Here is a 230,686-nt window from a genome sequence, read left to right on the forward strand (position 1 = left end):
TACCGTCCCGAGCGAACAGAAGTCAAGCTGTACATCATCGAGCATCTTCTGCAATTCGCGTGTATAGTGACCGAGGGCGGCGGCAGGCCAATCTGCCAGATCATCAAAGAGAGGGCGCGTTGAGAGGCGTACTGTCTGGATTTCGTAGCCCGCCTCTTGATAGCGAGTACTTGCCCGTGACAGCACCTCTTGCGCACGCTGAACGGTGCCTGCCGAAAGAGGATGGGGATCAGCCAGACCAAGCGTGATTGTGCGGACTGGTGGCGTTGGCATAACTATGCTACCTCATTTCTTTGTTTACGCTGCAATGTATACAACTCTATTGTACCCATTCGATCATACACCTTTCACAGCCATCATGCACGAGCCATTGTGCTACAAACCTGTTTGTGTCGGACAAGCCAGGTCTCCCAGGGCTTTCCAATTCTCCCATCTAGCAGGAGTGCAGAGGGCGGCAGCCCTTTGCCAGGGTGCGGGGTGTCCCCGCAAAAACCTTTTTTCTTCTCTTTTGCGCGCCGCCTGCGGCGGCGCGCGAAGGAGGGAAGGAAACTGGGGACACCCCAGACCCCGGCAGGGAGACCCCTGCCCCCCTTTGAGCGGAGAACTGAAAAGCCCTGCCAGGTCTCCCTCTCACCTTGACGAAAATGTGTTCTTCTCGTACACTTTCTGCAACAGCGTAATAATGGGGAGATGTGTATGGCAATTCACGATATCTATCGAACCGATGAAGCCCAACAGGATTGCTTTCTCTGTGCGTTGGATCGGCACCAATGCCACACGCCACAACTGGAAGGACGCTTCATCGCTGCCCGTGAAGGAATGCTTGATGGAGAACGCACAGCCAGTATCATTCTCGATACAGGGACGGCGCGCGTTGAGGTGCATCTCGATCATCAGTATTATCAGAAGTTGATCCACGAACTCAAAGCCTGGCACGATCTCAAGCCCAAAGGTGGGCATTCACCACCTCCTCCCCGGTTGCGCATTTACCATCTGCCCGCCGCTCCCAGCATCGTTGAGTATAAAGGCCGTACACGACACCGCTATCAAGGAAACAAATATACGCTGGCGGTGCTGGAACCCGACATTCTTTTGAATATTACCGATCTCAATCAGGCGGCGTATTGCTCGCGTCAACATCTTTTGCAGCGCCTCAGCCCATCGACGGCATCGGCGGCAACCATTCGCGGTAATCTTATTCATCACTGTTTCAAAGAGCTGCTCAAGGAACACGATAGAGGAAAATTTGGCGCACAAACAGACGATGCAGAGCAAGAAACACCGTTAGAAGTACTTCATCGTCATCTGGAAGAGGCGTTGCGCATTCACAGCATCGATATGGCTCTGGCAAACGTTGCAGCTGATACGATGCGCTCAGAGGTTGCATCTCATCTTGCCAGCCTCGCTTACTGGTACGAAACCGAGCGCGCCACCCTCTGGGACATGCCAACTGCCTATGTTGACTCACCAGATGGGGAAGGCAATCAGGTGCGGGCGGAAACCTTTCTGCTGGCTCCTGAAATTGGCCTGCGTGGACGCCTCGATCTCTTCTGGCGACAGGCAGGCAGACAGCGATTGCTGGAACTCAAAACAGGTAAAGCAGACAAAGATCTCCCCAGAACGGAGCATCGCTGGCAGGTCAACGGCTATCAGGCGTTGCTCACGGTGCGTCGCGATGCTCGCATGAAAAAAGCACTGGCAACCCTGCTCTATAGCAGCACACCCGGCAAGGCGCAGGCGTTGGGCATTCCCTTCACCATTCGCGAACTCCAACGTGTGAATGAGACGCGCAACATCTTGATTCTCAGTCACATCACCGGCAAGCCACCCGCTCCCCCTGGACCCTCGCGCTGTACCCGCTGCTCGCTCCTTGCCACCTGCCAGCACGTCTCATCGTTGCTGTCATGGCAACCGCCAGAACCGGACATCACCAGCACGGAGCCTGCGAGCAACGGCGAAACTGCCACCTCCACGACTCGCGCATTGCGTGCTTTCGATACAGAGGAAGATCGCCAATTCTTCGCCGAATACTATATGCAATTACAGGAAGAGGGGAAGGCGGGCGAGGCGCAGCAAGCCCTTCTCTGGAAAAAATCTGTTGCAGAGCGTATCGAAGCCGGCACTGCTATTCAAGGTCTGGAGCCAACGAGTCCACCGATGATAGAAAAAGATGGCTGGGCGCAAACATTCCGCTGTAGCAATGCATCAGAGCTACGAGAAGGCGACGAAATACTGCTAAGTAACGGCAACCCAATCACTGGCGAGGTCGTTACTGGCACATTGCTCAAGGTCAGTTCGGAGGCGGTGACGGTCTGGACACGCGAAAAGATTGCGCATCCTGATCTGATCGATCGCTACGACAACGATCTTGTCCACATACGCACGCAACAAAATCTCCTGCGCTGGTGGCTCCAGGCAGAAACCCATATACACGATCTGGTGGCGCGCAAGGTACGGCCACGCTTCATCGAACAACACCTGCCGAGACGTATAGACTTTAACCGCGAACAAAATCTGGCCGTTGAGCGTGCCATCCAGATGCAGGACTATCTGCTTATTCACGGTCCCCCAGGAACAGGCAAAACAAGCGTGATTGCGGAGATTGTCAAGCAGCTTGCCGCACAGGGTCAGCGCATACTCCTGGCCGCCTTCACCAATCAGGCCGTTGATAACATGCTCAAGCGGCTCAACCGCGAGGGCTTTCATCACTATGTACGCCTGGGGCACGAACGCAGCGTTGAGGAGAGCATTCAGCCACACCTGTTAAAAACGCTGGTAGGAGAGACGCCAGAGCCGGAACAGGTGCGCGAACTGCTGCGCAACAGTGCGGTTGTGGCCTCCACAACCGCCACATGGTCATCAGACAAATATACGCCACCATCGCCAGCGGCAAATGATGAGGTTGTAGAAGATACCGGCCTCCTTTTCGACGTGGCAATTATCGATGAGGCGGGACAACTTACTGTTCCAGCTATCCTGGGTGCTCTGCGCTTTGTTAGGCGTTTTATTCTAGTAGGCGACGAGCAACAACTCCCGCCGCTCGTCCTGAGCAAAACCACTGCTCAGGAGCCGCCAGAAGAACGAGAAGCAGCAGAGGAGCCAGTGAAATGGAAGCTCAGCGAATCGCTCTTCAGCATCCTCAAACGCTACGATGAAGAGTATTTGCAAGAACATCCAATGGCAATGAGCGCATGCGTCCCTTTGCGCACCCAGTACCGCATGAATCAATGGATCTCAAATTTTTCTTCGACCATCTTTTATAACCGGCAACTCGTCGCGCACACATCAGTTGCGCGCCGCTATCTGACATTCCCACGATCAGCACAGTCAAAAAACAGGGAAAACTATACTCTCTTGGATAAAGTACTCGATCCGACACGCCCCCTCGTGTTTGTCGATGTCGGGTCAGAGGCACAAATGGAAGGTAATCCAGAGGCCAAAACGAGCGACGTAGAGGCCCGGGCGGTCCGCGCAATCGTTGGAGAACTGCTAACACGGGGAATTGCAGAGCAAGATATCGGTATTATCGCTCCATATCGCGCTCAGGTGGCCAATATACGGCGTCATCTGCTCAGTAGCGCTATTGAAGAGGGATGGCAGGGTCTCGCCTCAAATTCGCCTCTCAGCGTCGATACCGTAGACCGTTTCCAGGGGGGAGAGCGCATGGTGATCATCATGTCGTTTGCCACCAGCTACGAACCTGCTGCTGCCAGTCCCAGGCGCGAATTCCTGGTCAATCCCAACCGCCTCAACGTTGCCCTGACACGTGCCCAACGCAAACTGATCCTGGTTGGCAGCACGTCGGCCCTCAAAAACCTGCCGATTTTCGACCGGCTGATCACCTACTGCAACAGCATGAAGACGATTATCACCTCGTCACCCTTACCAAACCCGTAGCGATAATCCCTTGTGGTTGTCGCGGGAAATGTTTATATTACATTTTTCCCCACGACAACCACAAGGGATTATCGCTACGGGTTTAAAGGTTATTCAATTGCAGCATCTTGTTGTTTATCGACGGTAAAGCGGATAAACAGGATGGTCAGTTCGTACAGGCATGAGAGCGAAACACCAATAAAAATGGGGCTGTACAGATCTGCGCCGGGCGTGGCGAAACAGGAAGCAATCCACATGCCAACATGGGCTGCGGCGCGTTTCTTGCGCAACATATCCGATGTGACCCAGCCAACCTTTGCCATAAAGGTCAGCACCAGCGGCAGCTCAAAGACCAGGCCAAAGACCAGGATAAAGAACGCCACAAAGCTAAAGTAGCTATTGGCCGAAACCAACTCGACAAAGCTGTTGGCGGCAAACGTCACTAACCACTCAAGCGGGTAGCGCAGAACAATATAGCCGAGGCTCACGCCTATAAGAAACAACACGACGCCTATAAAGATAAACGGTACAGCATATTTCTTCTCTCGCTCATACAGGCCAGGAGCAATAAAGGCCCAGGTCTGATAGAGAAGCACGGGAATGGAGAGAACCACTCCGGCGGCAAGAGAAATCAAGAAGAAGACCGTAAATCCTTCCGCGATCCCTGTTACCACCAGATGTCCCTTTGTAAGAGGGTCAGCTTCCTTTGGCAAAGGGGCCGTCAAGAACGCCATCAGCTGTTCTCTGAAGATGAAGGCAATGACGGTGAAGACCGCGACCGCGATCAAACACTTGAAGATACGCCAGCGCAACTCCTCCAGATGTTCAACCAGCGTCATTGAGGAGACTTCATCCTCTTCTTCCTCATACTGATTCATTTCATAATCGCCGGTCGCCATAGTTTCTCCCTACTTATCGGTTGACCTTTGCGACTGCCTTATCTACAGCCTAGTCAACGCTCTTTTCTTTGCTGCCGACCTCGACCTCTGGCTCGCTGGCCTCGCGTGCATTGGCGGCTGCCTTCTTCGCTGCTATTTCGCGCTCAATGGCTTCCAGATTCGGAGCAGGTGTCTCCTCTTTCTCTTCTTTCGGATTGGTTAGTTCGTTCATGCCCTTCTTAAACTCTTTGATACTCTTGCCGATGGAAGAACCCATTTCTGGCAGGCGCTTGGGGCCAAAGATCAGCAGGGCGATAACCACGATGATAATGAGTTCTGGACCATGAAATGGCATTGTGTGTATCCTTTCTTGCTCGCTTGTTCAGCTTGACGCGTCTTTTCAGACAATACTTCTCTGTATCCTACACGCATATGCACAACAATCACATGGCGCTACTTCACAGCTTCATCATGCAGTATAGCATGAATACAGGCAAAAACGCTCGTTTGCTAGCCCAATCATAACAGCAAGCCGCGACTATTGTGCATATACCTCCCTGTATTATGAAACAGCTTCAGCTGCTTGTTTACCCACCACCAGATGAATAAACAGAATACTTAGTTCATACAATAATGATAGCGACACCCCGATAAAGATCGGGCTGTATAGATCAGCACCAGGCGTAATGAAACAGGATGCAATCCAGATACCGACGTGGGCCACTTTGCGCTTATTCTTCAGCATCTCAGTATTCACCCAACCGACCTTCGCCATAAAGGTCAGCACCAGCGGCAATTCAAACGCCAGGCCAAAGGCCAGCAGGAAGAATGCCACAAAGCTAAAATAGCTATTGGCCGAAATCAATTCGGTAAAGCTGTTCGCGCCAAACGACAACAACCACTCCAGGGGATAGTTCAAAACGATATAGCCCAGGCTTGCCCCCGCCGCAAAGAGAACCACGCCTAGCACGATAAATGGCACAGCATATTTCTTCTCGCCCTGACGCAAACCCGGAGCAATAAAGGCCCAGATCTGATACAGAATGACGGGCAGCGAGACAATCAACCCGGCAACAACAGAGATCAGGAGGTAGACCGTAAAGCCTTCCGCAATCCCTGTCACCACAAGTTTGCCATGCGTGACAGAAGCAGCCATTTTGGGGAACGGTCCCATTAAGAGCGCTATCAGCTGATCCCTGAAAACAAAGGCGACGATAGAAAAGATCGTGACGGCAATCAAAGACTTGAGAATGCGCCAGCGCAACTCCTCCAGATGTTCGATCAACGTCATGGAGAAATCTTCGTTCTCTTCTTCATCTTCCTCAGCGCTATAGTTGTAGGTAAGCTGGTCGAGATCACCAGTCGCCATAGTTTCTCCCTACTCTATGTTATAAGCAGCGTGTTTTTCGTGTGTCGATTACGGCGCATGCACAGCGTCTTGCCGCTGACCAACCAGCGCGGATTCAACCATGCGCATGCTCTCGATGCCAACGCTTAATAAGCCGGCACCAGCTGAAGTCAGCGCCACAAAGCGCACAGCACGGCGGCGGCTGATGCGATGGGTCCGCAAGCGGTTCGTCACACCTTGCTGCCAGCGCAGATCCGCCTCCTGGTGGTGTAGAGAAGCGACAAGTTGCTGTTCCAGACCAGCAGGAGATGATGCAGTACGTCCATAGTGGCGTAGCAGCAGAGTCTCAATAGAGTCGTTATGCATAGCTTCTCCAGGTCGTTGAAGAGCGCGTTGTAAAGCTGAAACGCCGGGATTTATCATTCAACGTTTGTTGCTCAACACGATCTTCATTCGTTGGGTGTGCAGGTTCTTGCGCGGCACCATCAAAGACCGTTTCACCACTCTCCTGAGCATAGACCTGCTGAAACTGCTTGCGAGCACGCGAGAGACGCTGACGAACAGCTGCCTCTTTTAGCTCCAGCATATCAGCGATCTCGCCAGTCGAGAGCCCACTCACAATCGAGAGCAGGAGAACGACGCGCAAAGGCTCAGGAAGTTTCGCCATTGTACGCCGAACGGCATCCTGTTCCGCGATCAATTCTTCGGGATCGTCGGCCTCGACCGCGCCAAATCCAGATGGTTGAACCGGTGCGGCCTGCTCATTCAACGTCTCATGCTCTCCCTCGCGCGGCTCGGCGTCAGACCTCTCGTGCTGCATATGCGAGAAAGGGATAAAGCGCAGAATATTGCGCCTGCGCCGCTGCATGCGAACGGTATTGAGAGCGATACGCAGCAACCAGGCTTTGGCATGAAAATGCTCTCCACTCGCGGTGCGAGCGGCATCAATACCTTTCAAAGCCTGATGGAAGGTATCCTGAGTAAGATCCTGGCTCTCTTCCCAATCCCCGGTCAGACCATAGATGGTATGAAAGACCAGTTTTCCATATTCATGAATGAGCGCCTCTACGACGCGTGCCGCCGATAGCTTTTCCAACACACCACTCTATTCGTGTTCGATGGAGGATATCTCCTGTAAGATATCTTCTTACTAATGAAGATGCATGAACCAGGGGAAGTGTGACAACGAAAACAAAAAAGATAGGGAAAAATACTTGAAAGGGGGAAAAGTTCCAGGGCGGCCGCTCTGGAAGCTTTGGCGAGCAAACCAGAAACCGCCCTAGTTATGGTGCAAGCGATTACCGCAAATGCTCTTCGATGTAATCCTCGGCTTCCTGAACCGTTGTGATTTTCTCTGCATCCTCATCAGAAATTTGTAATTTAAACTCTTCCTCAAGAGACATGATGAGTTCGACTAGATCGAGTGAGTCTGCATTGAGATCCTCAACGAAGGAAGCGCTGGGAACAACCTCGCTCTCTTCAACACCGAGTTGATCAACAATAATCTTTTGCAACCGATCATGTATAGTTGCCATTATTTCACCTCACTTTCCGCTTTAGGGATGGGCTGTTGTTGCGCCCGATTAAATATTGTACCCAGGACGCCGTTGATAAAACGACTGGAGGTATCGCTGCCAAAAGTCTTGGCAAGTTCCACCGCCTCGTTTATAGCGGCCTTTGCTGGTACCGTATTATTAAACAGAATTTCGTAGATTGCAAGCCTCAAGATATTCTTATCAATGCGAGCCATCTGTTGAAGCGGCCACTCACGCGCCGCGCTTTGAATATGAGCATCAATATCCACCAGGTGATCGCGAACGCCCAGAACTAATTCATTGGCATATTCTACCACCTTTGGATGCAGATGGCGCTCCTCAGCATGGCGCGGCAATACCTCCATCGGATCATGATGAGCAATATCATATTCATAAAGTGTTTGCAACGCAATCATTCGCGCTTGTCTGCGTATCCCTGGCATGGTTTCCTCGAATAGTTCCTAAGAGTTTCCACGCTGCCACATAGGAGATATGTACTATACAATCTGTACACTACCTATCTTACGACTCCCCCTAACCCGCGATCACGCCACTGTGATCAGAGGTACAGAGAGAGATCCTATGCAACATCCTGGATGTATACATTGACCTCTTGTACCTGCATCCCCACCATCATTTCGATAGCGGATGCTACCTCTTCCTGTACAGCAGTTCCCACTTCTACAATATCAACGCCTGAATCTACAACAATATACAGGTCAGCAGAAACGGTATTATCCTTTACCGTCAATGCTACCCCCTGACCTGGCATCTCGCGACCCAGGAAACGCGACCATTGATCGTTCACCTGTGCCATCCGTGCAACTCCAGGTATGCGCACTGCTGTATGAATGACAATCGTTGAAAGTACCTGTCGGACAACACGCACCACTCCGGGTGCTTGCTGCTCTACTGCCATACCTCTCCTCCTATGCATCATGCCTACCACCTGCCTTCTTCGCGAAAAGAAGGCGAAGAAAACGCCGTCAGAAACGTACGCGATCTTATTGCAAAGATAGGCGGTTTTCTGATGCATGTCAAGTGCATTATACCAATCGGTCTTTTCTTCAGCAATGGCAATCTTCTTCGATTACCGCTGAGGATGCACTCAACTCGTGCAATTTGTTCCCTCACGATTATACGTTACGAGAGCGCACTAATCTCACGTACAAGGGCAACAACTTTTGCTATATCTGCCACGTTGCCAATATTCGCAGTGGTGACACCCTTCACAATACGCTTGATCATACCGGTTAACGCCTGCCCAGGACCAATCTCGATAAACGTCGTGACTCCTTCGCTCGCAAGATATTCGATGGTTCGCGTCCATTGCACCGAAGCAGCAACCTGCTGAGCCAGTTCGTCTCGCAGCACATCAGCAGTTGCGAGAGGTGCTGCGCTTATGTTGCTGATCAGAGGAATCAAGGCATCATGTAAAGGTAAATCTGCAAGCACCTGCGCCAGATGCTCTGCCGCCGGTTGCATTACAGGCGAATGGAAGGCACCACTGACTGCCAGCGGGATAACGCGCTTCGCTCCACGCGTACGGGCCAGCTCAGAAGCGAGGGCCAGCGCACGCTTCTCGCCAGAAATCACAATCTGGCCGGGAGCATTGTAGTTGGCTATCACCACCTGCCCCATCCCTGGATGCGTGCGTTCTGCGCCCTCTGAGGCCTGACGGGAGGCTTCCTGGCAAACTGCTTGCAACGACTCCGCATCCATTCCAATAATCGCGGCCATACCGCCGGGACAGACTGTTCCCTCATGATCCATCAAGCGTCCACGCTCACGTACCGCACGGATCGTTTGTGGCACATCCAGCACACCAGCAACGGTCAGCGCGGTCCATTCGCCGACGCTATGACCGGCAACGTAGGCCGGAGCGAGTGGAGAAGAAAGGGAAGATGAATCAGCAGAGAGGGCTTCTTGAAACGCGGCAAGGAAGGCAAGGCTCACAGTGACAATAGCCGGTTGTGCATTGATCGTTTCACGCAAGGTCTCTTCGGGGCCAGAAAAACAGAGATCGCTGAGCGAGAAGCCCAGGGCATCATCAGCCGTCGCAAAAATACGCCGTGCCGCCGCCGATGCCGCATAGATATCCGCACCCATGCCTACAGCCTGGCTACCTTGCCCCGGAAAGAGAAAGGCAACTCGTCTCGTCATGCTTAGTTCACTCTTTAAAAACTGTGGGCGGCTCGCCTCTCTCTACCTTATCGCTTTCAACGGTATAGACAGCATGGCCGCCCAGCAATATTAATGCTCGTGGTTGTGATGTGTCTTTGGCAAAAACACCTGCTGCCCACGATAGGTACCACAATTCGGACAGGCATGATGCGACAGGCGCGGCCTTCGACACTGCGGACAAGCAACCAGTTGTGGTAATTTCAGATGATGATGCGCTCGACGTTCACCCTGTCGGGAGCGCGAGACACGCTGCTTTGGTAATGCACCCATAGGTTATTGAACTCCTCTTCATACCGGTACAATCACGCGAGTCTGACTCAGGCGATAACCGATGCATGTGTGTTACTTGAGACGCTGCCCATCGTCGTTGACCAGCAACGTTTTCAGTACATTAAATCGTGTATCAACCTCCGGTTCACATGAACAGGGACCGAGGTTGAGGTCTTTGCCACACTGTGCACACAATCCAGCACAATCTTCCTGACACAGTGTTACCATAGGAATATCGAGGAGTACCTGCTGTCGTACCGCCTCGGTCAGATCCACCAGATGATGTTCATCGATGGGGAAGGCATCTTCTACATCGTCGGCCTGAACCGGAACTCCGGTCACAACATCCACTGTTGGATAAAAACGCTCTTCAAATGTCACATGCAACGGCTGCTGAAACTCTTTCAAACAGCGCGTACAGGTAAGCTCAAGGACCAGATCAACCCATCCATCGACTAACAATCCCTGGTTGATGTGACGCATGCGCACATGACCAGTAAGAGGGCCAATGACCTTGAGGTCTTCGTCGAGCTGAATTTCTTCTTCTTGTATCTCTGAAACTAATGAAGTTCCAACAGGGGACTTCAAAAGCTGCGCCACATTAAAAATCATGGAATTTCCCCTTCCATAACGAAATTTTCAAGCGTTTGCTGATAAAATATGCTATGGCGCAAGGTAAAACATCCCTCGTCATGCTGGCGCTTGCTCATTATAGACAAGCCACAATAGGGTGTCAAGACCCGAAGAGGGATATCTGCCTATCCGACATGCTTACTGATAATTTGGTCCACCCATCGTATCGGCTGCAAGCGAGGCACGGCGCGGCAGTGGTTGCATTGGAGGCGCTTTCTCATAGATCTCCTCCTCCGGCTCCTCTTCTTCCTCCTGTGTCCTCTGCTGCTCTTCCAGGCTATCCAGCCCGCGCTCGATACTAAGAATCGTACGGCTCACGTCAGTTTCGACACTGACCAGATGCTCGCGGAGATTACGCAATGTCTCCGTCACATAAGCATCGGCGTCATTTTTGAGCTGTTCCGCCTGCTGCTCGGCCAGTTGAATCATGTTTTGCGTCTGATTCTCTGCCCGATGCACAAGCTCCTGAGAACGCTCCTCAGCTGCTCGCAGCAGCCCTTCACGCTGCATCACGCGCTCCGTTTCCTCGCGCGCTCGCGCCAGCAGGTTGGAGGCATCGGCCTGCGCCTGAGCAAGAATTCGCTCTTTCTCCTGAATAATACGCCTGGCCTGCTTAATCTCATCAGGAATAGAGGTGCGCATCTGTTCAATGATATTAAAGATATCGCTCTCTTTAATGATGATCTGATTCATCAGGGGCATCTTGCGGCTACCGGCAATGAGGTTTTCCAGGCGATCCACCAGATATAAAATATCCATTTGTTGCCTCTCCTCCTTCCCCGCCATGCGTTCTTCCCCCAGACGCGGCGACATGCACTATTGCTGTTCTCTATTGCTTCATAGTATTACAACACGTTGACGCAGCTATCTATTTCCTGAGATCAAACTTGCGTTGTAGCGCTTGCACCACCGGCCCGGGCAACATATCCGTCACATCACCGCCCAGGTTCGCAACCTCCTTGAGCAAGGATGAACTCACAAATAGATGATCGAGGTTTGTTAGCAGACATACAGTCTCAATTTCAGGGACCAGCTTGCGATTCATCAATCCCTGACGAAATTCCGCATCAAAGTCGTTCGGCGAGCGCAGACCTTTGATGATCACATCTCCATCAACCGAACGGACAAATTCCACCAGCAGCGAAGAGAACTGCTCGACGCGCACGTTCTCTAAAGCCTCGGCAGCTATCACTTCTTGCCAGAGGGCCACGCGTTCTTCTACAGAAAAGAGAAGATTCTTGGCAGGAAAAGCATAGACGCCAATGACGAGCGTATCGAAAAGCCTCGCTGCTCTTCGCGCAATATCGAGGTGCCCGTTGGTCGCGGGATCAAAACTCCCTGGATACACAGCAATATGCTGTCGCTTCTCCCCGGTACTCACATCATACTCCCTCTGGTAGATTTAGCCTGAACAATCCCCTTTTCAGGGATAGCGCGGCCACCGCCTCCTACCATACAATAAAAAGGCTACCCTTCATTAAACCATATCATGAAGCATTCGGCAATAGCCTCATCACTGTTGAACAGCCTCGTCACTAAAAAACCTGGTCCAGAAATAGTTTTCTGAATCAGGTTCTTCTGTATTAAGAAACGTCTGTCGCGTTATTGTTGTTGTGCTGACTGCGTTGCGACATTCAGCCGCTTATAGCGACCAGCAATCGCTTCACCCATTCCTGCCGCAGAGAGGCCCAACAACAGATGAATCACCTGAATAAGCCAGTGCAGATCGCCAACTAGAATGGTACGCTGGTTGAGGCCAAACAGCAAGACGATCAGACCCAGCACAATCGCGCCAATCCCGATTCCAACGCCACCCTTGATGGTAAAGGCGAAACCACCCAGTACCCAGAGGGAAAGGACAACAAGAATACCCAGCAACATGTGAACAGGCACCAGCGCGCCTCCAACGCCAAACCACATCAGGAGGCCAAGAATGAGAGCCAGCAAAACAACGACACGCAATACCATGAGGGTGATACGTACAGCCATGAATATCTCCTTGAAATAGTACTTGAAATAGTATTTTAAGCCGTAAATGCGCCAGAAGAACGCTTACGAACGCGGTTGCGACGAAGACGATACTTCGGCTACATCTTGTGCTTCGACAACCTCTAAGGATAATCGTGTGTGGCGGCGAACAGCAGAAAGCGCCGGTAAAGCCACGATAGCAGCCAGTATCACCAGTATACCACCGACAACGAACGGAAGCGCGCTGCCAAAGGTATAGAGGCTCCCCGCAATAAGAGGACCGACGATACGGCCCAATCCCCCCACTCCTTGCGATAAGCCTAGCATCTCTCCCTGCATCTCAACCGGACTGGCAAACGAGAGCAACGTCGAGACGGTCGGGGTGACAGCACCATCACCCACGCTAAGAATACCCAACGTTACTAACAATAGCGCAAATCGGGTACTGAATGCCAGAGAAATCAGGCCAACCGCCATCAACACCAACCCGGCTAACAGCACGCCCGGCTCTCGCCAGCGCTTCACCAGCCTGCCTACCAACCCTCCCTGCATGATGACCACGATAATCCCGATATAAGTGAAAATGTAGCCGTTCTGAGACGCTCCCCACCCGAAGGTATGCTGGGTGAACAGCGCAAAAATCGCCTCCATCCCCGTAAAGGCGATGGTGTACAATAAATTGACCAGCACCATGCTCAGCACTGATGGATAGCGCGCAGCGTTGCGCCAACCAGAGAAGAGAATGCCCAATCCCCGGTTCCCGTGATGCGTCTGCTCCGTCTCTCCACTCGCTCGCTTATGCGTTTCTGGCAGGAAGAGGAAGACCAGCACAGCATTGACCAGTGCAACACCTGCCGCCACCCAGAAAGGGAGCGTCTGCCCGGTTGGTGCCAGCACGCCACCAGCCGCGGGACCGATCACAAATCCCAAACCGATAGCGGCACCTATCAAGCCCATGCCCTTTGCACGATCCTGCTTCTCGGTGACATCCGCAACCACCGCCTGCGCAGAACCAATATTCGAGGCTCCCAACCCGCCAATAAAGCGAGCCAACAGCAGCAAGGGTAGCGTATTGGCAAGGGCCGTCATCACCAGTGCAACCGCCTCGATAAAGAGCGAGGCGACAATTATTGGCTTGCGTCCATAGCGATCAGAAAGCGTTCCCAGAACAGGGGTAAACAGCAATTGGGCCAGGGCATAGACCGTGATAATCAGGCCAACCTCAAATGCATTCGCTCCCAGGCGCTCAGCCCAGAAAGGAAGGAGAGGAATAACCAGGCCAAAGCCCGTAAAATCTATCAGGATGGTCAGGGCCATCAAGAACAATGGAGACCTTTTTTTCTTCTCCATTCTATGCTCCTCATAACAATACCGTTAAGTCAGATTTGACCTGAACGATAGAAAAAACGGCAAAATACCACTTCTATACTTATGCCGTAACTTGAGAGGATTGCTCGTGGCTGGAACGGAGATGATTGATCGTCCGCTGCAACCAGTTGAGTTCGGCATCCAGCAACATCACATCATGATCGTACACCAGCCGGTGCGCCTCGTCCTGTGTTCCCTCATATTGGCGAACGACGCTGGCACGATAGCTGGTAACGAGGACATGACGCTCAGCTAACAGAGCAATTGCCTCTTGCTTGCTCAGATGATGCAAAAAGAAAAAGCAGACATCGACCTCGCTCAGACCGGGCCGATAGGTACTGAGCATATTTCGCAACAATGTATGGAAATAGCGTCGTCCCTGCTCGGTAATGTAGTAGACATCGCGCTCACGGAGGGCCAGCGAATCATGGGCAGAACCAGGACCGGGAGCCTCCACCGTCTCGCGGCGGATCTCCAGATAGCCATCCTTCGCCAGCTGCTCCAATTGATAATAGATCGTTGGCTTCTTCATGAAATTTGCCAGGAAATCATGATGATTCTCTATGACTTCCCGGATTTGCTGTCCATACATCGGCTTTTCGAGCAGCAAGCCGAGCAACATTACCTGTTTATACATGCTTTGCCCTTTAGTCAACTTTGACTTATTGTAACGCAGAGCATATTTTTCGTCAAGTAGCGACAAATCCTTGCGGTTGTCGCGGTCTATACACGAATACGGCTCATTTGCCCGCGACAACCGCAAGGATTTGTCGCTACACAGAAACATTCAAATCATCCAGATAAAAATGCCAGATGCTCGCAACAGTCGAGCATCTGGCACGAAAAACCGTGGATAGCTTATCTTCTCAACGTGGACCTATCCCTTGAAAGCTCCTTCTGTGAAGCCTGCGATAAACTGACGCTGGAAGAACAGGAAGATGATGATCACTGGCAGGCAGGCCAGCAATGTGCCAGAAAGCAGAATACCATACTGGTAATCATATGGTCCGACCAGGGAAGAGATGCCCAGGTTCACGACGAACATGCTGGGATCAGTCGTGATGATCAGAGGCCAGAAGAAATCGTTCCACAGGCCGGTAAAGGAGAGAATGCCCAGCACAGCCAATCCGGGGCGCACCAGCGGCAGCACGATTCGCCACCAGATACCAAATTCGGTTGCGCCATCAATACGCGCAGCATCGAGCAACTCGCTTGGCAAGCTGACGGTATACTGGCGCATCAGGAAAATACCAAAGGCTCCGACTGCGCGGGGAATAATCAGACCCTCATAGGTATTGAACCAACCCAGTGTGCGAACGACCTCGAACTGAGGCACCAACAATACCTGGTTCGGAATGAGCAGCGTCGCCAGCATGAGCATAAACAGCACATTTTTGTAGCGAAATTCATACTTCGCAAAGGCAAAACCAGCAAGCGAACTCAGTAAGACGGAAAGCAGCGATCCAACAACTGCCACAATGACGGTATTAAACGCCCAGCGAGCAAACGGGAAGTTAGCAATCAGCGATTGCACATTCTCGAACGTGGGATTTTGTGGGAAAAAGGTGATCGGCGTCCCAAAAATTTCCGTATTTGGTTTGAAGGCGCTGAACATCATATAGAGAAATGGAACAATGGTCAGCACTACCAGCAAAATCAAGATCGCGTTCACAAGCACCGTGCCAACGGTGAAACGAACCTTTTTGGAAGGGGCCGCTCTAGAAGCACGCACAACAGGTCTGGCCGTCTCCTGTACAACAATATTTGCGTTCGCCATTATTGTATCCTCTCAGTTATGTATGTCACCAACAAAAGACCTTCTTGCCTGTTGCAGAGTCTACAGTTGCACGACTGGCAAATACAACGTCTGCAACATTGCTCTCTCAGCTGGCTACTCGCCAGCAGCCTGCCATCCAAACAGACGAATATTTACGATGGACAGGATGAGCAAGATCACGGTCATCGAGTAAGCGATGGCGCTGGCATACCCTACATTGAAGTTCTGGAAACCCTGAGTGTAGATGTAAAGCGTCATCGTTAACGATCCGTCAGCAGGGCCGCCGCTGGTGAGCAGGAATGGACCTTCAAACAGGTTGTATGAGCCGACAATGGCCTGAATAACGACAAAGAGCATAATGGGCCGCAACATTGGCAAGGTAATATGCACAAATGAATCCCATTTATTGGCTCCATCAATAGCAGCCGCCTCATAGAACTCTTTATTGATGCCATTTAAGCCCGCAAGCCAGTAGAGCGTATTGATGCCAAGCCATGTCCAGATACCCATCAGGATGAAGGAATTCATCACAACATTTGTATCTGTCAACCAGCCTGTCTGCGGAATGCCAAACCAGCCAAGAGCCACATTCAAGAGGCCATACTGTTGATCAAACACCCGGGCAAAGATGATGGCAATCACAACGCTGGAGGTAATCACCGGGAAAAACAGGCCTGTTCGATAAAATCCCTTCCAACGAACATAGGCGGAGTTGATAGCAAGCGCAACGAGCAGGGCGAGAGGCGCGAGGATAAAAACACTCCCTGCCGCATATTTGGTGGTATTGAGTACAGCCTTGCCGTAGCGTGGGTCTTGAAAAAGGTGAATATAGTTGCCGAGGCCGAAAAACGCCTTTTGCTCAAAGCCAAATCCTTTATAGAAGCTGAGCACGAACGAATAGACGATGGGGTAGAGGCCGAAGACCAGGAAAATGATAAAAAATGGCGCGACAAACAGATAAGGCGAAATCTGACGTTGATTGCGTCGCCACCAGTTATAGAGGCCAGAGGTGTTACGCTGCGGCGCGGTAACTTGAGCCGTTGCCATGTAAGTTTCTCCTTCTCACAGATAGAGTCTGGACTAGGCAGTCTCAAAGCTGATGATACTCAGCGCTTCGTGTTGAGCATTGTTCATCGCCTGCTCTGCCGTTACAGTGCCGGGTTGCAGAATGGTCGGAGAAAGGCCCACACGAATGGTTGCATCGACAGTTTCAGGCCAGTAGGGAGAATTGTACCAGGTATTGATCTCGGGGGAGACTTCTTTAATCAGCTCTCCAACCTTTTGGTTATCAAAGAATTCAAGAGGCTGACTCAGACGAGGGTCATCGAGAGCAGGTTTAAATGTCGGCCAGACCTGGCGCTCGTCAAAGTCGTACAACAGAGCTTGAGGAGTGGTATGTTCAAAAGTGACAAAATCCATCGCCTCTTCAACACTTTGTGATGTTTTCAAAACAGAGACGCCGGTTCCACCCCAGGTGGCTGTGCGAGAACCACTACCAGGTGTCCAATATGGGAGAGGCTGCAAATGCCATTTCCCTTTCGTGTGCGGCGCATTCTCTTGTGTAAAACCGCTGAAGTTCCACGATGGCCCCAGGATTGTTGCAAAAACACCCGAATCGACCTGGGCATTGTATGAGGCCGAAAGAGGTCGAGGCGTTGACCATCCATCTTTAATCGCCTGCTGCATATACGTTGCCGTCTTGATCGCGGGGGCAGCATTCACTGTAGGTTGCCCACTCTGACCAAAGTAGCCTCCGCCCTGCTGTAAGGTCATCACCCACCAGTAACCCGCATCGCTGTATGGTTGCTCTATCAAGTACTTTCCCGTATCCTGATGATACTTCTTCCCGGCCTCAATGAAGTCATCCCATGTCTCAAAAGGAACTTTGATATTGGCCTTCTCCAAAAGATCGAAACGATAAGCCATCAGACATGTGTTTAGCTCGTTACCCATCCCATAGATCTTGCCTTTCCAGGTCCAGGGATCGGTTGCGGAGGGCTTAAAGAGCTTGTCGAGTACCCCCATTGCTTCTAATTTCGGCTTCAGATCTACAAAAATAGTATCGCCTTTGATGTAACGCGAAAATTGACCAATCTCAATATCGGCGATATCTGGACCACCAGAACCAGCCTGCGAGGTGATAAGGATCTTGTCGTGCATCTGTTGATAGGGGAAAATAAGCCAGTTCATCTCGAAATCTGGTTTTTTCAGTTGCTTATACAGATCCCACGCTTTCTTCTGCCAGAAAATGCGAGTGTCTGAAAATGCCCAGAAGTTGATCGTTTTCTTGGCACCGGTATTAAAAGCGGGCGCACACCCACTTAGCCACCAGGCGCCTGTGCTCGCGGCAGCCAATCCTCCTGCCGCCTTTAAAACCGCGCGTCGGCTTACTGATTCCATTTCAGGCTCCTCTCCTCGTAGAGAGCTTCAAAAGTGAACGGAGTTGCTCCTACATCGGTGGACAACACCGTCCACAAACTACACTTTTTGATCAAGCAGCCAGGGTATAAGCATAGAATACATAGAAGCTTATCTGTCTGTCAAGCATATTTGCTACCGGAAGAAAATATTTACTATCCGGCTTAACGATATAGCGTCAAAGCTTCCATCAAATCTATAATATTTCTCAGAAACGCCTCGATCATTTTTCAATGTTCACGCCTGTTCCGGCTAAAGAAGGCGGCTCAAGCCCACCGCTCTACTCTCATTATTTGTCCCAGAAGAAAAGATATTAAGTTCAATGCACTCTATAAACGGCCTGAAAAATCTCAGCACTATATATAGAGACAACAAGCAAATTTTCTATATCTCAGGTGATTTCTTACTTTATGTAAGTGTAGGTCAAAATATAAGATGAGCAATAATTATAAGGGAAATCTTGAAAAGAGGCATGAAAAACAGTATTTTCCTCTCCTAGAAAGGGAGGAAGGAGTCATGGCACACTATAATTAAATTTAACGAAATAACGCTGAAACGTGTCGTAGTCGCGCGATTTATCGCGCAATCCCGCACATACGCGATAAATCGCGCGACTACGACACGTTTCAGCGTGCATTGAGTGTATTTTCAGTGCGCCATGAAATTTTGCCAGAAGAGGCGCATCTTCTCGCGCAGGGTGGCATGTTCTGATTTGCGTAGATAGGGATCGCTCTCCCACAGCTTCGCCGCAATGGTGCGAGACAGATGGATCAATGGGGTATCGTTGAGGTCAGCAATGCGCAATTCTGGCATTCCGCTCTGACGCACGCCGATAAAATCGCCCGGACCACGCAAGCGCAGGTCTTCCTCGGCCAGACGAAAGCCATCGTCGATCTCCTGAAACACTCCCAGCCGTTCCTGAGCCTGCAAGCTGGCTTCAGCACTAAGAACAAAGCAATATGATTGATGCTTGCCACGCCCAACGCGTCCACGAAACTGATGCAATTGCGAGAGGCCAAAGCGGTCTGCATCTTCAATCACCATCACCGTTGCGTTGGGGATATCGATGCCAACCTCGATGACAGAAGTTGCCACCAGAATGTCAAGCGCGTGATCGCGGAAGCGGTGCATCACCTGATCCTTCTCCGCAGGCTTCATGGCTCCATGCAACAGGCCCAGACGCAATTCAGGAAACACTTCTTTTTGCAAGCGTTCATATTCGGTCGTTGCCGCCTTGACGGAAAGCGACTCGGACTCCTCGATCAAGGGACAGATAATAAACGCCTGCCTTCCCTCGCTCACCTGCTGTCTGATCAGTTCGTTGGCTTCGCGCCGACGCGCCCCCGAACGCCAGCGCGTAATGATTTTCTGGCGTCCCGGCGGCAATTGATCGATGACCGAAACATCCAGATCGCCATAGAGAGTTAAAGACAGAGTGCGCGGAATAGGGGTCGCAGTCATCACCAGCATGTGAGGATGGTAGCCCTTTTGTCTCAGGGCATCACGCTGCTCCACGCCAAAACGATGCTGTTCATCGACAATCACCAAACCCAGGCTGCGAAAATTCACATCATCCTGAATCAGTGCGTGCGTGCCAATCGCCACCGCGGCCTCACCACTCTCCAGCGCAGCCCGTCCCAATGCACGCTCACGTGAACGCTGGCTGCCAGTAAGCAAGATAGTATGGATACCAAATGGCTCCAGCATTTTCCCGATGCTCCGGGCGTGCTGCTCGGCCAGCAGTTCGGTCGGTGCCATAATCGCGCCCTGATAACCGTTCAAGACCGCCATAAAGAGGGCCGCCGCCGCCACAACGGTTTTACCGGCCCCGACATCACCCTGTAAGAGACGGCACATTGGCTTATTCAGCGCCAGATCAGCAAAGATTTCACAAATCACACGCCGCTGTGCATCAGTGAACGCAAACGGTAGCGTGGCCTCAAGCGGCTGTTCCGTCGCTGCGACCGACCAGAGCGTTGATCCCGCGCTCTCCCCCGTCATCTGCTTTGAGGAGGCGGGCAACAGATCGTCGGGCGGCTGCATAAACACTCGGGAAGCATCTATTGCAAAGCTCTGCCCCTTCGGTCCCTCATATTGCCAGCGACTCCTTCGCTCCTGCATGCCAAGCTGAATCAAAAACAACTCATCAAAGGCCAGACGACGACGCGCGGAATCCAGCAGTTCATGGCTCTCAGGATAGTGGATCTGCTCAATCGCCTGTGGCAGCGGCACCAGTTCTCCCGCCGAGCGCACAGATGGTGGGAGATGCTCGTTAACATACCCCACATAGCGATCAACCGCCTGCTTGGTCAGCTTCCGCAATGTTTTGGCGTGCAGTCCCTCGGTCAGCGCATAGATTGGAACCAGCCGCCCCGTATTCAACAGATCGTTCTGCTCAGGAAATTCATGGCTGCGCACAGAAAATTCGATCTTATTGCCAAAGCGCTGTTTGATCCCCGTGACAACCAGATAATCGCCTTTAGAAGCGTTCAACTGTTTTTGTAGATACGATTGATTAAACCAGGAGACGTATAACTTCGCAGTTTCATCGGAGATTGTTGCAATCGTACGCGTCCTTCCACCGCCTGTACGCTTGGTTTCAACTTCCCAGATAATACCTTTTGTCGTTGTTAGCTCATTAAATGGAATGTCGGCAATCTTCACCAACTGGCTATAATCACGATGTTCGCGCGGGAAATAAAAGAGCAGATCACGCACGGTACGAATGCCCAGATGATGCAATTTCCCCGCCATCGTCGGTCCCACTCCTTGCAGAGCCGAGATATCCGCACTCAACATGGTCAGCGCCACATGCCCCTGCGACATCCCTGCTTCCAGATGCACGCTGTTGTGAAGCTGAGGCGTGCGAACAGGAGCCGCTTTTGCAGGCATCTCTTTCTTTCCGTCAAGTTGCGCAACCTCCGCTTTGTTCCGCGTTACTGGCTTCTGTACAGGTGCCTCCTGATCTTTTTGCGCCGCCTTCGCCTTTGGACGTGAAGGGCTGGTAGTTGTGGAAACGTTTTTCGCTTGCAATGCAGGTGGCGCTGGATGGTCGCCATCGAGATCATCAAGGACGGAGAGGGCAGCTCGTAAGCTGGCGGCACGCTGCATGGGGTCTTGTTGGCGATATCCCACTAGATATTCCATAAAATGATGGACAGGGGCTAGATCTAGCCCCTCCTGCTGGCATACTGTGCTGATCTCATCCGTCCAGCGCGAGGCAAATACCTCCAGGCCACCCGAAAGAATGGCTTTATCCTGATAATGCAACCGTTGTTCGTGCTGTAATACTTTACGCGCTCGCTCAACATGAGAAGCAAGCGGACTGCTATTTTGCCTTGACATACGCTATACTTCGTTACGCTACTATGCTCTACTCTCTACAATTCACTCTCTACTACTCACTCACAGTCAGAACGTCCTCTATGATAGAGGTTTTCTAGAACAAAAGTCAACTCATTTCTCGCTCATTTTGATCGGGTTATGTAGTTGTGGTGGCTGACAATTGATCAGCACGCAATCGATACATTCGTCCAGGCTCAGGCAACCACAGTTCAGGCCATTCTCCAGCATCGTTTTCATGCCATACGCCCGCAAGATCAGCGCATCGACCTCGCCCATTTTTTGGCGGGCCAGCGTTCGCCAGCGCTCCGAGAGCGGTTCTCCCCCATCCAATCCATTGAAGAGGGTCTGCATCTCGGCCAGGGTAAATCCTGCGGCCTGCGCTACTTGAATAAACGACAAACGACGCAACACATCGGGGTTATAGCGCCTCTGTCCACTCACACGTTTCGGAGCAGGCAGAAGATTCACGCTCTCATAATAGCGTATAGCAGAGGCGCGCAAGCCCGCCCGTTGCGCCACCTCACTGATCGTCAGATCTTTTGTCATTCTCGCATATTCCTCTTGACTTCAAGTCAACTTTAAGTTGTACCCTCATTATAAGCTGATGTGAGCCAAAAACACCAGCCTGTAAGATACATGAGCAAAACGAAAGAGAGAAACAATTATGACAGGACAGAATATGCTATTGGAAGTGGGCGATTTAGATTTCGCGTCGAAAGTGCTACAGGCCGATCTTCCGGTAATCGTGGAGTTCAGTGCCAGCTGGTGTCCTCATTGCCACGCGTTGGAACCAGTGCTGGCAAAGTTGGGTCGGGAAGAGTATCAGGGAGTGGCACGCTTTGTCAAAACCGACGTTGATGAGAGCCAGGACATTGCGATGCACTACGGCATTCAAGGCATGCCAACGCTGCTGCTCTTCCACAAAGGCCAGGAGATTGGTCGCCTGATCGGACCACACCCAACCCGTGTCAAGCGCAACCTCGACGCAGCACTGGCCGAAAATGGCCTGCTCACAGCGAACCGCTCACAGGTCCGCTAAACAAAGAGGGCAGGCTCTCTTGTAAGAGCCTGCCCTGCGCATATCGGTTTTCAATAGTGACTATGCTGATTTATCTTTGGGTTCGGCTGGTGCCACAAAATGTATTTCCAGAGCCTTATTGACCAGACGTGCAACGGTGGCCTCTTGATTGACTAGAATAGCAGGAAGCGTAAGCTCGCGTTTAAAATTGCCGATCTCAATCGTCATCTCGTCGCCCCTCTTCGTCATCAACACCTTGTTCATCTCCACATGTGGCAACGGCAGACGCAGCACATAAGCATCGCCCTCGCGTGTGACCTCCTGTACGGCCCCTTTATAGAAAACCTGCGTGGGATCTTGCTCGCCAAAGATGGTGTGAGCCAGTTCGCCCAATTGCTCCACACCCAGGATATCGCGCGAATAATAGGGAGCCTCCCAAATAGGTAGAGGCGCAAACGTTTGATGGATCTGTTTTCGTAGCTTTTCCTGATTTTGATACAACTCTTGCATAAAGGTGTCCTGGTAGTCGCCAGCCTGGATGACGCGATTACACATGACACTATCGATAGGGTAGCCAAAGAGGGAAAGGTAGGTTTCGGCGCGCAGGGCTTCTTTAATGACCATACGCTCAGGATTGACGACCGGACGATAAGAACTGGTGTCAGGATCGCTAAGAACTACGCGCAGGGTTTTCACGCGCTCGCTCAACGCCTGCACCGCATCGAGAATCTCTGTCGTAGGTAGCACAGCCTTCAAAAGGGGACGTGCTAGATTGAGGGTGGTGCTCTGAAGGCGAGAGACACGGCTGGCATACCACTGGAAGGTATCGGGCATACTTAGCAGGCGGACGGTCTCTCCGGTGGGAGCGGCATCGATGACCACCACCTCGAAACTGCCCTCTTTCGCATTACGATAAATGTTGATCAGGCTGACAATCTCGTCCATACCAGGAACGAGGGCCAGTTCGCCCGCCATCGCCGGATCGATGCCCTGTTTGCGCAGAGCCTTCGTCATCGATTCCTGTAACTTGCCCCAACCACGACGCATCTCATCCAGTACATTGACCTCCTGCGCCCAGAGGTTGGGAGCCAGTTCTTGTGGTTCAGAGGTCAGTGGCGCTTGCAAGCAATCGGCAAGGCTATGAGCCAGATCGGTGCTGACTACTAAAGTGCGTTTCCCCAGTGCTGCCGACCGAACAGCCGTAGCAGCAGAAACGGTGGTTTTGCCAACGCCACCTTTACCCAGGTAGAGAATAATTCGCATAAAATTCCTTACTCTTCGCGTAATCTATGACGCTGAACCTCTGGGGGGTAACGCCAGATAGTAATATCCAGCACTCCACCCGCTGCATCTTCAGTTCATCATCAATATGTACGCAAACTGCCCCGTTTAGGTTTGATTGTAGCACTTTTTCCTGCCCTCTACCTGCAACATCCCTCGTTTTTACTATATATAGACGATCATAAATAAAGTCATCCTACATAATAAAAACCTGATAAGGTAGATATTTTATAATACCTCATCAGGTTTTACAGATATGCCAGAATTAATCAACCAACAATTATCAAACAAACAAAGTGCAGCTACAGATCGACTTTACCGTGAACGACGAGCAACTTCAAAAATTCGAGACGGCGTACAATTTCTACGCGATCACTGCCGCCATGTTGATACCACTGGCGAAGCCAGAGCAAAGAAATAACTTCATCCTGAGCAAACCCACACTGCTCTAGAGCTTCCGTCTCCGTAACGACGCTATTAACTTCTGGTAACCTCTCTAAAGGTTGTGTATTCATGCTTGTATCCTTCCACCTACGCCTAGAGTGGGCGACCCACCACTGTAATCTTCCGCTTTTTCAATAGCTATTCTCGGCTTCCCGAAGAGATGCACCCTCTCCACTATTCAAGTAGACGCCTGGCTTCCCACTTTTTCAAATATCAAATTGCACTCACCGTTCGTCCGTTCCCTCCTACTAACCTATTCTCTACCTACAAAGTATAAGCGGAAAAGGACGTAGCACCTATTTAATAAACGACACCTACACTGTGAAATACCTCACTGCACAAATGACCTTCCCATGCTGTTCCCGCCTGCGCCAGGAAAGCAATTCGCACGAGTTATCTGACCTATATACGTTTGAACCGGGTAAAAGGTTCCATGACCAACGCCAATTATGCTATGTCATCAACGACGTTACGTATTTTTCACCAAATGGATGAGTTGAGGTAATTCTGACCACTACTGTACAAACGCTAGAAGGTCCGAAAAATGGAAAAGGAAAAACGTGTTCCAACATGCCTCAAGGAGATAATAACACAATAAACATGCCAGAGGAACATGATGATGACCATCTTCCCCTGGCATAGCTCAGAATCGAAACACGATATCTTTGTTACATCTACTTATTTCGTACAACCACGTTCGCCAGACGACCAGGAACGTAGATGACCTTCTGTACCGTCGCATCACCGATAAACGAGAGGACGCGAGGATTAGTCAGGACCATCTTGCGTATCTCGCTCTCGCTGATATCAGTTGCCGTCTCGATGCGTTCGCGCACTTTGCCGTTAACCTGCACAACCAGCGTAAAGGTCTCATCCTTCGTTAACGCTTCATCATAACCAGGCCACTCCGATGTGTGAATGCTGGCCGTGTGCCCCGTCAAATGCCACAACTCCTCAGCAATGTGAGGTGCCAGCGGAGCCAGCAATTGCATCAACGTTTCCAGAGCACGCTGATAGGTCGCCGTCCGCGCCACCAGCTCATTCTGCTGCTTGATCAGAACATTGTTATATTCCATCAACGCCGCCAGCGCCGTATTGAAGCGGAAATTGCTCAGATCTTCAGTGACACGCTTGATGGTCTTATTGCGCAGCCGCTCGATACCCTTCGTCTCGTCGGTCTCTTCCTGACCTGGATTCTCCACCCAGGCATCGTTCATCAGGCTCCAGACGCGGTTCAAGAAGCGCCAAATGCCCTCCAGATTCTCAGCCTTGAAGGAGCCACCCGCATCAAATGGACCGATGAACATCATGTAACAGCGCACCGTATCGGCCCCATATTTCTCGACATACTTGTCGGGAGCTTCAACATTGCCACGCGACTTGGACATCTTCTGCCCATCTGAGCCAAGCACCATGCCCTGATGGAACAGACGCTTGAACGGCTCATCAAAATCCAGATGCCCCATATCACGCAGCGCCTTCACAAAGAAGCGCGAGTACAACAGGTGTAGAATGGCATGCTCGACACCGCCGACATATTGATCGACCGGCAACCACTGTTTCAACCGTTCCGGACTCCACGCCTGCTCGCTGTTGTGGGGATCAGCATAGCGCAGATAGTACCACGACGAGCAGATGAAGGTATCCATCGTATCCGCCTCACGCGTGGCCGGACCGCCACACACGGGACAGGTCGTATTCAAGAAATCGGCCTCATAGCGCAGGGGTGACTCGCCGGTAGACTTGAACTGCACATTTTCTGGCAGCCAGACCGGTAACTGATCCTCCGGCACCGGCACCGTCCCATGCTCTGGACAATAGACGATGGGAATAGGCGCACCCCAGTAGCGCTGGCGACTGATCAACCAATCGCGCAGGCGATACGTGACCATATATTTGCCAATGCCCTGTTCCTCGATAAAGCGCGTGACCTTCGCAATCCCCTCATCGCCGGGAGTACCATCGAAAGAACCAGAATTGACCATCGCGCCCAGAGCTGCCTTCGCCTCCGTCCAGGTTGCGGGATCGCTCGACTCCTCGCCCTCTCCCCGAATTACCTCAACGATAGGTAAGCCAAACTTGCGGGCAAACTCGAAGTCGCGCTGATCGTGGGCGGGCACGCCCATAATCGCCCCAGCGCCATAACCCATCAACACATAATCGGCAATCCAGACAGGAACCTTCTCACCATTCACCGGATTAGTGACATACCCGCCGGTAAACACGCCGCTCTTCTCTTTATCGGCGCTCATACGCTCGATCTCAGTCATGCGCCGCGCCTGCTCTACATAGGCCGTGACCTCCTCCTGGCGCTCGGGAGTCGTCAATTTCTCGACCCAGGGATGCTCGGGAGCCAGCACAAAAAAGGTCACACCATAGATGGTGTCGGGACGCGTGGTAAAAACGGGGATCTCTTCGCGCTGACCGTTCAACTCAGTGTAGAAGCGAATCTCCGCGCCCTCGCTGCGCCCGATCCAGTTGCGCTGCATCGTGATCGTCTTCTCCGGCCACTCGACATCGGGGAAGTCCAGCAATTGCTCGGCATAGGCCGAAATCTTCAGTAGCCATTGATCGATCTCGCGACGCTCCACGATGCTGCCACAACGCTCACAGGTGCCATCAGCCAGCACTTGCTCGTTTGCCAGCGTGGTATTACAACCAGGACACCAGTTGGCTGGTGCCTTGGTGCGATAGGCCAGCCCATGCTTATAAAATTGCAGGAACAGCCATTGCGTCCATTTATAGTAGTCCGGCAGACAGGTCACGACCTCGCGCTGCCAATCCCACTGCGCACCCATTGCTCGCAGTTGTTTGCGCATATTCTCGATATTCGCCAGCGTCCAGGTGCGCGCCTGAATGCCACGTTTGATGGCGGCGTTTTCGGCGGGCAGCCCAAAGGCATCGAAGCCGATTGGCTGCATCACATTATAGCCCTGCATACGTTTAAAGCGACCATAGGCATCAAAGGGCGAATAGTTATACCAATGGCCCATATGGAGATCACCGGATGGATAAGGGAACATCACCAGGTGATAGAATTTCGGTTTCGGAGAATCATCGGAAGCATGATATAACTGATCCGCCTCCCATTGAGTCTGCCACTTACTCTCAACCTCTTTCGGGTTATATTTCGTGCGAGTAATCAAATTGGCCCTCCCCGTGTATCAACGTTGATACAGTATCAATCTTTAAAAAAAACGATATGAATATAGACATGGATACAAAGATTACAGATATGATAACAGATAATAAAAAACCTTTCATCCATAAGGGACGAAAGGTTTTTCCGTGGTACCACCCTGATTTTCGATCTCAGGATACAAGCGGTGGACCTGAGGGGACTCGAACCCCTGACCTTCTCCATGCCATAGAGACGCTCTCCCAGCTGCGCTACAGGCCCATAGAAAATGGCTTAAACTGGTACTTGTCTCTGAGATCTACTCTCATTGTACGCTATAACGGGCGTCCCGGCAAGTGCTAACTTCACATTCAGAACTCAATACTTTTCAGTATCCAGCCTTTTGAAGCTCACTCTCGCTGCTCACAGGCGAGTTCGGTCTGGCTTTGCAGCCTTGCACCATCCGGCTACTCTCTGTTGAAGAGACCTACTACTCCTGCTCATCGCGTGCGTTTCAGCATCGCTACTATATCACAAACGCTCGCGATTGGCAAGACTTTGATGGTACTTTCCGGTGGAGATGAGGGGGCTCGAACCCCTGACCTCAACAGTGCGATTGTTGCGCTCTCCCAGCTGAGCTACATCCCCTGGCGGATTAGATAATAACACACCCCGTCAAAATTGTAAACCCCCTTTTGAGCAAGATCGCGAGTCTCTACCAAATTCACTCAAAAATTGCGGGTCAAAAACTCTACGTTGGCTCGTCTATAGAGTAAAAGAATATCGTACACCTGTATAACTCCAATGCTGAAGAAAACGCGTGGTGAGGGCAACTGAATACTGCTTGTGTATCAACGCTTACCACAATACGCAGCATGGAGGACTGGTTGAAGAGGTATAGTGTTGATTTACTATCGTGTTGCATTTAAAGTCGCCCACACACAAAGTTGGCAATGGCGTTCATCCTCTCTGACATCGCTACCAACCCTGTTTACGCTCCTAAGAGCCTATCATGGTATCCCCTGCGATCGCATCCGCATCTTCTTCTCATCGTCAGAGAAAGGGATGGAAGAGATGCTCGTGAAGGAGAACGAAGGGCAGATTACTAGCTCGCTCACTGCTGATCAATTCTTAACCGGTTATCGCGTCAATACTCCAGAGGTTACGCGTCTGGAGTTGGAGCTATCGACAGCGAGCGACCATGACGTTCCCTACGAATTCACCCTCCCCACGAACCTGTCTCAGTTGCTCGCCTGGACAAAACTGATGGTCAAAGTGCGTAGCGGCGAACTCGTGCCGTGAGATTTATCTATTCATACATATATAAAAACAAAAAGACATCGTATGCATAGTAATACTCCTACGTGCTAATGCATACGATGTCCCTATCGCTCTCTATGATGAGCAAATAGCTATGCTGAGAAGGTATCCATAAATTCTTGCAGCGTGGCACGCCCATCTATCCTGAGACGTTGCAGTTTAAAAGGTGCCTCGCTATTCTGAGTGGTCCCCGCTGGCATATGCCCCCCTGGATCAGTTGTGGCACCTATATAGCCATCCGCGGTCAAGAGCTTGATTATTTCCTGCTGCAATGTGACGCTATAGTTGCGAAATGGTTCGCCCGCAGGATAACAAAATTGCTGGATAGGGACTCCCAGATGTTCTTGCAATGTGCTTTGCGAAACATGCAGCTCCTGCTGCGCCTGAGCCTGAGAAACCTGCAAAACTTGCCCCAGATCACTATGATTAATCGTATGCGATCCCATCTGCATGCCATTGCGCATCATTTCACGTAGTTGAGGCCACGTTGCCTGCCCCTTCCAGCCCACTTTTCCTGTGATGATATAGAACATCCCACTAAATCCCTGCTCCTTGAGCATTGGATAGACATTTTTATATGCATCATCATAGCCATCGTCAAACGACAAAATAATTGGCTTCGTTGGTAGGGGACCATCATAATACAAAGCACTGAACAATTGATTGAAGGTAATCGAATGATAGCCCTGCTTTTTGAGGTACGTCAGTTGTTGCTTAAACAACTCCGGCTCGACGGCCAGACTGACATCCAGGGCGCTCTGAGTCTCTGGCATAGAAACATGGTGGTACATTAAAATAGGTACTTGAATCGTTTTCTGAGCGACTGTTAACGGGGGAAGAATAGGAGCCTCAACATCGACCGGACCACCAGCCAGCACCAGCCACTTCCCTTTGTCCGCTCCATCCGTAGCGTACTGCACAATAAAGGGAAGATGTTGAAATAACTGATCTGGCTGAAAACCCTGTGGCGGCCCCTGACCCTGTTTTGATACCAATGTGAGGGAAACAGGTATCTGCATCACCTTGTCATATCGCATCATTGTTTCAGGGTTTATCCAGTACTCAAGCCGGCTGGGGCTTCCCAATGTAAATTTTTGCAGCGTATAGTCCTGAAAACGGTGTTGCCAGTATGTCTCGAAACTAGCTTGATTGGGCCACATGGCTTGCATCTGGGGATGGAGCATTGTCCACATTGTGGCATAATTGCGCGTCAAAAATGCCTGCATATACTTGTTGGTGATGGCACTGGCTTGCTGGCTCCGAGTCGGAGTTGGAGCAACCTGAACAGTCTTCTTGTGGGTTGACTGCGTTGAAACTGCCCCGGTAGAGAAGGCGCTGTAGACCCATAGCCCTATCGATCCTGTTGCCATAAGGATCGAGATAACAACCAGTACCCAGGCCAAAACAGTGCGCGATGCACTATCGTCTCTGACTGCTTGCATTCTACTAATCTTTCTGATCGCCTGTCACATGGACGATCACACCAATATATCTATACATATAAATATCGCAATTACAAAGGCAACTATTAGAGGGGCGATCCAAAATAGGAAAAATGGGGGATAGCAGATCAAAAGGATCAATCGTTCATTGCGAGCAAGCTCATCAATCTGTTATCAGCGGATAGTGAGCTGGCAGAAACTGACCAAAAACTTGCAAGCGCTTGCACATCGCTCTACAGCTACGGTTCCAAAGCGCAAAAGATGCACCGAAACTTTTCAAGTAGAAAGTGTATTTTAGGATTAGTATGCAAGAAACAACCGTATTTACAGGCAACAGGATTGACAAAGCGCTATGGAATAATGTATATCTTTTTTTAGTTACTGCAAGGGCTTGCAAAATATCTTCTCAATATTCTTACAGGAAGGAGGTATTTCTAGCATCAGATCGTCCAGGGCATGGATTGCTTGTGAATAGATAAGGACAGGAAGGAAAACAAGGATGTTTTATCGCCTTACTCGAAAAGGGTTTTTCGCTCTTACACTGACTCTACTGCTCATGATCGCGGTTAGTAGCATGTTTCTTACGAAGGCATCGGCCGACACCACGCTCGGCTCAGCGGCGGCAGCGAAGGGACGCGTCTTTGGCACAGCTGTTGCGAACAACCATCTCAGCGAGTCGCAATACGCCTCCACGCTCGACACCGAGTTTACTGGCGTCACCCCTGAAAACGAAATGAAGTGGGACACGACCGAATCATCTCAGGGTTCGTTTAACTTCTCATCTGCCGATGCAATCGTCAGTCATGCTCAAAGCCACAACATGAAGATTCGAGGCCACACGCTGGTCTGGTACAGTCAGCTTCCCAGCTGGGTCAGTAACATTTCATCGAGCAGCACATTGCTGCAAGTGATGAATAACCACATCACAACTGAGATGAACCACTTCAAGGGCAAGATCTGGTACTGGGATGTGGTTAACGAAGCATTTAACGATGATGGTTCCCGCCGCAGTACCAACAACGTCTTCCAACAGAAGATCGGCAATAGCTATATAGAGCAGGCGTTTATTACTGCACATGCCGCCGATCCCAATGCTAAATTGTGCTACAACGATTACAATACTGATGGCATTAACGCGAAGAGCAACGCGATCCTTGCAATGGTCCAGGACTTCAAATCGCGCGGTATTCCTATCGATTGCGTTGGCTTCCAATCCCACCTGATTGTCGGTCAGGTTCCATCAGACTATCAGGCAAATTTACAGCGCTTTGCTAACGCTGGTGTTGATGTCCAGATCACCGAACTGGATATTCGTATGCCAACACCTGCCAGCAGCGCCAATCTTCAGCAACAGGCTACCGATTACAGTAAAGTCGTATCGGCATGTGTTGCGGTCTCTCGCTGCAATGACATCACCGTATGGGGCATTACTGATAAGTACTCCTGGGTGCCAAATACTTTTTCCGGTCAGGGTGCAGCCCTCTTGTTCGACGATAATTACAATAAGAAACCAGCCTATAATGCTGTCATCCAGGCTCTCGGCAGCGGAACAGGTATTACGCCGACCCCAACGTCATCCAATCCAACGCCGACCCCAACGAGTGCCATAACGCCAACGCCAACATCAACAGGTGGCGCGAGTTGCAGCGTGCATTACGCGATCACCAATCAGTGGAACACTGGCTTTGGCGCAACTATCACCATTACTAATACAGGATCAACAGCAATCAACGGCTGGAATTTGCAATTCACCTTCCCCAATGGGCAAACCATTACGCAGCTCTGGAACGGAAGCGTGACGCAAAATGGAAGCGCAGTCACGGTTACGAACGCTTCCTATAACGGCTCAATCCCGGCTGGTGGCTCGCCTGGTGCGCAACCCGGCTTTAACGGCTCCTGGAGTGGCTCCAATTCAGCACCGACCGCATTTACGCTCAACGGTGCCGCGTGTAGCGTCGTCTGATCACTGATTGCACGACGTTCATAGCCAGCTTGCATCTCATGGGCAGGCATGCTCACGACAATGCAAACTGGCTTGAAAACGATTGTATTGGCAACGAAAGGATTATCGATAATGAACGTGTTGAGAACCCTCGAACCTCGAACCGTCTCTTATATTCCGCCATTTCCATTAGTTCGCTTCCTGTTCACCGATACCCGAATGTCCTGGCTCTGGCTGCTTGTCCGCCTCTATGTGAGCTACCAGTGGCTCACCTCTGGCTGGGAAAAACTGACGGGACGCTCCATCACCTTCGAGGCGTTTGGCAAGGTGGCTGATGGCGGTCCCTGGCTCCTGACCGGACATGATGGCAAATCTATCCACAGCTTTGTGAACAACGCACTGGCTCATGCAGGTGGAGCACACCCAGCTGTTCAAACATGGTACGCGGCCTTTCTCCAACACGTTGTCTTGCCCAATGCAACCGTCTTTGCTTACCTCGTTAGCCTGGGCGAATTTCTTGTAGGAATAGGATTAGTCCTGGGTGCTTTTACCGGAGCAGCAGCTATCTTCGGCGTTTTCCTGAATATGAACTATATGCTGGCAGGAAGCCTCAGTAGCAATCCCGTACTGGTACTATTGGGTATCCTACTTGTTCTGGCCTGGCGCATCTCTGGCTACTACGGATTGGACCGCTGGCTACTCCCATTACTGCTCATTCCTCGCCTCGCACCCTCCCATGAAAGCGCTATCCAACCAACTCAACAGAACAGGCTTACTCCTACAATCACAGGTGATGATGGTCCTGCTGCCTAGCATTTCTCCGCGATAAAAGAAAAACCATTCACATCCATCAGTAATCTGCCACCTGGAATGTGAATGGTCCCGAATGTCGTATATGCGTGTAAAACGCATATACGATAGATGAGTTCACGGTTATTTAGCTCAAGCTCATTAGCGCGCTCGTGCCACCTGCTTTTTCGGAGGAATATGGATTGGTCGCCCTTCAGCTGCCAGGATCGCTTCACGCAGCCCTTCGCTGAGGGTTGGATGTGGGTGGATTGTCTCGCTGATCTCGTCAACGGTCAGTTCGCCGCGCATCGCTACTGAATATTCGGTAATCAGGTTGGTTGCATCGGGACCGATAATATGAGCGCCCAGAATTTCGCCATATTTCCCGATAATAACCTTCGTGAAGCCCTCCGTCTCGGCTATCGCTACGGCTTTGCCAATAGCAGACCAGGGGAAACGATCCACGCGTGCCTCGGGATACTTTTGCTTCGCTTCGGCTTCCGTCAAACCCACCGAAGCCATCTCAGGGAAGGTGTAGATGGGATTAGGAACAACGCTATAATCCATCTTTGCCTCGTGGCCCGTTGCATTATCGGCAGCAACTTCTCCCTCAGCTGAGGCAACATGAGCCAGCCCAGCGCCACGCACGAGATCGCCAATCGCATAGATGCCTGGAAGATTCGTCTCCATTTTTTCGTTGACGCGCACCCGCCCCCGGTCGGTATCCAGCCCTTGCTCGATCAAATGCTCCAACCCGCTGGTATTGGCGCGCCGACTCACAGCCATCAAGACATACTCGCCTGTAAAGCTCTGCTGTCCCTTGTCGGTGGTTGCAATGACCTTTTTCTGCCCATTCTCGTCTTCAACGGCCTCCACTTTGGCCCCTGTAACAATATTGATGCCGCGCTTGGTCAAAATGCGCACCATCAGGCGGCGCACCTCATCGTCAACCGGCGCAAGAATATTGGGCAGCATCTCTAGAATGGTGACTTTGCTGCCAATCGCGCTAAACATACAAGCCAGTTCAACGCCAATGACGCCACCACCAACACAGATCACACTCTCCGGCACCGCTGGCAGATTCCAGCAGGTATCGCTATTGATGACGTTGCGACCATCAACGCCCGGCATTGGCGGAATAAACGGCACTGAACCAGTGGCAAGAATGATTTTATCGGCGCTAAACTGCTGCTGCGAGCCATCACTTGCCTTGACCGTGACGGTGCGCGAGGCATCAACGGTGCCCAGCCCATCAAACACGTCGACATTATTCCCCTTCATCAAGGTGCCAACGCCGCTGGTCATACGCTTCACAACTTTATCTTTAAAGGCCACCGCGCCAGCCATATCGAGGGTTGGTTGCTGTGGGAGATGAATACCCAGATCGCTTAATGTATTCATCGAATGGAACACTTCAGCAATATGCAACATAGCCTTTGAGGGAATGCATCCTACATTCAGACAGGTACCGCCAAGATATTGTTTTTCCACGATAGCAGTTTTCGCACCAAGTTGAGCGGCTCGAATAGCCGCCACGTAGCCCCCTGGTCCCGAACCAATGACTGCTACATCATAATGATTACTAGCCATACTATTCTCCTGCAATCTGCAAGTTTTATTTGAAATTTTGCCTGGAAAGCTCCTTCACATTGAAGGCTCTATTTGAAAATACACCTTTAAGGCCGCCCGTTCGCGCATCAGTTGTACACCCTCATGAAATTGCTCCAATGGGAGGCGATGACTGATTAAGCGCGCAACGCGAACCTCGCCTTGCGTGAGCAGGTCCAGCGCGATACGCAAATCTTCTGGTGAAGATGAGTAGGTACTGAGAATACTCTGCTCTTGCTGATATACCTGTTCTATATTCATCGGCACCATGCCTGTGTGAGCCGCAAAAATCTGCACGACGCCGCCCTTGCGCAGACTGGCGAGCGCTTGCAAAAATGGGCGCTCTCCTGCCGTTGTGATAAAGGCGCAATCCGCTCCACGACCCTCAGTGATGGGCAGGAACAGTTCGCGCAACCCCTGCTCATGTGCGGGAGCTGGCAATGCATCGTCAGCCCCAAGCTCGCGTGCAAGTTGAAGACGCTCCGGTACAAGGTCCACACCATAGATACGTATCATTTGCCCTGCACGCTTCCCCAACGCCTTCACCGCCTGCAACATAAGAAGGCCAATCGATCCCAATCCCACAATCACAACTGTATCCCCCTGTAATAGCGGCGTCCTGCGTACAGCACGGACACAGCAGGCCAGCGGCTCCGTAAAGGATGCCTCTTCTGCGCTGAGCGTCTCAGGGAGCGGCAATGTTGTATGTCTCACATGCTCCGCAGGCACGCGGATATATTCTGCCAGTCCGCAGGGATCAATATTCGATGCCTTGAAAGAGGGACACATAGAGTAGTTGTGATGCCGACAATAGTGACACTCTCCACACGGAACGTGATGAGCCACGACTACGCGCTGACCAACCGCAAGCTGCTCAACAGCGCTACCACGCTCAACTATCGTACCGGTCAACTCATGCCCCAGAATTACAGGGGGAGCGGCTCGCTGTACGATCTTGAGAATATCTGAGCCGCACAAACCGCAGCCATGCACACGCATAAGCAGTTCATGATCTGAGATGGTAGGAAGTGAGCATTGTTCCACGCGAATGTTATCGTGAGAGTGGTAGACTACGGCTTTCACGTCCGGTGCTGATACCCCTTTTATTCGTGATTTTCCTTCAGTATATCACGTTTTCATGAGTGCAGTATCCTCGTAAAAAGAGGCAGAGTATATCTCAACTATGGCCTTTTTGGACTAATCACCTATCCCATAGTCTCACTTCTTGCCCCTTCAAACGTCCTTATAGAAGGAGTACTGTGGCTCTCTCTTCTAACTATGCTGTTTTTTTGTATACATTATCTATAACACTATGGGTAGTAGCCCAGGATGTATAGGGTGGCACGATGTATGGAGGTTGGAAGAGGTATAGATTGTCAGAAACATATTGAAACGGGGGTATACGCAATGGCAACAACCGGTGAGTTACGCGCCATTATCGAAGACCTGGAACTGGTTGACATTGGAGACGCTGCCAACTATCTAGGCGAACAGGTTCTAGAAAATGATACACAGGCATTTGAGCAAACGGCATTAGTACCTATTCATGATACTGCTGATCTTGCAACAAGCAATTGTACTTCTTGTCCCTGTTAAGCATTGAACTTATTGAAAAGCGTTCTATAGATACAAGTAGAGACCGGGCCACGATTCTAACATGGCCCGGTCTCTACTTTTCTGTTATATTCCAATGAAAGTATTAATATTTGGCCTCTGTCAAGATCTTAATACGTTTCTCTACATGAGGTATGCCGCATTCCTGCAACTGCTTCACAACTGCCGCAAGATCATATTCAACGCGGCGAATTTCTGCCTGCCAGCGATTCTCCTGCCAGGTTAAAATAGCATATGATGCACGTACATCCTCATCGCGCGGCAACCCACAGCTACCCGCATCGCAAAGTAAAAGATGATGCCAGTGTCGAGTATAAGCGATATGAACATGACCAAAGGCCAGCGCTCCAATCGTTGGCTCCAACCCTCCTAGCAGTTGCTCAAGCTCTATATCTGATGCCGTAGGGAAAATGGCCTGCTCCATATTCATTGGATTGGCGTGCACTACCAGCAAATCGCTCCCCTCCGGGTTCTGCACTCGATGAGAAAAAGGCAACGATGCCAGATAATCAATTCCTTTCCGGCCAATCTGCTCACGCGTCCAACCTATCACATCGTGCTTCTTTGATCCCTTTTTAGGTGCCTGAGACACGACTTCCACATCAACATTGCCCCGAATCACCGGACACTGCAATTTATACACATTCTTGAGAACCTCCTTTGGTCGAGGTCCATTCAAGCAGAGATCTCCTGCAATCACAGTTTGATCGATCGGCGGCTGCTGTGCCATATCGTGCAAAACTGCCTCCAGCGCTATCTGATTTCCATGTATATCTGCAATAACTGCAACACGCATAATTTGTACTCGCTGCTCCCGACAGCTTGAAAGAGACAAAATCAGAATGCTCATTAACGAGCATCCTGACCAATACATCCTACAAAATATTTCCAATTACCAATAATATCACGTCAATCAGATATAGTGGTTAACTATTTTTGCTAGCAACCAGTTATCCATGCTATGACCGATTTTGATCAGTTAGGAGAGCAGTGAGATAAGATATAATAGCAATAAACAACTGTTGACGCTATTTTTGTTTATTTATTGGAGGCGATATGCAACATCAGCTAGGTATCATTTCAGATACCCACATCCCGCATTTTAAGCGGATACCCGAGGCGGTCTGGAAGCATTTCGCCGATGTCGAATTGATTATTCATGCAGGAGATCTTTCAACGCTAGCAGTTATTGAGCAATTAGCAACGATTGCGCCTGTTGAAGCCGTTCAAGGTAATATCGAACTGGATGATGTGATACAAAAGCTTCCCATTAAACGTGAAATTCTTGCTGGCAATTGTCGTATCGGCGTTGTCCATATTTTAGGAAATGCACAATACTATGCGCGAACCGCGCGCCAGGAATTTCCCAACGCGCGCGTCGTCATATTTGGTCATAGCCATAATCCCTACAATCAAGAACATGAGGGACAACTGCTCTTCAATCCCGGTAGCGCCAATGATCGCCGCCGTCAGCCCACATGCAGCATCGGCAAGCTTTTTATTGACGATGAAAGCGGCAACGTGCGCGGAGAGATCATTCCCATCTAATGAATATTGGCCTGCATGAATTGCTATCTGGCTACTTTGAGGAGCGAGCGATCAATGCTTGCCAGCGTGGGACGGCCTGAGAGCGCCATCGCCAGTTCCAGTTCGGCACGCAACAATTCCAGCACGTGGCGTACGCCCTCCTGCCCATTCACAGCCAGCCCCCATAGAATGGAGCGACCGAGCAGGACGGCTCGTGCGCCCAATGCCAGCGCCTTCAAGACATCCGTTCCTCGCCGAATCCCACCATCAACATAAACTTCGCATCGCCCGGCAACTGCCTCCACAATCTCTGGCAGAGCATCGAGGCTGGCTATAGCTCCGTCAAGCTGACGGCCACCATGATTGGAAACAACGATACCATCAATCCCGCGCTTCGCCGCCAACCGTGCATCTTCTGCCGTCAGAATACCTTTGAGCAGGATCGGCAGCGTTGTCATAGAGCGCAACCAATCTACTGTTTCCCAGGTATCCACAAGATGGCGGGCGCTTGGCGAAGCAGAGGCATTTTTATTGCTAAAATTAGCCATACTGACGTGTTGTCCCAAGATAAATTGATTGTGCAGATCGCGCTCACGTCGGCCCAGATACGGCGAATCGACGGTCAGCACGATAGCGCGATACCCAACTGCCTCCACGTGTTTTACCAGCTTTCCTGTCGTCTCCAATGTGTGATGGCTATAGAGTTGAAACCAGAGGGGTGCTGTTGCCGCCTCCGCAACCTCTGCTGCACTACAGGTTGCCGACGTGCTAACAATCATAATTGTGCCAGCCTCCCCTGCGCCGCGTGCAGTCGCACATTCTCCATCGGGATGAGCCAGCTTATGGGAAGCGGTCGGGGCAACCAGTACGGGCATAGAGACCGGCATCCCCAGCACTGTTGTATGCATATCAATTGTGTTGACATCAACCAGCACACGCGGACGCAAATAGAGACGGGCAAAGGCGGCACGGTTGGCCCGCATCGTTACCTCATCCTCGCTGCCACCCTGGAAATAATCCCAGATCGCAGGCTGTAGCCGTTGCTGAGCAAGCACTTCATAGTCAAGCAGATTGATGGGTTCCACACATAAGCTCCTTCTATTTATACGCGATCTAACAAGAGTATAAACTCGACGGAAACGATGCAGCAAGACAAACCCCATCTGGGCATGTTTTTGACAAATTCGCACGAATAGGCAAGATAATATTTTTCGTTTGTCATATCTTGAACAAACAGGTCGCAACGACTGGTGAAATTTTGAACGTGCCTGATTGCATTTGTAGGACTCATAAGACCAACAAGCCATCAGATGATCATGTCCGAAAAGCGTTAGTAGTCAACTGAACTCTCATGTAGAATCACAAAAGCTGTACTATCGAGAAAGGAAAGAAAAAGAATGACACAGCGAGACAAGGCAGACCAGCTCTTACGCTTACAACAACCCCATTCCTCGTTATTGCTCCCCAATGCCTGGGATGTTGTCAGCGCACGTCTGTTTGAAGAGGCAGGCTTTGCGGCAATCGGCACAACCAGCGCGGGTATTGCTTTTGCACAGGGTTATACAGACGGACAACAGATCAGTCGCGACGAAATGTTAAGCATCATTGCTCGTATTGCCGCAGCCGTGCGAGTTCCTGTCACAGCGGATATTGAAGCTGGCTATGGTCATAGCCCCGAAGAGGTGGCAAAAACTATCGAGGGAGTGATTGCAGCAGGAGCCGTAGGAGTCAACCTGGAAGATAACACTGGCATACTCAAACCACTATACACGCTTGAAGAACAGGTCGAACGCATCAGAGCAGCCCGTGAAGCTGCCAGCAATGCGGATCTGCTACTGGTCATCAACGCGCGTATCGACACCTATCTTTTTCAGATTGGACAGGAGGCCACACGTCTGGAAGACACTCTTCGCCGGGCTAGAGCATATCTTGAGGCAGGTGCAAACAGCATCTTTGTCCCCGGCGTCATCGATCCAGCGCTTATACAAGTGTTGGTGCGTGAGATCCCCGGACCCCTCAATATCATGGCCGGGCCTGGGGCACCCTCTGCCCCACAACTCTTTCAGTTGGGAGTCGCTCGTGTCAGTATTGGAGGTGCGGCCATGCTTGCAACAATGGGTCTGATGCGCGATATTGCCCAAGAACTACACACTCAGGGAACCTATGAACAGATGGCTCAACATGCCTATGATTTCACCGCCGCCTGGAAGCTCTTTCAGCCAAACAATTGAGCAGATAAGATAGAAATGAGCTCTCCATCTTATCTGCTCACAGAGACATCGTTCTAGCGCGGTCTGATATACTCCTGACCACCCATATAGGGACGCAACGCATCTGGAATACGAACACTGCCATCGGCCTGCTGATGGATCTCAAGCAGTGGGATCAGAATACGCGGCGAGGCGATGGCGGTGTTGTTGAGCGTATGGACAAATTTGACCTTGCCCTCTGCGTCACGATAGCGCATATTGACGCGCCGCGCCTGCCAATCGTGGAAGTACGAACACGAATGAGTCTCACGATAGCGTCCTTCGCTGGGAACCCAGCATTCCAGATCATACATACCAACTTTGCCATCGCCCATATCGCCAGTACAGACATTGACCACGCGATACGGCAGACCAAGCGCCTGAATCAACTCCTCCGAGTTCTTCAACAACTGCTCATGCCATTTCACCGACTCATTATGATCGGCCTCACAGATGACATACTGCTCTACCTTGTTAAACTGGTGAATGCGAAAGACGCCGCGCGTATCCTTGCCATAGGTGCCGGCCTCTTTGCGGAAGCAGGGACAGAAGCCAACAAACGTCATAGGCAGCTCTTCGCCCTTGATAATCTCATCTTTATACATGCCCGTAATTGGAACCTCGGCGGTGCCAACCAGATACAAATCCTCTCCCTCAAGCTCATAGACCTGATCGCGCCCCTTTGGAAATTGCCCGTTGCCAATGAAGCAATCCTCGCGTGCCATCGCAGGCACAATCAGTGGGGTGAATCCCTTGCTGGCGATACGATCAAGCGCGAAGTTCATCAGCGCCAGTTCCAGGCGGGCCGCATCGCCTTTGAGAACATAGCTGCGGCTCCCCGCTACTTTGACCGCTCGCTCGATATCCACCATATTCAGCTTTTGCATCAGATCGTAATGATCTAGCGGCTCAAAATCGAACGAGGGCTTCTCTCCCCAGTATTTGAAGGGCACATTATCGTTCTCATCTTTGCCAATGGGTGCGCTGGGATCAGGGATATTTGGCACAAGCAAGAGAAACTGATGGCGATCCTCCTGGAGCTTTGTCAGTTGCGGCTCTTTCTCTTTAATCAACTCTGCCAGCCCCTTCGCTTCGGCCAGTAGCGTTGTGCGCAGTTCGACATTCTTCTCTTTGCTCGCCTGTTGAATGCGCTTCGAGAGCTGGTTTTGTTGAGCGCGCGCCTCTTCCACTTCGCGCTGCAACGTCAACACAGCCTGATCGAGTGCCAGCAAAGCGTCAATATCAATGGGATTGTTTTTCAAGCGCGCCGCCTCTTTGACGGCATCGGGATGATTACGAATAAAGCTCAAGTCAAGCATATCCTACTCCTCTTTGTATCTCTACCATACAACCAGTCCTGTTGAACATCTGTATGAGTAGAAAAAACAGCAATAAAAAAGCGCCTCGTCCTGAAGGACGACGACGCTGAAAGGCGCAATCGTGGTGCCACCTTGATTCTTTCACTCAATCGAATGAAACTCATTCCTGCCTGCTAACGGGGGCAACCGTAAACGCTCATCGCGTAAGGCTCACAGGTGGATTTCGCTTCTGCTTGCTACTGCGTCACACCAACCCGCAGTTCTCTGTCATGCAGCAAAAGGTACTTATCCCGTTCATCGCCTTTTGTTCTATAGTTCTTTGCAGAGAGCATACCAGTCTGCATGCGATTTGTCAACCACCAGACTAGAGGCTCCAGACGTGAACATTGCTAAAAGCAACATCGGTTTCATTACCATTATTACCGGCAAATACACCGATTTCGCCTGCACTGTAACTGCCATCAGTAGTGCCTGCCACAAATTGCTTGTTGATAAATAAATAGATCTGCTTGCCACGCGCTATGACTGTCAACAGATTCATATCGCCCGCCTTTTTCTTGATAGCAGAACTGGTATCATAGAGCAAGGGAGTGCTATTTTTATCGTCTTTTGACACATTGAGACTGTAGAAGCCATCACGTCCGATGCGAAAATAATAGAACTTCGAGGTCTTATCGTTCCCCCTAAAAATCACTCCTCCTTCATCGCCCTTCACAATCGTCACCTCGGTCTCAAGCGCGAAATTGTCGAAATCAGTGGCTTTAGCAAAGCAAGGCACGTAGAAGCTTTTCTTCATGATAGTAGAGTGCAGCGCTCCATCCCTGAAAGCGCAACCGCCACCACCAACCGCATCGTAGGTATCCCAGTTTCCATCATCCTGATAAGCTAGCGAAGAGCCAAAGGCCGGAGAGCCAGAGGTCGCATTCGCATAGACACTCTGAATAGCAGTAGCTGTTGCTTTCGCTTGTGTTGTGGCCTTTGCATGCGCCGTTGCGGTGACATGTGCCGTTCCCGTAGCATAGACGTTCGCAGTCGCGGTAGAAGCGGTGAAGGACTGCATCGTAGCGGTGGCATTAGCTCGCAACTGTGCAGGACGCGCCACTTCAGTATAAAAGACCAGCATGATGCCACTGAGAATAACTAGCACAGCCAGCACAATGAGCGTAAGAAACATCCTCTTCGACATCCCCGGAGGTGGTGGTGACGGTGGAGGAAATGATGAAGCAGGCGGAGGCAAAGGCGCAGAAGCATGGGCATAGGGCGGCGGTTGCTGAGGCTGAGCATTCCACGATGACTCAAAGGCATTGGGCGATGGAGCAGGTATAGCTTCCCTGGAAGAACCAAACGCGCCAAATGAACCAACTCCGCTTTCAACCCTGGTCTGATCTTCCCATAATGATGGACTATTTTCTCCCGGCGGTGCTTGACCCGCCCAGGATGGCGGATTATATCCTCCTGGTGGTGCCTGACCTGCCATCGATGGTGGATTATTAGATCTCCCTGGCGGCGCCTGACCCACCCAGGACGGCGGATTATAGCTGCTCTGGTTACCTGGTGGTGGCAATGGTTGCGAGACAGGCTTTCCACATCCAGGACACTGCGTTGTTCCCGGTACTAATGGTGTTCTACAATTTTGACAGTGCAGCATTATGATCTCCGTAAAGACATCTTATGGTGTGTAACTGGGCATTAGCATAACATTCTTCATCGGTTTATGCCAGAATCATAGGTACATAGTCACAATATCCATAAATATCTATGACTACCACTCAAATAAACGGCAAAAAATACCACTCCTGGGTAAAAACCATGGAAAAGAAAAAATACATAAAATATCCAGGCAGGAATGATAGCAATGCTTGCTTCCCGCCTGGACGCGTTTTTTGCTAGATCGTGCCAGTTTTCCACTTTAGACCATGCCGAGTTCCCACTTGGCATCCTCAGTCATGCGCTCAGGACTCCAGGGAGGATCGAAAGTTAGTTCAACCTTACAATCCTTGACGTTCTCAACCTCGCGCACGCGCATTTCAACCTCTGCCATGACATCACCCGCGACCGGGCAACCCATCGCAGTAAGCGTCATCGTGACATGGACCTTCCCCTCATCATTGTTTATGTCTATACCATATACCAGTCCCAGATCGACGATATTGACGGGAATTTCTGGATCATAACATTCGTGAAGTGCATCCATCACTTCCGCTTCATTTATCTCTGCCATCGAGCGGCTCCTTTATGTTCCTGTTAATCCGAGTAAATAAGTCGGAATACATTCTCCCGTTACTATAGCGCATAAGCGAGGGTTTGTCAAAGTCCATCGGTCAGTTTACGGAAATGTTTGATCGATGCGCTCTAGAAACAGGCGAATAAAGCGTTCGGCATCGGCAGCAGCGGAGACCTGCATATTCGGTGGCCTGTGAGCAGAAGGTTTGAAATAGCCAACCGTCTCGCCCAGAGTCAGCGAACCAGCCAGTTCCACATCGACGTAAGCAGGCTCCCAGGTAATCAGATCAGGGCAGAAGGCTGAGGCGAGGCAGAGCGGATCATGCATCTGAAACTGGGGAGTATCAGATGTAGGAGCGAAGACATCAAAGTAATAGGCCATCATCTCCCGCATTGCCGTCTTCACTTTGCCAGCTCCCTGCGTCCACGTCATTACCTGATCGCGAGCTAGCAGTACTCGCGTTGTAACATCCAGACTCACAAGGCGCATCGGCCAGCCGGCATGGAAAACGGCATGAGCCGCATGCGGATCGGCATAAATATTAAACTCTGCGGAAGGAGTGACATTGCCCGGAACCCGTACCGCGCCACCCATCATCACAACTTCGCGCACCTTCTGTGCAACACTCGACTCGCGCCGCAGCGCGAGCGCAATATTGGTGAGAGGGCCAATCGTTACCAGTGTAATCTCGCCCGGAGCTGCTAGCACACGCTCGATAATCAGATCTACCGCGTGCTGGGCGACAGGTTGTACGGCAGGTGCTGGCAGTACCACGCCACCTACGCCATTATCGCCATGCACTTCTGCCGCATGCACCTGTGGGATCACCAGCGCATCAGCACATCCGCGCGCAACCGGAATATCCGTGCGTCCGGCCAGAGTCAGCAGGGCAAGAGCATTGCGAGTAGTGTGATCGACATGAACGTTGCCGCTGACAGTGGTAATCGCCTCAATTTGCACTTCTGGTGAAGCTAATGCCAGAAAAAATGCCAGGGCGTCATCGATCCCGGGGTCTGTGTCAAGAATGATACGAAGCAAGAACTTCCTCCCTCATCGGTAAACCAGACTGTGCGCCAAACTTTGTGACTTTCAGGGCGCTGGCATGGACAGCAAAGCGCAGCGCATCTTCGGGCGGCTGCCCCTCAGTCAGTGCAACCGTAAGCGCGCCAACGAAACAATCGCCAGCTGCCGTCGTATCCACAACCGATACTCTAGGGGCCGCCTGATAAATATTGTGCATCTTGCCAGCATCATCGATGGTCACTAACAAAGCTCCATGCGCACCCAGAGTTATTACCACCGTCTTAATCCCATATCCTTGCAGCACGGCCGCCACAATACGCGCATCTTCCACGCTCTCAACCCGCTGCCCACTCAAAATACTCGCCTCAGTCTCATTGAGGATCAGCACAGAAACCTCGCTTAACGTCGCGCGTGGCAATGACTGCGCTGGTGCAAGATTCAAAATCACCGGTATCCCTATCTCCGCCGCTGCTTTCGTCAACCGTTTGACCGTTTCAATCGGGATCTCCAATTGCAGCACAAGCGCGCTCGCCTGACGCAGAACGGCCAGAATACGTGCAAATTGCTCTTCATCCTCTCCCACCTGCATATTTGCACCAGCCGCAACAATAATCGAATTATCACCGTCCGGCGAAAGAAAAATAAATGCAACGCCGCTGGCCTCGTCCTGATCGGCCACAATCAGGCTTGCATCAATCCGCTCAGTCTCAAGCGCATCAAGTAAGCGCTCTCCAAAGGGATCACGACCCACACGCCCGGCCATCGCAACCTGCCCACCCAGACGCGCCATCGCAACCGCCTGATTCGCGCCCTTCCCTCCTGGCACCAGCTTGAGAGAACCGGCCCCCAGTAGCGTCTCACCCACAACAGGCATACGCGTCACACGTACTACCTGATCCATATTTAAGCTACCAACAACCAGAATCGCGCCCTGCGCCATAACAACCTCCAGTTTACATAGACATGCTTCACTATTATCAGTACCATAAAAAGCATACATCATTGTCCAGATAGAACGCAATGGAACTCTGCAATCCTTTAAATAGGAGAAGAGATATCGGAATGATTGATAGAATCAGCCGACTCCACTTGCTCCACACCCGGCTCGTCTCGTTTCTCATCATGGCGGAATCGGAAATAGAGCAGGCTAATCGCAATAACATAGAGGATTGCTGCGGCAACAAACACAGGGGGATAGCCAATACGGGCAATGATTAGCCCACCGAGAGGAGTACTGATAGCCGAGGCCGATTGACCAGCCACCTGATAGACACTATTTGCCAGACCACGATGTTGCTTAGATATCGCCTCCATAGAAAACACCTGGAACAGTCCGACTGCCATATCCATCGTTCCCTGCCGCAAAAAATACAGCACAATCACCAACGGTAAGAAATGCGAAAAGCCAATGATCAATAATAGAGGGACGCTTATCATACGGGTGAACGTAATCGTATTGATCTTTCCCATACGCGCTGCCAGCAAAGGGGCTAGCAAGGTCAGCAGCGCATTGAAAGCGTTCGCGCCGCCATCGATCACACCGAAGAGCGCCGAGGTAGCGCCCAAATAATGCACAAAATAAAGGTTAAAGTATGGAATAAACAGTCCCGCCCCCAGACCAACTAAAACCTGTACCACCGTCAGCACCACAATGGGACTCACAAGCAGCGCCGGCAGCGAAGTCTCACCCCTCCACTGTGTCAGCGTGAGGCGAACTCGTTGTTGTAACGGCATACGGTCACGCACGCGCTCTGGAGCGGTCAAGGTTGGAGGAGATGGTCGATCATTGCTCATAAGAAATAGCGGGAGAAAGCTTGGCGCAGCAATGATCCCGGCCAACAATAAAGCCAGCTGATAGGAACGTGGTTCCGGCTCGCTCGCCAGCGCCCAGGAGAACCAGGCAGGAAAAGGGGCCATCAGCCAGGATACCGTACGAAACCAGAGCGGCAAAACACCTCCCAGCAGTTCGCCAAGCACGGTAGTTGCCAGCGTCAAAACGATATTCAGGCTGAAGAGATGAGCACGCTCAGCAGGCGTGCTATTTGTAGTTAAGAAGGGAGCGTTGACCACATAGACAAAGGCGCTGGCAACCCCAACGAGAAAGCTGCTGACAAGCAAGGGTCCAGGCTGACGAAAGAGCATCTGCCCCGTGCCACAGATACCAATGGCGACGCTCGACCAGATCAAGATCGCCTTGCCCCCAAAGCGATCAACGCAGACTCCTGCTGGAAAGATGGCGATCCCAACGCCAAGCGTCAGGATAAACAGTACCAGACCGATGAAATCCGGCCTGTATCCTAGCGCTGTCAGGTAGAGATTGTAGAGAACCAGAATGATACCGAGCGTCACGCCGCTCAACGCATTGCTGATCAGATATAACCGGGCATTGCGTTGAAACCGACCAAACTCCCGAACATACTCAACGAGAAGGAACATTTTTCAGTTGCGCCGCCGTTACCGTCTTCGCATAACCCTCGCCGCTTTCAGGAGCAACCGGAATTTCAGGCGCTTGCTCTTCCATCAAGCGACGATAGCCGGGACTATTGAACTCCAGCCCCTCTTTATCGACCAGCGATGAAGCAGATTTACGACGTATCAACCCGGGAGCTAGAAACGCCCTGGCAATAGCCTGAGCCTGGAACGTACGCGCGCGTAGCTCAATCAGAGCACCTGCTACACGATCACTCACCTGATCAACTTTCTGTTCAACTGCGTGTACCTTCACCGGCACCGTTGCGACCGTGCGCACGACAGGATTCTCAATTGCAGTCGGCTCGACACCCTCTAAAGCGGCTTCTGTTGCCTTATTCATACTCTCCAGCCCGGGACGTGGCTTTTTTATCAGTTCAGATTTATCACGAACCCAGGTAAATGCGAACGCTAATGCGAAGTGCAACGCCAGTGAAACCACCACCAGCAGCAAGGTAAACAGGCAGATGACAATCGCGGCAATCTGACCGCCTGTCTCTATCACAGGATTGACTGCCACTACAGCAATGCTCATAATTATTGCCCTCCAGCTCCGGCTTCCATCTGCTGCTTACGGCGCTCTTCATAGCGAGTGGCAACATACCCTTTGCCCAGAAGGATGCGCATTATTTGCTGGACAGACGCCAGAGCAGCTACGACACGTACGCCCGGTCCCAGAGCAAATTCGGAGGCCAGTTGTGAAATTACATTCACTCTAGAAACGGCATTCCCTGCTGTTTTCGCGGTATCTTTCACAATGCCTGCGGTTTCCTGAACAGATGCCAACAAAGGTTTGACCTCATCGCGTACTGTCGTCACAGTGCGAATGAGCATCACTACCCAATAAACCTGCAATACCGTCGCCGCCACCATCAATACGGCCAGCAGCATCAGGAAAATATACAGAACATCCAATAACACCCCAAAGATTCCTGCTACAATAATTCCCACAATCAACACTACCACCAGCACCCCTGTCCCAATCATCACATTTTTCATTGCACCTCGCATAATGTGCCTCCCGATATAAAAAGTAATTCTGCTTCATTATAACGCAGTAGCGTGAAGACCTGTAAGCATGAAACTCAGAGATCGGTATTTCCCATCTTACCAGTTCTCAAGCAAGCACCAGTAATTCCCCTCTTTTTTATACGCGCAGCGTACCACGAAAGGTACATTCTGCCACCATCTCCCTCCTCATCCGTGCTCATATGGTAGAGCAGAGCGCGTGATATAATGGCAGCAAAAAATAATTTATAGGTTTCTGGCTATGAATGCAACTATTACTTTTACAATCAGCGCATTTGTTACATTCTTCACTATTATTGATCCGGTCGGACTTGCACCAATTGTTGTGGGCCTTACAACTCACCTTTCCAATGAGCAGCGCAACGTCATCGTGACACGAGCTGTCTTTATCAGCGCCGGAATTATCGCCTTTTTTGCTCTGGTGGGACGCTTGCTGCTGGATCGATTGGGAATTCAGCTCTATTCGTTTAATATTGCTGGAGGTATCCTGCTCTTTCTGGTCGCTGTGGACATGCTGTTTGGCCGTCCCTCGGGCACACGCGAGACCAAAACGGAAGAGAATGAAGCGCTGACCCGCGAGGATATCAGCGTTTTTCCGATTGCGATCCCACTCATCGCCGGTCCCGGCACAATAGCCACCACCATTCTCTACGTTGATCTGGCAACCCCGGAACCATTAGAATTACTCTCTGTAGCGAGTGCAATTATCGTCACCCTGCTCATCGCCTGGATCGTGATGCGTAGTAGCGTTTGGATCGTCGAACACATCGGGCGCACCGGCATTCTCGTGCTTTCACGTATCCTGGGCATTCTCTTAGCAGCTCTGGCGGTTCAATTTGTGTTTAACGGTCTGGCAACATTCGCACATGTGAGTGGTTTTCTGAAGTGAGCCGCTGAAATGTGCGACAATGGAGCAGCAATCCTTGTAGCATAGCAAATAGATGTATCTCCTGCGACTTGCGACGCGTTCAATCGTAATAAGGATAAGCAAATCTGTTCGTCAAGAGATCGCCTTGAACGAGGTGGTGGTGGAAAAGACCTACCCGAAAGAAGATACTGTCTCACGTACGCGGCGCAGCTATCAGGCGGCTTTGCATAGTCGTCAATCGAAGGCATGGATAACCTGGATAATTGTGCTGGGGACGGTGCTGCTCTGGTGTTTCACAGCATATTGCGTGGCCCAGTTCAATGGCGCACACACGCTCTCCGCTATCCTGTCTGACATTGCAAATAACGCGATCAACGTACAGGATAAAGATAATGATGCTCTGACAACCGTTCTGACCATGTACGGAGCGAAAGATAATGCCCTGATCTTGCAGGGACAATACTGGCGATTTGTGACTCCGATCTTTCTGCATGTCAATGCATTGCATGTGGGAATGAATATGCTCAATCTTCTGCTGTTGGGGGTTTTTCTGGAACGCATCCTGGGACATCTCCGCTTCCTGCTCATCTATCTGGTCACGGGCGTTATTAGCGTCATCGCCAGCTTCTATTTTGCTCCACAGGAGATCAGCGTTGGAGCATCGGGAGCGATCTTTGGCCTGGTTGGAGCATACAGCATTTTTGTTCTCGTCCATCGACGCGCCTTTCTCTATGGCGGCATACCGTCGCTGTTGTGGCTGATGCTTGTCATCGGCGCAAATCTCAGCGTTGGTCTGTTTATTCAAAATGTTGATAACTACGCCCATGTTGGCGGATTGGTCAGCGGTTGCTGGCTTGGCTGGTGGTTCACTCCGCTCTATCGGCTATCTCCCGACCAGACGTTAAGGGACATTCATCGTCTCTCACAAAGCTGGCCGCTGGCCCTATTGACAATCTTAGGTACACTGGTACTGGCACTTATTGCGCTCTATCTTATGGGGGCCAGATTTTCCCTATAGGCAGACAAGACGAGAGATGCATAGTGGTTTGAGTGTTGCTCAAACCACTTCAACGGACGGCTCAGCATACGATTGTGTCACATTGCAGCGGGAGGCGTCCCTATGGCTCTACTGGAGGATAACTTGTGGAAGCACAGACTGATATACAGACTTATCTAGAACAGGGTAAGCAAGCGCTAGCGCAGGGAAAAGCGCGTGAGGCTGCGATAGCCTATGCTCACGGGGCACAGTTGGAATCGGACAACCCCGCAGTACACCTGGGGCTGGCCGAAGCAAATCTTGCCCTCGGCAACTATGGCGTTGTCCATATGGCTTGCCGACGCGTCCATGAATTGCAACCGATGGGCGGTCTCGAATCACAGATTGCTCAAGCACTCATCGATCTGCTTGATCGCCGCTACGAGCGAGCGCTACAGAACGTCGATGCCGTGATTAGTGAAGACCCTGGCATCGCCTATGCCCACGCACTGCGAGCCTACCTGCTACAAGCAACCGGACAGGATTATGATGCAAATCTCGCCAATGCGCGTGCCGCCCGCCTCTCCTATGGAGGTCGCTTTAACAATTGTTTTCCAGCACTTGAAAAAAACACAACTGCCGCAGATAGGGGATACGCTGCCTCGCCAACGCCTGATAATGGTATCGAGAGCCAGAGGATTGAGCGCGAAAGGATTGAGCGCGAACCGGTCCCGAGCTGGTCTCCTCCCAACCGCATGCAACGCCAGATCGTGCGCACACGCTTCACTTTGAGCCAGTATCCCAGTCTGTTTACCTATATTCTCATCGTGCTCAACGTGATTGTCTATCTCCTCACCACATTCAATGAAGATTTGCTTGTTCTGTTGATACAATACAATCCGGCCATTCTACAGGGACAGTACTGGCGTCTTTTCACTTCAATGTTTCTGCACGATCCTACCAATGTCCTGCATATAGCATTAAATATGCTCTCGCTGTTCTTTGTAGGCCGTTTTGTTGAGATTTTGTTCGGCAAGTGGCGCTATCTGCTGATCTACTTTCTGGCTGGACTCGGTGGCAATATCCTCTATCTCGTCCTTGCTCCTTCGGGGCCACCCTCATTGGGGGCTTCTGGAGCTATCTTTGGCGTCTTTGGCGCTCTGGGTGTCTTCTATCTGCTCAACCGTCGGGCGATGGGACCCGGTATGCTCTCGAACTGGCTGCTCTGGCTCACTCTGAACCTGGTGCTTGGCTTCACGGGCGGTGCCAACATCAATATGCTGGCCCACATTGGAGGGCTGGTCGTTGGTATGGTTGTCGCATTTCTGCTAATCCCCAGACAACGCCGCAGAAGATACATCTAAAAGATCAAGGGTAAAACAGATACTACCCGTAATTGTTTTACCCTTTGCTTGTTGGAGTCCTCTGTATATTGGATATAGGGAGCCGGGCTTGCAATCTCGCTGTGACCCGGCTGAGTCACACAATGATCCTATCCATGCCCTTTACCCCCCTGCTCGGCTCCCTCTACTTTCTTCTTGTGACAGAAAGCATAAGTTGGCCGGGGTGGCCATGATATGGCGTTTTTGGAAATTTCCACGACGGGTTTCATAGTGAATAATCGTGGCATTCGTTTCTGGTAGGATAAGGGCACCACTTCGCCATCGCAGTGCGATATTTCTATAAATTTAAGTAATTTATCAGTTGCTCCAGTTGCTGTTTGTTAGCAGCACTCTCTGAGGCATCCACTCGGATAGCTGTATTATCCTTCAAAACAAATACTATCCGTACAGGTTTTGATGAAGTTGATGGAAGATTAAATGTTTGAACAAAGCTCTTTATCTTCTCTGGGTTATCATGCCACGAAGCGAAAGAAATCCGCGTGCCATCTGTCATCTCTGCATAAATCTTCGTGATATGATCCCAATCTTTACTAGCATTCTGCTTGCTGACATTCTGACTGGTTTTAGTAGATAATTGTTTTTTTTGCCTCCTTGACCACATATCAGCAATCATAAGAGCCACTTGTGCAATTGATCCAACACTCGCTGCCACAGCCAAAATCTCAATCCAACCAGGACCGCCACCACGTTGCGTAATACTTACCCTTATGCGATCGCCTGTGACCACTCCAGCCTGGGCAAACGTCTGACTTTCTGCGATAGTGTTGCGACCATAGATAGTCAGCATATAGCTTCGAGTGGGATCAGTGGATGGAGAAATAAAATTTTCTTCAATAAGGGCCTTAATAACCTGCTCTGTTGTCATGGTATTGTCGATTTCCACATCCAATTCGGAATTGTCGTCAGCATTGACAAATATCACTTTTATCTCAGTCATCGCCTTTTTCTCCTTACTTCAATAAATCTTTCAGATTGAACTCCACTTCGTAACACACTTCTTTGAGAAGTACTCGTACCTTGGGGTCACGCAAAATGGCTGGTTGTGTGAGATACTGAGCGACATGCCTTTAGGTCAGTGTGACTTGCCCCGCCTTCCGTCCGCCCACTATAATTCATACTTATTGATGTCCCTTTTGCGAAAGATCTTCGTACACATAGATAGACGTTATTCCTCCTCTTTTTCGTTGGTTGCAACCTCCGCTGTTCCTAGAAGTAACAATGATTAAAAAATCAACGAATCGAGTAAAATAAGAAAAGCCAGAGAGAAGAACATCATGACTGTACTCAATTGTCCGCCTGACGACAAACAACAGGTATTGGAGCATCGACTCCCTTTTGAGCTGCTTTATCAGCAATATCACAGACGCGTGTACCGCTATTTCTATGCCCATCTCAAAAACGATGATGATGCAGCCGATCTTACTCAACAGGTCTTCTTCCAGGTCTGGCTGCACCTGTCTACCTATCAACCGGCCAGAGGCTCCTTCGCGACCTGGTTATTCAGCATTGCCCACCATCGCCTGATCGATTTTTTGCGCGCTATTCGCTCTTCAGTATCATGGGAAAGACTCTACGAAATCACCATTACCGACATCGGCCCTGAAGACATCATCCTCTCACGAGAAGCCATCGCGCAGGTGAGGAAGTTGTTAGACGCACTTTCCTGCTTTGAGCGAGAACTCCTGGTCCTGCGCTTTGCAGCACGACTCTCTATTGGAGAAATCGCGCTCATCATCGGCAAAAGCGAGGAAGCCACGAAAAAGCGAATCGCTCGCTTAATCCGGCGCTTGCAGAAGCAATATCAGCATCAAGAAGTGGAAAAGCCGCAACCAGATTTCTGGGAGGCGGCTGCACCCACATTCTCGTCGCTACTCTCTCAGGTCTATGCCATTGCTCCTCCAAAGTGGCGACTGACGATGCGGCAACAGGAACAACCACTTTTGCTATCATTACTCTACCCACTTCGTTGAAATCAAGCATTATCAATTACCTGTTTTCCACTGTTTCTCACTTTTTATAAGTGAGAAGAAGCATCAATCGTTTTCAGGCAGTACAATCAATAAAAGCTTGTAATCATACATATTCTCTGGCATAATAGAAAAGCAAAAATATGATATAGATAGAAGAGAAAGAGAATTCTATGACAATCTACTTTTACAGCACTCGCGAGGTTCCATATGGTTGCTTCTCCAATTTTTCGTCGCATGGAATCGAAATGGATGGTCAATGGTGGCCGACGACTGAGCATTACTTTCAAGCGCAAAAATTTGCTGGCACTCCCTATACAGAAAAAGTGCGCCTCGCTGCAACTCCCAAACAGGCCGCTGAGATCGGGCGAGATCACCGCCTGCCACTGCGTTCTGATTGGGAACGGGTGAAGGATGATGTGATGCGCTGTGCAGTCCTGCGCAAATTTGAGACTCATACTCAGCTTCGCGAGATTTTACTTGCCACTGGTGAAGAAGAGATAGTTGAAAATACCAGGCACGATTACTACTGGGGCTGCGGACAGGACGGCAGCGGCAAAAATATGCTCGGTCAAATTCTGGTGGAGGTACGAGCGATATTGCGAGAGCAATCTGATAACATGGAAAGTTAATTTTTTGCAAATCCTGCGATAAATCGGCTCTATGAGCAAGAAGAAAGGCCTGAAATGACATGGATACTCACTTAATAGAGACTCTTGCCTCGTACTTTGAGCAGCATGGAAAAAACATCTATGGCAGTTCAGCATCTCTCAATTCATCACCTCTTTATGCCCATCTGAGCCTGCATATCGCAACAGATCCTGCGATACTTCTGCTGGTAGCCGAAGCTGACCGCACCACCACCATTACCAATCTCCTCTTTGGCGCTGTACATTTCCTGCTACTCAACGGTTCGCGGCATCCGCTGGCAGAGTTTTATCCCGATCTCACGCCCAATCCACGCCCCTTAAAAGATGTTTATCCTCACTTTCGTCAGTTTTGCCTGGCTCACGCCGACGAAATTCATCATCTTATTACGACACAACGAGTGCAAACTAATGAAGTGGGACGTTGCAGTGGTTTACTACCGGCTTTCAGCTTTCTCAATCAACAATTAGCAGATCAGCCGCTTGCGCTGGTTGAAATTGGCGCAAGCGCTGGCCTCCATCTTTTATGGGATCGCTACAATTATAATTATGGTCCCGCTGGATGCTCTGGAAACCCCACCTCTCCAGTAACAATCTCGGCAATTCCACAGGGTACACTCTATCCACCCATTCCTACCACATTGCCCACCATTACATATCGCATAGGCCTGGATTTACATCCAATTGATATACATGACGAGCAGGCTGTACGCTGGTTGAAAGCACTCATCTGGCCAGAGCATAAAGACCGTACGCAGCAATTGGATAATGTATTGCAACTGGCACGATATCAGCCGCCAAAAATTGTTAAGGGTAATGCCGCTGTCATGTTACCCCGATTGCTCTCTCAAGTACCCCAGAATGCTATTCTCTGCCTCTATCACAGCTATACTCTCAACCAAATGCCGAAGACCACTCGTGAACAGATCTTGCAACATATAGCTGATTTCTCGCGGCAGCGTGATCTATACCGCATATCTCAAGAGGGATGGAGCCTCCTGGGTAAACCGGAGCTAGAACTCTTCACCTATCGTCGGGGAACAATGCAAAGAAGCCTGCTAGCCTATTGTGAGAGTCATGGCCGCTGGATTGAGTGGAAATATGCAGAACCACAACATTAATACTCTCAAGAGGGCGGCGAGACTGCTTTTGTAGAGGTTATGATCCTGTAGCTGCCACTATCTGACCATACATGTTCAAGCGGGTCAGCAGCGTTGTTGCGCCTGTATGGGCATCCATAGCATACAGCGCATTATCGGCATAAAAGGTCAATGTATCACTGTTGAGCCAGGGTCCGACCTCGATATAGCGAGCGGAAGTGGTCGCTAAAACCTGGGGTTTACCAGCCTGCATCGTCGCCCCGGTCCCATTGATATGCACCGTATAGAGGGAACTGTGGCGCGCAAAAGGTGCCTGATCGTCGCCCGAAAACAACACATACACAAGCGTCTGCCCATCAGGAGCAAAGCTGGGCGACATCACCCAGTGATACGCAGAGAAGTTGGCGAAGTCCCGCTGCATCGGCAGCACAACCTGGGCCGGACTCAAGGCCGTAGATGGCGTCACCTCCAATGCCGATAGTGCCAGTCCATTTGCGTAGTTAAGAGCAGCGATATCATCTGGAGTGCTGTTATCAGTCGGTTGCGGCACAATGCCGTTAGAGGTTGAGTACAACACGGTATTGCCAGCCTGGATCAGCGGGATCTGAGGCGGACTATCGGTGAGCAAGGGCTGCGGCTCGCTCCCTTTCCCGGCTGTCACCACGAGCGACCAGAGATTATACGCGGCCGCTTGATGGTCGCCATAATCGTTGCTCAACAAGAGCATCATCTGCCCGGAAGCAGGCGTCGTCAGAGAGAACACACGGAAACACGGGCATTTCGTGGCCTCTTGCTGATAAACCTGCGAAGATGAGGTAAGAGAGCCTGCATAGATACGAATTGTGCCCTTCCCATTGGCAGGGGCAGTGCTCCATGCAATATCACGGCCATTTGGAGCAAGAACCAGGGAGGTAATGACCCGATCGTCAGCGATGCTCGCAATCTGATGGGCAGCACCGCCCTGACCGTTTTGTAAAATGCTGGTGATCCACAAACCATTGCCGCTATACAATAATTGATCGTTGGCAAGCAAAATAGGAGGCACGGCGCGATTATAGCGATAGCCTGGAGCCGCGATAGCCTGGGGCGTTCCATTCGGAACCGAAACACGATAGAGGGCGTTCTGCTGAGCATAGACGATGGTATGCGAACCAGAAAGCTGTAATTGAGCAGGAGTTGCGGCCCCCGGCAACTGCACGGGCAGCGCATTCTGCTGTGCGGCAGTAGCAGTCAAGGCCACCGGATCAGCAGGCGGATGGAGCAGTTCTGGCGTGTTCTTCACAAACAACCCCGTAAAGGTCAGAAGAACCAGCCCTATAATCGCTAATAGAGCGAGCAGACTCCTATGCGAAAGGGGCGATTGCGTACTGAGCTTTGCTGAATCGCTCTGCTCTTCTGTCTGTACCGGCGGACGGCTTATCTGCTGTGTCAAAGTGAATTCTTAACTCCCAAATAGAATCGTAACAACAGCCATATAGTATACACGAAAGATGCTCCGAAAGAAAGCGCTCTCTATTATTAGCGAAAACCACCATCATATTGCGACATCCCCCGCTGTCGCGCAATCGCATCTCTCATATATGTTCCACCTGTGCGACGAGGCTTCGCGCGGGCGATATGACGTTCGACAAAAGCGAGTGAGCGAGCATAAACCTCCTCGCGGTCGTGATCCTTCATAATCACATGATAGGAGCGACGAAGGATGAGCAAATGCTTCTCCTTTGAACCAAGCAGACGATAAATTTCTCGCCCATCGCGCATCGGAACCACATGATCATGCACGGCGGTCATTATCAGCGCAGGCGCAGTGATGCGCGGCAATTCCTGGCGCAATTGAGGGAGGGAACGCAGCATACTTTCGACAGGAGCCATCGGCGTCCAACCATAACCGCTGAGTGAATAACGCTTACGAGCGGCAGCATCATGAATATCCTCTCGAATAGTCGGCACCATCGGAGTGAGATACTGCACCAGACGCACAGCAGGCAGGAGCCAGGGCCGCATCTGAAGAGGCGCGCACATTGAAATCACACCCGCTACCGGCTCATTGGCAGCAGTATGCAGGCAGAGCGCGCCGCCCAGAGAATGGCCGATCAAAAAGACCATATCGCAACGCCGCTTGAGCGCTTGCACAGCTTTACGCACGGCCTGCTCCCATTCAGACCAGCCAATAGGGAACATGTCATCGACGCTCGTGCCATGACCCGGGAGCAGCATATTTTCAACAAGCATCCCGCGTGCGGTTAATAGATCGGCCAGCTCTACCATGTCATGGCGGCCACCGTTCAGCCCATGCACTAGTAAGACACCGGCAGTATAGCGTTTTGTCGGTTTCGCAAATTTACGCGTATTATCCGAAGGAGGTTGTGATTGATTCATGATAGGTTCCTGCTTTACAGCGTTTTTCAATATAGGTTAGAATATACCAATATACGATAAAACGTCTAGTGAGATAGCCCAGTTGTGCAAAAAACCGATGACTGTATCACGAATTAGCTCTTCATCTGTTCTCATTTTAGCCAGATAGTCACGATGGAAGAATATATGCCATGTTTCTTGTTCTTCTATAATAATAGTGTTATATTCGCCCTATGAAAAACCCATCCCTTGCTGGGGTGGGATCATTACTTATTAAGGAGCGCTCCGTGAAATTTTCTACGAAAGCGATTCATGCTGGACAGGAGCCGGACCCGGCAACGGGTGCCATCATGACGCCAATTTATCAGACATCAACCTTTGCCCAGGCTGGCATGGGTGAACATAAAGGGTACGAATACGCGCGCACAGGGAATCCCACCCGCACAGCGCTGGAACAGTGTCTTGCCGCCCTGGAAAATGGACAATACGGCCTGGCCTTTGCCTCCGGCCTTGCCGCTGAAAGCGCCGTCCTCAATCTGCTCAGTTCCGGCGATCATATGGTCTCCTGCGATGACCTGTATGGAGGCACCTATCGCATCTTTGAACGGATCATGAGCCGCTATCAGATCCAGACCAGCTATGTCACTGCTGGCAACATCGAAGAATACGAGAAAGCGATCCGTCCCAACACAAAGCTGATCTGGCTGGAGACGCCAACCAATCCCCTGCTGAGACTGGTTGATATTCGCGCCGTCGCGGAAATTGCCCATCGCCACAATATCTTGCTCGTGGTGGACAATACGTTCTCAAGCCCCTACTTCCAGAAGCCTCTCGATCTGGGAGCCGATATCGTGCTGCATAGTACAACCAAGTATATTAACGGGCATAGCGATGTGATTGGTGGTGCCCTTGTAATGAACGATCAGAAAGTATATGAAGCTCTCAAGTTCCACCAGAACGCGGCAGGAGGAGTCCCCGGCCCCTTCGACTCCTGGCTCACGTTGCGCGGCATCAAAACGTTAGCAGTGCGCATGCGCCAGCACGAAGAGAACGCACGGGGAGTTGCTCGCTTCTTGCAGGAACATCCACGTGTGGAGAAGCTCTACTATCCTGGCCTGGCCTCACATCCCGATCATGAGCTGGCAAAGCGACAGATGAGCGGCTTCGGCGGTATGGTCTCCTTCCAGTTCAGAGGCAAGCTGGCTGACGTTGATCAGGTGGTCCGCCGCCTCAAGGTCTTCACCTTTGCGGAAAGTCTTGGTGGAGTGGAATCGCTGGTCTGCCATCCCGCCAGCATGACGCATGGCTCTATTCCAAAGGAAATCCGCGAAGCACGAGGCGTAAACGATACGCTGCTGCGCCTCTCCATCGGTATCGAGGATATAGAAGATCTGCTGGCCGACCTTGAGCAAGCCCTGGCTTAACATCTTCATCGTGTATATACAGCATCAAACCAGGTCTGCTCAAGCGAATTGAGAGGAGCAGACCTGACCGTCCCACAGAGAGTCTCCCTTATTCTTCAAAATCCACTTCCTCCGCTCCCCATTTCCATTCACTAATCTGTATTTTTCTATCTCAATACTACGATTTTTATTCGCCTGTTTGCGTTCTCCCTGACGTAGACATTTTTAATTGATCATAAACAGGGAGTTTTGTGCCCATAAACTGGTAATGATTCGTTGTTATATTAGAGCCAGAATAAACGATTTTAAATATAGAGACACCCGTACGTCCAAATCTGTATATATGGCTATACATAATCTTTTTCTCGCTCTGCATAATAAGACCAGGAGGCTCATTGGCGATGGCATCTGCAACAAAACATACCACAAAAGGGATTGTGATTCTCACAACTGTTTTACTGCTTGCAGCGCTTCTCTTAAATGCATGTGGGGACAATCCACAAACGCAGCAGCAGGCGACACAAAGCCGCAAGAGCTTCGAGCAAGAACTCGCTCATGCTCGTATGATTGGTACGCCTGAAGCGCAGTTGCAACCAATTATTAAACAGGCACAACAACTGAATCAGACCAGCGCTCCTCTGACACTTTTTAGCAGCGAGCCAGTCACGACGTATTACTCTAATATGTCCCAGCGCTACACCATGCTGAGAATACAGTTGCGTGGTTTAGAGACAAAGGTGACACAGCAGCTTGACTTTCAGGCCAATACAGACCTGCAAAACTTTGCGAGCATCCTCGCACAACGACAGGCCCAAGGCTTTGTCGCAACTAAAAACTTCACCAATCAGCTAACACAAGATCAGGATCTCATGGCTCAGGCTCAATATCCTAAACACTATATGCAGATTAGCGCAGATGCCAAAAACGCCACGCAAGCCTTGCGCCTGATGGGGCCAACCTACGACGCACTCACTTCATTGCGCACCCTTATTCAACAACTCAACGCATCGAAGATTGATGTCACCGCGCTCAAACTGCAAGAGCAGTATGACGTTGAACAATTCCGCAAAGCGAGCAGCTCCAACGACTTCATGCACCTGACCGATCAGATCAACAGCCAGGTACAGACATCGACGGTCCTCTCAACCCAGGCCATTCCCTACGTTGGAGCCTCCAAACTCAAACAATTCAGAGCCGATATCGACCAGATGAAACTTTATGGGCAGGATACCGGGACATATCAGCAACAACTGTACACAGATCAGGCCGCGCTCGACAAGGCCACAACCCTGCGCGATTTCCTGAAAGTCTCTTCGCAGATCGATAGCCATATGAACGCCATCCAGATCCCAATGCTACAGGGTCAGGCCAACTATCTGTTGCAACAATTCCATCAAGAGGTCAACAGCTGGGGGAACTCTCATCAGTACCACAATGCCTACGACAACACCTCTTACCGGCTCGACTATGAATACGATCAGCAAGGGATCGGCTCAGATCTCGATTATGTCGTCCAGGCGGCCCAGACGAAGGACGATTATCAGGCCGCCATCGATATGATTAACAATGATATGCAACACCTCAAGGCAATGGAGGCCGATTACGACGATTCCACAGCCTGGAATAAGGCGCATGCCAGCGATATGCAGTTGATGCAGCACTACAAGTTGAACTCGGGACAGGTCATCGTGGTATCGCTGATCGAGCAGAGCTTGCGCCTCTATCAGGATGGCAAGCTGGTGCAGTCCTTCTTGATTACCAGCGGACAGTATCAGAAGCCCACCCCTCCTGGCTACTGGCACATCTTCGTGCGCGAGTCACCCACCAAGTTCAAATCAAGCGAGCCAAAGGGATCGGCCTTCTGGTATCCCGATACCAATATCAATTACGCGATGGAGTACCGCGATGGAGGCTACTACATCCATGATAGCTGGTGGCGGTTAGACTACGGCCCGAAGACGAATTTCCCGCATGCCGATAGCGGCGGCGACCAGTCATTTGCGGGTAATGGCAGTCATGGCTGCATCAATATGCAGAAAGATCAGGCCGCATGGATGTACGCTCACACAGGCTACAGCACTCCGGTTATCATCTATTAAACGCCAGGAGCAGAGCCAAAGGTCCGTGAGTCGTTTGACAGCTTCAAGGTTCTTCTGCTATAATCTACGGGCGTTCAGTCCGACACATGTGTCGGCATTTTTGCATGTCATAGTTTTTTGATGTAACGTGAATAAAGGCAGACATTCGGGGAGGAACCGTACTAAATATGCCAAATAATGCATCTGCGGAAAAGCGCATGCGCCAGGAACAGAAGCGCCGCGCACACAACCGCAGCGTTAAATCACTGGTAAGAACTCAGGTCACGAAAGCACGTCAGGCCATCGGTAACACAGCTGCTAGCGCTGAAGATGCACAGGCCGCTGTCCGCGTGGCAGTCAGCGAACTGGACCGCGCCGCCAAAAAGGGAGTTCTTCACAAGAAGAATGCTGCTCGCCGCAAGTCACGCTTGATGAAGCAGCTCAACACAAAGTAGTTACCCGCGCCCATTGCTCTGCCGTCTATCTGTTCACTATCGCCGAGCACTGAGCGCATGAGGAGGCTTATATGTCTAAAGATGGGATGGCCGACAAACAAGTCGTAACGAAACCAGCAGGGCGAGCGTTACTGGCCGCTGTCGAGAATGCTCAGTTACGCAAAGATATACCTGAGATTCGCTCCGGCGATACGGTTCGCCTGCAAGTCAAAGTCGTTGAGGGAACTCGCGAACGTCTCCAGCCTTTTGAAGGCGTCGTGATCCGTCTTCGCAGCGGTGGCGTCAATGCCAATTTCACCGTTCGCCGTATCACGAATGGCGTTGGCGTTGAACGTACTTTCTTGCTCCATTCTCCCCGTATTGAGAAGATTGAAGTACTTCGCCATGCTCGTGTACGCCGCAAACAGCTTTACTATCTGCGTGGTCTCACCGGCAAAGCTGCTCGCCTGAAGGAAATTCGCCCACTTAGCAGCAAACAGATTGCCGCGAAAGAAGCTGCGCGTGCTGCCGCTCAAACAGCCAAAAGTGCAAACGAGTAAAAAGCAAGCACCGACACTGATTGAAGAAATGGCCCTGTTAGAACAGGGCTATTGCTTTGTCGCCGGACTCGATGAGGCAGGACGGGGTTGCCTGGCGGGTCCGGTGGTAGCGGCTGCCGTTATCTTACCGCTCTCCGATGATCCCGCCAGCATTCTAGAACGCTTTTCCGGCGTCAACGACTCTAAACAACTCACGCTACCAGCACGCGAACGCCTCTACGATGTGGTAATGCAACATGCTCTGGCCGTCAGTGTGGGCATCGGTTCAGTCGAGGTTATCGAAGAGCGCAATATCTTACAGGCCACCAAATATGCCATGTGTGAGGCATTAACACAGCTTGATCCATATCCCCAGGCGCTTCTGCTCGATGCCATTCACCTCCCTACGATCAAGCTTCCCCAACGCTCCATCATCAAAGGCGACGCTCGCTGCCTCTCTATCGCTGCTGCCTCGATTGTCGCCAAAGTCACACGGGATCGCTTAATGGTCCAGCTGCATCAAGAATTTCCCGCCTACGGCTTTAACCAGCATAAAGGCTATGGCACCGAAGCGCATATCGCCGCCATCCATCAACACGGCGTCACCCCCCACCATCGCCGCAGCTTCTCCCCCATCCGCGAACTTCTTTACGGCCTCTTCTCCCAATCTTGACTTCCACCTTTTTTTATGGTACAAAATGAATGAGGTTCATTCATTTTGTGGCACAGAGATCGTTGTCCTACCTGAAAAGTTTTAATCTATCTTAGGATTTTCCCAATACTGCTAGACGATGCATGATAAAAATTTTTATTGTAATATGAATGAAGTTCATTCACAGAAGAGGAGCTATAGATGAAAGCGTTTGTAACAGGAAGCACTGGTTTACTTGGCAACAATCTTGTGCGTTTGCTGGTCGAGCAGGGACACGAAGTAAAGGCGCTGGCCCGCTCTCGCAAGAAGGCAGAGCTATTGTTCGCGGGACTGGATGTGGACATTGTAGAAGGAGATATGCTGGACATTCCCGGCTTCGCCGCTGCAATGGAGGGATGTGAAGTGCTATTTCACGCGGCCGCCTACTTTCGCGACTACTATCAGCCGGGCGATCACTGGAAATTGCTTGATGCAATCAACATTCAGGGAACCCACACATTGTTGATAGAGGCCGAACGGCACGGCATCCAGCGGGTGATCTACACCAGTTCGTCAACTGTTATTGGTGCACAACCATCAGGACAGGATGCCGATGAATCAACTCCTTCCGGGCAGGAGACGCAGTGGAATCTCTATGCGAAGAGTAAGCTTCTGGCCGAGAAAGCTGTCTATCAATTCTTGCAAAATCATAGTTTACCGGTCGTGCTGATCCTTCCTGCTCTCATGTTCGGTCCCGGCGATATTGGCCCTACCAGCACAGGTCTGATGGTGCAAAACTTCATAGCACGTAAGATACCGGGGATTATCGACGCGGGCTTCTCTGTCGTCGATGCACGCGATGTGGCTCAGGCAATGCTGGCAGCTGTGGAAAAAGGCAAGAGTGGAGAGCGCTATATCGTCGGTGGTCGCTACCTTGATATGGCAGAGATTTTCCAAAAGTTGGAGCAGGCTTCCGGCGTGCCATCGCCCAGGCGCACGCTTCCCTACTCCGTTACCCTGATTATCGCCTGGCTCTCAGAGACTATTGCACGCATCACCCATCAAACAACGCTGATGACCCGTGACAGTGTACGTACCAGCCACCTCAAACGCCGCGTCAGCTCGCAAAAAGCGCTGCACGAATTAGGGATCATTTTTCGTCCCGTAGAAGAAACCTTGCGCGACGAAATCGATTGGTATCGCGCTCATAGCTCAAAGCTTGCTTTTTAGCGCGTCAGCAATCAACCAGATATTGGCGAAAGAGACCTGCTGAAAGGGTTCCTCTTCCGCCAACTTTCATTACAATGCTGCCTGAAGCCACGCCCGAATTAACGGATGCACAATCTCTTTATAAGCGGCTCGTTGAGGCTGAAAGAGCGTGCCAATGAAGAATGGATGGTTCTCAAGCTCAACAATGCGCACCTCACCGTTCCCATCAACGCCGCTCACACGCAGGCCATGCTGCTCAAACTCTGACCGCAGCACAACGTTCAAGCCATAGTTGCAGATTCCATACTGCTCGACAACCTCAGTCTTACCGTAGATATTTGCCACACGTGAACCAGGAGTCAGGTAGAATGTTTCAGACAGCTCGTTTACCGAACAGGCTAACGGCGTCACGGCCAGCGTAGTTGCGGTCGGATTCGACTCGGCATGATCTGCATCGGCCAGCCCGAGTACGGCACGAGCATACTCGATCAGCATATGTTGAAAGCCGCCACAGGTTCCCAGCAAGGGAACGTCATGCTTGCGCGCAAAACGAACTCCATTGAGCGCACCCTCCATACTCTTATAGGGCGTATTTGGCACCACCCAGAGTGCCTGACACTCCGCGAGCCGCCTCTCGTCACCATCTGCAAGCGATGGAGTTTGCAACCAGCATAGTTCCACATCATAGCCAAGGTCTTCCGCCACCAGAGCAATCGCTTTCAGCGTCACTGTATGCGCCTTAACCTGCGGATCATAATCGCCAATAAGTCCAACACGAAGCATCTGTTTTCCCATCCTTTCATTCTTCGCCACACCGATCATACCGTACGCAACGAGAAAATACACCGTTCCTCGGGACGATGTATTTTCTCGCCCACCCTGATATACTGATAAGCCCACCCCTGAAAACGATACAACGAACACATGGCCCATTAGTCACAGCCACTTTTGACAGCATGACCAGCAGAGTGCTAATCTGAAATAAGTTGGGTATTCCTATTCCTGTTTACATGTTACACTTCTTTAGCCCTTTACAAATCAAACAGGTGTAGAAGGTAGTAATAATAGGCAGTACAACAAAAAGGAAGCTACACATATAAATCTGAAATATAAAAGGAACCTATAGACAATTTGCATCTCACAAGACAGGAGAAATCATGGGCCTGGAGACACAGGAACATTTCACAGACAATAGAACCACGCGACATAAGGGACTGTTGGGATGGTGGTATAATCTCACCGCTCCAGCGGAACCAACGATCAACGCTTCCATCGAAGAACGTGAAAGCAGTCGTCGAGCAAAACTTGCCAGCACCATTATGCTCATCCTGTACATTCTCACCGTTCCAGCAGTTGTGGCGTCCTTCCTGGGGAAAAATTATCAAATGATCCCGTTGCTGGCGGGTATGTTTTTCGCAACGATCATCGCAACCTGTTGCAATCGTCGCGGCCTGGTCAATCTCACTGGATTGATTATCGTGGTGGCCTACAGCGCTGGCATGATGACCAATATTGCGACTGCTGCGGGCGGCTTAAGCCTGGAGTTAGCTCCCTGGTTCACGCTCCTGATTATTCCTGAGATTCTGGTGGCGGCCCTGCTCTCTCCGGGTATGGCATTCGCATTTGCACCCATTTATATCGCATTCAGCGTTCTGGCTTTCCTGTTTATGCCACGAGCAGCCGGGGCAGAAACCAACCTGAACATCATCTTCTCCAATGCGGTGTTGCTCCCTGGCATTTTACAGTGTACCGTAGCCGGGATCTCATTCTTATGGGCAAGCAACCTGGAACGTGCGCTGCGGGAGAGAGATCGAGCCGAAGAGGTGGTGCGGCTTGAGCGCGATCTGGCCGAGAAGTCGGAGCAAATGATCCAACAAAAAGAACAGTTAGAACACAGCATTGACGTGATTGTACAAACGCAGGCAACCGTCGCTAATGGCAATCTGAACGCCCGTGTGCCTCTGACCGCCGATAACGTCCTCTGGTCGGTTGCAGGCACCTTGAACAATCTCATTGCGCGCCTGCAACGTGCGCGTGCAACCGAGGCAGAGCTGGAACAGGCCAGGACCAGCGCGGCACATCTGGCGGCAATCATTCGCACGCGCAAACATGGGCAACCCACACCCAACTATGTCTACAAAGGTACGATGATCGATACCATTGCAATGGAGATTTTCCCGCCGCAGGAGACCCAGAAAACATATCGAGATCAGGCTTTCTATACGCGCGACACGCCGCCTCCTCAGGAAGCCTTCTCTACTATCTGGAAGTGGAAAACTTCTGAGGTCTGAACAGGGCAACCACATCCTTTTACGACAGAACATCCGGGCTATGGTTGGCTATGTGTGCTATACTCGTTCCAGAAAAACACGATCCGAGAGGAAACATGTCGGAATACATCTGGGGACGCAATCCCATTCTGGAAACACTACATTCTGCCCGGCGGGTCAGGCGCATTCTTCTGGCGGAAGGGGTGCGCGAAGCTCCCGCCATTGCAACGATAATAGAGGAAGCCGAACGTCGCCATATCCCGATTGAGGTGGTGCCACGCAACCGTCTCGACCAACTCAGCAAGGGAGCTGTCCATCAGGGTTGCGTGGCTCAGGTTGCCGAGCGCACTTATGCCTCTATCGACGGTATTCTCGCCCATGCCGCCAGCAAAAACGAACCGCCGTTCCTGGTGATCCTTGACGCGATTCAGGATGTCAACAACCTCGGCTCCCTGCTCCGCACCGCAGAAGCGGCAGGCACACATGGCATCATCATTCCAGAGCATCGCGCCGCAGAGGTCAATGCAACCGTTGTCAAAACATCAGCTGGAGCCAGCGAACATCTATTGATTGCCCGCGAGACCAATCTCACCCGCGCCATCGACTATCTGAAAAAACAACAGGTCTGGGTGATCGGACTGGTTGGAGAGGCACAGACGCTCTATACGCAGGCCGATTTGACCGGACCACTGGCACTGGTGGTGGGCAACGAAGGCAAGGGCATCAGTCGTCTGGTACGCGAACATTGCGACCTGCTCATCAAGCTCCCGATGCACGGCTCGATCAATTCGCTGAATGCTGCCATCGCCGGGAGTATTGCTCTCTACGAAGCCTTGAGACAGCGCTCCGCTCGCAAACAATAATGTTGCTATTGACCGCTCTCCGCATAAAACCCAACATGCTGTTACAAGTTGCTTTGCCAAACCGTTTATTCTTATATCATTGTTGCGTTATCGGGAGCTTATCGCCATGCAGATTAGAGACAAACGCTATCGCCGCCTGATCCCCTTGCTCTGGTGCCTGGGCGTCGGCGCACTGTTGCTCACATTTTCTATCTCATCACCCACCGCTCAAGCTCAAGCTTTGCGCAAAGGACATCTAGAGATCACCAATCCGCTCGTCAACGGGAACGCTCAGGGGCGAACAGGCACAACTATTACCCTGAAAGGCAACAATTTCGACTCTAACGATACCATCCATCTCTACTACACGACCAATGGAGATTCGGGGCAATGCACCAATAATGGCAATCCAGGAGATCACGGACTCCAACCATTTACCACCAACACAACAATCAATGCTCAGGATGATGGCACGTTTACGCAGGATGTTACCTGGCCGGATGCCGCCAATACACCAAACACACAGTATTATGTTTGCGCTCTGAGCGATAACGTTCACGCCCTCACCACCAACTCTTTCACTATTATGCAGAGCGATGCCACCTTCGTTTTTAGCCCAAACACGCTTGCACCGGGCGGTCAGGTAACGGTTACAGGCACAAAATGGCTCCCTCCTCAAACTCTGACCGTCTCCATCGGCACCGACAACAACACTACTCCCATCGTGAGCCAGACCGTCACACCCGGTGCTGATGGCAACTTCTCTACGCAACTGACCATTCCCGATACAGCTCAACCAGGAACATATAACATCTTTGTGATTGCCACCGGAGATGCCACATTAAAAGCCACCAAAGCTAATGCTCTGACGATCACACAGGCCACGCCCACGCCGCAATCAACAACAGCGCCCACCCCAACGGTTGGCCCAACGCCGACACCTACTGCCACTACAGGCAATACTGGCGGCGGCAACGCCCTCACCATGCTAATATACGCCCTTGGAGGCATAGGAGTAATGCTGGTCATCGTAGGTGTTGTAATGTTCGCGGCCTATTCTCGCTCTTAAATAAAAAAGCTCATTATACATAATTTATCGTTTTTGACGATAAATTATGTATAATGAGCTTTTTTATTTACATTGAAAGGCGTTTAAAGATACTTTCAGGTATGCTTTTGACGACCAGCATGATGGGACGCCAGAAGAAGGGCAAATAGACGACATCTTTCCCCTGCTTCATCGCTTCGTAGACGCCGCGCCCAACGACTGCGGGCTTCGCGAAGAGCGGTCCCTTCTTCACTGCTGCTGTCATCGGCGTATCAACAAAGCCGGGCTTGATCGTGACGACTTTGACGCCGGACTTTGCAAGCCGATTGCGCAAACCTTGCAGGAAAACGCTCACACCACCTTTGGCGGTGCCATACACGTAATTGCTCTGACGCCCACGATCTCCGGCCACCGAAGAAATGACGGCGATACAGCCGCGCTTCTGCTGCTCAAAATAGTTCCCGGCAATGGTGAGCAGCGAGACCACGCTCGTAAAATTGTTGGTCAGCTCTTTCAACGTCTCTTCCACGCTCACCTCGCATTTCCGCTGATTGCCCAGCGTACCGTGTGCGATGAGCAGCATATCCAGACCATTGAGCGTGATAATGGCTTTGTCAAATAGCTCCTGGTGGCGGCTCAAATCGCTGAGATCGAGCAGGAAGGTCTCTACCTGCTTTGCTCCATGCACAGTCAGATCATCGGACACAGCCTTCAGCCTCTCTTCGGAGCGGGCCACCAGAAAAAGTTCCGCTCCATCGCTGGCAAAGCAGCGGGCCGTTTCATGGGCAATCGCAGAGGTTGCCCCGATAATTGCTATCTTCATCTCTTTTCGTATCTTTTTTTTACAAGCCAGGCACCGGCAACGGGCCGCTATCCGTCTCTAAAGAAACAGGCTGTGGCACAACACGTCGCCAGAAGCTCGACGAAAACTTCGGGTCAATAAACTGCTCGAACTCTTTCCATTGTGGGAAAAACGTCTGAAAGCTCTCAGCAGACATATGAGCGTCTTTCGCAGGATAGACGGAGCCGCCAGCTTCCAGTACCATACGATCCAGATCATCCAGCAACGCCAGCGTCTTGCGGCCTCGATAGGAGAAATCGAGCGCCAGATTGAGACCCGGACGTGGGAAAGAGAGCATGCCAGGCGACGGGATATCGCCATACTTTTTCAACACGGTCAGAAACGAGCCTTCGCCCGAACGCACGATGCGCCTCAAGATATCGCGCATGGCTTCGTGTGCATTGTCAAACGGCACAAGAAACTGGTACTGCAAAAAGCCCCGTTTCCCATAGAGACGATACCAGTCGTGGATAGAATCGAGTGGATAGAAAAATGGATCGTACGAGATCGTTTTGTGGACGCGTTTTGGCACCTGTACGTGATAATACGCTTCGTTAAAAGCTTTGACAGTCATGGTGTTCAACGCAAACGAGGGCAAATTGAGCGGCACAACCAGTGGGAAACGTTTCTTGAGTGGTTTGCGCGCCAGCTCTGGCGAACGGTTATTGTTGCCACGCAAAAACTTGCCCCGACACAGCTTCTCGCCTCCTACCAGCAGATCCACCCATGCCACCGTATACTCATAATCAGCATCCGACTCCTGCGAAATCTCAAAGAATTCGTCCAGCGAATCAAAGCGAATCGAATCCATATCGATATAGGGATTGGCGATGGGCTTGAGGCGAAATTCTGCCCAGAGAATCAGGCCGGTCAGCCCTAAGCCGCCTATCGTGGCCTGAAAGAGATCGCGATTCTCGGTCGGCGAACAGAGCAAGCGATCACCATTCGAGCGCAGCAACTCAAAGCGGGTGACATGACAGCCAAATGTGCCAACCTTATGATGATTTTTTCCGTGTATATCGTTGGCAATTGCGCCGCCAACCGAGACAAATTTGGTACCAGGCGTGACGGGCAAAAACCAGCCGCGCGGCACAACAAGATCGAGAACTTGCGCAAACGAGACACCTGCCTCGCAACACAACAACCCTTCCTGCTCGTCAAAGGAGATAAAACGATTAAGCTTGCTTACGTCAAAAATGATGCCGCCCTCATTCAAACAACTATCGCCATAGCTGCGTCCATAGGCATAGGGTAATATCGATTGCCGCAAGCTTGTAAAATCTGGCAACTCGTCACGCCAGTAAATAGGGATCACTTGATCTGGCTCGACTACAGGATAGCGCCCCCATGATTGAGGTATGTTTTTTGTATCAGCGCCCATAAACTTATCATGCCTTTGCAAAATTTATTCTTTCTATTCGACAAGCTTATATTATCTTACAAAACGTTTTTTGAGAAGTGGCGGACACCGCCGACCAGATAGTACCGCTTATCATGAGTTAGAGAGAATAATTCAGTTCTTGATTGCTGCAACCAGAATCCTTGCTTTCCAGCCTCTCCCCTGCTACTCTGAATAAGAGATAGATAAACCAACATGTCATAACGAAAGGGAAAACTCTATGCCCACCTTGCTAACTCTAGCGCTCTTTCTTCTCGCAGCTCTGGGATTGCTGATAGTTCCCGGCCCGGCGGTCTTATATATTATCACGCGTAGCGTCGAGCAAGGAAGACGAGCGGGCTTCGCATCCGTGCTGGGAGTCGAGCTGGCCGGTCTCATGCATACCGTTGCCGCAGCACTCGGCCTGTCAGCTCTGCTACTGGCTTCAGCCCTCGCTTTTAGCATCGTGAAATATCTGGGAGCTGCTTATCTCATTTATCTTGGCGTTCGTACACTACTCGCACGGGAAAAGACCGTAGAGGTCCACACCGACCTGCCAAAGAGCGCCCCTCGACTGTTTGCTCAGGGCTTTTTCGTCAACCTGTTGAACCCCAAGACAGCCCTCTTCTTCTATGCCTTTCTGCCACAATTTGTTAATCCCGCAAGGGGCGCGGTTATCGAGCAAATCCTGCTGTTTGGCACGCTCTTTGTGCTGCTGGCCTTCTGCACCGATAGCCTCTACGCCTTGCTTGGCTCAATGATAGGCGGGCTTCTCCGCAGAAGTGTCCTGCTCCGCCGGGTGCAACGCTATGTAACGGGCGGCATCTATATCATACTTGGAATAACCACAGCGACTCTCGGCTCTGAGAAAAAGTAGAGCAGGGAATATCAAAGGGAAACGGAGAGCGAGCCTCGGTCCTGGAATGATATGATAATGACAAAATTCTATACGAAATGGCTCAGGAAGAAATGCATATTATCATTTTCGCTGGCGGCCCCCTCATACCGGGCAAGGCGGTAGATGCAGCAATCAGCGAGGCCGATTTTGTGATTGCCGCCGATAGCGGGGCGCAAACAGCGCTGCAACGCGGCCTCACGCCCGCTATTGTGGTTGGCGATTTCGATTCGCTCTCGCTCTCCCCTGACATGCTAAAAGCGCTGGGGTGCCAGTTGATAGAGGTGTCGGCAGAGAAAGACGAGACCGATACCGAACTGGCAATAAACACAGCAGTACAACAAGGGGCCAGCGAGATTACGATTCTCGGCGGCCTCGGTGGACAGCGCTTTGAACATAGCATCGCCAATATCTTGCTAATGGCAGACTACGCTCTCCCCATCCGTATCACCGATGGACCCTCTACTTGCTGGCTGCTACGTGGGCCGGGCAGCACAACTATTACCGGGCAACCCGGCGACCTGCTCTCGCTCTTCCCTCTCACCACCGATGCATATGGCGTTCGTACCAGCAATTTGTACTATCCCTTGCGAGGAGAGACATTGCGCTTCGGCAGGCCGCGCGGCATCAGCAACGTGTTAACAACCACACAGGCCCAGGCTTCAGTCGAGCAAGGGCTATTGCTGGTCATTCATACCTCAAAGCAAGAACTGGACGAATGAGGGCATCAGTTCCTCCTTCGATATCTTAGTATTTCAGTCAGATATTAGCATGCCCTAATATTTCCCATCAATCCCCTTGACAAAACATATTAGCATACCCTAATATCTTAGTGAATTCGTCGGATATCTGGATCGGCAAAAATCCTCCTACATTCGTAGTTGCATGCTGGATTGTGTTCGCTTCTCTTGCCGCCTACGCCGAGAGATACAGGCACTATCCATCTGTGCAGCTACGAACGGCGAAAATTCAGAATATGATCTGAATACGAACTGGATACAATCTCATTTTGAAAGGAATCGCTGATGAGCGAACAAAGGGTGTACGAGCAATCCGGACGACAGGGGAAAAAGTATAGCTGGCTCTTCTGGAGTACGCGCGATATTTTGTTGTTAGCCGCTATAGCTCTGGTCTTCGGTCTTATTCTGGGTATTGGACTTTACCCCTATCTGGCACTGCTGGCACTGGGTCCGATTGTCACATGGGGCTTGATTGGCCTCTATCTCCTCCCATCTTTTTTTATCGCCTATGTACTCCGCAGGCCCGGAGCCGCCTTCCTTATCGCTCTCCTCTACAATCTGGTCATGCTCCCATTCTCACCATTTGGCTTCATATTGATGATTGGAGCCGTGATGCATGGTTTCAATGTCGAGGCAGGCATAGCCATAGCCACGCGCTATCGTACTTTCGGTATCGGTTGGATGGCCCTGGCTGGTGCGATCAGCGGGGTACTGGAAGTCTTTATCTATAACATCTTTTACCCCGAAGCATTGCGGCTCGCCCAACCTATTGTGATTGGCATTGTGGTGGTCACGACGCTCAGTTGTACGCTGGTGGCGATCATCGCAAAGCTGGTGGCCGATGCTGTTGCACGAACTGGTGCGCTCTCTGGAACGGCGCTCAAGCGTGAGGATGCGCAAGAGGTATAAGCGATGGCATTGATTGAAATAGATGAGTTGATGATCAAATATCCTGGACGCAAACAACCTGTGCTGCAACACCTCGATCTCCAGCTCCATCAAGGCGAGACGGTGCTGCTGCTCGGTGCCTCGGGCAGTGGGAAAAGCACATTAGTGCTGACCTTCAATGGCCTGATCCCTCACGAGGCTGGCTCAATCCTGCACGGACATGTTCGCGTCGATGGTATAGATACGCAACAGACGACGGTGGCGGAACTGGCCCGGCATGTGGGGATCGTCTTTCAAGATCCTGACGCGCAATTCGCAACGCTGATCGTGGAAGATGAGATAGTCTTCGGGCTGGAAAACCTCTGTATGCCGCCAGCCAAGATGGATCAACAGGTTGTCAAGGCGCTGGAACAGGTAGGGCTGCCCCACTATCGCCATCGTCGGGTTGAGCAGCTTTCGGGTGGAGAGAAGCAGCGAGTTGCGCTGGCAAGCCTGCTGGCGATGGAGCCGTCTATACTAATCTTTGATGAGCCAACAGCCAATCTCGATCCAGTGGGAACGCAGGAGGTTTTCGAGCTGATCCGGCGCTGCAAAGAGCTGGGAACGCATACAATTGTGCTGATCGAGCATAAACTCGACGACCTGATGGAACTGGTGGATCGCGTGGTTGTCCTCGGTGCTGGTGGCTCCATTCTGGCCGATGGCTCTCCGCAGAAAGTGTTCTACGATGATCTCTCGACGCTCCAGGAACACGGCGTCTGGATTCCCCAGGTAGCACTCCTGACCCATCGCCTGCACGAACAGGGAATCACGTTTGCCTCTCATACGGCTTCCTTCCCCGTTACGCTCGCCGAAGCGGAGGATATGCTCAGGCGAACTGGCATTGCACATGATGCCCCCGAAACCAGAGAGACAGAGCCGATCAACACCAATAGCGTGTCGGAATCAAAGCAATTGGCGATAGAGATACGCGATCTCTCCTTCCAGGTCGACAAACAGACGATCCTCGATCATGTTTCGCTCAACGTGCCACAGGGAGACTTTCTGGCAATCGTGGGCGCGAACGGTGCCGGCAAGACGACGCTGGCCCGGCATCTGGTCGATATCCTTCATCCCCCGCCTGCAACCATCATGCTGCATGGAAAGGATGTTACCAGGGTAGCTGCGCGCGATCTGGTCCACCAGGTCGGATACGTCTTTCAAAACCCTGAACATCAGTTTATTACAGATTCGGTAGCCGACGAGATCAACTATGGGCTGCGCGTCATGGGACTACCACCAGAAGAGATCTCAGCCAGAACGACGGCGCTGCTCGATCGCTTTGGGCTGCTCCGCTTTGCACGCGCCAACCCCTTCACGCTTAGTCATGGCGAGAAGCGCCGCCTGAGCGTGGCAACCATGCTCGCTGTTGGACAGCAAATACTCATCCTCGACGAACCGACCTTTGGACAGGATCAACGCAATGCTGATGCGCTGCTTGACCTGCTCTGTTCGCTCCATGCAGAAAGACGCACGATTATCATGATTACTCACGATATGTCGCTGGTAGCAAAATATGCTCGCCATGTTGCAGTGATGAAAGATGGGCGACTGCTCTTTCACGATACCCCGGCAACGCTGTTTACCAGGCCCGATCTACTCGCCGAAGCTCATCTCACCATGCCGCCGCTGACAGCACTGGCGGATCGGATGGGCTGGCCCGGTCTACTCACGCTGGAAGCAGTAGCCTCAAAGTGTACGCAGGTGCTTCTGGCTGGCAACGAACCGCAGGGCAAACGTGAAGGAATGAATGGGCATACTCATCTGGCCTCTTCGTCATGGAACTCGAAAGATACGCTATAATGCAGACCTTTTATTACGAAACGGACTCGCTGCTCCATCGGCTCAATCCACTCAGCAAGGTCCTGGCCTTGATGCCTGCGCTGATTTTTGTGGCGCTCACAACCGATCCCTGGACACCAGTTGCGTTTATCGGTTTTATCGCCATATTGCTCCTGACCATTGGGAAAGTGCCACTGATCCGCCTCGCGCGTATCGCCGGGCCAATTCTCCTGATGATGATCAGTTTCGGGCTGATCTATCCCTTTGCAGCGCGGGCTGATCTGGTAAGCAACTCGCCGGTGCTGCTCCATCTCGGTCCGCTCACTGTCTATCAGGCGGGAGTCATCAATGGCCTGATTGTGATTCTGCGCACCTGCGCCCTGCTCTCGCTCTCGCTGCTTTTTACTCTGACAACTGATACAAGCGACTTTATCCGCGCAATGGTGCAGCAATGGAAGCTTCCCTACAAGCTTGGCTACGGTGCGCTGGCGGCGTTTCGCTTTTTGCCAATGTTGCAGGCAGAGATGCAGCTGATCCAGGCCGCTCATAAAGTACGCGGCATCGCGGATCGGGGGGCATTCGCGTTCATTATGATCGCCTGCGGCGCTATGCAATCCCACTTTTGGCAACGGCAATTCGGCGCGCAGAGCGAACCGCGCTGGCAATGGATGGGCGAGCGTTTGGCGTCTTTTCCACACGCACTTACTACAAACAGTTCCGCTTCGCTCTGCCCGACTATCTGTTCATCGCGAGCTTCTGGCTGCTCAATATCTTGATCATCGTGACCTTCTGGCGCATGGGCCTGCTTGGGCCACTTTCACTGCTACAAAAAGTATAGATGGGACGCTTTTGCTGTGGAGAACAAACACTTCTGCGCTCATATATCGCGAGAACGGCAAGATCCTTATATCGGCCTGGCAGCCCATGCGAAAGTCTGGGTGATGCTCGAATACACTGACCCCTGGGAATGGATCGCCATTTACAATAATCAATTGCCGGAACCCACCAAAACGTGGTTGATCGCTCTCGCGAACAGCTACGCCACGTCGCAAGCCATCACGCTTTTCATCAGACAGCATATTCGTCCATTGCCGACGATCAACTGCTTCGTCGGCATTACCCGCCCGGATCGAGAAGCGCTCTATCGTTTTCGCTTCAACAGCTATAAAGAGGTAATGGGACTGGATCTGGCGGCATTAGAGGCTGGCTCACCCGCTTACAATAGCTACCTGACTACCGAACCGCTCTATCTGGTCTGTACCAATGGCAAGCATGATATGTGCTGTGCGAAATTTGGCATGCCGATCCATAAAGAGGCTTCGAGGCTGGCTGGTGAGCAGGTCTGGCACTGTAGCCACTGCGGAGGCGATCAATTCGCGGCCAACCTGCTCTGCTTTCCGCACGGCATCTACTACAGCCGCGTCACCGTTCCCGAAGTTGCCACGATTATCGAGGCTGATCGTCAGGAGCAACTTTATCTTGAGAAATGCCGCGGTAGAAGCTGCTATCCTCCCAGCGTTCAGGCCGCCGAATACTATCTGCGCAAACAAACAGGCATCTATGATCTGAACGCCTTCCGCTGGCTCGACACGACCGATGAAGATAACGGAAACACAACCGTCCGCTTCCAATCAACATCTTCAGGTATCATCAACCTCATGACTATAAGACACACGGAACGTGAGACAAACCATGCGGAAGCATATCGTTGTGATAATACGGGGAAATTGACGCGCCAGGAGTTTCAACTGGTGCAAATAGAGCAGACGACCACTGCTTATGCGTCAGAAAAGGCTGCGAGTGAAGGATAGAAACTGCCGTCCCTCACTCGCAATAATACTACTGTGGTAAAAACTGGTCAGTATAGAGCGAATCGAAATCTATGCTTTTGATCGGTTTGCCTGCTGTATCGGTGATGGCTCCGGCATCAAGCATAAATTTGGGGTAGCCATGCCAGGCGACGGCATCCTGTAACCCCCATTTGCGTCCAGGATCGGCATAGTGTTTACTGTTAAACTCCTGGCTCGCCATCACAAAGCCCGGATCAGGAAAAACACTTTTGCCCGCCGCATCGATCAACATTTGCGCTGACTCGTTCACATGAGTACGGGCATATTCATATCCTTGAGCGGTCGCCGCCATAAACTTTTTCAAGAGATCAGGTTCGTTCTTGATCTGGTTGGGGCCGGTAATAATCGTCGGTGTGTAGTAGTCAGGGATACCATAATCGGTGATGGGGAAGGTGTTAAGTTTGACCCCTTCACGCTGCGCCTCCACGCCTTCGACGCCCTCAAAGATCCAGACAAAATCGATGCGGTGCGACTTCAACGCATCCATCGCATTGACATCCAGCGTGACATTTTTAAAGGTTCCTTTGCCACCATCTTTTTTGATAATGGCGCTCACTACCGCCTGCTCATAGGGGGCACCAAAGCCGCCATAGATTTTGCCATCCAGATCGCGAGGTCGCTTGATATTGGAGCTAGCCAGCGAGACCAGAGCGGACGTGTTGTGTTGGAGAATAGCTGCAATAGAGACGACGGGTTGCCCGGTCGCCTTGTCTGCCACAATACTTTCAGTAGAGCTAATACCAACATCCGCTTTCCCTGTGCTGACCAGCGTATCGGGCGAGACATTCGATGAATAGGGCAGAATCTTTAAATCAATCCCCTGCTGACGATACCAGCCCTGTTTGAGAGCCACATAAATGCCTGTATGATTGGTGTTGGGCGTCCAATCCAGGGCCAGCGACATCTGGGTCAGCTTTTGTGGAGCCTGTTGCGACGAAGCGGTCCCCGTCGCGCCCACATTGCCGCTACCAGCTCGTTGCTGCTGAAGCAGAAAAGCGCCTGCCACCACAATTACCAGCAGTACCGGCAAACCGATACTTAGAAGCAGACGCACACGAGAGTTCATGAGTTCCTCCTTGAAAAAAGACAGATAATCATACAAAAAAACAGGGTTTACCCCATCCTTTTTGCTGCGAAAGAGCGCTGACGTGATCCCTGATACCAGGGGAGGGCGATGCGCTCGATCAGCGAAACAAGGCCAAAGAGCAGCAGGCTCAATATGGCTGTCACGACAATAGCGGCGAAAACGAGGACGATGGCATGAGCGTTGGCCGACGATTGCATATAAATGCCCAGCCCTTGATAGCCGCCAACATACTCGCCCACAATCGCCCCGGTCACGCTATACGTTGCCGCAATGCGCAGGCCAGAGAAAAAAGCGGGCATAGCTCCAGGCAGGCGCACCAGCCGCAGAATTTGCCAGCGCGACGCTCGCATGCTCACCATCAGGCGCATCAGATCGGGATCAGATCCGAGCAGCCCATCGGCACAGGCAACAGCAATAGGAAAGAAACAATAGAGCGTAACGATAATCACTTTCGGTCCCAGGTCATAGCCGAACCAGATCAGCAACAGCGGAGCCAGCGCGATCATCGGGATGGTCTGAGAGGTGATGAGAACAGGATAGATGGACTGCCGCGCCCACATTGAAAGATCGAGCAGAATAGCCAGCAAGAGTCCCAGCAGCGTTGCAATGAGCAGTCCAAGCACTGTCTCCATCATCGTCTGCACCATATGTGGATAGATCACGTCCCAGTTCTCAAAGAGCGCCACCACGACGGCAGAGGGCGTAGGCAGGATGGTCAGAGCGATCTGACCAGAACGCACATAGAGTTCCCATAAGGCAAGCAACACCACGATCAACACGAATGCGGGGCCATAGCTAGCAAGGCGTTGGAGCTTCATAGCTGCTCCTTCATTAATAAACCCAGCAATTCTTGCTCCAATCGCAGTGATGACTCCAACGCCAGTTGCTCTTGACGACGAGGACGCGGCAGATCGACCTCCACAACGCGCAGAACATGAGCAGGGCGTGCACTCAATACATAGATGCGGTCAGATAACAGAATGGCCTCACGCACATCATGGGTGATAAATAGCACGCTGGAATGCAAGTTTTGCCAGAGATCGAGCAACCATACCTGAAGCGAGAGACGGGTCAAAGCATCAAGCGCCCCGAACGGCTCATCGAGCAATAAAAATGTCTGATTGAACAGAACAGTACGCAAAAGGGCTATGCGCTGCTTCATCCCACCAGAGAGCGTGGTGGGATACTGCTGAGCGAACTCAATCAGGCCGAAGCGTTTGAGCAGCTCGTGGGCCTGTTGTTGTGCCTGCTTGCGTGGCACTCGACGTACATCCAGGCCAAGCAACACATTCTCTTCAACGGTGCGCCAGGGCAGTAATAATGGCTGTTGCGGCATATACCCGGTCTTGCCAGTGCGCAAAGCATTGGTCTCGCCATCAAGCACAACGCGGCCCACGCTCGGCTCGTCGACGCCGGCAATGATATTGAAGAGCGTGCTTTTGCCACAACCGCTCGGCCCGATCAGGGTAACAAATTCGCCCTCAGCAACCTGCATATCGATGGGTTGCAGCGCCTCAACACGGCGTTTCCCATCGCGATACACCTTTGTAACGCCCTCAAGCAAAAGCTTATATGATGAATCCATGCCCCTCCCCTCCATACAGATAAGAGTACAGGGCATACAAAAAGCCGCATTCCCGACATTGGAGGGAATACGGCCAGTCAACATAAAAAGAGTTCTGAAAAACCGTCGCCGCTTCCCTCCGCTGGAATTACCCAGATCAGGTTCTTATAAGGGTCGGCGACGTAATACATGCTTGTTAAGCATGTCGCCTCTCAGCCAGATGGCCCCCCTAGCAGCATGATGCCCTATTCATAATGATGGATGTGCAGATTTTGTTGTGCATAGTATATCATACAAGTTGCCTTCCGAACCATGCGTACAACCCGGCTCCTTGCTTAACAGAGCCTACACAGTCTCTAAATCTGTTTGCATACTCTCTGCAATGTACTCATCGTAGCGTTTTTTAATGGCGTCGATCTCAGCCTCGCTCAAACAGCCAGCCCGTAGTTGTATAATAATCTGCTCATACTCGTGCGGCGAGATCATCTGCTCAAAGAGTTGCCACATCAGATACACTTCAGGCTGCTCATATTTCTTGCAGAATTTCACATAGTTATACACCCACTCTAGCCGCGCCGCCTTCATACTGCGTGGATGAGCCTGATGATAAATAACGGCATCGAGCGTGGCATCAAATTGTACACCAGCGCGGCAGAGTCGATAGCCAAGCTCAATATCCTCTCCTCCCCAGCCTTGAAAGTCCTCATCAAACAACCCAACTCGGAGCAGGGTATCTGTATCAACCGAGGCGTTTCTCGTGATAAACCAGTTCCAGGGACAGGATTGGCTTACCGTTGCGATATGCTCAAAGGCATAATAATCATTGGGGTTAGAGTTTGGGATCGACAGCGCCCGAACTTTCTCCGGCTGCTGGCTGATATCCTCAATTGAGATGAGATTGAATGCATCAGGTAAAGCCGCCAGAGCATTTTCAATGGCCTGAAGAACCGATGGATGCTCTGGAACAGGATGGTCATGACCAGCCATCTCTTTGAGACCCTGTCTATACTGTTCGCGATTGAGAGGGATGTGGGTAATCATGCTCGAACATAAGCCCATCACAGCCTTATTACTGACTCCCGCATGACACGCAACATGGGCGGCAACCAGGTGATGGTCACAGAGACAATCATCATCGATAAAAATCGTGATTCTCCCCTTCGCCGCTCGCACGCCTGCATTACGGGCGGCACTGCGGCCCGCATTGGCCTGCCTGATCGCGCGAAAATTCCATGCTTGAGCAGCAAAGTACTCTAAAATCGTATTCGTTGTATCGTTGCTCCCATCATCAACCACAATCACTTCATAGCGAGATCGATCAAAAGATTGATGCAATAATGACGCGAGGGTAAGTTCAAGATAGGCAGCTTTGTTCCAGGTGGGTACAACAACACTCGCCTCCATTTTTCACCTCTTTCATGCTATGGTACATCAAAGCCACAGATGACACATCGATAACATTCGTTTTTTGCTCTAAAATAGAAATTCGACAATATTTATTCGATCCATAGAGGTCAATGGAAGAACGCCCCTCGCACAATGACTTCTCACGATATCTCTCAAACAGCAATTATCAAGCTTTTCAATAAAAGATACTTCAGCAATTTACAAGACGTTGATCTTTTTCACCATCCATGTTATAAATACAACGTGCCGTAAAATCTATGCCTACTATATTTCGGTCAACAGCAAAGTATAATTTCTAGCCTTTTTCGCCCGACTAATGGCCGGTGCATTTTCCATGCAAGATGCCTTCACGATAGAGGGGAGAAACAAGATGGCAGATTACACGATAGATATTGTTACAGGTGATATGCCGTACGCCGATACATGCGAACAGGTCCATATTGTACTCATAGGAACAAAAGGACAGAGCGAAGAGCTAGAATTGAGAAAGTCGTATCACGATGGCTTTGCACAGGGGCAAACAGATAGCTTCAGGCTCCAGGATATCCCGGATCTAGGGAAATTAACGCAAGTACAGATCAAGCTGATCCCCTTTGATCTCAACACTCCATATGTGAAAGCGTGGTATCTCAATCTCGTGCGTGTCACGCATGCAGAAAAGGATAATACGACCTTTACCTGGACATGCAAATGTTGCAGATGGCTTGGCACAGAAGAAGGTCAACAATTGAGTTACATACTTCCTGTCTCCACTTATAGAGCGAACAGACAACATAGAAGATTAAGCAGTAAAACAATCAATATTGCAACTAAAGATAAAAATAAGCAAATCAGCTATAATAGGCATATTTTCCCTCTGGCGGCGAAACACAAAGAGATGTGAGCCTCAAAAGGATGATATTCACCACTATCTTCCTTGAGCGGTAGGGTTTCTTCTTACATGCCCACTCAAGGAAAAGCATCTATTGTACAGCGAACTTACTTATCGGTAAGACACTCCGACTTGATACATTTCGCGTTGCTTTAAACATCAAACCCCGCTGTTTATTATCTCTTCAGGCTACCTCTGCTAGCATCTATCAAAAAATACACTCTCTAAATGTTTTTGTACTAACAGGCTATTACATATTTACTATACCAGCTATTATTACTGTCTTTCTAGTACCCGGGATTCATTTTCTATTGAGAGAAATACAAACATTATAGCATTTAAGACACATCACAGTCACCTTATCTCTGCTTGTTAGCCAGATATAGATGACAATTCTGTCATAATATTAATTTTAACAATTTATTTCCATATATGAATATTGACTTTACAAAATGCTTATAGTATCCTGTCATCATAAATGGCAGAGATTTTTAATCGAGCCAGAGACCTATATTCGACACCCGTATTGTTCTATGTTTTCACAATTTTACGGGTTTATATTTGCCAGTACATGTAATAAGATGTTGCAAGTAGAGGATTTGCCGCCAGAGTCGATGGTCACGGGCCTTTATTAAAAAGGTTATCGGCTTTTTAGGTTTGTCATTAGTAGGTAGGAAAGCAGTAGTATATTTTTTAGATTATTTTAGTAGTAGGAATATTTTCCTCATGGAAGAGCAACAGTTTGTCTCTCAAGTACCGGTTGACATCCTTGATATTCCACGATCCCCTACGATCAGCGTTGTCATTCCAGCCCGGAACGAAGCACAAAATTTACGCCACGTCTTGCCATTAATACCAACCTCAGTCAGCGAGGTCATTTTGGTAGACGGTCATTCGTCTGACGATACAATCGAAGAAGCACTCCGGTTGATGCCTTCGATCCGTGTTATCAAGCAAAGTGGCAAAGGGAAAGGGGATGCGTTACGGGCAGGTTTTGCCGCCTGTACTGGCGATATCATCGTCATGCTTGACGCCGATGGATCGGCTGATCCAGCTGAGATCCCGCAATTTGTCAAGGCGCTGGAGCAAGGCTACGATTTTGCGAAAGGCTCACGTTTCCTCGCTGGAGGTGGCAGCGTAGATATAACACATCTTCGCCGCTGGGGAAATGCCTTACTGAGTACGTTTGTCAATGTTCTTTTCGGTACTGAATTCAGTGATCTTTGTTACGGCTACAATGCATTCTGGAAATATTGTTTAAATCGGGTCATAGTGGATTGTGAAGGTTTCGAGGTAGAAACACAATTGAACTTGCGCATGCACGAAACAAAAATGAAGATCGTCGAGGTTCCCAGCTTTGAGCATGCCCGCATTCATGGAGAGAGCAACCTGCATGCAGCTCGCGATGGATGGCGGGTATTACAAACTATTTTGCGAGAATGGTCTCAAAAACGCAAAACAACATCTACAAAACCAGTCGTGATGCAGACCTATCAAAAGGACATGCAGAACGCGACCAATCTTTCCTACAGTTTTTTTAATTTTGACATCAACATTCAAATTTCCGTCAGAAAAAAAGCGATATAAAGCAATGCATGCAGGCAAGGCTATTTCGGTCGTTATCTGTGCCTATACGGAGAAACGTTGGGATGATCTGCTGGCAGCGGTAGATTCGGTCTGCCAACAGACAACACCAGCTCAGGAGATCATCGTCGTCATCGATCATAACCCTGCATTGTTGCAGCATATACACAACGCCTTATCGCATATCACTAATATCATCATAGTTGAGAATAAGGAAATGCGTGGCCTGTCTGGAGCGCGAAACTGCGGCATCAAACAGGCGCGGTCTCCATTTATCGCCTTTCTTGACGATGACGCCGTTGCCGCCCCTGATTGGTTGCAACGGATACAAGAGGGATTAGATGATACGCTGGTGCTGGGAGTAGGAGGAATCGTTATTCCTCTGTGGTTAAAGCAGCCTGCCTCCTGGTTCCCAAAAGAATTTCTCTGGGTGGTCGGCTGTACCTATGCGGGAATGCCGCAACACAATCACACGATACGCAATCCCATCGGGGCAAATATGCTCCTGCGACGAGAGATATTCGAGCATGTCGGAGGCTTTCACAACGACATCGGGCGCGTGGGAACACTGCCTGTTGGGTGCGAAGAAACAGAGCTGTGTATTCGTGCCAGGCAACACTGGCCGCAGGGTCGCTTTCTCTATGAACCGGGTGCCAGCGTCTCTCATCGCGTTCCGGCTCAGCGTACCACCTGGCGTTACTTCTGCGAGCGTTGCTATGCAGAAGGATACTCCAAAGCGCTGATCAGCAAGCGTATCGGCAGTCAGGATGGTCTCGCCTCCGAACGCACCTATACACTCAAGACACTACCAAAAGGGATCATGCGTGGCCTGAAAGATACGCTCCTTCGACGGGATTTCGCGGGCATGGCACGTGCCAGCGCCATTATCATGGGCTTTAGCTTAACAACTATCGGATACATAGTAGGATATCTTCTCTGATATTCTACCCCGATTGTTACCTGTTTTTTGTATTGCATATTGAAAGAATCTTTTATGCAAAAACAAGCGCAATCAACAATAGTGCCAATTTTAATGTATCATAGTATTTCTCAGTTTGCCGCTGCAAAATTTCGTCCGTTTGCGGTATCGCCCACAGCGTTTGCAGAGCAGATGTCCTATCTGCATGAGCAGGGATATACTCCCGTGACGGCCACGCATTATATAGAAGCACGAACAGTTGGCGGAACAAAGCTGCCAGAGCGTCCAGTCGTGATCACCTTTGACGACGGTTTCGCGGATTTTTATACCGATGCGCTTCCAGTGCTACAACAATATGGTTTCACCGCCACACTCTATGTGACAACTGCATTTGTGGGCGAAACGAGCCGCTGGCTGCGCAAAGAAGGGGAAGCCACACGCCCGATGTTGACCTGGCAACAGCTCGCAGAAGTGGTGCAAGCCGGAATAGAGTGCGGTGGGCATACCCATACCCACCCACAACTCGATACGTTGTCGAAAGCCGCTGCCCAACACGAGATCACTCATTGCAAAAAAGTGCTGGAGCAGCATCTAGGACATGAGATCAATAGTTTTGCCTATCCGTTTGGCTACTACACGGCTCTAGTTCGACAATTGGTGGCCAAGGCCGGGTACAGTTCGGCCTGTGCAGTAAAGCACGCGATGAGTTCGGACACAACCGACGCGCTGACTCTGACGCGCTTTATGGTAGCTGCCAACACGGATATCCAGACGTTTGCTCGCCTCCTGACAGGTATCGGGGTCTCGCGAGCAGCGGAACTATATCTCAGCACGCGAACGCTGGTATGGCAAACTATCCGTCGTAGTTCAACCTATATGGCAAACTCTCTACCTGGAAAGACTGTGGCAAGATGATAATCACAACGATGCTGATCGCAGTAATTATCTGCGCATATACAGAAGAACGTTGGGACGATCTGGTAGCGGCGGTGGCATCTTTACGGCGGCAAACCCTTCTCCCGTCTGAAATCATTATCGTCATTGATCACAACAAACAGCTCTTTGAACGTGCACGCGCTCAATTTGCTGACGCTACCGTTGTAGAGAATAAAGCGGCTCGTGGTCTATCGGGGGCGCGCAACACCGGACTGGAGATAGCACGTGGTGACTTGATCGCCTTTCTCGACGACGATGCAGAAGCGGCCCCGGATTGGTTAGAACGCCTGTGTGACTGTAGTACAGATCCAAAGGTGCTTGGTGTTGGCGGCACGGTTGTCCCGCGCTGGCTGGGGAAGCGGCCGAACTGGTTTCCCAGCGAATTCTACTGGGTGGTAGGCTGCACCTATCAACACATCCCCGATCAGCCAATCGTGGTACGCAATCCTTACGGCGGCTGTACCTGTATTAAGCAGGAAGTCTTTCAAACCATCGGCGGTTTTCGCGAGGGAATTGGACGAATCGGCACGGTTCCAATGGGGGGCGAAGAGACAGAGTTAAGCATTCGCGCCACGCAGCACTGGCCCGAAAAAGTCTTTCTTTACGAGCCTCGCGCACTCATCTATCATCGCATCCCGGCTCAACGCGCCCGCTGGCACTACTTTCTCTCGCGCTGCTATGCCGAAGGGATCTCGAAGGCCACGATTACAAAATTTGTGGGCGCAAAGGATAGCCTCTCCTCCGAACGAGCTTATACAACGCAAATGTTGCCACGAGGTGTCTGCAAAGGCATTACAGACGCCTTGCTTCGTCGCGATCCCAGCGGTTTCCTGCGCGCTGGAGCCATCATCGCGGGCCTCGTGACGACGACAGCTGGCTATGTGAAAGGTAGCCTGAAGCGGCAGCCATTGCCCACAGCGTCTCCTGCCGCCAATCAGGACAAGCCATCGCTGGGTGTAGGAAAAGGAAATGTATCGCGGTGAAACTACTCATACAATGGCTGAAAGCGAATAGCGTTATATTAACGAATGCCGGGTCGCTCATTGCAACCAATGTAATGACATCAGGGCTTGGCTTTGCTTTCTGGTGGATAGCCGCGCGCCAATTTCAGCCTGAAGCGGTGGGTATTGCATCGGCCTCAGTCTCAGCAATGAATCTGCTGGGAAGTTTTTGCGTATTGGGATTAGGAACGCTCCTCATCACAGAGCTTCCTCGCCAGCCCGGACACGAAGGCGAACTGATCAGTACAGCGCTGATCGTTGTGGGAGGAGTGAGCCTATGCATCGGGATACTGTTTGCTATCGTCTCATCATACGTCTCGCCCGGCTTCAAACCCCTGAATGCTAGCATCCTGCATATTCTTACGTTCGCTGTAGGGGTAGCCCTTACCTCAACAACAACGGTACTAGATCAGGCCTTGATTGGCCTGCTATACGGCAATATGCAGCTCTGGCGCAACACGATCTTCGCGGCCACAAAATTTGCAGTCCTGTTTATCGTTGGCTTTTTCTTTGCTGGCAAAGGCGGCATCACCATTTACGCAATCTGGGCGCTGGGAAACGTCTTCTCGCTGCTAGCACTGGCGATCTTTTTTGTGTTTAAAAAAGGCGGATTGGGCAAGAAGTATTTCCCCAAATGGGATCTTTTGCACAAATTAGGGGGAAGTGCGATCCAGCACCACCTGCTCAATATCACCCTGCAATTACCAACCTCTGTCCTGCCTGTGCTCGTGACGGCCCTGTTCTCGGCCCGAGTTAATGCCTGGTTCTATGTTTCCTGGATGATTGTTAGCTTTGCTTTTTATGTGCCTGTCGCACTCACAACCGTTCTGCACGCCGTCAACTCCGCCCAAAGAAGCACTCTGGCACGTAAGGCGCGTATGACCATCAGCGTTGCCGCTGGTGTAAATGCAGCAGTGGCGCTCTTCCTGCTGGTTGCAGCGAGAGAGGTACTAAGCATCTTCGGCAGCACCTATGCGGAACAATCAACAACGATTATGCATATCCTGATGCTGGCCGCCTTCGCGCTTGTGATCAGAGATCACTACATATCTATCAGTCGCATCTTTGATCGGCTCAAAAGCGCAATGGGGCTGATTGTTCCTGGTTGCATTTTGGAACTGGGGACAGCAGCAGTGGCGGGACACTTTGGCGGCGTAACGGGATTATGCATAGGCTGGGTAGCGGCGCTCTACGTTGAAGCGCTGACTATGCTTCCCACAGTCTACAAAACAGTCTGGGGCAAGCAGCCTGAAGATGCAGTTGTAGAAGAAAACCTCATCAACATTGCACTGATCGAAACAACCCCTCTACCCAGCATAGGTCAGAACTTCATGGGAACGCAGGAAGCTATCTGGCTGATGGAAACCTTTCATCTTCCGGCCATCCGCAAAACTACAGAGGAGTTAGCCAGTATACGCACATCTGGCGGGTTAACAGGAAAAGGGATCACGCAGGAGTTAGTCAGGGTCAAAATAGCTCAGGATCAACTGGTGAGCAAAACAGGCAACCGCGTCAGGTTAAAACCGCCCGCGCTGCAACCGTACACATTGCCTACGCCCCAATCTGATCGGGTACTTACAACAGGACCGGATAGAGATAGTCGCGACGCAGGATAAATAGAAGAAAGGTCATAGCAGATGCCAGGAAATATACATCCATTGAATGTGCTTATGGTGACGGCTCGCTATTTCCCGTATATGGGAGGTATTGAAACACACGTCCATGAGGTGGGACGTCGCCTGGCAGAAAGAGGAGTCAATATCACTGTACTCACAACTGCGCCGCATAGCTCACCCGCTCCGTTACCAGGAGAAGAAGAGGTCGAAGGCATGCGTGTTATTCGCGTCCCTGCCTGGCCTCCTGAGCGCGATTATTACATTGCCCCGAAGATCTTCGCCCTCATCAAACATGGGACATGGGATCTTGTCCATTGTCAGGGCTGCCATACCTTTGTACCTCCGATGGCAATGCTAGCCGCAAAAGAAGCAAAAATTCCCTATCTGCTCACCTTCCATACCGGCGGTCACTCATCAGGCTTCAGAAACAGCATTAGAAGCATCCAATGGAAAATGTTGCGTCCACTGCTGGCCGATGCCACGAAGCTCATCGGCGTTTCGCGCTTTGAGGCTGACTATTTTTGTGATCTGCTCCACCTGCCAGCGACTCAGTTTACCGTCATTCCAAACGGAGCCGTGGTTCCCGATATAGAACTGCCATCGGTCACAGAGAAGCACGAACACACGTTGCTGATCTCAGTTGGACGATTAGAGAAATACAAAGGGCATCAACGTTTGATTACAGCTCTGCCAGAGCTACTAAAGCGCTATCCTGATATGCATCTCTTAGTCATCGGAAAAGGTCCATACGAAGCCACGCTGCGAGAGTTGGCCCATAGTATGGGAGTTACTGATCGCGTTGAATTTCGGTCTGTACCAGCAGATGATCGGAAAGAGATGGCGCGGCTGCTTTCGCAGGCCGCATGTGTCGCCCTGTTAAGCGAGTACGAAGCCCATCCAATAGCTGTGATGGAGTCGCTGGCTCTGCGCCGTCCGGTTCTGGTAGCAGATACCTCGGGCTTGCGTGAGTTGGCAGAGCAGGGACTGGTCCGGGCGATACCGCTGAACAGTTCGCCAGAAGAAGTTGCGCAGGCAGTACAACAGCAGATTGAAGAGCCAATTGTGCCTCCCGAGCGTCTGAGCTTAGCCAGTTGGGATGATTGCGTCAACCAGCTAGAGGCCGTTTATCAGCGGTCAATCGCGAGGGAAGCATGCGCATCTTAATGCTAGCACAATTCTACCCTCCTATTCTAGGAGGAACAGAACAATATGTTCGGGCGCTGAGTATTGAGCTTGTCGCTCGTGGTTACGATGTGGCTGTAGCTACGATATGGCACGAGGGTCTGGCCCATTTCGAGATAGACGAGGGCGTACGTATCCATCGCATCCGTTCGTCTATGCACCGCATCCCCTGGTTATTTGGCGACGAAAGACGGCATGCTCCACCTTTTCCCGATCCAGAGCTAACGCTGGAACTACAACGTGTGATGCAAAAAGAGCAGCCAGCTATTGTCCACGCACACAACTGGCTTGTACGGTCATTTCTTCCACTGAAGGTGTGGAACAGGACTCGCCTCATTATCAGTTTGCACGATTACAGTTTAGTATGTGCCAAGCAAGCATTAATGTACTACGATATGCCTTGTAGCGGTCCAGGCATCACGAAATGTCTTGGTTGCGCTACCTCACATTATGGCCCAATCAGAGGTATACCTACAGCGTTAAGCAACCAGGTCATGGGACGGATCGAAAGAGGGGCGGCTGATATGTTTCTGGCGGTGAGTCAGGCTGTGGCAGAAAACAACGGGCTGGTTGGTAGCAATCAACCATTTCAGGTCATCCCAAACTTCATTGATAGAAACATCGGCGACGATACTCAGAGGTCACAAGAAGACATGTCTGCTTATCTTGCTCAACTACCAGATGAGGGCTATCTCCTGTACGTTGGTGCATTCTTGCAGGAAAAAGGGGTAGAAGTAGTATTAAACGCCTACACCAGGATGATAGATCACATCTGTACTACAACAGATCAGGACGCGAGAAAGATACCACCATTGGTCCTTATCGGCTATCAAACAGCAGGTTGGCAAGTACCACAAGTACCAATTATAGATAATGATAACACGCATAAAATCCTTGTATTTAAAGACTGGCCGCATAGCGCCGTTATGGAAGCATGGAAGCGCTGCTCTATGGCCCTCATTCCGTCTATCTGGTCAGAACCCTTTGGCATCGTCGCTCTGGAGGCAATGAGCATGGGCAAGCCCATTATTGCATCACGCATTGGTGGCCTTTCAGACATTGTTGTTGATAAAGAAACAGGTTTCCTTCTCCCTCCAGGGGAAGATCAGGCTCTACAGGAGGCGATCCAATACTTGCTAGATAACCCTGAACAACGGAAACACATGGGGGAAATGGGGAGACAAAGAGTGCAAAGCTTCCAGACCGAGACAGTAGTACCACAGATTGAGCAAGTCTATCGTGATGTAGTAGCCTCAGCAAGTAAGAGACAGTAGCATTGTTAGTGACAGTGGAAGCAAGAGAAGGACATGGAAAACAAACAATTTAAAAAGAAAGATGTATCTCAAGACGAACAGTATGAAGTTCTGTCCACTGATACACCTGTACCACATCCACCAGCAAGGCCGGTTTCTTCGCCTGATAACAGACCTATGCCATCAAACCCTGCTTCCTTGCCCGGTAATACTGTCACGTCACGACGACAGTTCTCTTTGCCTGGTATCATGCCAGTAGAACCTATCCCCTCTTCACCCGATAATACATTCACGCCACCACCACGACAACAGTTCTCTTTGCCTGGTATCATGTCAGCAGAACCGCATTCCTTGCCTGGAAATGCCCCTCTGCCATCCGGTCCTGTTTCCTCACCCAACAATACATTCTCGCCGCCAAGACAGTTCTCATCCCCTGGCAATACTTTTATGCCTGTTGGTCCGCATTCCTTGCCTGGGAATGCTCCCTTGCCATCAGGTTCTATTTCTTCGCCTGGCAATACTTTTATGCCAACCGGCCCGCATTCTTTGCCAGGTAATCCACCTGCACCCAAATCAGCGGAGCAACAGTTTCCGCCATATGTTAATGGATATATGCAGCATCGACCAGCAGGTCCGCATTCCTTGCCGGGTAATCCGCTACAGCCCGCACCGATAGAGCAAGCACCGCAGCCCAATTACACAGACATGCCATACGCGCAATCGCAGCTCCCGACGAATCAGATGGCAACCATGAACAATGCCTCGATGCCTTACTCGCCGCCCATCATACCGAATCCTGCATCAAATCTTACGCCACAATTTGCAGGAGAAGCATCTATGGATGAAGTTTCTCCCCTCCAAAAACTTCTCCCTGGCTTCTTGCAGCGTTTATTTGGCGTAGTCGTTACCAGAGCGCAAGCACCTGAACCAGAGCAATGGTCAAACACACTCCGACTGAAAGCGGTGGCAACACAAACGCATGTCATGGGGTGGCTTCCTTTGCTGGCGTTACTGGATGCGTTGGGATTATTGATAGCAGTCTTTGGCTGTGCATACTCAATTAATACATCCTCGGATGGACAATTTTTTCTCTGGCTCGGTTTAGCGGTGATCTTCGGACCATCATTTTTCCGACTCCTTTCGCCTATAGCATCACGCTTCGAGCGAGTCGGCATCCTCTGTTCGGTCGGTCTGTTCACGTATTTTACAAAAATTATTCTTAGCCCGCTCCACTTTATCTTTATAGATGAATATTTTCACTTGCGTACTATCGATGATATACAGAGAACGGGCCACCTTTTCAGCGAAAACTCTATGCTGGTTGTCAGTCCTCTCTACCCCGGACTCGAAATTGTTACGAACGCACTACAAACATTGAGCGGCACCGATGCAACGACAGCGGGATTGATTGTCGCCGGCTTTTCTCGCATCGTCATGCTTTTATCACTATTTCTTCTCTATGAGCAAATTACAAAATCCGCAAGAATTGCCGGAATAGCGACCATACTCTATATGACCAATTTAGGTTTCTTTCTCTTCAATGCTCTTTTTGTCTATGAAACACTTGGGCTGGCATTTGGAGCGGTCATATTTTTTATCCTGGCACGTACGGAAACCGTAGATAAGGGAGGACGCTGGCTTTTATTTGCCTCATGGGTCACAACAGGTGCACTAGTTATCACACACCATGTATCAGATTTTTTCTTTCTTGGATTTCTTATCCTCTGGGCCATCATACATAAATGGCTACGTCAACCTCTGTTGCGGTCGGGCGCGGCAGGTACGGCGCTCGTTGGGATCATCCTATCCATTGGCTGGGTTGCTCTTGTGGCACAACCAGTTGTCGTGTATCTTGTTGCTCCAATGAACGATGCAATCTCCGGGCTGGGCAGCGTCCTATCAGGCATAGGCACGGCTCGGCATCTCTTTGCCGATGCAACGGGAGGACATCCCACTCCGCTCTGGTTACGGCTCATGATGCTTTTTTCAATGGCGCTGACCGTATTAAGTATTCCATTTGGTGCGCTGTGCGTATGGCACCGCTATAGGTATAAGGCGTTACCATTGATGTTTGGTCTTATGGCACTGGCCTATCCTTTGACCCAGGCGTTTCGAGTAGTGAATGATCCGGCGGGCATATCGGACCGTTTCACGCCTTATATATACATTGCAGTAGGCTTTGCTCTAGCAACATTTATCAGTCAGATGTGGCCGATTCGAGGTCTCAAGTGGACGCAAGCGCTTACTATCACGGTCGCTGCATCCATCATTTTTCTCGGCGGCAATATGTTAGGATCTGGCCCCAGCTGGACCCTGATGCCAGGAAATTATGTCGTAGGAGGTGATGCTCCCCGCACAATTGATCCAGAAAGCATCCAGGCGGCAACATGGACGCTCGCTCGTCTTGGTCCTAATAACCGAGTAGCAACGGATCGTACGAATCGGTTAATAATGGGAACCTATGGTCAGCAGCGTATCGTGACGGCCCCGGATGATAAGATTTATATTTCACCCGTTTTCTATTCTCAGAAGTTTGAAGACTGGCAAGTATCTATTTTGCAGAGTGCGCAGATACGGTATCTTGTAGTGGACCAACGTCTCAGCACTAGCCTCCCTCTACAAAGCTATTATTTTGATCAGGGAGAACCTGAAGCTGAAAATCTTTCTACACCGATTAGCCAACAAGCTCTGACAAAATTTAATACAGTACCACATATTAATCGTGTATTTGATAGTGGCGACATTGTGATATATGACGTAGGAGCGCTTGTCAATGCGTCTAAAAAATCTTGATCTGATTATAGGTTTAATTGTTACAGCAATCAATGTAGGATGGACCTTACTACCCGATCATTCCTCGTATCTTACGATAATCGGCATCATACTGGCATTGCCTTTAGTCTTTGTCTTGCCTGGCTATACACTAACTGAGGCATTATTTAAACGTTCAGGCAATTCATCTGAAGACCTTATTCGCCAACCCGCTTTAAAATTAGAGCGACCATTTAAAACGTCGGATCGTATTATCATAGGTCTGGGCTTGAGCCTGGCTCTTGTCATTCTGAGCGGCTTCATTCTCAATATGTTTTCAACGGGGCTACAGGCTTTCTCATGGGTGGTATGCCTGGCATTACAAACGATGGTATTTTCGCTCATAGCAGCATACCGAAGACGCTCCACACCTGCATCTGAGGTGAGAACATCCCGACGCTTTAAGGTCGGCCTCTCGGACTATCTTTTACTTGGTTTAGCCATCATAGTCACACTAGGCTCTTTCAACTATGCAGCATATATCGCGCTAAATCAACCACGTCCTGGCTTTACGCAACTATGGATGCTGCCAACTCCCCAGACCAACAATAGTTGCTCCATGCTGGTAGGCGTCCACAGTAGCGAAACTGGCCCGACCACCTATCGAATAGTGATGACAATCAATAACACGCAAACAGAGAACTGGCCGTCTGTCGCGCTCATGCCTCAACAGGACTGGAATCAACTCGTCCCTCTCCAACCAGCTACCATAGATACTATGAATATCGCAGTACAGTTATATAGAGCAGATAAGCCTGATGCCGTGTATCGCGAAACTCATATCACTCTCAGTAGTTCAGGATCGGGAGAAAACCGTACTATAACATGTAGTTTAAACGGCGGCACGAAAGCCAGTAGTTCGTAGTAAATGCTATCCCCCCACTTCGTAGTCGCGCGATAAATCGCGCGACTACGAAGTGGGGGGAGCTTTACCGGATTATTTGGTAAAAACCATTTTGTAGCTATGTAGGAGAGGGAAATATATTTTATGCGCATACTTATGCTGTCCGAATTTTACCCACCGCTCATCGGCGGCACAGAACGACATGTACAGACGCTATCACGTGAACTGGTGCGGCGGGGACATCAGGTGGCGGTGGCGACGTTACAAACGGGCAATTCACCGGACTTTGAAGACGATGACGGAGTCCATATTCATCGTCTCACAGGTTGGAGCCGGACTTTGACCCGATTTTATCAAAATCAGAGCCGTCAATATCATCCCCCGATACCCGATCCAGGTGTGATGGCCGGATTACGGAGAGTGATCTCATTGGAGCGTCCAGAGATCGTACATGCACGCAGATGGATGCTCTATTCCTTCGTGGGCCTCAAATCCTGGAGTAGAGCCAGGCTGGTTGTAACCTTGCATGATTATAACCTCTGTTGCCCTACTACAGGATACCTTCATAATGGTCAGGTATGTACAGGTCCGGCCTATAGAAAGTGCCTGCGCTGTGCTGGTCAAGGGTATGGAACGGTGAAAGGCGCACTGGTAACAAGTGGCTTGAAATTGAGCAGCCATCTCCATAGCTCTGTTGATAAATACATAGCGGTCAGCGCAGCAGTCCGTGATGCTAGCATGTATGCAACCGGTCGTCCACCGAAGCCAATCGAGGTAGTACCAACATTCATCCCGGATACAGTTGTTGATGAAGCACTGAGCATTGGACGCCCCGACTTTCTGCCGCCTACAGATAACTACATTCTCTTTGTAGGCCGACAGGATAGCCATAAGGGCCTGGATGTACTGCTCAACGCCTACACAGATTTATCGCCCACAGTACCGCTCGTTTTGTTGATTGCTGGATCAGATGACAGTTCTAAACAGTTTCCCGCTGGAGTGACAGTCATACACAACGCTCCTCATGCCCAGGTGATGGCGGCCTGGATGCATTGTGCAATCGGCGTAGTTCCGTCAATATGGCCCGAACCCTTTGGTCAGGTAGCAGTAGAAGCGATGATGTGTGGCAAACCAGTCATCGCTTCTGCCATCGGAGGACTACGCGACGTCGTTGTAGATGGTGAATCAGGATTGCTTGTTGAACCTGGTAACGCAAACGCATTAAAGGATGCAATACGCGACCTCCTTCTTCACCCCGATAAAAGAGAGCAAATGGGGCTGGTTGGAAAGAAACGAGCGCATCTGTTCACTGTTGGCACTGTTGCGAACAGAATCGAAGAAATCTACGCAGATCTGTTAACAACACGGCTCCCTTAGCGCTTCTGAGCCACAAGAAAGACCGAAACGCCGAAGCGACGGACAAAAGGGGTGCGCTCAATCACTGGTAGTATCTTACGATACTGGTGAATAACAGGCTGTGGCAACCAGGGCCATACCTCAAATATCGGCCAGACAAAATCGACCTTCCACACGGAAAATCCCACCCGATTAACGAGGTCTCGCATCTCTGAGGGCCAGTAGTTACGAGCAAACATAAATTGCTGCCCAATTTTGCTGGGCAACCAGGGCAAAATAGGAATAGGAAATTCAAAGACGCGCTCCCCAATATGCATACCGTGCCCTTCAAACGGAAACCAGCGATTGGGACTCATAATGACGAGATGCCCACCCGGTCGCAGCACTCGCAATATCTCTCGCAGCGTGTGAACCTCGTCCGTCACATGCTCCAGCACTTCGTTCATCATCACTCCGTCAAAAGAAGCGTCGGGAAACGGCAAATCGTCATTCGTAAGGTGAAAAAACTTGACAGCGGGGTGATCTTTTTCGCGCTCTTTCGCCTGCTGGATACGCTCCTCGACCACATCGACGCCAACCGCGCTCTCAGCGCCAGCATCAACAAGAGCAACTGTATATCCTCCATCAGCGCAGCCACAATCGAGCCACTTCCCCTTTAAAATACCGAGTTTCTGGATTTTTTTCAGACGGTAGGCCACATTTGAGGGTACAGCCGTCGAACCACCTGGTTTAAAATGCTGAACGATACGATTACTCTCCTGGACCTGCTCTACCAAACCCATATCCTGTTTTCCTTATCCGTATTTATACGACTATACAAATAACGATACACAAAAAATTTCGCCCAAAGATCAACTATACAAATAACAATATATAACGAGTAGTTTACATCTCAAAAATACAGATTATTCTTGACGATCCCTCCAAATACTTCTTCATCTTATAGAAGAGATTATAGCGTCAAATGTATATATGTCAATATTATTTCCTTCACCTGACCAGATGGTACGGTGCCAGAATCTTTTCTTTTTACATGGATTTGAGGCAATAAAGACTCCCGTGATTGGGAACATCTCTATTGCCTCAATCTTACTTCTGCATTGGCTGTTATACAGCAAAGAGTCTCATACTACCGCTTTTTTTTCGCTACCTCGATGATTTTACGTGCGCCCGCCAGAAGCAGCAGCGAGGCAAAGGCCGAAGCGGAAATAATCTGTACAATCAGTGCCGGGTCGAAGATTGGCCTGAAACGTGCCAGACCATCCTTGATCTCGATAAAGCCAATTGGCGAAACCGTAATGCCTCCGCCACCACCTGACCCTCCATTGCCCTCCACATCTCCTCCTTCTCCCCCACCAAGTCCCCAACTCACCTTGCCCACCGGAATCACCGTCACGCCATCGCGCTCAATCGGGTCGCCATAGATCATTCTGGCATTGGTGCCAAGTGTTATGCGGTCGATCAATTGTGTAAGAAATGGGTTCGAGCGTTTAACCGCAGTTGTCTCAGTAGTATTGGTTGTACTCATGCGAAATCTCCTATCCAGATCCTCAAGCACTATACTTTTCCGTCATTCTGTGAAAAGGTTCACAATTATTCTATTCATTCTCCTGTTCTCTTTATGTTATAGTATTTACGCGCGCCGATCAATAAACAAAATGACCTATTGTTGCAGTGTGTGTATGCAGAAATATGCGCGCTTAGTCACATGAGGCTATGAACCCTTAGAACGTGCCAGAACACCCACCTGCCTACTTTAATAACGTCAAAGCCCGTGTTATACTACGCGTACTTATATATGTATAGCTAATCTTCAATTTTTTATCGCTATGCACAAGGAGGGGGAAAATGTCTCTTGCCGGACTGCAACTTGGACATTATAAGCTTATACGTCAGATAGGAAGTGGCGCAATGGGTGAGGTCTACCTGGCCGAAGACACACGCATTATTCGACAGGTTGCCGTCAAGATTGTTCGTTCTGAGGCTCCCTCCTATCCTCATTCTGAAACGTCAAAAGAGCTGGAGCGTCTCTTCCAGCGCGAGATGCAGGTGATCAGTAAGCTTGATCATCCCTACGTTTTACCGCTCTACGATTTCGGCGAAGAAAAAGTGCAGGGGATGACCTATACATATATGGTCATGCCGTACCGGGCCGAGGGCGCGCTCTCCGACTGGCTCCGCAACCGCCCAGGCAACGCGCTTCTCTCGTTTCAGGATGTCGCTCATTTTGTCACACAGGCTGCCGACGCACTGCAACACGCCCACGATCAGCATCTCGTTCATCAGGACATCAAACCATCCAACTTTCTGATCCGCAGTCGTCCCGCACACCCTTCGCAACCAGACATTCTGCTGGCTGATTTCGGTATCGCCAAATTTACCACCGCAACCTCAATGGCGAGTCAGAACGTGCGTGGAACACCTGCCTACATGCCGCCGGAACAGTGGGATGGGCATCCGGTTCCGGCCAGCGATCAATATGCTCTGGCAATCATGGCTTATCATCTGCTGACCGGCCAGTTTCCATTCCAGGGTGGTCCAGGTCAGATGATGCGTCAGCACTTCTCAGCTCCGCCGCCAGCCCCCAGCACACATAACCCTCGCATCTCACATGCGATGGACACCGTTATTCTGCGCGCGCTGGCCAAAGATCCGAACAGTCGCTTCCCATCCATCGTCAAATTCGCGGAAGCGCTTCAACAGTCGTTGCTCTATGGAGGGGATCTGCGGGCAACGCTGGCTATTCGCGCAAACGAGGCGGCGACGGGAACACAGCGTACCCTGACCTTGCCAGGCAAGCGGCAGGTGACGGCCTATATCCCACCTGGAGCGAAAAACGGCGAAGAGCTACGCATTGAGGGGCAAGGTGAGCCATATTACGAGGGAGGACCGCGTGGACCGCTGATCCTTACTATCAATCTGCCTACGAACGAAGAGGCGATCACACCTCCTTTAGCCAATGATGAGATGACGGTCGCATCATCCAGCTCGTCGCCCTCACATCCAGGATTTCCTCCAGCCCACGCTGCACGCACAGTCGAGTCGCCATCGCCTTACCTATCACAGCAACCGCTATCGCACTATCCATCGCAGCCACAACAGCCATCATGGAGTGGCTTCCAGCAATCAGACTATGATATGACGCCAGCAACACCACTACCACCACCACCTATTATTCAACAAGCGCCGGTTCCGCAGTACCAACCACTGCCAGAACACAAAAGCCTCTCCACGTGGGCAATTGTGTTACTGGGAGCCGTGGCACTCGTCCTTTTCGGCACTGGCGGCTACTTTCTCTACGATACAGCAACCCATCGCAATGCCACTACCACCGCAGCCAATGCAACAGCCACTGCTCAGGGACAGGAAACGGCAACTATCGTCAATCAGACTGCTTCTGCAAACTCACAAGCAACGGCGAACGCTGCCACCGCAACCGTTCAGGCCAACGCGACCGCCACCGTGCAGAGCAGAGCCACCGCGACCGTCGTTGCCGCCAATCCTGATCCCTATCCGCCATCGAGTAGAACGCTAGCCCTGCTCGATCCAATGAGCCAGCCCTATCTCTGGCAAAGCTACACGGATAGCAAGTTCGGGGGAAGTTGCCAGTTCAAGGCCAACAGCCTGCATGTTACCCAGAGCAAATCGCCGAACTATTTCTATTGCACAGCTTCGACAGAAGAATATACAGATGCCACCTTTGAAGTGCAGATGACGATTCTTCAGGGCGATTGTGGAGGCATCACTTTCCGTGCCTCCTCAACGGCCAATAAACTCTACTTTTATCGTGTATGCGTCGATGGAGCCTACGACCTCTACCTGTACGTCGATAGCTCCGGCGATACGGCCCGTACTCTGCTCAAATCGTCCTCGCCAGCCATCCAAAAAGGCGTCAACCAGGCTAATCTGCTGGCGGTCGTGACGAACGGCAACCAGATCGACCTCTACGCCAACAAGCAAAAAATTGATAGCCTCACGGATACAACCTATAAACAAGGGCTGTTCGGCGTCGTTGCCAACAGCCTCAATGGTACAACAGAGGTTACCTACAGCAACGCGCGTATCTGGACATAGCTTTTTGCAGCAGGCAGAAGAGAGAAGAAAGTCATTTTTTCTCTCCTCTACCTGCGCCTCACTTACACATCATCCATTTCCGCCCTAATGAGCTGAAGATTTATTGCCCCTCTATTCGCTCACTAAATATATGTATTTCCTCTAGATCCATGTTATACTATCGACACATATCTAATACAATAGCAATTCTTTGATCTAAAATTGGAGAAGAAGAGATGCCACTCGATGGTATACTGTTAGGCCACTACCGGCTTCTCCGCCTGATTGGGAGTGGCGGCATGGGCGAAGTCTACCAGGGAGAAGATATTCGTATTGCGCGGCAGGTAGCCATCAAAGTCATCCGCACAGAAACAGCGATGCCTGCCAGTGAACAAGCAAAGCAAGAAGCAGAACGCCTCTTCCAGCGTGAAATGCATGCCATCGCACTTTTAGACCATCCACACATTTTGCCTCTCTATGATTTTGGCGAGGAAGAAGTTCAAGGCGCGAAACTCACCTATATGGTCATGCCATACAGATCAGAAGGATCACTTACCGACTGGCTACATAAACGCGACATGAGTGAACCGCTTGCCCCCCAGGAGGTTGCCCACATTCTTGCTCAAGCTGCCAGTGCTCTGCAACATGCACACGATCACCAGATCGTCCACCAGGATGTTAAACCTTCAAATTTCCTGTATTCGGGCAGTACACATCCCATAACATTGCTTGAAGACACCTCTGCTTTTATACAAAAGGGACCAGATAAGCTCAATACCATTGCAGTAAAAGCAGATAGATCAGCCATATATCTATACATCAATCACCAGCTTGTTAATAGCACCACAGATACCACATTAGATCATGGAAATATAGGTTTTTCGGCAGTCAGGAAGTTAAATCTAAGCGAAGATACTTCAGCAAAAGTTACATACAGAAACGTCCGTATATGGAGTTTATAGAAAAAACGAGGCACACGAATGCGTGCCTCGTTTTTTCTTCTGAGCAGGTAAGCAAAGGCAAAAGCCTCACTTTCCCCTATGATATTGTATCGAACATTATCGTCCCGCCAGAATAGCGGCAGGGGTTGCCAGGTCGAGGAAGATCTGTGCAACAAAGAACAGCACTAGCAATGCGGCACTTGTCAGCGCAACAGCAGTGCTCAAAGAAGGTGGTGTTACCAGGCGATCAGCTTTGACTGGAGCATCAAAGAACATCGCCTTTACCAGGCGGCCGTAGTAGACCAGCGAGACGATCGTATTAAGCAACGCTATGATGACCAGTGGGGCCTGCCCCAGTCCCCACGCGGTGGTAAAGAGGAACAGCTTGCTCATAAAACCAGCCGCCGGTGGGATACCAGCCAGCGAGAGCAAACAGAGCGCCGTGCCAGTACTCAAGAGAGGCGCGCGCCGGAACAATCCCCGAAAATCCTCGATCTTCTCGCCTCCTGTGAGATCTGCCAGAGCAACAATGCCGGAGAAGGCTCCCAGATTGGTAATCACGTAAACCAGGATGAAGAAGAGCAAGGCGGCATTGCCTTCCGAACGATTGGTGGCAAAACTGGCGATAAAACCGACCAGGATATAGCCAGCCTGCGCAATGCTGGAATAGGCCATCATGCGCTTCACGTTCGACTGTACAGCAGCAACCAGATTGCCCAGCGTCATCGTCAGCACCGCCACGATGCCAAAGATCAACACCATCTCAGTGCGATTAATAGCGCCCAGGCCACCATACATGAAAACGCGAATCATTGCCGCAAAACCCGCCGCCTTCGAGCCAACCGAGAAGAAGGCGGTTGCCGGAGTGGGAGCGCCCTCGTAAATATCAGGTGCCCACATATGGAAAGGAACCGCCGAGATCTTGAAGCCGAAGCCTGCCAGGATCAACACGTTCGCAACCAGCACCAGCAGGTTGCCCTGATTAAGGCTGCTGGCAAAGGCATCGGCGATCCCTTTCAGATCGGTCGTGCCAGTCAAACCATAGAGCAAGGCAAAGCCGTACAGCAGAATAGCCGAAGACATCGCGCCCAACAGTACATACTTCACAGCCGCTTCCGCCGAGCGCTCGCTGGTACGGATCATACCCGCCATGACATAAAGAGGAATGCTGGTCAGCTCCAGCGCAATGTAGATCGTAATCAGTTCGCCGGTGCTTGCCATCAACATCATGCCCGTGACGGAGAACAATAGCAGCGAATAGAACTCGCCGTCCGCCTTCACGTACTTTCCGACATAGTTATAGGAAACCAGGATCATGACGGCCGCGATGATCAGGAAAATGAAATTGAAAAAGATCGCAAATTGATCCACGACCAGCATTCCCCAGAACGCCGTCTGAGGTTGGGTCACGGTCGCGGCATGCGAGATGAGAAAAGCTGCTGGCACAATCAGCCCGACCAGCGAGATACCTGCGATAACGGCACGGCGTTTGACGAACAGATCCACCGCCATCACCACCAGTGCCAGAAGCGCAAGTGAAAGCTCTGGTGCCAGCAGGTAGAGATTAATCATAGGAAACTCCTTACCCACCAGTCAGGAGCAGCCCTATTCACAAGCGAAAAGAGCGGCTCCCCTGGTTGGGGTGAACCTTACTTTATCACGGCAACAGCCGTCTGCATGATATGGGTCAGGCTGGGAAAAATCACATCGATCAACGGTTTCGGATAGAGACCCACATACAGGATCAACGCCGCCAGCACAATCAGCGGGATCACTTCGCGCAAAGAGGCATCTGGCAAATGCTCCCATTTGGGATTGAACGGTCCGAAGAAGACGCGCTTCAACATCCAGAGCAGGTAGCCAGCCGTCAGGATCATGGTGAAGACGGAGATCGTTGTCGCTATCTGTGTTGTGCTCACCCCATAGCTGCTGGTAAAGACCATATATTCAGCAACGAAACCGGCCAATCCAGGCAGGCCCAACGAGGCCATACCCGCGAAGGTGAAGAGTGTGCCCAGCATCGGCATCTTCTTGGCCACGCCACCAAAGATCGCAATCTCACGCGTATGCGCATGATCATAGATCACGCCGACGCAGAAGAAGAGCATTCCGGTGATCAGGCCATGACTGACCATCTGCACTGTCGCCCCTGTGAGAGCAGCTGTTCGCAGCGCCAGATCGCCAGTGCCAGCTGCCGCCGCTACGCCAAGCAGGATAATACCCATGTGGCTGACGCTGGAGTACGCGATCAACTTCTTCATGTCCTTCTGGACCAGACAGATGCCAGCGCCATAGATGATATTGATGATGGCGATAACGGCCATCACGCCCGCGAACTCGTGCAGACCTTCCGGGAACAGTGTAAAGCAGATGCGCACCAGTCCATACGATCCCATTTTCAGCAACACACCCGCCAGGATCACGCTCACCTCAGTTGGCGCGTCCGTATGGGCATCTGGGAGCCATGTATGGAAGGGGAACATCGGCATCTTGACCGCAAAAGCTGCAAAGATCAGCAGGAACACGATCAATTGCAGACCAGCCGTCACGCCCAGGATAGGGATCGTCACTGGCGTATTCAGGATATGCGTGGAATAGTAGACCATGCTGGCGGTTGCATCACCACCGTGACCAACGTTCGTAAAGTAGAGTAACAGAATGCCCGCGAGCATAAAGACGCTACCGAAGAACGTGTAAAGCAGGAACTTCCAGGCCGAATAGATGCGTCCGGGCATGCCATGCTTGATGGTCTCACTACCCCAGATACCGATAAGCAGAAACATCGGGGCCAGTTCGACTTCCCAGAAGAGGAAGAAGAGCAACAGGTCCATCGACAGGAAGACGCCCATCACGCCAGCTTCCAGCAGGAGCAGCAGGGCGAGATACTCTTTGACGCGTGTCTTCTCCCAACCGCCGATTACAGCCAGCATCGTCAGCAAAGCGTTCAGAATGACGAGTGGCAGGTTGAGACCATCGACGCCCAGGAAGTAGTTGATTTTGAGTTCAATACCGCCAGCTTTGAGATCAACCCAGGGCAGGTTTATTGAATCGCGCAGGTGGCCCAGATCACCGAAGCCCTGGCCCGCGCCAAGAATATTGAAAAAGATGTAAAGAGAGAGCGCAAAGGTAAGGGCCGAGAAGATCAGGGCCAGCCACCGCGCCGTTTTTACAGGTGTAGCCAATGCTGCCAATGCACCAATCACCGGCAGCAGGATAATCCAGGTAAGATCACTTTGGAATATTGTCATGATCCTCTTATCCTTTAGCGAAACGTGACCAGCACAAAGACAAGGACAGCTAAAATTGCCACTCCACCGAAAAAGCCAATCATATATGTCTGCACACGCCCGGTCTCCACACGACGCACGCCACCACCAATACCGGTGATCAGACGAGCAATACCGTTGACAATACCATCAATAACATAGGTATCGAAGGCTTGTTCGATATACGAGATACCCAGCACAACATAACGGATCAGCAGATCATAGAGGGTGTCGATGTAGTATCTATTGTAAAGAAAGCGATGCAACCCGCGTAGAGTAGCGTTTCCCTCCACAAAGGCATGCACTTTTGCTGGTTCCACACGACAGTACAGAATAAAGGCCCACGCAAGGCCGATCAGCGAAACAAGAACACCAATCCAGGTATCAGGGGTGGACAGCAGCACACCAATATTCAGCGGTTGTGCCTCTTTATTGACATACTGGAAGAAACCAGTCCAATAGCCCGCGATCACCGCTGGAATCGCCAGCAGCATCAAAGGAATCGTGACCGTCAGCGGCGACTCATGAGGAGTACCAACGCCGCGATACGTGCCACCCCACAAACCACCGAGCTTGCCGCCTTTGCCGCCAAAGGCCAGGATAAAGGCGCGCAGCATATAGAATGCAGTCAGGCCAGCCGTCACCAGCGTCAGGGCATACAATCCCCAATCGCCATGTTCCAGCGTCAGGCCGATAATCTCTTCCTTACTGAAGAAGCCAGAGAAGCCGGGGAAACCAGAAATGGCAAGGGTTGCAATCAACCATGTGATCGCGGTAATTGGCATCTTTGGTCCCAGACCACCCATCAGGCGCATATCCTGCACCTCTTTATGGGTCGCATGGTGCAGCGAGTGGATCACGCTACCAGCACCCAGGAAGAGCAGCGCTTTGAAGAAAGCATGCGTAAAGAGGTGGAACATGCCAGGGCCAGCGCCCAGTTCGGGACCTGCCACACCCAGACCAACAAACATATATCCCAGCTGGCTAATCGTCGAGAAGGCCAGCACGCGCTTGAAGTCACTCTGTACAAGGGCAATCGTTGCGGCAAAGAAGGCTGTAATGCCACCAACCCAGGCTACCACTTCAAAAGCTGCGGGATCGGCTGCCGCGAACAATGGGAAGGTGCGCGCAACCATATAGACACCGGCGGCAACCATTGTGGCCGCATGGATGAGCGCGCTGACAGGTGTTGGACCTTCCATAGCGGAGGGGAGCCAGACATGCAGCGGCAACTGGGCCGATTTACCAATCGCGCCACAGAAGACCAGAATCATCGCGATGGTCAGCAGCGTTTTATCCATATGAGGGGCACGCAGCGCCAGTTGGTGAAAGTCGAAGGTTCCCAGAGTGGTGAAGAGGATCATGATACCGATAATGAAGCCGACATCACCAACACGGTTCGCGACAAACGCCTGTAACGATGCGCTTGCAGGAGAAGGACGCTGTTCTAGAGGCTTGGCACGCTTATTGATCCAGAAACCGATCAGCAGATAAGAGCTAAGACCGACCAGTTCCCAACCAACGAAGATAACCAGAAAGTTCTGGGCAAAGACGATGACCAGCATGGAAAAGGCGAAGATCGACAGATAGGCAAAGAAACGGGCATAGCCTGCCGAGTTTTCCATGTAGCCCTGCGAATAGAACTGCACCAGCAGCGAGACCGTCGTCACCACGACCATCATCGCAATCGCCAGATTATCAATCTGGAACGCAACCTCGTAGGTGGCATTGCCAATGGAGAGCCACTGATAGGAAAAGACCGGAACGCTCTCATACAATGGCGCAGCAAACGAATGAAACAGTAGTATCCAGGAATAGACACAGGCAGCGGCCATGATTAAAATGCCGAGATAGCCGCTAAATTTAGCACCGGCGGTCAGACGAGGCACTTTGGGATCATCGTCGAACTCTTGCTCATGCTCGTTGTGGTCCTCGCCCTCGGCCCCATGCGCTTCTACTGCATGATGTTCTGCATGTGTTGTCGTTGCTGCAACACGCGGGCGGCTGAGTAAATCCCAGACGCGCGTGCCAAAGACGATGACCACAAAAGCGAGCAGCGGCGCAAACAGGATCAGCCAGGAATATTGATATAACGGATCATCCATATAAACACTCTCTGTGTGAACCGTCACCCCATCAGGAAACGAGGAGACGCACATCTCATTTTTGACAATCAGAGAAACAACCAGCGGCTCTTAATTGGCCCTGGCTGCATAGTCATACAGAATACCGACAGATCAAAACTTCAACACATTAATTTCACCAACATCGACGGTATTGCGTTTGCGGTAAATGGCAATAATCATTGCGAGAGCAACTGCCGCCTCCGCCGCCGCCACTGTGATAATGAAAATAGCGAAGATTTGACCGGTCAAGTATGTACTATAGCGCGGAACCGAATTAAAAAACGAGAAACCCACCATCGTAATATTGACGGCATTGAGCATAATCTCGATGCCCATCAATACGGCAATAGCGTTACGCTTCGTAATGGCACCATAAAGGCCGATGCAGAAAAGCACCGCACCAAGCACCAGGAAATGATACAGGGTCAGTCCCATACGTTCGATTACTCCTCCCTGCCAATCACAATCGCACCAACGATTGCTACCAGCAACACCAGTGAAGCTATTTCAAATGGGAGTACATAGCTATAGGCATCGGGGCTGTAGAGCAATTGGCCAATGCGCACAACATTGTTGATACCAGGTGGCAGCTGGCTTGCGCCGTTACTGGTCGCGGCGACCAGGTGCTTGCTTGTCGTCAGTGCGTAAATGATAATGGCACCCACCAGGGCACAAATGATGACCGCAACCCACCATAACTTGTTCGACGGGTTGGTAATCTGTAACCCGCTCAGTCGGGTTAACATCAGCGCGAATAGCACCAGGATAGTTACCGCACCAACATAGATAAGGATCTGCACGATAGCGATGAATTCGGCGTTCAGCAATATATAGATAGCAGCCGCCATCGCAAATACCACAATCAGCGCGAGGGCGCTATGCACGATATTGCGCAGGCCAACAACCAGCAACGCCGCCACCACCAGGATCACTGCAAAGATCCAAAAAATGAGGGTGGCTAAATCCATAAAAAACATACCTCCGGGTTATATCGGATCGTTATTCCAGTTCAGGCAGGATTTAAATTGTTAGAGGAGAAACTAGCACAACCTTGTTTTCTTCCGCTATATTTATTGTATCATCCTCATGCTGCGGCGCGGCTGAACCAGAACCGTTTGTCGAGATGCATATGTAGTCTCCTTGCGGATTCTAGCAAAACCAGTGAAAAGTGACAAGGGCAATAAATACCAAACTACCCTCGATAACGCTCTTTTTATCCCACACACTTCAGGCATCTTTTCAAATTTTCCTATTCCTCCCCGCTATGCAATTTAGAAATAGTTTGCCTGGTACCACAAGCCGCCTCTATACGTACTATTTATATGGAATCTGGTGTAGAAAATATCCACCGGTATGTTATAATATTGTAGGTACAGAATCTTTACAGTAAAAGGCGTAGTAGAGGCAGTATGAGCGTAACAGAGATAACACCAACCAACAGTACACCCGACGGTTTCCTGTGCAATCGCTGCAATTCTCCAGTACCGCCACAGGCAGCATTTTGCAGTACTTGTGGGGAGCGCATGAGTAAAAATGCAAAAGTGATAGCCACAAGTACCGAGATTACTGACCGTTATCGTATTACCTCACTTGTGCGCCGAAGCCCGTATATTCAACTTTTCCTGGCTATCGATACTTCTCATCAGCATCCTGTCGTTATCCGCGATATTGATATCAGCAATGTCGATGATGAGATTTATACACAGGCGCTTGATATCGTTCAGGGAGAATACGATCTGTTACATCGTTTGCGCATCCCCGATGTACTCGCGGCCAGCAATTTGCACTATTCGCAGGATCATCTTCTGATTATTCAAGATTGGCCCTTCCCTTTACAAAACGACAACAGCACACGGGACGCGCTGACACTACATGACCTGATACAAAGCGGCATCGGCCTGCCCGACGAAGAAACGGCCATCAACTGGACTTATCGGCTCTGTAGCGCGGTACAACGGCTGCACAGCCAGCAGATCATTATCGGAGATCTCGATCCCCACGTTATTGCTGTGAGCAAAAAAGACTATGCGGGACAGCTTGCCCTGATGGTCTCGTGGCTCCCAGCCACCTTGCGCAAATTGTTGCCAGACGCGGCATGTATTAACAATCCGACCAGTTTCAATGCTCCCGAAACGCAAGAGGGCAATATCGATCCCGGCTCCGACATCTACAGCCTGGGAGCGATTCTCTATCTTCTGCTCACAGGTATAGCACCCACCAGAACCCTTGAGGAAACCGGGGAGGAGATTCGAGCGCCGAGAGAACTCAATGGGAAGATCAGCAGCGGCGTTGAAGCAGTCGTGATGCGAGCGCTGGAAATCGACAACGCCCGGCGCTTCTCCACAGTCGAGGAGTTCGCCGAAGCATTGCAACAGCTCTCCTCGAATACAAAAACGCTGCGCCTCAATCAAAAATCATCCGTTCATAAAGCTATCAAGCAGGTTATCAGCCAGAAAACGCAGGAGCAAGAAGCTGAACCGGCTAATCCAGAAGATGTCGAAACGGTTGTTATTCGATCAAAAGACGTTGCTCAGGCGCGCGAACATCTGGAGCGGTTAGCCGCTAACAGGTCAAAATCGCAGGAGAAACAGACGGAGCGACATGAGCAAAGCAACCATAAGGAACCGATCAAAGAGCAAACCGCATTCTTTGATATACCACAGATACCAGCAAGTACAACCAGCAAAGAGATACCGATAGAAGATCAATCTACCGTGACCATCTCGAAAAAGGAAGTGCTGGCAGGCATCGAACAGGCCATTGCCCAAAAGAGCGAACAACAAAAAGCGGCAAAAGGAGAGCATACGCCGCCAGAAGAGCAGACCTCTAAAGCGCTCACTACTCAAGTAAAACCAGAGCTGGCACCGCAAAAACGGACAGACGAACGCCAGCGCAAACACCATTTCTTGCAGCGTTTCTCCGATGTCCTGCCCGCCATCTCCGCGCTGACCACGCTTGCGTCGCTGCCAGCACGACTGCGAGAGACCAGCACGGCCCTACAATTATTGACCCCAACCGCTGCCGCGCCAGCACAGGACCAGCCACTCTTGCAGAGGTTGCAGCGCATCTTCATCGGCGAGCAACAACATAACACAACAGCCGTTGTTCTTATTGAGACCCCTTTACGTGTCCAGCCCCATCAAAATTATCATATGCGTATCAGCGTGATGGGAAGAAATGAACCTGGATTGCCGCCTGCCGCGCCGCCAGACATGGAACTATCCGGCCTTAGCGCGCTCGCTCACGGTGACCGCGTCCATATCGAGGTCCACACCTCGCTGATACAAAACTACGCCTATATTCTTCAACAGGCCGATGTAGAGATCCCCTCCAAAGGCTACGCAGCGGAGGTGACGATCCCCTTACAGGCAATTTCCGATGGTTCGGGTACGCGTCGCGAACGGCTGCATATCAACTTTACCGATGAGGCAAAGCAGCCGCTCTACGAAAAACCTTTTGTCATCGAGCTATTCGTCTCATCACACGTCCAGGCCGGGCGCGAAGGCCATAATGTCTTGACGATCCCTTTGTAATCCATTACCTCATCATTCTCAAGAAACGACGATGGCGGCGGAAAAGACCGCCGCCATCGTTACCAACGCATTATCAATCACCTGATCCAAACGTTCGCAGAATACTCAGCGCCCAAACAACCAGCCACCATTGACGTTGAATACTTCGCCAGTAACAAACGATGCCTCAGGTGATGCCAGATACAGCGTAGCAGCCGCGATGTCATCGACATGTCCAGCACGTCCAATAGGAGTTTCAGAGATGATGCCCTGCACTCGTTCTTCCGACCATGCCCCCGTAAAACCTGTATTTGCAATGAAGCCTGGAGCAATTGCGTTTACTGTAATTCCCTGCGGACTGAGTTCGCGTGCAAAACCATAGGTCAAACCAAGCAACCCTGACTTGGAGGCAGCATAGGCTACCGACCCGGCACGGCTTCCACCTGTAAAGGCTGCTATCGAACTGATATTAATGATGCGACCACCAGGACGCACAAGATGGGGAGCGACGGCCATTATCATGAGAAAGCTGCCTTTCAAGTTTGTGCCGTAGAGGGCATCCCACTCCCGTTCAGCTTCCTCTAGCGGCATATTGGTAGTAACACTGCCCCCAAAGCCAGCCGCATTGACAAGAACATCGATATGATCCCATTGTTCAACAATGCTTTCAATCGTGGAGGCAACCTGCTCACGCTGGCTTACATCTGCTTGATACCAGCTAACATTCGAGCCAAGAGACTGAGCAGTGGACTGGAGCTTCCCCTGATCGCGCCCAATAATAGCAACGTGACCATGACCACGAACAAACGCTTCAGCAATGGCTCGTCCCATTCCACTATTGCCGCCAGTGATGATAATATTACGTCTTTTTGTAGTATCCATTCTTATCTCCTTTCATTCTTATAGAGTAGTAGACAAATACAGAGATGTCCAATATATTATTCGTAATAAACTAATATACAGAAAGTATTAATGATATGGAATTACGACACCTGCATTACTTTGTGGCGGTTGCTGAGGAGTTGCATTTTGGGAGAGCAGCGGAGCGACTACACATGGCTCAGCCCCCATTAAGCCAGCAGATCCGTCAATTAGAAGATGAGCTAGGGGTACAGCTTTTTTATCGCACAAAGCGACATGTTCAGATTACTGAGGCTGGATACGTATTTTTACAGGAGGCACGGCAGACGCTTACACAAGCGGAGCAGGCTATAGTCGCAGCACAAAAGGCCAGTCGCGGCGAGCTAGGCAGGCTCGTGATAGGTTTCGTTGGGTCTGCAACCTCTGATATTCTGCCCACACTGATACGAGCTTTTCATGAACGCTACCCGGAAGTAGAACTGCACCTGCGCGAACTGACAACAGCTCAACAGGTACGTGCATTCCGCGATGGACGCATCCACGTTGGCATTTTACGTCCACCAATACACGATGATACATTACGCATTGAGACTGTTTTCAAAGAACCTCTCATAGTAGCCCTTCCTGAGAGGCATCCCTTGTCAAGTCAAGTACAAGTACCAATAGACGCATTAGCACGTGAACATTTTATTCTGTTCCCTCGTCAGCAAGGATCTGGACTCTACGACCAAATCATTAGCTTATGCCAGAGAGCAGGCTTCAGTCCACAGATAATGCAAGAGGCCATTCAGATGCAGACAATCTTAGGACTTGTTGCAGCTGGACTGGGCATATCACTCGTTCCTGCCTCCACTCAACATTTGAGGAGTACCGGATTGATGTATCGTGAGTTGCAAGCCTCAACTGCGTATGTAGAGATGGCGCTGGCCTGGAGCAAAGAGGCCACATCACCTGTCCTGGACAGATTCCTTCGTACTGCTAGAGAGATCATTCAGAGGAGAGAAAAGTAGTAGGCACTATTGATGCAATATCAAACGTAGCATGAAATAAGCTGAAGCTAGCAATAGCTTATTTCGTGCTACATCTTTATCCTACAAAACTCACTTCATCAAGCACCAAACAGGAAAACGGTGCTCCCCATCATGCCGTAGAGCAGGATCAGTAAGAGTCCCTCCAACCAGACCAGCTCGCCATCTTTAGTGATTTCGCTAAACAGGAATGTGGCAATGCCTAGCACGGCAAGCTCCACAATGCTGAAGACCAGATCGAGCCGCTCGGGAGTGAACAGGCTGACCAGCACCAGGATTGGCGCAACCAGCAGCGCGATCTGAATTGATGATCCAGCAGATGCCGCCAGCACCATACCTATGCGCTTATCCAGGGCCATCGAAATCGTATTGAAGTATTCTGGCAGGCCACCAATCAGCGGCACAAAGATCAGGCCGACAAACGCCTCGTTCCAGCCCAGCGTCTTCGCCATCGGCTCAATCGAGCCGACCAGAATCTCCGAAAGAATGGCAACCCCAACGGTCGCAACTGTTAGCAACAGCAGACCTCGCCAGAGAGGAGGCTTATGGTCGTGCTTCTGCGCATGCTGCGCGGCAGGAGTTAATGAAGCCACAATAGGATTATGCTCGCTTACCTTTGCTTCCTGCGTCTCGGCTTTTGTTGAGGTCTCAACTGGTGCTGCATCTTGCGCCGCATCACCCAGTTGAACCGCCTCATGGCTCATAATTGCGTGAACAGTATGATCGATATGGGGCAGAATACTGCTCTTGCCCGGGACATTGTTCTGGACCAGATGGTGACGATAGGCTAGCAAGCGATCAATGGCCGCTACCGAACGAATACCAACCAGTGGTTCAACAAACTCTTCCTCTGTATCTCCTTTGTCACCAATACGAAAGACACTAAAGAGGATCGATGCCAGATAGCCACATAAGAGCAGCACAGCAATAAAATCTGAGAGATTATGCTCGGCCACCGCAACTTGCGGCATATTGGTAACATGCAATTCTGCAATCGTGGGCAGGACCAGACCACCAATACAGAGCGCAAAGAGCGAGGCGTACTGACTGGCAGGTCTGGTCTCAAATTTCAGTCGCCCATGCTTAAAGCAGCCCACACAGACCGAGACGCCCAACACCAACAGCGCGTTGCCAAGAATCGTACCAATCAGAGAGGCCCGCACGACATCCACCAGCCCCTCTGCTAAGGCGAAGATACTGATAATCAGTTCCGTCGCGTTGCCAAACGTCGCAAAAAGCAAACCACCAATACGCTCACCCGTATGTTCCGCCACTTCTTCGACCGCCTTCCCGATCAACGCGGCCAGAGGAATAATACCCAGCGCGGCCACAATAAAAAGGACCGCCTGTGGAGCATGCAAAAAGTCTAATATCGGCGCTAATACAGCAAAAATCAAAAGGAAATACAACCAGCGCGGCATACACCCTCCTCCATGATCAAAAGTAATGAGTTTTCACGCCCTGCTATCAGTACGGCCCCACCGGGCTATCCGATGACAGCGCGAGATATCTCTATTATTAACGTATGAAAACTCGTTATCTCCAACCGATATGGGATATTGCTCACCCATTAAACGCGTGCCACCTCCCCTTGTGAGTCGCCCATCTTTTTGAGATACTATGACCAGGTAATTATTCAGAGGACTATAACTCATGCAAAAACGTTCTATGCTCTCACAACTACGCATCAATGGCATCTCTTACCTGCTCAGTGCGCTCCTGCTCTTAGTGGGAATCCCACTCTATCAACTATTGGTGCTCAATCCCACCGGATATGGCACGATCCTGGCAGGCAACAACGGTCCGGCCCTGGCAACTGCCTATCTTCACTGGATCGGCGCGCACCAGCTCCAATTTATTATCCACCGCCTTCTGCTGACGCTCACGTTCGTCCTGCTCCTGACGCTGCCCTTCGTGCTGTTCCGCATTATTGTTGCGCAAGAACTGGTGGCACAGGTGGAGCAAGGAGAAGTGGAGGAAGACGAAGAAACGGAAGATGGCTCACCCGCTCATCCCTGGCGCGGTAAGGGCTTCGTCATTATTGCACTCTGGGCTGGACTCAGCGGCCTGCTCCTCTACATCCTGGGAACCATCGGAGGCACAATCTATCTTGTCAGCGCCAGCAGCGCGACGATGCCCGCCAATTTCACGCTGATCTCTAGCCTGTTCTCTCTTGTCCCAAACAGCATTGGCATTGGCCTGCTCGCTCTCTCAACCCTCTTCTTTGGTGCCATGATCGCCCGACGTGGACGCTACATCTGGCCGGGCATCTGGGTGGCCTTCGGCTATGCTGCGCTGGCCGTCGCCGCCCTCTTCAGTGGCAGCGCCGTCGGGGTTGCCAGTTCCCCTGCAACGGGACAGGCCACGCTCACAACTCCAGCCATGTTGCTCTTCGCGCTCTGGGTACTCTGGTTCGGCATCATGCTTGTACGTCTCCAGCCCGAATAATGCTCTTTCATAATTGCCTGCGGTGGTAAGATAAAACTAAAGGAAACAACTATCAGCACTCGCCCACAAAGCAGGAGGAGGTTTTTATGACAGAATATATCAGCCAGCAACACGAACATATCCCTACATCGCCTCCTGCTCAAAATATGGTCTGGATTCCAGGCGGCACATTCTTGATGGGATCAAATCAGCACTATCCTGATGAGGCTCCGGTACATCCCGTTACGGTTGATGGCTTCTGGATGGATCAATACACCGTGACAAATAAGCAGTTCGAGCGCTTCGTCGCTGCCACTGGCTATGTTACTGTTGCGGAACGTCCACTCAATCCGCAAGATTACCCGGGTGCCGATCCCACACAACTTGTGCCGGGATCGCTGGTTTTTCAACAACCCTCGCATCCCGTTGATCTGCGCAATGTGGGCAACTGGTGGGCATATATCCCTGGAGCCAACTGGCGTCACCCGGAAGGCCCGGGCAGCACTATCGAGGGACGAGACAATTTTCCGGTAGTTCACATCTCATACGAAGATGCCGAAGCATATGCACGCTGGGCCAACAAAAGCTTACCCACCGAGGCGCAGTGGGAACGGGCAGCGCGTGGTGGCCTGGAAGAAATGGTCTATACCTGGGGCAATGAATTTGCGCCTGTTGGAACGCTGATGGCAAATACCTGGCAGGGCGAGTTTCCCTGGCAAAATCTCCGGGCCGATGGAAAAGTGGGGCCAATGACGGTGGGATCGTTCGCACCGAATGGTTATGGCCTCTATGATATGGCTGGAAACGTGTGGGAATGGACCTCAGATTGGTATCGACCACGCCATCCTCGCCCGGCGCAGCAAGCATGTTGCATCCCGATCAATCCTCAGGGAGGATCACAGGAGCGAAGCTTTGATCCGATGATGCCACAAATACATATCCCGCGCAAAGTGCTGAAAGGCGGTTCATTTCTCTGTGCGCCCAACTACTGTCTACGTTACCGCCCGGCAGCGCGCATTCCCGAAGCTATCGATACAGCCACCTGCCACATTGGTTTTCGCTGCATCATTCCTATGGATCACCGGCATGTGGCACTATATGACAGCGGTGGGAACTAAACCGCTCTCGTGAGGTTGCTTGTTGTGACGCACCAGGGCTACTTGGTATCTTTACGCTCCGACAATATTTCGTAGCCCTGACGCCACAACGCAATGGCCTCCTCCATATTACCAACATCCTCTAACACCTGTCCCCACATGCCGTACATCTCAGCCATATCAGCGTATGCCTGCGTTTGTTCAAGTTGTGTTTTTGCACGTTGGAACCAGTCCATCGTTTCCCACAGAAGGAGCTGCCGCTTCTCTCCCTCAGCCTCTCGTGCCTCTGCATATGTGACTTTGCCAATAGCATAATAGGTCTTTCCCTTCATATGCGCACTCTCCACTCGTTCCATCATTTCCAGGGCCAACCGACAATAGCGTCGGGCTTCGGGCAAACGCTGCTCGGCGAGACGCAAATCTGCCAGCATCGCACAGTTCAACATAATCATGGTCGGGCTGTTGTAGCTGGTAGCAAGGGCCAGCGATTCCGTATAATAGTCGGATGCCGCCCGAAAATCGCCCAACAGGAAGCTGACGCGCCCCAACTCATGATGCATCCGTGCCTCTAACGGACGATCCTCTCTCTGTTGATAACGCTGCAAAGCTTCCTGCCCGGCAACCATCGCCTTTACATAATCGCCAATGCTGCGATAGGCATGGCACAGTCCGTAATAAATATGTGACACCTCTTCTTCCACGTGCGAAAGGCGACAAAGACGCAAGGCATCCTCATAATGCTGAATCGCTGCGCTATATGATCCCTTCATCAAACAGGTCATGCCCAGCGAGTAGCGTGCCTTGATACGCACAACAGGGAGGTGGATACGCCGATCATGCAGGATCTTGAGGCACCTCGAAAAATGGAGGGAGGCATCTTCATAATGCGACAGATTCACCGCTGCAATACCCAGATGAAGCCAGGAAAGTACCAGATGCTCACGCTCTAACAGCGGCTCCTTTTCCAGAATCTCACCGGGCTGCTTCAGAAATGGCTCTTCCTCCAGAAGCTTACTCTGCCGCTCTAAAAATGGGGATAATACCTTTTTCGCCTCTGCCCACTGCTTACTCTGGATGTAACACCAGCCCGATAAATAAGCAACTTCACGCTGCTGTTTTTCATCTTCTGCAGGAAGAACACGCAGAGATGAGAGAGCCACTTCATGCTGTCCCTCTTCCAGTTGCAAGCGAGCGCGATAGAGCAATTTCTGTATCTCTGTATTTTGAATCACAGTGCATTCCTCCCTACTAAAATATAAGCAATTATAACAAATACAGAGATAAATGCCAATAATAACCCGTTTACAGCAAGGAAAACAAATACATACTATAGCACTAAAAAAATAAGACGGGAAATCTTGCACCTCTACCACCGCGCCCACAAAGTGGCAGAGAGATTCCCGACACACATAGTATAGCGTAATCGACGTTTTTACACAAGAAGACAGGACTTACAGTACGAATCTCATCTTGCTTGAGGTAAAATGGCGTGATAGACTTATCCGGGGGGTCAAAAAAATGAAGCTGGAAATAAGCACATGTCGCCGCTTTACTCACAATATGATATGCTGAGAGAAGCTTGACTGAGAAATTGATGGCTCATCATGCTTATTAACAGTCGTATTAAAAATGACCAATCTGTATGCTATAAGGATCGTATTGTGGATAATGAAGTTGGAACTAGTCGTAGGAGACACACTGTGCAAGGACATCATTACCTGGGAGATCGCTTCGCAGGCCGCAGGGTAGTGACGATTGGTGGAGGAACTGGAACCTTTTCGCTGCTTTCGCATCTCAAGAAATACCCATTCAATATCAGCGCCGTTGTGAATATGGCAGATAGTGGAGGCAGTTCAAGGAAACTGATGGATGAATTTCGTCGTCAGGTTCCTCTAGGAGATCTGCGTCAATCACTAGTAGCGCTCGCTCGTAATGGAGCCTTGTGGCGTGATGTCTTCATGCATCGTTTTGAACAGAAGGAAGAGGATCAGAATGATCAATTGACTGGCGGCGTCACCGGACATAGCCTGGGCAATCTCATCTTGAAAGGTCTACAAGATGCCAATGATGGTGATCTCCTGCTGGCGATTGAAGATGCTCAGGAATTGTTGGACACAGCTGGCAACGTCCTGCCGGTTACGCTGGCCCAAACGTCGATCTGCGCAGATCTGGAAGATGGCACCACTATCTGTGGAGAGACCGAGATCGATACGCGCGGAGAAAATCATCCTGGCGATCTCTCACCAATCAAACGCTTGCGTCTGGTTCCCGAAGATGTTTCTGCTTGTGCGCAGGCCGTACGCGCCATTCGCCGTGCAGACACCATCATTATCGGCCCCGGAGACCTTTACACCAGCCTCCTCCCCTGTCTGCTGGTCAGCGATATTGCTCGCGCGATCCGCGAGTCGGAAGCGGAGAAGGTGTATGTCTGTAACCTGATGACCAAACATGGCGAAACCGATGCATATAAGGCTTCTGATTTTGTCAATGAAATCCATCGCTATCTGGGAGCGCGGGTAGATCGCGTGCTCGTTAATGATGGTCCATTCCGACCTGACGTACTCAAGATGTACGCTGAAAAGCAAAGCGAGCCGGTAGTGGTAGATCGTTCGCATCTCAACCGCCAGGTCCCACATATCGAAATCGAGTATTTAAATCTGGAGGGTGATTCGCTGGCTCGCCACGACCCGGAACGAGTCGTCCGGGCTATCTTCCATTCGGAGCCGCCTCACGCTGACACCTGGAACCAGTAAAACCAGACGCATCAGATAAGCGAAGAGAGGGGACAATGGACAGGCGTGTGTTTGTCCATTGTCCCCTCTCTAATATTCACGAGAAATACAGGCGAGACTAGCGTAATCCCCTGGCAATCTGCTCAAACTCTTCTCGTGGGAAGGCACGCATCGTCTGAGTTCGCATACTGCCTTGAGCAATCGTACCGAGTATGAGACGCGCGGCAATCTGATCGTCGGGCGCATCAGTAATGACGATGTAGTCATACTGTCCCATGACGAGATAGAAACCGATCAGCTTTCCTCCCGCCTCGCGCACGGCCTTATCAAATGCCTGGAGACGCTCTGGCGCGTTTTTCGCCTCCCTCACTCCTTGCTCCGTGAGGTTCACCAGGCTAATATAGGTTGGCATAGTGTCTCCTCCGAGTGATAGCGAACATCTTACAACAACCGACGAAGAAACAGGCAACAACGTACGTTTTTTTGTCTCTGTACCATTGTACACGGTTTCCAGGCACACATACAAGTATGCCTCATTACACACAATTATCCGTTTAGCTCATCTTATCATAAACTACCCGCTCAGTGCTTGCTTTGTGATAAAAAGATGCGGCTCTCGCATAAACCGGCCAATGCACCCACCAGAAGAAAAAATGCATCATGCCTCCCCGCGCTTCTATCAAAAAGAAAGAAACCACTGGTAAGAAATAGATAGGAGAGCAGGGCCAGAGCAACTCCGACATAGGGCCGGGTAAACCAGGTGATGACAACGAATGCGGGCGGATGAGCCATTCGTAAACGTCCCAGAGAAACAAGGCTGCTGATACAGCCACCCAATAATCCGTATACTAGAACCATCCAGGGCACCCCCAAGAGGGTAAAGTTGCTGGTGATGATTGTATTGCCAAAACCCATCGCTTGCATGACTGCAAAGGTCAGAACGACCAATAACTCAACCACGAGATAGACAGAGAAGACAATCAACCAGGGGCTTGCAAATAGTTCAGGTTCCCCAGACTTCGCCGTATCTTCCAACCGAACAAGCAACGGCGTTTTGCCAACCTCCCCCATTTCGCTCACGCCACCAACCTCACGAAAGGCGGGTAGCGGCTCCGTATCTTGCTCGACGCGTACCATTGTCGTGATAGGAACACGCTCGGTATGACGCTCAGCCCGTGGCGCAACAACAGGCTCAGACTGAGCAGTTTGTGCGGGCCGCATATATTGGGCAAGATATGTCTCTGGCAAACCCAGTTTCCTGGCGAGAGTACTCACGCGTTGCACATACAACATATCGGTGCTGCCCTGTTCCGGCCTATATGGCTTGATGTGCTGCTGGACGCTATCGGTGGCAACATAGGTCACACATTCGATATCCCGATTGCGATACGTTTCGCGCACCACCGCCTGCACTGGTCGAAAAAGACGCCCTGGCGAGGTCGCATCATGCAAGGTATCCAGTAATGCCGGCTCTCCCCCCTGACGCATTCGCACACGGCAAGGAATGCGATAGAGAACGCCCCATACTTCAGCAGCAGCATCGGACCCAGACATAATGGTGGCAATCGTTTTTCTCTTGCCCTCTTTTCCCCCTGGCTTCTCCACGGAGCCAAAGAGAATACGATATCCCTTCAGCACCGCTGGCCCATAGAGCAAAGCAGCACCATCCAGCCGTTCAGGGCTATTTAAGATGGTTGAGTCCATCTCCAATCCATACTCAAAAAGCCAATCAAACTCCTGTGACTCTTCGGCTTGTAAAGATTCCTTATCAACCTGGGATACCGGCGCGCTATTTTCAGCTAGTGTGTCTTCTTCCTCATCGCTCAATTCCTCGGGGACAGGAGGAGCCGAGGGTGCCTTGCTGGGAAAACCTGGCAATGAGATGCCATCAAAATTTATATCATCGAGAACCGTTTTATCGTGTTGTGCTTCATCAAATGAACCCACAACCGATGCGGTATGCTCGCTGTTTGCCGTGCTACCACGTCGCTCCGTCCGTTCGTTGGTGGAGGTATAATCCTCCTGTGCAGACATTTTTCCACTGGAGAGTGCTGCTAACATTGGCCCCAATGTCATAGGTCTTGGGGTACTGCTACGAACAACTGTAATCCCTGGAGCAACCTCTCCCACCTCGTTGTCCAGGTGCCTTGCTGCTGTTGCTTCTTTACGTCCGCCATCTGACGGATACCGCTGTTTTTTACTCATTTCCACTACACGCTCCTTCTTTCAACCCCACATACATACTTTTGTCTTAGAACAACAGCTTCTATCTGTCATGATACTGGCATCACGCGTTTTTACCAAATACATAGGAAAATCGGGAGTTCCTTCCTATCCACTGGCAAGATGCCGTTCATCCTTCTCTACCTGTGCCGCAATATCTACTATCATTGATTGATCGAGGATGCCCCGCTCTGTCACCCAGGCCGCAACCAGGGCAAAGGAGGTACGATCAAAATAAAAGTTGCGCACAGTTATTCCCGGTTTTGCCTGATCCCAGACCTCTGCCCCCTCTTTCTCTTCCAACATATGCAGGTTTTCCTGTCGATGTGCAGGATTAGCGAGCCAGCGCCGGGGAGAAATCTTGAGCGTCTCACACAGGACATAAAAAGGGAGCTGGTGTCCTCGCGCCGCCCAGCCAAGCAAAGCAGTTCCGGCCTTATTCAACACATCGCCATTTGCCAGCACGCTATCAGCTCCCACAACGACCGCCTGACATTGTGGCAAGAAGATATCAGCCTGAGCATCTGTAATTACCGTCACGGCGAAGCCACGCTGCTGCAATTCCTGCGCCATCACCCGCCCCTCGTAACGCGGCCTCCCTTCCAGCACGATGATATGCTCAATTTGCGATTGACAGGCCGCCAGCACGTCCAGAACGGTCCCAGAAAGGCTACATGTCATCAAGCGACCTTTGAGATAGGGCGTTGCATATCTGGCAATGCGTGCTGGAGCCTCTTCATACTCCTCCAGCAAATGATCTGCCGCGCGAGCGACTGCCTCCGGCCCTCCTGTTACGTTGAGTACACGGCTAACGGCACTGGAGAGGGCTGCCATTGCCGGACGCGAACCGGCCAATTCCCTGGCAGTCACAAAGAGTTGACGCATATGTTCATCGGACGAAGCTATCTTTGTCCGGGCAAGATCGCGCACGATCAGAAGCGCTTCGTGGACAAGCCAGCGCGACCCATGCTCGCGATCATTACGCACCTGCGCGATACGTTGTTGGAGATCATCTCTCATGTGCTTGCTCCTTGCTCACCCGAAAGTCTGTGTCACGAGATTACACAATCCAGTGTAGCATAGCTACGTAAACTCAGAAGCACCCTCTCAATAATATTTTTAACTCTGCCTTTTTCTTAATTGGCTCCTATGGTTCCCTCCCAATTGGCACTTGTCACCAGCCAATGAGGAAGCTACACTACTATCTGTGAACAGTCATATCAGGAGGAGCAAGAACTAATGAGACAAAGTATGTTCAACCAGTCAATCCATCAGCCGTTACCACTTTTTACAGCGTCCATCCGTGCCTTAATTTGTCTTGATCGTTCTAGCAATATCCCCCTGTATCGACAAATCTGCCAGGGACTACGAGATGCCATTCTCTCCGGCCAATTAGCTGAAGGCACCCGACTCCCGACCGAACGTGCTCTGGCAAACGAATTAAGCGTGAACCGTACAACGGTGATGAACGCCTATAACGAACTTGCCAGCGAGGGCTTGATCGAAGGTCACGTGGGCCGGGGAACGCTGGTGAAGCGCAGCCATTTTGAGCAGGAAGATGAGGAGTTCGGGCGCGATTATCCCTCGTGGCTCCTGGGATTAACAGGCGATGAAGATTTCGCGCTTGGACCTGATGCACGCGTTTTGAGCGAACTGGCCTCAACGGGTGAACGACAGGAAGTGATCTCTTTTGCGGCAGGCACCCCTGCTCAACAACTGTTACCAGCAGAGATAATACGGTCGGTGGTCTCCGACGGGCTGCTCACAGACACGCGACATGCGCTCGATTATTGCCCGGTTGAAGGGTTGCAAAGCCTGCGACGCGGCATTGCTGCGCGCCTACGGCGGCGCGGAGTCTCGGTTGATTTTCAGCAGATTATGGTTCTCTCAGGCTCGACGCAGGGGCTTGGCCTGCTTGCGCGCCTCCTGCTCCATCCGGGCGATGAAGTGATCGTTGAGACGCCAACTTATCTGGGAGCTGTGCAAACGTTTCGGGCGCTGGGAGCCAGGATCATTGGCGTCCCAACCGATAGCGATGGTATGAGAGTCGATCTCCTCGAATCTATTCTCGCCCGCCGCAGTCCGCGTTTTATTTACACGCTTCCCACATTTCATAATCCTACGGGAGCTGTCATGTCGCAGGAGCGCCGCCGCCGCTTGCTATTGCTCTCAAGACGCTATCAGGTTCCCATCCTGGAAGATGATCCCTATGGCGAGATTTATTTTGGCGATAAGGAACCGCAACCACTCAAAGCGCTGGACACGCGCGGACATGTGATCTACCTGAGCACCTGCTCAAAGATTCTCGCTCCTGGGGTGCGCGTCGCCTGGGTCGCAGCGCCGGAACCGATCATCTCGCGCCTCTCATTGCACAAACAGGTCTTCGACCTCAATACAAACGCGCTGGGCCAATGGATCGTATCTGAGATCATCAGACGAGACCTGCTTGACGGTCATCTGGCCCGGTTAAGAGAGCAATATAGACATAAGCGCGACCTGACGTTACAGGCCATCGAACAGTACTGGCCGAAGGGCACGCGGGTCAACAGTCCGGAAGGAGGGTTCCATCTCTGGTGTCGCTTGCCGGGAGAGATGCGCGCCCGCACGCTTTTACGAGAGGCTGCACAGGAACGGGTTGCCTTTGTGATTGGCGAACCATTTCACAGCGACGGCGGCGGACAACACCATATTCGTCTCAGTTTCGCCGCAGCTGAGGAGGAACATATCGAAGAAGGCATCCAGCGCATTGGCGAGACCATGAAACGCATCCAGAACCGCCGCTCTCCACGTGAAGATCGGGATACTCTCCATGAGCGTATCCCGATGGTTTGAACAACCAACAATCTTTTCAACACAAACAGGCCGCCCCTCCTATCTCTAGAGCAGCTATACAACAAGGGAAAGCATCTCTTCGCTTTCCCTTGCCTTACGTTTACGTACTTTACCAATGCTGACCTTACGACGTTTTTCATACAGGCTCAAATCAATATTCAATTTCCTGGCCAGGCTTCGGCGTGCAACCGAGCGCGAGGCCTGCAATTTTTGTTTTGCATATATGTTGTCAGGCCATACCGTCTTCGTAATGTCTATACGATACTTCAAAAAAGCTGCTTGCAGGAGTACCGGGTCGTCTATCCGATCCCACAAAAAACAAATGGTGGCCTTTCTTTGCATGGCTGGTAATTCTAAAACGGCTGCGACTACGCGATCAAGCAGTTCTAAAAGTGCTTCTTGCTGCTCAATTTCCATCTGTGGATCATCCATACCCTGAGTTGTAATGCCAGGGAAAGGTGGAAAGCAAGCATCTTCGTCCTCATCCATAAACAGCGGGAGAAAAGTCTTACGCCCACGAAGATAACTATAGACTTCATGGCGAACAGTAATGTTGAGGTAAGCAGGGAGATTGACGATACGTTTTTCAGCCAATATGGGCGCAAGTTTTATTCGCACCAGTTGAGCTATTTCGTCACAATCCCAATCAGAAAGGTCCGCATACGCAATACGCCTGGTCAAAGCAACAATACTGGGTTCGATCTGCAAGAGGATGGCATCTACATTACGGTTCTCATCTTGAGTTCTGTCAGACTGCATCGTGACCATATGTTCCTCTCAGGCTCTGCCTTGACTTTTATGTGTACGTAAGTTTCTATGTAACAATCATAGTCAAAATTGCCGTAAAAATCTACCATTTTCGGCCTTATAATTCTATAATAATCCCACAAAAGTACTCCTTCTACCTTTTAATGAACATAATAAGAAATTTCTACGAGAAGGAAGATTTGTATTAACATTTTTGAATCAGCACATAACTTTGTAAAAGAAAACACGATAAAATTCTTTGGATTGTCAAGAGACATATTACTTGACTTCCACTCTTTTACGTACTATGCTACAAGTAACGTGAGCATCGTAATAATTCTTTGTTGTCTTTTAGAGCGAAAAGAGAGCAGATACAATGACTGATGCACTTTCAAATACCGATCTTACACCCTGGAAACCTACTCCTAAGACAATACCAGAAGCCTGGGAAAGATGTATCAACGATCTTGTACAGCAGTCACAAGGAATGCTTCGCTCTTCTTTAGCATATGTACTCAATGTTCGTTATGACTCACAAAAAGTTGGAGATCTCTTGCACTCATGGGGTCTGCCCTGGCATGTAGTGGTAGCAGGATATATCCGTGAATACGACAAAGCTTCTATCCCCTGGAGACGGCTACCAGAGGGCGAACTTGTTTTGCAACATATCAACGAATCTATTCGTTACGCAAACGATATTGAAGAAGAAAATCTCTCCCCCCTGATTACTCCTCCTTATAGCGATCTTGGAGCACTTCTCATCGCTCTTGCGGCCTATTATCAGGCTTTAAAGGTTTGGCAGCAGCAGAGTGAAGGCAAAGTACCCCAGGGCAAAGATTTATTTCATATTGAAAATGTTCGCCGAACCCTGCTCCATGTCACAAAATATCTCGGCATGTGGCACTTTAAACGAGCAATTGAAGACATCACAGAAGAATTGTGTTATCCAACCAGATTTAATGAAGATCACCAGAAGCTTGAAGCCACGTTAAAGAATTATACTTCTCAATTGGAGAAAATCCGACAAAGATTCCAAACATATTATCAGGAGATGATAGGGCGTCCAATTACAGTGAGCTATGTCCCCTGTGGCACTGCCGGAATGAAGCGCCGCGTGCAAGAAACACATACCACCATGACAACAGAGAAAACTCGCTTTACAGGCTTTGATCTTGTGATATTTAATGTTATTGTCCCTACTATTGAAGACTGTTATGCTGCCTTTGGCGTGCTCAGTCAATTAGGAACCATTCAGGACCGAATGAGCGATTATATCGCACATCCGAAATCAAATGGCTACAGTCATATCTCTTTCAGATTAATCTTACAACCCAATAATCCAGCCTTGCATACTCCTCCCGGGCTTATTGAAACATCTTATATCTGTACCCTACAAATTGCAACACAACCTCTACACGCGATAATGTATTATGGATGTCTCTATCCAAATTGTTATGAGCTTTATACAACCACTCTTCTCTCCAAAGAACATTTGTCGCTCCCTCACCAAGAATCGTTCTGGCACAGTAGCGAAGGGAAAGTATATTACGCAATTCAAAAAGCCATCTTCGATGTACATTACAAAAAAGCTACAGAAAGTGCTACTGAACAACCTAATATGCACGGACCAATGATCGTTTATGATATCAACCGTAACCCGGTGGCGCTCCCTTTCCATGCCACGGCCTTAGATTTCTCCTATGCAATTGATACCTCTCTTGGGGCAAGGGCTGTTGAGGCGATTATCAATAATCGCAAAGCGCCTCTGTTTCGAGAGCTCGACGCTGGCGATATTGTCGAGATTCACACAGCCGAGGAGACGCAGGTCAAAGAAGTCTGGCTCATAGACAGTTACGTCACTACGCCAAAGGCGAAAAACCTCCTGAAAGCACAGTTACGGTCACAGACATATGCACATCGTAGCTATCAACTTATTCGCGATATTCTGGAACGCTACCATTATCTCTTAACGACAGAGCAACTTGATGAGGAATTACGTCTTCTCGTTGCCCGGCACCAGTTAGGCAAACCATCCTCATACCTTGATAAACTTAATAACCAAGGAGAAGCTCCCTGGACGCCTGAATGGGCGGCTCAACAGATCATGCGCCGTAACGCAGAACATATTGATGCTCAGGATGTGAAAGAGAGTCATTGGATACCTGAGCCATTGAATAGTACAGCAGAACATTCTTCGCCGCCTCAACTCTGCGGCGTATGCCAACCGGCCTATCCACGTACACCAAATATCGTAGGATGCACCCATCAAAAGCGAAAGGCCATTGTTGTTCATAGCGTCGATTGTCCTCGTCTCACTCATCGTCGAGCCAATCAATCGTCAGAACTCTTGCCGATGACGTGGCAAAGCCCTCCCGCCTCATTTAAAGTCGCATTCACGATCACAGCCCTGGATCGTCGGGGACTGGTTCATGATATCACTAAACGACTGCTCTACCATCAACCCATCCTCCTCTCCTTCCATGCTTATGCCAGCACCAGATTAAAAAACGCCACAATATATTTGACGATAGAAACGTATAATGACAGTGAAGTGCTCAACATATGGAATGAACTGAGCAATGTTAAAAATATTCTGGATGTCGAGATCGATTCATCCGCTACCCTTCCTCACATATATGAACGTCTACATCATCTCTATCATCAGCGTCACATAGACAATATTCCTGTATCGTTATCCCAGGAACCTCCATTTCTTGTTCAGGGAAAGCGGCCTGTTATTTTGAACAGTCCCTATGATATCTCACGTCCGGCCACAAAAAGAAGGTTCTTTGGCAGGGGTGCCGAAATGCAAAAACTCTACCGATCCTTATGTGAGGGAACACAGGGCAAGGCACTTGTGCTGTATGGACCACGACGCTCAGGCAAATCATCGCTCTGTAAAAACTTTCTAGAGCGCTATATCATGCCTCCTCACTGGCATACATTCGTCTCCTTACAAGGATGTACACAACTAAACGAAGAAGGTATCTTTCAACACATCGCTGAAGCAGTTTGTCAGAGCTTTCATGAGCAACTCCATCAAGCTGCACCTTTCTGGTCAAATTATCACGATAGCAATGTACAAGCACGCTTTAAACTCCTGATACAAGAGTGCCTGTCTCAAATACCCGAATCCCGCCTTATTCTGGTCCTTGACGAGTTTGGTGGTGCGTTAAGCTCGTATGAACAACGTTTTCTAGAACCACGCTTCTTTACATATTGGCGCGAACTGATCGACGAAATTCCACAATTGAGTCTGCTCTTTGTGTTGCCTACACGCTCACACGGCCTCTTAACGTCTTATCTCTTCGCCGATGCTTTTAACTTTGCCGAATCACTGCCGCTCATGTATCTGGATAGAAATAGCGCAGAACAGTTATTAGCGGATCCACTACGAGAACAGCACATTGAAATGCATCAGAAAGCTGTAGCTTACAGTATCAAGCTCACCGGAGGCAATCCTTACTATCTTGTTCTCATCGGCCAACAACTCATATCTCGCCTGAACGAAAATACGGAACAACAATTAATCAGCGAAGAAGACATCAAAACGGCAGTGGAGAGCATTATTGATGCTGGTGCAATGCATAACTTTTTGTTTTACCACGATGAACTACAAAACGATGAAGAATTACACATAGTCGAGGCTATCGTGGATATCACCGGTCGTACAGGCCAGCCAAGCATCTCGCTCAAGAAGATTGCCGAGTGGTTAGATAGACCATCCAATGAGATCAGACCACAGCTTGAACGTCTGCGCAATGGGCTGATCCTGAACGAATACAGGCAAGAACGTGCTCCCTCTACCCTCTATTATGCCCTCAAAATCGAGCTGGTGCAGCGATGGATGGCACACAATCGCTGGTTTTTTACTGTGCAGGAACGTAGAGCATAAGGAGGAGACAAATGATGCCCGCATCTTCGGTAAGTTGGGAAACTCTTCCCAATCCCTTTCGCATTACTGATACCAGTAGAGCCATCACCGGTCGTGTTTCGGGAAGAAATACAGACATCAGAAATATCATCACCAGCAGCCAGAGCGCAATTATCTTAACGGGAGCGCCCTTGATTGGCAAAACAACCCTCGTTCGCTATTTAAATGAAGCATTTCAAGAACATTCCACAGCATCCACATGGTCCTGGCGTGATGAAAGCGATCTGGCAATCCTACGTCAAACGATCGACCTGAATCACCGGTATTTTGTGCAAATCGATCTGACATCGCTCTCGCACTTCTCCCAATTGAACGATATCTATCAAGCATTCATCACAAAATGCATAGACGCACTCCGGCAAATTCATCAGCTAGAACATGTAACCAATCTTACTGGCCTCAAAGGATTGCGTGAACTCCTTCGTACCATGACGCAACGCTATCCAGAAGCTCGCTACTTTGTCATGCTAGATGCTATAGAGCGCTTCTCACCAAAAGAGATCCAATTCTCTGATGCTGCTAAAAGCTCAGAGCAGGCACCACAGGAATATGCGCTTTCCATTCTTAACCATAGCAACATCATTCGTACCCTGGTTGATCTACTGGACGAGTTTGTCAACTTTGGAGTTATCCTTTCCATTGCAAGTCTTCCTCGTCCAAGCATGGTCGATCAATTTGTCCATGTTTCAGCAGATCTGGCTCGTTTCACCACCACTACCTTACAATGCTTTACCTGGAACGATACAGCAGCCTTTCTCGCCCAAAAACCGGAAGATTTCGGCGAAGACTGGTCTCAGGTGTTTAGAAACCTGGGAGGAGGCGAGATCTTTACAGCACGTGAGCAGGAATGGATACGCGAACAGGCAGGAACTCACCCTTATATCCTCCACCAGCTCTGCTGGCGCATGTTCCACTTTAAACAAATCTCTACTTCTCATCACCTGCAATGGTGCGAATCTACAGAAAATCTACAAAAAGAATTGATCGAGTCGGTCAACGAACGCATTACGCCGTTTCTTTCGCTCCATTGGAACCGCCTGCAAAACGTGCTGGACAAAAGCAGCCCTGATACAAACAACATCTTTCATAGCTTCATTACATCTTTCAAACAGAAACAGGCAGAAGAAACAATCAGTGAGGGCAACTGGGACGGGACTGGTAAAGAGTTACGCTATATTCTCGCAAATGAAGGTCTACTCCGCTATGATCCATTACGCCCCATACACTACCCAGGAGCCATTCTCCGTAATTATTTGTTACAACGAGCACAACCGATCTCACAACCTCATAAAGCTGTGGCATCAATACCACATGGCTACTGGCTTACCATTCAACTCCCCGAACAACCCCGCGAACGCCTTAAGCTTTCAGAATTAGAATACCAGCTCATCAAAGTTCTTTTACAGTATCCCGACAAGTGCAGTGAAGAAGAACTGATGAAAGCTGCCTGGGGAGAAACGATTGAGAAAGCCAGATTCACTCAACGCCTACATCAACTCAGAAAAAAGCTAAAAGAGCATAGTCAAAACAATGAACTGATCATAAATCAGTATGGTGGGCAATACTCTCTTAAACATGCTGAATGGCTACACCTGGAATAGCAACAACCGCATAGTTGTCGCTTCTTAATAATATATTCTCTTGTGACTACCTGATCTGTGCAAACACTGGCAGATATTCAGTCAATCTTTCTGCATGCATAGAAGCCAGTTCCAGGTACTGCTCCACCACATAAAAAGTCTGACCATCGTTGTAACTCGTATATGCACAAACAATAGCTTTCTCCGCCATATAATAGTCCAATAAAAATAATACCTTCTCTTTCTCTTCCTCCATATACTCTAGATAATCATCCAAGAATACCTCTACCAGTCCCCTGGCTTTCTCCTTCCCTAAACGCAATGTAAATGAATGCTCCAGCGTAATTGCCAGCATAGCAACATCACATAAGGTGTCGATATAATAGAAATCTGGACGGTTAAAATCAATACAATCAAGAGCCAGGAGCTTTGCAGACTGCAATGGCAGCGCAGGAGATAACCAGAGATTGCCTGGTTTTAAATCGCCATGACAACGTTTAATACATTTATTATCCCTTCTCTCCTTAAAAATCTCTTTTTTAGCCTTTAGGCAAATTTCCAACTTTCTAATAACGTTTTTAATACTCTCATCCTTAACCCGAATACAATCTATTTTATTAAGTAGATCGCCGTTATCTCTCAGCTTTTTACTTAAAAATATAAATTCATCTCTTTTATTCAGTGGAGCTTCTTTCAATAATTTATGCTTATCGGCGACTTGTTGTGCAAGCATATTCATGGCTGTTTGTGAATCCAAACTTCCACTTTCTAACAGAACTTCTAGACGACATTCATCAGCAAGATACCTCATCACCAATGCATACTGTTTCCCATATGCCAACACCTCCCTTAGCTCTCGCTTCACATCCTCTAGCTTCAACTCCCTGTAAAATTTCTCGCAAAAAAATGATTTCCCCTCAATATGCTCCTTCAAACAAGAAATTCCCAATACTACACCTGGCGCATGCATTCTGTTAGCATCTAATCCACGAATTAAACACTTAAGTCGTTCTTTCTCATCTTCATTATCTCCCTGATCTTTCTTCCTTTTTGTATTGCGAACTCCATCCAATGGCTTCAATACTTTGAAACAGAACCGTTCACCAGTCTTTTTATCTTTCGCATCATAGATCAATGCAGAATCAGTGTTTCTTTGTCCTTCAACAACGTACTCACCTTTAATATCAATAGGTTGACATTTATCTATGTAATCATTTTGAATATGAAAGGCTACACTTTGTCTAAAAAATCCCGCATGCATTCCTCTTTCATCTCTTTCATAATTCTTCATCAATCTACCCGTTAATCCGTCCATACGTCAACACTCCTAAATACACAGATATGAATGTTGCAAATTATTGACATTGCAAGCAACAAGTCAGTACCTATCATTATACATATCATTTTCCATTTAATGACATATGCTAGGAAATTTCTCCTAAAATGAAAAACAAAAGTCAATATTTATTTATACAATTGTTAAGATTACTTTTCTATTCAACAATTACTATAGACAATGTTGTATTTAGGGGGATCATAGATATAGCAGATGCATAGCATTTCTTCCTGATTCATAGCATTTCTTTACTTCCATAGGAATTAACGCACATCTGAATATTTTCACCATTGCGCCATCCCATTTCTCAATGTATCATTATGATTACAATCAATGGGTGTACGCATTGCATAGAGCAATGACAATTTACCTGACATCAGAGGATTGACTTCTATGGTTGCTTATCAGGATGAGGGGGATTGGGAGGTTACATCAGAGGGTCTCCATATTGCCACTCGTGGCTTCTTGATCCGTCGTGGGTATTGCTGTGCCAACCGTTGCCGCAACTGTCCCTATATCAACTGGCGTGCTGATCCCGCCTGGCGACCTGTCCCGCCAGAATGTGTGCGCCGAACCCGCGTCTCCCCCAGAACTATTGGTGGCGCAACAGCCATGTTACAGGCACATGAATCTCAGCTTGCTGAATGTTCAGGAACAGAGAAAGAATATCATCGCACCATGATCGCTCACTATCACCGATTGCTAGAGCATTGGCGCAGATAATAAAAAAAGAAGATAGGAGATTGACTCACCTATCCTCTTTTCATCTCTCTTGAAAATATATATAGTCTTTGTCCGTCAGAACAGATGCAACTATTTTCCTGGTGCGGAGACGAAGTTAATACCATAACCTGGCCGGAACGTGACCATCGTAGTTGCTCCCCAACTACCTGCCCAGTTCCAATTGCTGGTGACGACGCTACCATCCGGGTTGATCTTTTCGACAACAGCAACGTGTCCATACCAGCCAGCCCCCTGAATACCCGCCTGCATCACAATGATGGAATGGATCGTGGGCGTATTCGAGACGACCCAGCCGTTCGACAGAGCACCGGATACCCACTGATTGGCATTGCCAAACCAGGGAACCCAGATCCCGGTCAGATCGTGATAATGCATTGCAGCCCAGTAGGTACACTGTCCATAGTAGAAGTGATTGCTCGCATTATCATAGCCAGCTGGAGCTCCTGGAATACCCACGTATTGGCCCGTGTTGACACCTGGATCAAAACCATCCTGTGTCACTGCCGTTGCAGTGGCCGCCTGCGATTCGATCAAGGCTGTGTTGTTCGATTTGGTATTCACAGTGCCGGAATCAGGCTTAAATATACTCAACACACCATGCGCACCACTGGCAGTGGACAATGTAGCCAGCAGCGTTCCCGCCATAATGACCACGAGGAGGGAGGTAACTGCAATATGCACAACCAGGCGACGGGCTTTGGGAGGACGAATCGACCCGGTACGCTTATCCCAGGTACGCCCGATTACCACTGGCTCACGCAAGCTGGTCGTATTCTTCGGCACAATCGGAATTGCTCCCGTATCCACCTCTTGCAACTGACGGTTGCCAAGCGTGGCGGGATCAATGAGTGCATTACTGGTTCCAGGCGTGGAATCTGGACCAACAAACGGTCTCATTCCACCTGGAGGCGCTGAATATGGTTGATTTGACTGACCTTGCAGTGAACCAACAGGCGCAGGGGTGTTCTCAGAAAACGGCATCTGTTGGACACCCAGACCCGGCGTTTGTTCTGGCCTGAAGCCAACTTGCCCTTCATCAGTACCACTTTGACGATGATCCATTGACGACATACAACGTTCCTTCAATCCAATAGTGTCACATAAACAACAACAATAGCGTTCGCATTCAGCACATTCAGCACCTAACAGCAAATTTACCCAAGCTCGTCCCATCGGTCAAGTTGGGCCTGCTTGTGTAGGACTATAGGACTAGGATTAATTTGCATTTCGCTCACCAATTTGCGCAAAAACAACACTGACGCCAAAGCTCCTACCTCCCACTCCAGGGCTTTCCAATTCTCCCATCTAGCGGGAGTGCAGAGGGCGGCAGCCCTCTGCCGGGGTGCGGGGTGTCCCCGCAAAAACCTTTTTTCTTCTCTTTTGCGCGCCGTCGCAGGCGGCGCGCGAAGGAGGGAAGGAAACTGGGGACACCCCAGACCCCGGCAGGGAGACCCTGCACCCCTTTGAGCGGAGAACTGGAAAGCCCTGCCTCCCACTCTGGATCAATTCCTTTCGATGCAACGTTAAGATATAATGAAAGCTATCTCTATCTATACAAAGAGATGCCATTGCGGAGACGGTATCAGCGTCAGTAGCATACCGCTCTGAATGGCAAATTAGCGCCATTTCAGACCAGATCTGCTTACTACTCTCGAATACATAGGAGTTCCTGACTATGACACATGCATTGCGACGTTTGCTACCGCTCCTGGTCTTGCTTTGTTTGCTGCTCGCAGCCTGTACCTCTCCTACTACCAGTTCACCAAACACATCTCAAGGTAAGTCTGAGACCATCACAGGGTCACCCACAACAACCAGTTCGACATCAGGCACTACCATAGATGCCTGCCCTAAACCACTCATTAAAGTGAAAGGGTGCCAGACACCACAATCTTTACGCCTCGCGTATGGCGTTCAGCCCCTCATCGATAAAGGTTTTACTGGAAAGGGACAGACCGTTATCGATATCGTTTCTTTTGGTAGCCCGACGCTTCAGCACGATATGGAAGTTTTCGACCAGCAATTTGGTCTGCCGCCCGCCAACCTTGAGATTATCTCGCCGCTCAAAGTCCCTGAGCGCGATCCCAACAGCGATAAGGAGGGCTGGGCAGGTGAAACAACGCTCGATGTACAGATTATTCATGCCATCGCACCCGATGCCAAAATCGTTGTGCTGGTGAGTCCGGTAGCAGAAACCGAAGGAACGGTTGGCCTCCCCGAATTTCGCCAATTGATCCAATACACTCTCGACCATAAGCTGGGAAGCATCATTTCTCAAAGCTGGGGTGCCTCAGAATTGACGCTTGAGGATGCTCAGGGACAACAGGAACGGCAACAGTGGAATGATTTGCTTCAGAAAAGCACAACGCAGCAGGGTATCACTTACTTCTCTTCATCGGGCGATCACGGGGCTACCGATGTGACCGATATGGCCGGCCATAAGCTAGCCAAGATACCAACTGTTAGTTTCGCCGCCGATTCTCCCTGGATCACCAGCGTTGGTGGTACAACATTGAAACGTAACGGCACAACATTTAGCGAGCGGGTCTGGAACGATGATGCTGGAGGTGCCACAGGTGGAGGCTTCAGCAAGTTCTATAACATGCCAGACTATCAGAAAACGCTGCCAGCTTCGACACAACAGCAATTTCAGAACCGTCGAGGCATTCCCGATGTCTCCGCCGTTGCCGATCCCTATACAGGCATGGCTTTCTATCTGGACGGCGAATGGTCGCTTGCGGGAGGAACCAGTGCCAGTGCTCCACTCTGGGCTGGTATCATGGCCATCGCAAACCAGAAGGCAGGACACTCCCTGGGCTTCATCAATCCAGCCCTCTACAAACTGGCAAATTCCAGCACCTACAATCAAGATTTTCGCGATATTACCATCGGCAACAATGGCAACAAGCTGTCCAAAGTCACTGGCTATAGTGCCACCAAAGGCTGGGATGCCTCAACTGGCCTGGGCAGCCCCAACGCCGAGAAACTCGTCCCTGATCTAATCGCAGCAATGAAAAGTTAACTTAGCTTACTATACAGAAGAGCCTGGAAGATAGACCTCCCAGGCTCTTCTGTATAGTAAGCTAAATAGATCAAATCTAACTGGAAAATCGTAGTAACATAACTGATCTATTGTAACCATCGGATGTCTCTATAAACAAATACAAGACAAAAACATTCTAATTGGTTGCCACACATATTTTATAATGAAACAACCATGCATAGCGGTCAAATCAAAAACAATAGTGCTAGGAGAATGAAACATGCCACGCGCTTCCATCAAAGACATTGCGGCACAAACAGGAGTCAGCTTTCAAACGGTGAGCAAGGTACTCAAAGGAGGTGGCAATGTTTCTACCCAAACTAGAGCTTCTATTTTAGAGACAGCACAACAGCTTGGTTACATCCCAAATACACTTGCTCGCAGCCTCGTGATGCAGCGAAGCTCGACAATTGGCGTAATTGTTGACGAAGCAACAGAGTATGTTGTGCAATTTTTGATGGGAGTCGAACAAGAGGGGCGTCGTCGTGACCAGGGAATAATGATTAGCTACATCGATCAACAGACAAACGATTATGAATCACCTCTTCGTTTGCTCATGGAACGGCGCATTGATGGTCTTGTGCTTGCTGCCCCTCAACAATTGGAACATAATACTCAGGTCAGCAATCTCTTACACGATCAATTGCCAATAGTCAGTATCCATGCTGTACCAAATCTAGATAAATTTCTCGTAGGTTCTCAACAGATTCAGGCAGGATGGTTGGCAACAGAGCACCTTCTGCAACTGGGACACCGACGAATTGGTGTCATTGCAGGCCCCATGAGCCGCTTCGTCACACAAGAGCGTCTCCTGGGCTATCAGCAAGCGCTTGCCGCAGCAGATATCAGCTATATACCTGAGCTTGTCGAAGAGGGAGACTGGAAAGTAATGGGAGGCTATGCAGCAACGCTGCGGCTGTTAGAGCGTACACCTGATATCACCGCTATTTTTGCCCATAATGACATTATGGCAATAGGTGTGCTGCGTGCATTGCAAGAGAAAGGTTTACGTATTCCAGAGGACTGTGCCGTTGTAGGTTGCGATGATATCCCTATGGCCGCCCATACATTTCCTTCCCTGACAACAATCCATCTCCCGTTCTATGGATGGGGCAAACGGGCCATGAGCTTACTGCTCGAAGTGATTGATAACCAACAGAGAGAAGCTGAGCAGATACTTCTTCCAATGCGCCTGATACAACGCGCGTCCTCTGGCAGGCATCAAAAGAGCCAAAAATAGACATAGTTTTCCCGTTCGTAGCGGCGCAGCACGAACGGGAAAGGGGTTTGCCCACAGTTTGAACAGAAAATTGGAAGAGGAACAGAGGAGAAACGCAAGATGTCCTTTTCGGATCAGGCTTATTCGTCGTATAGGTAAAGAGCGCATGAGGGAAATGCTCCAGCGATGAGACCCTTCTGGCGTAGAGGAAGAAAGGAAAAAACATCTGATGAAATATCTCCTGTTGTTTTGTGCAACTCCAGAGGAGCTTGCAGCATGGCAGGCACTGCCTGAAGAGGAGCGCGCCAAGACCCGAGCGAGGTCTGCTCAGTGGATGGCCGAGCATCGTGCTCAGATCCTGAGCGACAATGGACTTCATTTGCCTCATACTGTCACCAGCGTTCATGTTGGCACAGGTGGCAAACCTCTCGTGACCGATGGGCCGTTTCTTGAGGGGACGGAAGTGATTGGAGGATATGCGGAGATCGAGGTGGCTGATCTGGACGAGGCGTTGCAACTTGCCAAAACGTGGGCTGATCACGCGCCCTGCCACCGTGTGGTCGAGATTTGGCCTGTTGTGGTGGGGAAGTAACATCCGATGTCTGATGACCAACAGGGCATGCAGCCTCCCGGTGCAAATGGCGAGATCCAGGCCACGCTCAGCACTGTATTCCGTGAAGAGGCAGGTAAATTAGTGGGGGCACTTGTGCGTCTCCTGGACAACTTCGAGGTGGCTGAGGAGATCGTTCAGGATGCTCTACTCATTGCACTTGAGCGCTGGCCTGTCGAAGGCATTCCAGAACGTCCCGGCGCGTGGCTGCTGACGGTAGCCCGGCGTCGTGCTATTGACCAGCTCCGGCGCGATGCACGTTACCGCGACAAAATCAGTCTGTTGGAACGTACAGTGGTGCCAGAGTCAGATGACCGCCTCCGATTGATGTTCACCTGCTGCCATCCAGCGATTTCGCGTGAGACGCAAGTTATCTTGACGCTACATGCCGTCTGCGGCTTCACCACCGCTCAGATCGCGCACACGTTCTTGGCCTCGGAGTCGGCGATTGCGAAACGGCTGGTACGAGCGCGACAGAAGATTGTGCAGGCGGGCATTCCCTATCGTGTGCCTCGTGCGGAGGAGCTAGATGAGCGGTTGGGCGAGGTTCTGACGGTGCTCTACCTGATGTTCAACGAGGGCTATCTCGCCAGCGCTGGCAGTGCGCCCATGCATCGCGACCTGGCTGAAGATGCGGCCTGGCTTGCTGCCTTTGTTAGGCGATTGTATCCAGGAGAACCGGAGGCGTTGGGGCTACTCGCTTTGATGCGGCTGCACCTGGCGCGGGCAGATACACGCTTCGATGCTAAGGGGAAGTTGATCCTGCTCAGCGACCAGGATCGTTCTCGTTGGGATCGAGAGATGATTGCCAACGCTGTCAAACTGATCGAACAGGCGGCGGTGCTGGGTCGTCCCGGTCCCTATCAGATCCAGGCTGCGCTGGTGGCTTGCCATGCGGAAGCCGAATCATGGGAAGCTACGGACTGGCCGCAGATCCTGGCACTCTATGACCTGCTGCTTTCCATGACCCCCTCGCCAGTCATTCGTCTAAATCGGGCTGTGGCGTTGCGGTATGTGGCCGGACTAGAGGTGGCCTTGAGCGAGGTCGAAGCTCTGGCGAACGATCTTGCAGCATATCATCTCTTTCACGCCATCCGGGGAGCATTCCTGCTGGAACTAGGCCGCCGTGAGCAAGCACGAGCAGCCGAGATGCGAGCGCTCACGCTGACAGGCAACCAGGCTGAGCAATCTCTCCTCCGCCAGCGCCTCTCTGAACGTGGCTAGCATGGGGCATCGAAGCAAGAAAAAGGAAAAATACGATGAAAACAGTATCAGTAGCAAATAAACATCCAGATAAGATAGGGGAGCGAGTGATTTCATGGCAATGGGCGGTGGCGGTTCTCGTCAGCATGGCCGTCTTTCTGGATACTGTGGATGTGTCCATTATCAATGTAGCGCTGCCCCATCTCCAGCAAGATCTCAAATTGACCACGACTGATCTGCAATGGGTGCAAGGAGCCTACGTCCTGACCAACGCTGGCCTTCAATTGTTAGGAGGACGTGCGGCTGACCTGTTTGGTCGTCGTCGTATCTTCTTGATAGGAACTTGTCTCTTCGGGCTGGCCTCCTTAATCTGTGGGCTGGCATATAGCGGCTGGCTGTTGATCCTGGCACGTGGAATTCAGGGCATCGGAGCAGCCTTGATGTTCCCTTCGGCGGTTTCGATTCTCACCACGACCTTTGATGAGGGACCGGAGCGTAACAAAGCGCTGGGCATCTTTACTGCGGTGGCTGGTGCGGGGTTCTCTCTGGGGCTAGTCGTGGGGGGGCTGTTGACCAGTTTTATCGGTTGGCACTGGGTATTTTTCGTTAATGTTCCTATTGTGGTAATAATTGTGGTGCTAAGCCTCCTGCTCGTGCCAGAGAGTCGATCGGCCTCTAGCAGGCAATCTTATGATCTGGCAGGTGCAGTTACGGTCACAGCAGGATTACTGTTGCTGGTCTACGCGATCACGCAGGCGAGCAATGAGGGTGCGACCCTTCTCAAGACGGCGGTGCTTTTTTTCGTCGCGCTCGTTCTCCTGACCGTTTTCATTCTGATAGAACTACGCTCCAGGGCACCCTTGATGCCGCTGCACATTTTCCGATCGAGCGCGCTTCGCTCGGCGAATGTGGGTTTTCTCACCTTGCTCGGCTCGTTTTTCGGTTTCCTGTTCATCTTCACACTCTACCTACAAGATGTGCTCCACTACTCTCCAATACAAGCAAGCCTGGCCCTGCTGCCGGGAAGTCTTGTCTCTATCCTGGCCTCGCGATATGCCGCGCCCTGGCTGTTGAATCGGGTCGGAATGAAGCTGAGTTGCTGCCTGGGCCTGCTCTGTATGATGAGCGGGATCGCGCTCTTTGTGCAGATTGGTGCCAGTAGTGATTATATTGGGGTCATCTTACCGACGGTTATCCTCACGCAGGTCGGTATGAGTATTGGAAATACTGCGTTCTCTCTTGCAGGCGTCAGAGGAGTTGAGGCGACGGAGCAGGGTCTGGCAGCCGGTTTACAGGGTGCAGTAGGAGCGGCTGGCGGCGGTTTGGGACTCGCCATCGTCTCGACAGTAGTCGCAGCTGTGACCGCCACCTCCTTGCATACAACAAATGCTGGGCCAGTGGTGGCAGCACAACTTGGTGGCCTTCACGCGGGACTTCTGACGGCAGCAGTGGGAGCCGCTTTTGGAGTACTGATTGCACTCATTGGCATCCGCAAGTGAGTTGCACCGCCGTCGCACGCTTCCTTCAGAAGCGGAGAGAACGCGCAGATTCAGGGAAAACAGGGCATTGAAAAGTAGTAAAGCAATCTAATAATTATATCAAAGGAGAAGAGCATGAATTATCCGCAAATCGTCTCACGAGAAGAATGGCTCGTTGCGCGTGAGGCGCTGCTCAATAAGGAAAAGGAAGCTACCCACGCGCGAGATAAACTCAATGCTGAGCGGCGCAGGTTGCCGATGGTAAATATTGACAAGGAGTACCTTTTCGAGGGTCCAGACGGCAAGACTTCTCTGTTCGATCTCTTCGAGGGGCGTAATCAGCTCATTGTCTATCATTTCATGTTTGATCCGAGCTGGGATGAGGGCTGTCCGGGCTGCTCGTTCGTTGTTGATAACATGGGTCATCCGGCCCACCTGTATGCTCGTGATACATCATTAGCTGTTATTTCACGTGCGCCATTGACGAAGAGCCTGCCATTCAAGATGCGTATGGGCTGGACTGTTCCGTGGTTCTCCTCATATGACAGCGACTTCAACTACGACTTCCATTTCACCACGGACGACGGCGAGAATGGTGGGGTGAGTGTCTTTCTACGCAAAGGTGAGAACATCTTTCACACCTACTCGACGACCGCGCGTGGGAACGATCTGCTCCACGGAACGTACAACTACCTCGATCTGACACCGCTCGGTCGGCAAGAAGACTGGGAAGAGCCGTCCGGTCGCAGTAATAGCTCAGCTATGGGCTGGCTCTGCCTCCACGACTCCTATGGTGCCTAACGCGTCGGAGATACGGCACACGGCGTAAGGAAAATGTTCGTCCATCTACAACCGGAAGCGATCCATTCGTCCTCGAAGGTCAGATCTAGCAGAAGAGGCATGTGGCGGTTCTCATTTTGAGCAACTCGCCCATGCCTTAAGGCTCGTACCGGAAAGTTCTCGCAATAATTTAAGATACCAGCCCCTTACTCACACACAATTCAGCATTGAGTACAGAACCACCAGCAGCTCCACGAATCGTGTTATGCGCCAGTACGACGAATTTATAGCCCAGCAAAGGGCAGGGGCGCAAACGACCGAGCGTTGTAGTCATCCCCTTGCCAGCATCGCGGTCGCGCAACGTTTGAGGGCGATCCTGTTCGTAGCGGTAAAGCAAAGCTTGTTCCGGCGCACTGGGTAGCCCGAGTTGCTGTGGTTCAGGCACATAGCTCTCCCACGCCTCGATGACCTCTTCAGGGCTGACATCGCGTCCCAGCGACACGCTGACACACTCCAGATGGCCCTCACGCGTCGGTACACGATTACAGTGCGCGCTCACAACCATCGGCGCATAGACGAAGCCTCGTCCCTCTTCCCACTCGCCCAACATCTTCCGCGTCTCGATCTCCAACTTCTCCTCTTCGCCACCGATATATGGGATCACATTATCGACGATATCATACGCGGAGACGCCAGGATAGCCTGCGCCCGAAATAGACTGCATGGTCGAGACTAGCACCTTCTCAACGCCAAACTTCAATTGCAGCGGTTTGAGCGCCATTACAAGCGGTGTGGCACAACAATTGGCGTTGGTAACGATACAACCAGACCAACCGCGTTGCTTGCGCTGCTGCACAATGGCGGCAATATGATCGGAATTGACTTCAGGTATCAGCAGGGGAACATCCGGGGTCATGCGATAGTTCTTCGCATTGCTAAAAACAGCAACACCTGCCTGAGCAAACGCCAGCTCGATCTCGCCTGCAATCTCGCCCGGCAGCGCAGAGAAGGCAATCTTCACATCTGGCAGCGCATCAGGTCGGCATGGCAACACCGGCAACTTCGCTACCTCTGCAGGCATCTCGCTATTTGGCAAGCGCCAGCGGGTCGCCTCGGCATATGGTCGCCCGCCATGCTGATCTGAGGCTGCCAGAGCAACCAGTTCAAACCAGGGATGCCCTTGAAGCAATTCTATAAAACGTTGACCAACCATGCCCGTTGCCCCAAGTACGGCCACAGGAATGCGTGATGAAAGTTGTGCAGACATAGTATTTCCCTATTTGTTCAAATCGTCCCAACTATCCAGACCTATCAGAGCCAGGATTCCCGTATTTCTACCCTGTACATTATACCTTGCTAACGAGCTTCGCGCCTCTTCTCCTGTGCTGCTCCATGCCGCACCAGCGGAATAACAGGGGCTATCAGATCGCGATGGAGGCAACGCAAGGCTCGCTCGCTATCGCTATCTTCTACAATAAGCGTGATGCCAAGCTCAGACGATCCCTGAGTCACGATAGGAATGCGCTCGCTTGCCAGTGCGGTAACGGCGCGTGCGGGACTCATACGATCAGCGGTAAAGCCAGAGCCAATGCAAGCGCAGGCGGCCAGACCGCCACGACTGCGCACCGTCCACGCAGATGTATCCATATCATGCTGCAACAGCGCAACAACTGAACTGGCAGACTTCTCCTCAACCATAAACGAGAGGTGATGCCCGGAAGACGAACAGATGGCAACAGGCGCGGCTCCCGCACGAGCAGCCAGCGCAAAGACCTGTCCAGCATTCTCTGGTGCACCAAACAGATCGGTACTCTCTACCGTAATCAACGCCAGATTACGCCGCGTGGTAATCGCACCAGCCCCACTTGGAGTACCCTCAACTGGCCCGACGACGGTGCCGCGATTATATGGACGGAAGGTGTTGCGTACACGAACGGGAATGTTCAGATGAGCAATAGGGATCAGGGTACGTGGATGAAGAACTTTAGCACCAAACCAGGACAGACGAGCCGCCTCCGCATAAGAGAGCCTGGGCAACAGGCGCGCATTCTTCACCAGCCGGGGATCAGCCGTCAGCACGCCATCAACATCAGTAAAAACGGAGACTTCAACACAATTGAGCGCAGCACCCAGCACAGTTGCGGAATAATCTGAGCCGTTACGTCCCAGTGTCGTGATATACCCAGTAATAGTACGTCCGATAAAGCCTGGCGCGACCGGCACTATGTTTCGTTCCACCAGAGGGTGAATCAATCTCTGCGCATTGGCACGCGTCTGCTCAGGCAGAGGATCGGCACCCACAACGACGCCAAATGGCTGAGTAGGATCTGATTGGGGATGTGTGGTCGCAATAATCTCCTGCGTGACCGCCTGTGCTTGCATACCTCGGTCGCAAATAGCCGCCGCAACTAAACGAATAGAGAGCCGCTCGCCCCAGGATGCAACGGCTGCCGTTGGCAATGCCACATCTTGCCCTTGCTTTGCCACTTCACGCAGCACCTCCACATCTCTGCCCAACTCTACCAGACATTCCTCCAGCGCCTCAATCAGCGTCGGCAGATTGGTACTTTCGCTGCCCTGAAGAATATGCTCAGCAGCCTCCAGGTGCTTTTTCCTCAAAGCTACCAATTCCTGCACACAGGCATCATCTTCAGCAGCACAGACATAGCGCGCTATGCGTAAAAGCTGATCGGTGACGCCTGACATCGCCGAGACCACCACAACGGGAAAGCTATCTTCCTCTTTCAAAGCACTGGCAACGATTTTAGCAACATTACGAATTCGTTCGCCACTGCCGACAGATGTTCCTCCAAATTTTAATACACTGACCGTCTGTTCCATGTTCCATCCGCTCATACTATGCTCTATAGCATGGTTCGCGTGTTCGACAACCACGCGCCTACAAGTATTTCTATCATCAATGGAGATTGATCTGTCTACGATGGCGAGCAGGAGGGTGCGCCACATGGAACCCTCCGTTATCAATCTTCTTCCCTAACTGACGAGGCCGAAGTCTCTACAGGGCCAGGGCAAGCCATTACCCTTAGTATAGCCCTTATTATAACCCCTACAATAATCCTCTACCGGGCGAGGACAAGCCGTCGTTCCTACTGAGCGCCTGCCTCGGCGGTGGCAGCCCTCAAAGCCTGATCCAGATCCTCAATCAGATCCTCGACCGTCTCCAGGCCAACTGAGAGGCGGATAAAGTCAGGCGACACGCCGGTCTCCAACTGCTCGGCCTCTGACAACTGCGAATGCGTCGTGCTGGCTGGATGGATAATCAGCGACTTTGCATCGCCAACGTTCGCCAGGTGAGAGAAGAGTTCGATATGGCGGATCAGCTGCTTGCCAGCTTCCAGGCCACCCTTGATACCAAAACCCAGGATAGCACCATAGCCATGCGTAAAGTATTTCTTCGCCAGTTCGTGCTGGGGATGGTTCTCCAGACCAGGATAGCTGACCCAATCAACCGAGGGGTGCTGTTCCAGGAACTCGGCGATGCGCTGGGCGTTCTGGCTATGCCGCTCCATGCGCAATGGCAACGTCTCCAACCCCTGCAAGAACAACCAGGAGTTCAGAGGAGCAACCGCTGGTCCCAGATCGCGCAACAACTGAACACGCGCCTTGATGATATAGGCGAGAGGACCAAGCGCCTCGACATAGCGCACTCCATGATACGAGGGATCAGGCTCAGTCAAATCGGGGAAACGTCCGCTGGCCGCCCAATCGAACTTGCCGCTATCGACAATCACGCCACCGATAGAGGTTCCATGCCCACCGATAAATTTGGTAGCCGAGTGAACGACGATATCAGCGCCGTGCTTCAATGGCTGTACCAGATAGGGGGTCGCCAGCGTATTGTCAACAACCAGAGGCAGCCCATGCTCATGCGCAATATCGGCAACCGTGCGAATATCCAGGGTGTCCAGGCGAGGATTTCCCAGCGTTTCGGCGTACAAGGCCTTCGTGCGCTCATTGATAGCGGCGCGGAAGTTCTCCGGTTCCCGACTATCCACAAAATGCACCTTGATACCAAATTTGGGCAACGTATAGTGGAACAGGTTGTAGGTGCCGCCGTAGAGACTGGCTGAAGCAACAACTTCGTCGCCTGCGCCGGCAATATTCAGCAGCGCCAGCGTCTCAGCTGCTTGACCAGAAGCAACAGCCAGAGCGCCCACGCCACCTTCCAGAGCTGCTACACGTCGCTCAAATGCATCCTGGGTCGGATTCATAATGCGCGTGTAAATATTGCCAAACTGCTTGAGTCCGAAAAGGTTGGCGGCATGTTCCGGGCTATCAAACACATAGGAAGAGGTCTGATAGATGGGAACGGCACGAGCATTGGTGGCGCTATCCGCCGTCTCCTGTCCTGCATGCAACGATAACGTTTCAAAGCCATAACTGCGATTACTATTAAGTGCCATATAAGAACCTGCTCCTCCAATACGACGCCTGGGCACGCCTCCCTTTAAAACGAACCCGCGCCCTGAATCGAGAGATAAAGCAAACAAAACTACGGTTGACGATTAAAATCTATAAGTGCAGCGGTCATCTGATCCCATTCTTTCAAGAAGGCATCATGACCATGAGGTGAATCTAATTCGATATACTGTGCGTCTCCACCCACCGCACGCACTCTCTCGGCCAACCAACGCACATGTGCCGCCGGGAAGAGGAAATCTGAGCGAATACCAACAAACAGCGTCTTGCTAGTGAGCCGCCGCAACGCTGCTTCCAGCGAGGGATAACCCTCACTGACATCATAGAGATCCATCGCGCGGCTGATGTAGAGATAACTATTGGCGTCAAAACGACGCACCAGCGACGCCCCCTGGTAATACAGATAGTTCTCGACATCGAAGCGCGTCCCCAGATCAGGATAGTGGCTGGGCGAGGAGACGCCATCGCTGCGACAGGGATCGGGCAGATTGCGCCCAAAACGCATCTCCATCGTCTCTTCACTTTGATAGGTGATCATCGCCAGCATGCGCGCGATGGCAAGACCTGTTGTTGGACCTTCTCCTGGAGCGTAGTTGCCATTCTGCCAGCGCGGATCGGCCATAATCGTCTGCCGCTCCACCTCGCTAAAAGCCACAGCTTGAGCAGTCAGCGCCGCCGTTGCCGCCATCACTACGACTTTTCCCACTAATTCGGGATAGGTTACAGCCCACTCCAACGCCTGCTGCCCACCAATCGAACCGCCGGCCACCATCGCCAGTTTCCTGACGCCCAGGTGTTCAACCAGGCGGCGTTGTGCATGTACCATATCACGGATCGTAATAACAGGAAAGTCCATAGCATAGGGTCGTCCGGTGTGTGGATCAATGGAAGCCGGTCCAGTGCTGCCTGCACAACCACCGAGAATATTTGAGCAGATTACAAAGTAGCGGGAGGTATCAAATGGGCGACCGGGACCGATCAGAGGATTCCACCACGCGACCTTAGGATCATCGGGGCGCTCAACATCATGAGCATGCGAGCTGCCTGTCAGGGCGTGCGTAATCAGGATGGCGTTATCACCCTCAGCATTGAGAGTTCCCCACGTCTCATATGCCAGCGTCACGGGACCAAAGAGGCCGCCGCGCTGCAATGGCAGTGAATCGAACGTGTAGGTGTACATCATAGTGTCGGAAACCAGATTCGTCGTATACACCTCAACGGGTCGCTCCAGTTGTACCACCATAGCACTCTCCTTCATAAAGTGGCGGGCGAGGCACAGCCAATCACCCCTGCGATATTGTTCTGTGGCTCCTGGCCTCTATCCAGGCCAGATCCCTGTCTTGTTTCTCAATACTTAATTTTATTTTGTCGAAAAAGGTATAAAAAAACCCTCACCCATACAGGGGCGAGGGGTAAAACGTCTTCGCGGTACCACCCTGGTTTGCTGGCATCTCACAATGCCAGCCTTATAAGTGCTGCCCGACCATATGCCAATGACAACACTCCAGCCTGTAACGCGGCTAGACGGCTCAGTCTACTTACCCTCCGGGCTTTCAACCTGCAACTCCGAGGTCATTTTCAATGCTGGAATGGCGCTGACCTTCTCATCTTCGTCAACTCGCTGTAGCCACCCATTGCATTTACTCGTCCTCTTCAACGTTCTTCTCTTCTCTTGTTAAGCCTCAGGAGCTTATCAATCGCGCTCCTGTCTGTTTGCGTGCCCTCTGCATCAGAAGTTGGTATTCAAGACCAATAAAAAAACCCCTGATCTCAGGGGCTTCGCGTCTTCGCTCATTCCCCTCATCTTGCGGATATCATGTCTAATCCGCCGGAATTGGCACCCTTCATGCTACATTGCACGCGGGTTGCCGGGCTTCACAGGGCCGTTTCCCTCCACCTCTCTGGATGAGAGCAGTTAATTGCTACTGCAAGGTATTTAATTGTTCTTGTTCAGAATTCAGTGTCGTGTTTTCACTAAGTATACCTAACGAGAAGAAACAATGTCAAGCCTTGCCATCCCTCTTTTGTATGTGCAAATCATCCACACCTGCCTCAGAGGGACCGTCTTTTTCGCTGTCTCCTCCTCTACGCCACCCTTTCACCACGCTGGGACCAAATTGCCGGAACATATTGAGATGCAGCAATCTTGACGCTACTACCTCTTAGCTTGTATGCTACCTATACCTGGAACCAGCTAGCGCTACCATATTTCTAGTTCCCTGGGGGTAGCTTGCATTGATACGTGCAAGAGCCAGGCTATTTGCATTGCATTCATTCATTTCAGGAGGGTGTATGATACGTTTAAAGGTCAGGGAAATTGCTGAGCAGAAGCATATCAGTATGACGCGTTTATCGCGCATCGCAGATGTAAACTACAAGACAGTACAGGCTATTTTTCATGATCCTCACCGCGATGTCGCCTACAGCACATTACTCAAGCTGGCCAAAGCACTTGGAGTGAGCGTTGACGATCTGGCAGACGTGGAACTGGACGATTCGCTATAAATATCCCACTCCCTTTGGAAGCTCGACACCTACACAATGCTTCTATCATGTGTGATACAGAGAATCGTAGGTTGCAGTCGCACAATTGATCGCGATTTTCTCGATATTACAGTGCATTCGAGAAAATCGCGATCAATTGTGCGACTGCAACCCGTGTTAATCCAACCGCTCCATGATCAGCGCATTTGCCATGCCGCCGCCTTCGCATATCGTTTGCAGGCCATAGCGCCCACCTATACGCTCCAGTTCGTGAAGAAGCACTGTCGTCAGGCGAGCACCTGATGCACCCAGCGGATGACCAACGGCAATCGCGCCGCCATTGACGTTGACTTTGCTCAGATCCGCGCTGGTCTCACGCTGCCAGGCCAGCACCACGCTAGCAAACGCCTCGTTGATCTCGACACGATCCATCTGGTCAAGAGTCAACCCGGCTTTGCTGAGTACTTTCTGAGTGGCGGGAATCGGGCCGGTGAGCATAAAAATGGGGTCTGATCCGGAAACGGCAAAGGAGATAAAGCGAGCACGCGGCTTCAAACCCAGCCTCTCGGCGGTCTCGCGCTCCATAATTAACACAGCAGAGGCTCCATCACTGATCTGCGAAGAGTTGCCAGCAGTAATCAGGCCATCTGGCTTGAATGCTGGTTTTAGGGAGGCTAGCTTCTCCATGTTAGTATCAGAGCGAATGCCCTCATCTACCTCGAAGAGTGCTGTACTGCCGTCCTCGTTCTGTATCTGGACCGGGTGTATCTGCGTTTTGAAACGTCCCTCTGCGGTAGCTTGTGCGGCCCGGCGATGGCTCTCCAGGCTAAAAGCATCCAGGTCTGTTCGCGAAAACTCCCACTTCTGCGCGATCAAATCAGCACTGATGCCCTGATGCACCAGACCATGATCGTAACGAGCCTCCATTCGAGGTCCAAACGGCTTGCCTGGCCCCTGCGAGTTCGATCCCATCGGAACGCGGGTCATCGACTCGACGCCACCTGCAATCGCGATATCGTATGCACCGCTGATGACACCCTGAGCCGCAAAGTGAATCGCCTGCTGGCTCGATCCACATTGTCGATCGACAGTGGTGCCGGGAACGGATTCAGGATAACAGGCGGCCAGCACTGCGTTGCGTGCCACATTCAACCCCTGCTCACCAACCTGGCTGACACAACCTACAATCACGTCGTCCACAAGTCTCGGGTCCAATTTTGTGCGTTCAATCAAGCCTGTCAAAACTTCGGCCATTAAATCGACGGGATGCCAATCTTTCAGCTTCCCGTTGCGGCGTCCAATAGGGGTGCGAATCGCTTCTACAATAACTGCTTCTCGTTGTGGCCTCGTTGTCGCCATGTTGTTCCTCCTGGAAAGCAACGCCTGTGCATCATTACTACAAGCCCTTCTCTTAGCTATAGTAAGCCACATCGCGCACGTTCTGTCTACCAACAAAATACCCTATGATCAGTGATATTGCTCGCCACTATTTCTATGCAACCCCGGTTCACATCGTTCGTACCAATTACAGAACGCATACATTTGAGAGCAACCCTCTTGATTCGTTAACATTACTAAATCAAAAAAATTGAGCCTATGTGTGTTGTCTTTAAGAGACAAAGGAGCACTTTCCCATGTTAAACAACACTCCATCATTCTGGAGCAAAATAAAACTATTCCCGCATATTATTCCTATCGCATTCCCGCTGATCTTCCCTATCGGCATTGGTTTGCTCGGAGGGCTGTTTCACCTGCTCTTCCCGGTCATACTGATATTGCTGCTGGCCCTTGCTGGTCTGTTCGTCTATCGCCTGATTACATTGGGCAGCGCCGATGCAGCCTGGAGTTCGATCAAGGGGAGCGGTATGCAGTGGCAGCAGCGCTTCACCAACCAGCAGCAGACTTATTATCAGCCGTCCCAGCCACAAACGCCTTACTATCAACCGTCTCAGCCATCGCAGCAACCTGCTGAGCCATCCTATTATCAGCCGTCTCAACAGGCCCAACAACAGTCATACAATACAGGTTATCAGTCTGAGACTCCCTACTATCAGCCTTCCCAGCCACAGCAGCCTGCCGAGACTCCCTACTACCAGCCGTCTCAACAGGCCCGGCCCCAGACGCAATATCCAGAACAGCAGTAAGACAACCATCCCTCTCTTACATATGCCAGTCGAACGGTCAACGGCGATCGTTCGACTGGCATATGTTTTGTCAAAAGATCACCAGATCAACACCGTTTTATCGGCACTGCCCGAAACAATCTTCTTACCATCGGGCGACCACGCCACCGCATTAACGCTCCCAGCATGACCGCGATAGGTTGCTATGTGCTTTCCGGTTAACGCATCCCATACCTGCACCGTCTTATCCTCTCCCCCAGAAACAATCTGCATCTCATTCGTGGACCATGCGAGCGCATTGACTTTAGCAGTATGCCCTTTATAGACAGAAAACACCTTCTTCGTTGCCACATCCCATACCTGCACCATCTTATCTTCCCCTCCAGAGGCAATCAACCTGTTATCGGGTGACCATGCAAGCGCATAGACAGCTCCACTATGGCCTGTATAGGTCAACAGATGTTTTGCTGCGCTTGCCTCCCACACTTGCACCGCCCCATCAACGCTGCCAACTGCGATGCGGCCATCCGACGACCAGTCGAGAGCGGTCACGTCGTCCTGGAACTCGCGATACGTCACAACATGATTGCCAGTCAAAGCATCCCACACCTGTACCGTGTTGTCTACTCCACCCGTCGCAATCCGGTTGCCATCGGGCGACCACGCCACAGCAAGCACACTGGCATTGTGGTGTCCCTCATAGATAAACACAGTTCGACCGCTTAGAGCCTCCCACACTCTGACCATATCGCCATAGCCGGCTGAAGCGATATATTTCCCGTCCGGCGACCATGCAAGCGCCAGAGCAGCCGTTGCATGCTCATGATAGGTAATCACCATACGTTCCGTCGCAGCCTCCCACACCTGCACAGTTCCATCACCTAACCCGCCAGCCGAAGCAATATATTTCCCATCCGGCGACCAGCAAGCCTGATAGACGCTCTGCGTATGCCCCTTATATGCCGGGCCTTGCCGGGACGCCTCCCCAGTATTCAGTGAACCTCCACGAATAAACGTAGAGATAGCAGTGCCGCATAAGATCAGCGCAATCATCAGAGCAAGCACGCTTAACACAGATGAGCCTCGCGTCCACTTTTCAGGCGTCAACAAGGGTTGCGAGGCCAGCGGACCGGAAAGCAGACCCGATATACTCGATGCAACAGAACGCTCCTGAGAACCAGGCACACGCATAGCAGGCAGGCGCAACGTAGTTATTTCCATCATCCTGGTCCGCAACGATGTGCTTGCAGATTGAGGGGCAGGAGGGAGAACGGGCTGTAATGGCGTTTGCGTGGGCTGCATTTCTGCAATGCCCGGAGAAGATACGGCGCGCAAACGCACTGGCTTCAAAACGGTCGATTTTGACAAGGTGAGCGGCTTGATAGGCCTGTACACTGCCTGTCCACAAGTCGGACAAAATGTTCCATAGACAGGGAAAGAGGCTCCACATTGCACACAGCGCTGGTTTGCTCGCTCTATCATCACAGATTTCCGATCAATATTTGTATATTTTTCATTACTCATAGCTTTTACGAATATAATTTGCCGCTCTTCATACGAGCGTGTCTCTTAAAAACAGCATAGAGGCAATACAACGACGGCAACACGATTGCCAGCAAGATTCCCATACTCATCAACAACAGGCGAATTACTCCCGGATCGTTGGCGGTATTGGCAATGGTCAGATGAGGCGGGACGATATATGGAACCTGCGCCAATCCCCAGTTCACAAAGAGGCAGAGCGTTTGCAAGATCACGAAAAGACGGGACAGGCGATACTGGCGCATCCATAGGGCAACCAACAGCAGCACTCCGGCGCATAGCGTCCCCAGCGTCAACGGCAGCGTTCGTTGTACCATCCCTTGCCATAGAAACGTCGCTTCAGAGGAGGCCAGAACCAACCCCGTCACCAAACATACAAACAAGAGGCCACCAGCTATCAGCGCCCGTTTGCGATATGAATTGATCAGCCCGCCATCAAACCGATTACTGGCCTCAACCATCAGATAGACGGCGGCAATGGTCGCACACAATACCACGCCTGCCACACCGATGGTTAGTACAAAAGGCGATGCCCAGTCGCCGCTCAACGTCACCATCGCATATCTGCCATCGGCTCGAATATTGCCACCCGCTACCAGAGCCGCAGCAAGGCCGAAAAAGAAGGGTGTCATCATACTAGAAAGGCCAAAGAGCCAACTCCACACCCTGGTTAACCAGCCAGATGCATTCACGCTGTAAGAGCGGAAGACAAACATCGAGCCACGTATCACAATCCCCAATAACACCAGCAGCAACGGCGTAAACAGGGCGATGGAGAGGATGAAAAAAGCGCCTGGAAAGGTGCTGAACAGGCCAATAATCAGGAAAATCAGCCAGACGTGATTGGCTTCCCAGATCGGGCTGAGAGAGTGCGTAATAAATGCCTGTTGCTTCTCAGCTTTGCGGCTGACAATCGCGAGAAAATCCCAGATGCCAGAGCCAAAGTCAGCACCTCCAGTGAGCGCATACATCATCATGCCAGCCCAGAGTACACAGAGCGCAATAACAGCTACCTGCATCTACACACCCGCCTTTTCTCTCTGCCGCTGAGACGATGGAGGCCGAACCGTCATATCTGGACGTTGCACCCGCCCATTATGCAGCAACAGGTAAACCGAGACGCTCGCCAGCAAGAGATAGATCAGCGAGAAGATGATCAGGGTAAGCGAGAGCGGCGTCGGAATGGTTGTGACGGCATCGCGTGTGCGCAACACGCCATAGATGGCCCAGGGTTGCCTGCCAAGCTCCGTCACCATCCAACCCAGTTCTAGCGCCATAAACGCCAGCGGTCCAGCCAGCACAACGCCCAACAGCAACAGACGATGTTCGCAGATGCGCCGCTTGCGTAAGAAGAACAGTCCCCAGAACGCCACGCAGATCATCAGCGCAAACATACCGCCACCAACCATACCATCAAAGGCCAGATGGATGAAGGGAACCGCTTCGGGCCGATCCTGGGGCGCAAAACTCTCCAACCCTTGAATAGTCGCATTGGGATCACCCTTCGCCAGAATGCCCAGTGCATAGGGAACCTCAATCGCATAATAGACCTTGCCCGTTGCCGGATCAGCCCAGCCGCCGAGCCGCATCGGGCCACCTGTCTCTGTCTGAAAGACGCCTTCGATAGCCGCAAACTTGGTTGGTTGCGCGTGGACCAGAAACTTTGCGCTGAGATCGCCCGCAAACAACTGTAACGGTGTCACCACAACCGCCATCGCCATCGCCAGCGTCAGACCATAGCGATGATACCTATCACGCTTCCCACGCAGCATTCCCAGAGCAAAGATCGCCGCAATGCCCAGGCTCGATGCGACATAGACAGCCAGAATGGTATGCAACGTCTCGTAAGGCGTGCTGGGATTGAAGATGGCCTGCAAGGGATTGATATCCGTCACTCGCCCGTTCTTAATCACAAAACCAGCTGGCGTGTTCATCCAGGAGTTGACGCTGACGATAAACCAGGACGAAAGCACGCCGCCAAGACAGATCGGGATCGAGCAAAGCCAGTGGACGCGAGGCGAGAGACGCCGCCACCCATAGAGATAGAGGCCAAGAAAAATCGCCTCAACGAAGAACGCAAGCCCCTCCAGCGTAAAGGGCAGGCCAATAATAGCACCGGTATATTTCATGTAGGTCGGCCACAACAGCCCCATCTCAAACGAGACCACCGTGCCAGAGACAGCCCCGATAGCAACCAGGATCGTCACCGGACGCGCCATATTGCGAGCCAGCCTCAACCACGTTTCGTCTTTCGTGCGCAACGCCAGCGCTTCCGCTAGGCACATAAAGAGCGGCAGGCCAATACTGATCGCGGAAAAGATGATATGAAAAGCAAGCGACAGGCCCATCTGGGCACGTGCTGCTAAGAGGTCAGACATGCAAACAGATCCTTCCCAGAGCAAGCAAACACTATTTGATATTTTCAAAGGGAAGTATAGGGCGGGGCCGTCTGTAAAACGTTACGAGAAAGTCCGATGAAGAACAATGCGGCAATGCTCTGAGACCTTTTCGCGCTTTTACAAGTAATAACAATATGCGGTTATACAGTTTTTTGTTCAATTAGAAGCTCAAGCAATGCGTGCAGCTAAACTTATCTTGTACCAGAAAAGGGAGCGTTTATGAAAAGCGTGAAACGTTTGAGTGCTGCGCTGCTGATCCTCTTCCTCGTATTGCTCTCAGCCTGTAGTGGCAGCGAGGCCAGTCCTGGAGGGAGCAGTAGCACCGCGAATATTGCGCGATCGGGATTAACCGGAGGAAACAGCCTCATCGATTGCCCTGATACAACCAATATCAGCGCTGAGCCACCGGGAAACAGTAATGTCACGCTGACCGTTTCCGGCTGGACCTCATCGCCAGCTGAAGATGCGCTGGTTCAGGCCAATCTGAATAAGTTCCATCAGGCGCACCCCAACATTACCCTGAAATGGTCGCCCATCACCGGCGATTATCCCACAAAAATGCGCGCTAATGTCGCCAGTGGCAACGTACCTGATGTCTTTTATCTTTCAACCGACATGGCCCCAGAATATATCACTGCTGGTAAACTGCTCGACCTGTCGCCCTATATGGTCAGAGATGGTGTGAAGGCCGACGACTATTACCCATCACTCATCACGCCTTTCAGCTGCAAAAACGGCCTCGTCTATGGCCTGCCCAAAGACTGGGGCACACTGGGCGTCTTTTACAACAAGCAGATGTTCCAGGCAGCTGGCGTTCCCTTCCCCTCCGACAACTGGACCTGGAACGACATGCGCTCCGTTGCCAAAAAGCTGACCAAACCGGGCAACGCCGCCACCTCCGTCTATGGCATTACCCTTGATGCTCAATCGCAGCGCTGGCTGGCTTTCCTCTTTGCATCTGGTGGTTCCGTATTGAACTCAGATGGAACCCAGGCCATCATCAACAGCCAGGCAGGCGTTGAGTCACTCAATTTCTACTCAGCATTTCAACGAGAAGACCACTCGGCGGTACGCCCTGCTGATGTTGCTGCTCCCTGGGCTGGCGATGCCTTCGGCAAGCAGCGTGCAGCGATGGCGCTAGAAGGCCCCTGGCTGATTCCCTACATGTCGGGCCAGTTCTCAAGCGTGCAATACGGCATTGCGCCTGTGCCCATCGCCCCCAATGGCAAGCGTGCCGATCTGATCTTCACCAACTCCTGGTCCGCCTATTCCCAGACCAGATATCCCGAAGCTGCCTGGGAGCTGATCAAGTACATGACGGGCAAAGACGTGCAGGGCAGTCAGTTGCACGCAGGCTTCGCACTGCCATCGCTCAAGAGTCTGGCAGATGATCCCTACTTTCAAAAGCAGCCAGGCTTCAAAACGCTCTTCGAGGCCGCAACGTATGGTTATGCCGACAACTTCGGCCCACATACCGGCGTGATCCACGATAAGCTCGATCAAGCTGTTGAAAAGGTGTTGCTCGGCAGAGCTGATGCGAAAAGTGCACTGGACATCGCCGCCCAACAGATCAATAACGAACTGCTCACTTAATAAGGAGGGCCGCTATGGCATCGTCAGCCATCAAACAAACGAGGAGTACATCACACCGTCCGCGTCCAGTGAGTGCTCAGCGCGGCGAAACGCTGGCTGCATACCTCTTCCTGGCACCATATCTGATTGTGCTTGGAGTGTTCACGGTCTTTGTGGCGTTCTATGGCGTTGGTCTGAGCTTCTTCAAAATCGATATCGGCTTCACCGCTCCACAATTCATCGGCCTCCGCAACTATCAGGCCATTTTCAATCAGTTGTCATATGCCAGCGAGAGCGACTTCTGGATCTCCATCGTCAATATCCTTAAATTTACTGTCGCGGTCGTGATCGGCGAGACGATTATCGCTCTGTTGATGGCGCTATTGCTTCAGGCGATTAACCTCAAGGCGCGAGGCATCTTCCGCACCATCCTCTATCTGCCCGCTGTGACCTCTTCTGTCGCCGTCGCGCTCATCTTTCTCTGGTTCTATAATCCTCAGGGCGTGATTAACTATCTGCTCTCCCTGGTCGGTATCCCTGGCCCTCACTGGCTGGAAGATCCCAATTTTGCGCTACCCGCCCTGATGCTGCTCAACATCTGGACAACAGCCGCCACCTTCATGCTCTACTTCCTGGCTGCCATTCAAGATCTCCCCAAAGATCTCTACGAGGCAGCCGAGGTCGATGGCGCGAACCGCTGGCATCTCTTCACCAACATCACGATCCCGTTGCTGCGTCCATCGATCTTTCTAGTGGTAGCGTTGGGCACGATTGGTGCCTTCCAGATGTTTGACCAGGCCAAATTTATGACCAATGGTGGTCCACTCAGAAGCACACTCACGCCACTCTTGGAGATCTATAACGCCGCCTTCCGCGATAATCACTTCGGCTTGGCAGCTGCCATGTCGGTGCTGCTCTTCATCCTGATCTTTTTCGTCACCATTGCCCAACGTCGCGTGATCGATGTGAATTACTAAAAGGAGGTCTCGCATGGCACAGGTACAGGCACCAACGCAGGCCAATATACGGCGCGTTGAAATTCCAGATCGGGGCCAGCCTCGGCGCTCTTTCCGCTGGTTCAACATCTTCATCTATATCATGCTGGCCCTCTTTACAATCAGTTCGCTGGGGCCGTTCATCTTCTCTTTCCTCTCGTCGTTTAAAACGTTCGCGCACATCCTGGACTTCCCGCCGACGCTCTTCCCGCAGCCCTGGACATGGGCCAACTATCAGGCATTGTTGAAAGAATCGGACTTCTTACGCTGGCTACTCAATTCGTTCATCTATGGCGCGGGGGCAGCTGTCCTCAACGTGCTGTTCTCTGCAATGGCTGGCTATGCGCTCTCACGGCTGCACTTCCGGGGCCGCGAGGTCATCTTCGTGGCGACCCTGGCTGTGATGATGATCCCCGTTCCCGTCACCGTCATTCCTCGCTTCCTGGTAATGAACGATCTGCATCTGATCAACACCTTCTTCGCGCTGTTCCTGCCGGTCATGGCCCAGCCCTTCTCGGTCTTCCTGATGGTGCAATTCATGAAGGGCTTGCCAAAAGAACTGGAAGAGGCGGCGATGATCGATGGAGCCTCGCGCTGGACCATTTTTAGCCAGGTAATCCTGCCCCTGGTCAAGCCAGCTCTTACGGCTGTGGCGATCCTGAGCTTCCAGGCAGCGTGGAACGATTTTCTCTGGCCCCTGCTCGTGCTGGATACCAGCAATATGTACACCTTGCCGCTGGGCATGTTCTACTTCCAGAACGCGCACTATACCGAATACAATCTGCTCATCACAGGCTCAATGTTCAACACTATTCCCATGCTAGTCCTGTTCTTCATCTTCCAGCGCTACTTTATCGAGGGCGCAACCAGCTCGGCAGTCAAGGGCTAAGCAAACAAAAGAGGCATCCCCGTTGCAGGGATGCCCTTTTATTCTCTCTGTTCTATTTAATACTACATTTGCTGCTGATACGGATAAGTGGTTGAGGACTGACCAAACATGACGCGTCCCCAGCGGCGCGGGCGCTGCCCAAAGAGCAGGTACAGCAGCGGCCCAAGAATGACAAAGGGCGGCATCAACCAGATGATCAACAGCCAGAGAAGCTTACCTGCGGCCGAATGATCGTCGTCAAGCACCATAAGCGTTGCGATAATATGTCCTAAAAGCGGGAAGAAGACGACAACAAGAAACAATATTGTATTAAAGAAACATCCTCTATTACCTGTCATTTCAGCTCTCCTTATAGCAAAGTCATCTTTATGACTATTAATCGATCAAAGAATTTATCATTATTAGCAAGCACTACAAAAGCTTCTTGCAGCATCTTAGAACTTCATCTATTGTCCTCTATAATACGTACGAGAGAACATTTTTGTTGCATATGCTCTGTGTACTCTGAGCGGCTGGTAGCTGAGAAATGTCTCGCTCTCCCGCCTCTCTATTCTGTTTGAACGCAAAGAGAGGTTCAGGATCAAATGCGCATCACCTGTTTTCGCGCCAGTTCCGCTCTATGAAAGGAATGGTAAAGTGGAAGGCTGATCCCATGCCTGGGCTGCTTTCGGCCCAGATCATACCACCATGCATCTGCACAATTTCACGCATTGTTAGTAAGCTCTGCAACGGTTGCATCACGGCCTCTCCATCCGAGCGTGGATGATCCGCAAACAACTGCTCCAACTCGTCTGAAGAAACGCCAGCCCCCTGATCGCGTATACAAATATGGACAAAATGGCCCTCAACAACGCTGCTTACATAGATCTCACCGCCGTCAGGAGAGTATTGCATGGCATCCTTGAGTAAATGCGCGATGACGCCGGCTAATTTCTTCTGGTCTCCCATCAACACTGGCAGAGCGCGGGCCAGTTGCAGGCGAATCAGGTGACGCGTCGTCAAACGGAGACGATTGACCACATCGACAATGATCGCGTTCAGGTCCAACCAGTTCTGTTGTAGCCGCTTGCGTCCAGTCGCCAGCCAGCTAAATTCAAGCTGGTCCGCAATCAAATGCAGCAAACGCTGCGCATCTGTATAAATATCAAGGGCAAACTCTCTGGCATCGGTAAGGCCCACGTCTTGATCGCTAATAGCCTTGCTCGCTTCCTGAATAGAGAGAACAGTTGAACGAAATTCGTTATTCATCATCGCCACAAAATCGCTCTTGATGGTATTGAGCCGTTCCAGTTCAGCGTACACATCATTGAGCATCACCAACACCTGATCGCGTTCATGAATCGCCTGCTGAAAAGCAATCATCAACGAGGCCATCCTGGTAACGACCTGGAGCAAATAGGGATGCAGTTCTTCTCCCTCTGCCTCTTCTCGAAAAGAGGGTAATAGCAGCAGCAATCCCTCTAGCCGCTGCTCCGCGCGCACAGGCACTATCAGGCAGCGATCATAGCGTGTGTCTTCCTGGGGCGCAGGCACATCGAGCGAAAGCATATTGCCAGCCGAAAGATGCTCCAACAGTGCCACATCATCGCCCAGAAGAGCCAGCAAGCTTTCACCTTCCAGCCGTTGATGCCACTGCTCTTTATCCTCCGCCGATGGCCCTATCACCAGTAATGGATGCATGGTCGCCGTCTCACGTTCCAGGCGCACCACGCTGAAGTACTGACAATGGATAAGATAATGAGAGAGCCGGGCGACATCTTCCTGTTCTCCATCTGATGCACACCTCCCCTGAAACACTTCATCTTCGGGCACAAACGCTTTAATTTCTTGCTGTAAAGAACAAAACGCCTCGGTCATAGCCAGCATCGTTTCCAATATTTCATGGACACGCTCCACCTCTCCCTTCGCTGTATCATATTGTTCGGCCGGGGACTTATTCTCTGCAACTTCAGCTAAAATAACTGAGATAGCATGCTTGACGAGGCCGCCAGCTCCTTTTCTCTTGCGCATGATCTCCAATTGCCGGTCGCCATCTCTCTTCATAATATTTCACCATCCTGCTGCCAGATACTCTCTATATATACAAGCGTCACACTAGATCGGTTGATTATTTCTTCTTACTGCCAGTGATGCTCTACAATAATCGGAGAACTGGCTGTAATGACCAGTCCAACCTCTTCATTCGCCGTAATTATGCTCGCCTCTGTCACCATCACATACTGATGTGGGGCAAGATTATAGTTCGCGGCCAGCGGTGCGCCCGTCGCGTGATACAGGATAATATGCACCTGCACAGCAGCGGCACTCATGTTTGCCAGCACCAGCCCGGCCAGCATATCTTTATCCGAACATACCTGGGGAGCATACCAGGCTGTTTCGGCCTCGCTGCTGCCCATAATCGTGCTACTTGTTCCCTGCGGCTCGAACATCTCTTTCATGAAAAAATCCTGCCGCTCCGCCACGATTGCTCTATCAGCTGTAATCTCCGTTGCATGAACGGCATCCTTAACCAGATCATTGACGCGCACCTCGATCCGGCTCTTTTCCGGCACACTTACGTCCTGGGTGAGAGTGCTTCCATCTGTCACCAGATAGCGAATATGTGCGTGCGCAGCTTTGGGAGCAGGATTAGATAAGACGAGTATTTCTGTACTATCATCTGCCGTCTTTCCCGTCGCGAAATACCACGTTTTTTGCAGAGCTGTAATACCAGGAAAAGCACTTCCTCCGCTCCATGGGCTATGCACCAGATACTCAGCTCGCTCTACGACGACATTAGCGCTGGCAGTAATCGCCATCCCAAACTGCTGGTTCGGCCTATCATCGTTGAGGACAATCGTCGAACGAGATGCTGAAGGCAAAGTATAAACGTTTGTGTCTCGTGCAGCTGGCGTCGATGTGTTGCCCGGCCCCGGCAAGTAATGGACCGTCAATGTCGCCTGTTGCTGCCCTGGATTAAGCACAGAGAGCAGCGTATTCCAGCCAGCGGTTGTATTGCCTTCCGCGAAGTACCAGGAGTTAGCAGGTGCAGCTACGCCCTGACTGCGCGTTACGGCCTCAAAACCGTTCTTCTGTGTACTCATGATGCGTTCGGCAATAAAAAGCTGATCGCTCTGCACAAACATGCTCACGCTCTGGTTTGCGCCCGCTTCCTGATTGATGTTTAACGTTTTGTGCGTCAGGGCCGCAAGCGGATAGGTACGAACACGAGCAAGCGCGTTTGGATAATAGTAAGTGACTGTAATAGTCGCGTGTGCCGCCGCCAGGTTCGTCAGCGCAAGTTGCTCTACCGTTCCCTTGCCTGTGTACCCCTCGGCAAAATAATATTGCCGAGAAGCTCCTGTGGCCGCCACTGTCAGATCTTGCATGGATGGCGCGCCAGAAGACGAGAGGTTGACAAGATGACCGTCTCCCATTGGATCTAGACTCTGACCCTCATCAACTGAGGGGGTTAAAGAGGGAGCAGCTGTCTTGGTAGCACTCATTGCATATATTGTCAATCGCGCCGCCTGCCCCTGCCAACCGGGATTGATGAGCAGCAGGATCATACTGACAGCACTGACAAGAAATGCGCTCGCGCCTCCTATCAGACAAAAGTAGAGCTTATGTTGCGATTTCATCGGAATGAAGCTTCTTTCCAGAACATCCCTGCAAACTCTCTCCTATCAAACATCATTGCATAACTGTGCAAAGTTGCACACAAGTTTTGTGAGCAAGTATCAGAAATGTGTATTTTCAAGCATTGATTTCAACATAGATCAAACATGACACTCAAACCAGAGGTTCGATTTCAGTATAAAAAGCTCTACCAAATGTCAATATTTCAAATAAAAGCAGCATATAAAAAGAAAGCACGCGATAGAAGTATTTTATTTATCACATGCTTTCTTTTTAAAATGTTTTATACAGATAAAAAGCGATTAGCAATATTCATCAGCAAAGGGCGATATACCTGCTGATAGCCACCGGGAAACTGCACAACACGTCCTCCCCATCCACGTTTAAAGCGATACACGCCAGCCATTGCCTCCGTCTCCGCATCGGTTTCGGGAATGCCGCAGAAGTCGTAGAGCAACGCCCCCTGCTGCCTGGCCCGACGTATCGCCTCCCACTGCAATAAATAGTTGGGCATGAGATGCCGCTGCTCATTGCTGGATGCACCATAGAGATAGAGTGCCTGACACCCAAAGATGCCAGCAAAGATCCCGGCCAGCAATTGCCCGTCATGCTCGGCCAGCAGTAGTTGAACCTCGTTGCGCGGACGAAAGAGTTCCCAGACGCGCATATAATACTCACAGCTATGAATGCCAAACTGGTCTCGCTCACCGGTCGTCTGCAACAATTGATACCATCGCTGCACATCTGCTTGCGAATCCGCCTCGCGCACCGTTACTCCCCGGCGGGACGCCAGCCGCACATTATAGCGCCACTTCTCCTTCATCTGGGCCAGCAGCACCTTTTCGTCCGACGTCAGATCCAGCATAATCGTTCGGAGCGGTTGCACCGAAGGGACGGAGGCAGCTTGCAAGATCGCTTCGGAGCGCAAAACCGCCAGTTGATTCAAAAACACCTCGCTCTCCGCCGTTCCCATCTCCAGCCCAGGCTCCATACGCAGCGCCACCGCCCCCTGTTTGCGCAACATCTGATGCAATTGCATAAAAAAGGCGCGGCAGATGTCTCCCTGCGACCAGTCAAGTACTGGCCCTTTGGGAATATACGCCAGATAACCCAGTTCTATGGGGATGCGCGGAGCGGTTCGACGCAAGACCTGAGCGGCTGCAACAATCTCTTGCGACTCCACATCCCACAGGGCCAGCCGCAAAGGGAACCAGCCAGCCGACGCTTTCAGCTCACCCCAGGCCCAGCTCTGTAAAAAATGTCCCTGCGGATGCTCAGAGACAAAACGATCCCATAACGATTGTTGCTCAGCTTGTACGGCCCGGAGTTGATAACGCTTTACAGATAATAATGTCATAAAGTCTTCTCATACATCTATTTCATACTCTATATACGATCAAAACTGCTCTTCAATGTGGCTACTCTATCATAGACCAGGCAATACGAGCAACGAAATTATAGAATTCTATCGAAAATAGGGAGGTGGAACAGAAGTCAGGGGTGCTCTTTATAAAAAAGTAGGTTGGGCTATCTGGCTAGAAGGTTTTGCCACTTGTTTCCAATGCTCGTCTGATAGCGAGAAGCAGCACATCAATATCGAACGGCTTATACACAATCTGAATGCCCTGCGAGACCAGATATCCTTCTTGATCCCTCACCGCACTTTCAGCAGCAGTGCAGATAATGATCGGAATGCTTGCGGTAGAGCGCTGCATCTTCAGCAATTGCAGCATTTGCCAGCCCAATTTCCGCTCTCCAAAGATAAAATCAAGAATAATCAATTGAGGGTTAATCTGTTCGACTTCCTGAATCTTCTGCATAGGAAACGATGAGAGGATCACTTCATATCCTTCATCTTCTAACAGCATCCGAAACATCTCCAAGATTTCTTGAGTATCGTTGATCACGAGGATACGTGTTCCCATTTGACATCTCCTGAACTGGCTCTCATGTGCTGCTTGCTCTTAGCACGCAAAGATGAGTGCGGTGGTTTCATTCAAGAAGGAGAAAATCAAAAAGAGACAACAAAGTAACTCCTATGCATTCATAGCACACAAGGAGAGCGAGCTTCCGGCATGCAGTTAATTGTAGCCGCTTCAGCGGCCTTTGCTTACCGAGATGATTTCTTGCCAGTTCACCTGCTCTGTCAGGCCAATATATCCCTCGTCCAGAAGAGATACACGCACCTCTTCAACATTGACCTGCTCGACGCGTCCATGCCACTCTCGTAGTGGATTGCTGGGCAACAGGTCCGGGGCCAGCAGATACGTGATGAAATCCCCCACAATAATGCTCTGAAAGATCTCGCGACTGATACAGGTTCTCTCCACACCTGATTGAGCACGCTGCCAGGTCATATGACCGCTTCCTTTCTCTTCTAATCGGTAGAGATAGGTTCGCTTGAGCTTACCTGTGAAAAGGCTTTACAACGGCGGTCTACACTGTCCACTTCACCCTTTTTCGGCAAGGCGAATAACGATACGAAATAATACGTTCCTTATTTTCGAGGGTAGCATGGAGGAGCAACTTTTGTCAATACTTTGTTATAAAAGTAACAGTCTTGTCTGCATACAGCTCTGATATTTTCGAAAAGCACTGCTATATACCGGCAATACTACATGCAATGCAGATATAAGTGTAGACTGGACACTTCACGTACGAAGAGATGACCTCACCAGATTTCCGAACTATCTCCTATTTCCTGACCTGCTGGGATGTGAAACAATGAGAAAAAGAAGACCGGATAGTAGGCCTACCCAACTCGCCGGGGATTGACATATAATACAGAAGGTTTATCACCCTATCACCTATCCTAAATTCGGTCTCTGGACCGACAGGAGGCTTTTTGTGAAAGTTGTCATCCTCGGCTGTGGGCGTGTTGGCGCAACATTAGCCACACAGTTAGAGCAAGCTGGGCACACTGTAACGGTCATCGATAACAACACCGAGGCCTTTCAACGCCTCAGCTCTGAATTTCAGGGCGAGAGAATTACAGGCAATGGCGTCGATGAAAGCGTCTTACGACGTGCTGGTATCGAAAATGCCGATGCATTTGCAGCCGTGACCAACGGCGATAATCGCAACATCATGGCGAGCCAGATCGCCAAAGAGATTTTCCACGTACAAAAGGTTGTTTGCCGCATCTACGATCCCATTCGTGAGAGTACCTACAAAGGTCTTGGTATCGAAACCATCTGTCCCACAGTCATCGGAACCAACCTCATCTTTCAAGCTATCTCAGAAACACGACCATAGATAGCAGGACACCAACAAGTAACTAGAAGAAGAATAGAGGTACTCAGATGTATATTATTGTTGGGGGCGGTGGCGACGTTGGCTACTACCTCACTCAGAACTTACTCAGCCAGGGACATGAAGTACTCCTGCTAGAAAAAAGCGCGGTGCGCGCTCAGGCACTATCCGAGGAACTGGATCAGGCCGTCCTCAAAGGCGACGCTTGCGAGGCTCGAACGATGGAAGAGGCGGGCGTACGTCGTGCCGACGTAGTAATTGCAGTCACCGGAGAGGATGAAGACAATCTGGTTATCTGCCAGATGGCAAAAAAGCGCTTCAACGTTGCGCGCACTATAGCCCGACTGAACAATCCCAAACACGAATTGCTCTTTCAGAAACTTGGCATCGATGTCACAGTCAGTCCGACCAAAGCTATTCTCTCTCTGATCGAATCAGAGTTGCCCGGACCTCATTTCGTTCTCCTCATGACCTTGAAGAAAGCCGGTCTGGAAATTGTCGAGATGAAGATCCCGGATATCTCTCCCGTAGTGGGCAAACAATTGAATCAGGTCAATCTCCCACGCAAATGTACGCTCGCCCTGATTATTCGTGGGCAAGAACAGATCTTCCCAACCGCCGAAACCGTACTTGAGGCTGATGATGATGTCTATGCGCTCGTCAACCACGACGGCGAAGAGGAGCTGCGACGCACCTTTGGCACCGCTTAAATCCACTTTCCAACAACGAAAAAGAGGCGTGGAAACTATCTTCCAACGCCTCTTTTTGCTGCTTACTTGCTCGTCACTCCCCGCCGCTTTTATTGTCGGGTTCCTCTGTCTCTAACTCTCGCGTCGGCCTCCTCCCACCCTGGGTCACAGGCTGCATTCCCTCACTGTTGTCAAACTCATCGCCTTCCAGCGGTTGCGATACCGTTCTACCATCACCTCTCGGCATACGTCCTCGTGGACGCGGCAGCGTCCAGGGTGCCCGTTTACGCGCCAGAATTTGATCCGCGCTCTCGCCGCGTGCAGAGCGATAAATGCTGGCGACAACCACCCAGAGGGCCGCGACCACCGGAGTTGCCAGCAATGCTCCAAAGACGCCAAAGAGCTTGGCACCAACCAGCAATGAGAGAATAGCTGCGACTGGATGTAGCCCCACTGCATGCCCAACAATGCGCGGCCCCAACACATTACTCTCAACCATCTGTAACACAATAAACCAGGCAATAATCTCAAAGGTTCGTGGGAAGGCACCCGGCAATAGGAGCGAGAGCAGTATCGGCGTGATCGAAGCCAAAGCTGGTCCCACCATTGGGATCGTTTCAAACATGAAGGCCAGCACCCCACAGATCAATGCGTAATCGCCCAGACCAGTTGTTATGCATGCCAGACTCGTAAATACGCCCACGATCAATGCCAGCGTCAGCTGCCCACGAATATAGTTGCCAACCACGCGATTTAAGGCATCTTCAAACAGGAAGACGTTAGGCAAAAAACGCTTGGGAGCGATGCTAACCAGGCTATCACGAATGCGCTTGCCATCCAACGTCAAATAAAAGCTCAGCACCAGTACCAGCAAAATATTGATAAAGGCGTTCGTGAGCAGAAAGACAAACCCGACGGCATTGCTGGCCGTATCTTGCGCGAAACTATACGCCTGATCCTGAATCTGCGAAATCGTTGCATCGATGCGCTCCGGTGGGATATGTCCCGCCGTCTTCAAAAAGTCAATCGTATCCTGAAACGTCTTTGGCAAGGCAGAGGCAAAAGTAATAATCGTATCCGAAAAAGCAACTGCCTGCTGAATAAGTGTAAATACCAGTTCATAGAAGAGGCCGCCCAACGCCCCAAGCACCACAATATAAACGACCAATGTCGCCAGCACACGCGGCACCTTATATTTCGTTACGAAGTCAACGAGCGGAGAAAGTAAAAATGCCACAGCCATTGAGAGCATCAAAATTACGATAGCCTCAACAAATTGTCCTAAAATTGTCCATGAAGCCCAAAAAATGATGCCAATACAAATAATACAAATCAATACATCGCGCGTCCGGGGCCAGTTTATTTGATTCATGTTACTATCCTCTTGCGGGTGTATTTAGAGAGAGCCTTGCTTATTTCTTTATTGACATACTCGCACCCTATTGTGACAGGTTTCTTGTAAAAGAACAACCCTCAAATTGTATGTTTACAAGCAAGCTTGTCTCTAATACAACGCAGCAAGATTAGCTTTTTAGATAGAGATGCGGGGCAAATATCTTCCACCTCAACAAGCAGCAACATTATTGCTGAGTGAAACTTTCTTCCCCGGTTCTTCGTCATCTCATGTGGGGACAGTACTGCTCATCGGGCAGGCTCTATGTACAGTTTGAGCCATCCAACAGCCCGGATAGGCGTACTCATGTTAATTTCAACTATGCGCTTCGTCTATTACAGTACGGCAATTTTATGCTGGCTCTCAAATACCCAGCCTGAAAGAGGACGCACTCGTGGATGCACAAACCGCGATCACACCAATGACACCAACGCAATCGCTTATACTCTGGACACTGCTCGGCTTTTTATTGGCCTGGATGTTACTATTCACGCTGCTGGCAGTGCGCCCTGACACAAAGAAACGGGTTGAGTTAGAAGATGTACCAGTGTACACACCTACTCAGCCAGTCGCTACCCCTGCACCAAAGATGTTACAGATGGCAACGACTCAGCCGGGTACGTATCTCCCTGCAACGGTAAACTCTATCAATACTGAAACATCGGTGGTTCTGGAACAATCCCAGTAATTCGCAACAGGGAAGCAACAACTGAGGATGAGCATTACAACTTAACTCGCTGCATATGTGTAATGACCATCCTCAGTTGTTGCTTCTCGAAATTCTCGCTGCTTCATTGCATAAAGTGGCATTTTCTTCAATTCAGTTGAATATTCTCACCGGTTCGTTGTGGGCGAAACGCTCCATTTTCATTGATAAATACAAGACGACTATCCTGTACACTCACGATCATATCTACTTTTCCATCGCCGTTAACATCTTTAAAGCTCAACGTAACGGGTGCGAGATCCTGTCCCTGCCCGATCAATACAGGACCAACATAGATTTTTGCTTTGGAGCAATCTCCACCAGGGCATTCGATAATTTCGATGCGCCGCCGCAGGTTTAAGGCAACAAAATGGCTGGGATTGGCCTCCGAGTCGTTATGCCCAACCACTACATCATATTGAGCAGTACGAGGACGCCCATAATGCCAATCATCTTGTGTCACCTGCCACCAGTTCGTTACCATACTCAGCACAATCCAACCCAGCGTCATGATCAACACGCCCACACCCACATACACCAGCCAGTGAGTTGGTCGATATCTGCCACGCTCTATCGTCGGGGTAAGTCTATGCGTCACGATATCCTCAGTATTGGTGTCGCGCCGCTGCCTTGCCTGCATCGCAGTCCGACGAGCAGGCACCCCCTTAACTGGTGGTTGAAACGAAGAGGCGTAGTCATTTTGTGCAAGCGACTGCACATCAGCATGTGTATAGTCGGTCTCAACCTGCACATCACTGCGATAGCGCCTGACGCTGCTGGGCATCCGTGTGGGTAGCTCATCATCATACACATCATCGAGGCTATCGCTCCTGTTTACTCTGGCGGCTCTTCCATAGGACGCGGAAGGAACAGATGCCGTATATTGGCCGTACTGCCTGGAACTTCTTTCCACGTTGTGACCGTCCTCTCTATCAGTTTTGCGGAATAGAACTCTTGTTCTAATCAATGCAATTAAATAGTACATCAGAACAAGCGTTCTGTCAACCATATTCTAGAACAAATTCGCTAGTTACGCCAGATCGCGCAAAAACTGCCGGACCTCTGTGCTATACTGAACGTAGACCAGTGTTGTTCTTTTTTATTGCATCCGAGGAGGTTCCCAATGCCCGTCTCGGCCAACAACTCACGCTTGATCTATGATGCTCTCAAAGCATGCGACGTGAAGATTATCTCCGCGCTCCCTGAGACCTGGCTTGTTCACCTGATTCGCATGGCAGATGATGACCCGGAAATGACGCTGGTGCGCATCGCAAAGGAAGAGGAAGCGATTGGCATTTCGGCTGGCGCGCATCTGGCTGGCGTCAATTCCGCACTACTGATGCAAAATCACGGCTTCTTTGCCGCTATCAACCCTATTATTTCGCTCGCGTTCCTGTACAAAATCCCGCTGCTGATGTTTATTAGCTATCGCGGTCACTTTGGCGAAAAAGATCCCTGGCAAACACAGGGCGGCCTGCATACCGAATCATTGCTGCGCTCGCTCAATATCCCAATCTGGCACCTCAACAATCCAACCGACGTGACCAGGCGCATTAAAGATGCTCAGACGCTTGCTCTCGCATCATTGCACCCGGTTGCCGTCTTGCTGTCACGTGAACTGATGTGGGAGGATTGATCATGTTACGCATAGACGCACTTCAAGCTATCTATCCCGACCTGCAAGATCATATCGTCGTTACCATTATGGGCGCGGTCGCCGTTGAGTTGTATTCACTTGGCCATCGCGATAACTTTTTCTACCTCGAACATGCAATGGGGCTGGCCTCATCGATGGGCCTGGGCATTGCTCTCTCGCTGCCCGAACAACAGGTCATCGTCATCGATGGCGATGGCTCGCTGCTCATGAACCTGGGAACACTGAGCACGATGGCTCGCTACAAGCCGAACAACCTGCTCCATATCGTCTTCGACAACGAAAGTCTGGTCTCGGTCGGCGGCTTTCCCACCGCCACTGCAACTGGCACTGACCTTGCCGGCATCGCTCGTGCCTCTGGCATTCCCGCCGTCAAGGAGGCACAAACCCCTGCCGATCTCAAGCGCTGCGTCGAGGACGCACTGGCAAGCCACACGTTGACCACCATTGTCTCAAAGGTCGAGGCGCTGGTGCCAAAGTCCTTCCATATGGATCTTTCCTTACTAGAGAATCGTTTCGCCTTCAAGCGTAGCTTGCAAGAGATGCGCAACAAAACATAGATGTTTTTAACAATGTTATTCGCATGCGTATGGTTTATCTATTCACGTCTTTTACCCGATAAATCTAAGTATGCATATAACTAATCCTTATTTATTTCAGGAGGTATTTTCTATGGCTGATAACCCACTCGGCCTGCTTGCCCAGGTGCTTGCGGCGCTCGACTCCGGGCAACTCAAGATCATTGATCTCACCACACCCTTAGAGCCGGAGACGCCGGTGATCGATCTACCAGAGATGTTTGCGCCCTCGCCAGGGCTGACGCTGACAGAGATTTCTCGCTATGATAGTCGTGGTCCCGCCTGGTACTGGAACGTGCTCAATCTAGGCGAGCATACCGGAACGCACTTCGATGCACCCGTCCACTGGATCACCGGCAAGGATCTCCCCAACAACACAACCGATACCATCCCTCCGCGCAAATTTATCGGCCCCGCGTGCGTGATCGATGCCACCGCCCAGGTCGAGCAATCACCGGATTTCTTGCTGACCATCGAGCATGTGCAGCAATGGGAGGCGCAACATGGACGCATTCCTGCCGGAGCCTGGGTACTGTTCCAGACCGGTTGGGGCAAACGCAAGGGACGCGAGGCATTTTTGAACGTGCAGGCCGATGGCGCGCACTCGCCGGGCGTCCATCAATCCTGCATGCAATTTCTCATTCAGGAGCGCGATATTCTGGGTCTGGGCGTAGAAACGGTCGGCACCGACGCGGGACAGGCTGGTGGCTTCGAGCCGCCATTTCCCTCGCATACGTTCTTGCACGGCTCCGGCAAATTTGGCCTTACCAGCCTGCTCAATCTAGAGTTGCTCCCGCCAACGGGGGCAATCATCATCGCCGCGCCGCTCAAGATCGTTGATGGCTCTGGCAGCCCCTTGCGCGTGCTGGCAATTACAGCGTAACAGATCTCTGATGAGAAAAGATGTGGCTTACACAAACGATATATTTGTTTCGATACAGATGTATTGGGAACACCACCCGAATAGGGCAGGGGCGATGGCTTGTCCTCGCCCGTGAACTCATCATGCTGCCTGGGAAGCCAGGCAAGGACAAGCCATCGCCCCTGCCCTATTCGATCACGCCCTGGAAAGGGAGGCGAGGGCACCAATGATCTTATCCCCACAAATCGCCCTGCACCATCTCTCGCTCCCTGACTACCCGTTTCTTCGTGTTAATGCGCCTCTCTCTAGCAGGCTTTTTCACCGCCTTCTCACCCTCATCCAGCGCAACTTCTTCCTCCTTCACTACCGGGACAGGCTCATCAGTGCTAATCTCCACAACCGCATCAAAGATCGAATCGCGGCGAATCGAGACTTCCGGCCACAGATCCAGCAGCGCTTCTATCGTGGCATCGTCACATGCGCTCAACTCAGACCAGCGCTCGCGCATTCCACTCAAAACATCGCGCAATCCCCTTGCGTGCTGCCCCTTCAGCCACACAATACACTCACTCCGCAAGCGCTCCATCCAGGCATCGTGATACAAACCCACACCCGGCAAAAAGCGAATCTTTTCATCGATGACGTGCTCTGCCGCCAGCGCGATCTCTGAGCGCCGATAACAGTGCAGCGCCTCGAAACATGCCTGCTCCGTCAGCAATCCATCCTCGCGCACACGTTGCTGCACCTGCTCACGATCAATCAGTGCCAATCGTTCGGCGAAATCGTCGTAGCGTTTGCGCAATACCTGCAACACCTCCGTTGCCGAAAGTTGCCCAGCATAAATGACTATCGGAAATAGCGGCAGGATGCTGGCAAATGCCTCTTTCGATTCGACCGGGATCGCCAGCAAAAGATCGCCGCGCCCCTGAAGCGCATGCAGCTTTTGTATTTTCCGCTCCCGATACGCCGGCGTCCAGAAGCCGAGAATCTCAACATAAACCCGATGCTGCCCACGTGTAAAGGCAAAATCGGGAATGAAGATGCCCGAATCAAGCAGCAGCGGCTCCGGTTCGCGTTCCAACTGCCAGCCATCCACGCCCTGACGACGGGCCAGCGCCTCGAACGCCTCCGCAAAGCTCTGTTCAATGCTGCTATCAAAGATCCCTGCACTTTCAGCGCTGCCCTGTCCACTTTGGATGGTTGTAGCAGGCGGCGGCAGGAGTTGTAACAGTTCCGTATCCATGACGAACGTATAGGAGCGCTGTAAAAAGTGGACCGTTGCCTCTGCTTCAACAACGGCAGAGGCGTGGATCTTCTGCTTCTTCGGTCCCTTCCCGCTTCTAGAGACGCCATAGCCCAGCAACATGCGGCAGAGGCGAGCCAGGCGCAATCCATACTGCTGTGCCGCGCCCGTCACTTCCTGTGGACCATACAGCGCCAGGTGCAGCAATAGGGGAGCCGCGCCCTCAAGCAGCGTTGTTTCATAGGCGGCATCATAGGCCAGATCATAATAAACGCCCAGTTTGCGAGCCAGATAGCAGAGACGCTTGATGACGGCTCCCACACCCGTGCCAACTTGAGAAGGCAGAATAGTCTGTGAATCATCAGGCGGCAAAGCAGCAAAGGCGCGACAATCAAGCGTGAAATGGACATTTGAGGCATTGAAGAGCGCAGCCTCAAAGACCCACTGATTATAGAGCGTGGCAACCTCCTGCGGCGTCGGTGGCTGTTCGGCATCGCGCTGCAACAACGCCTCCTCTTCGCTATCCAGCGCAAGCAGATATTCCAGATCAGCCACATCCACCTGATAGCTGCTGGCAAGCGCCTTGAGCGCCTCCTGACGCGTTTGCGCATCCAGAAACCCTTGATAGTGTTCATTGACATAATCATAGAGGGCCAGTCGCAACTGCACAGGCGAGGCAAGAGCCATCAGTTCCTGGCTCTCTCCAATTGAGGGAATCTCCTGAAGCACCTCAAGCCAGCCACGTTGTCGCCAGCTATACCAGTAGCTCAACGTCGCAATCAAGCAGTGTGCAAGACGATAATCACCAATACAGGCGCGTGCATCATCAAGCGAAAACAGACGTTGCGGCCTCCTCAACAGGCTCTCGTGATACGCAATCAATTGAGCGATCTCCTGTTGCATATCGCCGGGACGTAAAAAATGCAGGGAGACGCTTAACTCACCCCCACGTCGTTGTACCGATTTCTTCACATCTTGCAAACTAAAGCGCACAATGCACTCCTTACCAGCAGAGGCTATACACATGATACAATAATAGGTGCCGTTGCTGAGCTAACCAGCCAGCCAGCCAACACAGAGAGATCGTATTCCCGTATTATAATTGAAAAGGCGCGGATCGCAAACAGACTATACAGAGGCGTTACAATACAGTATTCTACAGGAGAATTCCTTTTCTTACTGCCGGATCTGGAATAGAAGAAGAGATACATTCTGTAGCCTTGTAATAGTACATGTAACAGCAAAAAATAGGAGATGCGTCCTACCAAATTGAATACTGTCGTTTCATCTGATATGGTAGCGGTGGGAAGATATTATCTATCCAATCTATAATAGAGAATCCCACCGATGTCGTCCAGTGCCTTTAGGAGGACAATGAATGAGTACGTCCCTCAAACACCTGGGAAAATATGAGTTGCAACAATTGCTGGGGAAGGGGAACGTTGGCGAGGTCTGGAAGGGATACGATACCCAGCTTCACCGTGATGTAGCCATCAAAATACTCCATACTGATCTACAGTCCGATCCTCATTTTCTGACCCGCTTCACCACCGATGGTCAGGAAATGACCTCGTTACAACACTCAAATATCGTCCAGGTCCACGAAGTCAATGTCTCCCGTGCCTCTCAATCGAATGAAATCCTTGCCTATCTGGTCATGGATTATATCGAAGGTCGCACGCTGCATGATTATTTGCAACGGACTTCACACAAAGGAGCATTTCCTTCCATCGCACAGATCATCTATCTTTTCACCAGTATAGGTGTCGCGATTGATTATGCTCATCAGAAAGGAATTGTGCACGGCAATATCAAGCCGGGCAACATTCTCCTGAACAAACATAACACCTCTCAGTTTACGGCAGGTGAGCCGATGCTGACAGATTGCGGCTTTACACGCTTCCTGGGTAACAACAATAATACAGTTATTTCGCCACATTACATGTCACCAGAACAGGCGCGCGGTGAGGCACCAAACAATCGCAGCGATATTTATGCCCTCGGCGTCATGCTCTATGAGATTTGTACAGGCGTGCTGCCCTTCCGCGACGAGAGTTCTGTTGCCGTCATGATGCAGCATATCAACACGCTGCCTACGCCCCCTATTTTGATCAATCCCAATATCCCGCCAGCACTCTCCGAGGTTATTTTAAGAGCAATGGCAAAAGACACGGCCACCCGCTTCCCAATGGCATCACTGCTGGCAACAGCTATCGCCGACGCTTGCTCGATCCAGCCAAACACCCATATCGCACTGGGTCAGGCCGGCGCATTTGAGGACGAAAGTTCGGCTCCAACATCTGGCCCCCTGCAAAGTTCGATACTGGGCGTCGCCGGCCCGGTGCCGCAGCCTCGCACCGCAAAATTGCCAGTGGTCCACCCGGATGTCCAGAACCCACCCGCAGCATCTCAGAAGATACGCCCAAACACCTCCTCGTCTATCTCCATCGTCTCCGGTCAGCTGCCACGCGTCACCGTACCAATACCCGCGACACCTTTGCCCACCAACAAAATGCCAGCGATCTCCCAGACAGGAAAGATGTCTATCCCATCGGGATCATTGCCGGCCCCTATCCCATCGCAGCCGCTCACAATCCACCAGGTATCGCCATCTTTTAGCCGACCGCTCCCTGCGGTGATTCCTTCGACCCCTCCACCTCAACTAACAGCGCCACAACCAGAGGTGCGCAGACGGACACGCTTCATCGATGCCCCGGTCTATGTCGTGACCGCCGCGCTAGTCCTTGTGCTCATCGTCCTCGGCAGTGCCATCGGTACGCTGCTCGCGCTCAAATCAGGCGCACCATCTCAAGCGACCACCAAACCGCTCATCGGCAATGTGTACTTCCAGGATGATGCGCTTGGACACAATAATACGTTGCGTATCCAGATGCAAAATGTACCCGCTCTGGCTCAGGGCAAAAGCTATTTCGCCTGGATGCAAGATGCGCAAAACCACACAATCGCGTTGGGACAACTGCCACCTCCCCAGAACGGCACACTCTCCTTCTCCTATCCTGGCGACGCGAAACATACCAACCTGCTCCTCGATACTCAGAGCATCTTTCTCACGCAGGAAAACACAGACAGCAATCCAACGGCCCCTGTAGGCGACAAAGTATATCAGGCCACGCTCGACACCCCATCGTTCCCCGAAGTCAAGAATATCCTCGCCGCCACGCCCGAATTACCCAATAATCAGAGCGTAATCGTAACGCTGTTTGAGTCTATCAAATCCATCAACGATAAGGCCAATAGTATCGTCGATTCCCTGCAAGGCACCCACGATTACAATCTGGCACGGCGGCAGGCTGTACGCATTATCGAGACTGTTGATGGCACAACCTATGCCCGTAGTAACGGCGACCTCCCGGCTAAAGAACAGAGCTTACTTAACACCCATATAGGTCTGCTCTCCTCTCCAAATCAGCGCGGCTATATCGATATTTTATCGCTCCACGTCGCACAGGTGAAACAGAACGCCGGGAAAGACGCAGCATTACTTCAACATGTACAAAATGTAGAAAATGCGATTACCGACCTCAAGGATTGGGTCCAAAAAATGCGGACCTACGCCGTCTATATAGTGAAGGCTGCTGCCTTGACTGATCCAGCGATTATCGGTGTAGCTCTCCAACTCAAAAAAGCGGCAGCCGATTCTTATACCGGACGCACAATACCGCCCAATAATGGACCACAGCCGATTCTTGGATCTGCTGGTGCATATCAGGCATATATTGAATGTCAGTATATGGCAGCGCTCACATTAGAAAAGGTCTGATCTACCAGTAACCAGTCAACGTATGGAGAAGTAACGGGTCAAAATAAGGCATGGAAGCGCGTCATTGCTAAAGGCAGCGTTTCCATGTCGCTTTTTCTCGTGAAGCGATTTGTGATCTAGCTCATTGACACGAGGGCCATTTTCAGAAACAATTTGTACAGAACGCACATCGCCAGGGTGTATCATAGTATAGTATGCTGTGTACTTTGCATGTGTTCTGACCCAATCAGGCATATCTTTCTCATCATTGCAAAGTACCATGAAAATATCTGCATCTTCTTACATTCGAGAGGTTTGAGCAGAGAAACGAGGAGCCGATGAGCGCAAGTCAAAGTAATCCGGGGCAATACGAGTTGCAAGAATGCCTGACCCGTGATCCCATCAGCGAGGTCTGGAAAGCTTTTGACACTCAACAGCGCCGTTACGTCGCTGTCAAAATCTTGTACCTGAATACACAGCAAACCCAGACTATTCCCGACATCTTTCCGCGTTTCTTGCAGGAGGCTCACAATCTGACATCATTGCGCCATCCCAGTATCGCTCCAATCCTTGATGTTCAGGTCTTTCAGGGTCCAGATGGGGTCACCCATACCGCACGCGTCGTGATGGAATATATCGAGGGCCAATCGCTGGCGGACTACCTGCAAGCGACCTCACATGCCGGAAAAATCGTTCCCCCTCAAGATATCATCCGTATTCTGGCCCCCATCGCCACTGCAATTGATTATGCGCATCAGCAAGGAGTGATTCATGGAGCGTTACGCCCATCCTCTATCCTGCTCGACAAACGCAACCCATCGTTACCACTGGGCGAGGCAAAGCTCGTCGGCTTCGGTACGAACACCGTTCAATCCCCACTGACACTTCCTTTAAAGGACGTATACTATATTTCTCCCGAACGCGCTCAGGGTCATACAGAAAACGCCCGCAGCGATATCTATTCTCTGGGCGTTATTCTCTATGAGATGTGTACTGGCACCCGTCCCTTTGAAGGCGAGACGCCAACTGAAGTGATGATGCAGCATATACATGCCACACCTACCTCTCCGGCGCTAATCAATCCTCACATCTTGCCAGCGCTTACCGCAGTGATTATGCGCAGCCTGTCCAAAGATCCAACCGCTCGTCACCCTTCAGCGTCCGCGCTGCTCATAGCAGTTACCAAAGCATTCAACATCCCGGCACAGGATCTTCTCAGTCAATCTGGCACGTTGATGGGGACCACGCTCAATATCGCCATGCTGAACGCTACCGCCGCGTCTCTGGACCCGATGAACAGTCCAACCTATCTCAGCCCTTTGCCACAGGCGCTACAGGGCAGCGGAATACTCCCAGCTCTCACAAATCAGCAGGCAATCGCACAGACGCCGCCATCGCGCGTCCCGAACCCGGCAACACCATATCCGCCCATCAACACTGGCGGCATACCAACCATCACGGCTGGCACACAAGGGTTCCAGCAACCTCAGTGGTCGCAGCCCTATCCCGCTGTCCCAACTGGCCCCATCAGCTATTCAGGCCTGTCGGGTCCAATACCACAGCAGCAACAGGCTTCAGCGCCTATGCAGCAGGTAGCACCACCACCTGCACGCAAATCCAACAAAACGTGGCTTATCATCGCCAGCGCGCTCTTGCTGCTGCTCGTCGTTGGCTCTACCCTGGCCTACCTCTACCTGAATATGCATGGCCCATTGGCAGCCGGCGTACCTGTTGTTGGACACGTTTACTTTGTCAATAGCGGTCAGCTCCACGAAAATACAACAAAAGGGATCACAGATCGCTTGCAGGTGGTCTTGAACAATATCCCCGAGCCGCAACCCAACAAACAATATTACATCTGGCTGCTAAACGACTCCGATAGCAGAACTGATATCTCGCCAATCTTGCTTGGTGCATCAACGCATGGTGGCCGTATCAACGCTTTCTATCCAGGCGATGCCGCTCACACCAACCTGTTGGAAAACTACAGCCGTATCCTCGTCACGGAAGAGGATGCGCAGAATCCTCCGAATAATCCATCGCTGGATACCCAGACCTGGAAATATTCGGCTGCATTCTCACAAGTGAAAACGGGCAATCCACCTGCGTCTCTGCTTGATCATTTGCGTCACCTGATGGCACAAGATCCCAAGCTGAAGGCGGTAGGTCTGACTGGCGGCCTCGATATGTGGCTCTTCCATAATACTCAGAAAGTTCTCGAAGAGGCTGGCAGTATTCGCGACGCTCAGGGCGCGAAAAAATACTCAATTCATGCGCCGCCAGCTCATACGCATGCTCGATTACCTGGATGGATCGCAATACGTACAGACAGAGAAACTGCCGCCCGATCTTCCACCGATCATGATCGATAAGAATCAGGCACGGGTAGCTCTGCTAGAGTTCGACCCGCAGAGCCAGAATCCTCCGGGCTATCTGACGCATATCGGCAACCACTTACGCGAAATTGTTGTTTCGCCCGGCGTCACCCCGGAACAGAAGGCGCTGGCAATCCGCATCAATAAAGCGCTCAACAATGTCCAGGCATGGCTGGAGAAGGTGCATAGCGACGCGGCACAATTAATCCAAATGACGCCACAGCAGTTGCTCGCCCCCGAAACCACCAGGCTACTTGACGATCTGTTTACCCAGGCTAACAACGCCTTTGTCGGCCAGACTGATCCCAATACCGATCAGGTAAAAGAGGGAGTGGTGCAAATCCACTACAGCGTCCAGGGATTGGCAACGTTCGACGTTCAACCATACTCAGCATCGTAATACGCAGATCATGTTGCTGGAGAGAGGCCCGACAGCAGGCTTCTCCTCCTGAGCTTCCTGATGTTTCAAAGAAAAGAGAAACGCTACTATGAGTACTACGCCAAAACGTCTGGGAAAATATGAACTGCTCGAACGCTTAGGGCATGGCGGCGTTGCAGAGGTCTGGAAAGCTTTTGATACACAGCTCCAGCGCTTTGTAGCAATTAAACTGCTGCATCCCGATTTGCGCGATGACCCCAACTTCGTTGAACGCTTCAGGCGTGAAGCTCAGTTGATCGCCTCACTGCATCATCCCAATATTGTACAGATCCACGATTTTCAGCTCTATCAACCCGATGAGGAGCAAAAGGAAGAAGAAACTCCTATCGCCTATATGGTGATGGATTATGTCGAAGGGCAAACCCTGGCGAACTATATCCATAATACCTCTAGCAAGGGTACTTTTCCCTCGCCTGAACAGATCGTCAATCTCTTCACGTCTATCAGCCTTGCTATCGATTACGCACATAAAAAGGGGATGATTCACCGGGACATTAAACCTGCCAATATCCTGCTCGATCAGCGCAACACGAGCCACAATCCGATGGGCGAACCGATTTTAACCGATTTCGGTGTGGCTCGCATGCTTAGCGCTACCAGCAATACATTAAGTGGTACGCTGCTTGGCACACCTCTCTATATCTCCCCGGAGCAGGCAAAAGGCTATCCAGGCAACGAACGCAGCGACCTCTATTCGCTGGGCGTCATTCTCTACGAAATGGTCACAGGAACACCGCCTTTTCGGGGCGATACTGCTCTGGAAGTGATCAGTCAACATGTCCACGCCACACCTACCGCACCGGCCCTGATCAATCCGGCCATCCCGCCTGCGCTCTCCGCTGTGCTGCAACGCAGTCTGGCAAAAGATCCCTCAGCCCGCTTTCCCAGCGCGGCGGCATTGACGGTGGGTATTACAGATGCATTTCAATTGCCAGTGCCAGAGGGTCTCGCACACGCTGCCTCTTCATCTGATATGAATGAGACTCCGACGCTGTTTCAGGAGCTTCCTGCCAACAACACGCCGATCCAGGCTGGCCCATCCAGTCAGCCCGGCATCTCTCGCCCTATCAGTCAGCCCGGCTTTTCTGGCACCCCCAGCCAGCCTGGTTTCTCAAATCCATCCAGTCAGCCCGGCTTTTCCAGACCTATCAGCCAACCTGGTCTCTCCGGGCCATCCAGCCAGCCTGGTTTTTCCAGACCTATCAGCCAACCTGGTATCGCCAATCCCAGCCAGCCCGGTTTCTCTGGTCCTATCAGCCAACCTGGTCTCTCCGGGCCTGTGAGTCAGCCGGGTCTCTCAACGCCCAGCCAATCGGGGTTCACACCGATCATGATACATCCCACCCCTACCGCTGCCCCGCCGCTGCCGGCGGCACCACCACCGAAAAAGACGCGCCCACTCTGGCCGTATCTCGTTCTGGTCGGCGTGGTGTTGGTAGCAGTAATTGGTGCTGGCATAGGTGCCATTCTCTATCTGCCAGGATTTCAAAAACAGGGAGCGGCACCAAATCCAGTGGCAGGGCGTGCCTTCTACCTCAGCAGCGGTCAGATCACTCCTACCAGCGCTCAAGGTATCGCCGACCAATTCCAGATGGACCTGGAAAACATCCCGGCTCCCGCTGCTGGGAACAGCTATTCGCTCTGGCTGCTTGGGGACAGGGTGCCGGAGCCGGGTGCGGACCTGCTTGGTGGCATCAGCACACGACCTGTCAAACCACCGATCTTACTCACCAACAACCTGCCGCTCGTCAACGGCACGATCCATTACCATTACAGTGGCGATGCCCAGCATAACAATTTGATTTCCGCTACCAGCCGCCTGCTCATCACAGAGGGGCCGAGCGGAGAGACACCAAGCCAACCACCAACCGACCGCAGTAAGTGGCGCTACTACGCGGAGATTCCACAGGAACAACTCCCGCCTCCAGCTGGCCCTGGCTTCAGCGCCCTGGTTCATATTCGCCACTTGTTTTATAATGAAACCAATATTCGTGCGCTTGGCCTCCCCGGAGGACTCGATCACTGGATCTTCAAAAATTCTGAGAAGTTATTGGAACTCTCTGTCAGTGCGCGCGACGACTGGCACGGGCAGGCAACCACCGCCAGCGACGTAGGCCTGATGCGCGATCTGTTTATCCGCATCATCGATTACCTCGATGGCACAACCAATCTGAGCAATGATGTCCCGCCCGGCACTCCTGTCCTCGTCGGTACCGATGCCAGGATCGGATTAATTACGGTCGATTTAAACTACCAGAACAACCATCTGGATACCGACCCGCCCGGCTACGTCGATCACATCCAACTACACGTCGGACAAGCGGCCAAAGCTCCCGATGCCACTCCGCAGATGCGCGATACAGGTGCACGCATCATTGACGCGATGACGAATGCAAAAACATGGCTGCTCGATATGCGTAAGATTGATCTGGCCTTGATTAAGATCATGAACAATCCAAATGCGATGAAAGATCCTGCCGTAGGCGCAATGCTGGATGATATGGTGACGCTGGCAACCTACGCCTACATCGGGAAACTAGATCCTGTGACCAATCAGATCCAGGGGGGCGTTCTACAAGCCCACTACGCTATCCAGCAATTGGCAGCGTATACCGTTACAACCAACCTGCCAAAGAGCTTGTAGCCAATCACATAGCAAAGACCGGAGAAGGCATGAGTACTGGACCACGACGCCTGGGAAAATATGAGTTGCAAAAACGCCTGGCGCATGGAGGTATGGGCGAGGTCTGGAAGGCCCATGATACGCAACTTGACCGCTATGTAGCGATTAAGCTGCTGCGGACAGATGTACAGGATAATCCAGAGTTTGCAACGCGCTTCGAGCAAGAGGCGCGTTTCATTGCTGCCCTGCGCCATCCAAATATTGTGCAAATTCACGATTTCAGCATCTCAGAGCCGCCCGAGTCCGAAATCCCCACGGCCTACATCGTCATGGATTTTGTCGAGGGGCAAACCTTAGCCGATTATATTCGCAGCACCTCGAAGAAAGGCAACTTCCCGCCCGCCTCCGATCTCATCTACATCTTTACCGCCATCAGCAGCGCCCTGGATTACGCTCATCGCGAGGGCAAGATTCACCGGGACATCAAACCTGCCAATATCCTGCTCGATCAGCGCCTCCCTAGCGCTCGCGCGATGGGTGAACCAACCTTGATCGATTTTGGGATCGCCCGTTTACAGGGTGTCGCCAGCGGCACCGCTGTTGGTTCGCTGCTCGGCACGCCGCTCTACATCTCACCGGAACAGGCTCAGGGATTGCATGGAGACCATCGCAGCGATCTTTATTCGCTGGGCATTATCCTCTACGAGATGATGACAGGTGTTACGCCGTTTCGTGGTGATACGACAATGGCAATCCTGGTACAGCATTTAAATGATGCACCAACACCACCTGAATTTATCAATCCCTCTATCTCGCCCGAACTCTCTGCGATCATTCTCAAGACGATTGCAAAGAAAGCTGATGATCGTTTTCCCAGCGCGTCGGCGATGACGATTGCCCTGGCCCAGGCGCTCCATGTACCAGTTCCGGCCAAGCTCTTACCATCCTCAGAACGCCTGCCACCTTCTTCGTCTCAGGGCCAGCCGTACTCGTCGCCATCGCGTCAATCTGGCTCATATACACCCAATCCGCCCACACCCGTACGCGACCCAATCCAATCGCCTGTGAGCAACTTTCAAGCTAACCCGATGACGCCGCCTGACTTGCTCACCAATACATCGCTTGCCCCCCCATCAGCGTCATCTGGTCAGGAATATAGATATGAATCAACCTATATGCAAGGCTGGCAGTTCCCGCAACAGTCGGTGCAAACACAATCAAAGCAACCAGGCAAAAACCGCTGGCTGCTGCTCACCTTTGCCCTTATGCTACTCTTAGGACTGGTTGGTGCCGGCTTCTGGGCCTTTGTCTTGCCCTCACAAAATGGCTCGTCAACAGGCGGCGGACCAGCGGCAGTGGGACAATTGCAGTTCTCGCATAGCCCGCAAGCCACCAATAACGCGTACGATCAGTTGCAAATTACATTACAGAACATTCCAGATCCGCCAGCCGGGCGCACATACTACGCCTGGATACAGGCACCTGCGAACGAAACAGAGGCTCCTCACTGGAAGCTTAACGTGCAAAATGGCAACATTCAACAAACAGTAACTTATCCGAAAAATCTGCTTATTGCCAATGCCCTGTTCATCGTAACGGCTGAAGATAGCAGAACGCCGCCCATCGTGGCTTATACCGGGCATGATCAGCGCTTTTTCTATACTCGAATCACATCAACGAGCACTCAAACCTTCACAGTTCAGAAATGCCCTGAAGACCCATCGTCTCAAGCCTGCGTGGGGTGACGAAATAAGCCAAGAATGTATGTCTCATAAACTACTACTTACGGCGCTGCGCCACGTTCTCTTCAGTAGTGCCACTCGTGACTAGTTCATACAGCGTAGCCTGGCCCTCCTTTGGGCGCAGGACGCGGCCCAGGCGCTGAATATATTCACGCTTTGTGCTGTTGCCGCTCACGATAATCGCCACCCGACAGTCTGGCACATCCACGCCCTCATTCAGCACGCGACCAGTTACCAGCTTACTATACTGGCCCATGCGAAAGCGATCCAGAATGATGCGTCGCTCTTCAGCTGGCGTTTTATAGGTGATACTTGGCAGGCAAAAGCGGCGGCTGATCTCATCCACGACATAGTTATACTCAGAGAAAAGGATCACCTGATCGGCGGCGTGACGGCGCAAAATCTGCTCAATTTCAGCATATTTGCCGGGCGCATTCATGGCAATATTGCGGGCCTCTCTCCAGGCGAGCATAGCGGCGCGTGCATCTGGATCGCGCGCGCTCATATAGATCACTTTTTGCTGAAAATCTTCCGGGCTGCGAATGACGATACGACGCCGCTGCAAAAATGAGCGATAGATACGCCGCTGCTCAGCATAGCGCTCCTCGTCCTCACTTGCCAGCGCCACATCAACGCGTACCTCCTGATATTGTGCCAGATAACGCCCCTCGGTCAGTTCTGCGGGAGAGCGTCGATAAACCTCCAGGCCGATCAACTCATCCAGGTCGGCATGTGCCATATCGCTGCGCTCAGGCGTCGCACTCAAGCCCAGCCGCAATGGTGTAAAGGCGCTTTCCGCTATCAGCCGATAGGTCGGAGCTGGGAGATGATGGCATTCGTCGAAAATCAGCAGCCCAAAGTTGCGCAACTCGCGCGGATACAGTGCTGCCGAGTCATAAGTGATAATCGTAATCGGCTTCAAGTCCTTCTCGCCACCACCAAACAGACCAATCTGCTCGGCGTCGAGAGACAGGGCAGCTGACAAAGCAACTCGCCACTGCTGCAAAAGATCAATCGTCGGCACCACCGCCAGCGTCCACAGTCCTGTCTCATGAATCGCCATTGCCGCCGTAAAGGTCTTCCCTGCACCTGTTGGTAGCACGACAACCCCGGCGCTCCCTTCAGCCAGCCAGCTCCCCAGCGCCTCCTGTTGATATGGCCGCGCCTCCATCGCCAGCGCAGTAGGAAATGGCAGTGCTGGCCGCTCATCAAACGCAACAGTGAAGGGCGTCTCTTGCAGACGTAATGCTCGCTTAATAGTGCTGAAGTGGATTGGCTGTGTACGCAAAAAGCGTTGCCGCCGATCTACTGCGATGCTTGAACGAATCGACGTAGGCAGATGGTTACCGAAAAGCTGGTTGAGCATTGCAGGAAAGGCAAGGGACTCATATTCGGTTGATGGCACGATAATCAAGTCGCGCCCACGCAGTTCCAGCGTCGTATCAGACATAGATCACTCACTACTCACATAGTATGGTTAATGTGGCAAGAGATGTTTATCTCGAAAATAGATTACCTGCTCTTGCATTCTTTTTGATACCATCACAGATGGAAAATGCTCTGGACGGCAACGTCCACACTCATCACAACGATACCCAGGCTGATCACCGAGAAACGTTGTCAAATACTCCATAAAGCAACCATCACAAGAAGCATATTCCTGGATTGCATTTAGCTCATATAATTTCTTTTCATAAAGAATATCATATTCAGTAAACGAAGGAGATCCTGGCCGATTGAGAGCAATATAGCGCCGTTCAATCCCTCTCACTACAAAACGCTGCTCGATCAAAGCTGCCAGGATATTTCGTACCACTTTTCGAGAGCATCCCGTACGTCCCATAATCTCCGGTTCATGTAATCCTTCAGATGTTGTCTGTAAAAGGGATAAGACATGCTCATACTGGCTATATTCTGGTTTCGCGGCGCGAATAAAATGTTCCTGTATCGCTATGTCAGCCGGATCATACAAAAGAATACACCAGGAAACCTTGCCGTCGCGTCCGGCTCTCCCCATCTCTTGATAATAGTGAATAGGGGAGGAAGGCATCTGATAGTGAATCACAAAGCGGATATTACTCTTATCAATACCCATCCCAAGCGCATTGGTAGAACATATCACCTTATACTGATCTTGCATAAATTTTTGTTCGATATCCAACCGCGTAGGCTCATCACGACCCGCATGATAATACTCAGCAACAAAACCCAGATGTTGTAAAAATGCAGAGACCATCTCCGCATCCCTCTTAGTGGCGGTATAAACGATGCCGGAACCTAGAGCATGAGGAAGAGTCTCACCTAAATAGGCCAGCTTCTCTTCCTCTCCCTGCACATAAACAACATTCAAATAGAGATTTGAGCGCAACATGGTCCCACGCACCACGACAACACCTGCTCCCATTTGCTGAAGAATATCTTGCTCTACCCGTCGATTGGCGGTGGCAGTCAGCGCTAATACAGGTGTCTGGCGAGGTATCGCGTTGAGAAGCGTCACAATACGACGATAATCGGGGCGAAAATCATGTCCCCAGGTTGAAATACAATGCGCTTCATCGATGACTATCATGCTGACCAGCATACGGGGAATATACTGTTGCCAGAGCATATTACTCAACCGCTCTGGTGCAATAAATAACAGCTTCAACTTCCCAGAAGCCGCTCGCTCTAATGTCACTTCATTTTCGCCCTGGCTAAACTCTGAGCTAACAATAGCAGAGGGGATGCCATAGGCCGTATTGCACCGTTCGCATTGATCGCGCATAAGTGCTTTCAAAGGAGAGAAGATAATTGTGAGATGCGGATAATACAGGCTCGCCATCTGATAACAGAGCGATTTTCCCCAACCTGTCCGTTGAATAGCAAGGACACGCTTGCCCTGCACGAGTTGCTCAATAATAGTGCGTTGATCATTATGAAATCCGCCTGAGATACGAAAACGCTCTACTAATAGCTTTTCCGGCGGGTATTGCTGCCACTCAAATACCATCTCCAAAACATCCTCCAAACATGCAATACTTCTATCCTTACGCTTACCATCCTTCAATTCGAGATTGTATCTATCCTATAGAATACATGTCAATCGTTTATTACCATTTTTCATTTTTCATTACAAAATTGTAATATATTATTTTTTACACAAGTAAAGCAGATTTTGCCACTTCTTCCCAACTTATCTTCCCATTTTTCAAGTCAGGTGCTATGCGATTTAAAGATCAATATATTTCAACTTATACATTTATGTAATAATGATATTTTTATAAAAATACACAATATTTTAATTAGTTCCTAATATAAAATATGTTATACTTTATAAAGATATTTCAAGGCAATAAGAAGTGTTTTTAGATAGAGGTTACCAAGCAGATTTATTCCCTTTAGTCCTCTCCTCTCGTCACTAACAACAAATCATTGCTGGACCAAATAGGACCAGCAATGATTTGTTGCAGGCTTTTCTGCTAGCACCAGACGAGAATCTCATTCAACGTTGCCTGTACATGTGGCAACAATTGTGGTGCCAGAGATGGTGACTCATGGACAAACGACAACTGAGCAAAACCAGGAGCAAGCAATTGGAAATACAGGCTGCACAGCAATTGCTTGGTGTTGTGGCGCGCACATGTCTCCGTCTCGCTGCGAACAATCTTCATTAGCTCGCCGCTCTCAAAATCTGCATTCAACGCCGTTCTCCCTTGAGGATGGATCAATTGCTGTAGCCACTCAACAAAAAATGCGAGGGGCAGGATATCGCGCTGCAATACCCCTATCACGGTCCGCGTGAGCCGCTCTTCTTCACTATAGAGATAGACATGTGCAACCGGTTCGCTGATCTTAGCAGCAACCGCATCCATTATGCGTTCCAGATCATGAGCCTCTATCAAGGGATGCAGGGCAAACGCGAAGAGGTAATCTGCACTATGGGCAATTGTATGCAGCCATCCCTTTTCGTTATCGTAGCCGCGCAGATCCTTCTCAAGCGCAAGATGCGCCAATGCACCCCCCAATAGCTGCTTCACCAAACTTTTCTCAAGCCAACGCTGCCTGCCATCTTCGTAGATAATAGACGTGAGCGTCAACAGTGAGTAAGACCGTAGCAACACTGTATCCGTTCCCTGCTCACCCAGACCTTTTGTGAGATTGTGTGATAACTGCATCGCCATATTGCTGAGGTCATTGCTAGCATAGTAGCCACGACTGATCCAGGCATCAAGGATAGGATACACAAGCTCCTCTCTGAACGCCCGCTCTATCGATCCTAACTGTATAAGTAGTTCTGAGGTCAGCACTGCAAGCGAATATCCAGTAGGTACAGCATAATCATTATCCGCTATGCTCTGCCAGAACATTCTGTCCATACATGCTCCTTTGTTAGCATTAGCCTTTCTTACCGGCGATTATATATTGAAAGCGCATCGTTTCGTGAATGCCATCTGGCCGTGCATCTTGCGACAGTCGAGCCAAAACTTCTGCTTTAAATTGCGCTAACACCTGGGGAGTCATCTGTTCGAGCGAATAGCGTGGCCCATGCGTCCAGCGCGAATCCCACCACTCCTGGGCATCCGCATAGATAAATTCTGCCTGCTCCTGTATCACTTGCACACCGACAAAACCAGCCAGAGTGAGATATTCGGGAAGAGCTGCATAGTCGCCGCCCTTGCCCACACCAACCCCCAGAGGAATGTGATAGCGCTGGTGATAGGCGGTAAGATGCTCACCATACCAGCGAGAGAACGAAGCAAGATCTTGCGCCACAGTAATTCCCAACCTCCCGCCAGGGCGCAATACGCGCAGGAATTCAGCTAATGCCCGTTCCAGATGAGGGAAAAAGAAGATTGCAAATCCACACAGCACATAATCAAATGAGGCATCGGAAAAGACCAGATGTTCAGCATCCATCTGGCGAATAGCGGCTTGCGACAGCTTGCGGCGCTCGATCTCTACGGCAGTCTCCCTCACCATCCCCAGAGCCAGGTCAACGCCCATCGCCATACCTTGAGGCCCAACGACTTCCGCTGCTGCAAACAGATTGGCTCCTCTGCCAGTTGCAACATCAAGCACCTGTGCACTTTCCGTCACGCCAGTATGCTCTACGAGATGCCGTCCTGCATACGCAAAATAGTTCGGCCCGACCTGTCCATAGACTGAAGCGACCCGATGATATAGATCTGCAATGCGCTCTTTCCGCGCTTTATGTTCGGCTTCACTGTCACTCACAGCACTATCCTTTCTAGTTATGAAATACTATCTGTTATCCCCATCTCCGTGAATAGTGCCACGCTCAAGACGGGAAAAGAGCTTCTCAAGATTGGAGGCTGCCACCTCTTCCAGGGTAAGGTCCAGTTCGGTGCAGATCTGCGTAAGATACCAGAGAACATCGCCCAGTTCGTATTTCAGCGCCTCGCGATCCGCATCAGAGATCTTCCCGCCCTTATCGCGAAAAATCTTTTTGATCTTTCCCGCCACCTCTCCAGCTTCATTGACCAGCCCAAGCGTTGGATACACAATCGGACTGTTTGTTGCAACCTCTCCCCATGTCTTGCGAGACTCGCGTTGATATTCATGAAATTCGTGGATATCCATATACACTGCTCTCCATACTCAAATAAAAATAGATCAGCGCGTTAATGCGCTGATCTATTCTACTCTTCCAGTAATGGCAAAAACAACAGGATATTTCAGGCATGCGGTATCATCGGAATAAACCCTGCAAACAGGCCCAACATAAAAACGGCGGTGCCGAGAAAAGAGACTCCCAGGCCAACGATAGAAGCACAGAATACGCCGGGACGGAGAGGCAATACCTCTGCCAGCTCAGGGGCAGCCGGATCATAGATCACCGGAATCTGCGTCCCTATCCTCACGCTGGCAAACGTTCTTACTACCGCCTGTTTCAGCGCACCCGTTTGCGTCCTGAAGCGAACGGCGGTCACGGTCGCGCTGGTTCCATCGGCATTGCGGGCCGTTTGCATCTCTAACACATTGCCAAGAACAGTCACTCCAACCACTTCCAACCGCTTCAGGGCGGCAAAGCGGCGCATCCCGTACCCTATGATCAATATGCCAACTGCGATAACAGGCAGACAACTTAGCAACATTCCAATATTGAACATAGCATATCTCTTTATTCTTGCCCCTATGACGGGCCATAAGCTTTATCATTTATTACAGGTAGCATAACAGAAGCAGGAAGAAATCACTATGAAGGGCAAGACAGAAAAGTTGTGAAATAGATGACAATGTTTGATCCAGGAAAATTGTGTTGAGGAGAAGAATGGCATGCGGCAAGGAGATGGTTTGCCGCACACCAGTTATTCGCGCTTTAAGCCTATACGCCGCTCCAATTCTTGCGCAACGGTATAGGGGTCACGCTCGCGGCGGGTGATATCTTCTATGAAGGTATCCCACTCTTCCTGAGTCACGCTAGCACTCAGAGATTTCATAACTGCCTGGATAACAAGTGTTTGCAGTTCGCTGCGCACCTGCCGTTGTGCTCGCAGAAGCCACGTCCCGCTCTCCTCTAAGGAGGCGCGATGCTGTTGAATAGCATCAACCACCTCCGCAATGCCCTGCCCCTTCAACGCTGAGGTCTTGAGAATTGGTACGCGCCATGCCACTTGCTTGCGCTTCGGATCGAGACTCAGAAGCATTGCCAGTTCCGCAACGGTCTGGTTGGCTCCGGGCCTATCCATCTTGCTAACAATAAACAGGTCGGCAATCTCAAGAATACCCGCTTTGATGGCCTGAATATCATCGCCCATGCCAGGAGCCACCACGACCAGCACGGTCTGCGCCGTCCGCATAACCTCCACTTCGGCCTGTCCTGTGCCAACCGTCTCAATAATGATCGGATCATAGCCAGCCGCGTCCATCGCGCGCACCACATCACGAGTTGAGGCTGCCAGCCCACCCAGATTGCCACGACTCGCCATGCTGCGAATGAAAATGTTGGGATCGCCAGCCAGTTCCATCATGCGAATACGGTCGCCGAGGATCGCACCGCCCGTGAAAGGGCTGGTCGGATCAACCGCCACCACGCCGACCTTGCGCTCACGATTACGCAACTCACGTACCAGCCGCGTGACAAGTGTGCTTTTGCCAGCTCCGGGTGCCCCGGTGACGCCGAGGATATGCGCGTTCCCGGTATGTTGATGCAGTTCCGCCAGATATTGCCGGGCCTGGGGGATTTCGTTTTCAATCAGCGTCACCATGCGAGCCAGTGCGCGACGATCGCCCTGTAAAAGACGCTCTATAATATTTTGCAAGGCAGCACCTATACCTCAACGGTCAGGCGATCCGCCCGTACATTGTCGCGCACAAAAGCAATAATCTCTTCTGTCGGCGTTCCAGGCCCATAGCATCCCTGAATCCCTAGCGCTCGGATGGCCGGGAGATCTTCGTCGGGCAAAATGCCACCAGCAGCAACCAGCACATCATCGACGCCGTTCTGCTTGAGCAACTCCATCACACGTGGAAAAATCGCCATATGTGCCCCCGACAGAATGCTCATTAGTATCGCGTCCACATCTTCCTGAATCGCTGCCTCCACAATCATTTCGGGGGTTTGCCGAATGCCAGTATAGATGACCTCCATGCCTGCATCGCGCAAGGCACGGGCGATCACCTTTGCACCACGATCATGCCCATCGAGTCCTGGCTTGGCAACCAGAACGCGAATCGGTCGGCTCGTTTCAGCCATACGAGACTCCTTTGTCTGGAAATTCTGGAATGAGTCGCCCCTCAGTGAGCGCCGCCTGATAAAGCGCGCAAATCGCACGCTCCTGCTCCTCATAGATCGCTTGCCACTCTAGCTCCGCTTTCGACCCCCCCTCTTTCGACTCTACTTCCAATTTTACTACAGGGGATAAGTCGCCGCAAACAGCCAGCAACTTACGGGCATAAGCAACGATTTTCTCTTTTTCCGGTGTTGCAGCAGTTGGAATCGGTAAATGACCCAATACATGCTGCTCTATCTGTGGTTGCACCCATTTGTAAGCGGTCTGCACCATGTAGATATACGTACGCAATAGGCGTGAGTTGAGCAATGCCAGCAAAAAGTAGAGATCATCTCCCTGTGCTTTCTCATTACGCAATAGCAACATATAAAGTGTTTGCAGCACTACATGCCCATCCAGATCAAGGGCTGCCTGCAACACGCCTGTACTCTTCACCACCAGCAATTTTGGCTTGCAATATCGTTCCAGGTTCTTCTTGATCGCTTCTCGCTTGATCCAATAGCGACCAGTCGGTTTTTCATAGGGGCGCAGATCAACTCCCCCACGCAAAACGGGATAGCACTCTTCCCTATCGCCTGTTGCTTCGGGTAGCAAGAGAGCGTTATCCTTGCTCAGTTCCTCGCCGCGCCGAATCAGTGCCAGAGAGTTCAAAGGTGCAAAGACGGGATTTTCTTTGATCGGCACTTCACATAAAAACTCATGGAGCCGACGAGCCAGAAGATGCTGAGGAGAACAGGCATCGCTGAGAAGATAGCGCATTTCAGCGCCAGGTTGACGATACAATGATGCTTGCGTAATAGCACTTGCATGGACAGGAATAATTGCATCTGGCACCGCTTCAACCGTCGCATCGCGTTGCCAGCGCCCACGCCTCCATGCAATCTGATGCATAGCGGGTGGGGGGAGCTTTTGTGCAATTAGTACCACAGCGCCAACGTAGGCAGGAAAGACGCCGGAGAGATGCCAGAGATAGCGGATGGTGGTCTCGCGCAACAGCGTGCGCCGCTCATGAGTAGCATTGGCGCGAGCCAGCACCGGATCAGGCAGTATCAGCGCGATCCATCCCCCCGGACGTACAATACGCAGCGCCAGATCGAGAAAGAGCAGATAGCTATCAACCTGCCCATGTTGCCAGCTAGAGCGGTAACAGCTCAAATCATTGTTTTTCGCGGCAAGATAGGGAGGATTTGCCAGAAAGAGATCGACGGGTTGAGATTGTTCCCAGGGAAACGCCAGACCATCGGCCTGATGAATATGTAAGGGAGAAGGAGGACGCCGTTCGTTTAGAGAGTCATCCATAGAGAGCAGGGTACGCAATTGCATCTCGGCGAGGAAGCATGAGATGGGATCGGGATCAAAGCCCCACAGGTTGTGTTGAATGAGGGAAAGGCGCTTTTTTTGCGGTAGATTGGCCTCTTTTGAGAAAGCCAGAAGCCGCTGCGCTGCGCCTGCTAGCAAGTTTCCGCCGCCACAGGCCGGGTCAAGCACACGGATCTGCGAAAGGTCGCAAGCAGGTGTATAGTTGCAGGCATCTAATATCTGTTCCACCAGCGCTGGAGGCGTCGAGAAATGGCCGCGCGTCTTGCGCTCACGCGTCGGCAGGCCAGACTCGTACCAACTGACGGTTTCATTTGCTGTCATCTATATCGACCATCTACAGACTACAAAACATGCTTGTTACGCAACTGTTCCAGAGCCTCACGAGCCGCCAATCGTCCAGCCTCTTTAATGCTGGAAGCTTTCCCCGTTCCTAGCAGATAATCCTGTTCAAAGACGCCAACTAGAAAGACGCGATCATTGTTGCGACCACTCTGTTCCAGTACTCGATAGCGTGGCAATGTGCCCGAACGCTGCAAAATGATCTTCTGTAAACGTCCTTTGGGATTATTGTCCAATGTTTGCTGATTGACCTGTTCAATCACCGGAAAAATTGTGCGAGCCACGAAATCGCGTGCGACATCCGGCCCCTGATCGATATGAATCGCGCCCACAATTGCTTCCAACACATCCGCACAGAGCGAGTCGCGCGAGCGCTCGTTAAACGTGCGTAGATTGGCGATATCGACGCGAATAAAAGAGAATAAGCCCAACTGCTGACCAATACGCGCAAAAACCCGACGACTGACCACCTCGGACTTGAGAGCCGTCATCTGGCCCTCGGAAGCATCGGGATAAGCACGAAAAATGTACTCTACCACGTGTGCCCCAATAATGGCATCGCCTAGAAATTCCAGCGTATCATATGAATCGCGCACAGCAGTTTCGGAGCAACAGGAATGATGAGTAACCGCACGTTGCAATATCGAACGATCCTGAAATGTTACTCCGAGCAATCTTTCTAGCGCTGCAAGGGTCTCGTCAGAGCCAATGTCTTCCATGATGTATTTATTTTATCACAACTGGCTAACTCCCCTCATTACTATACCTGGTCTCACACCTCACTACAAGCGAGCTACTGTTCTCTCCCATCTCGATGCCACTGCTATGAGAGCGAGATGCTCCAGTCTTTCATTCATCCTCATAATATGGGTGCTTTCAGATGAGAGTATGTATGATAAGTTTCTTTGCTGTACTACTCAGTCTAGCGAGGAAACTGCGCCTGCAAGGTTCGTCTTCTTTTCTCCTTCTATCGTTCACGCTCTTTATACTATTCTTTCTTTTCTTCTTTGTCTAGAGAGATTGCATTTTGGTGGCCCAGCAGGGAAGGAACCAGGATGGCGCGGATTTGCGCTGCCGAAGCTCCAGGATCGGTACAGTGCCTTGGGAGCAAACCTTATCCTTGGTGTTTTGTGGACGGTGTGGCACCTTCCATTCTACTTCATACCAGGAACGTCTCAATCCACTACTCCTTTCTTCGTCTTCGCTCTCGGCACTCTTGCAAACAGCATTCTGTTTACCTGGGTTTACAATCACACACGAGGGAGTGTCTTGATGACGTTTTTGTTCCACAATGCACTCAACATCACTGCCCTCTATCTCCCTCTTTCGCTTTGGGACCAGTGGCAAGGGGTGGCAGCACAATGCCTTGTGGCATTGGTGGTGGTCATCGCTGCTGGTCCCGCACGCCTCTCTCGGCGATCATCTTCTGGGCAACCACCATCATCTGGACTGTATCCAAAAACCGACAGGCTGGAAAGGGCTAAAGACAGTATGTGATCGACGTTCCATTTTTCCCATGAGTTCACTCTTTTTGAACCCTACTGTCAGGCGCACCCCATACTTGTACAGTTGCATCTGTGCTTGCAGATGCAACATATCGATTATCAGGAGACCACGCTACAGCATTCACATAATTCTTATGACCGCTATACGTTAAAATTTTGCGCGCTGTAGAAGTGGCCCATATTTGGACCGTCTGATCCTCACTAGCGGTTGCAAGGTATTTCCCGCTTTGCGACCAGGCGATATCACAAATAGTTCCCGTGTGTCCTCGGAAAGTTTGTAGAGAGCGCCCCGTTGTTGCATGCCAGACATGAACGATACCATCATCACCTCCAGAGGCGATCTGTGAGCCGTCAGGAGAGCATGACAGGGCAAATACCAGATCTCTATGGCCTCTGTATGTGCAGATCTTCTCTCCATCAGCGCTATTACATACCTGCACGTTCTGACCATCATCCACAAAAGCAACGTACGTATCATCAGGAGACCAGGCCAGCGCCCAGATAGAGGAACTCTTTATCGCAAAAAGCTCTTCTCCTGTAAGAGGATACCATACGCGAACAGTTTGATCATCACTGCCGGAGGCGATACCATCGCTTTCAGGAGACCACGCTAACGTCCATATACTATTGGAATGACCACGATAGACCAGGATTACTTGCCCTGTAGCTGCCTGCCACACGTGCACGGTATTATCTGTAGAGCCGGAGGCAATATAGCGCCCATCAGGAGACCAGGCTACAGCAGTTATGTTCTGGGAGTGACCTCTATATGTCAGAAGAAGCTGTCCTGTCAGGGCATTCCATATGTGGACTGTCCTATCACCGCCCGCAGATGCAATGGCTGTTCCATCAGGAGACCATACAAGAGCTTCTACGATATCAGTATGCCCTCGATACGTGGAGAGCGTAGTACCCACAAGAGGTAGTTTCGTTTGTCTGGCCGGAACGGTCTTATTAGGCGCTGGTGGGGTCTTGGATCGAGGACTGCTTGCAGCCTCAGTCTGGCTCAGAGCAGGTGGATTGGCGGCCGCCGTTTGCTGCTCCAACAACCCCTCAGCAGCTTGTTCTAGCGCCCTGGCAAACGCCTGCACGCTTCCGAAGCGTTCTTTGGGATCTTTTGAGAGTGCCCTCATCACCACCCATTCCACGCCAGGAGGAATGTCGGGAACTCTCTCACTCAATGGTGGAGGCGTCACGGCCAGGTGTTGAGCAATGATCTCCGTCGAGGAACCCTGGAACGGCATGGCACCGCTGAGCCATTGATAGACAGCTATTGCCAGGGCATACTGATCGCTGGCCGGGCGCGGCTTGCCCTGAATCTGTTCTGGTGCCATGTAGGCCAGGGTTCCCATTGATGCCTGTGTATTCATCGAGGAGGTGGAATGGGCCATCGTCACAATGCCGAAATCACTGAGCAGAATCTCACCCTGCTTGCCCACCAGCATATTTTCCGGCTTGACATCGCGGTGAATGAGCTTGCGCTCATGAGCATACTGCAAAGCACTGGCTATCTGCTGGACATAGGAGACAACCTGAGCCAGGGGAACGCAGGAGCCACGGGGATGTTTCTCTCGTAGAGAGTGGTTGGGGGCATAATCCAGCACCAGGAAGGGGCTACCGTCCTGGAGATCGAAATCCAGCACACGCACAATATTAGGATGCGTCAGCTCCGCGATCACCTGGGCCTCGTGTTGGAAGGCGTCAATGGCCTCCCCGCTCAGATGGGTATGCAACACCTTGATGGCGGCCTTCATCTTCAGGCGTATATGCTCACCCAGGTAAACCTCGGCAAAGCCTCCCTGCCCAAGCAAGCGCACCACTCGATAATTGCCAAGCTGCTGTCCTGCTTCAAATGCCATAATCCATTCCTCAACGCAATATCAATTCAAAATAAAAGTTTAGACGAATGTGCTACTACAGCGCTATGAGGCGGCTCACAGAGTGGCAAAGCAATACATGTCCTTTCACTTTTAAAGCTGAATCTTTCCTGTTCGTCGTCCTCTGTCAAGCCTTCTAGCGAAGGAGTGACCAACTTCTCGCCCTTCCTCTTCTGGACACATTTTCTGATTGCTCGCGCCTTCCCGTCTCAGTATACATCTGACGCTAACAACGGGGAAGACCCATTTTGCGAGATGCACATCAATTGGTTGCATTGAACAGGGGATTGCGAAAGATTTTCTTGTATCACAAACAGGTCGCCTGTTTCGACTCGTGTTTTACGATAGCCTCGGTGATCATGGGAACAATGATGAGCCTTCAGCACATTCCCTGGCCGCGTGGCAAAGCCCTTTTCTGGCTGATAGTCATATGACTTCTGGCTAATTTGTAACCCATTGGCGACCGTATTAATGACTTGTGAATGCCAAAGATAGGGAAGAATACCTATATCATCAGTGACTCATCCTGGTACACTTTCAGCAACGATACTCAGGAAAAGGAAGGATAACACAGGTGACAGTATCATCGACGACAACAACGTTTAAAGCAATGGGCAAGGCCAGTAGTACTCCCATTGGCGGTATTCGCTTTGACTATCTGATGGCAGGTCTGGCGGCAGCTGTGATTGGCGGTCTCTATCTAGATGGTTGGGCGCACAGTCATGGTCGCGTTGACAAGACCTTCTTCACGCCCTGGCATGGCGTACTTTATGGAGCGCTGTTTCTTAATGCCATCGTGCTTGGCATCGTCCTGCTTGTCAACCACAATCGCGGCCGTTCGTGGACGACGGCTTTACCAGAAGGATACATACTCTCTTTCATTGGCACACCGCTATTTCTTGTCGGCGGCGTCGGCGATCTGATCTGGCATACCCTTTTCGGCTTTGAGGTGGGCATTGAGCCGCTGCTCAGTCCGACCCATCTACTACTGGCCCTGAGCGGCTTCTTCATTATGAGCGGTCCTATTCGTGCTGCCTGGATTCGTACAGAGAATCGCAAAGAACAGAACTGGTCCATTCTGCTTCCCCCCATCATCTCGCTGATAACCATTTTCTCACTTTTCACCTTTTTCACCGATTACGCCCATCCGTTGGGAAATCTTCGAACCATTACAGCACAGCCCTACCAGGGAACGTTCGGCTCATGGGGCGCAACCGGCATCTTGCTCCAGAGCGCCCTGCTCATGGGTATTGTATTGTTCGCGCTACGGCGCTGGCATCTTCCCTTTGGCACCTTTACCCTTATGTTTACCATCAATGCGGCCCTGATGAGTGTATTCAGAGATCTGTACGTGCTGATCTTGCCGGCGCTGCTCTCGGGCATTATCGCGGATATCCTCTATGCTCGCATCCAACCTTCAGTGAAGCGGCCCGATACGGTGCGCATGTTCGCGTTTATCGTACCAATCGTGCATATGTTGAGCCTGCTCCTGACCATCATTGCCATCTGGGGAACCTCCTGGTCGATTCATCTCTGGCTGGGCGTTTGCGTCATGGGTGGCGTTATTGGTCTGCTCATGAGCTACCTGATTGTCCCCAACCCCATTCCCGTCAGAGCAGAACAAGCAGAATAAGAGCTACACGTTCTCTCGTTCTATTCATCCGGCATATGCTCCGTCTATGGCAGCAGGCCGGATGAACACACTTCATTCCAATATATTTTCATAATTTATTTACTAAGGCAGGCGAGCCAAAATTTGCCAATTTACGTTATACTTTATGGAAGAATAGCCAGTAGAAAGCACACGTATCAACGTACTGGGAACACACATCATAAAATAATTCATGCACCAATATGCATGTATAAAAAGAAGACCGGATATGTCCTCATGAGATATGTATTCACAAATAAGGTATGGCAGCGGCTCCTCGGACTGGCTCTGCCGCTTGCCTGTTGCCTGGTGCTGTTGTTACCAGCTACCAGTGAGGCCCATGCCATTTTATTACAATCCGATCCCGCGAACAGCGCTATCTTGAAAAGTCCTCCATCACAGGTTCGCATGTGGTTCAGCGAGGATCTCAACCCGACATTTAGCACGGCTCAGGTCATCAGTGGGGCCGACAGACAGCGTGTGGATACGCAAGATGCTCACGTTCCCTCAAACAATTCGCGTGAGATGGATCTTTCACTCTCCGCCAACTTAGCGCCAGGCACCTACATCGTTATATGGCGAACACAATCCGCCGACGACGGGCACGTGCTGAGCGGCTCATTCCTCTTCAGCGTCGCAGCTGCCGATGGCACGGTCCCGCAATCGAGCGGTGCAGCATCGATCCCAAATACACTGGGAGCCGGCAATACCGGTGGCGCGAACGGTCAGCTTGACGGGCCAACCTTCTTCAGCTTTATCATGGTAACGCTGGTCGAACTCGGGACCATCTTCTGGATTGGCGCACAGCTCTGGCGCATGTTCGTTCCACCAGTCGAACAAGATGAAAGCAATATATTCAAAGAGCTACGTCAGCAAGAGGAGCGGCGTTTCGAGCGAAGCTTTGCTATTCCTGTCCTGGTGATAACTTTCCTTGCCAACCTGGGGGTGCTGATCGGCCAGGGACTGGTCATCGCCAGTGGGCAGGCGCTCTCATTGTCAATGTTGCTCGGCCTTGCCAGCAATGGTCGCTTCGGCACCTACTGGACAGTGCGCGAAATCATCATTGTTCTGGCGCTGCTCGTTGCCATCTACACCTTCCTGACAAAGAGACGCTCCGCAATCATCAACTCAGCTATCGCCTGGATCAATCTGCTTCTGGCGCTGGGGCTGCTGATCGCTATGACCTTATCAGGGCATGCTGCCGCTACAAGCAACAATATCCTGGTCTTCGCCGTTCTGGTCGATTGGCTGCATCTTCTGGCTGCCTCGCTCTGGGTTGGTGGCATGATGTACATCGCCACAACGTATCTGCCCACACTACGAGGACGTTCTTTACAGGAGCGCACCGCCTCGCTTCTCAGCGTCCTTCCCCGCTACTCGCCGCTGGCAATTACCGGGGTGATTATCATGGCAGTAAGCGGCCCATTCAACGCAACCATCCATATGAGTTCGTGGGAGCAGCTGTTCTCCACCGCTTACGGGCGCGCTCTGGTTGTCAAAGTCCTGCTCGTTGGCGCACTGCTGATTACCAGCACCATTCACTTGAGAATTTTCCGTCCTCGACTCGCAAAAGACTATGCGAAATATGCCGCCTCAGTGGAAGCATCGACGGAAGTAGCCAGCACAGAGGCTACCAGTACAGAAATGACCGAAGGTGGAGAGACAACTGCAAAGATTGACGAGGACACAACAGTAGACGTAGAGAAAGAAGAAAAGGTCAGTGCTCCCGCAGAGCAGGTGGAGCAGTTGGAGCGCGAAGTGAGCAGGCAGGCAACACGCCTGACAAAAACGTTGCGCTGGGAGCCGTTGCTGGGTATTGGTGTGTTGCTCTGTACCGGATTGATGAACGTCTTTGCGGGTACGCTGCTACCCGCTACACCGCCACCCGCACCACCCCCTGCCCAACAAACGCAAGCGACCAAACCATTTACGACAACCGTGAAAACGACTGACAATCAGTTCACAATCCAGCTCAAAGTATCGCCTAACCGCTTTGGACCTAACACCTTTACTGTCAAGGTGCTGGATAAGAACGGCAAGCCAGATACAAATGTTGGCGTCTCCATCTATACCACTATGCTTGATATGGACATGGGAACCCAGACCGTCAATCTCCAGCCCGACAATCAGGGCGGCTTTAACGCAAATGGCTTCCTGGATATGAGCGGAGACTGGCAAATACGCATTCAGATCCGTACGCCAGATTTCAAGCTGCACGAAGTCAAAGTGAAAATGGTAACGCCTTATTAATCATAGACACGTTGAGTGGTTTCTTGACCATCAAGAAACCACTCAACGGCATAGGGAACATAAACGCATGCATAAACATTTAATGGGAAGGAAAAATAGCGCTCCGCCTCCACAGACAGGCAACAGTACACAATCCATCCGCTATTTTGTGGCAATACTCATGGTGAGCGTGCTATTGACGCTGGCTGCCTGTGGTGGAAGCAATACGGGCGCTGCTGAAACGGCGACCCCAGTTCCGGCACGCGTGAATGGCTTTGGAACAGCTGCCAACCATCCACATTCCTTGCTGGCCCTACCCAATAAGGTGCTGCTGCTCGCAACCCACTACGGCTTATTTCGCTCTGAAGATAACGGAGCTTCCTGGAAAGTTGTGGCGGGAGGCGAGGGTCAGTTGATGGACGGCATGATGACCTATTCTCTCACAAATAACACCCTCAACGACCAGCACCTCTATGTCCTCACACAGCAGGTATCGCCCACGCTCAAGGGCACGCTCGGACTCTATACCAGCACAGATCAGGGCCGCACCTGGAAACTAAGCAATACTACAGCCGCGCTTGGCAATATCTTCATGGCCGCTGGCGGCAACGATACAGCCGACCAGGTATATATCTATCTCAACGATCTTGGCCCGCTCGGATTGAAGGTTAGCATGGATGGTGGGCGGCACTTCACCGACACGGGCAAATTGCCTTTCAGCAGTTTCACCAAGCTGCTTGTCGTTCCCGGCGCGCCTGGACACCTGCTGGTTGGCAGCAGCGATGGGCTGGCCCGCAGCACTGATGGTGGACAGCATTGGGAGGTCATCAAAAACATCACGGGAGCCATTCTCAGCCTCACCATGCCAGGGCCAAAGGGTCCAATCTATGCATCAGGGGATGCTGGCATTTACGTCTCGCATGATGGCGGCGCGACATTTAGCCAGGTCTATAACAAATCTTCGCTTGGTGAAATCGTGGTTGCTCCGTCACAACCTCAGGTTCTCTATGCCAAAACAGGGACAGCCATCTATCGCAGCGCTGACGGCGGGCGCACCTGGAACACACTCCCGCGCGTAAAGGGCAACATGTACAGCCTGGCTGCCGACCCTGCCAATCCAGCACAGGTCTATCTCTCGCTCTCGTATCCAACCGAAGTATATCGTTTCGATCAGGGCAATCAAGGCTGGACATCGCTGACACCAAAACCATAGAAGGACGGGTTTTGATAAAGACATGCATTTTCCCAAATATATTCCAGTTTTTCTCATCGCACTGATGCTTATGTTTCTCGTGCTATTTTCGCCACTTGTCACACCCATAGCACGCGCCGATGGAGGCGCGCCCAATCTGGCCTATGTCGCTGGCACGGAGAAAGGGGTGAGCGTGCTTGATGTAGGGCAGCAGAAAATTACCAGTACTATTCCTGCGACAGGTGATCCACATACCATCCTTTTAAGCCTGGATGCGCGCTTTCTGTACGTGACTGAGCCACAGGCAGGTCGGCTCGCCATCCTTGCCGCGAAAACGGGCGAGACTGTCTGCACGGCCTCTATTCCTGGCCAACCCTCGCTGCTCGCCCTCGATAAAGGGACTGGCAAGCTCTACGTCGCGGGGAATGGAGCATCCGAGGTGAGCGCCATCGATCCGACCAACTGCGCCATCACCCATACATTTAAGACCAAAGGGCCAGTCTACGGGCTGGCAGTGGCGGTCGTTGCCTCCTCGCTCTCGAAAGATAGCGGGAACCAGCTCTGGGTGGCAACTACCGACGAACTTACCGTTTTTGATACGCTCAAAGGCACCACGATCAATAACGTCGCCGTAGCCGATGGACCCCAATATGTCTCGATCCCGCCCGGAGCAACAGTATATGCCACCACCAGAAAGGGAGGCGTGATCGCCGTTGATCTCAACAGACTCAAAGTGATCCCGCTCATTCAGGGTGGGCAATATGGCCCGATGGACTACGACGAAATGACGGGCGAGGTCTATGTGCCAGACGAACAGCACAATCGTCTGGACGTGCTGGCCCCGGTCAACGCCGGCTCAACGCCACCGCATCAGCCCAACCGCACCATTGATCTTGGCGTACAACCTAGATCGGTTGCGATTACGAGTGATGGACAGCTTGGCTTTGTCGCACTAGCCAGCGGCAATGTGGCGATGCTCGATGTTCCGGCTCGTCAGGTCATCAACACCATCCATGTAGGTGGCAACCCCTACTTCATCATCACTGGCATGTATCCTCCCGCCGTTGGCACAACACCCCAACAAGCCAATATCTGGGGTACAGTTGTGAATGTAGTCGCCTACGTCTTTGTGATCGCGCTCCTGGTCGTGCCTGTACTTCTCTTTAGAAGATACAGCCGCAACCAGCGGCAGACACAGGGAGCAACGCAAACAGGGCAGGAAGAAGAGCCGCAGAAGGAAGATGTAGATAAGAGGGAAGGAATATGACTCCCATAGATAAAGGCGACGACGGTGAAGTTGTCGCCTTTATCATACTTAATACAGCTTTTACTATCAACCAGGAGAAAGATCCCTATTTTTTAAAGCAACTGACACAATGAGCAGGTTTATTCTCGCGTTGTCGCAGCCAGAATTTCGGGCGCTTTCGCCAGAATACGAGGAGCAACCAGGGCTGTAACGCCGTAATAGATCGCTCCTGCGTAGACAAGTGAGAGGGGAATAGAGATGAGCCACCACCATTGAGCATGGAAAATGACCGGCAAAATCAAGCCAGCTTCGACCGGGGCCAGCACAATCAGCATGGTGTAGAACGCCACCATCGACATCAACGCGCGTAAACAACCGCCCTCAGCAGACAGGTTGGCCGAAGACTGGAAGCCACGAAATGCCACCTTCATCCGTTGTGGAAAGAAAACCGAAGTGAAGTTACCACAGCCGAGAATCGTTGCAATCGCGGCCAACCCAATCGCCAGGGCTGGCAACACGAACTCCCACGCTTGCGTCAGGAATGCAGCTACTAGCACCAGCAGGACCATCTCTACCCCACCGACAATAAACACCGTCAGATTTTTTCCCCAGAGAATATATTTCGGCTCAACCGGGAACAGGAAGAGTGCCGTCAAGCTCTGCCGCTCGACGCCCAGCACATTATACGACAGCGAATACAGCGAGAGCATCATCAAGAGCGGCGCAACCATCACCGCCCAGGGACCGATAAAGTGAAAAAAGCCCCTGCTATCTCCACCCGATTGGACACCAGTAAAAATGATATAGGCTCCGGTGAGCAGAATCGTCACCACCGACTGAACCAGCGTCGCCTGAAGCTGTGGATCGCGACGGAAGTATTTGAAATCCTTCACCATAATGGCAACCACCGGCCCCGGAAGCAGACGTGCCAGCGGATTACGCGATTGCACCTGCCAACTCTGGCCCACAGTAACCACACTCTTCCGCTGTCTTACCGTTTTGGCCGCTCCATCGCTCTCAGACGCAATCAGGGAGCGCTCCACGACCAGTTGCCAGAGGTAGAGAACAAGAACGCCCATCAGGAGCGAGATCACCAGCCAGAGCAGGCTCATGCTCCAATTGCCAGCAACCGCCTGCTGAATACTGCGGGCTACCATACCAGGAGGCAACCATTGCAGATACGACGAGATGCTCGCATGTTGCAGGGATGCAATAAAACTGTCCGAAGCCACGCCACGAGCCAGGAATTGCCAGAGAATACCAGAGGAAGAGAGCAGAATAATCAGTACAACCGTCATCACATCGCGGAAGCGGCGGCTCTGCAACGTCCGCATGAGCAGGGCCAGCACAAGCTGACTGATCCCTACCAGTTGCACATAGAAGACGAGCGCACCCAGCAATGCGATCAGTGCCAGCGGAAACGAAGTGGCCCAGCCAGCTACCAGCGCCACCAGCACAAGGAACACGCCGATCATTGGCAGATCCAACACAGTCGAAAGGACCATGCTCACCATCAACTCGGCGCGTGTCAGGGGAAAGAGAGACAATTTTGAAGGGTCCAACCCTTCGTTGACGTTGAACTCTAATAAGGGCAAAACTGCCCAGACAACATATATTCCTGTCAATACAAGAAATGTCACTTCGGTATTGGCGGGCGTGGGAAAAAAGCGATAGGCCAGAAACGAGAGAACGGCAATAGTCCCGCCAATGCTGAGACCAGCCAGCAACGCCAGGACACGACCGATAATCACCATGATGCGGCCTGATCCACGTGTAAAGGCCCGGAGAAACATCTTCCAGCGCAGCCAGAATAACCAGCGCAGTTTATCGCGATGAATAACCACCTGTTTGCTCCTCTTATTCCAGCCAGCTCAGATTATGGCTACCATTTTGCACACCGACGACGTTGAGGAAAATGTCTTCCAGCGTGGCGTCTTTATCGTCTCCGCTGGCCCGTTCGCGCAACTCCTGCAAGGTTCCTTCAGCCACCAGCACGCCCTGATTGATAATGCCAACCCGCGTACACAGGCGCTCCACTACCTCCATGATGTGTGACGAGAAAAAGATGGTCGTGCCGCGCTGGGTCAATTCTCGCAGAATGTCGCGAATCACCCGCGAACTCACCGGATCGATTCCCTCAAAAGGCTCATCGAGAAAGAGCACCTGTGGTCGATGCAGGATAGCCGCTGCCAGCGCCACTTTCTTGCGCATACCCACTGAATAGTCGACGATCAATTTATCGGCATCGTTAGCGAGATCAAGCACCTGCAACAGCTCTTCGGTGCGGCGGCGCACATCTACATCTGGAACCCCATACATATGACCGGCGAAAGTGATAAATTCTCTGCCGCTCAGCCGTTCATAAAGATTTAGATACTCAGGCAGCACTCCCATCAATGCACGCGCCCGCAGCGGTTCTTTCCAGACATCCACGCCAGCGACCAGAGCCGATCCAGCCGTCGGACGCAACAATCCCACCAGCATTTTGATTGTCGTCGATTTACCGGCCCCGTTCGGACCAAGAAAGCCGAAGAACTCGCCCTGACGGACCGCAAGATTAAGATGATTCACCGCTACCTTTTGCCCAAACGTCCGTACAAGATCATGGGCCACCACCGCATAGGGTATATTGCTTTCACTGCTTTCTAAACGAGATTGAGATGATGAATATGGCGCAACCGAGCCATACTGATATGGCGCATTCGGCTCAGGAAATGTTGTCATTTTTTCTCTTTCCTTTTCACACACATATATAGCATTTAGCTATAACAAATATAGCTTACAGCTATTCTCTTGTCAAGGGGCTCATCACAGTACTAGCACGCAAAACGCTCTGTTAAGAAAGACGTGAAGACATACAAATTATCACATTTTTATCAACTCATCGTGAATGAATTTTGAAGAAAATGAGTTCGCAGAACATTATTTTGTTATTGGCAGCAAGGATAAAAAGCAGGGCAGATAAAAAGCATGGGAAACTTTTGCGAAGGTTTCCCATGCTTTTTAAAATGAACTATATGCAGTGCTGACCTAGTTTATCCACTCTCCGGGTTTACGGATGCGCACGCCAGCCTCGCTCTCCTTCATCGTTTTGGCATCCTCAGCAATTCGCTTGGACAGATCGGAGAAATTGGTACGATGCCAGTAAGCAGCGGGAAAGAGTCCCAGCCCGATTGCCAGAGCTGCCCCGATTTGAGGGCCGTTAAAGGGAAGCCCTGGAGGAAGATGAAATGGCACCAGCGCAATCGCCCCCGTCTGATACGAAAAATCAAATGCAAAAATGATCAGTTCAAGGACGCATGCAACACAATAAGAGAGTATCTCAAGTTTCTTCTGCGCGCGAAAAACAATGGCGAGAATAACGTTCAAAACAAACAGGAAACCGGTGATCCATAAGGTGATTAAGACAAAATTGTTTTGCATCGTGTTCACTACACTCAACTACATACTAACAGGCCAGTTGACGCTGGCCCGTACCTGCCTCAATTCTTTGTCAGCATCAGATTAGAGAAAGCGATCTCAGTTCCCTTGAGATTCACCAGCATTCCTATCTGGCCGTTCGAGAAAGATGTGTCCTGGGCTGATGCTAACTTCTTGCCATTCATATACAACGTGAAATTTTTGCCATTGACCACAATTTTCAACGTATTTGTGAACTTTGCACCATGTCCCAGATGATACTCCTTCCCCAATTTTTGATGCCATAAGGTGGACCAGGGCGTTACATCCGCGCCAAAGCCATCGTCATACTTGGCAAAAATATACTCTCCATTATCTTTCGCACTCGCCACGCCAAAGAAATAGAACGTCGAGTGGCCCTTTTTAGGCGCATTGTAATGAAAGACTATCCCAAATTGATTATCAAACGTACCATCATCACCCTTCGCCTCCTGCATCGTCAGGCTATACACAAACGGCGAGGAGAACGTCTCATCGGGCAGGAGAGCAAAAGCCGAATGCTGATTGCTATCATTATTCGCGATGTGATAGGCACCGTCTTTAAACTGATATAACTGAGCACCCTTTGTAGCAACTGGCCAGTTATGATTATTCGTGCTGAGCGAGTCCGCCAGAATAATATTCGCCGATTGCGCAACAGTCGTTGCCTGAGCAACGGTTGTCGCAGTTGCATCAGTTGCGCTCAGGCCAGCAGCCGTCTGTGCATTTTGCATTCTAGATCGAGCGCCAACGATCCAGAAGGCGCTGGTTGCAAAGATTAAAATAACTGCCGCCGCGACCAGGACAATCGCCATCATGTTTCGCTTTAGCTTACCCTTGAACGAGGGATCATAGACCTCCTCTTCCGTCGGGGGCGTTGCAGAGGCCGAATCGAGCGGCTGGGAGAGGACTGGCAACAAACCGGTCATATATTGACCTGGCTGACCAGCAACTGGCACCTTAATCACCTTGACCGATTGCGTCAGCTTCATCGTAGTTGTCTGACCGTTTTTTTCATTCGTCACAGGGATCATCAGGGCCGCCGTCCCCTGTGCGTTCGTCAACGCTCCCGTCGTGGTCGCAGGTTTATTTTGTTCGTTGTTCAGATCGGGCAGAACGCGCGTCTTGCTCGGATCGTTCTGTGGCGGCATCATATAATTTGCATTTGCTGGCTGGAAGTCAGTACTCGCTGCCGCGAAAGCATTTCCCTCAGAACCCGCTTCCGGCGAGGAGCCACCCATGAGACCAGAATCACTGTTGCGCTTCTTCCACTCACCAAAGGTGCTGGGAGCAGGTGCTGCGTTCGGCACATTTATTGGCATATTAGCCGGGGGGGTATAGAGCTCAGTTGATTCCAGTTCCGCTACTCCAGCCGGTTCGTATACTGGCGCAGGTGAAAACTCCAACTGTTCCGGCGCGGAAGGCTGCTGTGCAAAGGCGCTCAAGCCATCCATTGTACGTAACAAGCTCATCTTCCTCTGGCCGAAACGTGCTCCCCCTGGAGTTTGTATCGCCGTTGCATCTGGTGGAATAGGAGTAGCGGCTGCATCTAACGGCGGCAAAATACCAGAAAACGAGGGCAACGTCATGCTCGTCTGCCCCACAATATCATGTCTCACGCCGCCCTGTCCCATCACAGGTTCAGCGTTAGCAGCTGGTTGAACAGGAGGCATTGCGGCACCCGCTCCCAGTTCATTCGTAGCAACGGCAGGCGCGTTCTTTTGCCACATCGGGTCAAACAGACTGCGTGGCTTAAACATACGACTATCCGCCGCACCATTATCGACAGGCATATCGTTCAGGCGCACCCCGGCGGCAGTTAAAGCTGCACGAAAAGCACTGGCAAAATCCACCGCCCGCACATAACGGTCTGTCGGCTGTTTCGCCAGTACACGCAGCATCACCTGTTCAGCAGCAGGGGGCAAATCCGGTCGTAAAGAGCGGGGAGAAGGAGGGGGAGTATGCAGGTGTTGCATCGCGACCTGCATTGGCATATCGCCGCTAAACGGCGTTACTCCGGTAATCATGTGATACAGAATACAGCCCAGCGAATAAATATCGGCTCTTGCATCCACTTCTGCGCCGCCCAACACCTGCTCTGGTGCCATATAGTCTGGCGTCCCCAGCGGCACACCCGCACCAGTCAGGCGATTTTGCTGGATCTGTCCTTCGGCGACGATCTTCACCAAACCAAAATCGCTCAAGACCAGACGACCTTCAGGGGTTTCAAGGATATTGGCAGGCTTCACATCCCGGTGAATAACACCACAATCATGCGCGACAGACAGAGCGGCCGCCATCTGCTCTAAATAATTCACCACCTTCGCCAGCGGCATCGATCCCTCACGCTCCAGCTCGTCACGCAAGGTACCGCCACTGATATAAGGCATCACCAGATACGCCAGACCATCACGCTCACCATACTCATGCACAGGCATAATGTTCGGGTGTACCAACGAAGCTGCCGCATCAGTTTCTCGCCGGAAGCGCTCCAGGAATGCTGCCTGTTGATTAGGGGCCAACGGCGACATAGGCAATAAGACCTTGACCGCCACCTGACGCCGGGGCCGTGATTGCTGAGCCAGGAATACTGCACCCATTCCTCCTTGCCCGATGAGCTTTTGTAGAGTACAGGTGCCTAGCACCATTCCTATCAATGCTTCTGCGTTCATCGCATTTTCCCTCTTTTGCCGCTAAGATTCTACATTATTGGCGTGACCCTTCCCGCCAGAGCCGCAACCACTCCTCTCCCTCATATCTTAGAGGATATATCACAACCGGGATCGCTCCTGGTAGTATTTTTCATAGCGTTGACATAGATCAACTACGGGTCAGCAACAGGTTTTTGAAGGCCACCTCTGTCCCGTTCTGATTCACAATCATTCCCACCTGGCCGCTTTTCAGCGCATCGTCCTGTACCGTTTTAAGCTCTTTGCCATTCACTGTAAAGGTAAACTTATTGCCGTTCATCAAAACCTTGAAGGTATTGCTGGCTTTGTCGCCCTGTCCCTGATGAAATTCCGCGCCAAAGTTTTGCGACCATAGCTTCTTCCAGGGAGCTTTCGCATCGGCATCGTTATAAAGCCAGAACTGATACTGCCCGCCCTTCGTGTTCACCACTTCAAAACTATAGAACGTTGTGACTGTCTTCCCGTTCTGCGTCTTCTGACTAAAGCGGAATAGCATCCCAAAGGAATTGGTATCGGTGGCCTTACCCTGCACCTCCTGCATCGTCAAAGTATAGCCAAGTTGACCATCAACGGGATTGGCCTGCAAGACTGTGGCTCGACCATTATCACCACGATCAGTGATGTGATAAGCTCCATTCTTGAATGCATAGACATCGGCAGGGCTGGTGAGCCAGTTATGCATATTCTGGTCCAGTGGATCAGAGAGAATTATATTGGCCTGAGCCGTTGCCGTCGCTCGCGCATTTGCGTCTGGCGTCCCTGCTGGCTTTGTAGTTGCTTGCTGCTGCTGTTGTTGTCCCGCCGTCGTGGGTGTTTGTCCACGACCTCGTACAAACCAGAAAATACCGCCACTGGCAGCTATGATCAACACCACCACCAGAACCAGAGACACGACGGCCCAGGGCCTGAGACCCTTCTTTGTAGACTTTGTTTTCTCCGGCTTGAGCGACACCTCTTCGCCTATCCCCAGCGCCTCTTCCTGTGGAACTACAGGCAGGATACCAGTCATAAAACGTCCAGGTTGCCCAGGAACCGGCATTTGAACGACCTTCACCGGACCAGTCAATTTCGCTGAATTCGATCCTGCCTGCGCGGTCATTTCCCCGGTCGTATTGAATATACCCAGCGACCCGACCTCGGAGGCAGGCTGAGCGGTCGAGAAGGGAGAGAAAGCGTCGGGGGCGGCTGGTGCTTCCGTGCTATTCGCAGGCATTACTGGCATCTGGCCTGTACTACCAGTGCCAACCAGTGGGAACTTACCAGTTCGTGAGAGAAGACCTCCACCAACGGTACGTGGCCCATCAGAACCAGGAGTGGGAATAGAGCTACCAGTCAACGCCGAAGCAGTCCCTGTAACCGACTGCATCGCGCTTGTTGAGCGGCTCAAGAGTCCACTACCTCTTTCAGCTGTCGGCAATTTTCTGCTCTGCCCTTGATTACCAAGCATCATTCCACCAGTCATGCCAGGCAGTGCTCCATCGTTCAAGTGTGCCGCTGGCATCTGGGCCGATTGAGTAGAGGCACCCGTTGTCTGCCAGTTCGGATCAAAAAGGCTCTTTGGTGTCATAAAGCGACCGGTTGCGGCCTTGAACTTCGCCGTTCCCTGGATAATATTGGCCTCCACCTGAATACCAGCACTCAGTAGCGCGGAACGGAAAGCATTCGAGAGATCCTCAGCCCTGGAATAGCGATCAGACGGGCGTTTCGCCAGCGCGCGCAGGATCACCTGTTCGGCAGCTATTGGTAGGTCTGGACGGAGCATTTGAGGGGAGGGAGGCGGAATTTGCAAATGCTGCGCGGCTATCTGCATGGGAGTCTCGCCCTGGAAAGGCGTGGTGCCAGTAACCATCTGATAGAGGATCACGCCGAGGGAGTAGAGATCGGCGCGTGTATCAACCTCTTCACCAATCACCTGCTCTGGTGCCATATAATCAGGCGTGCCAACAGGTGCTCCGGCCCCGGTCAATCGTACCTGGGGAGAAGCGTCTGCCGCTACAATCTTCACCAGACCAAAATCAGTCAGCAACAAACGGCCTTCATGTGTCTTCAAGATATTGGCTGGTTTAATATCGCGGTGAATCACACCATGCTCATGCGCAAAATCGAGCGCTGCGGCCACCTGCTCTAAATAATTCGCCACCTCACTCAGCGGCAACGGTCCCTCGCGCTCCAATTCATCGCGCAAAGTGCCGCCACTGACATAGGGCATCACCAGATATGCCAGGCCATCTTGCTCGCCATATTCGTGTACAGGTGTGATATTCGGATGCTCCAGCGATGCTGCCGCGTCAGTCTCGCGCCTGAAACGCTCAAGAAATGCGACAAGCTGATGGGGACTCAAAGGAGTCATAGGCAACAAGACTTTCACGGCAACCTGACGCCGGGGACGCGATTGCTGCGCGAGATAGACTGCACCCATACCTCCCTGTCCCACCAGTTTTTGCAGCGTACAGGTTCCTAATACTGTTCCTATCAATGCTTCTGCGTTCATGAAAACTCTACCCCTTTTTACTGCTGACATCCAATAGCTGTCACCCTCTTTCCCCGCCGCATCATCTCCCTTCAGCCTTTGTAATCTACACTTGTACCCTTGTACATATTAGTCAACTTGCATTGTTCTGACAATGTATTAGCCTTGAAAGCATGACCAAAGTAATGTTTTTCTGTAGCTCAACTTTCAACACAAAAGAGGCTTGCCTGCTCTGGCATGAAAACACAACAGAAGATGGATTTCAACGGAGAGCGCAAAGATATGAGAGCATCTCAGCTAGAAGAGGGGCAATATCCCCACTTCGTAGTGGAGAAGATTGCCATTATGTTTTATGTTGTTGAGCAATCGTTAGAGGGGCATATCGCTCAACAACGCGTATAAAGAACACTTCAGAGGTTAGATCTCGCCAACAAACGCCTGCGGATCGTTCAATCCTTGAGTATCTCTATCCTCTTCGGCATCGAGTGGCACCTCTTCGTCGCCGACACGCGCCACCATCGAGGGAACAGTGCGGCTCTGAATGATGATCCCACGAAACAGCGAAGAGGAGGCCTGCCCCAGCAGCGGCCGCAGACTCTCCAGACGCTCACGTTGTTGCTGAAGCTGTTCGGTTCGTCTGCCTGCCACTCGCTCATTCATTACACCATCAGTCATGACTGGCGTTACCTGCTCCCAGATATCGCGCGCATCCAACACCTGTCCCACTGCTGCCTGCAACTGCTGCACCAGATCGATCGTCTGGTTGAGGATCATCAGGATATCACCCTCCGCCAGTTCAATCCGCCGCAAGAGGCCGCTCAAAGACATGCCACGCGACCAGGCCAGTGCCACACCATGAAATTCAGCGACGATGCCCGGCGAATAAGGGATCGTTGCGCGCTCTTCGATGCCATGTACCCGCTGAATGATCTGCCACAGTTCACGCCGTACCTGCGTCAATTTGGCATGCACGACGTTGCGATTGTTCAGACGACGATCATTATCAAAAGTAAACCAGCTACAGACCTCCGCCAACTCGTGGGCCGATAGTTCGCTCAGCACACCGCTGGTCATTAACTCCACCAGAATAACTCCGGCAGGATGAAAAATGCTGCGTAAGAGCCGCCCTTTGAGCGTCAGTTGATCGTTCTGACCGATATAGCCAAGCGCACGCAACGCAAAGATGGTGCCATCCAATTCAGCGGCACCGGCCCGACTCAACGGATAGTCGCCGATTTTCTGCCGCCGCTTCTCCAATGCCTGTAAAGCTCCCTGCGACGCTGCTCCCTTTTTCCGTCCCGACTTTTTCGCCTTTTGATAGCGCTTCTCAAGGCGATGCAGTTCGTTAATCTCCCAGAGCAGATAGCGCTGATACTCGCGCAAGCTGGAAGCACAGATGCGACGCAAATGCTGCACATCGCCCGGTCGCCAGAGGTTCAAGATAGAGTTATAGCGCACGATAAAAGAGCTGGTCACGGGCAATAGCTCGCCGGTAATACGCTGGAATGCCTCTTCAAACGGCTCCCAGGGCGAATAGGGAATAATCGCCGAGCCATGCACATCCATACCGCGTCGTCCGGCACGTCCTGTGAGCTGGCGATACTCATTCGGGGTCAGCAGACGCATCTCCTGCCCATCAAATTTACTCAGGCTACCAACCACCACCGAACGTGCAGGCATGTTCACACCAAGAGCCAGCGTATCAGTCGCAAAAACCGCTCGCAAATAGCCTCTAGCAAACAGCGTTTCCACCAGCACCTTCAAGCCCGGCAACAACCCGGCGTGATGAAAGGCTAATCCACGTGGCAACAATCCAACCAGCGCATGCACCTGCTGAAGGTTCCGATCCTCTTTTGGCAAACGATCCAGCCAGATGCCCACTTCGTCACGAATACGCGCCTCCTCTTCGGGAGAGGTGAAGCTATGCAGTGCCGCGCCCATTGCGGCCTCTTCCACGACACGGCGTCCCGGCAAGAAGTAGAGGCAGGGGAGCATATCAGCATCACGCAGCACAGTTAATATCTCGCCCGGAGTAGGTGCTCGTCGTTGGGGACGCTTCGGCTTCTTCTCTCCCTCCGGCGTCTGCCCATCCTCCCGCCGCTCAGCGATCTCCTGCGTAGCGCCCGTTTCCTCGATCTCTCCACGTGCAGCGCGTTTTGCCGAACGCTGATACGCCTTCCCTCGTTTGCGACGCTCCAACCAGATATCTTCGTCCAGATCCTCGTCTTCCTCATCCTCATACACAAAAGCACGGTTGCGCGCCATCGCCTGGGCCAGTTTCGCCTCGCCCCCTATACGTGGGAAACGCTCAACTCGATTACCATTCGCATCCTGCACCAGATGCAATTTGTTATCTAAAAAGTAATAATCTTCTAGAGGGACGGCACGTTCTTCATGCACAACCAGTTCGATAGGTCGATGCACGCGGCTGATCCAGCTTGCCAGATCTTCGGCATTACTTACGGTGGCGGAAAGCCCGACCAGCTGAATATGCGGTGGCGAGCAGATGATGGCTTCTTCCCACACGGGACCACGTCCAACATCGCTCAGATAATGCAGTTCATCAAAAACGACGAAACCCACATCGGCCAGCGAGGATGGCACAAAGTCAACATCAGGGGCGAGGCGATCTCCTCCCTCTTCCAGAAGCATATTGCGATAGACTTCTGTGGTCATAACGACAATCGAAGCCTGGCTATGCTCGACGATATCGCCCGTCACCAGCCCAACATTATCGTACCCATAAAGGTCACGCAAATCGCGATATTTCTGATTGGAGAGCGCCTTCAATGGAGTGGTATAAATGACGCGCTGCTGGTGTTGTTGCGCTTGCCAGATGGCGAACTCGGCGACAAGCGTCTTGCCTGTACCGGTAGGAGCCGCCACCAGCACAGATTGCCCTCGCAACAGGTGTCCCATCGCCTCTAGTTGAAACGCGTCAATAGGGAAGGGGTAACGCGCGACAAATGCCTCAATGCCCGCCAGGTTCTCTTGCCCGGCCTCCACGTGTTCGTCCATACTTTCTCTATCGTACATTAAACTATATTTACATCCTCTCACATTGTAACACGTTCCAACAATACACACAAGCGGTACGATAGCAGTAATACAAGAGTTTATTACTCCTTTTCGGACTTGAGATCAGTAAAATGCGCTGCTGAGCGTGCAGTTTCATCTTTTAGAGGCTATACTAAAAGAGATCGTATTCACATTCGTAGAGTTATTAAGGAGTAACAAGATGTGTTATGACGATAATGCGCGGCCTCCTATGCCACCCGGAGCTAATGGCACAGCGCACGGTGAAGATCTGGTTCTGACCGCCACTGACGGCAACCGTTTTGCCGCCTATCTCGCTCGACCCGATCAGCCCACCAATGCACAGATAATCATTTACCCCGATGTTCGCGGCCTGCATCAGTTCTACAAAGATCTGGCGCTACGCTTCGCAGAAGCAGGTATCACCGCTATCGCTTTTGACTATTTTGGGCGCACAGCAGGTCTCACCTCGCGCGATGAACCGTTTGAGTTCATGCCACATGTGCAGAAGCTTCAACTTCCCACTATCTTTTCAGACGTTGCAGCTGCCCTCGCCTATCTACAAACCAATGGTGGACAGGGCCGCTCCACGTTTACTGTCGGCTTCTGTATGGGTGGCTCGCTTTCATTTATGACCGGCACAGCCGAATTTGATCTGGCTGGCGTGATCGGCTTTTATGCTGGCATGAGTCGCAACTTTGGCGGTGCTGGAACCCTGCTCGATCAGGCCGCGAAGATCCACTATCCGGCGCTTGGCCTCTTCGGTGGTGCCGATCAGGGCATCCCGCCCAGCGATGTCCAAAGCTTTGACGAGAAGCTCACCAGTGCAGGCGTCGAACACGAGATCATCGTCTATCCTGGCGCACCGCATAGCTTCTTTGATCGTCGCGCCGACCAGTACGCCGAAGCCTCTACTGACGCCTGGAAGCGCGTTCTTGACTTCATAAAAGCTCACACGCACTAACACCATTGCCCATGCTGCTCCTTTTTGCCGGTCCGTTCGTAATAAAGAGAGAAGGACAACCACCGACATAAAAGGAGCAGATCGCATGATGAACAAAAAGCCTCCGGTTGGTAAAACATTAACATGGGCCTATGCCGCCGTTACAGCCGTCACCGCAATCTCGATTATCGTACCTATCCTCATGGAGAAAATCGCGCGCAAGGAGAAACGCTAGCAGCCCGCTACACACGCAGGAGAAACAGCGCTTCGGTTGGCGTCCGATAGATATCTAATTGTATCTTCGCGTCATCTTTGCTATAATAGCGTGGTACAAGATGATAGATTTTTCAACGTTGATGAAGAGGAGTAACTCGCGGAGGATAACAGCGAGCCGATAGATGGTGCAAGGTCGGCAATCCAAACTGAGTGAAGGGCGCTTCGGAGTTGGATTCATTGCATAAATGAGTGGCTTCACCGTTCAATGGCACATTCCTGGATATGCCTTACCATATATCGGTGAAGAAGCAGGGTGGAACCGCGCATGTGTCCATCGATGTAGCTGCCCCAGGCTTCTACGCGACACATTCGTCCCTGGGCGGATTACGCCTGGGGCTTTTTTTGTGGAGGAGACCACTCATGACACAAACCGAGAACACACCAGCCGTGCAGGATACGCCACTGGTGCCAATTGAAGACATTGTTTCCCTCTGTAAACGGCGTGGCTTCGTCTACCCCAATTCCGAAATCTACGGTGGCGTAGCGGGCATTTTCGACTTCGGCCCGCTGGGGGTCGAGCTACGCAATAACATCCGTCGCTACTGGTGGTGGTCGATGGTCCAGTTGCACGATAACGTCGTCGGCATCGAAGGCTCCATCATCACTCATCCGCGCGTCTGGGAGGCCAGCGGCCACGTCGAGAACTTCGTGGATCGCCTGGTCGAATGCAAAAAGTGCAAGCAGCGCTTCCGCATCGATCACCTGCCCCCAGAAAATCTTGAGCAGAACAAATGCCCCAACTGCGGCGGCGAACTGCTGGAACCACGCACGTTCAACCTCTTGATGGAGACCTATCTTGGCGTCATCGAGGGCGAGCGCATGAAGACCTATCTGCGCGGTGAAGCCTGCCAGAACATCTACCTGGACTACGACAACGTGCAGAAGTCCTCGCGCATGCAGGTGCCGTTTGGGATCTGTCAAATCGGGAAAGCATTCCGTAACGAGGTCACGCCTAGAAACTTCCTGTTCCGCCAGCGCGAGTTTGAGCAGTGGGATTTGCAATTCTTCGTCCATCCGAGCGAGATGGAGAAGTGGTTCGACTACTGGAAAGAGTTCCGCTTTAACTGGTATCAGGGCATCATCACGCACAAAGATCGCATGCGCTTGCGCGAACACGGCCCCGATGAACTGGCCCACTACGCAAAAAAAGCGTTCGATATCGAGTATCGCACCATTCTGGGCTGGCAGGAATGGGAAGGCATTCACTGGCGGCAAGACTGGGATCTCTCGCGCCACAGCGAATATAGCGGCGAGGATTTGAGCTACACCGATCCGCTGACCAAAGAGCGCTATATCCCCTGGATCGTGGAGACATCCGGCGGCGTGGATCGCACCTTCCTCAACCTGCTACTTGACGCCTATGAAGTGCAGCCAGACCCAACCGGGAAAGACAATCCCCGCACCGTGCTGCATCTGCATCCCTGGCTTGCTCCCGTCAAAGTTGCGGTCCTACCGCTACAAAAGAACAAAGAGGAACTGGTCAAAACCGCGAAGGGCATTCACAACAACTTGAAGCGTTTCATGGTCAGCCAGTATGATGATATTCAGAACATTGGTCGCCGCTATCGCCGTCAGGACGAGATCGGGACGCCCTACTGCGTCACCATCGACTTCCAGACGCTCGACGACCAGACTGTTACCGTTCGTGAGCGCGACGCAATGAGCCAGATTCGCATCCACATCGACGAACTGATGCCCTATCTGCTCGAACGCGTCACCTGGAAATAGCAACATTCCCGTGCGGTTTCTTGCCCGCGAACGAGGGCAGGCATGGAGAAAAAACCATGCTTGCTCTCGTTTTTCTATAAGATCAACCAATTGGTACCGTATCTTTTACAGGGTTTGGCGCGTTTGATATAGTGGAATCGAATCCAGATCGATGATACAAAAGGATACAAGAAAATATGACCCGTATTGTTTCATATAATATTCTGGCTGGTGGCTATAGTTTACGTGAAAATGGTGCAAGACGTACTGCGCAGTTGACGAAAATGATTCAATCGGTGGACCCGGATGTGGTGGGGCTGGTAGAGGCAACACACCCTCTCCTGTTACAAAAACCCCTGGTAATCGAAGAGATCGCGGAAGCCCTCAATATGCAGCTTATCATGGGTGGCGATCCCGCTCATAGCTCCGATTATCAGTTAGCATTATTAACCCGCTTACCCGTTGTCTACACGAAGATACATCCGCGTCCCGGCGTTCTGAACAAGCCGCTGTTGGAAGTGTGCGTCGAGGAAAGCAACGGGCAACAGCTCACAATCTTTGTGACCCACTTCCACGCAGCTTTCTATCGTGGCTGGGCTGGCAACCATTTGCGAGAACGCGAGGCGCGCGAAATCCTGCGCATCATGGCCCCATTGCGTGAAGAGGGCAGGCCGCACATGCTAATGGGCGACTTCAACTCGCTGGCTCCCGGCGATGCATTCAAGGCCAGTTTCCTGGTGCGCTACGTCGTGGGCCTGGATCGAGACAAGCAAGGGAGCAAGATGACCGATGGACATCCTCATCTTGACTTCGTCGTACCGCCAAAACTACGCTTCCTGAAGCCGCTGCTCCGCACAATCCCACGTAGCCAACTGCTCTGTTCGCTCTTCGATGCTGCCGCCACCTTCTATGCGCCACGTGGCTGCATTCGCATCCTGCAAGAAGCTGGTTACATTGACAGCTTCCGTCGTGCCCACTCCAACGAGTGGGGCTTTAGCTGCCCAGCCGCCGCACCTGCCGGGCGCATCGACTACATCTTCTCCAGCCCCGATCTCATCGAGCGCCTCGAACAATGCGACGTACTCACCAGTGGTGAGGGTGTGCAGGGGAGCGAGGCCAGCGATCATCTCCCGGTCACAGCCGAGTTTGGTCTGCGCGTGCAAAACCATCCACAACAAGAAGAACTGGATAGCGCGATGACGCACTAAACCAGACAAACAACGTGGGAATACCACCCGAAAATGGCAGGGGCGATGGCTTGTCCTCGCCCTTCCCAGGCGCGATGAGGGGAGAACACCGGGCGAGGACAAGCCATCGCCCCTGCCATTTTCGGGGCGCTCCCTGCCACCTTTTCTCATTTCATCGCGTTAAATATTCCATTGATAATGATAAACGCAACCGTCATACCACCCAGCACAGCCAGGGCAACCAGGCTGCTAATAGAAGAGTTTGTAAACAGGATGAGGGTAATAAAAGCAAGCAGGGAGATGGAAACGATGGCTAACGCCAACCGTTGTCCCGACGATGCGCCATGACGATTCGGTGGCTGGATTTTACCGGCTGGTCCCTGAGCCATCCGCTGCGACAAACGTTGCGCGAAAGCATCCATAAACTCATCATCATACATTGCACTGGGACCATATGGCTCGCCAGCATGCGGTTGCTCATATGACTGGTTCCCCTCATAGCCTTGGTAATGCCGCTGCTCTTCAGGATGCATCTGTTGCATACTTCTTCAGTTCCTTCCTTCAAAGAAATAATCTGTCTATAATTCCGAACACTCTTATCTACGTGATTGTTAACGGCGATGTTGTAGAAAAATCGCCTACAAACACAAAAGGATGTGGCCATCTTCGCGAATAGCCACATCCTTTATCGTTTTGATTGAATTGAGCGTTCTATTGGAACACATCTTTTGTTTTCTCAAACAGGTTGCGGAAGATGTTTTTATCGTTCTGTTCGTTTTGTTCTTGTTCGAGGCGAGCAAATTCTTCAAGCAGGTGCTTCTGTTCAGCGGTCAGGCTGGTAGGCGTCACGACTTTGACGATGACATGTTGATCGCCACGCGCGCTGCTGTGGACAACAGGAACACCCATTCCTTTGAGGCGAAACGAGCGACCGCTCTGCGTGCCAGCGGGAATTCTCAGAGTCGTCTTCTTCTCATCGACGGTCGGCACGTCAACCTCATCGCCAAGCGCGGCCTGTGTAAAGCTGATAGGCAATTCATAAATGATATCGTTGCCCTGACGCTTGAAGAACTGGTGCGGCTTCACTGTTAGCACAACATAGAGGTTACCAGGCGTGCCACCACGCGCACTCACTTCTCCTTCGCCAGTCACGCGCACGTTAATGCCATCATCGACACCGGCGGGAATGTTGACTACCACGCGTCGATTGTTGCGCACGCGCCCCTGTCCACGACATTTCTCACAGGGGGTCGTAATGACACGGCCCTCTCCTCGGCAGCGTTCACACATCGTCACATTGACGAACTGACCAAAGATCGACTGCTGCACGCGGCGAATTTCGCCCGTTCCCTGACAGGCGGAACAACGCGACGTTGATGTACCCGGCTGCGCTCCATTACCACGACAATGAGAACAGGTCTCCCAACGAGGAAGTTCGATCTCTTTCTGGCAACCAAACACCGCCTCTTCAAACGTGATCGTCAGCTCATAGCGCAGGTCTGCTCCACGCTGCGGTCCCGTTCGGCGCGATGTTCCACCAGCCGTTCCTGCGAAGAAAGTCTCGAAGAGATCGTTAATAGTACTGAATGAGCCAAAATCAGTGGCAAAACCAGCTCCAGCGCCCGCACCGTTGCCCAGCCCCGCATGACCATAACGATCATAGGCGGCGCGCTTCTGCGGATCGCTCAATACTTCGTATGCCTCGTTGATCTCGATAAAGCGGGCCTCCGCTCCCTGCTCTTTGTTCGCATCCGGGTGATATTGCTTCGCCATACGCCGGAAGGCCTTTTTAATCTCGTCTTCCGTAGCCGTACGCGCTACCCCCAGCACCTCATAAAAATCTCGTTTGTTTGCGGCCATCTACCGGTCCTTTACCGTCAGAAACAGGGCGCGATATTATCCGCGCTACTGGTTAAACTAAACTATATACCGGGCATCATCGTTTATACCAGGTATTTCCTACCCATTTACAAATGCAGCTTTCTGCTTCAATTTTATTAACTTACAACCATTCAGTGTACAACGCTCTTATAAACATACGCAATGGGGGTAGCCAAAATGGTGCGATAGGATAATATGCGCCAGGACCGCCGATTGCGTATTCAGGAAACGGGTGTAAGGGTGCCAGCACTGGCACCCTTACCTGAGTTGTTACATTTCTTTGTATTCACCCTCAATGGTGTCGTCGCGAGAACCGGCACCAGCTTCACCCTCTGGCTGTGGTCCTCCGGCGTAGTCGCCACCAGGAGCTGCGCCCTGCTGCTGATACATTGATTCGCTCACGCGATAGAAAGCCTGCTCCAACGCCTCACGTGCCGATTTGATGCGGCTGATATCGTCGGTGGCAAGGGCCGCACGAACATCGGCAATCTTGGTCTCCAGTTCGCCCTTCTGCTCAGAGGAGAGCTTATCACCCAGTTCGGAGAGGCTCTTCTCGGAGCGGTAAGCCGCGCTATCGGCCAGGTTGCGCTCCTCCACCTCTTCTTTGCGCCGCTTGTCATCGGCTGCATGCGACTCTGCCTCATGCACCATCTTGTCGATCTGATCTTTCGAGAGACCACTGGAAGGATGAATGGTGATCTTCTGCTCGCGTCCGGTCCCCTTATCGCGGGCCGACACGTTCACGATACCATTGGCATCGATATCAAACGTCACTTCGATCTGTGGCACCCCACGAGGAGCCGGGGGAATACCATCCAGAATGAAGCTACCAAGCGAACGGTTATCTTTTGCAAATTCGCGCTCACCCTGGAGGATGTTGATCTCCACGCTGGGCTGGTTATCGCTGGCGGTCGAGAAGACCTGGCCCTTCTGAGTCGGAATCGTGGTGTTGCGCTCGATCAAGCGGGTAAAGACGCCACCCAGAGTCTCGATACCCAGCGAAAGCGGGGTCACGTCGAGCAGCAGTACATCTTTGACATCGCCTGTCAAGACACCTGCCTGGATCGCGGCACCAATAGCTACAACCTCGTCAGGATTGACGCCGCGATGTGGCTCGCGATCAAAGATGCGACGAACGAGCGTCTGCACAGCTGGCATACGCGTCTGACCACCAACCAGCACGACCTCGTCGATGCCGCCGGGACGCACATCAGCGTCGGTCAGGGCTTTGGTGACAGGGATGCGCGAATTCTCGACCAGATCCTCCACCAGTTGCTCCAATTTTGAGCGGGAAAGCGTCATGGTCAAATGCTTAGGACCGCTGGCATCCGCCGTAATGAACGGCAGGTTGACCTCCGTCTGCATCGAGCTGGACAGCTCTTTTTTCGCCTTCTCTGCTGCCTCTTTCAAGCGCTGGAGGGCCATGCGATCTTGGCGCAGATCAATGCCCTGCTCGCGGCGGAACTCATCGGCCAGCCAGTTGATAATGCGCTGGTCGAAGTCGTCACCGCCCAGGTGCGTGTCACCATTGGTGCTTTTTACTTCAAAAACGCCATCGCCCAACTCCAGGATCGAGATATCAAACGTACCTCCACCCAGGTCATACACGGCGATACGCTCATCTTTTTTCTTATCAAGTCCGTAGGCCAGCGATGCAGCGGTAGGCTCGTTGATGATACGCAAGACCTCCAGACCAGCAATGCGGCCAGCATCTTTGGTCGCCTGACGCTGTGCATCGTTAAAGTACGCCGGAACGGTGATAACAGCCTGCGTAACTCGCTCGCCGAGATAGGATTCTGCATCGGTCTTGAGCTTCTGCAAGATCATAGCAGAGATTTCAGGTGGGCTATACTGTTTACCCTGCACCTCTACCCAGGCATCACCATTGCTGGCGCGCACAACCTTGTAAGGAACCAGGCGTTTGTCGCGATCAACTTCGGGATCATCGAACTTGCGTCCCATGAAACGCTTGATTGAGAAAACCGTATTCTCCGGGTTGGTAATAGCCTGACGTTTTGCGACTTCACCAACAAGGCGTTCACCATTTTTATTGATGGCAACGATAGATGGCGTGGTACGCGCGCCTTCTGCGTTGGGGATAACGACCGGCTCTCCGCCCTCCATCACTGCAACACAAGAGTTTGTGGTTCCTAGATCGATTCCGATAACCTTTGGCACTGTTGCCTCCTACTTAATCTCTATTTCTACTGTATATTGTTACTCAAGCTATTTTACTCAAGTGATCTGGTTTGTTCCTATTCGTAGCCGTACATCTCTGCCAGCAACTCATTCATCACATTTGCCATGTAGCGCACAACAGCAATAGCGCGATCATATTGCATGCGCGTTGGGCCAATGACGCCCAGCAGACCCCCAACCTTCCCCTCCTGCCCATAACGGGCCACCACCAGGCTCACATCTTTCATCTCATCCCACTGATTCTCGCCACCAATAATCACCTGTACACCATCCGAAGACTGCAAATGCGACGCCAGCGCGGGTAAGAGTCGATTCTGTTCCAATACCTCAATGACGTTGCGCACCCGTTCGCTTCTCACCTCTTCCGATCCAAGACGACTATATTCTGGTTGCTCCAGAATATTTGCCACCCCTTCGCGGTAAAAGATATCGCCTATCAAATCTTCATGCTGTTCCAGAATGCGTGTAATCGTATTGATAATGAGCGACTCGATAGGCGAGAGATCCTGCTTGCTGGCGATTGCATTGATCTCTGCGCTGTTTTTTTCCTGGAAAAGCTGGTTGAGCTTCACGGCCACGAGGCTCAACTCTTCCTGCTGAATGGGAGAATCCAGCAGGAGCCGCTGCTGCTTCACCGTACCATCTGTGAGTACCAGCACCATATGCGCAGAGAGATCAGTGACGGAAAGCACCTCAAAATGCTTGAGGCGGCCCTCGTTCGATCGTGGCGGGGTCATGATCGCCGCGCTGTGCAGCAAACGGGCCATGACCGAGGCCGTGAGTCGTACCCACTGATCCAACTGATCCTGCACCTGATAAAACTGATGACGGATAAGCCGCTGCTCATCAAGGGATAACGCCGACTCCCGCATGAGATGTTCAACAAAGTAACGATAGCCCAGGTCCGTAGGCACACGCCCGGCAGAAGTATGAGGCTGAAGGATAAGGCTTGCCTCCTCCAGACCCGCCAGCTCATGCCGCACCGTTGCGGAACTGAAACGTAGCCCATACTTGCGTACAAGAGCCTCCGACGCAACCGGCGTGGCGGTATGTATATATTCTTCAACCAATGCCCGCAATACTTGCTGTTTGCGTGGACTCAATGGTATCATGTGCTTGCCGCCCCCCAATCTTCCTGGCTTATCGCTCCCAATACACTTCCAGGACTGCTATGTTAGGATGATACAACATCTGTCAACTACGATTGCTAGCACTCTCACCCTGAGAGTGCAAAGATAGAATAGCACTCTGACAGGGAGATTGTCAAGAGCAGAAGAGGGGAATCACGGAAGATAGCGGCAGAAAAGGGAGAAAAATAGAGCAGGATATGGCGCGTCCACGTCCTGCTCTATAAGCTGGCTGGCAATACAAATGGGTTTGCAACAATACTTACAGAACATCGCTAATTTCCGTTAATTGTTGTTGTCGTTATTCCCATTATGATTTCCATTATTGTTGTTCCCGTTGTCGTTGTTATTATTATTGTTGTCCCCGTTGTTGTTGTTGTCCCCGTTGTTGTTGTTGTCCCCGTTGTTGTTATCTCCGTTATTATTATTGTCTCCGTTGTTGTTCCCTGTTTGCACAGGAGCCTGACCTTGCAACACCCAGTCACAATTCGTGGTGGTGGTCGTCTTATCCTTTGTCTTGCCATGCTTATCCTTCACCTGCGTTGTAGAGGTGAAGTTGGAGCAAGCCTTTTCCAGACCGCTTGGCTGAGCAAAGGTATCGGGTTGCGTCAGGTTCAACGCTTTACGATCTAACGGTTTAGAGGGACAGGCAATGTTGGGGTCAATCTGAGCACAGGGGCGACCTGTCATATAGGAAATCACACTTTGCCAGATCGGGCCTGCACCTGTGATACCGGTCGGCTTATTGACCATTGCTACGTTATTCGCATTACCAGTCCACACTCCCACAACAACATTCGGCGTATAGCCTATCGTCCAGTTATCTTTGAAGTCATCGGTCGTTCCGGTTTTGGCAGCCACATCATGTATACAACGCGGCAGACCACTCCAGGGCAGCGTGCTGCATGTTCCATCCCAATCCCAGAACGACAGAGTATGCACATTCTGGAATTCAAAGGAGCGTGCTTTCTGATCGGTCAATACAGAGGTCATCATATATGAGACCTGTGGCGTGAAGACCTGAGACTCCTGGGGATGAGCTGCATCAAAATGGTACAGGTTGTGTCCATAGTTGTCCCAGATATCGAGGATACCTTGCGGAGGAACATGCTTGCCCTGATCGGCAAATGTTTGATATGCGCTGACCATCTGCAAGGGCGATACCTCAACAGAACCGAGGGCCAGCGTCAGGTGGACACAATCAGCAACGCTTGAATCCTGCTTACACTGGCCGTTGGCTTTCAAATCCTTGGCCGAGGCATCAAGGTCCGTGATACCCATGCGCCGGGCCGTATTCACGACGTTATCCACCCCAGCAAATGAGATGGCTTTAATCGCTGGCACGTTGAACGAGTTGGCGGTTGCCATGCGAATAGTCGAGTTCTGATTATTGTATGTGTTGCCATAGTCGGTGGGATGATAGGCAGCCTCTGAACTCATCCCCGCGCCGCCGCCATTGGGGAAGAAGGTCTGAAAGTCTGGCAGGACCGTTCCAGGGTTCAGTCCCATCTCAAAAGCTGTGGCATAGACAATCGGTTTAAACGTCGATCCAGGCTGGCGGCGTGTGGTTGCCATATTAATCTGCCCGCTCGTTACCGCTGCATTGTCATAATAATCCAGGCTGCCATCCATCGCCAGAACTTCGCCTGTCTTTGCGTTCATGACGACAACCGCTGCATCATTGAGATTATAATAACTTTTCGGAATCACAGTGATACCGTAAAACGCTTGAAGCTCATACTGGGTCAGGTGGCGCTTCACAGCGTTTTCTACATACGTCTCCAGGTTTGAGTCAATGGAGGTACGGATATTGAAGCCACCCGTCTTAAACAATCCCAACCCGGTTGTATAGTTGCCATTCCCAAGAATCAGAGCAACCTGATTGATGATCCAATCGGTAAAGTGGGGAGCTTTCTTAAAGGCTTGATAGCGCTTGAACGTCATCTTAGCGGTCAGCGCTTCCGCATCCTGGATCACTTTCGGTGTGACTGGCCCCAGACCCTCAACCGATACGTTCGAGCGCATCATCTGATTGAGGACGTAATCTTGACGAGCCAAGGCCAGTTTCTTATGAGATTCACCCAACGTAGGATCGTAGGAATTCGGGTTCTGAGGCATGCCAGCCAGCAACGAGGCACGTGCCAGTCCAAGCAATGGATCTTGCTTCTTGGTCTTGGCATTATAGTTTAGCTGCGAAATGCCGGGCTTACAATTAAACTTGATGTCACAGATCGGCTGGAGGCCAAAAAACTCTTCAACCGCTGCCTCGACCCCCATGTCCTGCGAAGCAAAACCGGCCACGTTGAAATACATCTCCAGCACCTTCCACTTGGGATATTGCTGGGTCAGACCAATTGAGAGCGCGGCTTCAGTAACTTTACGATCAAGCGTCTGTTGATCATCTCCCGTCATGTTTTTGATAACCTGCTGAGTGAGCGTACTACCACCGCCAGCGACTCCCTGATGGGAAATATAACTGGTCGCGGCACGGGTGATACCTTGCGGATCAACCCCCGAATTTGTCCAGAAGGAGGGGTCTTCCGCCGAAGTCATCGCGTCTTGCATGACTTTGGGAACATCTTTATAGGCCACCGGGATACGGCGTCCACCTTCATTGGGATCATATGCCTCGGTGAGTAGAACGCCGTTGCGATCATAAATACGCGTGGTCTGCGAGATGCGCAGATTGGCAATCTCTTGCAGCCTCGGCAACTTGCTCTCGTAATATCCATACCCGTAAGCGCTGGCCGACGACGTGGAGATAACCAACACGAGCATTATCGCAACAAGAACGCTGATGACAATTTTTTGTGTCTGGGGCTGATTGCGTGCGCCCCGATCTCGCCGCCTCATGGCAATGCGCACAGCTCGCGAACGCTTCCACTGCTTCGACTTTGGCGCTGCCAGATCACCACTGACCTGGGGCGGATGGTACAACACCATCGGTGGTGGCGGTAGTTCCTGCTGCTGGTGATTAATCGCGGCCATCTTGCCTGAGAAGCGACGCATCATATCAACAGTATTCGCAACCGTATTGGCGACCCAGGGCTGTTTCATCAGTGCTGAAAATTGAGTGGGCACATTGGCTGGGCCTGCGGGCGTAGATGGTCCCGGCGGCATAGGAGAATAGGGATTTGGCGCTTGCGTCCCCTGTTGCGGCTGCATCGGCATCGGTGAATATTGCTGCGGCTGCGATGGCAATGGTTGCGATGGCGGCGGCAATGGTTGCGATGGCAGTCGCAACGGTTGTGATGGCGGCGACTTCTGCGTTGATGGCTGTGATTGCTGTGGAGCATAATCGCGCAAGAGACTGCTTGAACGACGAACAGGAGGAGTGTTATTCTCTCCTTTCGGCTTTTCAAAAGGTCGTTGCTGCCAGTTATTACTCATAGATCCATATCCTCATTTTCACCCAGAGACCTGCGCCCTTGCCTTCGCATATCCTCTGGCACAATATTCTGTTACTCCCTAAATATACCTGATTGCTCTATATTTTCCCGCCCTGATGAGAAAGAACGGTGATAAAAGACCGATTTTTCGGAGAATCTTAACCTCCCCTCCCCACTTACAACCACTTTCATACACTCTATCCAGCCTGAGCGGACCCTCCAGGCTACAAGTACCTCAACGGATACAGATGGTACACGTTAACACTATCACCTATTTAGGCCACTGGCGATCACGGCATATGGAGATCGCCCAATATTATCAATACGACATGGGAGTTCTGGCTAAACTCGTGCAAAAACCCGTACAGCATAGTAATATAAGTAGGATGCCTGATACATACGAGCATGGGGCATTGCTAATACATTTGCACTAATACATCTGAATGTACCCGTCTCATTCATTGCCGTCCATCTAGCAGGGAGGAAACGCTTCTTATGGTGTCTCGGTGCAACCATGGTTGTCGCATCTTGCTTATATGCTTCAGCCTATGCCTCATTTCCTTCTTCGCGTCCCTCACATTCTCCCTCCCAGCACAGGCCGCCAGCGACCCTATTACCATCACATCTCAGACCAGCACAATTACCTTCCCAAAAATCATTGATTTTCAAGTCAGCGCCAGAGATAACAGCAGTCCTATCGTGCAGGCAAGCATTGTGCTGATCGTAGAAGGTGACAACCAGCAGCAACAGGCGGTGACGGTAAGTGCTCCTGCAACGTCTATTACGCTCAACTGGAGCAAAGATACAACAGGTGATCAGTTCGAGCCAGTGGGTACATCGATCACCTATTACTGGGTGTTACGGGACCAGATCGGAAACATGCATATAGGCACCCGCCAGACGCTCTCAATGGTCGATACGCGTTTCAACTGGCAGCAACTCTCTCAGGATAATCTACAGATACACTGGTATAACCAGCCCCAGAGCTTTGGACAGGACATGCTCCAGGAGGCCAGTAAAGATCTTACCTCCATCAGCGCGAATCTTGGTGGAAAGCTGCGACGTCCGATCAATCTCTGGATTTACCAGAACACCGATGATTTTCACAGTTCGCTGCCGCCCAATACGCGCGAGTGGGTTGGCGGTATCGCGTTCCCTTCATTAAGTCAAGCGTCGCTGGTGGTCGAAAGCATGAATAGCGATACAATCAACCGCGATATGCCTCACGAAATGACGCATCTGGTTTTCCACCAATTGACCGAAAAGGGCATCTACGCCCCGATCTGGTTTGATGAAGGGCTGGCAGTCTACAATCAGGTCTATCACGAGCCGATGATGACCCTAAGCCTGAAACAGGCACTCAAGAGCCATAGTTTGCTCCCCCTGAATGATCTTACCTTCCAGTTCCCGGCGGATGCCAATAAAGCTTATCTCGCCTACGCTCAAAGCTGGAATCTCATAGATTATATGTACACCACCTTTGGCAAACAGAAGATGGCGGCTCTGATCCAGAACATTAATACACCAAAGAGCAACTTTAACCAGGATCTTCTCAAGGCGCTAGGCGTCGATCAGGCACATTTAGAAAACCAGTGGCACCTTGCACTCAATCAACCTGCAACGCTCAATGAGGCCACTGCAAAACCAACGCCTCTCTCGGTCCAAAAGCCGCAACCACTGCTGCAATCCGATCCCAACACTCCGCTGCTCCTCAGCCTGGGACTACTCTTAATCGTCCTGCCTTCGCTGGGCATCGGCGGTCTCGTCATCTATCAGCGCCGCAGCCGGGCAAAAGCGGCTCTGGCACGGCAGGCGCAACAGGTTGTGCCTTTTCCGCCATCCTCCTATTATGCATCTTTGCAAACACCATACACCGGTCCCGGGTATCACCGACCGGCATATCCGCCGCCATCTCAACAAACTAGCGGCAATGCAAGCCGAACTCCGCCATCTGGAAACACCTGGCAGCGCCCAGAACAACGATATATCAATCGGCAACCTGATAGGCAGGTGCCACAGGAGTAATACACAATGGGCAAACGTACGAAGAGGGTGATGGTAGTGCATGAGGGAACCGCCCGCTACTATCCATCTAATGCACTCACCTTAGACGAACTCCAATACTGGATCGCCTTCAGCCGCGTCGTTGGGATTGGTCCGGTACGCTTTCAACTCTTGCTCAACTTTTTCCACGATGATGTCGCCGCCGCCTGGAAAGCTGACCACAAGACGCTGCTAGCCGCCGGAATCGAATCGCGCACCGCCGAAAAATTTATTCGTCAGCGGGCTTTGATGAACCCCGCATACGAGCTAGAACGCCTGGAACGCCTGCGCGTTCGGATCATTACCTGGAAAGATACTGCATATCCTCCGCTGTTGAGAAAGATCGATTATGCACCGCCCGTCCTCTATGTCTGTGGCAGCTTCACAGACGATGATCGGCGCTACAGCCTGGGCATTGTGGGCACGCGCAAAATGAGTACGTATGGTCGGCAGGTAACTGAACATTTCTCTGCGGAGTTGGCCAGAGGAAACATGACCATAGTAAGTGGGCTGGCACAGGGAGTCGATACCATTGCCCACACAACCGCTTTGGATGTGGGAGGACGCACATTGGCAGTGTTGGCGAGTGGGCTGGATCAAATCTATCCTCCTGGCAACAATGCTCTCGCGCGCCGCATCGTTGAATCGGGTCAGGGAGCCTTGATCAGCGCCTATCCGCTTGGCGTGCGGCCAGAAGCAGGCAACTTCCCTGCTCGCAATCACATTATATCCGGCCTCTCGCTCGGCATCCTGGTAACTGAGGCGCCAGAAAAAAGTGGGGCACTTATTTCAGCCAGCGCCGCCCTCAATCAAGGACGCGAGGTTTTTGCTATTCCAGGCGGGATCTTCTCCCCAGGAGGAGCCGGGGTAAATAAGCTGATCCAGGATGGAGCTCATCCAGTAACCAACGTCAACGATATCCTAGCCAGCCTGAATCTCCATATGATCCCTCAACAAAGCGAGTTCCAGGCTATCCAGCCCGACACCCAGGAAGAACGCACCCTGTTGAACCTGCTCAGCCATGAAGCATGCCACATCGATGAACTGATTCGCGCTTCGTCTCTCCCCGCCCATGAAGTAAGTTCAACGTTGACAGTGATGGAACTCAAAGGGATGATCAAACAGGTTGGAGGAATGCAATATGTGCTTACTCACTAAGAACTCTCTGACATAAGAAAAGCCAGCGGTGAGCAATGTTCGCTCAACCACTGACTCTTCCTACTCACATCCATTCTCAGGAAAGAATGTGATCTGGATTATTAAGCAGTCGTATACGTAAATCCGCCCGAGGCAAAGGAGCTACCTGCTCCCTCCGCATATACAGAGACCAACCCAGTAGTGGTTGTTAAAGCTGGCATCGCAAATGTGACGCTGAATGCACCTGTACTATCCGTTGTGGTCGTAACAGGAACGGTCCCATCAGAAGGGGAAGGAGCGTTACCACCAGGACCGCCAGGAGTCATTGTACCAGTATACAGCACAATCGTAATCTGAGCATTGGCGGCAAAATTACCACCTGTAACGGTAACAGATGTGCCGACTGGCCCATGATCGGGTGACAGGCTCATTCCAGTCGAAACATAGGTTTGCGAGTTAACAGCCTGCAACTGACTTGTTTCGCCAACAGCAGCAATAGTGGTGTAGGTATCGTTTGAAACAGAGCCAGGCGCGCTTGGTGGAGTAATGGTAATACCAAACGTACCATCACTGGCAGCTTGTACAACAATTACCTTTATCTGGCTGGCCTGTTGATAATTCCAGTAAATATCAACAGATTCGCCGCTCAGAAATCCCTGACCGCTGATAATGACGGGAGAACCGTAGGGAAAATACTCCCCTCCGCCATAGATATCTGTCCTGCTAATGCCGGGTGGGACAAAGCGAACCTGAACATTCGTCTCTTCAGTCTTCGTAGCGTTGACAGCATATACATAATAGGACGTGGTCGCATCATATTGCTTTGGTGCTGTCAACTTGGCAGAAAACGCACCGTTCCCATCGGTTGTTACCGTTATACTCCCATTTGCTGGGTCCTGGAAGTAGACCTGAAGGCTCTCATTGGAGGAGAAACCACCACCATTTACAGTGAAACTTCCACCAGGATTCACGCCCGCATCAGGCTCAAACCTCAATCCCGGCCCAATGTTCAATGAGGTTTTAGCCTTTAACCCGCTTGCAGCACCAGCGGCAGTGATCGTGTAAGACCCTTTAGGCGCTGATGGAGGTGCAAGAGTATACCTTATCCGACCAGCACTATTAGCTGTGACAGTGGCAAGCGTCTGTCCTCCATTCGCATTCCAGCTAAACGCTACCTGTTCACCCGCTCGAAAGTATTCTGCGGTGATTGTTACCGATTGTCCGCTAAGAATACCTCCCGTGCTCAGCGTCACGTCAGAAGGAGGTACGCGATAATAGGTTTTTATCGTCGTTGGCTTTTGCTGTGATCGCACAATGGTCAAAGGGTAATTCCCCACAGCGGCATTGACCGGAGCCGTGATCTGAAAAGAAATGCCCCCGCTTGAGTTTGCAGTAGCACTCCCTTCAGCGGTGCCTTTCTCCGTTCCCCAATAAATGCTGACCGTTTCGTTCGCCGCAAACGATGATCCATAATAGGTGAGACGGCCACCCGGTGCCCCTTGCAAAGGAGGAACGAATGGCATAAATATCATGGTCGCCTGAGCACTCTCATTAGGCCGAGTACCCACCCCATGCAATGTATGCTCTCCCTGCACACCTGGGGTTGGCATCTCGGCCTTGCCCGCACATTTGCCCTGGCTGTCACATGGCAGGGTCGCAAAGACGTACGAAACATTATCAAAAGACAGCGCAACCTTATCATTCGCAGCAAATCCCTGCGCTGTAATCAGGATGGTCATCCCAGAATGAACGATTTTCTGAGATGGGGTGATGGTTGGTACGGCACTTGCAGCATGAATAATAGGAGACTGTACTGTACAAAATAACGAGATCGTTACAACAAGTATTACGATAAGTTAACGTCTCCAGTACAATACCAAAAGGCAAACGAAAATCCTTTTTCAAAACTTCATCCTCTCAATAGGAATAAAACACACATGTATATCACAGGAGGCATATACGTCTCGACATGCGCAGCACACTATATAGCATAAACACACAACATCACAAGCAAAAGAGAGATGAAAATATGGTTGAGATTTTTTATAACGGTTGAGGTTTCTCAACCATGCTGCGGATAAATATATACGGTGCCAACTATTTTTCAAAAGCAGGTAAATGGATACCGCTACAAGTCTACTAGAGATAAATTCATTTATGCCACTCTGAAGACCTGCATTGACAACAGCATAGAAACAAAGATATGGTTATCATAAGAAGAGTAATATTGAAGCATACAGACTACCATCATCGTTTCATACCAGTAGATACCTGTTAGGGGAGACGAACGAGCTTGATCTATCTTGAACACCTGCTGAAAGCAACACATGGCCAGCTACGTTACCAGGGCAAACAGACCCGCTTCGACGCCTTCAGCCACGACACGCGACAACTTATTCCAGGAGAGATGTTTGTTGCGGTACGTGGAGAACGTGACGACGGGCATAACTACATTCTTGACGCTATTCGGCGCGGGGCAACCGGACTGCTTGTGGAAGCACGCACCCTCAATACCTTTCCAGACGAGCTACTCACAGCAATGGCTCACATCGCAACTATCGTGGTGGAAGATACACGCCTCGCCCTTCAGCAATACGCGCAGGCCATTTTGCAGATCTGGCACCCAAAGGTGATTGCTGTCACAGGCAGTGTAGGCAAAACCAGCACCAAAGAAGCCATCGCCACCGTCCTCTCTAATAGTTTCTCAACCTTTAGAAGCTGGCAAAATTATAATGATCTGCTGGGCATTCCTCTTTCACTTGGTCGCCTTGAGCCGCATCACGAATATGCGGTGCTGGAATTGGGCTGCGATCATCCCGGCGAAATTGCCGAGCTGTGCCGGATCGTCTCCCCGCAGATAGGAGTGATTACCAACATCACTCCTATCGAACTGCAATACTTCGGGACGTTTGATCGTTTAGCTGCCGAATTGGGCGCACTTCCTCAAAGCCTGCCCGCAGATGGCTATTTTCTTTTTGAAGATGAAAATGCCGCTATTCGCGCACTTATAGAGACATTACAACTTTCCGGCCCAACTATTGCCACGTTTAGCAGGCAGGAACTCAATCTCTCGCAGTTGCAAACGACCTGGAGCGGCCTGGCAACGGAGCTAATACCATCCGCAACACATGCGCACAAACTGCCCTTTTCGTCCCACTTACTAGGAACACATCATCTCAATACTATGCTCATTGCCTATCATATAGGAGTACAACAGGGTATTCCTGCCGCAGAAACAGTACAAGCGCTCAGCACCGTTGAGCCTATGGCGGGCAGGTTGTATCCGCTTGCAGGGGTGTCGCACGCCCGCCTCCTCGACGACACCCACAATGCCAGTCCAGCTTCTATGGAGGCGGGATTGGCAACACTCGCCATGTTGACACCGGCAAACGGTCGCCGCATCGCTATCCTCGGCGACATGCTCAATCTTGGCGATTATGAAGCTGAGGCCCATCGTGCCATCGGATCGCTCATCCCCCGCTATGCCGATTACCTCATTACACGTGGCGAACAAGCAGCGTTAATCGCTGAAGCCGCTCGTCAGGCTGGTTTTCCTGCCGACCGCATCAACGTTACCTATACCCACGAAGACGCGGCCCAGACAGCCCGTATGTTGCTTGAGGATGCAGACAGGCAACATCACGATGTCGTCCTTATTAAAGGCTCAGAGGTTGCCCGCATGGAGCGCGTCTCTGAAATGCTGATGGACCAACCAGCGAACGCGCCCGAACTGCTGGTCCGGCAAACGCCTGGATGGAAGCAGATTGTGGTGACGCGCCCACAACGTCCTACCTGGCTGGAGATCGATCTCAGCGCCATCGGCAACAATACACGCCTCCTCAAGCAGCTGATCGGGCCACAGGTACAGATCATGGTCAGCTTAAAGGCTGACGCCTACGGACATGGAGCGCTAAAAGTGGCTCGAACTGTTTTGCACAACGGAGCCACTATGCTTGGCGTAGCAACCGTCACCGAAGCAATTCCACTGCATGATGCAGGAATCGATGCCCCCATCCTGGTCTACGGCTATATTCCCCACTGGCAGATGCGCGAGGCAGTTCGTCTGGGCGTTACTGCAACCTTGTATTCCAGCGAGTCGGCTAAAGCTCTATCGCGTGCGGCACAGGCGTTGGACAAGACAGTAAAAGTGCATATCAAAGTAGATACGGGCATGGGACGCCTGGGTATTCGCCACGAACAGATCGACGAGATTGTTGCGCTGGTACGCGAGATCGCAGAACTGCCTGGTATTGAATTGGAGGGGATCTATACCCACTTCGCCAGCGCA

Annotated in this window: 190 protein-coding genes, 2 tRNA genes, 1 pseudogene, 2 riboswitches and 2 other annotated features (2 of these 197 cut by a window edge); of the genes and pseudogenes, 87 read left to right on the forward strand and 106 right to left on the reverse strand. The window is 51.3% G+C overall.

The genetic code is table 11. From position 1 onward, the window contains the following. Positions 1-273: the start of a DUF711 family protein gene (locus K3T83_RS10535; protein WP_220202930.1), read on the reverse strand. The gene continues 906 nt to the left of window position 1, outside the view; only the first 273 of its 1,179 coding nucleotides appear in the window; its start codon is at positions 271-273; its stop codon lies beyond the left edge, outside the window. 423 nt (positions 274-696) lie between these two features. On the opposite strand from K3T83_RS10535, the gene K3T83_RS10540 reads away from it, so the two are divergent. Next, positions 697-3,897, forward strand: a complete 3,201-nt coding sequence (locus tag K3T83_RS10540) for an AAA domain-containing protein (protein WP_220202931.1) — start codon at positions 697-699, stop codon at positions 3,895-3,897. A gap of 89 nt (positions 3,898-3,986) precedes the next feature. Here K3T83_RS10540 and tatC (K3T83_RS10545) read toward each other — a convergent pair whose 3' ends face one another. The 21 genes from tatC (K3T83_RS10545) to K3T83_RS10645 all read right to left on the reverse strand — a co-directional run bounded on the left by tatC (K3T83_RS10545) (position 3,987) and on the right by K3T83_RS10645 (position 22,146). Further along, the gene (gene tatC, locus K3T83_RS10545) at positions 3,987-4,775 is read right to left on the reverse strand and encodes a twin-arginine translocase subunit TatC (RefSeq protein ID WP_220202932.1); all 789 of its coding nucleotides are present in this window, start codon (positions 4,773-4,775) and stop codon (positions 3,987-3,989) included. Between the two features lie 49 nt (positions 4,776-4,824). Beyond that, positions 4,825-5,109 carry a twin-arginine translocase TatA/TatE family subunit gene (locus tag K3T83_RS57865; protein ID WP_220202933.1) on the reverse strand — a complete coding sequence of 95 codons (285 nt, stop codon included), beginning with the start codon at positions 5,107-5,109 and terminating at the stop codon, positions 4,825-4,827. A gap of 207 nt (positions 5,110-5,316) precedes the next feature. Then, positions 5,317-6,123: a twin-arginine translocase subunit TatC gene (tatC, locus tag K3T83_RS10555; RefSeq protein ID WP_220202934.1), complete on the reverse strand. Its 807-nt coding sequence runs from the start codon at positions 6,121-6,123 to the stop codon at positions 5,317-5,319. 48 nt (positions 6,124-6,171) lie between these two features. Further along, complete coding sequence (locus K3T83_RS10560; protein WP_220202935.1) at positions 6,172-6,468, reverse strand: hypothetical protein; 297 nt, start codon at positions 6,466-6,468, stop codon at positions 6,172-6,174. Further along, positions 6,461-7,198, reverse strand: coding sequence for an RNA polymerase sigma factor (locus K3T83_RS10565; RefSeq protein ID WP_220202936.1), 738 nt, complete (start codon positions 7,196-7,198; stop codon positions 6,461-6,463). The genes K3T83_RS10560 and K3T83_RS10565 overlap by 8 nt, the downstream gene beginning before the upstream one ends. 202 nt (positions 7,199-7,400) lie before the next feature. Then, positions 7,401-7,637, reverse strand: a complete 237-nt coding sequence (gene acpP / locus K3T83_RS10570) for an acyl carrier protein (protein ID WP_220202937.1) — start codon at positions 7,635-7,637, stop codon at positions 7,401-7,403. Beyond that, on the reverse strand, positions 7,637-8,080 hold the full coding sequence (nusB, locus tag K3T83_RS10575) for a transcription antitermination factor NusB (protein WP_220202938.1): 444 nt from the start codon (positions 8,078-8,080) through the stop codon (positions 7,637-7,639). The genes acpP and nusB overlap by 1 nt, the downstream gene beginning before the upstream one ends. A gap of 137 nt (positions 8,081-8,217) precedes the next feature. Further along, positions 8,218-8,556 (reverse strand): Asp23/Gls24 family envelope stress response protein, encoded by a 339-nt coding sequence (locus tag K3T83_RS10580; protein WP_220202939.1) that lies wholly within the window; start codon positions 8,554-8,556, stop codon positions 8,218-8,220. A gap of 224 nt (positions 8,557-8,780) precedes the next feature. Next, complete coding sequence (fabD, locus tag K3T83_RS10585) at positions 8,781-9,800, reverse strand: ACP S-malonyltransferase (protein ID WP_220202940.1); 1,020 nt, start codon at positions 9,798-9,800, stop codon at positions 8,781-8,783. 90 nt (positions 9,801-9,890) lie between these two features. Beyond that, positions 9,891-10,091 carry a 50S ribosomal protein L32 gene (rpmF, locus tag K3T83_RS10590; RefSeq protein ID WP_220202941.1) on the reverse strand — a complete coding sequence of 67 codons (201 nt, stop codon included), beginning with the start codon at positions 10,089-10,091 and terminating at the stop codon, positions 9,891-9,893. A gap of 72 nt (positions 10,092-10,163) precedes the next feature. Next, positions 10,164-10,703 carry a YceD family protein gene (locus tag K3T83_RS10595; protein ID WP_220202942.1) on the reverse strand — a complete coding sequence of 180 codons (540 nt, stop codon included), beginning with the start codon at positions 10,701-10,703 and terminating at the stop codon, positions 10,164-10,166. A 159-nt stretch (positions 10,704-10,862) separates the two neighbouring features. Further along, on the reverse strand, positions 10,863-11,483 hold the full coding sequence (locus K3T83_RS10600) for an SPFH domain-containing protein (RefSeq protein WP_220202943.1): 621 nt from the start codon (positions 11,481-11,483) through the stop codon (positions 10,863-10,865). 109 nt (positions 11,484-11,592) lie between these two features. Then, positions 11,593-12,105, reverse strand: coding sequence for a pantetheine-phosphate adenylyltransferase (coaD, locus tag K3T83_RS10605; RefSeq protein WP_220202944.1), 513 nt, complete (start codon positions 12,103-12,105; stop codon positions 11,593-11,595). A 221-nt stretch (positions 12,106-12,326) separates the two neighbouring features. Beyond that, positions 12,327-12,713 (reverse strand): hypothetical protein, encoded by a 387-nt coding sequence (locus tag K3T83_RS10610; RefSeq protein WP_220202945.1) that lies wholly within the window; start codon positions 12,711-12,713, stop codon positions 12,327-12,329. A gap of 63 nt (positions 12,714-12,776) precedes the next feature. Beyond that, on the reverse strand, positions 12,777-14,042 hold the full coding sequence (locus K3T83_RS10615) for an MFS transporter (RefSeq protein ID WP_220202946.1): 1,266 nt from the start codon (positions 14,040-14,042) through the stop codon (positions 12,777-12,779). Between the two features lie 79 nt (positions 14,043-14,121). Next, positions 14,122-14,697: a PadR family transcriptional regulator gene (locus tag K3T83_RS10620; protein WP_220202947.1), complete on the reverse strand. Its 576-nt coding sequence runs from the start codon at positions 14,695-14,697 to the stop codon at positions 14,122-14,124. A gap of 240 nt (positions 14,698-14,937) precedes the next feature. Then, the gene (locus tag K3T83_RS10625) at positions 14,938-15,837 is read right to left on the reverse strand and encodes a carbohydrate ABC transporter permease (protein WP_220202948.1); all 900 of its coding nucleotides are present in this window, start codon (positions 15,835-15,837) and stop codon (positions 14,938-14,940) included. Between the two features lie 114 nt (positions 15,838-15,951). Continuing rightward, positions 15,952-16,884 (reverse strand): carbohydrate ABC transporter permease, encoded by a 933-nt coding sequence (locus tag K3T83_RS10630; protein WP_220202949.1) that lies wholly within the window; start codon positions 16,882-16,884, stop codon positions 15,952-15,954. A 33-nt stretch (positions 16,885-16,917) separates the two neighbouring features. After that, a complete protein-coding gene (locus K3T83_RS10635; protein WP_220202950.1) occupies positions 16,918-18,237 on the reverse strand; it encodes an ABC transporter substrate-binding protein in 1,320 nt (439 codons plus the stop codon). A 666-nt stretch (positions 18,238-18,903) separates the two neighbouring features. Further along, entirely contained in the window at positions 18,904-21,600 is a 2,697-nt protein-coding gene (gene recG / locus K3T83_RS10640; protein ID WP_220202951.1) for an ATP-dependent DNA helicase RecG, read from the reverse strand. Positions 21,601-21,711: 111 nt separating this feature from the next. After that, positions 21,712-22,146, reverse strand: coding sequence for a MerR family transcriptional regulator (locus K3T83_RS10645; protein WP_220202952.1), 435 nt, complete (start codon positions 22,144-22,146; stop codon positions 21,712-21,714). Positions 22,147-22,264: 118 nt separating this feature from the next. Here K3T83_RS10645 and K3T83_RS10650 point away from each other — a divergent pair, with 118 nt between their 5' ends. Beyond that, entirely contained in the window at positions 22,265-22,639 is a 375-nt protein-coding gene (locus K3T83_RS10650; protein WP_220202953.1) for a thioredoxin family protein, read from the forward strand. Positions 22,640-22,699: 60 nt separating this feature from the next. On the opposite strand, the gene K3T83_RS10655 is transcribed toward K3T83_RS10650, so the two are convergent. The 5 genes from K3T83_RS10655 to K3T83_RS10675 form a co-directional block, all read right to left on the reverse strand. After that, on the reverse strand, positions 22,700-23,881 hold the full coding sequence (locus K3T83_RS10655) for an ArsA family ATPase (RefSeq protein ID WP_220202954.1): 1,182 nt from the start codon (positions 23,879-23,881) through the stop codon (positions 22,700-22,702). Positions 23,882-24,201: 320 nt separating this feature from the next. After that, positions 24,202-24,414, reverse strand: coding sequence for a hypothetical protein (locus K3T83_RS10660; protein WP_220202955.1), 213 nt, complete (start codon positions 24,412-24,414; stop codon positions 24,202-24,204). A 603-nt stretch (positions 24,415-25,017) separates the two neighbouring features. Further along, the gene (gene leuS / locus K3T83_RS10665; protein ID WP_220202956.1) at positions 25,018-27,489 is read right to left on the reverse strand and encodes a leucine--tRNA ligase; all 2,472 of its coding nucleotides are present in this window, start codon (positions 27,487-27,489) and stop codon (positions 25,018-25,020) included. 181 nt (positions 27,490-27,670) lie between these two features. Then, positions 27,671-27,743, reverse strand: a tRNA-Ala gene (locus K3T83_RS10670). Positions 27,744-28,036: 293 nt separating this feature from the next. Continuing rightward, positions 28,037-28,109: transfer RNA gene (locus K3T83_RS10675), tRNA-Ala, on the reverse strand. Between the two features lie 255 nt (positions 28,110-28,364). Between K3T83_RS10675 and K3T83_RS10680 the strand changes: the two genes are divergently transcribed. Next, positions 28,365-28,763, forward strand: coding sequence for a hypothetical protein (locus K3T83_RS10680; protein WP_220202957.1), 399 nt, complete (start codon positions 28,365-28,367; stop codon positions 28,761-28,763). A gap of 110 nt (positions 28,764-28,873) precedes the next feature. Here the strand turns inward: K3T83_RS10680 and K3T83_RS10685 are convergent, their stop codons facing one another. Then, positions 28,874-30,223 (reverse strand): polysaccharide deacetylase family protein, encoded by a 1,350-nt coding sequence (locus tag K3T83_RS10685; RefSeq protein WP_220202958.1) that lies wholly within the window; start codon positions 30,221-30,223, stop codon positions 28,874-28,876. 499 nt (positions 30,224-30,722) lie between these two features. Between K3T83_RS10685 and K3T83_RS10690 the strand changes: the two genes are divergently transcribed. Further along, a complete protein-coding gene (locus K3T83_RS10690; protein WP_220202959.1) occupies positions 30,723-32,186 on the forward strand; it encodes a glycoside hydrolase family 10 protein in 1,464 nt (487 codons plus the stop codon). 111 nt (positions 32,187-32,297) lie between these two features. Then, entirely contained in the window at positions 32,298-32,978 is a 681-nt protein-coding gene (locus tag K3T83_RS10695) for a DoxX family protein (protein ID WP_220202960.1), read from the forward strand. Positions 32,979-33,116: 138 nt separating this feature from the next. Here the strand turns inward: K3T83_RS10695 and lpdA are convergent, their stop codons facing one another. After that, positions 33,117-34,544 carry a dihydrolipoyl dehydrogenase gene (gene lpdA, locus K3T83_RS10700; RefSeq protein WP_220202961.1) on the reverse strand — a complete coding sequence of 476 codons (1,428 nt, stop codon included), beginning with the start codon at positions 34,542-34,544 and terminating at the stop codon, positions 33,117-33,119. Positions 34,545-34,598: 54 nt separating this feature from the next. Further along, positions 34,599-35,645, reverse strand: a complete 1,047-nt coding sequence (locus K3T83_RS10705; protein WP_220202962.1) for an alcohol dehydrogenase catalytic domain-containing protein — start codon at positions 35,643-35,645, stop codon at positions 34,599-34,601. 324 nt (positions 35,646-35,969) lie between these two features. Here K3T83_RS10705 and K3T83_RS10710 point away from each other — a divergent pair, with 324 nt between their 5' ends. Further along, a complete protein-coding gene (locus tag K3T83_RS10710) occupies positions 35,970-36,158 on the forward strand; it encodes a hypothetical protein (protein WP_220202963.1) in 189 nt (62 codons plus the stop codon). Between the two features lie 103 nt (positions 36,159-36,261). Here K3T83_RS10710 and K3T83_RS10715 read toward each other — a convergent pair whose 3' ends face one another. Continuing rightward, entirely contained in the window at positions 36,262-37,026 is a 765-nt protein-coding gene (locus K3T83_RS10715; RefSeq protein ID WP_220202964.1) for a metallophosphoesterase family protein, read from the reverse strand. 206 nt (positions 37,027-37,232) lie between these two features. On the opposite strand from K3T83_RS10715, the gene K3T83_RS10720 reads away from it, so the two are divergent. Beyond that, positions 37,233-37,724: a metallophosphoesterase family protein gene (locus K3T83_RS10720; protein WP_220202965.1), complete on the forward strand. Its 492-nt coding sequence runs from the start codon at positions 37,233-37,235 to the stop codon at positions 37,722-37,724. Positions 37,725-37,747: 23 nt separating this feature from the next. On the opposite strand, the gene K3T83_RS10725 is transcribed toward K3T83_RS10720, so the two are convergent. Further along, positions 37,748-38,788, reverse strand: coding sequence for an alpha-hydroxy acid oxidase (locus K3T83_RS10725; RefSeq protein ID WP_220202966.1), 1,041 nt, complete (start codon positions 38,786-38,788; stop codon positions 37,748-37,750). Between the two features lie 312 nt (positions 38,789-39,100). Here K3T83_RS10725 and K3T83_RS10730 point away from each other — a divergent pair, with 312 nt between their 5' ends. Beyond that, positions 39,101-39,934 (forward strand): isocitrate lyase/PEP mutase family protein, encoded by an 834-nt coding sequence (locus K3T83_RS10730; protein ID WP_220202967.1) that lies wholly within the window; start codon positions 39,101-39,103, stop codon positions 39,932-39,934. A 53-nt stretch (positions 39,935-39,987) separates the two neighbouring features. Here K3T83_RS10730 and serS read toward each other — a convergent pair whose 3' ends face one another. From serS to K3T83_RS10770, 8 genes are all read right to left on the reverse strand, one after another. Further along, complete coding sequence (serS, locus tag K3T83_RS10735) at positions 39,988-41,271, reverse strand: serine--tRNA ligase (RefSeq protein WP_220202968.1); 1,284 nt, start codon at positions 41,269-41,271, stop codon at positions 39,988-39,990. Positions 41,272-41,361: 90 nt separating this feature from the next. Continuing rightward, positions 41,362-41,578 (reverse strand) — a binding site (T-box leader). 57 nt (positions 41,579-41,635) lie between these two features. Next, the gene (locus K3T83_RS10740) at positions 41,636-42,919 is read right to left on the reverse strand and encodes a 3-keto-alpha-glucoside-1,2-lyase-like domain-containing protein (RefSeq protein ID WP_220202969.1); all 1,284 of its coding nucleotides are present in this window, start codon (positions 42,917-42,919) and stop codon (positions 41,636-41,638) included. Positions 42,920-43,180: 261 nt separating this feature from the next. Further along, positions 43,181-43,492 (reverse strand): iron-sulfur cluster assembly protein, encoded by a 312-nt coding sequence (locus K3T83_RS10745; RefSeq protein ID WP_220202970.1) that lies wholly within the window; start codon positions 43,490-43,492, stop codon positions 43,181-43,183. Positions 43,493-43,597: 105 nt separating this feature from the next. Then, the gene (locus tag K3T83_RS10750) at positions 43,598-44,533 is read right to left on the reverse strand and encodes a nucleoside hydrolase (protein ID WP_220202971.1); all 936 of its coding nucleotides are present in this window, start codon (positions 44,531-44,533) and stop codon (positions 43,598-43,600) included. Next, positions 44,514-45,458, reverse strand: a complete 945-nt coding sequence (rbsK, locus tag K3T83_RS10755) for a ribokinase (protein ID WP_220202972.1) — start codon at positions 45,456-45,458, stop codon at positions 44,514-44,516. The genes K3T83_RS10750 and rbsK overlap by 20 nt, the downstream gene beginning before the upstream one ends. A gap of 98 nt (positions 45,459-45,556) precedes the next feature. Continuing rightward, a complete protein-coding gene (locus K3T83_RS10760; protein WP_220202973.1) occupies positions 45,557-46,954 on the reverse strand; it encodes an MFS transporter in 1,398 nt (465 codons plus the stop codon). Next, positions 46,938-47,522 (reverse strand): hypothetical protein, encoded by a 585-nt coding sequence (locus tag K3T83_RS10765; protein ID WP_220202974.1) that lies wholly within the window; start codon positions 47,520-47,522, stop codon positions 46,938-46,940. Before K3T83_RS10765 ends, K3T83_RS10760 begins: the two co-directional genes overlap by 17 nt. Positions 47,523-47,524: 2 nt before the next feature. Then, positions 47,525-47,998, reverse strand: a complete 474-nt coding sequence (locus K3T83_RS10770; RefSeq protein ID WP_220202975.1) for a hypothetical protein — start codon at positions 47,996-47,998, stop codon at positions 47,525-47,527. Positions 47,999-48,257: 259 nt separating this feature from the next. On the opposite strand from K3T83_RS10770, the gene K3T83_RS10775 reads away from it, so the two are divergent. The 3 genes from K3T83_RS10775 (at position 48,258) to K3T83_RS10785 (ending at position 51,224) form a co-directional block, all read left to right on the forward strand. Beyond that, on the forward strand, positions 48,258-48,905 hold the full coding sequence (locus K3T83_RS10775) for a MarC family protein (RefSeq protein ID WP_220202976.1): 648 nt from the start codon (positions 48,258-48,260) through the stop codon (positions 48,903-48,905). Between the two features lie 139 nt (positions 48,906-49,044). After that, positions 49,045-49,902, forward strand: a complete 858-nt coding sequence (locus K3T83_RS10780) for a rhomboid family intramembrane serine protease (protein WP_220202977.1) — start codon at positions 49,045-49,047, stop codon at positions 49,900-49,902. 125 nt (positions 49,903-50,027) lie between these two features. Then, the gene (locus K3T83_RS10785) at positions 50,028-51,224 is read left to right on the forward strand and encodes a rhomboid family protein (RefSeq protein ID WP_220202978.1); all 1,197 of its coding nucleotides are present in this window, start codon (positions 50,028-50,030) and stop codon (positions 51,222-51,224) included. Between the two features lie 316 nt (positions 51,225-51,540). Here the strand turns inward: K3T83_RS10785 and K3T83_RS10790 are convergent, their stop codons facing one another. After that, the gene (locus K3T83_RS10790; protein ID WP_220202979.1) at positions 51,541-52,200 is read right to left on the reverse strand and encodes a ubiquitin family protein; all 660 of its coding nucleotides are present in this window, start codon (positions 52,198-52,200) and stop codon (positions 51,541-51,543) included. A gap of 337 nt (positions 52,201-52,537) precedes the next feature. Here K3T83_RS10790 and K3T83_RS10795 point away from each other — a divergent pair, with 337 nt between their 5' ends. The 3 genes from K3T83_RS10795 to K3T83_RS10805 all read left to right on the forward strand — a co-directional run bounded on the left by K3T83_RS10795 (position 52,538) and on the right by K3T83_RS10805 (position 54,998). Further along, positions 52,538-53,233, forward strand: a complete 696-nt coding sequence (locus tag K3T83_RS10795; protein ID WP_220202980.1) for an RNA polymerase sigma factor — start codon at positions 52,538-52,540, stop codon at positions 53,231-53,233. Positions 53,234-53,403: 170 nt separating this feature from the next. Further along, positions 53,404-53,862 carry a riboflavin biosynthesis intermediates N-glycosidase gene (ybiA, locus tag K3T83_RS10800; RefSeq protein WP_220202981.1) on the forward strand — a complete coding sequence of 153 codons (459 nt, stop codon included), beginning with the start codon at positions 53,404-53,406 and terminating at the stop codon, positions 53,860-53,862. Between the two features lie 59 nt (positions 53,863-53,921). Further along, positions 53,922-54,998 carry a DUF2332 domain-containing protein gene (locus tag K3T83_RS10805; RefSeq protein ID WP_220202982.1) on the forward strand — a complete coding sequence of 359 codons (1,077 nt, stop codon included), beginning with the start codon at positions 53,922-53,924 and terminating at the stop codon, positions 54,996-54,998. A gap of 37 nt (positions 54,999-55,035) precedes the next feature. On the opposite strand, the gene K3T83_RS10810 is transcribed toward K3T83_RS10805, so the two are convergent. Continuing rightward, complete coding sequence (locus K3T83_RS10810; protein WP_220202983.1) at positions 55,036-56,409, reverse strand: hypothetical protein; 1,374 nt, start codon at positions 56,407-56,409, stop codon at positions 55,036-55,038. Positions 56,410-56,495: 86 nt separating this feature from the next. Then, a complete protein-coding gene (locus tag K3T83_RS10815) occupies positions 56,496-57,356 on the reverse strand; it encodes an alpha/beta hydrolase (protein ID WP_220202984.1) in 861 nt (286 codons plus the stop codon). Between the two features lie 266 nt (positions 57,357-57,622). Here K3T83_RS10815 and K3T83_RS10820 point away from each other — a divergent pair, with 266 nt between their 5' ends. The 6 genes from K3T83_RS10820 (at position 57,623) to K3T83_RS10845 (ending at position 63,650) form a co-directional block, all read left to right on the forward strand. Beyond that, a complete protein-coding gene (locus K3T83_RS10820; protein ID WP_220202985.1) occupies positions 57,623-58,759 on the forward strand; it encodes a cystathionine gamma-synthase in 1,137 nt (378 codons plus the stop codon). 380 nt (positions 58,760-59,139) lie between these two features. Then, entirely contained in the window at positions 59,140-60,837 is a 1,698-nt protein-coding gene (locus K3T83_RS10825) for a L,D-transpeptidase (RefSeq protein WP_220202986.1), read from the forward strand. A 167-nt stretch (positions 60,838-61,004) separates the two neighbouring features. Next, complete coding sequence (gene rpsT, locus K3T83_RS10830; protein ID WP_220202987.1) at positions 61,005-61,271, forward strand: 30S ribosomal protein S20; 267 nt, start codon at positions 61,005-61,007, stop codon at positions 61,269-61,271. 86 nt (positions 61,272-61,357) lie between these two features. Beyond that, positions 61,358-61,810 (forward strand): 50S ribosomal protein L19, encoded by a 453-nt coding sequence (gene rplS / locus K3T83_RS10835; protein ID WP_220208204.1) that lies wholly within the window; start codon positions 61,358-61,360, stop codon positions 61,808-61,810. Further along, complete coding sequence (gene rnhB / locus K3T83_RS10840) at positions 61,773-62,462, forward strand: ribonuclease HII (RefSeq protein ID WP_236064869.1); 690 nt, start codon at positions 61,773-61,775, stop codon at positions 62,460-62,462. Before rplS ends, rnhB begins: the two co-directional genes overlap by 38 nt. Positions 62,463-62,642: 180 nt before the next feature. After that, positions 62,643-63,650 (forward strand): SDR family oxidoreductase, encoded by a 1,008-nt coding sequence (locus tag K3T83_RS10845; protein ID WP_220202988.1) that lies wholly within the window; start codon positions 62,643-62,645, stop codon positions 63,648-63,650. A gap of 69 nt (positions 63,651-63,719) precedes the next feature. Here K3T83_RS10845 and K3T83_RS10850 read toward each other — a convergent pair whose 3' ends face one another. Beyond that, positions 63,720-64,412: a CTP synthase C-terminal region-related (seleno)protein gene (locus K3T83_RS10850; protein ID WP_220202989.1), complete on the reverse strand. Its 693-nt coding sequence runs from the start codon at positions 64,410-64,412 to the stop codon at positions 63,720-63,722. A 374-nt stretch (positions 64,413-64,786) separates the two neighbouring features. On the opposite strand from K3T83_RS10850, the gene K3T83_RS10855 reads away from it, so the two are divergent. The 3 genes from K3T83_RS10855 to K3T83_RS10865 all read left to right on the forward strand — a co-directional run bounded on the left by K3T83_RS10855 (position 64,787) and on the right by K3T83_RS10865 (position 67,810). After that, positions 64,787-65,920, forward strand: a complete 1,134-nt coding sequence (locus K3T83_RS10855) for a hypothetical protein (RefSeq protein WP_220202990.1) — start codon at positions 64,787-64,789, stop codon at positions 65,918-65,920. A gap of 95 nt (positions 65,921-66,015) precedes the next feature. Beyond that, positions 66,016-66,762: a 23S rRNA (guanosine(2251)-2'-O)-methyltransferase RlmB gene (gene rlmB, locus K3T83_RS10860; protein WP_220202991.1), complete on the forward strand. Its 747-nt coding sequence runs from the start codon at positions 66,016-66,018 to the stop codon at positions 66,760-66,762. Between the two features lie 106 nt (positions 66,763-66,868). Further along, on the forward strand, positions 66,869-67,810 hold the full coding sequence (locus tag K3T83_RS10865) for a hypothetical protein (RefSeq protein WP_220202992.1): 942 nt from the start codon (positions 66,869-66,871) through the stop codon (positions 67,808-67,810). Positions 67,811-67,877: 67 nt separating this feature from the next. On the opposite strand, the gene K3T83_RS10870 is transcribed toward K3T83_RS10865, so the two are convergent. Together K3T83_RS10870 and K3T83_RS10875 are read right to left on the reverse strand one after the other, a co-directional pair. Then, entirely contained in the window at positions 67,878-68,612 is a 735-nt protein-coding gene (locus K3T83_RS10870; RefSeq protein ID WP_220202993.1) for an SDR family oxidoreductase, read from the reverse strand. A gap of 19 nt (positions 68,613-68,631) precedes the next feature. Further along, complete coding sequence (locus K3T83_RS10875; protein ID WP_220202994.1) at positions 68,632-70,011, reverse strand: FAD-binding oxidoreductase; 1,380 nt, start codon at positions 70,009-70,011, stop codon at positions 68,632-68,634. 238 nt (positions 70,012-70,249) lie between these two features. Here K3T83_RS10875 and K3T83_RS10880 point away from each other — a divergent pair, with 238 nt between their 5' ends. From K3T83_RS10880 to K3T83_RS10905, 7 genes and pseudogenes are all read left to right on the forward strand, one after another. Beyond that, positions 70,250-70,885, forward strand: a complete 636-nt coding sequence (locus K3T83_RS10880) for a LysE family translocator (protein WP_220202995.1) — start codon at positions 70,250-70,252, stop codon at positions 70,883-70,885. Positions 70,886-70,977: 92 nt separating this feature from the next. Beyond that, positions 70,978-71,625: a thiamine diphosphokinase gene (locus K3T83_RS10885; RefSeq protein WP_220202996.1), complete on the forward strand. Its 648-nt coding sequence runs from the start codon at positions 70,978-70,980 to the stop codon at positions 71,623-71,625. 303 nt (positions 71,626-71,928) lie between these two features. Further along, a complete protein-coding gene (locus K3T83_RS10890; RefSeq protein ID WP_220202997.1) occupies positions 71,929-72,552 on the forward strand; it encodes an ECF transporter S component in 624 nt (207 codons plus the stop codon). 3 nt (positions 72,553-72,555) lie between these two features. Further along, entirely contained in the window at positions 72,556-74,373 is a 1,818-nt protein-coding gene (locus tag K3T83_RS10895; protein WP_220202998.1) for an ABC transporter ATP-binding protein, read from the forward strand. Continuing rightward, positions 74,373-74,906 (forward strand): annotated as a pseudogene (locus tag K3T83_RS10900) (energy-coupling factor transporter transmembrane component T family protein); the annotation flags it as partial. The gene K3T83_RS10895 and the pseudogene K3T83_RS10900, both read left to right, overlap by 1 nt. Positions 74,907-74,974: 68 nt before the next feature. After that, positions 74,975-75,190 (forward strand): energy-coupling factor transporter transmembrane component T family protein, encoded by a 216-nt coding sequence (locus tag K3T83_RS57870; RefSeq protein ID WP_373324486.1) that lies wholly within the window; start codon positions 74,975-74,977, stop codon positions 75,188-75,190. 16 nt (positions 75,191-75,206) lie between these two features. Further along, entirely contained in the window at positions 75,207-76,163 is a 957-nt protein-coding gene (locus tag K3T83_RS10905) for a ferredoxin family protein (protein WP_220203000.1), read from the forward strand. A 28-nt stretch (positions 76,164-76,191) separates the two neighbouring features. Here the strand turns inward: K3T83_RS10905 and K3T83_RS10910 are convergent, their stop codons facing one another. The 4 genes from K3T83_RS10910 to K3T83_RS10925 form a co-directional block, all read right to left on the reverse strand. Beyond that, complete coding sequence (locus K3T83_RS10910) at positions 76,192-77,268, reverse strand: ABC transporter substrate-binding protein (protein ID WP_220203001.1); 1,077 nt, start codon at positions 77,266-77,268, stop codon at positions 76,192-76,194. Between the two features lie 47 nt (positions 77,269-77,315). Then, entirely contained in the window at positions 77,316-78,107 is a 792-nt protein-coding gene (locus K3T83_RS10915) for an ABC transporter permease (RefSeq protein WP_220203002.1), read from the reverse strand. Next, positions 78,104-78,874, reverse strand: a complete 771-nt coding sequence (locus K3T83_RS10920; protein WP_236064870.1) for an ABC transporter ATP-binding protein — start codon at positions 78,872-78,874, stop codon at positions 78,104-78,106. Before K3T83_RS10920 ends, K3T83_RS10915 begins: the two co-directional genes overlap by 4 nt. Positions 78,875-78,970: 96 nt before the next feature. Further along, positions 78,971-79,094: riboswitch (TPP riboswitch) on the reverse strand. A gap of 104 nt (positions 79,095-79,198) precedes the next feature. Beyond that, positions 79,199-80,257, reverse strand: a complete 1,059-nt coding sequence (locus tag K3T83_RS10925) for a glycosyltransferase family 2 protein (RefSeq protein ID WP_220203003.1) — start codon at positions 80,255-80,257, stop codon at positions 79,199-79,201. A 373-nt stretch (positions 80,258-80,630) separates the two neighbouring features. Here K3T83_RS10925 and K3T83_RS10930 point away from each other — a divergent pair, with 373 nt between their 5' ends. The 11 genes from K3T83_RS10930 (at position 80,631) to K3T83_RS10980 (ending at position 94,654) form a co-directional block, all read left to right on the forward strand. Then, positions 80,631-81,143: a PLAT/LH2 domain-containing protein gene (locus tag K3T83_RS10930; protein WP_220203004.1), complete on the forward strand. Its 513-nt coding sequence runs from the start codon at positions 80,631-80,633 to the stop codon at positions 81,141-81,143. Positions 81,144-81,857: 714 nt separating this feature from the next. Further along, complete coding sequence (locus tag K3T83_RS10935) at positions 81,858-82,718, forward strand: glycosyltransferase family 2 protein (RefSeq protein ID WP_220203005.1); 861 nt, start codon at positions 81,858-81,860, stop codon at positions 82,716-82,718. Positions 82,719-82,722: 4 nt separating this feature from the next. Beyond that, positions 82,723-83,655: a glycosyltransferase family 2 protein gene (locus tag K3T83_RS10940; protein WP_220203006.1), complete on the forward strand. Its 933-nt coding sequence runs from the start codon at positions 82,723-82,725 to the stop codon at positions 83,653-83,655. A 54-nt stretch (positions 83,656-83,709) separates the two neighbouring features. After that, positions 83,710-84,549: a polysaccharide deacetylase family protein gene (locus K3T83_RS10945; RefSeq protein ID WP_220203007.1), complete on the forward strand. Its 840-nt coding sequence runs from the start codon at positions 83,710-83,712 to the stop codon at positions 84,547-84,549. Further along, positions 84,546-85,553, forward strand: a complete 1,008-nt coding sequence (locus K3T83_RS10950; protein ID WP_220203008.1) for a glycosyltransferase family 2 protein — start codon at positions 84,546-84,548, stop codon at positions 85,551-85,553. Before K3T83_RS10945 ends, K3T83_RS10950 begins: the two co-directional genes overlap by 4 nt. After that, entirely contained in the window at positions 85,550-87,187 is a 1,638-nt protein-coding gene (locus K3T83_RS10955; protein ID WP_220203009.1) for a lipopolysaccharide biosynthesis protein, read from the forward strand. The genes K3T83_RS10950 and K3T83_RS10955 overlap by 4 nt, the downstream gene beginning before the upstream one ends. A gap of 21 nt (positions 87,188-87,208) precedes the next feature. Next, positions 87,209-88,351, forward strand: coding sequence for a glycosyltransferase family 4 protein (locus tag K3T83_RS10960; protein ID WP_220203010.1), 1,143 nt, complete (start codon positions 87,209-87,211; stop codon positions 88,349-88,351). Continuing rightward, positions 88,339-89,643, forward strand: coding sequence for a glycosyltransferase family 4 protein (locus K3T83_RS10965; protein ID WP_220203011.1), 1,305 nt, complete (start codon positions 88,339-88,341; stop codon positions 89,641-89,643). The genes K3T83_RS10960 and K3T83_RS10965 overlap by 13 nt, the downstream gene beginning before the upstream one ends. 33 nt (positions 89,644-89,676) lie before the next feature. Continuing rightward, positions 89,677-92,415, forward strand: coding sequence for a putative glycosyltransferase family protein (locus K3T83_RS10970; protein ID WP_220203012.1), 2,739 nt, complete (start codon positions 89,677-89,679; stop codon positions 92,413-92,415). Next, complete coding sequence (locus tag K3T83_RS10975; RefSeq protein ID WP_220203013.1) at positions 92,396-93,298, forward strand: DUF8471 domain-containing protein; 903 nt, start codon at positions 92,396-92,398, stop codon at positions 93,296-93,298. The genes K3T83_RS10970 and K3T83_RS10975 overlap by 20 nt, the downstream gene beginning before the upstream one ends. A 123-nt stretch (positions 93,299-93,421) precedes the next feature. Then, positions 93,422-94,654, forward strand: coding sequence for a glycosyltransferase family 4 protein (locus K3T83_RS10980; protein ID WP_220203014.1), 1,233 nt, complete (start codon positions 93,422-93,424; stop codon positions 94,652-94,654). Here K3T83_RS10980 and K3T83_RS10985 read toward each other — a convergent pair. Continuing rightward, positions 94,651-95,415 carry a class I SAM-dependent methyltransferase gene (locus tag K3T83_RS10985; protein WP_220203015.1) on the reverse strand — a complete coding sequence of 255 codons (765 nt, stop codon included), beginning with the start codon at positions 95,413-95,415 and terminating at the stop codon, positions 94,651-94,653. The two genes, K3T83_RS10980 and K3T83_RS10985, sit on opposite strands and share 4 nt — an antisense overlap. A gap of 347 nt (positions 95,416-95,762) precedes the next feature. After that, positions 95,763-96,161, reverse strand: coding sequence for a spore germination protein GerW family protein (locus tag K3T83_RS57180; protein ID WP_220203016.1), 399 nt, complete (start codon positions 96,159-96,161; stop codon positions 95,763-95,765). A gap of 320 nt (positions 96,162-96,481) precedes the next feature. Here K3T83_RS57180 and K3T83_RS10995 point away from each other — a divergent pair, with 320 nt between their 5' ends. Next, entirely contained in the window at positions 96,482-98,707 is a 2,226-nt protein-coding gene (locus K3T83_RS10995; RefSeq protein ID WP_220203017.1) for a serine/threonine protein kinase, read from the forward strand. A gap of 215 nt (positions 98,708-98,922) precedes the next feature. After that, complete coding sequence (locus K3T83_RS11000; RefSeq protein WP_220203018.1) at positions 98,923-99,648, forward strand: serine/threonine-protein kinase; 726 nt, start codon at positions 98,923-98,925, stop codon at positions 99,646-99,648. Positions 99,649-99,744: 96 nt separating this feature from the next. On the opposite strand, the gene K3T83_RS11005 is transcribed toward K3T83_RS11000, so the two are convergent. From K3T83_RS11005 to K3T83_RS11025, 5 genes are all read right to left on the reverse strand, one after another. Then, positions 99,745-101,199 carry an NADH-quinone oxidoreductase subunit N gene (locus K3T83_RS11005; RefSeq protein WP_220203019.1) on the reverse strand — a complete coding sequence of 485 codons (1,455 nt, stop codon included), beginning with the start codon at positions 101,197-101,199 and terminating at the stop codon, positions 99,745-99,747. A gap of 77 nt (positions 101,200-101,276) precedes the next feature. Next, positions 101,277-102,875, reverse strand: coding sequence for a complex I subunit 4 family protein (locus K3T83_RS11010; RefSeq protein ID WP_220203020.1), 1,599 nt, complete (start codon positions 102,873-102,875; stop codon positions 101,277-101,279). Positions 102,876-102,889: 14 nt separating this feature from the next. Then, a complete protein-coding gene (gene nuoL, locus K3T83_RS11015; RefSeq protein WP_220203021.1) occupies positions 102,890-104,998 on the reverse strand; it encodes an NADH-quinone oxidoreductase subunit L in 2,109 nt (702 codons plus the stop codon). A 132-nt stretch (positions 104,999-105,130) separates the two neighbouring features. Beyond that, positions 105,131-105,454, reverse strand: coding sequence for an NADH-quinone oxidoreductase subunit NuoK (gene nuoK / locus K3T83_RS11020; protein ID WP_236064871.1), 324 nt, complete (start codon positions 105,452-105,454; stop codon positions 105,131-105,133). 8 nt (positions 105,455-105,462) lie between these two features. Continuing rightward, complete coding sequence (locus K3T83_RS11025; protein WP_220203022.1) at positions 105,463-105,987, reverse strand: NADH-quinone oxidoreductase subunit J family protein; 525 nt, start codon at positions 105,985-105,987, stop codon at positions 105,463-105,465. A 555-nt stretch (positions 105,988-106,542) separates the two neighbouring features. Here K3T83_RS11025 and K3T83_RS11030 point away from each other — a divergent pair. Then, positions 106,543-108,552, forward strand: a complete 2,010-nt coding sequence (locus tag K3T83_RS11030) for a serine/threonine protein kinase (protein ID WP_220203023.1) — start codon at positions 106,543-106,545, stop codon at positions 108,550-108,552. Between the two features lie 105 nt (positions 108,553-108,657). On the opposite strand, the gene K3T83_RS11035 is transcribed toward K3T83_RS11030, so the two are convergent. Next, positions 108,658-109,413: an SDR family NAD(P)-dependent oxidoreductase gene (locus tag K3T83_RS11035; RefSeq protein ID WP_220203024.1), complete on the reverse strand. Its 756-nt coding sequence runs from the start codon at positions 109,411-109,413 to the stop codon at positions 108,658-108,660. A 95-nt stretch (positions 109,414-109,508) separates the two neighbouring features. On the opposite strand from K3T83_RS11035, the gene K3T83_RS11040 reads away from it, so the two are divergent. Beyond that, on the forward strand, positions 109,509-110,402 hold the full coding sequence (locus tag K3T83_RS11040) for a LysR family transcriptional regulator (protein ID WP_220203025.1): 894 nt from the start codon (positions 109,509-109,511) through the stop codon (positions 110,400-110,402). 98 nt (positions 110,403-110,500) lie between these two features. Here K3T83_RS11040 and K3T83_RS11045 read toward each other — a convergent pair whose 3' ends face one another. Then, positions 110,501-111,841, reverse strand: coding sequence for a calcium:cation antiporter (locus K3T83_RS11045; RefSeq protein ID WP_220203026.1), 1,341 nt, complete (start codon positions 111,839-111,841; stop codon positions 110,501-110,503). Positions 111,842-112,073: 232 nt separating this feature from the next. On the opposite strand from K3T83_RS11045, the gene K3T83_RS11050 reads away from it, so the two are divergent. Both K3T83_RS11050 and K3T83_RS11055 read left to right on the forward strand, forming a co-directional pair. Then, positions 112,074-112,868 carry a hypothetical protein gene (locus tag K3T83_RS11050; RefSeq protein ID WP_220203027.1) on the forward strand — a complete coding sequence of 265 codons (795 nt, stop codon included), beginning with the start codon at positions 112,074-112,076 and terminating at the stop codon, positions 112,866-112,868. 86 nt (positions 112,869-112,954) lie between these two features. Continuing rightward, the gene (locus tag K3T83_RS11055; protein ID WP_220203028.1) at positions 112,955-113,965 is read left to right on the forward strand and encodes a formylglycine-generating enzyme family protein; all 1,011 of its coding nucleotides are present in this window, start codon (positions 112,955-112,957) and stop codon (positions 113,963-113,965) included. A gap of 38 nt (positions 113,966-114,003) precedes the next feature. Here K3T83_RS11055 and K3T83_RS11060 read toward each other — a convergent pair whose 3' ends face one another. Continuing rightward, a complete protein-coding gene (locus K3T83_RS11060) occupies positions 114,004-115,176 on the reverse strand; it encodes a tetratricopeptide repeat protein (RefSeq protein ID WP_220203029.1) in 1,173 nt (390 codons plus the stop codon). Between the two features lie 468 nt (positions 115,177-115,644). On the opposite strand from K3T83_RS11060, the gene K3T83_RS11065 reads away from it, so the two are divergent. Further along, entirely contained in the window at positions 115,645-116,697 is a 1,053-nt protein-coding gene (locus K3T83_RS11065; RefSeq protein WP_220203030.1) for a gluconeogenesis factor YvcK family protein, read from the forward strand. A 97-nt stretch (positions 116,698-116,794) separates the two neighbouring features. Here K3T83_RS11065 and K3T83_RS11070 read toward each other — a convergent pair whose 3' ends face one another. The 3 genes from K3T83_RS11070 to K3T83_RS11080 form a co-directional block, all read right to left on the reverse strand. Next, positions 116,795-117,088, reverse strand: a complete 294-nt coding sequence (locus K3T83_RS11070; RefSeq protein WP_220203031.1) for a GYD domain-containing protein — start codon at positions 117,086-117,088, stop codon at positions 116,795-116,797. A gap of 170 nt (positions 117,089-117,258) precedes the next feature. Beyond that, entirely contained in the window at positions 117,259-118,881 is a 1,623-nt protein-coding gene (locus tag K3T83_RS11075; protein WP_220203032.1) for a gamma-glutamylcyclotransferase family protein, read from the reverse strand. Positions 118,882-119,007: 126 nt separating this feature from the next. Then, on the reverse strand, positions 119,008-119,919 hold the full coding sequence (locus K3T83_RS11080; protein ID WP_220203033.1) for an eIF2B alpha/beta/delta subunit family protein: 912 nt from the start codon (positions 119,917-119,919) through the stop codon (positions 119,008-119,010). 219 nt (positions 119,920-120,138) lie between these two features. Between K3T83_RS11080 and pdxR the strand changes: the two genes are divergently transcribed. Next, complete coding sequence (gene pdxR / locus K3T83_RS11085) at positions 120,139-121,731, forward strand: MocR-like pyridoxine biosynthesis transcription factor PdxR (protein ID WP_220203034.1); 1,593 nt, start codon at positions 120,139-120,141, stop codon at positions 121,729-121,731. Positions 121,732-121,785: 54 nt separating this feature from the next. Here the strand turns inward: pdxR and K3T83_RS11090 are convergent, their stop codons facing one another. Next, positions 121,786-122,499 carry an RNA polymerase sigma factor gene (locus tag K3T83_RS11090; RefSeq protein WP_220203035.1) on the reverse strand — a complete coding sequence of 238 codons (714 nt, stop codon included), beginning with the start codon at positions 122,497-122,499 and terminating at the stop codon, positions 121,786-121,788. A 355-nt stretch (positions 122,500-122,854) separates the two neighbouring features. Between K3T83_RS11090 and K3T83_RS11095 the strand changes: the two genes are divergently transcribed. Together K3T83_RS11095 and K3T83_RS11100 are read left to right on the forward strand one after the other, a co-directional pair. Next, on the forward strand, positions 122,855-126,373 hold the full coding sequence (locus K3T83_RS11095) for an AAA family ATPase (protein WP_220203036.1): 3,519 nt from the start codon (positions 122,855-122,857) through the stop codon (positions 126,371-126,373). Between the two features lie 11 nt (positions 126,374-126,384). Next, on the forward strand, positions 126,385-128,013 hold the full coding sequence (locus K3T83_RS11100; protein WP_220203037.1) for a winged helix-turn-helix domain-containing protein: 1,629 nt from the start codon (positions 126,385-126,387) through the stop codon (positions 128,011-128,013). Positions 128,014-128,059: 46 nt separating this feature from the next. Here K3T83_RS11100 and K3T83_RS11105 read toward each other — a convergent pair whose 3' ends face one another. After that, positions 128,060-129,307, reverse strand: coding sequence for an aminoglycoside phosphotransferase family protein (locus K3T83_RS11105; protein WP_220203038.1), 1,248 nt, complete (start codon positions 129,305-129,307; stop codon positions 128,060-128,062). A 414-nt stretch (positions 129,308-129,721) separates the two neighbouring features. Here K3T83_RS11105 and K3T83_RS11110 point away from each other — a divergent pair, with 414 nt between their 5' ends. Continuing rightward, a complete protein-coding gene (locus K3T83_RS11110) occupies positions 129,722-130,051 on the forward strand; it encodes a DUF5522 domain-containing protein (protein ID WP_220203039.1) in 330 nt (109 codons plus the stop codon). A 90-nt stretch (positions 130,052-130,141) separates the two neighbouring features. Here the strand turns inward: K3T83_RS11110 and K3T83_RS11115 are convergent, their stop codons facing one another. Continuing rightward, positions 130,142-131,143: a CHAP domain-containing protein gene (locus tag K3T83_RS11115; RefSeq protein WP_220203040.1), complete on the reverse strand. Its 1,002-nt coding sequence runs from the start codon at positions 131,141-131,143 to the stop codon at positions 130,142-130,144. Positions 131,144-131,747: 604 nt separating this feature from the next. On the opposite strand from K3T83_RS11115, the gene K3T83_RS11120 reads away from it, so the two are divergent. The 6 genes from K3T83_RS11120 to K3T83_RS11145 all read left to right on the forward strand — a co-directional run bounded on the left by K3T83_RS11120 (position 131,748) and on the right by K3T83_RS11145 (position 138,426). Then, positions 131,748-133,094, forward strand: coding sequence for a S53 family peptidase (locus K3T83_RS11120; RefSeq protein WP_220203041.1), 1,347 nt, complete (start codon positions 131,748-131,750; stop codon positions 133,092-133,094). A 241-nt stretch (positions 133,095-133,335) separates the two neighbouring features. Continuing rightward, positions 133,336-134,355, forward strand: coding sequence for a LacI family DNA-binding transcriptional regulator (locus K3T83_RS11125; protein ID WP_220203042.1), 1,020 nt, complete (start codon positions 133,336-133,338; stop codon positions 134,353-134,355). 208 nt (positions 134,356-134,563) lie between these two features. Further along, a complete protein-coding gene (locus K3T83_RS11130; RefSeq protein ID WP_220203043.1) occupies positions 134,564-134,926 on the forward strand; it encodes a YciI family protein in 363 nt (120 codons plus the stop codon). Between the two features lie 6 nt (positions 134,927-134,932). Further along, on the forward strand, positions 134,933-136,168 hold the full coding sequence (locus K3T83_RS11135) for an RNA polymerase sigma factor (protein WP_220203044.1): 1,236 nt from the start codon (positions 134,933-134,935) through the stop codon (positions 136,166-136,168). 35 nt (positions 136,169-136,203) lie between these two features. Next, positions 136,204-137,646, forward strand: coding sequence for an MFS transporter (locus K3T83_RS11140; RefSeq protein ID WP_220203045.1), 1,443 nt, complete (start codon positions 136,204-136,206; stop codon positions 137,644-137,646). A 114-nt stretch (positions 137,647-137,760) separates the two neighbouring features. Continuing rightward, positions 137,761-138,426 carry a DUF899 domain-containing protein gene (locus K3T83_RS11145; protein ID WP_220203046.1) on the forward strand — a complete coding sequence of 222 codons (666 nt, stop codon included), beginning with the start codon at positions 137,761-137,763 and terminating at the stop codon, positions 138,424-138,426. A 169-nt stretch (positions 138,427-138,595) separates the two neighbouring features. Here K3T83_RS11145 and asd read toward each other — a convergent pair whose 3' ends face one another. The 4 genes from asd to metX form a co-directional block, all read right to left on the reverse strand. Beyond that, positions 138,596-139,672, reverse strand: a complete 1,077-nt coding sequence (asd, locus tag K3T83_RS11150; RefSeq protein ID WP_220203047.1) for an aspartate-semialdehyde dehydrogenase — start codon at positions 139,670-139,672, stop codon at positions 138,596-138,598. An 89-nt stretch (positions 139,673-139,761) separates the two neighbouring features. Beyond that, the gene (locus K3T83_RS11155) at positions 139,762-141,261 is read right to left on the reverse strand and encodes an aspartate kinase (RefSeq protein WP_236064872.1); all 1,500 of its coding nucleotides are present in this window, start codon (positions 141,259-141,261) and stop codon (positions 139,762-139,764) included. A gap of 251 nt (positions 141,262-141,512) precedes the next feature. Next, the gene (locus K3T83_RS11160) at positions 141,513-142,829 is read right to left on the reverse strand and encodes a homocysteine synthase (RefSeq protein ID WP_220203048.1); all 1,317 of its coding nucleotides are present in this window, start codon (positions 142,827-142,829) and stop codon (positions 141,513-141,515) included. 89 nt (positions 142,830-142,918) lie between these two features. Then, complete coding sequence (gene metX, locus K3T83_RS11165) at positions 142,919-144,088, reverse strand: homoserine O-acetyltransferase MetX (protein ID WP_236064873.1); 1,170 nt, start codon at positions 144,086-144,088, stop codon at positions 142,919-142,921. A 155-nt stretch (positions 144,089-144,243) separates the two neighbouring features. Continuing rightward, positions 144,244-144,511 (reverse strand) — a binding site (T-box leader). Positions 144,512-144,642: 131 nt separating this feature from the next. Further along, positions 144,643-144,757, reverse strand: a riboswitch (SAM riboswitch). Between the two features lie 380 nt (positions 144,758-145,137). On the opposite strand from metX, the gene K3T83_RS11170 reads away from it, so the two are divergent. Next, a complete protein-coding gene (locus K3T83_RS11170) occupies positions 145,138-145,350 on the forward strand; it encodes a helix-turn-helix domain-containing protein (protein ID WP_220203049.1) in 213 nt (70 codons plus the stop codon). 156 nt (positions 145,351-145,506) lie between these two features. Here K3T83_RS11170 and K3T83_RS11175 read toward each other — a convergent pair whose 3' ends face one another. Then, positions 145,507-146,688: a thiolase family protein gene (locus K3T83_RS11175; protein ID WP_220203050.1), complete on the reverse strand. Its 1,182-nt coding sequence runs from the start codon at positions 146,686-146,688 to the stop codon at positions 145,507-145,509. Positions 146,689-146,963: 275 nt separating this feature from the next. Here K3T83_RS11175 and K3T83_RS11180 point away from each other — a divergent pair, with 275 nt between their 5' ends. Next, a complete protein-coding gene (locus K3T83_RS11180; RefSeq protein WP_220203051.1) occupies positions 146,964-147,473 on the forward strand; it encodes a hypothetical protein in 510 nt (169 codons plus the stop codon). 78 nt (positions 147,474-147,551) lie between these two features. Here the strand turns inward: K3T83_RS11180 and K3T83_RS11185 are convergent, their stop codons facing one another. The 3 genes from K3T83_RS11185 to K3T83_RS11195 are packed head-to-tail and all read right to left on the reverse strand — an operon-like array spanning position 147,552 to position 151,372. Next, positions 147,552-148,934 carry a WD40 domain-containing protein gene (locus K3T83_RS11185; RefSeq protein ID WP_220203052.1) on the reverse strand — a complete coding sequence of 461 codons (1,383 nt, stop codon included), beginning with the start codon at positions 148,932-148,934 and terminating at the stop codon, positions 147,552-147,554. 47 nt (positions 148,935-148,981) lie between these two features. Continuing rightward, complete coding sequence (locus K3T83_RS11190) at positions 148,982-150,013, reverse strand: cytochrome d ubiquinol oxidase subunit II (protein WP_220203053.1); 1,032 nt, start codon at positions 150,011-150,013, stop codon at positions 148,982-148,984. Further along, a complete protein-coding gene (locus K3T83_RS11195; RefSeq protein WP_220203054.1) occupies positions 150,014-151,372 on the reverse strand; it encodes a cytochrome ubiquinol oxidase subunit I in 1,359 nt (452 codons plus the stop codon). Between the two features lie 240 nt (positions 151,373-151,612). On the opposite strand from K3T83_RS11195, the gene K3T83_RS11200 reads away from it, so the two are divergent. The 3 genes from K3T83_RS11200 to K3T83_RS11210 are packed head-to-tail and all read left to right on the forward strand — an operon-like array spanning position 151,613 to position 154,849. Continuing rightward, positions 151,613-152,986, forward strand: coding sequence for an ABC transporter substrate-binding protein (locus tag K3T83_RS11200; protein ID WP_220203055.1), 1,374 nt, complete (start codon positions 151,613-151,615; stop codon positions 152,984-152,986). Between the two features lie 14 nt (positions 152,987-153,000). Then, positions 153,001-153,942, forward strand: coding sequence for a carbohydrate ABC transporter permease (locus K3T83_RS11205; protein ID WP_220203056.1), 942 nt, complete (start codon positions 153,001-153,003; stop codon positions 153,940-153,942). 13 nt (positions 153,943-153,955) lie between these two features. Then, positions 153,956-154,849 (forward strand): carbohydrate ABC transporter permease, encoded by an 894-nt coding sequence (locus K3T83_RS11210; protein ID WP_220203057.1) that lies wholly within the window; start codon positions 153,956-153,958, stop codon positions 154,847-154,849. A gap of 62 nt (positions 154,850-154,911) precedes the next feature. On the opposite strand, the gene K3T83_RS11215 is transcribed toward K3T83_RS11210, so the two are convergent. The 6 genes from K3T83_RS11215 to K3T83_RS11240 form a co-directional block, all read right to left on the reverse strand. After that, positions 154,912-155,187: a PLDc N-terminal domain-containing protein gene (locus K3T83_RS11215; RefSeq protein WP_220203058.1), complete on the reverse strand. Its 276-nt coding sequence runs from the start codon at positions 155,185-155,187 to the stop codon at positions 154,912-154,914. Between the two features lie 253 nt (positions 155,188-155,440). Further along, a complete protein-coding gene (locus K3T83_RS11220; RefSeq protein WP_220203059.1) occupies positions 155,441-156,892 on the reverse strand; it encodes a sensor histidine kinase in 1,452 nt (483 codons plus the stop codon). Positions 156,893-156,966: 74 nt separating this feature from the next. Then, positions 156,967-158,469 carry a hypothetical protein gene (locus K3T83_RS11225; RefSeq protein WP_220203060.1) on the reverse strand — a complete coding sequence of 501 codons (1,503 nt, stop codon included), beginning with the start codon at positions 158,467-158,469 and terminating at the stop codon, positions 156,967-156,969. 281 nt (positions 158,470-158,750) lie between these two features. After that, the gene (locus K3T83_RS11230) at positions 158,751-159,824 is read right to left on the reverse strand and encodes a lipid II:glycine glycyltransferase FemX (protein ID WP_220203061.1); all 1,074 of its coding nucleotides are present in this window, start codon (positions 159,822-159,824) and stop codon (positions 158,751-158,753) included. A 178-nt stretch (positions 159,825-160,002) separates the two neighbouring features. Next, on the reverse strand, positions 160,003-160,392 hold the full coding sequence (locus K3T83_RS11235) for a response regulator (protein WP_220203062.1): 390 nt from the start codon (positions 160,390-160,392) through the stop codon (positions 160,003-160,005). A gap of 171 nt (positions 160,393-160,563) precedes the next feature. Next, positions 160,564-160,824 (reverse strand): hypothetical protein, encoded by a 261-nt coding sequence (locus tag K3T83_RS11240; RefSeq protein ID WP_220203063.1) that lies wholly within the window; start codon positions 160,822-160,824, stop codon positions 160,564-160,566. Between the two features lie 490 nt (positions 160,825-161,314). Here K3T83_RS11240 and K3T83_RS11245 point away from each other — a divergent pair, with 490 nt between their 5' ends. Both K3T83_RS11245 and K3T83_RS11250 read left to right on the forward strand, forming a co-directional pair. Next, positions 161,315-161,722 carry a potassium channel family protein gene (locus K3T83_RS11245; RefSeq protein WP_220203064.1) on the forward strand — a complete coding sequence of 136 codons (408 nt, stop codon included), beginning with the start codon at positions 161,315-161,317 and terminating at the stop codon, positions 161,720-161,722. A gap of 47 nt (positions 161,723-161,769) precedes the next feature. Then, positions 161,770-162,429 carry a potassium channel family protein gene (locus tag K3T83_RS11250; RefSeq protein WP_220203065.1) on the forward strand — a complete coding sequence of 220 codons (660 nt, stop codon included), beginning with the start codon at positions 161,770-161,772 and terminating at the stop codon, positions 162,427-162,429. Between the two features lie 73 nt (positions 162,430-162,502). Here K3T83_RS11250 and K3T83_RS11255 read toward each other — a convergent pair whose 3' ends face one another. Continuing rightward, a complete protein-coding gene (locus K3T83_RS11255) occupies positions 162,503-163,780 on the reverse strand; it encodes an AI-2E family transporter (RefSeq protein WP_220203066.1) in 1,278 nt (425 codons plus the stop codon). Positions 163,781-164,195: 415 nt separating this feature from the next. On the opposite strand from K3T83_RS11255, the gene K3T83_RS11260 reads away from it, so the two are divergent. Continuing rightward, the gene (locus K3T83_RS11260; RefSeq protein ID WP_220203067.1) at positions 164,196-164,489 is read left to right on the forward strand and encodes a hypothetical protein; all 294 of its coding nucleotides are present in this window, start codon (positions 164,196-164,198) and stop codon (positions 164,487-164,489) included. Between the two features lie 127 nt (positions 164,490-164,616). On the opposite strand, the gene K3T83_RS11265 is transcribed toward K3T83_RS11260, so the two are convergent. Then, positions 164,617-165,420 (reverse strand): hypothetical protein, encoded by an 804-nt coding sequence (locus K3T83_RS11265; protein ID WP_220203068.1) that lies wholly within the window; start codon positions 165,418-165,420, stop codon positions 164,617-164,619. Between the two features lie 210 nt (positions 165,421-165,630). Here K3T83_RS11265 and K3T83_RS11270 point away from each other — a divergent pair, with 210 nt between their 5' ends. The 3 genes from K3T83_RS11270 to K3T83_RS11280 all read left to right on the forward strand — a co-directional run bounded on the left by K3T83_RS11270 (position 165,631) and on the right by K3T83_RS11280 (position 167,622). Next, complete coding sequence (locus K3T83_RS11270; RefSeq protein ID WP_220203069.1) at positions 165,631-166,143, forward strand: thiamine pyrophosphate-binding protein; 513 nt, start codon at positions 165,631-165,633, stop codon at positions 166,141-166,143. A 2-nt stretch (positions 166,144-166,145) separates the two neighbouring features. After that, positions 166,146-166,721, forward strand: a complete 576-nt coding sequence (locus K3T83_RS11275) for a thiamine pyrophosphate-dependent enzyme (protein ID WP_220203070.1) — start codon at positions 166,146-166,148, stop codon at positions 166,719-166,721. Between the two features lie 112 nt (positions 166,722-166,833). After that, positions 166,834-167,622, forward strand: a complete 789-nt coding sequence (locus tag K3T83_RS11280) for a cyclase family protein (RefSeq protein ID WP_220203071.1) — start codon at positions 166,834-166,836, stop codon at positions 167,620-167,622. A gap of 211 nt (positions 167,623-167,833) precedes the next feature. On the opposite strand, the gene K3T83_RS11285 is transcribed toward K3T83_RS11280, so the two are convergent. Beyond that, a complete protein-coding gene (locus K3T83_RS11285; protein WP_220203072.1) occupies positions 167,834-169,837 on the reverse strand; it encodes a DUF790 family protein in 2,004 nt (667 codons plus the stop codon). A gap of 385 nt (positions 169,838-170,222) precedes the next feature. Here K3T83_RS11285 and K3T83_RS11290 point away from each other — a divergent pair, with 385 nt between their 5' ends. The 5 genes from K3T83_RS11290 (at position 170,223) to K3T83_RS11310 (ending at position 179,786) form a co-directional block, all read left to right on the forward strand. Then, complete coding sequence (locus tag K3T83_RS11290; RefSeq protein WP_220203073.1) at positions 170,223-172,625, forward strand: serine/threonine protein kinase; 2,403 nt, start codon at positions 170,223-170,225, stop codon at positions 172,623-172,625. Between the two features lie 317 nt (positions 172,626-172,942). Beyond that, positions 172,943-174,976, forward strand: a complete 2,034-nt coding sequence (locus tag K3T83_RS11295; protein ID WP_220203074.1) for a serine/threonine protein kinase — start codon at positions 172,943-172,945, stop codon at positions 174,974-174,976. Next, the gene (locus tag K3T83_RS11300; protein WP_220203075.1) at positions 174,966-175,379 is read left to right on the forward strand and encodes a hypothetical protein; all 414 of its coding nucleotides are present in this window, start codon (positions 174,966-174,968) and stop codon (positions 175,377-175,379) included. Before K3T83_RS11295 ends, K3T83_RS11300 begins: the two co-directional genes overlap by 11 nt. Before the next feature lie 88 nt (positions 175,380-175,467). Then, positions 175,468-178,062 carry a serine/threonine-protein kinase gene (locus K3T83_RS11305; RefSeq protein ID WP_220203076.1) on the forward strand — a complete coding sequence of 865 codons (2,595 nt, stop codon included), beginning with the start codon at positions 175,468-175,470 and terminating at the stop codon, positions 178,060-178,062. Positions 178,063-178,091: 29 nt separating this feature from the next. After that, positions 178,092-179,786 (forward strand): serine/threonine protein kinase, encoded by a 1,695-nt coding sequence (locus tag K3T83_RS11310; RefSeq protein ID WP_220203077.1) that lies wholly within the window; start codon positions 178,092-178,094, stop codon positions 179,784-179,786. 34 nt (positions 179,787-179,820) lie between these two features. Here K3T83_RS11310 and K3T83_RS11315 read toward each other — a convergent pair whose 3' ends face one another. The 10 genes from K3T83_RS11315 to rnc all read right to left on the reverse strand — a co-directional run bounded on the left by K3T83_RS11315 (position 179,821) and on the right by rnc (position 189,894). Beyond that, positions 179,821-181,233, reverse strand: coding sequence for a DEAD/DEAH box helicase (locus K3T83_RS11315; RefSeq protein ID WP_236064874.1), 1,413 nt, complete (start codon positions 181,231-181,233; stop codon positions 179,821-179,823). A gap of 27 nt (positions 181,234-181,260) precedes the next feature. Further along, positions 181,261-182,772, reverse strand: a complete 1,512-nt coding sequence (locus tag K3T83_RS11320; RefSeq protein WP_220203078.1) for a RecQ family ATP-dependent DNA helicase — start codon at positions 182,770-182,772, stop codon at positions 181,261-181,263. A 469-nt stretch (positions 182,773-183,241) separates the two neighbouring features. Next, positions 183,242-184,138 (reverse strand): DUF2785 domain-containing protein, encoded by an 897-nt coding sequence (locus tag K3T83_RS11325; RefSeq protein ID WP_220203079.1) that lies wholly within the window; start codon positions 184,136-184,138, stop codon positions 183,242-183,244. Positions 184,139-184,157: 19 nt separating this feature from the next. After that, on the reverse strand, positions 184,158-184,997 hold the full coding sequence (locus K3T83_RS11330; RefSeq protein ID WP_220203080.1) for a class I SAM-dependent methyltransferase: 840 nt from the start codon (positions 184,995-184,997) through the stop codon (positions 184,158-184,160). Between the two features lie 27 nt (positions 184,998-185,024). Next, a complete protein-coding gene (locus tag K3T83_RS11335; RefSeq protein ID WP_220203081.1) occupies positions 185,025-185,363 on the reverse strand; it encodes a nucleoside triphosphate pyrophosphohydrolase family protein in 339 nt (112 codons plus the stop codon). 95 nt (positions 185,364-185,458) lie between these two features. Then, positions 185,459-185,893, reverse strand: a complete 435-nt coding sequence (locus K3T83_RS11340; RefSeq protein WP_220203082.1) for a DUF3592 domain-containing protein — start codon at positions 185,891-185,893, stop codon at positions 185,459-185,461. 198 nt (positions 185,894-186,091) lie between these two features. After that, positions 186,092-187,045, reverse strand: a complete 954-nt coding sequence (gene meaB / locus K3T83_RS11345; RefSeq protein ID WP_220203083.1) for a methylmalonyl Co-A mutase-associated GTPase MeaB — start codon at positions 187,043-187,045, stop codon at positions 186,092-186,094. Between the two features lie 8 nt (positions 187,046-187,053). Continuing rightward, a complete protein-coding gene (locus K3T83_RS11350; protein ID WP_220203084.1) occupies positions 187,054-187,479 on the reverse strand; it encodes a cobalamin B12-binding domain-containing protein in 426 nt (141 codons plus the stop codon). Then, positions 187,472-189,157, reverse strand: a complete 1,686-nt coding sequence (locus K3T83_RS11355; protein WP_220203085.1) for an N-6 DNA methylase family protein — start codon at positions 189,155-189,157, stop codon at positions 187,472-187,474. Before K3T83_RS11355 ends, K3T83_RS11350 begins: the two co-directional genes overlap by 8 nt. A gap of 20 nt (positions 189,158-189,177) precedes the next feature. Then, positions 189,178-189,894 carry a ribonuclease III gene (rnc, locus tag K3T83_RS11360; RefSeq protein WP_220203086.1) on the reverse strand — a complete coding sequence of 239 codons (717 nt, stop codon included), beginning with the start codon at positions 189,892-189,894 and terminating at the stop codon, positions 189,178-189,180. Positions 189,895-190,063: 169 nt separating this feature from the next. Here rnc and K3T83_RS57185 point away from each other — a divergent pair, with 169 nt between their 5' ends. Beyond that, the gene (locus K3T83_RS57185) at positions 190,064-190,672 is read left to right on the forward strand and encodes a CPBP family intramembrane glutamic endopeptidase (protein WP_268963451.1); all 609 of its coding nucleotides are present in this window, start codon (positions 190,064-190,066) and stop codon (positions 190,670-190,672) included. 25 nt (positions 190,673-190,697) lie between these two features. Here the strand turns inward: K3T83_RS57185 and K3T83_RS11370 are convergent, their stop codons facing one another. Further along, positions 190,698-192,539, reverse strand: a complete 1,842-nt coding sequence (locus tag K3T83_RS11370) for a serine/threonine-protein kinase (protein WP_220203088.1) — start codon at positions 192,537-192,539, stop codon at positions 190,698-190,700. Between the two features lie 592 nt (positions 192,540-193,131). Here K3T83_RS11370 and K3T83_RS11375 point away from each other — a divergent pair. From K3T83_RS11375 to K3T83_RS11390, 4 genes are all read left to right on the forward strand, one after another. Further along, positions 193,132-194,190 carry a hypothetical protein gene (locus K3T83_RS11375; RefSeq protein WP_220203089.1) on the forward strand — a complete coding sequence of 353 codons (1,059 nt, stop codon included), beginning with the start codon at positions 193,132-193,134 and terminating at the stop codon, positions 194,188-194,190. 255 nt (positions 194,191-194,445) lie between these two features. Continuing rightward, positions 194,446-196,458 carry a copper resistance protein CopC gene (locus tag K3T83_RS11380; RefSeq protein WP_220203090.1) on the forward strand — a complete coding sequence of 671 codons (2,013 nt, stop codon included), beginning with the start codon at positions 194,446-194,448 and terminating at the stop codon, positions 196,456-196,458. A 67-nt stretch (positions 196,459-196,525) separates the two neighbouring features. Further along, positions 196,526-197,650 carry a sialidase family protein gene (locus K3T83_RS11385; protein ID WP_236064876.1) on the forward strand — a complete coding sequence of 375 codons (1,125 nt, stop codon included), beginning with the start codon at positions 196,526-196,528 and terminating at the stop codon, positions 197,648-197,650. Between the two features lie 22 nt (positions 197,651-197,672). Further along, positions 197,673-198,896 carry a YncE family protein gene (locus tag K3T83_RS11390; RefSeq protein ID WP_220203091.1) on the forward strand — a complete coding sequence of 408 codons (1,224 nt, stop codon included), beginning with the start codon at positions 197,673-197,675 and terminating at the stop codon, positions 198,894-198,896. Between the two features lie 119 nt (positions 198,897-199,015). Here the strand turns inward: K3T83_RS11390 and K3T83_RS11395 are convergent, their stop codons facing one another. From K3T83_RS11395 to K3T83_RS11415, 5 genes are all read right to left on the reverse strand, one after another. Further along, the gene (locus K3T83_RS11395) at positions 199,016-200,719 is read right to left on the reverse strand and encodes an ABC transporter permease (RefSeq protein WP_220203092.1); all 1,704 of its coding nucleotides are present in this window, start codon (positions 200,717-200,719) and stop codon (positions 199,016-199,018) included. 13 nt (positions 200,720-200,732) lie between these two features. Continuing rightward, positions 200,733-201,599, reverse strand: coding sequence for an ABC transporter ATP-binding protein (locus tag K3T83_RS11400; protein WP_220203093.1), 867 nt, complete (start codon positions 201,597-201,599; stop codon positions 200,733-200,735). Positions 201,600-201,905: 306 nt separating this feature from the next. Further along, a complete protein-coding gene (locus tag K3T83_RS11405; protein ID WP_220203094.1) occupies positions 201,906-202,298 on the reverse strand; it encodes a hypothetical protein in 393 nt (130 codons plus the stop codon). Positions 202,299-202,357: 59 nt separating this feature from the next. Then, positions 202,358-204,985, reverse strand: coding sequence for a serine/threonine protein kinase (locus tag K3T83_RS11410; RefSeq protein WP_220203095.1), 2,628 nt, complete (start codon positions 204,983-204,985; stop codon positions 202,358-202,360). 148 nt (positions 204,986-205,133) lie between these two features. Beyond that, the gene (locus tag K3T83_RS11415; protein WP_220203096.1) at positions 205,134-207,494 is read right to left on the reverse strand and encodes a serine/threonine protein kinase; all 2,361 of its coding nucleotides are present in this window, start codon (positions 207,492-207,494) and stop codon (positions 205,134-205,136) included. 216 nt (positions 207,495-207,710) lie between these two features. Here K3T83_RS11415 and K3T83_RS11420 point away from each other — a divergent pair, with 216 nt between their 5' ends. Continuing rightward, a complete protein-coding gene (locus K3T83_RS11420; protein WP_220203097.1) occupies positions 207,711-207,875 on the forward strand; it encodes a hypothetical protein in 165 nt (54 codons plus the stop codon). Between the two features lie 15 nt (positions 207,876-207,890). Here K3T83_RS11420 and K3T83_RS11425 read toward each other — a convergent pair whose 3' ends face one another. Further along, a complete protein-coding gene (locus K3T83_RS11425) occupies positions 207,891-210,491 on the reverse strand; it encodes a DEAD/DEAH box helicase (protein ID WP_220203098.1) in 2,601 nt (866 codons plus the stop codon). Positions 210,492-210,711: 220 nt separating this feature from the next. Here K3T83_RS11425 and K3T83_RS11430 point away from each other — a divergent pair, with 220 nt between their 5' ends. The 4 genes from K3T83_RS11430 to K3T83_RS11440 all read left to right on the forward strand — a co-directional run bounded on the left by K3T83_RS11430 (position 210,712) and on the right by K3T83_RS11440 (position 214,643). Further along, the gene (locus tag K3T83_RS11430; RefSeq protein WP_220203099.1) at positions 210,712-211,473 is read left to right on the forward strand and encodes a dienelactone hydrolase family protein; all 762 of its coding nucleotides are present in this window, start codon (positions 210,712-210,714) and stop codon (positions 211,471-211,473) included. An 85-nt stretch (positions 211,474-211,558) separates the two neighbouring features. Beyond that, positions 211,559-211,687, forward strand: coding sequence for a hypothetical protein (locus K3T83_RS57190; RefSeq protein WP_268963452.1), 129 nt, complete (start codon positions 211,559-211,561; stop codon positions 211,685-211,687). A 401-nt stretch (positions 211,688-212,088) separates the two neighbouring features. After that, on the forward strand, positions 212,089-213,456 hold the full coding sequence (locus tag K3T83_RS11435; protein WP_220203100.1) for a glycine--tRNA ligase: 1,368 nt from the start codon (positions 212,089-212,091) through the stop codon (positions 213,454-213,456). 176 nt (positions 213,457-213,632) lie between these two features. Then, positions 213,633-214,643 carry an endonuclease/exonuclease/phosphatase family protein gene (locus K3T83_RS11440; RefSeq protein ID WP_220203101.1) on the forward strand — a complete coding sequence of 337 codons (1,011 nt, stop codon included), beginning with the start codon at positions 213,633-213,635 and terminating at the stop codon, positions 214,641-214,643. A 146-nt stretch (positions 214,644-214,789) separates the two neighbouring features. On the opposite strand, the gene K3T83_RS11445 is transcribed toward K3T83_RS11440, so the two are convergent. The 5 genes from K3T83_RS11445 to K3T83_RS11465 form a co-directional block, all read right to left on the reverse strand. Beyond that, entirely contained in the window at positions 214,790-215,164 is a 375-nt protein-coding gene (locus K3T83_RS11445; protein ID WP_220203102.1) for a hypothetical protein, read from the reverse strand. 169 nt (positions 215,165-215,333) lie between these two features. Then, positions 215,334-216,482: a molecular chaperone DnaJ gene (gene dnaJ / locus K3T83_RS11450; RefSeq protein ID WP_220203103.1), complete on the reverse strand. Its 1,149-nt coding sequence runs from the start codon at positions 216,480-216,482 to the stop codon at positions 215,334-215,336. A gap of 291 nt (positions 216,483-216,773) precedes the next feature. Next, positions 216,774-218,681: a molecular chaperone DnaK gene (dnaK, locus tag K3T83_RS11455; protein WP_220203104.1), complete on the reverse strand. Its 1,908-nt coding sequence runs from the start codon at positions 218,679-218,681 to the stop codon at positions 216,774-216,776. A gap of 77 nt (positions 218,682-218,758) precedes the next feature. Beyond that, complete coding sequence (gene hrcA / locus K3T83_RS11460; protein WP_220203105.1) at positions 218,759-219,814, reverse strand: heat-inducible transcriptional repressor HrcA; 1,056 nt, start codon at positions 219,812-219,814, stop codon at positions 218,759-218,761. Between the two features lie 300 nt (positions 219,815-220,114). Then, a complete protein-coding gene (locus K3T83_RS11465) occupies positions 220,115-223,219 on the reverse strand; it encodes a transglycosylase domain-containing protein (protein ID WP_220203106.1) in 3,105 nt (1,034 codons plus the stop codon). A gap of 494 nt (positions 223,220-223,713) precedes the next feature. On the opposite strand from K3T83_RS11465, the gene K3T83_RS11470 reads away from it, so the two are divergent. After that, entirely contained in the window at positions 223,714-225,243 is a 1,530-nt protein-coding gene (locus K3T83_RS11470; protein WP_220203107.1) for a peptidase MA family metallohydrolase, read from the forward strand. 6 nt (positions 225,244-225,249) lie between these two features. Beyond that, on the forward strand, positions 225,250-226,419 hold the full coding sequence (gene dprA, locus K3T83_RS11475) for a DNA-processing protein DprA (RefSeq protein ID WP_220203108.1): 1,170 nt from the start codon (positions 225,250-225,252) through the stop codon (positions 226,417-226,419). Positions 226,420-226,520: 101 nt separating this feature from the next. Here dprA and K3T83_RS11480 read toward each other — a convergent pair whose 3' ends face one another. Beyond that, positions 226,521-228,137, reverse strand: coding sequence for a hypothetical protein (locus K3T83_RS11480; protein ID WP_220203109.1), 1,617 nt, complete (start codon positions 228,135-228,137; stop codon positions 226,521-226,523). Positions 228,138-228,691: 554 nt separating this feature from the next. On the opposite strand from K3T83_RS11480, the gene alr reads away from it, so the two are divergent. Then, positions 228,692-230,686: the 5' portion of an alanine racemase gene (alr, locus tag K3T83_RS11485; RefSeq protein WP_220203110.1), read on the forward strand. 609 nt of this gene lie beyond the right edge of the window; the window shows 1,995 of its 2,604 coding nt (coding positions 1-1,995); the start codon lies at positions 228,692-228,694; the stop codon falls past the right edge of the window.

Source organism: Reticulibacter mediterranei, assembly GCF_016587455.1.

Coding starts and splice junctions, on each gene's coding strand:
- K3T83_RS10825 (WP_220202986.1), top strand. CDS start 59,140: ATGGCATCTGCAACAAAACATACCACAAAAGGGATTGTGATTCTCACA.
- K3T83_RS11040 (WP_220203025.1), top strand. CDS start 109,509: ATGGAATTACGACACCTGCATTACTTTGTGGCGGTTGCTGAGGAGTTG.
- K3T83_RS10660 (WP_220202955.1), bottom strand. CDS start 24,414: ATGAATACACAACCTTTAGAGAGGTTACCAGAAGTTAATAGCGTCGTT.
- K3T83_RS11300 (WP_220203075.1), top strand. CDS start 174,966: ATGATCGATAAGAATCAGGCACGGGTAGCTCTGCTAGAGTTCGACCCG.
- K3T83_RS11410 (WP_220203095.1), bottom strand. CDS start 204,985: ATGAACGCAGAAGCATTGATAGGAATGGTGCTAGGCACCTGTACTCTA.
- K3T83_RS11070 (WP_220203031.1), bottom strand. CDS start 117,088: ATGCCAACCTATATTAGCCTGGTGAACCTCACGGAGCAAGGAGTGAGG.
- K3T83_RS10960 (WP_220203010.1), top strand. CDS start 87,209: ATGCCAGGAAATATACATCCATTGAATGTGCTTATGGTGACGGCTCGC.
- nuoK (WP_236064871.1), bottom strand. CDS start 105,454: ATGGGACTGACCCTGTATCATTTCCTGGTGCTTGGTGCGGTGCTTTTC.
- K3T83_RS10685 (WP_220202958.1), bottom strand. CDS start 30,223: ATGCAAGCAGTCAGAGACGATAGTGCATCGCGCACTGTTTTGGCCTGG.
- K3T83_RS10975 (WP_220203013.1), top strand. CDS start 92,396: ATGCGTCTAAAAAATCTTGATCTGATTATAGGTTTAATTGTTACAGCA.
- K3T83_RS10600 (WP_220202943.1), bottom strand. CDS start 11,483: ATGGATATTTTATATCTGGTGGATCGCCTGGAAAACCTCATTGCCGGT.
- K3T83_RS11335 (WP_220203081.1), bottom strand. CDS start 185,363: ATGGATATCCACGAATTTCATGAATATCAACGCGAGTCTCGCAAGACA.
- K3T83_RS10965 (WP_220203011.1), top strand. CDS start 88,339: ATGCGCATCTTAATGCTAGCACAATTCTACCCTCCTATTCTAGGAGGA.
- K3T83_RS10715 (WP_220202964.1), bottom strand. CDS start 37,026: ATGAGCATTCTGATTTTGTCTCTTTCAAGCTGTCGGGAGCAGCGAGTA.
- K3T83_RS10910 (WP_220203001.1), bottom strand. CDS start 77,268: ATGAACTCTCGTGTGCGTCTGCTTCTAAGTATCGGTTTGCCGGTACTG.
- K3T83_RS11115 (WP_220203040.1), bottom strand. CDS start 131,143: ATGTCGTCAATGGATCATCGTCAAAGTGGTACTGATGAAGGGCAAGTT.
- K3T83_RS11205 (WP_220203056.1), top strand. CDS start 153,001: ATGGCATCGTCAGCCATCAAACAAACGAGGAGTACATCACACCGTCCG.
- K3T83_RS10775 (WP_220202976.1), top strand. CDS start 48,258: ATGAATGCAACTATTACTTTTACAATCAGCGCATTTGTTACATTCTTC.
- acpP (WP_220202937.1), bottom strand. CDS start 7,637: ATGGCAACTATACATGATCGGTTGCAAAAGATTATTGTTGATCAACTC.
- K3T83_RS11160 (WP_220203048.1), bottom strand. CDS start 142,829: ATGGCACTTAATAGTAATCGCAGTTATGGCTTTGAAACGTTATCGTTG.
- K3T83_RS57865 (WP_220202933.1), bottom strand. CDS start 5,109: ATGCCATTTCATGGTCCAGAACTCATTATCATCGTGGTTATCGCCCTG.
- K3T83_RS10745 (WP_220202970.1), bottom strand. CDS start 43,492: ATGGCAGAGATAAATGAAGCGGAAGTGATGGATGCACTTCACGAATGT.
- K3T83_RS11035 (WP_220203024.1), bottom strand. CDS start 109,413: ATGGATACTACAAAAAGACGTAATATTATCATCACTGGCGGCAATAGT.
- tatC (WP_220202934.1), bottom strand. CDS start 6,123: ATGGCGACTGGTGATCTCGACCAGCTTACCTACAACTATAGCGCTGAG.
- rpmF (WP_220202941.1), bottom strand. CDS start 10,091: ATGGGTGCATTACCAAAGCAGCGTGTCTCGCGCTCCCGACAGGGTGAA.
- K3T83_RS10985 (WP_220203015.1), bottom strand. CDS start 95,415: ATGGGTTTGGTAGAGCAGGTCCAGGAGAGTAATCGTATCGTTCAGCAT.
- K3T83_RS11255 (WP_220203066.1), bottom strand. CDS start 163,780: ATGAATCAAATAAACTGGCCCCGGACGCGCGATGTATTGATTTGTATT.
- K3T83_RS11235 (WP_220203062.1), bottom strand. CDS start 160,392: ATGGGAACACGTATCCTCGTGATCAACGATACTCAAGAAATCTTGGAG.
- K3T83_RS11440 (WP_220203101.1), top strand. CDS start 213,633: ATGACCCGTATTGTTTCATATAATATTCTGGCTGGTGGCTATAGTTTA.
- K3T83_RS11430 (WP_220203099.1), top strand. CDS start 210,712: ATGTGTTATGACGATAATGCGCGGCCTCCTATGCCACCCGGAGCTAAT.
- recG (WP_220202951.1), bottom strand. CDS start 21,600: ATGTCAAGGCAAAATAGCAGTCCGCTTGCTTCTCATGTTGAGCGAGCG.
- K3T83_RS57185 (WP_268963451.1), top strand. CDS start 190,064: ATGTATGATAAGTTTCTTTGCTGTACTACTCAGTCTAGCGAGGAAACT.
- K3T83_RS11270 (WP_220203069.1), top strand. CDS start 165,631: ATGCCCGTCTCGGCCAACAACTCACGCTTGATCTATGATGCTCTCAAA.
- K3T83_RS11425 (WP_220203098.1), bottom strand. CDS start 210,491: ATGGACGAACACGTGGAGGCCGGGCAAGAGAACCTGGCGGGCATTGAG.
- K3T83_RS11180 (WP_220203051.1), top strand. CDS start 146,964: ATGTTAAACAACACTCCATCATTCTGGAGCAAAATAAAACTATTCCCG.
- K3T83_RS10790 (WP_220202979.1), bottom strand. CDS start 52,200: ATGACTGAGATAAAAGTGATATTTGTCAATGCTGACGACAATTCCGAA.
- K3T83_RS11010 (WP_220203020.1), bottom strand. CDS start 102,875: ATGACAATATTCCAAAGTGATCTTACCTGGATTATCCTGCTGCCGGTG.
- tatC (WP_220202932.1), bottom strand. CDS start 4,775: ATGGCGACCGGCGATTATGAAATGAATCAGTATGAGGAAGAAGAGGAT.
- K3T83_RS11305 (WP_220203076.1), top strand. CDS start 175,468: ATGAGTACTACGCCAAAACGTCTGGGAAAATATGAACTGCTCGAACGC.
- K3T83_RS11145 (WP_220203046.1), top strand. CDS start 137,761: ATGAATTATCCGCAAATCGTCTCACGAGAAGAATGGCTCGTTGCGCGT.
- K3T83_RS11080 (WP_220203033.1), bottom strand. CDS start 119,919: ATGAGAGATGATCTCCAACAACGTATCGCGCAGGTGCGTAATGATCGC.
- K3T83_RS11210 (WP_220203057.1), top strand. CDS start 153,956: ATGGCACAGGTACAGGCACCAACGCAGGCCAATATACGGCGCGTTGAA.
- K3T83_RS10795 (WP_220202980.1), top strand. CDS start 52,538: ATGACTGTACTCAATTGTCCGCCTGACGACAAACAACAGGTATTGGAG.
- K3T83_RS10920 (WP_236064870.1), bottom strand. CDS start 78,874: ATGGATTCATCATATAAGCTTTTGCTTGAGGGCGTTACAAAGGTGTAT.
- K3T83_RS10580 (WP_220202939.1), bottom strand. CDS start 8,556: ATGGCAGTAGAGCAGCAAGCACCCGGAGTGGTGCGTGTTGTCCGACAG.
- K3T83_RS11000 (WP_220203018.1), top strand. CDS start 98,923: ATGCCACTCGATGGTATACTGTTAGGCCACTACCGGCTTCTCCGCCTG.
- K3T83_RS11295 (WP_220203074.1), top strand. CDS start 172,943: ATGAGCGCAAGTCAAAGTAATCCGGGGCAATACGAGTTGCAAGAATGC.
- K3T83_RS11200 (WP_220203055.1), top strand. CDS start 151,613: ATGAAAAGCGTGAAACGTTTGAGTGCTGCGCTGCTGATCCTCTTCCTC.
- K3T83_RS11175 (WP_220203050.1), bottom strand. CDS start 146,688: ATGGCGACAACGAGGCCACAACGAGAAGCAGTTATTGTAGAAGCGATT.
- K3T83_RS11170 (WP_220203049.1), top strand. CDS start 145,138: ATGATACGTTTAAAGGTCAGGGAAATTGCTGAGCAGAAGCATATCAGT.
- K3T83_RS10615 (WP_220202946.1), bottom strand. CDS start 14,042: ATGGAGAAGAAAAAAAGGTCTCCATTGTTCTTGATGGCCCTGACCATC.
- K3T83_RS10845 (WP_220202988.1), top strand. CDS start 62,643: ATGAAAGCGTTTGTAACAGGAAGCACTGGTTTACTTGGCAACAATCTT.
- K3T83_RS10890 (WP_220202997.1), top strand. CDS start 71,929: ATGAGCGAACAAAGGGTGTACGAGCAATCCGGACGACAGGGGAAAAAG.
- K3T83_RS11355 (WP_220203085.1), bottom strand. CDS start 189,157: ATGACAGCAAATGAAACCGTCAGTTGGTACGAGTCTGGCCTGCCGACG.
- K3T83_RS11310 (WP_220203077.1), top strand. CDS start 178,092: ATGAGTACTGGACCACGACGCCTGGGAAAATATGAGTTGCAAAAACGC.
- K3T83_RS10925 (WP_220203003.1), bottom strand. CDS start 80,257: ATGGAGGCGAGTGTTGTTGTACCCACCTGGAACAAAGCTGCCTATCTT.
- K3T83_RS10770 (WP_220202975.1), bottom strand. CDS start 47,998: ATGCGAGGTGCAATGAAAAATGTGATGATTGGGACAGGGGTGCTGGTG.
- K3T83_RS11225 (WP_220203060.1), bottom strand. CDS start 158,469: ATGAAATCGCAACATAAGCTCTACTTTTGTCTGATAGGAGGCGCGAGC.
- K3T83_RS10935 (WP_220203005.1), top strand. CDS start 81,858: ATGGAAGAGCAACAGTTTGTCTCTCAAGTACCGGTTGACATCCTTGAT.
- nusB (WP_220202938.1), bottom strand. CDS start 8,080: ATGCCAGGGATACGCAGACAAGCGCGAATGATTGCGTTGCAAACACTT.
- K3T83_RS10690 (WP_220202959.1), top strand. CDS start 30,723: ATGTTTTATCGCCTTACTCGAAAAGGGTTTTTCGCTCTTACACTGACT.
- K3T83_RS57190 (WP_268963452.1), top strand. CDS start 211,559: ATGATGAACAAAAAGCCTCCGGTTGGTAAAACATTAACATGGGCCTAT.
- rlmB (WP_220202991.1), top strand. CDS start 66,016: ATGTCGGAATACATCTGGGGACGCAATCCCATTCTGGAAACACTACAT.
- K3T83_RS10915 (WP_220203002.1), bottom strand. CDS start 78,107: ATGAAGCTCCAACGCCTTGCTAGCTATGGCCCCGCATTCGTGTTGATC.
- K3T83_RS11435 (WP_220203100.1), top strand. CDS start 212,089: ATGACACAAACCGAGAACACACCAGCCGTGCAGGATACGCCACTGGTG.
- K3T83_RS10930 (WP_220203004.1), top strand. CDS start 80,631: ATGGCAGATTACACGATAGATATTGTTACAGGTGATATGCCGTACGCC.
- K3T83_RS11275 (WP_220203070.1), top strand. CDS start 166,146: ATGTTACGCATAGACGCACTTCAAGCTATCTATCCCGACCTGCAAGAT.
- K3T83_RS10760 (WP_220202973.1), bottom strand. CDS start 46,954: ATGTTCCTTCTCGTTGAGTATGTTCGGGAGTTTGGTCGGTTTCAACGC.
- K3T83_RS11350 (WP_220203084.1), bottom strand. CDS start 187,479: ATGGCTGAAACGAGCCGACCGATTCGCGTTCTGGTTGCCAAGCCAGGA.
- K3T83_RS11095 (WP_220203036.1), top strand. CDS start 122,855: ATGACTGATGCACTTTCAAATACCGATCTTACACCCTGGAAACCTACT.
- K3T83_RS11390 (WP_220203091.1), top strand. CDS start 197,673: ATGCATTTTCCCAAATATATTCCAGTTTTTCTCATCGCACTGATGCTT.
- K3T83_RS10980 (WP_220203014.1), top strand. CDS start 93,422: ATGCGCATACTTATGCTGTCCGAATTTTACCCACCGCTCATCGGCGGC.
- K3T83_RS10805 (WP_220202982.1), top strand. CDS start 53,922: ATGGATACTCACTTAATAGAGACTCTTGCCTCGTACTTTGAGCAGCAT.
- lpdA (WP_220202961.1), bottom strand. CDS start 34,544: ATGGCTAGTAATCATTATGATGTAGCAGTCATTGGTTCGGGACCAGGG.
- K3T83_RS10740 (WP_220202969.1), bottom strand. CDS start 42,919: ATGCTGCACTGTCAAAATTGTAGAACACCATTAGTACCGGGAACAACG.
- K3T83_RS11195 (WP_220203054.1), bottom strand. CDS start 151,372: ATGTCTGACCTCTTAGCAGCACGTGCCCAGATGGGCCTGTCGCTTGCT.
- K3T83_RS10630 (WP_220202949.1), bottom strand. CDS start 16,884: ATGGCAACGGCTCAAGTTACCGCGCCGCAGCGTAACACCTCTGGCCTC.
- K3T83_RS10610 (WP_220202945.1), bottom strand. CDS start 12,713: ATGGCTGTACGTATCACCCTCATGGTATTGCGTGTCGTTGTTTTGCTG.
- K3T83_RS11185 (WP_220203052.1), bottom strand. CDS start 148,934: ATGATAGAGCGAGCAAACCAGCGCTGTGTGCAATGTGGAGCCTCTTTC.
- K3T83_RS10620 (WP_220202947.1), bottom strand. CDS start 14,697: ATGTATAAACAGGTAATGTTGCTCGGCTTGCTGCTCGAAAAGCCGATG.
- K3T83_RS10880 (WP_220202995.1), top strand. CDS start 70,250: ATGCCCACCTTGCTAACTCTAGCGCTCTTTCTTCTCGCAGCTCTGGGA.
- K3T83_RS11055 (WP_220203028.1), top strand. CDS start 112,955: ATGACAGAATATATCAGCCAGCAACACGAACATATCCCTACATCGCCT.
- dnaJ (WP_220203103.1), bottom strand. CDS start 216,482: ATGGCCGCAAACAAACGAGATTTTTATGAGGTGCTGGGGGTAGCGCGT.
- K3T83_RS11240 (WP_220203063.1), bottom strand. CDS start 160,824: ATGACCTGGCAGCGTGCTCAATCAGGTGTGGAGAGAACCTGTATCAGT.
- K3T83_RS10540 (WP_220202931.1), top strand. CDS start 697: ATGGCAATTCACGATATCTATCGAACCGATGAAGCCCAACAGGATTGC.
- K3T83_RS10875 (WP_220202994.1), bottom strand. CDS start 70,011: ATGGGCGCTGATACAAAAAACATACCTCAATCATGGGGGCGCTATCCT.
- K3T83_RS11400 (WP_220203093.1), bottom strand. CDS start 201,599: ATGACAACATTTCCTGAGCCGAATGCGCCATATCAGTATGGCTCGGTT.
- rpsT (WP_220202987.1), top strand. CDS start 61,005: ATGCCAAATAATGCATCTGCGGAAAAGCGCATGCGCCAGGAACAGAAG.
- rnc (WP_220203086.1), bottom strand. CDS start 189,894: ATGGAAGACATTGGCTCTGACGAGACCCTTGCAGCGCTAGAAAGATTG.
- K3T83_RS11050 (WP_220203027.1), top strand. CDS start 112,074: ATGCAAAAACGTTCTATGCTCTCACAACTACGCATCAATGGCATCTCT.
- K3T83_RS10625 (WP_220202948.1), bottom strand. CDS start 15,837: ATGGCGAACGCAAATATTGTTGTACAGGAGACGGCCAGACCTGTTGTG.
- K3T83_RS10730 (WP_220202967.1), top strand. CDS start 39,101: ATGACACAGCGAGACAAGGCAGACCAGCTCTTACGCTTACAACAACCC.
- rplS (WP_220208204.1), top strand. CDS start 61,358: ATGGCCGACAAACAAGTCGTAACGAAACCAGCAGGGCGAGCGTTACTG.
- dprA (WP_220203108.1), top strand. CDS start 225,250: ATGGGCAAACGTACGAAGAGGGTGATGGTAGTGCATGAGGGAACCGCC.
- rbsK (WP_220202972.1), bottom strand. CDS start 45,458: ATGGCGCAGGGCGCGATTCTGGTTGTTGGTAGCTTAAATATGGATCAG.
- K3T83_RS10885 (WP_220202996.1), top strand. CDS start 70,978: ATGCATATTATCATTTTCGCTGGCGGCCCCCTCATACCGGGCAAGGCG.
- K3T83_RS11420 (WP_220203097.1), top strand. CDS start 207,711: ATGAAAACACAACAGAAGATGGATTTCAACGGAGAGCGCAAAGATATG.
- K3T83_RS11105 (WP_220203038.1), bottom strand. CDS start 129,307: ATGGACGGATTAACGGGTAGATTGATGAAGAATTATGAAAGAGATGAA.
- K3T83_RS11130 (WP_220203043.1), top strand. CDS start 134,564: ATGAAATATCTCCTGTTGTTTTGTGCAACTCCAGAGGAGCTTGCAGCA.
- K3T83_RS11100 (WP_220203037.1), top strand. CDS start 126,385: ATGATGCCCGCATCTTCGGTAAGTTGGGAAACTCTTCCCAATCCCTTT.
- K3T83_RS57180 (WP_220203016.1), bottom strand. CDS start 96,161: ATGAGTACAACCAATACTACTGAGACAACTGCGGTTAAACGCTCGAAC.
- K3T83_RS11120 (WP_220203041.1), top strand. CDS start 131,748: ATGACACATGCATTGCGACGTTTGCTACCGCTCCTGGTCTTGCTTTGT.
- ybiA (WP_220202981.1), top strand. CDS start 53,404: ATGACAATCTACTTTTACAGCACTCGCGAGGTTCCATATGGTTGCTTC.
- K3T83_RS11340 (WP_220203082.1), bottom strand. CDS start 185,893: ATGTTCAATATTGGAATGTTGCTAAGTTGTCTGCCTGTTATCGCAGTT.
- K3T83_RS10645 (WP_220202952.1), bottom strand. CDS start 22,146: ATGACAAAAGATCTGACGATCAGTGAGGTGGCGCAACGGGCGGGCTTG.
- K3T83_RS10635 (WP_220202950.1), bottom strand. CDS start 18,237: ATGGAATCAGTAAGCCGACGCGCGGTTTTAAAGGCGGCAGGAGGATTG.
- K3T83_RS10970 (WP_220203012.1), top strand. CDS start 89,677: ATGGAAAACAAACAATTTAAAAAGAAAGATGTATCTCAAGACGAACAG.
- K3T83_RS11325 (WP_220203079.1), bottom strand. CDS start 184,138: ATGGACAGAATGTTCTGGCAGAGCATAGCGGATAATGATTATGCTGTA.
- K3T83_RS11290 (WP_220203073.1), top strand. CDS start 170,223: ATGAGTACGTCCCTCAAACACCTGGGAAAATATGAGTTGCAACAATTG.
- K3T83_RS11480 (WP_220203109.1), bottom strand. CDS start 228,137: ATGACCATCCTGATTACAGCGCAGGGATTTGCTGCGAATGATAAGGTT.
- K3T83_RS11005 (WP_220203019.1), bottom strand. CDS start 101,199: ATGATTAATCTCTACCTGCTGGCACCAGAGCTTTCACTTGCGCTTCTG.
- K3T83_RS11465 (WP_220203106.1), bottom strand. CDS start 223,219: ATGAGTAATAACTGGCAGCAACGACCTTTTGAAAAGCCGAAAGGAGAG.
- K3T83_RS11075 (WP_220203032.1), bottom strand. CDS start 118,881: ATGAGTAAAAAACAGCGGTATCCGTCAGATGGCGGACGTAAAGAAGCA.
- K3T83_RS11370 (WP_220203088.1), bottom strand. CDS start 192,539: ATGGCATTTGAAGCAGGACAGCAGCTTGGCAATTATCGAGTGGTGCGC.
- K3T83_RS10855 (WP_220202990.1), top strand. CDS start 64,787: ATGGGCCTGGAGACACAGGAACATTTCACAGACAATAGAACCACGCGA.
- K3T83_RS10995 (WP_220203017.1), top strand. CDS start 96,482: ATGTCTCTTGCCGGACTGCAACTTGGACATTATAAGCTTATACGTCAG.
- K3T83_RS10945 (WP_220203007.1), top strand. CDS start 83,710: ATGCAAAAACAAGCGCAATCAACAATAGTGCCAATTTTAATGTATCAT.
- K3T83_RS10720 (WP_220202965.1), top strand. CDS start 37,233: ATGCAACATCAGCTAGGTATCATTTCAGATACCCACATCCCGCATTTT.
- fabD (WP_220202940.1), bottom strand. CDS start 9,800: ATGACGAGACGAGTTGCCTTTCTCTTTCCGGGGCAAGGTAGCCAGGCT.
- K3T83_RS10865 (WP_220202992.1), top strand. CDS start 66,869: ATGCAGATTAGAGACAAACGCTATCGCCGCCTGATCCCCTTGCTCTGG.
- K3T83_RS10895 (WP_220202998.1), top strand. CDS start 72,556: ATGGCATTGATTGAAATAGATGAGTTGATGATCAAATATCCTGGACGC.
- K3T83_RS10595 (WP_220202942.1), bottom strand. CDS start 10,703: ATGATTTTTAATGTGGCGCAGCTTTTGAAGTCCCCTGTTGGAACTTCA.
- K3T83_RS10710 (WP_220202963.1), top strand. CDS start 35,970: ATGGCAACAACCGGTGAGTTACGCGCCATTATCGAAGACCTGGAACTG.
- K3T83_RS11220 (WP_220203059.1), bottom strand. CDS start 156,892: ATGAAGAGAGATGGCGACCGGCAATTGGAGATCATGCGCAAGAGAAAA.
- K3T83_RS11230 (WP_220203061.1), bottom strand. CDS start 159,824: ATGACATTATTATCTGTAAAGCGTTATCAACTCCGGGCCGTACAAGCT.
- pdxR (WP_220203034.1), top strand. CDS start 120,139: ATGAGACAAAGTATGTTCAACCAGTCAATCCATCAGCCGTTACCACTT.
- K3T83_RS11045 (WP_220203026.1), bottom strand. CDS start 111,841: ATGCCGCGCTGGTTGTATTTCCTTTTGATTTTTGCTGTATTAGCGCCG.
- K3T83_RS10560 (WP_220202935.1), bottom strand. CDS start 6,468: ATGCATAACGACTCTATTGAGACTCTGCTGCTACGCCACTATGGACGT.
- K3T83_RS10950 (WP_220203008.1), top strand. CDS start 84,546: ATGATAATCACAACGATGCTGATCGCAGTAATTATCTGCGCATATACA.
- K3T83_RS11250 (WP_220203065.1), top strand. CDS start 161,770: ATGTATATTATTGTTGGGGGCGGTGGCGACGTTGGCTACTACCTCACT.
- serS (WP_220202968.1), bottom strand. CDS start 41,271: ATGCTTGACTTGAGCTTTATTCGTAATCATCCCGATGCCGTCAAAGAG.
- K3T83_RS11215 (WP_220203058.1), bottom strand. CDS start 155,187: ATGACAGGTAATAGAGGATGTTTCTTTAATACAATATTGTTTCTTGTT.
- K3T83_RS11125 (WP_220203042.1), top strand. CDS start 133,336: ATGCCACGCGCTTCCATCAAAGACATTGCGGCACAAACAGGAGTCAGC.
- K3T83_RS11025 (WP_220203022.1), bottom strand. CDS start 105,987: ATGGATTTAGCCACCCTCATTTTTTGGATCTTTGCAGTGATCCTGGTG.
- K3T83_RS11315 (WP_236064874.1), bottom strand. CDS start 181,233: ATGTCTGATACGACGCTGGAACTGCGTGGGCGCGACTTGATTATCGTG.
- K3T83_RS10695 (WP_220202960.1), top strand. CDS start 32,298: ATGAACGTGTTGAGAACCCTCGAACCTCGAACCGTCTCTTATATTCCG.
- K3T83_RS11140 (WP_220203045.1), top strand. CDS start 136,204: ATGAAAACAGTATCAGTAGCAAATAAACATCCAGATAAGATAGGGGAG.
- K3T83_RS11110 (WP_220203039.1), top strand. CDS start 129,722: ATGGTTGCTTATCAGGATGAGGGGGATTGGGAGGTTACATCAGAGGGT.
- K3T83_RS11320 (WP_220203078.1), bottom strand. CDS start 182,772: ATGGTATTTGAGTGGCAGCAATACCCGCCGGAAAAGCTATTAGTAGAG.
- K3T83_RS11030 (WP_220203023.1), top strand. CDS start 106,543: ATGAGTAAAAATGCAAAAGTGATAGCCACAAGTACCGAGATTACTGAC.
- K3T83_RS11405 (WP_220203094.1), bottom strand. CDS start 202,298: ATGCAAAACAATTTTGTCTTAATCACCTTATGGATCACCGGTTTCCTG.
- nuoL (WP_220203021.1), bottom strand. CDS start 104,998: ATGGATGATCCGTTATATCAATATTCCTGGCTGATCCTGTTTGCGCCG.
- K3T83_RS11090 (WP_220203035.1), bottom strand. CDS start 122,499: ATGGTCACGATGCAGTCTGACAGAACTCAAGATGAGAACCGTAATGTA.
- K3T83_RS10655 (WP_220202954.1), bottom strand. CDS start 23,881: ATGCGAATTATTCTCTACCTGGGTAAAGGTGGCGTTGGCAAAACCACC.
- K3T83_RS11135 (WP_220203044.1), top strand. CDS start 134,933: ATGTCTGATGACCAACAGGGCATGCAGCCTCCCGGTGCAAATGGCGAG.
- asd (WP_220203047.1), bottom strand. CDS start 139,672: ATGTCTGCACAACTTTCATCACGCATTCCTGTGGCCGTACTTGGGGCA.
- K3T83_RS11445 (WP_220203102.1), bottom strand. CDS start 215,164: ATGCAACAGATGCATCCTGAAGAGCAGCGGCATTACCAAGGCTATGAG.
- K3T83_RS10765 (WP_220202974.1), bottom strand. CDS start 47,522: ATGAGCATTGCTGTAGTGGCAGTCAATCCTGTGATAGAGACAGGCGGT.
- K3T83_RS10940 (WP_220203006.1), top strand. CDS start 82,723: ATGCATGCAGGCAAGGCTATTTCGGTCGTTATCTGTGCCTATACGGAG.
- K3T83_RS11470 (WP_220203107.1), top strand. CDS start 223,714: ATGGTGTCTCGGTGCAACCATGGTTGTCGCATCTTGCTTATATGCTTC.
- K3T83_RS11280 (WP_220203071.1), top strand. CDS start 166,834: ATGGCTGATAACCCACTCGGCCTGCTTGCCCAGGTGCTTGCGGCGCTC.
- K3T83_RS11190 (WP_220203053.1), bottom strand. CDS start 150,013: ATGCAGGTAGCTGTTATTGCGCTCTGTGTACTCTGGGCTGGCATGATG.
- K3T83_RS10870 (WP_220202993.1), bottom strand. CDS start 68,612: ATGAAGATAGCAATTATCGGGGCAACCTCTGCGATTGCCCATGAAACG.
- K3T83_RS11415 (WP_220203096.1), bottom strand. CDS start 207,494: ATGAACGCAGAAGCATTGATAGGAACAGTATTAGGAACCTGTACGCTG.
- metX (WP_236064873.1), bottom strand. CDS start 144,088: ATGGTGGTACAACTGGAGCGACCCGTTGAGGTGTATACGACGAATCTG.
- K3T83_RS10650 (WP_220202953.1), top strand. CDS start 22,265: ATGACAGGACAGAATATGCTATTGGAAGTGGGCGATTTAGATTTCGCG.
- K3T83_RS11155 (WP_236064872.1), bottom strand. CDS start 141,261: ATGAGCGGATGGAACATGGAACAGACGGTCAGTGTATTAAAATTTGGA.
- K3T83_RS11380 (WP_220203090.1), top strand. CDS start 194,446: ATGAGATATGTATTCACAAATAAGGTATGGCAGCGGCTCCTCGGACTG.
- K3T83_RS10815 (WP_220202984.1), bottom strand. CDS start 57,356: ATGAATCAATCACAACCTCCTTCGGATAATACGCGTAAATTTGCGAAA.
- hrcA (WP_220203105.1), bottom strand. CDS start 219,814: ATGATACCATTGAGTCCACGCAAACAGCAAGTATTGCGGGCATTGGTT.
- K3T83_RS11385 (WP_236064876.1), top strand. CDS start 196,526: ATGCATAAACATTTAATGGGAAGGAAAAATAGCGCTCCGCCTCCACAG.
- K3T83_RS10850 (WP_220202989.1), bottom strand. CDS start 64,412: ATGCTTCGTGTTGGACTTATTGGCGATTATGATCCGCAGGTTAAGGCG.